General features: G+C 69.6%; 209 protein-coding genes, 2 tRNA genes and 3 pseudogenes (2 of these 214 running past the window's edge). 85 read left to right on the top strand and 129 right to left on the bottom strand.

The window, feature by feature from the left end; all coding sequences use genetic code 11:
* Positions 1-1690, bottom strand: the 5' portion of a protein-coding gene (locus ACGFNP_RS07780) for a SpoIIE family protein phosphatase (protein ID WP_358318783.1). 143 nt of this gene lie to the left of the window's left edge; only the first 1690 of its 1833 coding nucleotides appear in the window; its start codon is at positions 1688-1690; its stop codon lies off the left edge, out of view.
* A gap of 118 nt (positions 1691-1808) precedes the next feature.
* On the opposite strand from ACGFNP_RS07780, the gene ACGFNP_RS07785 reads away from it, so the two are divergent.
* Positions 1809-2468 (top strand): GAF and ANTAR domain-containing protein, encoded by a 660-nt coding sequence (locus tag ACGFNP_RS07785; RefSeq protein WP_358318782.1) that lies wholly within the window; start codon positions 1809-1811, stop codon positions 2466-2468.
* A gap of 13 nt (positions 2469-2481) precedes the next feature.
* Here the strand turns inward: ACGFNP_RS07785 and ACGFNP_RS07790 are convergent, their stop codons facing one another.
* Positions 2482-2838 carry an STAS domain-containing protein gene (locus ACGFNP_RS07790; RefSeq protein WP_358319213.1) on the bottom strand — a complete coding sequence of 119 codons (357 nt, stop codon included), beginning with the start codon at positions 2836-2838 and terminating at the stop codon, positions 2482-2484.
* Positions 2839-3014: 176 nt separating this feature from the next.
* Between ACGFNP_RS07790 and ACGFNP_RS07795 the strand changes: the two genes are divergently transcribed.
* Positions 3015-3785 carry a SigB/SigF/SigG family RNA polymerase sigma factor gene (locus tag ACGFNP_RS07795; RefSeq protein ID WP_358318781.1) on the top strand — a complete coding sequence of 257 codons (771 nt, stop codon included), beginning with the start codon at positions 3015-3017 and terminating at the stop codon, positions 3783-3785.
* A 15-nt stretch (positions 3786-3800) separates the two neighbouring features.
* On the top strand, positions 3801-4214 hold the full coding sequence (locus ACGFNP_RS07800) for an ATP-binding protein (RefSeq protein WP_358318780.1): 414 nt from the start codon (positions 3801-3803) through the stop codon (positions 4212-4214).
* Positions 4215-4284: 70 nt separating this feature from the next.
* Here ACGFNP_RS07800 and ACGFNP_RS07805 read toward each other — a convergent pair whose 3' ends face one another.
* From ACGFNP_RS07805 to ACGFNP_RS07820, 4 genes are all read right to left on the bottom strand, one after another.
* Positions 4285-4479, bottom strand: a complete 195-nt coding sequence (locus ACGFNP_RS07805) for a hypothetical protein (RefSeq protein WP_358318779.1) — start codon at positions 4477-4479, stop codon at positions 4285-4287.
* A 6-nt stretch (positions 4480-4485) separates the two neighbouring features.
* Positions 4486-5181, bottom strand: a complete 696-nt coding sequence (locus tag ACGFNP_RS07810; protein WP_358318778.1) for a hypothetical protein — start codon at positions 5179-5181, stop codon at positions 4486-4488.
* A gap of 5 nt (positions 5182-5186) precedes the next feature.
* On the bottom strand, positions 5187-5732 hold the full coding sequence (locus ACGFNP_RS07815; RefSeq protein ID WP_358318777.1) for a hypothetical protein: 546 nt from the start codon (positions 5730-5732) through the stop codon (positions 5187-5189).
* Between the two features lie 69 nt (positions 5733-5801).
* Positions 5802-6227: a hypothetical protein gene (locus ACGFNP_RS07820; protein WP_393316035.1), complete on the bottom strand. Its 426-nt coding sequence runs from the start codon at positions 6225-6227 to the stop codon at positions 5802-5804.
* 84 nt (positions 6228-6311) lie between these two features.
* Between ACGFNP_RS07820 and ACGFNP_RS07825 the strand changes: the two genes are divergently transcribed.
* The 3 genes and pseudogenes from ACGFNP_RS07825 (at position 6312) to ACGFNP_RS07835 (ending at position 7908) form a co-directional block, all read left to right on the top strand.
* Positions 6312-6388, top strand: a tRNA-Pro gene (locus ACGFNP_RS07825).
* 202 nt (positions 6389-6590) lie between these two features.
* Positions 6591-7409 (top strand): annotated as a pseudogene (locus ACGFNP_RS07830) (NAD(P)H-binding protein); the annotation flags it as partial.
* A gap of 193 nt (positions 7410-7602) precedes the next feature.
* Positions 7603-7908 carry a hypothetical protein gene (locus tag ACGFNP_RS07835; RefSeq protein WP_358318775.1) on the top strand — a complete coding sequence of 102 codons (306 nt, stop codon included), beginning with the start codon at positions 7603-7605 and terminating at the stop codon, positions 7906-7908.
* Positions 7909-7958: 50 nt separating this feature from the next.
* On the opposite strand, the gene ACGFNP_RS07840 is transcribed toward ACGFNP_RS07835, so the two are convergent.
* Together ACGFNP_RS07840 and ACGFNP_RS07845 are read right to left on the bottom strand one after the other, a co-directional pair.
* On the bottom strand, positions 7959-8264 hold the full coding sequence (locus tag ACGFNP_RS07840) for a hypothetical protein (protein WP_358318774.1): 306 nt from the start codon (positions 8262-8264) through the stop codon (positions 7959-7961).
* Positions 8261-8482, bottom strand: coding sequence for a hypothetical protein (locus ACGFNP_RS07845; RefSeq protein WP_358318773.1), 222 nt, complete (start codon positions 8480-8482; stop codon positions 8261-8263). Before ACGFNP_RS07845 ends, ACGFNP_RS07840 begins: the two co-directional genes overlap by 4 nt.
* A 472-nt stretch (positions 8483-8954) precedes the next feature.
* On the opposite strand from ACGFNP_RS07845, the gene ACGFNP_RS07850 reads away from it, so the two are divergent.
* Entirely contained in the window at positions 8955-9227 is a 273-nt protein-coding gene (locus tag ACGFNP_RS07850; protein ID WP_358318771.1) for a hypothetical protein, read from the top strand.
* 6 nt (positions 9228-9233) lie between these two features.
* On the opposite strand, the gene ACGFNP_RS07855 is transcribed toward ACGFNP_RS07850, so the two are convergent.
* The 8 genes from ACGFNP_RS07855 to ACGFNP_RS07890 all read right to left on the bottom strand — a co-directional run bounded on the left by ACGFNP_RS07855 (position 9234) and on the right by ACGFNP_RS07890 (position 18517).
* Entirely contained in the window at positions 9234-10490 is a 1257-nt protein-coding gene (locus tag ACGFNP_RS07855) for an aspartate aminotransferase family protein (protein WP_393316040.1), read from the bottom strand.
* A 31-nt stretch (positions 10491-10521) separates the two neighbouring features.
* The gene (locus ACGFNP_RS07860; RefSeq protein WP_393316043.1) at positions 10522-11484 is read right to left on the bottom strand and encodes a phosphotriesterase; all 963 of its coding nucleotides are present in this window, start codon (positions 11482-11484) and stop codon (positions 10522-10524) included.
* Positions 11485-11500: 16 nt separating this feature from the next.
* A complete protein-coding gene (locus ACGFNP_RS07865) occupies positions 11501-12538 on the bottom strand; it encodes a phosphotriesterase (RefSeq protein ID WP_393316046.1) in 1038 nt (345 codons plus the stop codon).
* Positions 12538-13881, bottom strand: a complete 1344-nt coding sequence (locus ACGFNP_RS07870; RefSeq protein ID WP_393316049.1) for an MFS transporter — start codon at positions 13879-13881, stop codon at positions 12538-12540. The genes ACGFNP_RS07865 and ACGFNP_RS07870 overlap by 1 nt, the downstream gene beginning before the upstream one ends.
* Positions 13878-15851, bottom strand: coding sequence for an acetoacetate--CoA ligase (locus ACGFNP_RS07875; RefSeq protein ID WP_393316052.1), 1974 nt, complete (start codon positions 15849-15851; stop codon positions 13878-13880). Before ACGFNP_RS07875 ends, ACGFNP_RS07870 begins: the two co-directional genes overlap by 4 nt.
* Before the next feature lie 50 nt (positions 15852-15901).
* Positions 15902-17254: an aminotransferase class III-fold pyridoxal phosphate-dependent enzyme gene (locus tag ACGFNP_RS07880; RefSeq protein ID WP_393316055.1), complete on the bottom strand. Its 1353-nt coding sequence runs from the start codon at positions 17252-17254 to the stop codon at positions 15902-15904.
* Positions 17255-17435: 181 nt separating this feature from the next.
* A complete protein-coding gene (locus ACGFNP_RS07885; RefSeq protein WP_393316058.1) occupies positions 17436-18149 on the bottom strand; it encodes a TetR/AcrR family transcriptional regulator C-terminal domain-containing protein in 714 nt (237 codons plus the stop codon).
* Positions 18150-18235: 86 nt separating this feature from the next.
* Positions 18236-18517, bottom strand: coding sequence for a hypothetical protein (locus ACGFNP_RS07890; protein WP_393316061.1), 282 nt, complete (start codon positions 18515-18517; stop codon positions 18236-18238).
* Here ACGFNP_RS07890 and ACGFNP_RS07895 point away from each other — a divergent pair.
* Positions 18449-18751 (top strand): hypothetical protein, encoded by a 303-nt coding sequence (locus ACGFNP_RS07895; RefSeq protein ID WP_393316618.1) that lies wholly within the window; start codon positions 18449-18451, stop codon positions 18749-18751. The genes ACGFNP_RS07890 and ACGFNP_RS07895 overlap by 69 nt on opposite strands.
* A 424-nt stretch (positions 18752-19175) precedes the next feature.
* Here ACGFNP_RS07895 and ACGFNP_RS07900 read toward each other — a convergent pair whose 3' ends face one another.
* The 5 genes from ACGFNP_RS07900 to ACGFNP_RS07920 all read right to left on the bottom strand — a co-directional run bounded on the left by ACGFNP_RS07900 (position 19176) and on the right by ACGFNP_RS07920 (position 23739).
* Positions 19176-20549: a YcaO-like family protein gene (locus ACGFNP_RS07900; protein WP_393316064.1), complete on the bottom strand. Its 1374-nt coding sequence runs from the start codon at positions 20547-20549 to the stop codon at positions 19176-19178.
* The gene (locus ACGFNP_RS07905) at positions 20542-21573 is read right to left on the bottom strand and encodes a TOMM precursor leader peptide-binding protein (protein ID WP_393316067.1); all 1032 of its coding nucleotides are present in this window, start codon (positions 21571-21573) and stop codon (positions 20542-20544) included. The genes ACGFNP_RS07900 and ACGFNP_RS07905 overlap by 8 nt, the downstream gene beginning before the upstream one ends.
* Entirely contained in the window at positions 21570-22484 is a 915-nt protein-coding gene (locus ACGFNP_RS07910; RefSeq protein ID WP_358318760.1) for a SagB/ThcOx family dehydrogenase, read from the bottom strand. The genes ACGFNP_RS07905 and ACGFNP_RS07910 overlap by 4 nt, the downstream gene beginning before the upstream one ends.
* A 154-nt stretch (positions 22485-22638) precedes the next feature.
* On the bottom strand, positions 22639-22764 hold the full coding sequence (locus ACGFNP_RS07915; RefSeq protein WP_393316070.1) for a hypothetical protein: 126 nt from the start codon (positions 22762-22764) through the stop codon (positions 22639-22641).
* A gap of 111 nt (positions 22765-22875) precedes the next feature.
* Positions 22876-23739 carry an SAM-dependent methyltransferase gene (locus ACGFNP_RS07920; protein ID WP_393316073.1) on the bottom strand — a complete coding sequence of 288 codons (864 nt, stop codon included), beginning with the start codon at positions 23737-23739 and terminating at the stop codon, positions 22876-22878.
* A 104-nt stretch (positions 23740-23843) separates the two neighbouring features.
* Between ACGFNP_RS07920 and ACGFNP_RS07925 the strand changes: the two genes are divergently transcribed.
* Positions 23844-24149, top strand: a complete 306-nt coding sequence (locus ACGFNP_RS07925; RefSeq protein ID WP_393316621.1) for a transposase — start codon at positions 23844-23846, stop codon at positions 24147-24149.
* Between the two features lie 72 nt (positions 24150-24221).
* Here the strand turns inward: ACGFNP_RS07925 and ACGFNP_RS07930 are convergent, their stop codons facing one another.
* Both ACGFNP_RS07930 and ACGFNP_RS07935 read right to left on the bottom strand, forming a co-directional pair.
* A complete protein-coding gene (locus tag ACGFNP_RS07930) occupies positions 24222-25481 on the bottom strand; it encodes a serine hydrolase domain-containing protein (RefSeq protein ID WP_393316076.1) in 1260 nt (419 codons plus the stop codon).
* Between the two features lie 454 nt (positions 25482-25935).
* Complete coding sequence (locus ACGFNP_RS07935; RefSeq protein WP_393316079.1) at positions 25936-27531, bottom strand: PLP-dependent aminotransferase family protein; 1596 nt, start codon at positions 27529-27531, stop codon at positions 25936-25938.
* Between the two features lie 52 nt (positions 27532-27583).
* On the opposite strand from ACGFNP_RS07935, the gene ACGFNP_RS07940 reads away from it, so the two are divergent.
* From ACGFNP_RS07940 to ACGFNP_RS07950, 3 genes are read left to right on the top strand one after another with little or no spacing between them, the layout of a single operon-like run.
* The gene (locus ACGFNP_RS07940) at positions 27584-28531 is read left to right on the top strand and encodes an SIS domain-containing protein (RefSeq protein WP_393316082.1); all 948 of its coding nucleotides are present in this window, start codon (positions 27584-27586) and stop codon (positions 28529-28531) included.
* 2 nt (positions 28532-28533) lie between these two features.
* The gene (locus ACGFNP_RS07945) at positions 28534-29037 is read left to right on the top strand and encodes a hypothetical protein (protein WP_393316085.1); all 504 of its coding nucleotides are present in this window, start codon (positions 28534-28536) and stop codon (positions 29035-29037) included.
* Positions 29034-29942 (top strand): carbon-nitrogen hydrolase family protein, encoded by a 909-nt coding sequence (locus ACGFNP_RS07950; protein ID WP_393316088.1) that lies wholly within the window; start codon positions 29034-29036, stop codon positions 29940-29942. The genes ACGFNP_RS07945 and ACGFNP_RS07950 overlap by 4 nt, the downstream gene beginning before the upstream one ends.
* A gap of 215 nt (positions 29943-30157) precedes the next feature.
* On the opposite strand, the gene ACGFNP_RS07955 is transcribed toward ACGFNP_RS07950, so the two are convergent.
* From ACGFNP_RS07955 to ACGFNP_RS07985, 7 genes are all read right to left on the bottom strand, one after another.
* Positions 30158-31159, bottom strand: coding sequence for a LacI family DNA-binding transcriptional regulator (locus ACGFNP_RS07955; RefSeq protein WP_358318752.1), 1002 nt, complete (start codon positions 31157-31159; stop codon positions 30158-30160).
* Between the two features lie 82 nt (positions 31160-31241).
* Positions 31242-32204 carry an aldo/keto reductase family protein gene (locus ACGFNP_RS07960; RefSeq protein WP_358318751.1) on the bottom strand — a complete coding sequence of 321 codons (963 nt, stop codon included), beginning with the start codon at positions 32202-32204 and terminating at the stop codon, positions 31242-31244.
* A complete protein-coding gene (locus ACGFNP_RS07965) occupies positions 32201-33193 on the bottom strand; it encodes a LacI family DNA-binding transcriptional regulator (protein ID WP_358318750.1) in 993 nt (330 codons plus the stop codon). Before ACGFNP_RS07965 ends, ACGFNP_RS07960 begins: the two co-directional genes overlap by 4 nt.
* Positions 33190-34524, bottom strand: coding sequence for a GH1 family beta-glucosidase (locus ACGFNP_RS07970; RefSeq protein ID WP_393316092.1), 1335 nt, complete (start codon positions 34522-34524; stop codon positions 33190-33192). Before ACGFNP_RS07970 ends, ACGFNP_RS07965 begins: the two co-directional genes overlap by 4 nt.
* Entirely contained in the window at positions 34521-35342 is an 822-nt protein-coding gene (locus tag ACGFNP_RS07975; RefSeq protein WP_358318748.1) for a carbohydrate ABC transporter permease, read from the bottom strand. The genes ACGFNP_RS07970 and ACGFNP_RS07975 overlap by 4 nt, the downstream gene beginning before the upstream one ends.
* A 2-nt stretch (positions 35343-35344) precedes the next feature.
* Positions 35345-36295, bottom strand: coding sequence for a carbohydrate ABC transporter permease (locus ACGFNP_RS07980; protein ID WP_393316095.1), 951 nt, complete (start codon positions 36293-36295; stop codon positions 35345-35347).
* Positions 36282-37565 carry an ABC transporter substrate-binding protein gene (locus ACGFNP_RS07985; protein WP_393316098.1) on the bottom strand — a complete coding sequence of 428 codons (1284 nt, stop codon included), beginning with the start codon at positions 37563-37565 and terminating at the stop codon, positions 36282-36284. Before ACGFNP_RS07985 ends, ACGFNP_RS07980 begins: the two co-directional genes overlap by 14 nt.
* Before the next feature lie 295 nt (positions 37566-37860).
* On the opposite strand from ACGFNP_RS07985, the gene ACGFNP_RS07990 reads away from it, so the two are divergent.
* Both ACGFNP_RS07990 and ACGFNP_RS07995 read left to right on the top strand, forming a co-directional pair.
* The gene (locus ACGFNP_RS07990; protein WP_393316101.1) at positions 37861-40050 is read left to right on the top strand and encodes a glycoside hydrolase family 9 protein; all 2190 of its coding nucleotides are present in this window, start codon (positions 37861-37863) and stop codon (positions 40048-40050) included.
* A gap of 29 nt (positions 40051-40079) precedes the next feature.
* Positions 40080-41465: a glycoside hydrolase family 6 protein gene (locus tag ACGFNP_RS07995; protein ID WP_358318744.1), complete on the top strand. Its 1386-nt coding sequence runs from the start codon at positions 40080-40082 to the stop codon at positions 41463-41465.
* 448 nt (positions 41466-41913) lie between these two features.
* Here the strand turns inward: ACGFNP_RS07995 and ACGFNP_RS08000 are convergent, their stop codons facing one another.
* The 5 genes from ACGFNP_RS08000 to ACGFNP_RS08020 form a co-directional block, all read right to left on the bottom strand.
* A complete protein-coding gene (locus tag ACGFNP_RS08000) occupies positions 41914-43125 on the bottom strand; it encodes an FAD-dependent oxidoreductase (RefSeq protein ID WP_393316104.1) in 1212 nt (403 codons plus the stop codon).
* Between the two features lie 2 nt (positions 43126-43127).
* Positions 43128-43682 carry a TetR/AcrR family transcriptional regulator gene (locus ACGFNP_RS08005; RefSeq protein WP_393316107.1) on the bottom strand — a complete coding sequence of 185 codons (555 nt, stop codon included), beginning with the start codon at positions 43680-43682 and terminating at the stop codon, positions 43128-43130.
* Positions 43683-44015: 333 nt separating this feature from the next.
* Positions 44016-44918: an aldo/keto reductase gene (locus tag ACGFNP_RS08010; RefSeq protein ID WP_358318741.1), complete on the bottom strand. Its 903-nt coding sequence runs from the start codon at positions 44916-44918 to the stop codon at positions 44016-44018.
* A complete protein-coding gene (locus ACGFNP_RS08015) occupies positions 44915-46510 on the bottom strand; it encodes an FAD-dependent oxidoreductase (protein WP_393316110.1) in 1596 nt (531 codons plus the stop codon). Before ACGFNP_RS08015 ends, ACGFNP_RS08010 begins: the two co-directional genes overlap by 4 nt.
* A gap of 24 nt (positions 46511-46534) precedes the next feature.
* Entirely contained in the window at positions 46535-47164 is a 630-nt protein-coding gene (locus ACGFNP_RS08020) for a TetR family transcriptional regulator (protein ID WP_358318739.1), read from the bottom strand.
* Positions 47165-47356: 192 nt separating this feature from the next.
* On the opposite strand from ACGFNP_RS08020, the gene ACGFNP_RS08025 reads away from it, so the two are divergent.
* Entirely contained in the window at positions 47357-48646 is a 1290-nt protein-coding gene (locus ACGFNP_RS08025; RefSeq protein ID WP_393316114.1) for a cellulose binding domain-containing protein, read from the top strand.
* Positions 48647-48648: 2 nt separating this feature from the next.
* Here the strand turns inward: ACGFNP_RS08025 and ACGFNP_RS08030 are convergent, their stop codons facing one another.
* Genes ACGFNP_RS08030 through ACGFNP_RS08045 form a run of 4 tightly spaced genes read right to left on the bottom strand, consistent with a single transcriptional unit; the run spans position 48649 to position 52300 of the window.
* Positions 48649-49782 carry an FAD-binding oxidoreductase gene (locus ACGFNP_RS08030; RefSeq protein ID WP_358318737.1) on the bottom strand — a complete coding sequence of 378 codons (1134 nt, stop codon included), beginning with the start codon at positions 49780-49782 and terminating at the stop codon, positions 48649-48651.
* Positions 49783-49803: 21 nt separating this feature from the next.
* Positions 49804-50568 (bottom strand): amino acid ABC transporter ATP-binding protein, encoded by a 765-nt coding sequence (locus tag ACGFNP_RS08035; RefSeq protein ID WP_358318736.1) that lies wholly within the window; start codon positions 50566-50568, stop codon positions 49804-49806.
* A complete protein-coding gene (locus ACGFNP_RS08040) occupies positions 50565-51416 on the bottom strand; it encodes an amino acid ABC transporter permease (protein ID WP_358318735.1) in 852 nt (283 codons plus the stop codon). The genes ACGFNP_RS08035 and ACGFNP_RS08040 overlap by 4 nt, the downstream gene beginning before the upstream one ends.
* Positions 51413-52300, bottom strand: coding sequence for an ABC transporter substrate-binding protein (locus tag ACGFNP_RS08045; protein WP_358318734.1), 888 nt, complete (start codon positions 52298-52300; stop codon positions 51413-51415). The genes ACGFNP_RS08040 and ACGFNP_RS08045 overlap by 4 nt, the downstream gene beginning before the upstream one ends.
* A gap of 221 nt (positions 52301-52521) precedes the next feature.
* On the opposite strand from ACGFNP_RS08045, the gene ACGFNP_RS08050 reads away from it, so the two are divergent.
* Positions 52522-53448, top strand: a complete 927-nt coding sequence (locus ACGFNP_RS08050; protein ID WP_393316119.1) for a LysR family transcriptional regulator — start codon at positions 52522-52524, stop codon at positions 53446-53448.
* A gap of 22 nt (positions 53449-53470) precedes the next feature.
* Here ACGFNP_RS08050 and ACGFNP_RS08055 read toward each other — a convergent pair whose 3' ends face one another.
* From ACGFNP_RS08055 to ACGFNP_RS08085, 7 genes are all read right to left on the bottom strand, one after another.
* Entirely contained in the window at positions 53471-54025 is a 555-nt protein-coding gene (locus ACGFNP_RS08055) for a hypothetical protein (RefSeq protein WP_358318732.1), read from the bottom strand.
* Entirely contained in the window at positions 54018-54542 is a 525-nt protein-coding gene (locus ACGFNP_RS08060; protein WP_358318731.1) for a hypothetical protein, read from the bottom strand. The genes ACGFNP_RS08055 and ACGFNP_RS08060 overlap by 8 nt, the downstream gene beginning before the upstream one ends.
* Before the next feature lie 43 nt (positions 54543-54585).
* A complete protein-coding gene (locus ACGFNP_RS08065) occupies positions 54586-64950 on the bottom strand; it encodes a hypothetical protein (protein WP_393316123.1) in 10365 nt (3454 codons plus the stop codon).
* 10 nt (positions 64951-64960) lie between these two features.
* Positions 64961-65284 carry a hypothetical protein gene (locus ACGFNP_RS08070; RefSeq protein WP_358318729.1) on the bottom strand — a complete coding sequence of 108 codons (324 nt, stop codon included), beginning with the start codon at positions 65282-65284 and terminating at the stop codon, positions 64961-64963.
* Positions 65285-65298: 14 nt separating this feature from the next.
* Complete coding sequence (locus ACGFNP_RS08075) at positions 65299-65703, bottom strand: YbaB/EbfC family nucleoid-associated protein (protein ID WP_393316126.1); 405 nt, start codon at positions 65701-65703, stop codon at positions 65299-65301.
* A 105-nt stretch (positions 65704-65808) separates the two neighbouring features.
* Positions 65809-66213, bottom strand: a complete 405-nt coding sequence (locus ACGFNP_RS08080) for a hypothetical protein (RefSeq protein WP_393316129.1) — start codon at positions 66211-66213, stop codon at positions 65809-65811.
* Entirely contained in the window at positions 66210-67100 is an 891-nt protein-coding gene (locus tag ACGFNP_RS08085; RefSeq protein ID WP_358318727.1) for an SseB family protein, read from the bottom strand. Before ACGFNP_RS08085 ends, ACGFNP_RS08080 begins: the two co-directional genes overlap by 4 nt.
* A 198-nt stretch (positions 67101-67298) precedes the next feature.
* On the opposite strand from ACGFNP_RS08085, the gene ACGFNP_RS08090 reads away from it, so the two are divergent.
* Complete coding sequence (locus ACGFNP_RS08090) at positions 67299-67445, top strand: hypothetical protein (protein WP_358318726.1); 147 nt, start codon at positions 67299-67301, stop codon at positions 67443-67445.
* Positions 67446-67498: 53 nt separating this feature from the next.
* Here the strand turns inward: ACGFNP_RS08090 and ACGFNP_RS08095 are convergent, their stop codons facing one another.
* Both ACGFNP_RS08095 and ACGFNP_RS08100 read right to left on the bottom strand, forming a co-directional pair.
* A complete protein-coding gene (locus tag ACGFNP_RS08095; protein ID WP_358318725.1) occupies positions 67499-68020 on the bottom strand; it encodes a snapalysin family zinc-dependent metalloprotease in 522 nt (173 codons plus the stop codon).
* Between the two features lie 144 nt (positions 68021-68164).
* The gene (locus ACGFNP_RS08100) at positions 68165-68890 is read right to left on the bottom strand and encodes a tyrosine-protein phosphatase (protein WP_358318724.1); all 726 of its coding nucleotides are present in this window, start codon (positions 68888-68890) and stop codon (positions 68165-68167) included.
* Between the two features lie 92 nt (positions 68891-68982).
* On the opposite strand from ACGFNP_RS08100, the gene ACGFNP_RS08105 reads away from it, so the two are divergent.
* On the top strand, positions 68983-70695 hold the full coding sequence (locus tag ACGFNP_RS08105; protein ID WP_358318723.1) for a S8 family serine peptidase: 1713 nt from the start codon (positions 68983-68985) through the stop codon (positions 70693-70695).
* 47 nt (positions 70696-70742) lie between these two features.
* On the opposite strand, the gene ACGFNP_RS08110 is transcribed toward ACGFNP_RS08105, so the two are convergent.
* A complete protein-coding gene (locus tag ACGFNP_RS08110; protein WP_393316135.1) occupies positions 70743-71378 on the bottom strand; it encodes a TetR/AcrR family transcriptional regulator in 636 nt (211 codons plus the stop codon).
* A gap of 79 nt (positions 71379-71457) precedes the next feature.
* On the opposite strand from ACGFNP_RS08110, the gene ACGFNP_RS08115 reads away from it, so the two are divergent.
* A complete protein-coding gene (locus ACGFNP_RS08115) occupies positions 71458-72366 on the top strand; it encodes an oxidoreductase (RefSeq protein WP_393316138.1) in 909 nt (302 codons plus the stop codon).
* Here ACGFNP_RS08115 and ACGFNP_RS08120 read toward each other — a convergent pair.
* On the bottom strand, positions 72354-72986 hold the full coding sequence (locus tag ACGFNP_RS08120; RefSeq protein WP_358318720.1) for a TetR/AcrR family transcriptional regulator: 633 nt from the start codon (positions 72984-72986) through the stop codon (positions 72354-72356). The two genes, ACGFNP_RS08115 and ACGFNP_RS08120, sit on opposite strands and share 13 nt — an antisense overlap.
* Positions 72987-73057: 71 nt before the next feature.
* On the opposite strand from ACGFNP_RS08120, the gene ACGFNP_RS08125 reads away from it, so the two are divergent.
* Positions 73058-74446, top strand: coding sequence for an MFS transporter (locus tag ACGFNP_RS08125; protein ID WP_393316141.1), 1389 nt, complete (start codon positions 73058-73060; stop codon positions 74444-74446).
* Positions 74447-74488: 42 nt separating this feature from the next.
* Here the strand turns inward: ACGFNP_RS08125 and ACGFNP_RS08130 are convergent, their stop codons facing one another.
* From ACGFNP_RS08130 to ACGFNP_RS08150, 5 genes are all read right to left on the bottom strand, one after another.
* The gene (locus ACGFNP_RS08130; RefSeq protein WP_358318718.1) at positions 74489-75517 is read right to left on the bottom strand and encodes an iron chelate uptake ABC transporter family permease subunit; all 1029 of its coding nucleotides are present in this window, start codon (positions 75515-75517) and stop codon (positions 74489-74491) included.
* The gene (locus ACGFNP_RS08135; RefSeq protein ID WP_358318717.1) at positions 75517-76527 is read right to left on the bottom strand and encodes an iron ABC transporter permease; all 1011 of its coding nucleotides are present in this window, start codon (positions 76525-76527) and stop codon (positions 75517-75519) included. The genes ACGFNP_RS08130 and ACGFNP_RS08135 overlap by 1 nt, the downstream gene beginning before the upstream one ends.
* A complete protein-coding gene (locus ACGFNP_RS08140) occupies positions 76524-77540 on the bottom strand; it encodes an iron-siderophore ABC transporter substrate-binding protein (protein ID WP_393316145.1) in 1017 nt (338 codons plus the stop codon). Before ACGFNP_RS08140 ends, ACGFNP_RS08135 begins: the two co-directional genes overlap by 4 nt.
* Positions 77541-77554: 14 nt before the next feature.
* Positions 77555-78448: a siderophore-interacting protein gene (locus ACGFNP_RS08145; protein ID WP_358318715.1), complete on the bottom strand. Its 894-nt coding sequence runs from the start codon at positions 78446-78448 to the stop codon at positions 77555-77557.
* A gap of 301 nt (positions 78449-78749) precedes the next feature.
* Positions 78750-79361 (bottom strand): ArsR/SmtB family transcription factor, encoded by a 612-nt coding sequence (locus tag ACGFNP_RS08150; RefSeq protein ID WP_393316148.1) that lies wholly within the window; start codon positions 79359-79361, stop codon positions 78750-78752.
* 68 nt (positions 79362-79429) lie between these two features.
* Between ACGFNP_RS08150 and ACGFNP_RS08155 the strand changes: the two genes are divergently transcribed.
* Both ACGFNP_RS08155 and ACGFNP_RS08160 read left to right on the top strand, forming a co-directional pair.
* Positions 79430-80680 (top strand): MFS transporter, encoded by a 1251-nt coding sequence (locus tag ACGFNP_RS08155; RefSeq protein ID WP_393316151.1) that lies wholly within the window; start codon positions 79430-79432, stop codon positions 80678-80680.
* 56 nt (positions 80681-80736) lie between these two features.
* A complete protein-coding gene (locus tag ACGFNP_RS08160; protein WP_214637516.1) occupies positions 80737-81543 on the top strand; it encodes a serine/threonine-protein kinase in 807 nt (268 codons plus the stop codon).
* Between the two features lie 75 nt (positions 81544-81618).
* On the opposite strand, the gene ACGFNP_RS08165 is transcribed toward ACGFNP_RS08160, so the two are convergent.
* Together ACGFNP_RS08165 and ACGFNP_RS08170 are read right to left on the bottom strand one after the other, a co-directional pair.
* Positions 81619-82374 (bottom strand): lysophospholipid acyltransferase family protein, encoded by a 756-nt coding sequence (locus ACGFNP_RS08165; RefSeq protein WP_358318712.1) that lies wholly within the window; start codon positions 82372-82374, stop codon positions 81619-81621.
* An 18-nt stretch (positions 82375-82392) separates the two neighbouring features.
* On the bottom strand, positions 82393-83559 hold the full coding sequence (locus ACGFNP_RS08170; RefSeq protein WP_393316155.1) for a cytochrome P450: 1167 nt from the start codon (positions 83557-83559) through the stop codon (positions 82393-82395).
* A 55-nt stretch (positions 83560-83614) separates the two neighbouring features.
* Here ACGFNP_RS08170 and dhaK point away from each other — a divergent pair, with 55 nt between their 5' ends.
* From dhaK to ACGFNP_RS08185, 3 genes are read left to right on the top strand one after another with little or no spacing between them, the layout of a single operon-like run.
* A complete protein-coding gene (gene dhaK, locus ACGFNP_RS08175; RefSeq protein ID WP_393316158.1) occupies positions 83615-84595 on the top strand; it encodes a dihydroxyacetone kinase subunit DhaK in 981 nt (326 codons plus the stop codon).
* Positions 84595-85323, top strand: a complete 729-nt coding sequence (dhaL, locus tag ACGFNP_RS08180; RefSeq protein WP_393316161.1) for a dihydroxyacetone kinase subunit DhaL — start codon at positions 84595-84597, stop codon at positions 85321-85323. Before dhaK ends, dhaL begins: the two co-directional genes overlap by 1 nt.
* Positions 85323-85706: a phosphoenolpyruvate--protein phosphotransferase gene (locus ACGFNP_RS08185; RefSeq protein ID WP_358319201.1), complete on the top strand. Its 384-nt coding sequence runs from the start codon at positions 85323-85325 to the stop codon at positions 85704-85706. The genes dhaL and ACGFNP_RS08185 overlap by 1 nt, the downstream gene beginning before the upstream one ends.
* A gap of 33 nt (positions 85707-85739) precedes the next feature.
* Here ACGFNP_RS08185 and ACGFNP_RS08190 read toward each other — a convergent pair whose 3' ends face one another.
* The 4 genes and pseudogenes from ACGFNP_RS08190 to ACGFNP_RS08205 form a co-directional block, all read right to left on the bottom strand.
* Positions 85740-87428 (bottom strand): thiamine pyrophosphate-binding protein, encoded by a 1689-nt coding sequence (locus tag ACGFNP_RS08190; RefSeq protein WP_393316164.1) that lies wholly within the window; start codon positions 87426-87428, stop codon positions 85740-85742.
* Complete coding sequence (locus ACGFNP_RS08195) at positions 87425-88198, bottom strand: cyclase family protein (protein WP_358318707.1); 774 nt, start codon at positions 88196-88198, stop codon at positions 87425-87427. Before ACGFNP_RS08195 ends, ACGFNP_RS08190 begins: the two co-directional genes overlap by 4 nt.
* Positions 88199-88376: 178 nt before the next feature.
* Positions 88377-88613, bottom strand: a pseudogene (locus ACGFNP_RS08200) (hypothetical protein); the annotation flags it as partial.
* Between the two features lie 338 nt (positions 88614-88951).
* Positions 88952-89380, bottom strand: a complete 429-nt coding sequence (locus ACGFNP_RS08205; protein WP_358318705.1) for a CBS domain-containing protein — start codon at positions 89378-89380, stop codon at positions 88952-88954.
* Positions 89381-89542: 162 nt separating this feature from the next.
* Between ACGFNP_RS08205 and ACGFNP_RS08210 the strand changes: the two genes are divergently transcribed.
* The 10 genes from ACGFNP_RS08210 to ACGFNP_RS08255 all read left to right on the top strand — a co-directional run bounded on the left by ACGFNP_RS08210 (position 89543) and on the right by ACGFNP_RS08255 (position 99964).
* Positions 89543-90928 (top strand): aminopeptidase P family protein, encoded by a 1386-nt coding sequence (locus tag ACGFNP_RS08210; RefSeq protein WP_358318704.1) that lies wholly within the window; start codon positions 89543-89545, stop codon positions 90926-90928.
* 152 nt (positions 90929-91080) lie between these two features.
* Positions 91081-91866 (top strand): ABC transporter permease, encoded by a 786-nt coding sequence (locus tag ACGFNP_RS08215; RefSeq protein ID WP_246652563.1) that lies wholly within the window; start codon positions 91081-91083, stop codon positions 91864-91866.
* On the top strand, positions 91866-92720 hold the full coding sequence (locus tag ACGFNP_RS08220) for an ABC transporter permease (protein WP_358318703.1): 855 nt from the start codon (positions 91866-91868) through the stop codon (positions 92718-92720). The genes ACGFNP_RS08215 and ACGFNP_RS08220 overlap by 1 nt, the downstream gene beginning before the upstream one ends.
* Before the next feature lie 3 nt (positions 92721-92723).
* A complete protein-coding gene (locus ACGFNP_RS08225; protein ID WP_393316170.1) occupies positions 92724-93743 on the top strand; it encodes an MlaD family protein in 1020 nt (339 codons plus the stop codon).
* A gap of 1 nt (position 93744) precedes the next feature.
* A complete protein-coding gene (locus ACGFNP_RS08230) occupies positions 93745-94803 on the top strand; it encodes an MCE family protein (protein ID WP_393316173.1) in 1059 nt (352 codons plus the stop codon).
* The gene (locus ACGFNP_RS08235; protein WP_358319198.1) at positions 94803-95828 is read left to right on the top strand and encodes an MlaD family protein; all 1026 of its coding nucleotides are present in this window, start codon (positions 94803-94805) and stop codon (positions 95826-95828) included. The genes ACGFNP_RS08230 and ACGFNP_RS08235 overlap by 1 nt, the downstream gene beginning before the upstream one ends.
* Entirely contained in the window at positions 95825-96850 is a 1026-nt protein-coding gene (locus tag ACGFNP_RS08240; protein ID WP_393316176.1) for an MCE family protein, read from the top strand. Before ACGFNP_RS08235 ends, ACGFNP_RS08240 begins: the two co-directional genes overlap by 4 nt.
* Positions 96847-97869 (top strand): MCE family protein, encoded by a 1023-nt coding sequence (locus ACGFNP_RS08245; protein ID WP_393316179.1) that lies wholly within the window; start codon positions 96847-96849, stop codon positions 97867-97869. The genes ACGFNP_RS08240 and ACGFNP_RS08245 overlap by 4 nt, the downstream gene beginning before the upstream one ends.
* The gene (locus ACGFNP_RS08250) at positions 97866-99200 is read left to right on the top strand and encodes an MlaD family protein (RefSeq protein WP_393316182.1); all 1335 of its coding nucleotides are present in this window, start codon (positions 97866-97868) and stop codon (positions 99198-99200) included. Before ACGFNP_RS08245 ends, ACGFNP_RS08250 begins: the two co-directional genes overlap by 4 nt.
* Positions 99197-99964: a hypothetical protein gene (locus ACGFNP_RS08255; RefSeq protein WP_393316185.1), complete on the top strand. Its 768-nt coding sequence runs from the start codon at positions 99197-99199 to the stop codon at positions 99962-99964. Before ACGFNP_RS08250 ends, ACGFNP_RS08255 begins: the two co-directional genes overlap by 4 nt.
* Positions 99965-99985: 21 nt before the next feature.
* Here ACGFNP_RS08255 and ACGFNP_RS08260 read toward each other — a convergent pair whose 3' ends face one another.
* Together ACGFNP_RS08260 and tnpA are read right to left on the bottom strand one after the other, a co-directional pair.
* Positions 99986-100513: a zinc ribbon domain-containing protein gene (locus ACGFNP_RS08260; protein WP_393316188.1), complete on the bottom strand. Its 528-nt coding sequence runs from the start codon at positions 100511-100513 to the stop codon at positions 99986-99988.
* 6 nt (positions 100514-100519) lie between these two features.
* Positions 100520-100908: pseudogene (gene tnpA / locus ACGFNP_RS08265) on the bottom strand (IS200/IS605 family transposase).
* A 114-nt stretch (positions 100909-101022) separates the two neighbouring features.
* Here tnpA and ACGFNP_RS08270 point away from each other — a divergent pair.
* Both ACGFNP_RS08270 and ACGFNP_RS08275 read left to right on the top strand, forming a co-directional pair.
* Entirely contained in the window at positions 101023-101610 is a 588-nt protein-coding gene (locus ACGFNP_RS08270; RefSeq protein WP_358318695.1) for a 4'-phosphopantetheinyl transferase superfamily protein, read from the top strand.
* Between the two features lie 9 nt (positions 101611-101619).
* Positions 101620-101796 carry a hypothetical protein gene (locus ACGFNP_RS08275; protein ID WP_358318694.1) on the top strand — a complete coding sequence of 59 codons (177 nt, stop codon included), beginning with the start codon at positions 101620-101622 and terminating at the stop codon, positions 101794-101796.
* On the opposite strand, the gene ACGFNP_RS08280 is transcribed toward ACGFNP_RS08275, so the two are convergent.
* On the bottom strand, positions 101793-102719 hold the full coding sequence (locus tag ACGFNP_RS08280; protein WP_358318693.1) for a cation diffusion facilitator family transporter: 927 nt from the start codon (positions 102717-102719) through the stop codon (positions 101793-101795). The two genes, ACGFNP_RS08275 and ACGFNP_RS08280, sit on opposite strands and share 4 nt — an antisense overlap.
* Positions 102720-102851: 132 nt before the next feature.
* Between ACGFNP_RS08280 and ACGFNP_RS08285 the strand changes: the two genes are divergently transcribed.
* From ACGFNP_RS08285 to ACGFNP_RS08295, 3 genes are all read left to right on the top strand, one after another.
* Positions 102852-103310, top strand: a complete 459-nt coding sequence (locus ACGFNP_RS08285; RefSeq protein ID WP_358318692.1) for a MarR family transcriptional regulator — start codon at positions 102852-102854, stop codon at positions 103308-103310.
* A gap of 72 nt (positions 103311-103382) precedes the next feature.
* Entirely contained in the window at positions 103383-104033 is a 651-nt protein-coding gene (locus ACGFNP_RS08290) for an LppX_LprAFG lipoprotein (RefSeq protein ID WP_219533541.1), read from the top strand.
* Entirely contained in the window at positions 104030-105586 is a 1557-nt protein-coding gene (locus tag ACGFNP_RS08295; RefSeq protein WP_358318691.1) for an MFS transporter, read from the top strand. The genes ACGFNP_RS08290 and ACGFNP_RS08295 overlap by 4 nt, the downstream gene beginning before the upstream one ends.
* A gap of 8 nt (positions 105587-105594) precedes the next feature.
* Here ACGFNP_RS08295 and ACGFNP_RS08300 read toward each other — a convergent pair whose 3' ends face one another.
* The 4 genes from ACGFNP_RS08300 to cmk form a co-directional block, all read right to left on the bottom strand.
* Complete coding sequence (locus tag ACGFNP_RS08300; protein WP_393316195.1) at positions 105595-106953, bottom strand: sensor histidine kinase; 1359 nt, start codon at positions 106951-106953, stop codon at positions 105595-105597.
* Between the two features lie 141 nt (positions 106954-107094).
* Positions 107095-108351, bottom strand: coding sequence for an aspartate--tRNA(Asn) ligase (aspS, locus tag ACGFNP_RS08305; protein ID WP_393316198.1), 1257 nt, complete (start codon positions 108349-108351; stop codon positions 107095-107097).
* Positions 108352-108616: 265 nt separating this feature from the next.
* Positions 108617-110020 carry a ribosome biogenesis GTPase Der gene (gene der / locus ACGFNP_RS08310; RefSeq protein ID WP_393316201.1) on the bottom strand — a complete coding sequence of 468 codons (1404 nt, stop codon included), beginning with the start codon at positions 110018-110020 and terminating at the stop codon, positions 108617-108619.
* A gap of 33 nt (positions 110021-110053) precedes the next feature.
* Entirely contained in the window at positions 110054-110689 is a 636-nt protein-coding gene (gene cmk / locus ACGFNP_RS08315; protein WP_393316624.1) for a (d)CMP kinase, read from the bottom strand.
* A 211-nt stretch (positions 110690-110900) separates the two neighbouring features.
* Between cmk and ACGFNP_RS08320 the strand changes: the two genes are divergently transcribed.
* On the top strand, positions 110901-111518 hold the full coding sequence (locus ACGFNP_RS08320) for an SDR family oxidoreductase (RefSeq protein ID WP_393316203.1): 618 nt from the start codon (positions 110901-110903) through the stop codon (positions 111516-111518).
* A 7-nt stretch (positions 111519-111525) separates the two neighbouring features.
* Here ACGFNP_RS08320 and ACGFNP_RS08325 read toward each other — a convergent pair whose 3' ends face one another.
* From ACGFNP_RS08325 to ACGFNP_RS08370, 10 genes are all read right to left on the bottom strand, one after another.
* Positions 111526-112674, bottom strand: a complete 1149-nt coding sequence (locus tag ACGFNP_RS08325) for an NAD(P)/FAD-dependent oxidoreductase (RefSeq protein ID WP_393316206.1) — start codon at positions 112672-112674, stop codon at positions 111526-111528.
* Between the two features lie 77 nt (positions 112675-112751).
* Complete coding sequence (locus tag ACGFNP_RS08330) at positions 112752-113849, bottom strand: prephenate dehydrogenase (protein ID WP_358318685.1); 1098 nt, start codon at positions 113847-113849, stop codon at positions 112752-112754.
* A gap of 68 nt (positions 113850-113917) precedes the next feature.
* A complete protein-coding gene (gene aroH / locus ACGFNP_RS08335; RefSeq protein ID WP_358318684.1) occupies positions 113918-114277 on the bottom strand; it encodes a chorismate mutase in 360 nt (119 codons plus the stop codon).
* Between the two features lie 69 nt (positions 114278-114346).
* Entirely contained in the window at positions 114347-116449 is a 2103-nt protein-coding gene (locus tag ACGFNP_RS08340) for a pseudouridine synthase (RefSeq protein WP_393316211.1), read from the bottom strand.
* The gene (scpB, locus tag ACGFNP_RS08345; RefSeq protein ID WP_393316627.1) at positions 116446-117012 is read right to left on the bottom strand and encodes an SMC-Scp complex subunit ScpB; all 567 of its coding nucleotides are present in this window, start codon (positions 117010-117012) and stop codon (positions 116446-116448) included. Before scpB ends, ACGFNP_RS08340 begins: the two co-directional genes overlap by 4 nt.
* Before the next feature lie 538 nt (positions 117013-117550).
* A complete protein-coding gene (locus ACGFNP_RS08350; RefSeq protein WP_358318682.1) occupies positions 117551-118366 on the bottom strand; it encodes a segregation/condensation protein A in 816 nt (271 codons plus the stop codon).
* Positions 118363-119304: a ParA family protein gene (locus tag ACGFNP_RS08355; RefSeq protein ID WP_214637547.1), complete on the bottom strand. Its 942-nt coding sequence runs from the start codon at positions 119302-119304 to the stop codon at positions 118363-118365. Before ACGFNP_RS08355 ends, ACGFNP_RS08350 begins: the two co-directional genes overlap by 4 nt.
* Positions 119305-119420: 116 nt before the next feature.
* Positions 119421-120326, bottom strand: coding sequence for a site-specific tyrosine recombinase XerD (locus ACGFNP_RS08360; RefSeq protein WP_358318681.1), 906 nt, complete (start codon positions 120324-120326; stop codon positions 119421-119423).
* Between the two features lie 15 nt (positions 120327-120341).
* Entirely contained in the window at positions 120342-120953 is a 612-nt protein-coding gene (locus tag ACGFNP_RS08365; protein ID WP_358318680.1) for an NUDIX hydrolase, read from the bottom strand.
* Positions 120950-122626 carry a CTP synthase gene (locus ACGFNP_RS08370; protein WP_358318679.1) on the bottom strand — a complete coding sequence of 559 codons (1677 nt, stop codon included), beginning with the start codon at positions 122624-122626 and terminating at the stop codon, positions 120950-120952. Before ACGFNP_RS08370 ends, ACGFNP_RS08365 begins: the two co-directional genes overlap by 4 nt.
* 110 nt (positions 122627-122736) lie before the next feature.
* On the opposite strand from ACGFNP_RS08370, the gene ACGFNP_RS08375 reads away from it, so the two are divergent.
* Genes ACGFNP_RS08375 through ACGFNP_RS08385 form a run of 3 tightly spaced genes read left to right on the top strand, consistent with a single transcriptional unit; the run spans position 122737 to position 125349 of the window.
* Positions 122737-123414 carry an acyltransferase gene (locus ACGFNP_RS08375; protein ID WP_393316217.1) on the top strand — a complete coding sequence of 226 codons (678 nt, stop codon included), beginning with the start codon at positions 122737-122739 and terminating at the stop codon, positions 123412-123414.
* A 16-nt stretch (positions 123415-123430) separates the two neighbouring features.
* On the top strand, positions 123431-124555 hold the full coding sequence (locus ACGFNP_RS08380) for a nitronate monooxygenase family protein (RefSeq protein WP_358318677.1): 1125 nt from the start codon (positions 123431-123433) through the stop codon (positions 124553-124555).
* Positions 124552-125349: a GntR family transcriptional regulator gene (locus tag ACGFNP_RS08385; protein WP_358318676.1), complete on the top strand. Its 798-nt coding sequence runs from the start codon at positions 124552-124554 to the stop codon at positions 125347-125349. Before ACGFNP_RS08380 ends, ACGFNP_RS08385 begins: the two co-directional genes overlap by 4 nt.
* Here ACGFNP_RS08385 and ACGFNP_RS08390 read toward each other — a convergent pair.
* Complete coding sequence (locus ACGFNP_RS08390) at positions 125306-127684, bottom strand: FAD-dependent oxidoreductase (protein WP_358318675.1); 2379 nt, start codon at positions 127682-127684, stop codon at positions 125306-125308. The two genes, ACGFNP_RS08385 and ACGFNP_RS08390, sit on opposite strands and share 44 nt — an antisense overlap.
* Before the next feature lie 60 nt (positions 127685-127744).
* Between ACGFNP_RS08390 and ACGFNP_RS08395 the strand changes: the two genes are divergently transcribed.
* Both ACGFNP_RS08395 and ACGFNP_RS08400 read left to right on the top strand, forming a co-directional pair.
* Entirely contained in the window at positions 127745-128644 is a 900-nt protein-coding gene (locus tag ACGFNP_RS08395; protein ID WP_393316222.1) for a phosphotransferase, read from the top strand.
* A gap of 4 nt (positions 128645-128648) precedes the next feature.
* Positions 128649-129254 (top strand): DUF4126 domain-containing protein, encoded by a 606-nt coding sequence (locus ACGFNP_RS08400; protein WP_393316225.1) that lies wholly within the window; start codon positions 128649-128651, stop codon positions 129252-129254.
* Here ACGFNP_RS08400 and ACGFNP_RS08405 read toward each other — a convergent pair.
* From ACGFNP_RS08405 to ACGFNP_RS08415, 3 genes are read right to left on the bottom strand one after another with little or no spacing between them, the layout of a single operon-like run.
* Positions 129240-130037, bottom strand: a complete 798-nt coding sequence (locus ACGFNP_RS08405) for an alpha/beta fold hydrolase (protein ID WP_393316228.1) — start codon at positions 130035-130037, stop codon at positions 129240-129242. The genes ACGFNP_RS08400 and ACGFNP_RS08405 overlap by 15 nt on opposite strands.
* Before the next feature lie 3 nt (positions 130038-130040).
* Positions 130041-130961: an alpha/beta hydrolase gene (locus tag ACGFNP_RS08410; RefSeq protein WP_393316231.1), complete on the bottom strand. Its 921-nt coding sequence runs from the start codon at positions 130959-130961 to the stop codon at positions 130041-130043.
* A 4-nt stretch (positions 130962-130965) separates the two neighbouring features.
* Positions 130966-131724 (bottom strand): glucose 1-dehydrogenase, encoded by a 759-nt coding sequence (locus ACGFNP_RS08415; RefSeq protein WP_358318670.1) that lies wholly within the window; start codon positions 131722-131724, stop codon positions 130966-130968.
* Positions 131725-131877: 153 nt separating this feature from the next.
* Between ACGFNP_RS08415 and ACGFNP_RS08420 the strand changes: the two genes are divergently transcribed.
* Genes ACGFNP_RS08420 through ACGFNP_RS08430 form a run of 3 tightly spaced genes read left to right on the top strand, consistent with a single transcriptional unit; the run spans position 131878 to position 133032 of the window.
* Complete coding sequence (locus tag ACGFNP_RS08420) at positions 131878-132471, top strand: hypothetical protein (RefSeq protein WP_358318669.1); 594 nt, start codon at positions 131878-131880, stop codon at positions 132469-132471.
* Positions 132472-132529: 58 nt separating this feature from the next.
* Entirely contained in the window at positions 132530-132724 is a 195-nt protein-coding gene (locus ACGFNP_RS08425) for a hypothetical protein (protein WP_393316234.1), read from the top strand.
* A complete protein-coding gene (locus ACGFNP_RS08430) occupies positions 132721-133032 on the top strand; it encodes a Uma2 family endonuclease (protein WP_393316237.1) in 312 nt (103 codons plus the stop codon). Before ACGFNP_RS08425 ends, ACGFNP_RS08430 begins: the two co-directional genes overlap by 4 nt.
* Here ACGFNP_RS08430 and ACGFNP_RS08435 read toward each other — a convergent pair.
* Positions 133022-133519, bottom strand: coding sequence for a hypothetical protein (locus tag ACGFNP_RS08435; RefSeq protein WP_393316240.1), 498 nt, complete (start codon positions 133517-133519; stop codon positions 133022-133024). The genes ACGFNP_RS08430 and ACGFNP_RS08435 overlap by 11 nt on opposite strands.
* Positions 133520-133842: 323 nt before the next feature.
* Here ACGFNP_RS08435 and ACGFNP_RS08440 point away from each other — a divergent pair, with 323 nt between their 5' ends.
* The 9 genes from ACGFNP_RS08440 to ACGFNP_RS08480 all read left to right on the top strand — a co-directional run bounded on the left by ACGFNP_RS08440 (position 133843) and on the right by ACGFNP_RS08480 (position 143504).
* On the top strand, positions 133843-134712 hold the full coding sequence (locus tag ACGFNP_RS08440) for an RIO1 family regulatory kinase/ATPase (protein WP_358318666.1): 870 nt from the start codon (positions 133843-133845) through the stop codon (positions 134710-134712).
* A gap of 322 nt (positions 134713-135034) precedes the next feature.
* Entirely contained in the window at positions 135035-136339 is a 1305-nt protein-coding gene (locus ACGFNP_RS08445) for a helix-turn-helix domain-containing protein (RefSeq protein ID WP_358318665.1), read from the top strand.
* Positions 136340-136350: 11 nt separating this feature from the next.
* Complete coding sequence (locus tag ACGFNP_RS08450; RefSeq protein ID WP_358318664.1) at positions 136351-137679, top strand: extracellular solute-binding protein; 1329 nt, start codon at positions 136351-136353, stop codon at positions 137677-137679.
* A gap of 2 nt (positions 137680-137681) precedes the next feature.
* Positions 137682-138587, top strand: a complete 906-nt coding sequence (locus ACGFNP_RS08455; RefSeq protein WP_358318663.1) for a sugar ABC transporter permease — start codon at positions 137682-137684, stop codon at positions 138585-138587.
* On the top strand, positions 138584-139477 hold the full coding sequence (locus tag ACGFNP_RS08460; protein ID WP_358318662.1) for a carbohydrate ABC transporter permease: 894 nt from the start codon (positions 138584-138586) through the stop codon (positions 139475-139477). The genes ACGFNP_RS08455 and ACGFNP_RS08460 overlap by 4 nt, the downstream gene beginning before the upstream one ends.
* Positions 139478-139482: 5 nt before the next feature.
* Positions 139483-140574: an ABC transporter ATP-binding protein gene (locus ACGFNP_RS08465; RefSeq protein ID WP_358318661.1), complete on the top strand. Its 1092-nt coding sequence runs from the start codon at positions 139483-139485 to the stop codon at positions 140572-140574.
* Between the two features lie 35 nt (positions 140575-140609).
* A complete protein-coding gene (locus ACGFNP_RS08470) occupies positions 140610-141536 on the top strand; it encodes an acetylxylan esterase (protein ID WP_393316246.1) in 927 nt (308 codons plus the stop codon).
* A gap of 4 nt (positions 141537-141540) precedes the next feature.
* Positions 141541-142386, top strand: a complete 846-nt coding sequence (locus ACGFNP_RS08475) for an acetylxylan esterase (RefSeq protein WP_393316249.1) — start codon at positions 141541-141543, stop codon at positions 142384-142386.
* Positions 142383-143504, top strand: coding sequence for an aminotransferase class V-fold PLP-dependent enzyme (locus ACGFNP_RS08480; RefSeq protein WP_393316252.1), 1122 nt, complete (start codon positions 142383-142385; stop codon positions 143502-143504). Before ACGFNP_RS08475 ends, ACGFNP_RS08480 begins: the two co-directional genes overlap by 4 nt.
* A 603-nt stretch (positions 143505-144107) precedes the next feature.
* Here the strand turns inward: ACGFNP_RS08480 and uvrB are convergent.
* The 5 genes from uvrB to ACGFNP_RS08505 form a co-directional block, all read right to left on the bottom strand.
* Entirely contained in the window at positions 144108-146216 is a 2109-nt protein-coding gene (gene uvrB, locus ACGFNP_RS08485; RefSeq protein WP_358318657.1) for an excinuclease ABC subunit UvrB, read from the bottom strand.
* A 343-nt stretch (positions 146217-146559) separates the two neighbouring features.
* Positions 146560-147360 (bottom strand): hypothetical protein, encoded by an 801-nt coding sequence (locus tag ACGFNP_RS08490; RefSeq protein ID WP_393316255.1) that lies wholly within the window; start codon positions 147358-147360, stop codon positions 146560-146562.
* Positions 147361-147583: 223 nt separating this feature from the next.
* Complete coding sequence (locus ACGFNP_RS08495) at positions 147584-147817, bottom strand: helix-turn-helix transcriptional regulator (protein WP_214637574.1); 234 nt, start codon at positions 147815-147817, stop codon at positions 147584-147586.
* 71 nt (positions 147818-147888) lie between these two features.
* On the bottom strand, positions 147889-148743 hold the full coding sequence (locus tag ACGFNP_RS08500; protein WP_393316258.1) for an ABC transporter permease: 855 nt from the start codon (positions 148741-148743) through the stop codon (positions 147889-147891).
* A complete protein-coding gene (locus ACGFNP_RS08505; RefSeq protein ID WP_393316261.1) occupies positions 148740-149663 on the bottom strand; it encodes an ABC transporter ATP-binding protein in 924 nt (307 codons plus the stop codon). Before ACGFNP_RS08505 ends, ACGFNP_RS08500 begins: the two co-directional genes overlap by 4 nt.
* A 142-nt stretch (positions 149664-149805) precedes the next feature.
* On the opposite strand from ACGFNP_RS08505, the gene ACGFNP_RS08510 reads away from it, so the two are divergent.
* Genes ACGFNP_RS08510 through ACGFNP_RS08520 form a run of 3 tightly spaced genes read left to right on the top strand, consistent with a single transcriptional unit; the run spans position 149806 to position 153398 of the window.
* Positions 149806-151389 (top strand): SPFH domain-containing protein, encoded by a 1584-nt coding sequence (locus ACGFNP_RS08510; RefSeq protein WP_393316264.1) that lies wholly within the window; start codon positions 149806-149808, stop codon positions 151387-151389.
* Complete coding sequence (locus ACGFNP_RS08515; protein ID WP_358318653.1) at positions 151386-152615, top strand: SPFH domain-containing protein; 1230 nt, start codon at positions 151386-151388, stop codon at positions 152613-152615. The genes ACGFNP_RS08510 and ACGFNP_RS08515 overlap by 4 nt, the downstream gene beginning before the upstream one ends.
* A 9-nt stretch (positions 152616-152624) precedes the next feature.
* Positions 152625-153398 carry a sporulation protein gene (locus tag ACGFNP_RS08520; protein WP_358318652.1) on the top strand — a complete coding sequence of 258 codons (774 nt, stop codon included), beginning with the start codon at positions 152625-152627 and terminating at the stop codon, positions 153396-153398.
* On the opposite strand, the gene ACGFNP_RS08525 is transcribed toward ACGFNP_RS08520, so the two are convergent.
* Positions 153307-154314: a PIG-L family deacetylase gene (locus ACGFNP_RS08525; RefSeq protein ID WP_358318651.1), complete on the bottom strand. Its 1008-nt coding sequence runs from the start codon at positions 154312-154314 to the stop codon at positions 153307-153309. The two genes, ACGFNP_RS08520 and ACGFNP_RS08525, sit on opposite strands and share 92 nt — an antisense overlap.
* Before the next feature lie 208 nt (positions 154315-154522).
* Here ACGFNP_RS08525 and ACGFNP_RS08530 point away from each other — a divergent pair, with 208 nt between their 5' ends.
* The 3 genes from ACGFNP_RS08530 to ACGFNP_RS08540 are packed head-to-tail and all read left to right on the top strand — an operon-like array spanning position 154523 to position 157003.
* Positions 154523-155563, top strand: coding sequence for a hypothetical protein (locus ACGFNP_RS08530; protein WP_358318650.1), 1041 nt, complete (start codon positions 154523-154525; stop codon positions 155561-155563).
* Positions 155560-156177 (top strand): hypothetical protein, encoded by a 618-nt coding sequence (locus ACGFNP_RS08535; RefSeq protein ID WP_358318649.1) that lies wholly within the window; start codon positions 155560-155562, stop codon positions 156175-156177. The genes ACGFNP_RS08530 and ACGFNP_RS08535 overlap by 4 nt, the downstream gene beginning before the upstream one ends.
* Before the next feature lie 10 nt (positions 156178-156187).
* Entirely contained in the window at positions 156188-157003 is an 816-nt protein-coding gene (locus ACGFNP_RS08540; protein WP_358318648.1) for an inositol monophosphatase family protein, read from the top strand.
* Here ACGFNP_RS08540 and ACGFNP_RS08545 read toward each other — a convergent pair.
* Both ACGFNP_RS08545 and ACGFNP_RS08550 read right to left on the bottom strand, forming a co-directional pair.
* A complete protein-coding gene (locus ACGFNP_RS08545; protein WP_358318647.1) occupies positions 156996-157448 on the bottom strand; it encodes a hypothetical protein in 453 nt (150 codons plus the stop codon). The two genes, ACGFNP_RS08540 and ACGFNP_RS08545, sit on opposite strands and share 8 nt — an antisense overlap.
* A 31-nt stretch (positions 157449-157479) precedes the next feature.
* Positions 157480-158652, bottom strand: coding sequence for an SLC13 family permease (locus tag ACGFNP_RS08550; protein WP_358318646.1), 1173 nt, complete (start codon positions 158650-158652; stop codon positions 157480-157482).
* A 171-nt stretch (positions 158653-158823) separates the two neighbouring features.
* Here ACGFNP_RS08550 and ACGFNP_RS08555 point away from each other — a divergent pair, with 171 nt between their 5' ends.
* On the top strand, positions 158824-164391 hold the full coding sequence (locus ACGFNP_RS08555) for a TIR domain-containing protein (RefSeq protein WP_393316272.1): 5568 nt from the start codon (positions 158824-158826) through the stop codon (positions 164389-164391).
* Positions 164392-164405: 14 nt separating this feature from the next.
* Here the strand turns inward: ACGFNP_RS08555 and coaE are convergent, their stop codons facing one another.
* Positions 164406-165008, bottom strand: a complete 603-nt coding sequence (gene coaE / locus ACGFNP_RS08560) for a dephospho-CoA kinase (RefSeq protein ID WP_358318644.1) — start codon at positions 165006-165008, stop codon at positions 164406-164408.
* A gap of 9 nt (positions 165009-165017) precedes the next feature.
* On the bottom strand, positions 165018-165479 hold the full coding sequence (locus tag ACGFNP_RS08565; protein WP_393316275.1) for a GNAT family N-acetyltransferase: 462 nt from the start codon (positions 165477-165479) through the stop codon (positions 165018-165020).
* 192 nt (positions 165480-165671) lie between these two features.
* Here ACGFNP_RS08565 and ACGFNP_RS08570 point away from each other — a divergent pair, with 192 nt between their 5' ends.
* Positions 165672-167399, top strand: a complete 1728-nt coding sequence (locus ACGFNP_RS08570) for an NAD-dependent malic enzyme (RefSeq protein WP_393316278.1) — start codon at positions 165672-165674, stop codon at positions 167397-167399.
* Between the two features lie 66 nt (positions 167400-167465).
* Complete coding sequence (locus ACGFNP_RS08575) at positions 167466-167657, top strand: hypothetical protein (protein WP_393316281.1); 192 nt, start codon at positions 167466-167468, stop codon at positions 167655-167657.
* Positions 167658-167701: 44 nt separating this feature from the next.
* Here ACGFNP_RS08575 and ACGFNP_RS08580 read toward each other — a convergent pair whose 3' ends face one another.
* Complete coding sequence (locus tag ACGFNP_RS08580; RefSeq protein ID WP_393316284.1) at positions 167702-168409, bottom strand: SDR family oxidoreductase; 708 nt, start codon at positions 168407-168409, stop codon at positions 167702-167704.
* 59 nt (positions 168410-168468) lie between these two features.
* On the opposite strand from ACGFNP_RS08580, the gene ACGFNP_RS08585 reads away from it, so the two are divergent.
* Positions 168469-168864 carry a MerR family transcriptional regulator gene (locus ACGFNP_RS08585; RefSeq protein ID WP_358318639.1) on the top strand — a complete coding sequence of 132 codons (396 nt, stop codon included), beginning with the start codon at positions 168469-168471 and terminating at the stop codon, positions 168862-168864.
* 185 nt (positions 168865-169049) lie between these two features.
* On the opposite strand, the gene rpsA is transcribed toward ACGFNP_RS08585, so the two are convergent.
* The 3 genes from rpsA to polA all read right to left on the bottom strand — a co-directional run bounded on the left by rpsA (position 169050) and on the right by polA (position 174783).
* A complete protein-coding gene (gene rpsA / locus ACGFNP_RS08590; RefSeq protein ID WP_214637589.1) occupies positions 169050-170534 on the bottom strand; it encodes a 30S ribosomal protein S1 in 1485 nt (494 codons plus the stop codon).
* A 199-nt stretch (positions 170535-170733) separates the two neighbouring features.
* Positions 170734-171873 carry a polysaccharide deacetylase family protein gene (locus ACGFNP_RS08595; RefSeq protein ID WP_358318638.1) on the bottom strand — a complete coding sequence of 380 codons (1140 nt, stop codon included), beginning with the start codon at positions 171871-171873 and terminating at the stop codon, positions 170734-170736.
* A gap of 219 nt (positions 171874-172092) precedes the next feature.
* Positions 172093-174783, bottom strand: coding sequence for a DNA polymerase I (polA, locus tag ACGFNP_RS08600; protein WP_393316288.1), 2691 nt, complete (start codon positions 174781-174783; stop codon positions 172093-172095).
* 131 nt (positions 174784-174914) lie between these two features.
* Here polA and ACGFNP_RS08605 point away from each other — a divergent pair, with 131 nt between their 5' ends.
* The 6 genes from ACGFNP_RS08605 to ACGFNP_RS08630 all read left to right on the top strand — a co-directional run bounded on the left by ACGFNP_RS08605 (position 174915) and on the right by ACGFNP_RS08630 (position 180158).
* Positions 174915-175259, top strand: a complete 345-nt coding sequence (locus ACGFNP_RS08605) for a hotdog fold thioesterase (RefSeq protein WP_358319187.1) — start codon at positions 174915-174917, stop codon at positions 175257-175259.
* Positions 175260-175661: 402 nt separating this feature from the next.
* The gene (locus ACGFNP_RS08610) at positions 175662-176945 is read left to right on the top strand and encodes a branched-chain amino acid ABC transporter permease (RefSeq protein ID WP_358318636.1); all 1284 of its coding nucleotides are present in this window, start codon (positions 175662-175664) and stop codon (positions 176943-176945) included.
* Between the two features lie 13 nt (positions 176946-176958).
* A complete protein-coding gene (locus ACGFNP_RS08615) occupies positions 176959-177945 on the top strand; it encodes a branched-chain amino acid ABC transporter permease (RefSeq protein WP_358318635.1) in 987 nt (328 codons plus the stop codon).
* A 25-nt stretch (positions 177946-177970) separates the two neighbouring features.
* A complete protein-coding gene (locus ACGFNP_RS08620; RefSeq protein WP_358319185.1) occupies positions 177971-178891 on the top strand; it encodes an ABC transporter ATP-binding protein in 921 nt (306 codons plus the stop codon).
* Entirely contained in the window at positions 178888-179697 is an 810-nt protein-coding gene (locus ACGFNP_RS08625; RefSeq protein ID WP_393316292.1) for an ABC transporter ATP-binding protein, read from the top strand. Before ACGFNP_RS08620 ends, ACGFNP_RS08625 begins: the two co-directional genes overlap by 4 nt.
* A gap of 62 nt (positions 179698-179759) precedes the next feature.
* Positions 179760-180158, top strand: coding sequence for a hypothetical protein (locus tag ACGFNP_RS08630; RefSeq protein ID WP_393316295.1), 399 nt, complete (start codon positions 179760-179762; stop codon positions 180156-180158).
* A 66-nt stretch (positions 180159-180224) separates the two neighbouring features.
* Here the strand turns inward: ACGFNP_RS08630 and ACGFNP_RS08635 are convergent, their stop codons facing one another.
* The gene (locus ACGFNP_RS08635; protein ID WP_358318633.1) at positions 180225-181361 is read right to left on the bottom strand and encodes an ABC transporter substrate-binding protein; all 1137 of its coding nucleotides are present in this window, start codon (positions 181359-181361) and stop codon (positions 180225-180227) included.
* A gap of 343 nt (positions 181362-181704) precedes the next feature.
* Here ACGFNP_RS08635 and ACGFNP_RS08640 point away from each other — a divergent pair, with 343 nt between their 5' ends.
* Positions 181705-182565, top strand: a complete 861-nt coding sequence (locus tag ACGFNP_RS08640; protein ID WP_393316298.1) for a hypothetical protein — start codon at positions 181705-181707, stop codon at positions 182563-182565.
* 3 nt (positions 182566-182568) lie between these two features.
* Here ACGFNP_RS08640 and ACGFNP_RS08645 read toward each other — a convergent pair whose 3' ends face one another.
* From ACGFNP_RS08645 to ACGFNP_RS08655, 3 genes are all read right to left on the bottom strand, one after another.
* A complete protein-coding gene (locus tag ACGFNP_RS08645) occupies positions 182569-183849 on the bottom strand; it encodes an ABC transporter substrate-binding protein (RefSeq protein ID WP_393316301.1) in 1281 nt (426 codons plus the stop codon).
* A gap of 120 nt (positions 183850-183969) precedes the next feature.
* Complete coding sequence (locus tag ACGFNP_RS08650; protein ID WP_393316304.1) at positions 183970-185259, bottom strand: ABC transporter substrate-binding protein; 1290 nt, start codon at positions 185257-185259, stop codon at positions 183970-183972.
* 149 nt (positions 185260-185408) lie between these two features.
* On the bottom strand, positions 185409-185975 hold the full coding sequence (locus ACGFNP_RS08655; protein ID WP_219533667.1) for an ANTAR domain-containing response regulator: 567 nt from the start codon (positions 185973-185975) through the stop codon (positions 185409-185411).
* 134 nt (positions 185976-186109) lie between these two features.
* Between ACGFNP_RS08655 and ACGFNP_RS08660 the strand changes: the two genes are divergently transcribed.
* Positions 186110-186183: transfer RNA gene (locus ACGFNP_RS08660), tRNA-Leu, on the top strand.
* Between the two features lie 54 nt (positions 186184-186237).
* Here the strand turns inward: ACGFNP_RS08660 and ACGFNP_RS08665 are convergent.
* Positions 186238-186486 carry a hypothetical protein gene (locus ACGFNP_RS08665; protein ID WP_393316307.1) on the bottom strand — a complete coding sequence of 83 codons (249 nt, stop codon included), beginning with the start codon at positions 186484-186486 and terminating at the stop codon, positions 186238-186240.
* 11 nt (positions 186487-186497) lie between these two features.
* On the opposite strand from ACGFNP_RS08665, the gene ACGFNP_RS08670 reads away from it, so the two are divergent.
* The 3 genes from ACGFNP_RS08670 to ACGFNP_RS08680 all read left to right on the top strand — a co-directional run bounded on the left by ACGFNP_RS08670 (position 186498) and on the right by ACGFNP_RS08680 (position 188733).
* Complete coding sequence (locus tag ACGFNP_RS08670) at positions 186498-186704, top strand: hypothetical protein (protein ID WP_393316310.1); 207 nt, start codon at positions 186498-186500, stop codon at positions 186702-186704.
* Between the two features lie 357 nt (positions 186705-187061).
* Positions 187062-188174, top strand: coding sequence for a hypothetical protein (locus tag ACGFNP_RS08675; RefSeq protein WP_393316313.1), 1113 nt, complete (start codon positions 187062-187064; stop codon positions 188172-188174).
* 115 nt (positions 188175-188289) lie between these two features.
* Positions 188290-188733, top strand: coding sequence for a hypothetical protein (locus ACGFNP_RS08680; protein WP_358318626.1), 444 nt, complete (start codon positions 188290-188292; stop codon positions 188731-188733).
* Positions 188734-189031: 298 nt separating this feature from the next.
* On the opposite strand, the gene ACGFNP_RS08685 is transcribed toward ACGFNP_RS08680, so the two are convergent.
* From ACGFNP_RS08685 to ACGFNP_RS08695, 3 genes are all read right to left on the bottom strand, one after another.
* Positions 189032-189682, bottom strand: a complete 651-nt coding sequence (locus tag ACGFNP_RS08685) for a helix-turn-helix domain-containing protein (protein WP_393316317.1) — start codon at positions 189680-189682, stop codon at positions 189032-189034.
* Between the two features lie 540 nt (positions 189683-190222).
* Complete coding sequence (locus tag ACGFNP_RS08690) at positions 190223-190819, bottom strand: TIGR03086 family metal-binding protein (protein ID WP_358318624.1); 597 nt, start codon at positions 190817-190819, stop codon at positions 190223-190225.
* On the bottom strand, positions 190813-191556 hold the full coding sequence (locus ACGFNP_RS08695; protein WP_393316320.1) for an SDR family NAD(P)-dependent oxidoreductase: 744 nt from the start codon (positions 191554-191556) through the stop codon (positions 190813-190815). Before ACGFNP_RS08695 ends, ACGFNP_RS08690 begins: the two co-directional genes overlap by 7 nt.
* Before the next feature lie 70 nt (positions 191557-191626).
* Between ACGFNP_RS08695 and ACGFNP_RS08700 the strand changes: the two genes are divergently transcribed.
* Together ACGFNP_RS08700 and dapD are read left to right on the top strand one after the other, a co-directional pair.
* Entirely contained in the window at positions 191627-192544 is a 918-nt protein-coding gene (locus ACGFNP_RS08700) for a LysR family transcriptional regulator (protein WP_393316323.1), read from the top strand.
* A gap of 168 nt (positions 192545-192712) precedes the next feature.
* Positions 192713-193675 (top strand): 2,3,4,5-tetrahydropyridine-2,6-dicarboxylate N-succinyltransferase, encoded by a 963-nt coding sequence (dapD, locus tag ACGFNP_RS08705; RefSeq protein ID WP_358318621.1) that lies wholly within the window; start codon positions 192713-192715, stop codon positions 193673-193675.
* Positions 193676-194395: 720 nt separating this feature from the next.
* Here dapD and pyk read toward each other — a convergent pair.
* The 7 genes from pyk to gltB all read right to left on the bottom strand — a co-directional run bounded on the left by pyk (position 194396) and on the right by gltB (position 206447).
* Entirely contained in the window at positions 194396-195823 is a 1428-nt protein-coding gene (gene pyk, locus ACGFNP_RS08710; RefSeq protein WP_219533618.1) for a pyruvate kinase, read from the bottom strand.
* A gap of 35 nt (positions 195824-195858) precedes the next feature.
* Entirely contained in the window at positions 195859-196209 is a 351-nt protein-coding gene (locus tag ACGFNP_RS08715) for a DUF2784 domain-containing protein (RefSeq protein ID WP_358318620.1), read from the bottom strand.
* Positions 196206-197810, bottom strand: a complete 1605-nt coding sequence (locus ACGFNP_RS08720) for a S8 family serine peptidase (protein WP_393316327.1) — start codon at positions 197808-197810, stop codon at positions 196206-196208. The genes ACGFNP_RS08715 and ACGFNP_RS08720 overlap by 4 nt, the downstream gene beginning before the upstream one ends.
* Positions 197811-198000: 190 nt before the next feature.
* Positions 198001-199401, bottom strand: coding sequence for an MDR family MFS transporter (locus tag ACGFNP_RS08725; protein ID WP_358318618.1), 1401 nt, complete (start codon positions 199399-199401; stop codon positions 198001-198003).
* Positions 199402-199574: 173 nt separating this feature from the next.
* Positions 199575-200156 (bottom strand): TetR/AcrR family transcriptional regulator, encoded by a 582-nt coding sequence (locus ACGFNP_RS08730; RefSeq protein WP_393316330.1) that lies wholly within the window; start codon positions 200154-200156, stop codon positions 199575-199577.
* Positions 200157-200445: 289 nt separating this feature from the next.
* Positions 200446-201924: a glutamate synthase subunit beta gene (locus ACGFNP_RS08735; RefSeq protein ID WP_393316333.1), complete on the bottom strand. Its 1479-nt coding sequence runs from the start codon at positions 201922-201924 to the stop codon at positions 200446-200448.
* A gap of 14 nt (positions 201925-201938) precedes the next feature.
* Entirely contained in the window at positions 201939-206447 is a 4509-nt protein-coding gene (gltB, locus tag ACGFNP_RS08740) for a glutamate synthase large subunit (RefSeq protein ID WP_393316336.1), read from the bottom strand.
* A 211-nt stretch (positions 206448-206658) separates the two neighbouring features.
* Here gltB and ACGFNP_RS08745 point away from each other — a divergent pair, with 211 nt between their 5' ends.
* Positions 206659-208200, top strand: a complete 1542-nt coding sequence (locus ACGFNP_RS08745; RefSeq protein WP_393316339.1) for a bis-aminopropyl spermidine synthase family protein — start codon at positions 206659-206661, stop codon at positions 208198-208200.
* A 199-nt stretch (positions 208201-208399) separates the two neighbouring features.
* On the opposite strand, the gene ACGFNP_RS08750 is transcribed toward ACGFNP_RS08745, so the two are convergent.
* The 14 genes from ACGFNP_RS08750 to ACGFNP_RS08815 form a co-directional block, all read right to left on the bottom strand.
* Positions 208400-208993 (bottom strand): hypothetical protein, encoded by a 594-nt coding sequence (locus tag ACGFNP_RS08750; protein WP_393316342.1) that lies wholly within the window; start codon positions 208991-208993, stop codon positions 208400-208402.
* A complete protein-coding gene (locus ACGFNP_RS08755) occupies positions 208993-209811 on the bottom strand; it encodes a hypothetical protein (RefSeq protein ID WP_358318612.1) in 819 nt (272 codons plus the stop codon). Before ACGFNP_RS08755 ends, ACGFNP_RS08750 begins: the two co-directional genes overlap by 1 nt.
* Positions 209808-210512 carry a VIT1/CCC1 transporter family protein gene (locus ACGFNP_RS08760; protein ID WP_358318611.1) on the bottom strand — a complete coding sequence of 235 codons (705 nt, stop codon included), beginning with the start codon at positions 210510-210512 and terminating at the stop codon, positions 209808-209810. Before ACGFNP_RS08760 ends, ACGFNP_RS08755 begins: the two co-directional genes overlap by 4 nt.
* The gene (lgt, locus tag ACGFNP_RS08765) at positions 210509-211705 is read right to left on the bottom strand and encodes a prolipoprotein diacylglyceryl transferase (protein ID WP_393316347.1); all 1197 of its coding nucleotides are present in this window, start codon (positions 211703-211705) and stop codon (positions 210509-210511) included. Before lgt ends, ACGFNP_RS08760 begins: the two co-directional genes overlap by 4 nt.
* 26 nt (positions 211706-211731) lie before the next feature.
* Positions 211732-212505 carry a DsbA family protein gene (locus ACGFNP_RS08770; RefSeq protein ID WP_393316349.1) on the bottom strand — a complete coding sequence of 258 codons (774 nt, stop codon included), beginning with the start codon at positions 212503-212505 and terminating at the stop codon, positions 211732-211734.
* Positions 212505-213044, bottom strand: coding sequence for a MauE/DoxX family redox-associated membrane protein (locus ACGFNP_RS08775; protein WP_358318608.1), 540 nt, complete (start codon positions 213042-213044; stop codon positions 212505-212507). Before ACGFNP_RS08775 ends, ACGFNP_RS08770 begins: the two co-directional genes overlap by 1 nt.
* A 179-nt stretch (positions 213045-213223) precedes the next feature.
* On the bottom strand, positions 213224-217108 hold the full coding sequence (locus ACGFNP_RS08780) for an endo-alpha-N-acetylgalactosaminidase family protein (protein ID WP_393316352.1): 3885 nt from the start codon (positions 217106-217108) through the stop codon (positions 213224-213226).
* A gap of 137 nt (positions 217109-217245) precedes the next feature.
* The gene (gene trpA, locus ACGFNP_RS08785; protein WP_214637618.1) at positions 217246-218046 is read right to left on the bottom strand and encodes a tryptophan synthase subunit alpha; all 801 of its coding nucleotides are present in this window, start codon (positions 218044-218046) and stop codon (positions 217246-217248) included.
* 112 nt (positions 218047-218158) lie between these two features.
* Positions 218159-219364, bottom strand: coding sequence for a tryptophan synthase subunit beta (gene trpB, locus ACGFNP_RS08790; protein ID WP_358319182.1), 1206 nt, complete (start codon positions 219362-219364; stop codon positions 218159-218161).
* A gap of 38 nt (positions 219365-219402) precedes the next feature.
* Positions 219403-220242 (bottom strand): indole-3-glycerol phosphate synthase TrpC, encoded by an 840-nt coding sequence (gene trpC / locus ACGFNP_RS08795; protein WP_358318606.1) that lies wholly within the window; start codon positions 220240-220242, stop codon positions 219403-219405.
* Between the two features lie 119 nt (positions 220243-220361).
* Positions 220362-220793, bottom strand: coding sequence for a DUF2752 domain-containing protein (locus ACGFNP_RS08800; protein ID WP_358318605.1), 432 nt, complete (start codon positions 220791-220793; stop codon positions 220362-220364).
* Positions 220793-221389 (bottom strand): CD225/dispanin family protein, encoded by a 597-nt coding sequence (locus tag ACGFNP_RS08805; protein ID WP_358318604.1) that lies wholly within the window; start codon positions 221387-221389, stop codon positions 220793-220795. Before ACGFNP_RS08805 ends, ACGFNP_RS08800 begins: the two co-directional genes overlap by 1 nt.
* Before the next feature lie 126 nt (positions 221390-221515).
* On the bottom strand, positions 221516-222052 hold the full coding sequence (locus ACGFNP_RS08810) for a DUF4190 domain-containing protein (protein WP_393316356.1): 537 nt from the start codon (positions 222050-222052) through the stop codon (positions 221516-221518).
* Between the two features lie 89 nt (positions 222053-222141).
* On the bottom strand, positions 222142-223596 hold the full coding sequence (locus ACGFNP_RS08815; protein ID WP_393316359.1) for an MFS transporter: 1455 nt from the start codon (positions 223594-223596) through the stop codon (positions 222142-222144).
* Between the two features lie 62 nt (positions 223597-223658).
* Here ACGFNP_RS08815 and ACGFNP_RS08820 point away from each other — a divergent pair, with 62 nt between their 5' ends.
* On the top strand, positions 223659-224024 hold the full coding sequence (locus tag ACGFNP_RS08820) for a MerR family transcriptional regulator (RefSeq protein WP_393316362.1): 366 nt from the start codon (positions 223659-223661) through the stop codon (positions 224022-224024).
* Here ACGFNP_RS08820 and ACGFNP_RS08825 read toward each other — a convergent pair.
* From ACGFNP_RS08825 to ACGFNP_RS08835, 3 genes are read right to left on the bottom strand one after another with little or no spacing between them, the layout of a single operon-like run.
* Positions 224021-224659, bottom strand: coding sequence for a Trp biosynthesis-associated membrane protein (locus tag ACGFNP_RS08825; RefSeq protein ID WP_393316365.1), 639 nt, complete (start codon positions 224657-224659; stop codon positions 224021-224023). The two genes, ACGFNP_RS08820 and ACGFNP_RS08825, sit on opposite strands and share 4 nt — an antisense overlap.
* Positions 224656-225006: a phosphoribosyl-AMP cyclohydrolase gene (gene hisI / locus ACGFNP_RS08830; protein WP_219533640.1), complete on the bottom strand. Its 351-nt coding sequence runs from the start codon at positions 225004-225006 to the stop codon at positions 224656-224658. The genes ACGFNP_RS08825 and hisI overlap by 4 nt, the downstream gene beginning before the upstream one ends.
* A gap of 57 nt (positions 225007-225063) precedes the next feature.
* Positions 225064-225399: an STAS domain-containing protein gene (locus ACGFNP_RS08835; protein WP_393316368.1), complete on the bottom strand. Its 336-nt coding sequence runs from the start codon at positions 225397-225399 to the stop codon at positions 225064-225066.
* Positions 225400-225553: 154 nt separating this feature from the next.
* On the opposite strand from ACGFNP_RS08835, the gene ACGFNP_RS08840 reads away from it, so the two are divergent.
* Positions 225554-226360 (top strand): MEDS domain-containing protein, encoded by an 807-nt coding sequence (locus ACGFNP_RS08840; RefSeq protein WP_358318597.1) that lies wholly within the window; start codon positions 225554-225556, stop codon positions 226358-226360.
* A protein-coding gene (locus tag ACGFNP_RS08845) for an ATP-binding protein (RefSeq protein ID WP_393316371.1) crosses the window boundary here: on the top strand, positions 226353-226609 show its 5' portion. Its footprint extends 178 nt past the window's final position; only the first 257 of its 435 coding nucleotides appear in the window; it begins with the start codon at positions 226353-226355; the stop codon falls past the right edge of the window. The genes ACGFNP_RS08840 and ACGFNP_RS08845 overlap by 8 nt, the downstream gene beginning before the upstream one ends.

Genomic DNA, 226609 nt, shown 5'->3' on the forward strand with positions numbered 1-226609 from the left:
CGCCGTACGGCTCGCCGACCTCGTTCCTGGAGGAGATCAGCCCCTCGGAGTAGAGCACCAGCGTCTCACCCACCGCGACCTTGAGCTCCTCGGCCTCGGTCTCGGCCTCCGGCGAGATGCCCAGCGGCACGCCGCCACCCGCGGCGAACCGGACGCTCCCGTCGGGCAGCAGCAGCGCGGCCGGATGGTGCCCCGCCGACGACAGGCGGATCCTGCGGCCCCGCACGAACCCGGCCACGACCATCACGAACATGCCGGTGCCCTGCGACACCAGAGCCTCGTTCACCTTGCGCAGCACCACGTCGGGATCGGACTCCCAGACGCTGAGCACCCGCACCCCGCCCCTGACCATCGCGCTGACCGACGCCGCCTCCTCGCCCTTGCCCGCGGCGCCGCCGAGCGCGAACGCCCAGCCGTCCGCGACGGGGAAGACGTCGTAGAACTCGGCGCCGACCGACGCGCCGGGGTTGTAGATCGCGGCGGCCTCGTACCCGGGCACGTCCGGCAGATTGCGCGGCGCGACGGTCGCCGACAGCGCGTCGGCGGCCCGTGATCGGCTCTGGAAGCTGCTCTGCGCGCGCACCGCGAGCCCGAGCTGGAGTCCGACCTCCTGCATGACCCCGAGGTCGGCCAGCGTGAACGGCGGCCGGTCGTGCGCCCTGACCAGCGTCAGCACGCCGTCCTCCCGGCCGATGGGCACGCACAGCATCGAACCCGCGCCCATCGCGGTCAGCAGCGGCCCGTCGGCGCAGAAGCCCAGCAGCGTCTCGTCGTCGACCATCTCGTGCACCACGCCGGAGCCGCGTTCCAGGACCTGGGTCACCACCTGGCTCGCGGCCGGGGCGGCGGACTCGACCTGCCGCACCAGATCGCCCAGCGGGTGGTCCTTGGGCGCCACCACGGCCGCGCGGCGGGCCAGCCCGTCGCGCACCATGTCGGCGATCACCCAGTCGGCCCAGCCGGCCGCCAGCAGCCGCGTCGCCCTCGGCAGCGCCACCGGCTGGCTCAGCGCCTCCTCCTCCAGCAGCAGCGTGGTCATCGTGGCCAGCAGGTCCTGGCGCTTGGCCGCCGCCAGCAGCAGCGCGCCGTCCGACTGCTCAGGCCGCCGCGCGCCGGGCTCGGGCAGTTGCACCTCGGTCGGCAGCACCACGGCCGCCACCATCTGCTGCGGCTCGCCGGGCATCGTCAGGCGGGTCAGCGCCACCTGGACCGTGTGGGTCCTGCCCTGGTGCGCCAGCCGTGACTCGAACGCCGCCGGCTGCCCGGTCTGCAGCACCGATGTCAGGTGCGAGCGGAACGCCGCCCGCCGCGACACGTCCACCAGCAGCGGGAACGACCGGCCCACCAGGTAGCCGTCAGGACTGCCCAGCATCTGCGAGGTCTCGGGGTTGATCCGCCTGACGACGCCGCCGCCGTCGAGCACGATCACCGGCACGGGGAAGGCCCGGTAGACCTGGCGCAGCAGCTTCAGCTCCCGCTGGGTCCCGTCCTTCTTGCCGCCTTGCCGTTTGGAGGCGTTCTTGAGTGCTTCGCGCGCCTCGGCGAGCAACTCGGCGGCGGTGTCGAGCTCCGCGAGCGCGGCGTCTAGAGTCGGCGCCAGGTCGGAGGGGTAGGCCGCCCGCGCCTCGCGCAGGGAGGAAACACGTCCGGACAGAGCGTCCAGGGCATGTTCGAGGCCGGGCATGGTCATCCTCTGACGCTACGCCACGCTGGATAATGCTAGCCATAAGGGGTAGGGCTTGCTTGCTATGAAATCAACAGCGATGATCACCCCCGGACTTGCCCGTAACCTGGCGACTCTCGGGCGGTTGGGCGAAGACAATTCAACGGAAAGTGTGCTGCGCGGCCTGACGACCGCGCTCGCCGACGGAGTGCCCGGTTGCTCGGGCGGCTCCGCCGAGCACTGGCGTGACCAGCGGGTGCTGGTGTCGGGCTCGCACAGCGAGCTGATCATGCTGGTCGAAGGCGAGCGCGGCATCGGCGAGGGCCCGTCGACCGAGGCCCGGCTGACCGGCGGCCGGGTGGTCGTGACGGACGTGCTGAGCGACACGCGCTGGCCGCGCTACGCCCCGCTCGCCGCCCGCTGGGGCGTGCGCTCGGTGCTGGCCGTGCCGATCCGGCTCGACCCCGTCCTGCTGGTCATCGGCCTGTATTCGGTACGGCCGTCCGCCTTCTCCCCGCAGGCCGCACAGGCGCTGGCCGACATGCTGACCGAGCAGGTGGGCGTGGCCATGGCCAACCTCTGGGACTTCGAGGAAGCGCGTACCGACGCCGCCCAGCTCCACGAGGCCCTGGCCGGACGATCGGTGATCGACCAGGCCAAGGGCATCATCATGAAGACCAGCGGCTGCTCGGCCGAGGGCGCCTTCGAGGAGCTGCGCCGGATCTCACAGCACCATCAGGTCAAGGTGGCGGATCTGGCCAGGCTCCTGGTCGAGGAGCACCAGAAGAAATCCCGCCGCAAGTGATCTCGGATCGCGCTCAGCCAATGGCGGCCAAGGCGTCGTCGAGCGTGTCGTACAGCGGCAGCCGCTGCGCGAGCCCGGTGATCCACATCACCTTCGACTTCGAATATTCCACGCCGACCAGCGCGAACCTGGCCCCCGACGCCAGGCTGGTCTGCCAATGGTGGACGATCAGTCCGAGCGCGCGCGAGTCCATGAACGTCACCCCGGACAGGTCCAGGATCAGCTCGGAGCCCGCCAGCGAGAGGTAGTCGGCGAACTGCTCGCGCGTCGTGGCGTCGAGTATGCCATCGACCTTGATCACCGTGATCTCGTCCACGGTCGACGACGTAAGGCTCAGGGCCGTCACCGCCCCTTCGCCGTTCTCCGGCATTGTCACGGGGCAACCTTACTGTCACCACGCGAAGGAGGAATACTTCCGCCTTCAGGGGGGACACTGGATCCGAAGTCCAGCAGAGGGCTTCCGTCTCGGATGTAGAGCGAGGCATGCCTCTGCCTGGGCTTTTTCTGCAGGTGGAGGCCGCCCTGCGACCCATATGAGGAGCAGCGATGGCTGTGCAGGAATACGTCCTCGAGGAGTTGACCGCCGAAGAACTGCTGGCCGAAATGGCCGGCGAAGCCACTCCCGACAGCCACAAGGAACGCCTGCGGGAACGCATCGTCGAGATGCACCGCTCGCTCGCCATGGAGATCGCCAGACGCTACCGCTACCGCGGCGAGCCCCTGGAGGATCTCCTGCAGGCCGCGTACGTCGGCCTGATGAAGGCCGTCAACGGCTTCGACCCGACCCTCGGCCACGCCTTCAGGGGCTACGCCGTCGTCACGATGACCGGCGAGGTCAAGCGCCACTTCCGCGACCGCACCTGGGCCATCCGGGTGCCGCGCCTCTACCAGGAGCGCCGATCCGAGCTGAACCGGCTCGTCGCCGACCTCAGCCAGGACCTCGGCCGCTCCCCCACCGTGGCCGAACTGGCCGCGAAGATGAACATCAGTGAGGAGGACGTCCTGCTCACGCTCGACGCCTCCGCCGCCTACAGCACGCTGTCGCTCGACGCGCCGCTCGGGACCGACGACGACGCCGCCTCGCTCGGCGACGTCATCCCGGAGGACGACGACACGCTGAGCAAGATGGTCGATCGGGAGGCGGTCAAGCCGCTGATCAACGCTCTCCCGTCGCGCGAGAAGCACATCCTGCTCCTTCGTTTCTTTGGGAACATGACTCAAGCCGAAATAGCGGCAGAGTTCGGCATCTCTCAGATGCATGTATCGCGAATCCTCCGTAAAGTGCTGGACCAGCTACGTAGTGAGCTAGTCGGCTGATAAGGCGGTTACCGGGTGAACGGGGATGTCGATCCTCAGGCGGGCTCCATCAGTCCGCCACCTGGCGCGCCGGTGAAAGAGCTGAGCTTCCGGCTGCCGGACCTGCCACGGGTCCGGCAGTTCGCCGCGTCCGAGGCCCGGGGGGTGGGCATGGCGGAGGAGGCGGTGGGCGATTTCGTCATCGCCGTCAACGAGGTGGCCACCAACGCCGTCACGCACGGCACGGTCGACGCGCAGCTCCGCACCTGGGTACACAACGGCGAGCTGGTGGTCGAGGTACACGACGAGGGCACCTGGAAGCCCGGGCCGATGCCCGGCTCCGTGGGCGGGATGGGACTCTGGGTGGCCCGCCTGCTCTCCTCCGACCTGTCACTGCGGGTCGGCGGCGAGGGCAGCACGGTCACCATGCGTTTCCCCAGCAAGACCTGAATGACATGTACGCGCGGCGCCTCGTGACCGAGTGCGCCGCGCGCCTTTCTGGTGTGCTTCGTCCGTCTGACTACCGACGGGTGCGGCCCCGCCAGCCGCCGTAACTCTTGACGCTGCCCGTACCGATGCCGGCCTGGTGCAGCGCCAGCAGCGTCAGACCGAGCAGCATGAACGTCGTGCCCGAGATCCCCGACCCGATGCTCACGTTCAGCAGGTCGAGCAGGAAACCCAGACCGAAAATGATCGCCGCGACTATCGCCAGCATGTCCCGTTACCTCGTTTCGTGGGCCGAGCCGGATTCATGCCCGGACAGGGTGAGCAGCCGCTCCAGCACGACGCGATACTCGCGCAGAGCCAGCCGTAGCTGCTCGGTGTCGCCCGCGCCCTTCCAGCGCTCGCGCAGCTCGCCGGTGCGGGCCGTCAGGCTGCTGGTCAGCTCCTCGACGACCTCGTCGACGAGCCCTTCGGCCCGCTGGACGGCGTCGCCCGGGTCGTCCACGAACGAGGTCTGCAGTTCGCGCCAGCGGGCCTGCACCTCGGCCGGGTCGTGGTCGAACAGCACGACGGACTCGGGAGGCGCCGCGTGGGCCGGCGCGCCTTCCACCGCCACGAGCTCGTGTACGTCGTCGTCCTGTTCGTCGCTGTACTCGGCGTGCGCCGGGTCCGGACTGGGGCTTGGCTCGGGGGCCGCCAGCATGTCGCCGTCCGCAGGGGCGTACGGCTCGTGGTGGCGGGCGCCGTCCTTCTCGCCGTCGTCTCTGGTGAGATCGGCCGTGGGGGTGTCGTTCGCGCGGAACTCGTCCTCCTTTGACGGGTCGTCCGTACGGAAGTCGTCCGCCGGGCCGTACCCGCTGCCGGAGGCGCGCTCGTCGAGGTGCTCGCGTGAAGGGTCGTCCTCGCGCTCGTCCTCGTCGTTGGCATGGTCCGCCCGTTGCGACGGCACCTTGAGCTCGTCGCTGCTCGTCATATCTGTCACCGTCCTCGCGTGGTCTCTTGCAGGAGTTCCTCGAAGAGCGCGCGGTAGTGCACCATCGCCTGGCGGAGGTCCTCGGTGGAGGCCTCCTTCCTGGCGGCGCGCCCGCTGATCTCGTGGGCCGTCCGGTAGTGGTCCAGGGTGGCCGCGTGCCCGACCGACAGGTCGGACAGCTGCTGCTCGAATCCCTCCGTCGGGTAGCCCCGCTCGGCCATGACCGACGTGACCAGCTGGTCGGCCTCGGTCACCGCGAACCCGGGGGCGTCGACGAAGCGCTCCTGCACCTCGGTCCACCGGGTGGCGTAGCCATCCCGCGACTCTTCCGGCAGGGGCCGGATGCCCAGCTCGGAGTGGCGCTGCTCACGGGCGAGCAACTCCTGCTCCGCGTCGTGCCTGCTGTTGTGCTCCGCCATCAGGCGTTCGTACTCGGGGCCGAAACGTGCGCGGAGGCGGCTGCGGCGCTGCTGCTGCACCACCACGTAGCCGACTGCGGCAAGGGCCACCACCGCGATCACGACGACGACCACCCAGATAAAGGTGGACATGTTGTTCGCCTCCGGTCTCTATGGTCGAGACCAGCGACTGCCCTCGTACGAACGTCCGAAACGCCGGTGTCAGCGGCCTTCCAGCGCTTTCCTGGCGCTTCCGAGCACCACTGCGACGTGAGAGCCACCAGGGGCCGCCGCGACCTCCCTGAACCCGCTGACGCTGTCGTAATCGACGTCCAGCCCGGCATCGACAAGCCGCTGCGCCCACCGCAACGCGGTGTTCAACCGCTCGGCCGCCGGCGGCTTCCCCTGGGCGGCGGCGGACAGGTTCCGCAGGTTCGTCGCGGGCCCGGACTGCGCGTGCCCGCGCTCCAGCTTCCACGGCAGGGCCCGGCTGTGATCGAGCATCGGCTTGGCCAGGCCCGCGGCCCGCTTGGCCTGCAACACCCCGGACTCGCTCACCCCGAAATGCGCGGCCAACTCCTGCACGCTCATCCCCTCGGCGACGAGCCGAGCCAGCTCACCACGATCGACGGTCGGCCTGCGCCCCACGAGCCCCTCCTGCTGAGTACACGTGCGGTTCTGATGTGCGCTAAGGTTATGACGTCTCGCCCCGCAGGGGGTGATCGACACAACCGGGACGTAGCGCAGCTTGGTAGCGCACTTGACTGGGGGTCAAGGGGTCGCAGGTTCAAATCCTGTCGTCCCGACCAGGTTTTCACTGGTCGGTAAGGGTGTCACTCGAATAGGTGGCACCCTTTCGCATTGGTGAGTGACTAGCGGGCGAAGAGATCGTCATCGCCGCAGCTCCTTGCAGGAGTATGGGGCGGATCTGCTTACGGTGGACGGCTTCGGTGACGGCCGACCCCGTGCGGGCCACACCTCACACGGGCCGCAGAATGAGTTGGACGGGCCCTCGTCAACAATCTCGTGAACCAGAAGGACCGCCCCCGCTTCCGTGCGGTCGTCCGCAACCTGGATCACGTCGGAACCGGCACTCTCGTCGAGTACGTTCAGGGCCACCCCTCACAGCCTGAGACCTTGGTCTCCGCACTGCGCGGCGTCACCGCTCTGTTCATCAATCCGAGTGCCGTCGGACATGCCGTCACTGCGCTGGTGGATCTCGCTAGTGAGCACGGCGTGCGGCGCGTGGTGACACTGTCGGCGAGCGTTGAAGACGGCTACGACGGGAAGCCTCTTCGCGATATTGGCGCGTGGAACAGGCAAGCCGAAGAGGCTGTCGTCGCCAGCGGTCTGGAGTGGGTGATCCTCCAGGTCGATTTCCTCGCCACCACTACACGAGCCATATGGCGCGACGAACTCCTCGCCGGGAACGTGGTGCGCGGTTCGTTCGCCGAGTGGCGGACCGCTCCCGTCCACGAGATCAACGTCGCGGCGGTTGTCGCCCGCGCGTTGCTCACCGATGACCTGCTCGGGCAGAGAATAGTGCTGACCGGGCCGAAGTCGCTCACGCAGCCCGAGATAGTTGCCGCTATCGGTGCGGCAATGGGGCGATCACTCCGCTTTCAGGAGCTACCGCCGGAGGCAACCCGGGAAGACATGATCGTACGTGGTTTCGACGCCGGATTCGTCGATGCCCTTCTTACGGCGCAGGCCGAGAAGGTGGACCGGCCACCGGTCATCACCGGGGAGGTCGAGCGGATCCTTGGCCATCCGGCCCACACCTATGCCCGATGGGCAGTCGCGCCGCCGTACTCAACCTCCGCCGCCTGATCAACCTCCGCCGCCTGATCAACCTCGGACTCACCCACACCAACGGTACCTGGACTCTCGTCCCGATCACTGCATGGCAAGAGGGCGAGCCAGCTCTTGCCGACCCACTCACCAAGATCTTCAAGACATTTCTAGGGAGGACTTTGTCGCTATTGAAGGTCTTTGCGTGGCTGGCTCTCTAGGGTGGTGGCTCATGAAGATCACGATGTTGGCGACCCTCGTCGCCGCAGCGGCAGTCGTCTCCCTCACTCCCGGCGTGGCCAACGCCGAGCCCGGGCCGTCCGGATGTAGCAGCGGGTACGGCTACCGGCACGAGTACACCTGGGCCCACTGCACGTCTGGAGCGGGATACGTGCAGGCGATCGCCACCTGCTCCAACGGGTCGGCCACCACCAAGGTTCGCGGCCCTTGGAAATATGTGGGCGACCAGTCGGAGGCTCACTGCCCCAGCTCTCACCGCAAAGCTGTTGGGCATGCCTACAGCACCAAGAAGTACTGATTCAACGGCGCCTGGAGGGCTGACTCAGCCTGATACGCAGCCGCCATTCGTTAGATGAGCTGGATATATGCGGCGGTCAGGCGGGTTCGTTGGTGGAACCAGCGGGCGCGTGCTTGGTGACGGCGGCGCCAGGCTGACCAGTGGGCGGTGCGTTCCCGTGACGGTGTGCGGGTGGTGACGGCGTTGAACAGGCGCTCGATCTCGGCGACCGTCAGCGGGATCATGCCGGGCTCGGCGGGTGGTTGCTGGTCGGGACTGGTGGGTGGCGGGGTTTGGGGGTCGTTGTACGGGACTGCCTGAGTCTCGGGGATAACGAGCGGATCGATCGTTATCCGGGGTGGCCAGGGGTTGCTCATCGCGCCACCGCCTTCTTGGCGTGGTGTCTCATGGCATAGCCCAGGTGGACCGTGCCGTGTATCAGCGCGGATCGATGAAAGGACTTCCTGGCACGCTTACCGTCCGAGAGCACCGCCGCCGACTTCGGGTCGTGAGGTATCCATGCCAGCACCGGCAGGTCGAACGACTGTAGATGCCAGGTGCGGCACGGCAGCGGGATCGTCTCCTCGTCGCCCAAGCCCGGCGGTTCCTTGAGGCGGCGTGGAACGTCAGCGTGGGCGGCTGAGGGCGGGCCTCGGCCAGATCCGTCCATCGCTCGGCCGAGGAGTGGGGCACGACCACCCAGTCCTTTACCGCCCTGCCCTGCCCCGAGGGGTCGAAGAGAGACGCCCCGGGCAGCTCGAGCGCGGCCGTGTGCTCGGGGGTATCCCTGACCAGCCGGAACACCATCGCGCCGTCGCGCTGCAGGCTGGCGAACACCTTCCCCACCTGATCTTTGAGCGCGGGACTCCCCATCATTCTGGAGATCCGTACACCCAGGTCGGCCAGCTCGGCGCCGACCTGCTTGAAATCCTCTTCTGCGCTCATCGTCAGTCGGTCCAAACTCCATGGCGGCGTGGTCGAGCGGCTCGTCGTGGTCGGGGTTCTTTCCGCGTGACGCGACCGCCTCGGCCCCGCCTTCCGACAGCACGGCGATCAGGCTAGTCGTCTTGACGGCACTGATCAAGGTCGGATGCGGGGTGCCGACCATGCCGAGTCTCGCCGCCGGTCCTCGACCGTACGCGAAGGCATGGCTTCTCGCCGAGGCCTGCGGCGGCGAACGCCCCCGCCCACCGTGGCCGCCGGATATGGGGGCCACGGGAGCGGTTTTCGCGTCCGACCCCGCCGCGGTCTGGAACCTCATCCGCTTCGCCGGCCCGGGGGCCGTCGAACGCAACCACCTCCCGGTACGCGACTATCGCTACCCGCACCTCGAACCGTGAAAGCACTCACCAGGCGATACGCCGGAGTGCTGTGGAGTAGGCAGCCGCCGCACGGTCGATGTCGTCGTCGGTGAGAGCGGTCGACATGTTGATCAGGCCGCGCGGCGCGGTGTAGACCCCTTCCAGCAGCAGCGCCAGGTGCAGTGCGGCGAGCAGCGGGGACGCGACGGCGCGTACTCCGGCGGCGTCGGACGGCGCCTCGGCGGCGAAGTGGACGTTGAGGATGGAGCCCGCGCGGGTCACGGTCAGCGGCAGCCCCGCGTCCCGTCCGGCGGCGGTGACGGCCTCGGCGAGCCGTACGGCGTGGCCTTCGAGCGTGGAGATGGCCGGTGCGTCGAGATGGCGGAGCGTCACCGCGCCGGCGACCGCCGCGGCGAGGTGGCCGTTGAACGTTCCAGAGTGGGTGATGGATCCGGGGGTGGTGGAGGCGGCGAGCAGCATGACGTCCGCACGGCCGCCTACGGCGCCGATCGGCATCCCGCCGCCGATGATCTTCCCCAGGAGCGTGAGGTCGGGCGACAGCCCCTGCCTGCCCTGTTCGCCCGCGACGCCGTTGCGGAGCGCCTGGATCTCGTCCAGGACGAACAGCGCCCCGCGGGATCGGGCCAGGTCCTGGACCCCGGCGAGGAAACCGGGCGCCGCGGGGACGACTCCGCCCGCGCCCAGGAACGGCTCGGCGAAGACGGCGGCGACGTCGTCGGTCAGCGCCTCGCCGACGGCGTGGAGATCGTTGTAGGGCACGGCGACCACGTCGGGCTCGCCCGGCAGCAGTGGTGGCATGCTGCCGTGGTAGGCCCCGTCGAACATCAGCAGCGCCTTCCGCCCGGTGGCCCGGCGGGCCAGGCGGGAGGCGAGAATGGACGCCTCGGTGCCGGAGTTGGTGAACCGGACGCGTTCGACCGACGGCACCCGGTCCACCAGGAGCTCGGCCAGCTCGATCTGCCGCTGGTGCGCGCTGGCGAAGGCCAGGCCGCCGGCGAGGATCGCGGTGACGGCCTCGGTGACCGGCGGGAACGCGTTGCCGTGAACCAGCGAAGTGTAGTTGTTGACCAGGTCGAGGTAGGTGTGACCGTCGACGTCGCGCAGGCGGGCGCCGTGCCCCTCGGCCACGATCACCGGATGGGGCGGATAGGTGGTGATCGACCGGGTCTCCCCGCCGGGCAGCACCCGGGCGGCGCGTTCGTGGGCCGCGGCCGATCGGGGCGTCCGGGCGCGGTACTCGGCGACCAGATCGGCCAGGCGGTCGGCTCCAACGGTGGTCATGATCTTCCTTCTTCCAAGCCGTGCCAAAGCGTCAGCGGCAAACGAGCCGGGCGGGGTTCGCCCGGGTGATGTGGTCGTACTCCCCCGGGTCCAGGCCGGCCCGGAGCAGCTGTTCCCGGAAGCCGCCGGGAACGAACACGTAACCGCCGCCCCCGTACGCGCGGAGCTGGGAGACCAGGCAGACGTCGTGAGACAGCAGCACCCGGTCGATGTGGCCGGCCCGCACCAGGCCCATCACCATGCGGACCCGGCGCTCGGCCTCTACCGCGCTGTCGGTGTTGATGGTGTCGACACCGACGTAGGCCCCCCGCGCGGCGATCTGCCCGGCGTAGCCGGGGGTGAGCACCAGGTCGCAGTGCCCGATGGCGATCCGCTCCGGGTCCGCGCCCGCGGAGACCAGCAGGTCGAGCTGGGGCAGGCCGACCGGCCATCGCGCCGCGTGCGTGTAGATCGCGGCGCCGGTCTGTCGCTGGGCTCGGGCGGCGGCGCGGAGGGAACGTTCCTCCGCCGCGGAGATGTACCACTTGTCCGCCCCGACCTCACCGATCAGACCGGCGCGGACGTCGGTGCCCGGGAACCCCTCAGTGAGATCGCGTACGATCTCCTCCGCTATCTGCTCGACGCTGTGCCGGTCGATCCACTCCAGGTCGAGGTACGGGTCACGATAGTGGCCGGTGCCCAGGACGACCTGTACGCCGGTGGCCTCGGCGACCCGGCGCACCGCCTCGACGTTCGCCGGATCGCGGGTGGCTCCCGGCGGGTACGGTCGCGCCCCGGCGTCCATCGCCGCCCCATGAGTGAGCTCGGCGCTGGTGAGGTCGAACACCGTGGCGCCGCCGAGGTCGCGGAAGGCCCGGACCTCCGCGGCGACGAGGTCTTCGTCGATCAGCAGGCCGTCGGCACGGCGCTCCCGCATCAGGTTGATGAACAGGTGCTCGTGCGGCAGGACGAACCCCAGGTCTTTCTGGTCGATCCGGCCGAGAACAGTCGTCACTGATGACATTCGGCTCCTAACGGTTTTGCCGGGTAAGGGAGAGCAGGCGGGCGGGTGTGGTCCGGGTGAGCCGCCGGATGTCGTCCGGGTCGAGGCCACGTGCCAGCATCAGTGGCAGGACCCGCCGCAGGATGTGGGTGTATCCCTCACCGCCGTGACGTCTCAGCTGGGTTCTGCGGCAGACGTCCTGGGCGATGACGACGCGGTCGCCGTACCCCGAGGCGATCAGCTCCCTGATATGGCGGACGCGGGTGCCGTCGTTGGGCATGTCGAAGCCGGGATCCTGCGGGTAGTAGGCGGATTCGGTGCCGAACAGGTCGAATTCCAGCACACAGCCGGTGTCCGCGAGTTCACGCATGTCGTCCTGCTCGGTCAGCGTCCGGTCGATGTGCGACATGACGGTCCGGGCTGGATCGCCGCCGGCCTCGACGACGACATTGAGGTGTTCCTTGGGGGCGTCCGCGTGGCGGCCGGGGTGGATCAGCAGGGCGGCTCCGGTCTCGGACTGCGCGACGGCGGCGGCCTTCAGCACCTTGACCTCGTCGGGGTGGGGCGGCCAGGACAGCCCGATCTCGCCGATGACGCCCGCGCGCACCCCGGTCCCGTCCACGCCGTCGAGGATGTCGCCGACGATCTCCTTGGCGATGTCCTCCTCGGTCATGGTCGCGACCGTCGGCGGATGGAAGGCCGCCGTGTAGTAGCCGCTGCCCATGACGATGTGGACACCGGTCCTCTCGGCGATCTCGCGCAACCCTGAGGGGTCGCGGCCGAGCCCTCTGGAGGTGGCCTCCACGATCGTCCCGCCACCGGCCGTGCGGAATTCGGTGAGCTCGGCGGCCGCGGTCCGCACGTCATCAAGGCGCATGTCCAGCCGGTTACGGCGATCTACCCGTGTCTCGTACAGATTCTCCAGCGTGATCTCATCGTCGTGCGCCTCGCCTTCGCCGAGATAGCGGGTGAGGTCGCACAGGAGGTGTTCGTGGGTCTGAACGTGCCCGAGCCGATCCGCGGAGACCGGCCCGAGCACGGTCGAAACGACGCCGCTCTCGCCCACTAGGCGTCCGCGGGGTGATCGGCGAGGCTGACCTTGTTGGTCTCGTGCGCGAGGTAGGCGGCCACGGCGGTGATCAGACAGGACCCGGCCATGAAGACCGAGACGTAGATGGTGTGCGGCGCACCGCCACCCGCCGCGAGGAGGCTGGTGGCGATCAGGGGGGCGAGTCCGCCGCCGAGCACCGAGGCGAGCTGGTAACCGAGCGAGGCGCCGGTGTAGCGGGTCTTCGTGCCGAACAGTTCGGCCATGAAGGCGCCCATCGGCCCGTACATCACCGCGTGCACGGCCAGCGCGAGAACGTACCCGAGCACGAGCAGCGGCACGGACCCGGTGTTGATCAGCTGGAACAGCAGGAACGAGGTGAGCGCCAGGAGGATCGCGCCGGTGATGTAGATGGGACGCCGGCCGTACCGGTCGGACAGCGCGGCGAACAGCGGGAGGCACAGCATCGAGCCCACGGACGCGATCATCAGCGCGTTCAGTGTTGTGGAGCGCTGGTAGCCGGCCCCGGTCGCGTACGCGATCACGAAGGTGATGAGCACCGAGTTGGCGGCGAACGGACCGAATCCGATGAGGGCCGCCAGCACGACCACGCGCGGACGGGTCCGCAGCACCTCGACAATGGGCGGCCGGGCGGGCCGGTCACTGTCGGCGCGGCGTGCCTGCTCGAAGACAGGGCTCTCCGCCACGCCGAGTCTGATCCACAGCCCCACCGCGATGAGGATCACCGTGGCGGCGAAGGGGATCCGCCAGCCCCACGACAGGAACTGGTCCTCGGGCAGTCCTGAGACGAGGGAGAACACCCAGGTCGACAGCAGCAGGCCCGAAGGGGCGCCCATCTGCGCGACGCTGCTCCACAGGCCGCGGCGGTTTCCCTTCGCGTGTTCCAGCGTCATGAGCACCGCACCGCCCCACTCGCCGCCGACCGCGACTCCTTGCAGCAGCCGCAGCACGATGAGGAGGATGGGGGCCCAGACGCCGATCTGATCGTAGGTCGGCAGTACCGCGATGAGCAGGGTGGCCGCGCCCATCAGCAGGATGCTCGTCACCAGCATCCGCTTGCGCCCGAGGCGGTCGCCGAAGTGGCCGAACAGGATGCCGCCGAGCGGCCGCGCGGCGTACCCCACGGCGAGTGTGCCGAACGAGGCGATGAGGCCGACGCCCGGATCGACCGCGGGAAAGAAGATCTTGCTGAAGACCAGGGCCGACGCGGTGCCGTACAGCAGGAAATCGTACCACTCCACCACGCTGCCCACATAGCTGGAGATGAGGACGCGGCGCTTGACCGCCTTTTCTGTTTGAAGGACATCGCTACGGTTCGAGTCGGGGTTGTCGGTGGTCATGAATGCCTCCAAGGGGTCTGGGTCGCCAGGGCGTTGAATGCGTCCAGCGAGGTCGGGTCGGCCAGGGTGTCGCGGCTCGCCACCTCGGACAGTGCGGCGCCCAGCAGGATCTTCTTCACCGGCAGTTCGAGTTTCTTGCCGGTACGGTTCCTCGGGATGACCGGCACGGTGGTGATCCCGTCGGGCACGTGGCGCGGGGAGAGGGCCTCTCGCAGCGCGATGGTGATCCGCCGGCGCAGGGCATCGTCCAGCTCGACGCCGTCACGTAGGGCGACGAACAGGAGCAGTTGGCCGGGGCCGCCGGTGCTGTCCTCCAGGTGCACGACCAGGCTGTCGTCTATTTCGGGCAGTTCTTCGACGACGCGGTAGAACTCCGCGGTGCCCAGGCGCACCCCGCCCCGGTTGAGGGTCGCGTCCGAGCGTCCGGCCACCGTGCAGCTGCCCGTCGCCGCGGTGAAGCGCACCCAGTCGCCGTGCCGCCACACGCCCGGGTAGGTGTCGAAGTAGGCGTCCCGGTAGCGGGAGCCGTCGGTATCGCCCCAGAAGCCGATCGGCATCGAGGGCATGGGCTGGGTGATGACCAACTCGCCGAGCACGTCGGTCACCTCGTTGCCCGGCTCGTCGTAGGTGGTGGCGGCGACGCCCAGGCAGGGGCCGGAGATCTCGCCGGCCCAGACCGGCTGCAGTGGGCTGCCCTGCAAGATTGCGGTGCACACTTCGGTGCCGCCGCTGCCCACGTTGAGCAGCACACCGGGGCCGAACTGCTCGTGCACCCAGCGGAATCCCTCGGAGGGCAGCGGGCTTCCCGCGGCTCCGATCTGCCGGAGCCGGGACAGATCGTGGTCCTTGGCCGGGGTGAGGCCTTCTTTGCGGCAGGCCATCAGGAATCCGGGGTTGGCGCCCATGAAGGTGGCGCCGGCCTCCTCGGCCAGTCGCCACTGCCAGTCCAGGCCGGGGTGGAGCGGGTTGCCGTCGATCATCACGATCGAGGCGCCCACGAGCAGCCCGGAGACCAGTGCGTTCCACATCATCCATGCGGTGGTGGTGAACCACAGCATGCGGTCACCGGGGCCCAGGTCCCAGCTGAGGGAGTGGTTCTTCAGGTGTTCCAGCAGGATTCCGCCGTGGCCGTGGCTGATCGGTTTGGGTCTGCCCGTGGTGCCGGAGGAGAACAGCACGTACAGCGGGTGGGCGAACGGGACGGCGTCGAAGCCGGGTTCGGCGGGTCCGGCGAGCAGGTCCGCCCAGGCGACCGTGCCGGCGAGTTCCCCCGGCCCGTACGGTACGTGGACGGTGTGACGGAGGGTCGGCAGTCCGGTGCGGATCGCCGCGACTTCGTCGCGCCGGTCGATGTCCTTCGTGCCGTAGCGGTACCCGGTTACGGCGAGCAGGACGGTGGGCTCGATCTGGGAGAACCGGTCGATGACGCCACGGGCGCCGAACTCCGGTGCGCAGCTCGACCAGATCGCCCCCAGGCTCGCGGTCGCCAGGAACGCCACGAGCGTTTCCGGGATGTTCGGCAGGTAGGCCACGACCCGGTCACCTCGGCCGACACCGAGGCCGCGCAGGCCGGCCTGGGCGCGGGCGACCTGGTCGGCCAGGTGCTCCCAGGACAGCTCCAGTGGTCCGCGGGTCTGCGAATGCGCCAGCACGGCGATGTCGCCGGGCGCGGCTCCCGTCGGCCGCAGGACGTGTTCGGCGTAGTTGAGGGTCGCGCCGGGGAACCACTCGGCTCCGGGCATCTCCCGCCGGCCGAGCACCCGGTCGTAGGGGGTGTGCGCGCGGACGTCGAAGTAGTCCCAGATCGACGACCAGAAGCCTTCGAGGTCCTCGACTGACCAGCGGTGCAGGTCGTGGTAGCCGGTGAAAGCGAGATCCCGGGTGCGCTCCAGCCAGGTGAGATAGTCGCCGATCGCCGTGGCTCGGCGCGCGTCAGGAGCCGGTTCGCGCAGCATCTCCGGCTCGTTCATGTGATCGCCTCCTTGGTATGGCGGTGTCCCGGGCGCGCACGGTGGTGTCGTCATGTGAGGGGGCTTTTCAGCGTGGTCAGGGCGCCGTCGAGGAGTTCGAGCAGCAGGTCGGTCTCCTCGGCGGTGATGGTCAGCGGAGGGGCGACCAGGACGGCGTCGTTGATCCCGCCGGTCGCCGGGTAGAGGAGCAGCCCGTGGTCGCGGGCCGCGAGGACGATCGCGCGGGTGAGGGAGCCGACGGGCTCGCCGGGGCTTCGGGTCGCGCGGTCGCTGACCAGTTCCAGCCCTTGGAGCAGGCCGAGGCCGCGAACCTCGCCGATGACCTCGTGCCGCCCGGCCAGGTTCTCCAGACCCGCGCGCAGTTGCTTGCCGCGCGTTGCGGCGTTCGCCACCAGATCCCGGGACTCGATGGCCTCCAGGACGGCGAGCCCGACGGCGCTGCCGAGCGGGTTGCCGCCGTAGGTGTGCCCGTTGGTGACCGACGCGGTCCCGGCGGCGATGGTGTCGATGACGTGCTCGCTGACCAGCACCGCCGACACGGGCGCGTAACCGGCGCCCATCCCCTTGCCCAGGACCACCAGGTCGGGTCGTACGCCCCAGTGCTGCGCGGCCAGGATGGTTCCGGTACGGCCCAAGCCGGTCATGATCTCGTCGGCGATCAGCGGCAGCCCGCGCTCGCGGCACAGGCCGGCCAGCGCGGGAAGGTAGCCGTCGGGCGGTGTGATGGCACCGCCGGCCGCGCCACCGACGGGCTCCACCACCACGCCGGCCGCGGCGGGGCCGTGGGAGTCCAGCACGCGAGCCGCCCCCTGGGTGAGGAACGCGGTGAACGCCGCGTCGTCGCGGCCCTGGGCGAACCGGTAGGCGTAGGGCGGCGTGAGCTCGTTGAACCCGTGGAGCAGTGCTTCGGCGACCCACCGGCGCTGCGGATGGCCGGACAGCGACAGCCCGCCGAGGGTGGCGCCGTGGTAGCTCACCGCATGGGAGACGAACCTTGCCCGCTCGGGCTCGCCCCGCTCCCGCCAGTACTGCAGGGTCAGCCGCAGCGCGGTCTCGACCGCCTCGGACCCGCTGTTGCACAGAAAAACATAGGGATAGCCGGTCATGGCGCCCAGCCGCTCCGCCAGTTGCTCGGCCTGCGCGTTGTGGAACGTCCCGCGGTGCGCGAAGGTGATCCGTTCCGCCTGCTCGCGCATGGCCCGCAAGACCTCAGGATCGGAATGGCCCAGGCTCGCGGTCACCGCGCCGGAGCATCCGTCGAGGTAGCGGCGGCCGTCGGTGTCGTACACGAAGACCCCACGACCGTGGCTGACGAAGGGCAGCTCCTCGCCGAAGAAGAACTTGATCAGGCGGCTGCCGTCGGGCTGCATCGCGGTGCGTTGCGGGGGCGGCGGGTGGTTCATGGGTGGTGGCTCCTGGAGTCCGAGCACATGCGGGCATTCCTGGATGAAAGATCACAAACAGGACTCTCATCGCTTGTACGAGGTACAGGATGTCTTGTACAACGGACAAGAGCAAGAGGCGTGCGTGAACTTCGCCTTTCCCCCCTCGATGCTCAGCGGGGGCAGCCGCCCTTCGGCCGCCTCAGGAGATCTTGGAACGCAGTCCTCTGACCAGCAGCTCCAAAGCCATGGTGAAGCTGCCATCCATGGGCTTGTCCCGCCCGGAGTCCCATCTGGTCAGGAAGGCGTTGTTCTCCAGCAGTGGCAGGTTGCGCGTCAACGCCGGGAACACGTTGGGGTTGACCGCCCGCAGTTCCGCCGCGAAGCCCTTCTGCCAGCCGTCCTTGGCATCGGCGGGTCCTGCGGAAAGTTCCAGGGTGATCCATCCGAGCACGAACCCGATCACCGCGTTGTAGACGTGGACGAGCTCCTCCCCGGCGAATCCGGCCCGCTCCAGAACGCCTACCACGCGCTCCACGAAGGGAACCGCCGTCGTGGTCACCACCAACTGGGAGCCGATGATGGGAGCGAGGTTCGGATGCCGGTGCATCGCCTCTCGGCACAGCCGGGCCATCGCCATCAGCCAATCGTCCCAAGCCGTGCCCTGCTCGGACGGCAGGACGATCTCCTCCAGCACCCGTGCCGAGACCGCTGCCACCAATTGCGCCTTCGTGCCGGTGTGCCAGTACAACGCCGTGGGGTAGACCCCCATCTCCTTGGCGAGCGCGCGCATGGTCAGCGCTTCCAGTCCGTGCTCGTCCACGTAGCGCAGAGCAGCGTCCACCACCTCCTCACGCGACAACGGCGCGCGAGCCTCCCGCCGAGCACGGCTCTGCGGACCACTGCCCTCGCTCATCCAGTTTCCTTCCGTAGACGACCAGTCAAGACGAACCAAACGTTAGCCCGTGTCGACGTTTTGACGATCGAGCTCGATCGTCACCCTCAAGTGGTGTCGCCGGCGACCAATCGCACGCTGGACCTCAAGTCAGGACGGGCGGGCGGGCCATACCCGTTGGTGTCGAGTTCGCGCAGCAACGCCTCCATCAAGCCGGCGGCGGCGCGATCGCCGATCTGCTGACCGGCCGGGTCAACCCCTCCGGCCGGCTGGCCGAGACGATCCCCCTGCGCCTGCATGCCCAGGCCGATCGGCCGATCATCACGGCGACCGGCGGCGACCTCGCCTACGTCACCCTCACCCTGACCGACGCGGACGGAACCCTCCACACCTCTGCCGACTGCCCGATAACGCTGGAGGTCTCGGGTGACGGCGTCCTGCTCGGCTTCGGCAGCGCCGACCCGGACACCGAGGAACGCTTCGACGCCACCGAGCGCCGCACCTACGACGGCCGCGCCCTCGCCATCCTGCGCCCGACCGGCACCGGCAAGATCCGGCTGCTCGCCTCCGCCCCGGAATGCGACACCGTTGAGATCCTGATCGAGGTGGAAGAGCGTGATTAATCACGAGTCCGTCGTCCGGTGGCTATTCGCCCCAGCCCGCGTACGCGTCGGCTGAGCGTGCCACGAGCGCGTTCGCCAGCCGCTCCAGCGCAGCCCAGTCCGGCAACGCCGGCGCACGCGGGTCATCCGGTCCGTCCTCCGCCCGCCGGTGCTCCGCTGCCAGCCGGAGACCTTGGCCGGACTGCGATCGATGATGCCGTCCCGGACAGCCTGCTGCAGCACCCTCACCAGGATGGCAAGGCTGTTCTTAGGAGCGGCGGTCCCAGAGGTCGAGCATGCCGGTGCCTGCCTCCTGTCAGCAGCGACCAACTCGGCATGCTCGGTCGCCTCTGACCCCGCGGCTCACCGCTCACGCCGGACGGCCGGTCCCATCCGGGACCGGCCGGCCTGCGTGGACGCGACGGTGCGCTTGACCGTGGGTTGATCAAGGGTAGGGATGGGGCTCGGGGTTGGTCGCGCCGCCGTAGTCGGCGAATCGCTTGTGCAGCAGGGGCGGCGCGCTGGGCGGGCACAGGCTGAGGGTGTCCGGGGACCAGACGCGGCAGACCGTGAGACCGAGCTGGCGGACGTCTGGAGTGGTGATGTCGACGTAGCCGAGCTGTTTCCCGGTCCTGGCGAAGGCTGCCACCAGCGCTTTCACGCGGGTGCGGAGGTCTGGGGCCGCGTCAGGGGGCAGGTCGCTCGCCGAGGCCTCCACGTGGACGGCGAAGCGCTTGTCGATGATCGCGGCGTTGGCCGGATCCGTGTAATAGGCCACGTTGTCGTCGAGATCGAAGAAGCGGTCCTTGTCGGTGGCGTTACTGTCCTCGATGGCGGACTTGGCAGCCATCCAGTTGGCGTAGCGGAACACCGCGACGGCTTCGAGGAGGGCCTTGTACATCGCCTGGCCCAGGCGCTGGTCGCTGCCCAGGCCCGCGACGACCGGCGCATTGCCGGGGTGCTCGTCGCGGTAGACGCAGGCGATGGTGAAGCCGGGCAGGTCGGGACTGGGCAGGAGATGGAACTCCGGGGGCGGCGTGCCTGGCGACCAGTGGCGGTCGATCAACAGGGCGAGGGCCCGCAGCCGGCCGTCAAGAAGGATCTTGATCGAGGGCTGACCGCCGTACCAATGCCCGATCACGCAGTCGAGCTGGATGAGCTCCTCCACCGCGCCGAGCAGGGCTTTGCCCGGGTCGCTGTGGGTCGCGGTGCCGGTGGTCACCGCGGCGTTCACCCAGGGCTCGCCGTCCTTGCGCCGGGGCAGGTAGCCGACCAGCGTGAGCTGGGCGGGCATCCAGTAGGGCTCGTCCGAGGTGAGCGAGTCGGCGGGCAGCCAGCTCATCGGGGCCTCGGGGTCGAAGTGCTCGAAAAGGAAGCCGTCGCGGCCGAGCTGCTCGTCAGAGAAGAAGGACAGGCACTGATCGGACGGAATCCCGCGGGCGCGGCTGCTCATTGCGCGGTGACTGGCGAACAGGAGCCGGTCGCGGTGCAGGGCGAGGAACGAGTGGTGGCAATAACGTTCGGCCGACTCCCCGAGTGACTTGATGAGGGGCTCGTCGAGCAGGATGCCGGCCCCGCCCAGGTGGTGGCGCTCGGCGGGGATCGGTCGGGCGCCGTACAGAACGTGCACGCCGGTGAGTTCGGCGCCGGCGATGGCGATGCGTGGTTCGCCACGTGAGCGGGCGCTGAACTTCAGCCGCGGTATCAGGCCGCACACCGGGTTCAGCATGCGCCGGGCCAGCACCCGGGTGCCCGTGTCGAAGGGTGTGGTCCGTGGGACGAGGCGCGCGGCCGGCGCGGCGGTGCGCTGGTCAGCCATGGAGCCACTCTTTGGCCTGGAAGTAGAGCTCGGCTTCGTCGCGCTGCGCGACCGGCGAGCAGGCCGGGCAGCCGGGGATCTGCAGGACCTCGTTGACGGTCGTCTCCCATGTGGGGAGGTAGATGCACAGCATCTTGCCATGGGTGAAGGAGGCGCCCGTATGGGCAAGGTTGATCGCTTCCAAGGCGAGATGGGAGCAGAGCAGCGAGGACAGCGCCGGCAGCATGGGCGGACGTCCCCCCGACGCTTGTGCGCTGGTGAGCGCGTTTTTGTATCGGTGGTAGCCCGCGCCGTCGGCGAGGTTCATCGTGATGCGCGTTTCCAGACAGGTGTAGCAGGGGCCGCGGCCCGGGTGGAAGGTCGGGCCGACGAACAGGAAGGGCCCATCGATGGTGCCGTGCAGCCAGGGCATGCCGACTTCCAGGGCGATCCGGTTGAACAAGCTCACCGCTACCGGGTCCACCCGCGTATCGGCCCACACGGTGATGCCGCCTTCCCAGGAGGCGAACGTCTCGGCGACTTCGTGAAGCCGCAGCCCGTGCGTGGTCCAGCCGGTGTCGGCGGCGCTGAGCACCCCGAGGACGGGATCGTCGCTGGCGTCGGCCACGTCGAGCTCCGGATCGCTGGCCGCGATCAGCTCCGTGACGCGGGCGGCCATCTCGCCGTCGCCGATCACCCGTATCGGGCGGGTGGGTGGCGGCGGCCCGGCGAGCAAGTCGGCGTAGCGGTCGAGGTAGTGGTCGAGCGCGCTCGTCGCACCGTCCTCGATCACGTCGAGCGTCCGCAACTGCTCTAGGAGCGAGGACATCTCCTCCATGCCGATGTTCGCCCGCGCGGCGAGCTCGGCCACGTCCCGGGAGCCGTCCAGAGCGTTCACCACCGGGAACAGCCAGCCGCGCCGGGCTTCGTCGGTGATGGTGTGCGAGGTGGCGCTCCACACGCCCTGCCTGAGCTCGACCGTGTCGGGGTCATGCCCGATGACCGAGAATGACCGCTTGATGCGCGGTGATGCGGACTGTGTCACGTATTCTCCTGCGGAAGCGGTCGGCCGCCCGGCCGGCCGAGGACGATCAGATGCAGCAAGGCGGTCCGCAGGCCGTCGACCCGGAGGACCTCGTGGGCCTCCTCGTCGTAGTAGGTCGACCAGTCCGTGCCGGCCAGGCCGAGCGCGGTCGCGGTGAGATGGACATGCTGGGCCATCGCCCCCACCTCGTGCAGCACGAAGCGCAGCCCGCGCGGGCCGTACTTGCGCATCGAGCGCCAGGGGCGTCCGACGAACAGCACGACGAGCGCCGCTCGGTCGATCGGCAGTAGGTCGGGCAGCTCGTCAAGGCCACAGCGCAGGAGCGCGGCCAGTTGCCGGGGGCCGCCGTGGCGGTCCAGGCAGTCCAGGCGAGGGGCGTATCGGTACAGGCCCGGCTCCAGGTCAGTCACCTCGCGTGCGGCGAGGTGGAGTTCGACCGGGTACAGTCCGCCGCCGCTGGGGACGGCGCGGTGCGGCCGGCCGGCCTCGTGGCCGAAGCACGCTCCGGCAGCCCGTAGCAGCGCGGCGGTCTCGGACAGCGTCACCGGGGCTCCGCTGAAGGAGCGGATGCTGCGCCGGGCCGCGATCACCTCATCCAGCGCCATCCGCGCCGGCGCCGAATCCGGTAGCTCGACGCGGCGCGTCGCGGGGATGCTCTCCTCATCGGTGTGGCTCAGCGTCTCCATGCTCGCGGTCGTGAGGTAGTCGGCCACCGAGCGCTGCAGCTGACGGTCGTGGCGGCGGAGCCGGCCGGCGTACAGGAACTCCTCGGCGGGCGAGGCCGACCGGGAGATCCCGAGATGGGAGTGCCGGAGCTGATTGGTGTGGAAGGCCGTGCTGTCCAGCCACGGGCCGGCCGCACGGAAGAAGTTGGTGCCGAGCGCCGAGCGCAGCACCGGCGAGTTCTCCATCTGTACCGATCCTTGAACGAGGTGGGCGGCATCAGTCATGGCAGGGGTCGGGGGGGGGGGGGGGGGGGGGGGGGGGGGGGGGGGGGGGGGGGGGGGGGGGCCCCCCCCCCCCCCCCCCCCCCCCCCCCCCCCCCCCCCCCACCCCCTTGTCTCGTTACTCCTCCATGGCGACGGCGGCTGAGCTGCTGCTGCTGGTGATCGGGGCGACCAGAAGCTTGCCGTCGTCCGTCTCAATCGAGCAGGCGCTCAGTGTTTCGGTCGAGCTGATCGTCGAAAGCATTGTCTTTCTCCTTCCGTGAATGAGAATGCCGCCGTGAGGACTACGTGCCTCACGGGATCCACGCGATGTCTGATCGCGGGGCTTTTGAGCCGGGCCGGTGCCCGGGTGTCTTCACGCCTGCGGACTTGCGGGGTCTCGTGGGACCGGTGCGGTCGGCAGACGCTCTGGTTGATCTATCCGGCGTAGTCCGAGGTGCGCGACGGACAGGGCGCCCTGCTGGAACAGCGCCGTGCCCGTCGTGGTGAATTGCAGCCAGTCGGCGAGTGCCGTTTCGTCGCGCTCGACGTTTCCGAGCTGATCGCAGCACCTGCGCAGCTGGGCGGCCCATGTCGCGAAGGTGCGCGCGTAGTCGTCGCGGTGGGTCCGCACGTGGATCGGCTCCCACCAACGTCCGCAGGCGGCCAGGAGCTGGTCGAGCGTGAGAAGGGTGCCGGTCAGGCGCAGGCGTCGCATCGCCTCGACATACTGTGCCGCCTCGGCCGGCCAGCGCGCGCTGTGCCCCCGGATCGTGCTCTCCAGCGCCAGATGGGCGCCCGGTCTGGTCCACGCGTGTGCGTGGGCGAAGAACTCCGCGTAGGTCTCGGGCGTGCCGTCCACGTTCTCCAGGAGCCCGATGCTGACGACCGCGTCGTAGGGTCGGTCGGGGGTGAAGGCGCGATAGTCGCCTTGGTGGACGGTCACCCCGCGCAGCCGCAACTGCCCGGCCTCCCGGCAGGCCTCATCGGAGGCGTCGACACCACACGCGGCTGCCACACCGTGTTCTTGGCTCAGATAGCGCAGGAGGCCGCCGTAGCCCGAGCCCACGTCGAGGACGCGTGACTGGACGGTCACCTTCGCCCAGTCACTCAGCAGCCGGTATTTCGCGAGCTGGGCGGCGTCGAGGTCGTTCGTCCCCTCCCAGAGCCCGCAGCTCAGCGCCATGGTCTTGCCCAGCCAGCGGCGATGTGCGGCGGCGTCGAGCTCGGAGACAGTCATAGGAAAGGCCTTACGAGAGAGCGGGTGATCTACGAGGCTCATACCCGCACGATAACTATCCGTAGCGCTATGATTACATTCCGCTACCGCTACGCTCGCATTGTATTCGGGGCTCCGGAGACGGCGGAGGAACTTCAAGCGGCGAGTCCTCGGCCGCCGCCGAGGATCTAGGGGCGCCGGAGTTCAAGGAAGAAGCCATCCGCATGGCGCTGGAGGGCGAGCGGACGGTCGCGTCGGTGGCGCGCGAGTTCGGGATCAACGCCAGCGCTCTGGGCAGCTGGGTGAACCGGTATCGGATCGCGAGCGCCCAGGACGAGCAGCCGCCTTCTTCGCGGCCGAGAATCGATGACGCTGGCCAAGTACGAGCTGATCGACGCGGAGAAGGCCCACCACGCGATCGCTCGGGCTGATGGCGCGAATCCCTTAGGTCGGGTGGCCTGGAGGAATCTCACCTTCGGGCCACCCGGTCTGAGGAACTGGAGCTATGCGCCGGTGATAAGCCGTCGTTCCAGGGCGATGATCGGCTCGATGCTCTGCAGGTCGTAGTTGCTCAGGATGACGGCCGTCCAGTCCATGTCGAGGTAGACGGACCAGCTCGTCGAGATGCCGCCCGCACCACCTCCGTGGGTGATGATGCGCTGGTTGTTGTAGGTGGCGGCCACAGGCCCGTACGCCTGGAAGGTCTCCCCTCGAAGGGAACTGCCGGAGGGGTCCTCCCTCAGCGGCTTCGCGGAGATCTTTCCGTTCATGTACAACTCGGTGTAGGGCCGTGCGGTGAGCTTGCCGCCTTGCAACGCGACCGCGAAGCGCACCAGATCCGGGGCGCTGGAGAAGCCGTTGCCACCGCCTGTCCCCATCCATCCCCGTGCCGAGTTGCTGCCTTGGCCGGCGTCGCCGTAGACGGAGCCCTTGTCGAGGTTGCGGACGGCGTCAACCCGCGTGCCGTCCTTCTGATACATGTACGGATGGGCGATGCGCTCATCGGCCAGCCACTGGCTGCGGTTGTAGTAGGCGGAGTCCTCCATGTCGGCCGGGAGGAAAATGTTCTGGTGGACGTAGTCCTGGAACGACTTGCCGGAGACCTTCGCCACGAGTTCGCCGAGCAGCGTGTAGCCCATACTGCTGTAGGCCTTCTTCGTTCCGGGATTGAACTCCAGTTCGAATGTTTTCAGATTCGCCCAGAAGTCCGCCATCTGCTCCGCGTAGCTGTTGTGGATCTTCTCTGGCGGCGGCTTCTCGCCGGCGCGCCGGGCGTCGCCCAGGCCACTGGTGTGCGTCAGGAGATGGTGCACGGTGATGCTTTCGGCCATTTTCGTCGGCAGGCCATCCAGATGCTTGCTCACCAGGTCGTAGAACTTGAGCTTGCCCTGCTGGACGAGCTGCACCACAGCCAGCCCGGTGAACGGCTTGGAGGACGAGGCCAGAGCGTAGATGGTGTCGACCTTGTTCGGGACCTTGCCTTCCTTGTCCGCCCACCCGTAGGCGCGGGCCAGGACCTGACGGCCGCGGTGCGCGATCATCACGGTGCCGGAGAACTCGTCCTTGTCCGCCAGTTCTTTGATGTGCCGATCGAACGCGCCTCCAGGACGCAGATCCTTGGGGATCCGGCCAGAACCTGATGAAAGGTCGGCGGTTCCCTGCGCGGCCAGCAGGCCACCGGCCGCCAGCGGAACTGCTCCCAGGAACCCGAGTGCGGAACGGCGCGAAGGGTCGTGGCCAAGTGAGGGATGTGACAACGCCATGGAAATCCTTTCACGAGAAACGATCTGCGAGGGATGTAAGCGCGCAGGTCGTTTCCTCGGCGTTTCCGCAGCCTTCTTGAGGGTTGGGCCACGCCGAGGCCACCGCCGCAGCCGCGGCCGCCGAGAAAGGCGCGACCTACAACGAACAGGTGGCCTCGCGGATCGTCGAGGCGGATGCGGGCGAGGGCCTGATCGGTCGGCACGATCGCCCGCCGCACCCGCTCGCGCGGTGCGACGAGCGACTCGGCCGCGCGAGCGAAGTAGTCGTGCGCCTCGGATGGGTCACCGATATACAGCAACGTGACACCCGCAGGTGGGCAGGCGAGAACGCGCCCGGCGACGGGTCTCCATGCCGGTCGCTGTCAATGTCGTACCACGCGGGTGCGAGCGCTGTCTGCGCGTGTTTTCCTCGGGCTGCGATCTCTACCGGGCGTGCTCTTCAACCGCCACCCGGTCACGTGATCGGCCGCTGGGATACGGCAGCATGGGCGTCGGCCAGGGTTTGAGCGAGGACGCGTACCGCCGATCGGATCCGCTCCTGTGGGAGGTGGGTGTATCCCAGGACGATCGCGTTGCCGGGTATGGAGGTCTCGGCGTAGCCGGACAGCGGGCGAAGGTCCAAACCTCGAGCGGCGCCACGCGCGGCGATCTCCTGGGCGGAGATGCCGTGCAGTGCGGCCAGGACGTGCATGCCCACGGATATCGGCTCCGGGCGGATGGCGTCGCCGAGCTGGCGGTCGAGTTCGTCGATGAGGAGCCGCTGGCGCTCGCCGTACACGCCGCGCATTCGCGTGATGTGCTGGGCGAGGTGTCCTTCGGAGATGAAGTCCGCGGCGGCGGCCTGCACCGCGAGCGGCACGGACAGCGACATCGTGACGGCGGCCGAGGCGAGCGCGTCTGCGATGGCGGCGGGCGCCACCACGTAGCCCAGGCCCAGACCCGGGAAGGTGACTTTGTTGAGGGTGCCGATGTACACGACCGATTGGTGATCGTCGAGGCCCTGCAGGGCGGTCAGCGGCCGGTTGTCGTAGCAGAATTCGCTGTCGTAGTCATCCTCCAGGATCCACGCATCGTTGCGCGCGGCCCAGTCAAGTAGCTGCAGGCGCCGCCGGAGCCTCATGACGATGCCGGTCGGGAGTTGGTGAGAAGGCATCACGTAGGCGGCGCGCGCACGTGGTGCCAGGCGTTCCGCCGCGTTCACGTCGATCCCCCCGTCGTCGATCGGCACGGGTACGACGTTCGCCCCGGCGAAAGCCAGAGCCGTTCGCGCCTCGGGGTAGCCGGGGTCCTCACACCACACGTCGTCGCCGGGATCGAGCAGCGCATGAGCGCAGAGGAAGATGGCCTGTCGCGCACCGGACACCACGATGATCCGATCAGGATCGGCCGTGACCCCACGCGAGAGTGTGAGGTGCGCCGCGAGTGCCTGCCGCAGGTCGAGCAGTCCAGCGGGGGCGGGCGAGGCGCTCCATGACATCGGTGCGCGGGCGTGCCGCGCCAGCATCCTCGCCCACAGCCGATGCGGAAACAGCTCCACATCGGGTTCGCAGGGAGTGAACGCCATCGGCCGGTCCTCCGCTGACCGGCCCGCAAACGTCTCGCTCAGCGAGGTGGGGGCGGCTGACGCCAGACGCATCCGCCGCGCCGGTCGGCGGTGCGGATCGGCACTCGGCGGGCGTTCAGCTCGGCCGCCCGCGCCCAAACCGGAGAGCTGAGGACTGACATAGGTGCCAGACCCGATCCGGCGCTCGATGAAGCCCTCGGCCGCGAGTTGGTCGAACGCCTCCACCACAGTCGAGCGGGAAATGCCGAGAGAGTTGGCGAGCGTACGGGTGGATGGCAGGCGAGCGCCCGGTTCGAACTGCCCGTTCAAAATAGCCGCCCTGAACCCCTGGTGCAGCCGCCAGCGTAGGGGCCTTCCGCTCTCTTGGGCGAGTGGAATGACCAGGGGCGAGAAAGTGGCCGGTGGGCGAGGCACGATAGTGGACTGCTCCATCGCGTATAAGTGGACCTGTTGGGTTGACCACTTTATGCGTACGGTCTCGCCCATGAGGTTCGCTCTGGACGACCAGATCGCCGCACAGCCGGACATGGTCGCGAAATTGCTCATCGTCGACTCGCCTCGCCTCGATGGAGGCCGGCCGATCATCTTCACGGGAATCGGCACCTCGCTGCACGCCGCGCGAATCGCCGCGGCGTGGACGTGGCACGTCTCCGGTGGCCGTATCCGAGCGGCGGCAGTCGACGCGCACGACCTGGCGCTGTGCTATCCGCTGACCGCCGAGGATCAAGTGGTGGTGATCAGCCATCGCGGTTACAAGCGGTATCCGAGCGCCGCGCTCGACAAGGCACGCGCGGCCGGTGCCGCCACGATCGCGATCGTGGGGGCGGATGCGCCTGATCAGCCCGCCGACGTCGTCGCGCGTACGTGCCCCAATGAGACGGCCGGTACCTTCACCGTTTCCTACCTGTCGTCGCTGGCCGTGCTGGGCGGGATGGTGGCCGGTCTGGAAGGGCCGCATCGGGAGCGGTTCGCGGCAGCGCTGGGGACCGTGCCCGAGGCGCTGAAGCTGACCCTGGCTGAGCCCGCTCCGATCCAGGTCGCCGAGGGCTGCGCCGCCAGTGAGCCGTTGCTGCTGGTCGGCTTCGATCTCGACGCGATTACCGCGGCCGAGGCCGCACTCAAGATCAAAGAAGGGGCTCGTCTGTGGACGGAGGCGATGTCCACGGAATTCTCCCTGCATGGCACACCCGCCGCCTTCCGCGCCGGAATGAACGTCATCAGCATCACGCCACGCGCTGACGACCAAGGACGGACGAAAACGCTGCGGGCACTGCTGGCCAAGCTCGGCGCGACCGTGTGGATCAGCGGCGAGGACGACGCAGACCTTAGGTTCGCACCGGTTGATCCGTGGATGCGCCCCTTCACGTCCATCGTGCCCTTGCAGCGGCTCACCGCGGAGCTCGCCCGGATACGCGGCACTGATCCCGACACCCTCCACGGCGGGGTGGAACCGTGGATGTCGGCCATGACCGAATTGACGTTGTGACCATGGCCCCTTCGCCGATTTTCTCGAACCCCCTCCCGCTGCCGACGGAGCCGTACCGGCCGCGTAGGACCGAATGGCTCGGGGTCACTGAGCGTGCGGGCTGGCGACTGAAGCTCATCGCCATCGCGGCCGGCAGCGAGCTTCCCGGCGATGCCGAGATCGAAGCCGCGCTTGAGGCGGCCGAGCGGGACCTGCCGCAACCCACGCGATCCGGGACAGGCCTGGGCGCCGGATTCCTGATCCTGCATCGTGGCACTGAGGCACTGTGGGTGCTCGTGTGCTGGTGGGAGGCCGACATCCTGTACGAGCGGCTATGGCGTGCCGACCTGGGCACGACGAACCTGCGGCCCGTACCGCCGGAGGGGCCCACGGCCTGCGTCTGGGAACTGCAGGCCATCGACCACGAACGGCGAGCCTGGATCAGGTACGTCCTGGAGCGCCCCGCAGCTCCAGACCTTTCCGGGTATCTCACATCGGGACCTGTCACCGAGAAGACCGCGTCATGACGACACGACGCGTCGCCGTCGTCCAGGCCGCGCCCCGCCTCTTCGATCTGCCGGAGACACTGCACCGTTTCCGAGACCTCCTGGCGCAGGCGGCGGCTGAGGGAACGCACCTCGTGGTGTTCCCCGAGGCGTTCATCGGCGGCTACCCCAAGGGCTCGACCTTCGGTGCGAGCGTGGGACGGCGCGACGACCAGGGACGCGCGCTGTTCGCGCGGTACCGCAGATCGGCAGTCGAGATCCCTGGTGAGGCGTTCGAGGAGATCAGCGCCGCTGTGGCGGCCCATGGAGTCCACGTGGTCGTCGGCATCATCGAACGCTCTGGCCGTACCTTGTACTGCTCGGCGCTGTTGTTCGCACCCGACGGCACGCTGCTGGCTCGCCACCGCAAGCTCGTACCCACGGGAACCGAACGCGTGATCTGGGGACGCGGCGACGCACGCGACGTCATCGTCACAGACACGGACATCGGGCGCATCGGCCTGGCCATCTGCTGGGAAAGCTACATGCCGCTCTACCGCACCGCCCTCTACGAGCGGGGCGTGCAGATCTATTGCGCGCCCACAGTGGACGATCGCGACGTATGGACGTCGACCATGCGGCACATCGCCGTCGAGGGCCGTTGCTTCGTGCTCTCGGCCAACCAGTTCGCCGGCAGGAACGACTATCCGCACGACTTCCCCGCGGCCGATCCGGCCGGCGCGGCCTCAGGGATCATCCAAGGGGGCAGTTGCATCGTGGACCCCTTCGGACGCGTGCTCACCGGGCCGTCCTTCGGCAAGCAGGACATGCTCGTCGCCGACATCGACCTCGCCGTGCTCGACGGCGCTTACCTCGACCTGGATGTCGTCGGCCACTACGCACGCCCCGACATCTTCCAGTTCCGTACCTCTCCACCAGAGTCATAGGAGAAATGCGTCCGCCGCTCTCGCCGGCAGGATCGACCACAACGTCATCGGCAGCAAGCTCTTGCGGGAGGTCGGTGCTCGTGCACCACGGGCGATCCGGCTCACCGGACGGTGACTTCGTTCACTCCTCCTGCCACCGGAGCCGTCTCGCCCGGCGTCGCAGAAGCCCAGCACAGCGAACCTGCACTTACCCTTCGGGGCTCCCTGGTACGGATTCAGGCGGATTCGCGGATGACCAGTTCGGTGGGGAGGATGAGTGGGGTGGGCTCCTCGCCGCGGATCAGGGCGAGCAGCATGCGGATCATCTCGCGGCCGAGGGCCTTGATGGGCTGGCGCACCGTGGTGAGGGTGGGATGGGTGTGCCGGGCGGTCACCACGTCGTCGAACCCCACGACCGCGATCTCGCCGGGTACGGCCCGGCCGTGCTCTTTCAGCACGCCGAGCGCGCCCACGGCCATCTCGTCGGAGGCGACCAGCACGGCGTCGAGGTCCGGATGGTCGGTCAGCAGGCGAGCCATCGCGGCGGCTCCGCTCGCCTCCGTGAAGTCGCCGTGCGCGACCCGCTCGGCCCCGAGTCCTGCCAGTGCCAACGCCTCGCGGAAGCCCAGGTAGCGGGATACGCCGACGTGCATGTCGAGCGGCCCGGTGATGGTCGCGATCCTGGTGCGGCCGGTGGAGATCAGGTATTCGGCCGCCTGGCGCGCGCCGTCGCGGTTGTCGGCGTCCACGTACCAGTGGTGGGAGCCGCCCAGGGAGCGTCCGCCGTGGACCACGGGGACGCCGCCTTCGGCGGCCACCTTCGCCAGAGGGTCGTTTTCCCGCAGGGCCAGCAGCATGACACCGTCGGCCCTGCGTGACTGCAGGACACGGGCCAGCCGGTTCCTGCCGCGCTCGGAGGCGGCCAGGATCAGCAGCAGCTCAAGGTCGGTCTCCTCCAGGGCGGCGTTCACCCCGACGATGACCTCGGCGAAGAAGGGGTTGGTGAACAGGGCCTGGTCGTCGCTGGAGACCGCCAGCACGACCGCGCCACTGCGCTGGGTGGCCAGGGAGCGGGCGGCGACGTTGGGTACGTAGCCCAGATCCTTGACGGCCCGCTCCACAGCCTGCCGCGCGGCCCGGCTAACATGCGGGGCGTTGTTGATCACCCGGGACACCGTGCCCCTGGACACGCCCGCCCGCTGGGCCACCTCGTCCAGCGTCGGCTGCCGATCCGTCATTTTTAGGAGCGCTCCCAAGTGTGTACGTGCTGGTCATGTGGAGGTTATCAGGCTTCCAGTCTGTGAGCGCTCCCAACGGTGATCAGGCCCTGGTGAGGGGGCTGAAGGGCCCGTCGGCCACGCGTTCCACCACGCCGTCCAAGATCTCGTCGATCGCGTCGAGCACGTCGTCTCCGAGGGTCGCCCCGGATGCCGCCGCGCTGTCGCGCACCTGCTCGGGCCGCGAGCCGCCGACGATCGCGGCCGAGATCTCCAGGCCGCGCAGCACCCAGGCGATCGCCAGTTGCGCCATGGTCAGCCCGAGGTCCGCCGCGATCGGGCGGAGCCGCTCCACGCGCGTCAGGATGTCGTCGGTGAGCAGGCGGCCCACGAACTCCTTGCGCGCCTCGGCGGGCGGCGCCTGGCCAGGGGAGTAGCGCCCAGCCAGCACGCCCTGGGCCATCGGCTGGTAGACGAGCTGGCCGACACCTTCCTTGGCGCACAGCGGGAGGATCTCTGGTTCGATGACCCTGCGCAGCATGTTGTACTGCGGCTGGTTGGACACGATCCGGTCCAGGCCCAGGTCGTCGGCGATTCGCAGCGCGTCGGCGAGCTGATCCGCCGTCCAGTCGGAGACGCCGACGTACAGGACCTTGCCGCTTCGCACCAGGTCGTCGAAGGCCCGCAGGGTCTCTTCCAAGGGGGTGGCGTAGTCGTAGCGGTGCGCCTGGTAGAGATCCACGTAGTCGGTGCCGAGACGGCGCAGGGAGCCGTCGATCGAGCGGATGATGTGCTTGCGGGACAGGCCGCGGTCGTTGGGGCCGGGGCCGGTGGGCCAGTAGATCTTGGTGAGGATCTCCACCGAGTCGCGGCGGACGCCCCGCAGCGCCTGGCCGAGCACCTCCTCGGCGCGGGTCTCGGCATAGGCGTCGGCGGTGTCGAACGTGGTGATCCCGGCGTCGAGGGCGGCGTGCACGCAGGACTCTACGGTGTCCTCAGTGAGCCAGTTGCCGTAGGCGATCTCACTGACCATGAGCCCGCTGTGCCCAAGATGACGAAATTTCATGAAGTCTCCCTTGTCGCGAGGTGTGGGGTGAGGACGAGGACCGATCGGCTCGGTGCCCCGCCGCCGATCAACATGAGCAGCAGGCGGACCATCTCCCGGCCCATCTCCTGGACCGGCTGATGGACCGAGGTGAGCCCGGCCTGCTCGGCGAGTGGCGAGTCGTCGAAGCCCACGACGGCTACGTCGGCGCGGCCGGCCTCACGCAGCACCCGCAGCGCGCCCAGGGCCATCAGGTCGGAGGCGGCGAAGACCGCGTCAAGGTCGGGCCTGCGGGCCAGCAGTGCCCGCATGGCAACGGCACCGCTCCGCTCGCTGAAGTCCCCGCCCGCCACGAGATCGGAACTCTCCTCGATCCCGGAGGTGGTCAGGCCATCACGGTAGCCCCCCAGCCGGTGGACGCTGACGAGCATGTCCATCGGTCCCGTGATGGTCGCGATCCGGCGCCGTCCCCGCTCGACCAGGTGCCGCACCGCCAGGTACGCTCCCGCCTGGTTGTCCACGTCCACGACATGAGCGGCGAGAGCGGGATCGAGCGGCCTGCCGCCCAGCACCGCCGGGAGGCCGAGCTCTCCCAGGTGGGACGGGAGCGGATCCTCATGGTGCAGCGAGAGCAGCAGGACCCCGTCCACGTGGCCGCCCCCGAGATAGGCCTCCAAGGCTGACCGCTCGCTGCTCGACCGAGCCATGGTCATCAGCAACTGCTTGCCGGACGACGTCAGCTGCGCCGCGATGCCGCGTACCACGCCCGCGAAGAACGGGTCGCTGAAAACCCGCTCGGGAGACTCTGAGATGACCAGCGCGACGGTGTCCGTGCGCCGGGTGACCAGCGAACGCGCGGCTCGATTGGGGGTGTAGCGCAACTCCTCGATGGCCTTCTGCACGGTGACCCTGGTCTTCGGGCGTACCTTGGAGGAGCCGTTGAGCACGCGGGAGACCGTGCTCCGGCCGACCCCCGCGTGCGCGGCCACCTGCTCGATCGTGGGTCTCACAACCCACCGCGCCTGATCACCTCGGCGTACCAGCGCGCGCTGTCCTTGGAGGTACGGCGCTGCGTGGCGAAGTCGACGTGAACCAGGCCGAACCGCTGGGAGTACCCGTACGCCCACTCGAAGTTGTCCAGCAGAGACCAGGCGAAATAGCCGCGCAGCGGCACTCCCTGCGCCACGGCGTCGTGGCAGGCGCGCAGGTGGCCATCGAGGTAGGCGATCCGGTCGGCGTCGTGCACCTGGTCGTCGTAGGCCGCGCCGTTCTCGGTGACGTAGAGGGCGGTCACCGAGTAGTCGCGGGCGAGCCGCACGAGCAGGTCGGACAGCCCGCTCTCGTCGACCTCCCATCCCATGGTGGTCCGCGGCCGCCCGCCGTCCACGAATCGCACCGTCTCCGACCCGACGTATGGGCTCGGCTTGCCCGCCGTGTGGGCGGAACCGTCGCCGGAGACGATGGCCGGGGTGTAGTAGTTGACGCCGAGGAAGTCCAGCGGTGCGGCGATCACCTTCAGGTCGCCGTCATGGACGTGCTCGAAGCCGGTCACCTCGGTCAGGTCTTCGACCACGTCCGCTGGGTATGCGGCCCGGAACAGCGGGTCCAGGAAGATCCGGTTGGCCACGCCGTCGATGCGGCGCGCGGCGTCCAGGTCCTCGGCCGAACCGGTGGCCGGGCTCACCTGGGCGGGGTTCAGCGTGATGCCGACCCGTGAGCCGCTCATGGCGTCGGCGGCCATGCCGTGACCGAGCAGCAGGTGGTGCACGGCACGGATGGCGGCGGCAGGCTCACGCCGACCGGGCGCGTGCTCTCCGGTGGCGTACCCGAGGAAGGCCGAGCACCAGGGCTCGTTGAGCGTGGTCCAGTTCGTCACCCTGTCGGCCAGCGCGTCGTGCACGGCGGCGGCGTAGTCGGCGAAGCGCAGGGCCGTGTCCCGCGCGGGCCAGCCACCGGCGTCCTCCAGCGGCTGGGGCAGGTCCCAGTGGTACAGCGTCGGCCACGGCTGGATCCCGCGGCTCAGCAGCTCGTCCACAAGGCGCCGGTAGAAGTCCAGGCCGCGCTGGTTGACGGCTCCCGATCCGCGCGGCTGCACCCGCGGCCAGGCCACGGAGAAACGGTAGGCGCGCAGGCCGAGCTCGGCCATGAGGGCGACGTCGTCGCGGTAGCGGTGGTAATGGTCGGCGGCGACGTCACCGGTGTCGCCGTCGCGCACGTTGCCGGGCTGCGCGGCGAAGACATCCCAGATCGAAGGCTCGCGTCCGTCCTCGGCGGCCGCCCCCTCGATCTGGTAGCTCGAGGTGGCGGCCCCCCAGAGAAAGCCAGGATCGAACGTGTTCACGCCTTGACGGCTCCTTCCATGATGCCGCCGATGATCTGGCGGCCGAATGCGATGAAGACGAACAGCAGCGGGAGCGTGGCGATCAGCGTCCCGGAGAACATGAGCGTGTAGTCGGTGTAGTAGGTGCTGGACAACTGGCTGAGCGAGAACTGAACGGTCGGGTTGTCGGCCTCCAGAACGGCCAGCGGCCACAGGAACTCGTTCCAGGTGCCCATGAAGGTGAACAGTCCCAGCACGGCGGCGCCCGGCCGTAGAGCGGGCAGCACGACCTTCCAGAAGATGCCGAAGGTCGAGCAGCCGTCCACCCGTGCCGCCTCGACCAACTCGTCGGGGACGGCCCGCTCGGCGTACTGCCGCATCAGGAAGACACCGAACGCCGAGACCAGGAACGGCACGATGACCGCCTGCAGCCGGTTCTGCCAGCCGAGCTCCACCATGATCATGTAGAGCGGGATGATGCCCATCTGGACCGGGATCATCATCGTGGCCAGGATGACGAGCAAGAGCGCGTTTCTGCCGCGGAAGCGCAGCTTGGCGAACGCGAAGCCGGCCAGCGAGCAGAAGAACACCACCGATACGGTCACGGTGATGGAAGCGATCGCGGAGTTGACCATTCCCAGCAGGAAATTGGCGTCCTCGGCCGCGAAGAGCCGCGTGACGTTCTCGCCCAGGTTGCCGCCCGGGGTGAGCGGCGGCGGCCAGTCACCGACGACGTCGTTGGCCCGGGTGGCGACGACGAACAGCCAGTAGATCGGGAAGACCGACAGCGCGATCGCCGCCAGCAGGGTGAGGTAGACCAGAGGGCCTGAGGTTCGCATGGCTATCTCGCTCTCCGCGTGACCAGGAAGTTGACCAGAGCGAAGACCACAATGAGCAGGAAGATCATCCAGGCGACGGCCGAGCCATAGCCGTAGTCGAAGTCTCTGAAGGCCTTCTCGAACATGTACATGGCCACGGTCTGGAACTGCCGCAGACTGCCGCCGGAGATGGCGTAGGCGCCCTGGCCGAAGATGAGCGGCTCGGTGAACAGCTGCATGCCGCCGATCGTCGAGATGATCACAGCGAACAGGATCGCCGGCCGGATCAGCGGCACCGTGATGCCCCAGAACTGCCTGACCCTGGAGGCACCGTCGATGGCCGCCGCCTCGTACACGTCGCGCGGTACCGACTGCATCGCGGCCAGGAAGATCAGCGCGTTGTAGCCGGTCCATCGCCAATCGACCATGACCGAGATCGCCAGCCAGGACGACCACTTGTCCGCCCGCCAGTCCACCGGGTCCATGCCCAGCAGGGCGAGCAGGCCGTTGGCCATGCCGGCGTCGCGGTCGAAGATCTGGCTGAACACGATGCCCACCGCGGCCACCGAGGTGACGATCGGCGCGAGCACTCCCATCCGGAAGAACGTCAGCGCACGCAGCCGCTGGTTGAGCAGGCTCGCCACGACCAGTGCCAGAAGCAACTGCGGCACCGTGGCCAGCACGAACATGCCAAGGGTATTGACGACCGCGTTCCAGAAGTCGGGGTCGGCGAACAGATCCGCGTAGTTCGCCAGCCCGACGAAGCCCGCGTCCCCTGCCAGGTCCCAGTCATGCAGCGAGACCCACGCGGTGTACAGCAGCGGGAAGAGCCCGAAGACCGCGAAGATCACGAAAAACGGCGCCACGAAGAGGTAGGGCGAGCCCACCAGGTCGAGGCGGGACAGCAGCCCCGCCCGCGACCTCGCGTGCGACCTCGCGTGCGAAGCGGATGACACCTTGCTACTTCGCAGCACGCTTGGCGTCCTCGACAGCCTTGGCCCACGCCTCGTCCGGCTGGAGCTTGCCCTGCTCGACGGCCGTCAGCGCGTTGCCGACGCGGTCACCGACCGGGTTGTTGTTCGGCCCCAGGTAGACCGGCTTGAGCGCCTTCGCGCTCGCTCCGAAGATCTTCCCGACGGGAGCGTTGTTGAAGTAGTCGTTGACGAAGCCCTGCACCGCCGGGTCGTCGATGGCCTGCGGCGACGAGGGGAAGTTGCTCTTGGCCTTGAACGCCGCGATCTGCCCCTTCGGGCTGGTGAGGAACTTCACCAGTTCGGCCGCTTCCTTCTGGTGCTTGCTCTGCGTCGGCACCGCGAGGAACGAGCCACCGCGAACGGCTCCGTCGCCTGGCACGCGCGCCACATCCCACTTGCCGGCGTTCTCCGGCCCCGCCTGCTCCTCGATGACGCCGAGCATCCAGGACGGGCACGGGATGGTGGCGAAGGTGCCCTTCTTGAACCCGGCGTTCCACTGCGGGCTCCACTGCGCGAGATTCGCCGACAGTCCGCCCTGGACCATCTTGACCGCCTGGTCCCAGGCGGCCTTCACTCCGGGATTGGTGTCGATCACCAGGTTGTTGGAGGTGTCGTAGTAGGTGTGGTCGCCCTGCTGCATCAGGATGTTCTGATAGATGCCCCCGGCCGAGTCGAAGAAGTGCGCTCCCGTCTTGGCCTGAGCGAACTTCTGCCCGGTGGCAAGGTAAGCGTCCCAGGTCGGCCAGAGCTCACCGACCTTCTCACGATCGGCGGGCAGTCCGGCCTTGGCCAGCAGGTCTGTCCGGTAGCACATGCCTTGCGCGCCGACATCTGTGCCGAGCCCGACGAGTTTGGCACCGTCGTTCGTGAGCGCCTGCTTCCACTTCCATTCCAGGAAATCGGCCTTCAGCGACCCGGCTCCGTGGTCGAGAAGGTTCACGAACTGCTCGGGCTTGGCCATGAACTGGATGAGGATGCCCTCCTCCAGCGCGACAATGTCTCCGGCTCCGCTGCCCGAGGCCATCCACTGCTGCAGCTTGGGCAGGTAGTCACCGAGCTGGGCGATGCTCTCCTGCTTGATCGTTATTCCGGGATGAGCGGCCTCGTACTGCTTGTACAGCTCCTCGTAGCCGAACTCGCTGAAGGTCTTGACCACCAGGGTGGTCTTTCCCTGCGTCGCGGCGTCCTGCGTCTGTGCGCCGGCGCCGCACGCCGCGAGCAGGCCGGTGAGGGCGGCGGCGATCAGTGGCCGCGCCAGCCGTGTCGTCATGTCATTTCTCCCCTGCTTCCGGGAGCGGTTCCAGAGCGGATGGAGGCACTGGATACACGCAACTACCTGCGTTGACGCCGCGGATTGTGCCAGTGTTCCAGAGCTTTTTCCGGACATAATTGGGAGCGCTCCCAGCCGATGTTAGGGGATTGTCGCACCGCTGAGAAGGGGGCGACGAGAGCAAGGTTCAATCTCTGCGAAACAGTTGACAGCTCGCGGTGCCCTGGCAGAAGATTCGGCACTGACGCCGCGGTGTGCCGGGGACGATCTGTCCAGCGACCTGAAAGGTCCCGGTATGTCCGCCACACTCAGGCTGTCCGCGGCCTGTGTCCTCCTCCTCGCCGGCCTCGCGACCCCCGCGCACGCCGACTCCTACGAAAGACTCCTGAACAGCGGCTTCGACAGCGGCAAAGACCCTTGGTGGAGCAGCCAGAACACCCCGTCACGCGTCGAATCGGGCCGACTGTGCGCCGACGTCCCGGCCGGGACCACGAACCCGTGGGACTCCATGATCGGCCAGAACGACGTCCCGTTGGAGGACGGCCAGCCGTACACGCTCCGCTTCACCGCCTCCGCCAGCCGGGACGTCACCATCCGCACCACCGTCCAGCTCGCCGGCCCTCCGTACACCACCCCTCTGGACCAGCGGCCCGAGCTGACGGCCACGCCGCGCACGTTCGAGTACACCGCGACGTCGAACGTCTCGGACTCGCACGGACAGGTGACCTTCCAGATGGGCGGCGCCACGGAGCCGTACACGGTGTGCCTGGACGAGATCTCCCTGGTCGGCGGGGTGCTCCCGCCGGGCGGCGTCCGGGACCTGGGCTCGCCGGTGCGGGTCAACCAGCACGGCTACGCGACCTCAGGCCCCAAGCGCGCCACGATCGTCAACCCCGGGACGGAGCCGCTGGAATGGCGGCTGCTCGACAAGCGCGGCGCAGCCGTGGCCCAGGGGCGCACCCGAGTGCACGGTGCCGACGCGATGTCCGGCGACCATGTCCACGTGGCCGACTTCTCGTCCGTCCGCAAGGCGGGCACCGGCTATACGCTCGCGGTCGGCGACCAGGTCAGCCTGCCGTTCGAGATCGGCGACGACCTGTACGACGGGCTGCGCAGGGACGCACTGGCGTACTTCTACCACAACCGCAGCGGCATCCCGATCGAGGCCGCATACGTCGGCGACACCTATGCCAGGCCGGCCGGGCACCTCGGCGTCGCGCCCAACCAGGGAGACACCCGCGTCCCGTGCCTGCCGGGCACCTGCGACCACACGCTGGACGTACGCGGAGGCTGGTACGACGCGGGCGACCACGGCAAGTACGTGGTGAACGGCGCCCTCGCCGCCTGGCAGCTCATGGACCTCTACGAGCGCTCGCGCGGGCAGAACGATCTGAAGGGGACGCGCGACGGCCTGCTGCGCATCCCCGAGGCTGGCAACGGCGTCCCGGACGTGCTCGACGAGGCCCGCTGGGAGGTGGAGTTCCTGCTTCGCATGCAGGTGCCCGCCAGCGGCCTGGTCCACCACAAGATGCACGACGCCGCGTGGACCGGACATCCGACGATCCCGCACCTGGACGCGCAGCCGCGCTACCTCTACCCGCCCTCCACCGCCGCGACGCTCAACCTTGCCGCAGCCGGCGCCCAGTGTGCCCGGATCTGGAGGACATGGGACCGCGCGTTCGCCCGACGTTGCCTTGAGGCCGCCGAGACCGCTTGGCGGGCGGCCCGTGCACATCCCGACCTTTATGCACCACCCGGAGGCGAGGGCGGGGGCGCCTACGACGACACCGACGTCTCCGACGAGTTCTCCTGGGCCGCCGCCGAACTGTACGCGACCACCGGGAAGCGCTCCTACCTGCCCTTCGTCACCACGAAACTGACCGCGGACGGGTTCTCCTGGCAGTCGACCGGCGCGCTGGCCGACCTGACCGTCGCCCGGCTGCCCGGCCGGTTCCCGGCCGCCATGTCCGCCGCCGCACGCAAGCGGGTGCTGTCCGTCGCCGGCCGCTACGTACGCGACATGAACGCTCAGGGCTACGCCAACCCCTACCTGCCGGCCGACGGCAAGTACGTCTGGGGCTCGACCAGCGCCACCACCAACAGCGCAATGATCATGGCGACGGCCTACGACCTCACCCGCGACCGCCGCTACCGCGAAGCGGTCCTGGAGTCGATGGACTATCTGCTCGGGCGCAACGCGCTCAACCAGTCCTACGTCACCGGGTACGGCGAACGGGCCAGCCACAACCAGCACCACCGATTCTGGGCCCACCAGATCGACCCGAGCCTTCCCACCCCCGCCCCCGGTTCCCTGGCCGGAGGGCCCAATTCCGGCCTCCAGGACCCGGTCGCCCAGCGCAACCTCGCCGGCTGTACGCCCGCCAAGTGCTACATCGACGACATCGGCTCCTGGTCCACCAACGAGGTGGCGATCAACTGGAACTCATCCCTTGCCTGGATCGCCGCTTTCACTGACTCCCTGTGACAGGGGTCCCTAAGAAAGGAAAGCAGTACATGCGAGTATTAACCCGGTTGGCGGCGATCACGGCCGCAACGGCGACCGCCCTGTCGGTGGCCGTCGCCACACCCGCAACCGCCGCGACCGAGCTGGTGGTCAACGGCACCTTCAGCACCTCCACCGCCCCATGGTGGAACTCGTCCAACACCTCCATGGCGGTGGACACGGGACGGCTGCGCGTCAACGTGACCGGCGGCACGGCCAACCCGTGGGACGCCATGGTGGCCCAGAACAACATCACCCTGACCAGCGGCAAGGCCTACACGCTGTCGTTCGACGCCGTCGCCTCCGCCTCGGTCAGCGCGGTCACCACCGTGCAACTGGCCGACAGCCCGTACACCAACACCCTGACGCAGACGATCGCGCTCACCACGACGAGCAAGCGCTTCAGCTTCCCCTTCACCTCCAGCCTGAGCACGGCGGCCGGACAGGTGTCGTTCCAACTCGGCAAGAACGCCGCCCACACCGTCCACCTCGACAACGTCTCCCTCACCGAGACGACGTCGGGGTCCGGGCCGATCGGCATGACGAGTGGTTTCTACGTCGACCCCAACTCCAACCCCGCCGTCTGGGTGCGCAACAACTCCGGCGACTCCCGCGCGACCCGCATCCAGTCCTCTATCGCCTCCAAGCCGATGGCCCGGTGGTTCGGTAGCTGGAGCGGCGACATCACCGCCGCTGTCTCCGGCTTCGTGGGCGCCGCCGACAGCGCCGACAAACTGCCGATCCTGGTCGCGTACAACATCCCCGGTCGCGACGCGTGCGGCGGTCACTCCGGCGGCGGCGCCGGTAGCGAAGCGGCGTACAAGACCTGGATCTCCGCGTTCGCCTCCGGCATCGGCAACCGACCCGCGGTCGTCGTCATCGAGCCCGACTCCCTCGGAGACTTCGACTGCATGAGCGAGACCGCGCGGCAGGAGCGCATCCGCATGCTGACCTACGCAACCGAACAGTTCCGCGACAAGGCCGCCAACACCTGGGCTTACCTCGACGCCGGCAACGCCGGCTGGACCGCGCCGGCGACCATGGCCTCCCGGCTGCAGAGCGTGGGCGTCGCGAACGTCCGCGGATTCTCGGTCAACGTCTCCAACTACTACACCACCAGCCAGTCGGCCACATACGGGAACGCGATCAACTCCGCGCTCGGCGGCACCGCCAAGTTCGTGATCGACACCAGCCGCAACGGCAACGGCTCCAACGGCGAATGGTGCAACCCATCGGGCCGCAAGCTCGGCGCCACGACGCAGATCGGCGGTGGCGGCGAGATGCTGCTCTGGGTCAAGGTCCCCGGCGACTCGGACGGCAACTGCGGCATCGCGCCGAACGTGCCCGCCGGGACGTTCAGCCCGGACCTCGCCATTCGGCTGATCGACGGCACGTAGTACCAGCCGAACTCGAATGCGGCCTCGGCCACGCCGATGACCGCTACCTGCACCTGACGACATCGCCGCCGGCTACGTCGAAGACCTGGGCACCCCAACACGACGAAAGCGTCGCAGGAAAGGCCACGCCAACTGTGACGTCGGGCGTGGCCCGCAAGAGTGGACCTTCTCGAAGCTGAAGGCCGCAGCCGTGCGAATGGCTGCGGCCTGGGCGGTGGTGCTGCGAGAGCGCTCCGGTGTTGAGGCCGCGCCGATCGATCGGTACGCCACGGTGCGGCCATCATCGAGCTGCCGGCCGCGGTGATCCCGTGGTTGCACCGAGGCCGGCCCTCGCCTGCATCCGCCGCTGATCGACCGGCCCGCGTTGTGAGATCCCGTCAGACGGGTCACGACGACGTGAAAGGCTGCATCGCCTGACCGCTTGGCCGGGAGCTGATGCGATAGCCGTTCACCGCGCCGTGGTGGCGGCCTCGGCGATGTGCTCGGGGCGGACGCCCATCCCGATGAAGCGGCCCATGAGGTGACGCAGCGGCGGCAGCGTCCGGAACGCTGTGAAGATCGGCGGCACGTGCTGGGTCGTGTCGTCGCCCAGGTCCTTGGGATAGAGGTCCCTCAGGATGCCGAGCTGGAAAGCCTGGGTCACCCGCGCGGCGCGTTGTCTGCGCGACTGCACCCGGGCCAGCTCGACATCCTCTGGTACGCCGCCTCGGGCGAGAAGCGGACCCAGCAGGTTGGCGGTGGCCACCGCGTCCTGCACGGCCAGGTTGATGCCCACGCCGCCCGCGGGCGACATGGCGTGGGCGGCGTCGCCGATGCACAGCACTCCCGGCCGATGCCATCGGGTGAGCCGGTTGACCTGGACGGTCAGCTGGTGGACCGCCTCCCAGTCGTCGATCTGCCGGGTGCGGTCGCGCAGGGCGGGTGCCAGCTCCGCCACCCTGTCCCGGAACGCGGGCAGCCCGGCGGCCTTGAGCTCGGCGAAGGCGGTCGCGGGAACCGCGTAGGCGATCTGCCAGTAGTCGCCCCGGTCGATCGAGATCAACGCTCCCTTGCCGCCCTGGAAGAAGGGCACCCGATCCTCCGCCCGGCGCGGCAGGCGAAACCACAGCACGTCCATGGGCGGAGAGTCGTTCACGGGAGCCAGGTCCGCCCGCGCCCGTACCGTGGAGTGGCGGCCGTCCGCCCCGATCACCAGGTTGGCCCGTACCTCCACGGGCCCGTCCTCGGTGTCGGCCAGGACACCGGTCACCCGCCCCCGCTCGGTGAGGAGCTCCCTCACCTCGGCACGGCGCAGGAGGCGGAAGGAGGGGTAGGCGGTGGCCTTGTCGGCCAGAAAGTCCAGTACGTCCCACTGCGGCATGAACGCGATGTAGGGGCAGCGCACCTTCAACCTGCTGAAATCGGCGAAGGTGACGTCCTTGCCGCCCATGTTGACCGTCACGTGGGGCATCTTGGTGTGCGGGAGGCTGAGGAACTCCTCGATCCACCCCAGCTCGGCGATCAACTCCAGGGTGGAGGGGTGGACGGTGTCGCCGCGGAAGTCGCGCAGGAAGTCCGCGTGCTTCTCCAGCACGATCACCTCCACGCCCTGACGGGCCAGCAGCAGCCCGGCCATCATTCCCGCCGGGCCGCCCCCGACGACACAACACTGTGCACGCATGGTCATCCCTCTTCCGGAAACAGCAGCCCGACCAGGGCCGCGATATCGATGGGGGTGCCCAGCCGCCGATTGACGGCCACGGTGGCGAACAGGGTCCGGGCCGCGGTGGCGGTGTCGTGGCCGCGAAGCTCACCGGCGGCGACCCGCTCGGCCAGGAAGCCGCCGATGAGCCGCTGCCCCTCGCTCACCAGCGCCGCCAGCGGCGCACGGGCCTGGGCGGCGCTGAAGAACAACGCCATCAGGTCGGCGTGGCCGGCCAGCAACCCGTCGAAGGACTCCAGCAGCTCTGTCAGCACTTGGGTGGCCGGGCGAGGGTCGTTCGGCTCGGCTCGCAACTCACGCAGCCGGGGCAGGAAGCCTCGCTCCGACAGGAGCGTCTCCACCATCGCCTCTTTGCTGTCGAAGTAGCGATACAGCAGGCCGGGAGTGACGCCCGCTGCCTGCGCCACATCCTTGACCGTGGCCCCGTCCACGCCCTTGTCGGCGAACACCGTCAGCGCCGCGTCCAACAGTTGCTCCCGGCGCCACGCCGCCTGCTCGCTTCGCGTCCTGGCCATCGCCTTCATCTCGTTGAGTAAACGTTTATTCAATGTATCAGAGGGTTTCAACCGTGGCGCTCGTCAAGCTCGTGCCAGGCGGCGTGCGGGTGCGCACTCGGAGCAGGCGCATGCCGCCATCCTGACGAAAATCACTGAGTGCAGGATCTGGCGGACGACAGAGGCATCGGCGTATACCCGTATCGCCCCGGAGCCCTCTTCCAGCAGGGGCAGGCATCTGCGCTGGGCGGCATGCTGCGCGAGCATCCAGGCGGCCGCATCCGCGCCAGCTTGCGAGTGAGTCTCAGCGAAGGTGTCGTTCACGTCACGGATGCCGCACTCGACATGAGTCTCCTACGTCTCGCTGAGGCGATCCCGCAGCGCGTCGTACACGTCCGTCGGGAGCGGGCCCTTCTGGGCGGCGGCGACATTGGCCCGCATGTGCGCCGCGTCGGTCGAGCCGACGATCAACGAGTGCAGATCTCGGTGGCTGAGGATGAAGCGGAGCAGGAGTTCCATCGTCGAGGCGCCGTCCGCCAGATCGTCCAGGCCGGCGGCGGCGAGCCGCGCGTGGCGGTCGGCGAGCGGCCGGCGTATTGGCTCCGGTATGGCCTCGGGCGGAGCCACGAGCGGGCGGGCGACCGAGCCGCGCGCGATCGTCCCCGCGCCGGCTGCCGCGGCGGCGGTGATGAGTTCCTCGTGGGAGCGGTCGAGCGCCGAGTAAGGGAGGAGGAAAACGTCGAACGACCCGATCGCGATGTGCTCCGGAAGGTTGGGCAGATTCCCTGACATGCCGGTGAAGCGGATCGCGCCTTCGTCCTGGAGGGCCAGCATCTCGGCGATGGTGTCCTCGGCCCGCATCACGGCGACGCTCGGGCTCATGTGCACCATCAGGATGTCAAGGTGGTCGGTGCGCATCCGGCGCAGACTCTGTTCGACGCACGCGCGGACGTTCGCCCTCGTGTAGACGTGCGGCGAACCGTCCGCGGCGAGTGGGCAGCCGCACTTGCTGGAGAGGATGAATTCGTCGCGCCGGTGGGAGATCCAGCGGCCGATGTGCTCCTCGGCGTCGCCGTAGTCCGGCGAGGTGTCGATGAGGTTCACTCCCGAGTCGAGGACCGTGTTCAACAGCGTGCGGGCCTCATCGTCGCTTATCTGTTTGCCCCAGGCCTGTGGCCCGCGCAGCTCCATCGCTCCGTAGCCGAGGCGGCTCGTCTGTAACCCTGTTCTGCCCAGCTTCGCGGTTGGCAGCGTCACGTCATCGTCCTCTTTTCGGTCTCGGCCGTCCTGGCGTGGGCGGGTTCGATGGCGCCGAACCACCGCCGCGAGGCTGCTCGGAGTGCTTCCAACTCCGCGGGATCTGGTTGGGGTGATGCCGATGCCCAGGCCACGTAGCAGTCCGGTCGAAGGAGCAGAGCTGTGGGCGCGGGGGTCTGGGGGCGTGCGGTGACGATGTCGACGTGGTCGTGCCACGGGGCGAGCGTCTCGGCGAGCGATGCGTCTTCGGTCAGGTCCAGCAGCAGAGGGCGTGCGGTTCTGGTCAGCTCGGCCAGCCGGACCGGCCCGGACGGGGTGCGCAGTTCCATGTCCGGGGCGAACCGGCCGGTCAGCGGGTGCGCCTCGGGTTCGCCCATGTCGTAGCGGACGTCGGCGCCCGCGGTGAGTTCGGCCAGGCGCTGTACGGTGTTCGGGTCGCGGAGCAGTTCGGTGAACAGCTCGCGCAGGCCGGTGACGTCGCTGCCGGGGGCGATCAGGGCGGACTGCGCCCGTGCGTTCAGGACCATGCGGTGGGCGGCCGATCGCCGCTCGGTCTCGTAGCTGTCCAGCAGTCCGGGCGGGGCGCCTCCCCGGAGCTCGGCGGCGAGTTTCCAGCCGAGGTTGATCGCGTCCTGCAGGCCGAGGTTGAGTCCGGGTCCACCCCCCGTGGCGCCGTACACGTGGGCGGCGTCACCGATCAGGAACACCCGGCCGTCGGCGAACCGTTCGGCGACCCGGGTGTTACCCCCGGTCATTCGGCGCAGCGCGTGCGGACCTTCGCCGTCGGGCGGACCAAGCGGCACATCGACGCCGAGCACGCGGCGGATGCTCGCCCGCAACTCCTCCAGGCTCATCGGGGCGTCGGTCGCGGGCTGGTCCCACTCTGTGGCACTGATCAGCGGCGGGTGGCCGGGCATCGGCGCGTAGGAGAACCCTCCATGCTCGGTGCGGTGCGGCAGGAACGGCAGAACAGCGCCATAGCCGGGCACGTTCAGCGCGCCGGTCGCGGGATCGACCCAGTCCGCCGGGATCGTCGCGTGCGCTGAGCGGAGCGTCATCCGGTCGTAGGTGATGCCGGGGAACTCGATGCCGGAGAGCTTGCGGGTGGTGCTGTGGGCTCCATCCGCGCCGATGAGATACCGGGCCCGCAGCTGGTACGCCCCGCCCGGACTCGCGACGTCGACGGTGACCGCGTCGTCGTCCTGCGACAGGCCGACGACCTCGTGTCCCCGCCGGATCTCCACGCCCAGTTCGATGGCGCGCTCCTGCAGGACCTGCACAATGCGGCGCTGTGGTACCGGCAGGGCATAGATCGGACTGTCCGCCAGCAGGCTCAGGTCCAGGCCCATCGCGCCGAACATGAAGTACGCGGAGTTCGGCTGCGGCGGTGCCGGGTTACCGCTGAGACGTTCGTACAGCCCGCGGCGGTCGATCATTTTCACGACCTGGCCGAGTAATCCGTTCGCTTTCGGTTCCTCGCTCGGCTCCGGTAGCCGTTCCAGCACGATCGGCCGGACCCCGGCCAGGCTCAGTTCGCAGGCCAGCATCAGCCCGTTCGGACCGCCGCCGGCGATAACGACATCTGTGATCATTGACGTCTTTTCCTTCTGTGGTTCTTAGGGGACGGGAAGGCCCGCGGTGAGCTGGTCGAACACCTCGCGCAGCAGCGGCGCGAGCGGAATCGGCCGATCGGCGCTCAGGACGTGCTCGACGGCCACGGCGCTGCCCGCGCTGACCACCGCGGCGACCAGTTTCGGGTAGACGTCATGGGCCACGTCGGTGCCGGTGCGCTCGGCGATCGCCTTGGCCAGCTCGTCCTTCGCGGCCGCGTCCGCCTTGAGGATCTCGCCGTGCAGCGCCGGCTCGGTCAGCAGGAGCCGGAGCGCGTCGTGCCGGCGCTGGTCTTGGGGAGACCCGCCGCCGTTGCCCTCGCCCGGTGCGAGGTGGGCCTGGACCGCGCTCACGATCGAGTCCCATAGCCGCTCATCGACCGGCCGCGCGCGCAGTTCGTCGGCGATCCGCAGCGCGCGTTCCAGGTGGCTGGCGGCAATCGCCTCGGCCTTGCTGGAGAAATAGTTACGAAAGGTGCGTACGGACACGTTCGCCGCTGCGGCGATGTCCTCCACCGTCACGTTGCTCCACCCGCGCTCGACGCACAGGTGGATCGTGGCCTGGCTCAGCGCGAGCCGGGTCTCCCGCTTCTTGCGCTCCCGCAGCCCGATACCGACATTCTCGTCAGCCGTCATGTCCACCACCGTAGCGAATCTTGCCAAAAATGCAAAAATGCCGTTTTGGCAAGATTTTTCGCCAACGCTTTCGGGGTGTTGATGAAAGTTTCAGTAGTTTTGGGGCATTTGCCCAGTTCGCCCGCGTCGCTGCTTGACCGGCCGACACTCTGCGGGGAGGTTCGTGTCGAACCTTCCTGCGTTGGGAGTCAGATGAGTCGCCGGTTACTCGCCATCCTGCTTCCCGGTCTCCTGGTCGCGCTGTGCGCCCTGGTGCCCTTGACGGAACAGCCCGCCGGCGCGGTCAGCGACCCGCCCGGTCCTGTGACGGGCAACGCCACCTACTTCGACGGGCTCGGCACGCCGTACGGTGGCTGCGGAGTGCCCCAGGCGAACATCGACTCCCAGGACTTCGTCGCGCTCAACGTCTACAACACGCCCGGCGATTACACCTTCTACCCCCGGCCGTTGACGGGGGCCAACCTCAGCAAGGCCGGGTTGTGGAACAACGGCCTGAACTGCGGCCGCTACGTCCAGGTAGAGGTCAGCGATTTCTGCACGGGCACCAATGATGGCGCGCAGAATCAGCCGTTCTGCCGCAACGGCTCCTGGGTCGCCGATGCCTACAACGGCGCGAAGCTGACCATGCTGGTCGCCGACAGTTGCGGCGACTCCAACGCCTGGTGCCGCGACGATCCGTACCATCTGGACCTGGCCAAGGACTCACTCAACCGGTTCGTGAAGAACGGCGCCGCGGTCGGGGACATGTATCCCGGCCATTGGAACAACCGGCACCTCACCTGGTCGTTCATCCCCGCGCCCAACTACAGCGGCGACATCGACATCGGGTTCATGCAGTCCGCCCAGGTCTGGTGGCCGGCGATCTCCGTCTCGCACCTGGCCAACGGCATTCACGGCGTCGAGTACTTCGCCAACGGAGCGTGGCAGACCGCCCAGATGAACGGCGACATGGGCCAGTCCTACATCGTCGGCGGGACCACGTCGGGCGGCAGCCAGTACCAGATCCGGGTCCGAGACGTCACGGACACACTGATCAACGGCGGTCGCGTGTACAGCTTCACGCTTCCGTCCAGCTGCAACCCGCAATGCGGCACGCCCTACACCAAGGTCGGCTACACCACCTCGAACGGCCCGACCACCACACCCACGCCGACCCCCACTCCCACGCCCACGGGCGGCACCGGTGTCTCCTGCGGCGTGAACTACCAGGTCGCCAACGCCTGGCAGGGCGGCTTCACGACCAGCGTCACCGTGCGGAACACGGGGACCGCGGCCTGGAACAACTGGACGGTCACGTGGACCATGCCGTCCGGCGTGACCCTGACCAACGCCTGGAGCTCCACCATCACGTCGTCGGGCACCACCTGGACGATCAAGGCGCCGAGCTGGGCCACGAGCCTGGCGCCGGGCGCGTCGGCCACCTTCGGCTTCCAGGCCAACGGCCCGTCCACGCCCGGCCCGGCCGGCATCACCTGTTCATAGGCTCAGCTCGTGGTCATGAGGGTCAGGCTTTCGTCCTTCACGGATGGCGCGATGTCGCGGGTGACGCGGTACGGGGCGAGGTCGGGACCGTCGCCGTTGATGATCTCCTGAGCCACGAGGCGGCCGAGTTCGGGGGCGAGGTTGACGCCGCTGTGGGTGACCAGGTGATAGAGGCCGGGGGCGTCGGGGTGCGTGCCCGCCAGTGGCAGGCCGTCCGCCGGTACGGGCCGGACGCCGAGACGGACGCCGGCCAGCCGGGCGGTGCGCAGCGCGGGCAGGATCCGCTGGCCGCCGGCGTGCAGCCGTTCCGCCAGGGCGTCGTCGCCCTGGCCGGGGAGCAGCGCGTCGACGGGCCAGGAGATGGAGCAGATCCGGTCTCCGGGGGCGGGACGCAGGTCCACCTGGGGCGTGGCCAGGATCGCGTCGAGCCGGAGTCCGGGGATGGGGGTGCTCTCCCCCACCAGCCCGGGGATCCGGGTCATGGGGAGATCGGTGCCGGCGAGCGCCGCGACGCGGTCGGCGTCCGGGCCGGTGCAGTTGATCACCCAGTCGGCTTCCCAGCGTCGCGTACCGGTCTCGACGCCGGTGACGGTGTCGCCACTGCGGATCAGCGCTTGTGCCCGCAGGCCGTACCTGATGTCGGCGCCGAGCGTGGCGGCGTGATCGAGCAGGCGCTGGACGAAGAGCGGGGCGTCGTACCACGCGCTCTGGTCGTGGACGACGAGTTCGCTCGCCGTGCAGGCCGCGGGGTCGACGGCGGGGGCGAGTTCGCGCAGCTCGGACGGTTCGGCGATGCGGCAGGCATGCCCCCAGGATTTGAGGCGGACGGCCCGCTCCCTGAGCCCTGCCTGGCTCTCCTCGCTGTCACCCCACTGGATGGCGGGCATGGGGTGCCACCACGAAGGGCCCCCGAGTTCCTCGGCCAGCGTGGCGTGCAGGGCGGCGCTGGCGCGGTTCAGCTCGTAATAGGTGCGTGGGGTCTTCAGATGGGTGACGTCCATGGAGAAGGTCGCGCTGGAGGTCCCCCCGGCGGGGCCGCCGGCTTCGATGACGACGACCTGAGCCCCTGCGACGGCCAGGTGGTAGGCGACGGAGGCACCGAGCACTCCGGCACCGAGAACGATGACGCGGGACACGTGGATATCTTTCCTTCGGGGTCAGAGAACCTTGCTGAGGAATGCCCGGGTGCGCTCGTGCCGGGGTTCGCCGAGCACGGCGCCGGGGGGCCCGGATTCCACGACGACCCCGTCGTCCATGAAGACGATGGCGTCGCACACCTCGCGGGCGAATCCCATCTCGTGGGTGACGATGATCATCGTCATGCCGTCCGCACGCACCAGGTCGCGCATGACGTCCAGGACCTCGCCCACGAGCTCGGGGTCCAGGGCCGAGGTCGGCTCGTCGAACAGCATGAGACCGGGCCGCATCGCCAGGGCACGGGCGATGGCGACGCGCTGCTGCTGGCCACCGGAGAGCTGGTCGGGGCGGCTGTGCGCCTTGTCTGCCAGTCCCACCCTGGCCAGCAGGGCGTGGGCGCGCTCGCGTACCTCCGCCTTCGGCTCCCGCTTGGCCATGATCGGCGCCATCATGATGTTCTCGAGCGCGGTCATGTGCGGGAAGAGGTTGAAGCGCTGGAAGACCATCCCGATGTCCACCCGCTGGGCGGCGATCGCCTTGTCCGGCAGTTCGTAGACCTTTCCGCCACGCTCCTCGTAGCCGATCAGGCGGTCGCGGAAGTACAGGCGGCCGGCGTCGATGCGTTCGAGGTGGTTGATGCAGCGCAGGAAGGTGGACTTGCCGGACCCCGACGGGCCGATCAGGGCCAGCACCTCGCCCTCCGCGACCTCCAGGTCGATGCCTTTGAGCACGTCGAGCGTGCCGAAACGCTTGTGCACGCCTTCCGCGCGGATGAGGGTCTTCATCGGCTGAACCTGCGTTCGATGTAGTGCTGCCCGGCGTTCAGTACGGTCGTGGCCACGAGGTACCAGAAGCAGGCCACCGTGAGCAGGGGGACCTGCTGGAAGTTCCTGGAGTAGATGCCCTGGATCGAGGTCAGGAGCTCTGGTACGGCGATGGCGAAGACGAGGGAGGTGGTCTTGAGCATGGAGACCACCTGGTTGCCCGTCGGCGGGATGATGACCCGCATGGCCTGCGGAAGAATGATCTTGCGCAGGGTCTGGAAGCGGGTGAGGCCCAGGGCATGGGCCGCCTCCGTCTGGCCAGGGTCGACGGAGGCGATGCCGGCCCGCACGATCTCGCCCATGTAGGCCGCCTCGTGCAGGCCGAGGCCCAGCACCGCCGCGGTGAGCTGGGTGATGATCATGTTGGTGTCGAACTGCACGAACGTCGGCCCCCAGGGCACACCGAGTCCGATCGTCGGCACCACCGCGGACAGGAAGTACCAGAACAACAGCTGCACCAGCAGCGGCACACCGCGGAAGATCCAGATGTAGAACCCGCTCAGCCCCGCCAGCAAGGGGTTGGGCGACATGCGCAGAACGGCGAGGACGACTCCGCCCGCGACGCCGACCACCATGGCGAGCACAGTGAGCAGCAGCGTGGTGGCCAGCCCGCTCAGTACCGCGGGAGAGAAGAGGTACTCGCCGACCACCTTCCACTCCATGCGCGGGTTGGCCACCCACCCCTGCAGCAGGAAGATCGCCACGAAGCCGAGGACGGCCGCGCCCACCCAACGCCCCGGGTGACGGAGCGGGACGGCCTGGATCTGCGCCTTCGCGTTCGGTTGTGCGGTCTGCCGGGTCGTGGTCACGACCCGCCGCCGTTGATCACGGCCTTGTCCAGGGCGCCCGAGTCCATCTTCCACTTGGCGAGGATCTTGGCGTAGGAGCCGTTGTCCATCAGCTTCTGCAGCGCCTGTTGCACGGCCTTGGCCAGGTTCTGGTCTTCTTTGTTGACGAGGATCCCGTACGGGAGGAAGCGGTAAGGCTGGCCCACCTGCTTCATCCGGCCACTGGACTGGTTGGCCTGGTAGCTGATGGTGGGCGTGCCGCCGATGAAGGCGTTGGCCCGGCCGGTGGAGACCGCCTGCAGGCAACCGACCGTGTCGGGGAACACCAGCACCTTGACCGCGGGCTTGCCCGCCGCCGTGCACTTCTTGTTCTGCTGCTCGGCGTCGTCGGCCTGGGCCGTGCCCTGCTCGACGGCCGCCGTCTTGCCGCAGAGATCGTCGAGCGACTTGACCGCCTGAGCGTCCTTGTCCTGGACCAGCAGCGAACTGCTGGTCTTGAAGTAGTCGACGAAGGTGACCTTCGCCTGGCGTTCCGGCTTGTCGAGCATCGCCTGGATGGCCAGGTCATAGCGGCGTGCCTGCACACCGGCGATGAGGCTGTCGAAGCTGGCCTGGTTGAACGTCACCTCGACGCCGAGCACCTGGCCGATGGCCTTCATCAGCTCGGGCTCCAGGCCGATGACCGACTTGTTGTCGGTGTCGAGGAAGACCAGCGGTGGGTAGTTGTGACCCGCCGCGACGTTGAGCGTGCCACCCTTCTTGATCTTGTCGGGCAGAAGATCGTGGAGCTCTTGACTCTTCTGCTGCGCCGGGGCGGCCGCCTGGGAGGCGCCACCTCCGGAGCAAGCGGTCAGGGACAGGAGTCCCGCCAGGCCGAATGCGGCGGCTGCTTGGGTGAACCGCATCGAGCAGGACACCCCCTCTCGGGTTAGTGCTACGTTCCGTAAACACCAATATTGGGGGTCCGTTTAGATACGGCAAGGTGAGCGAGCGTGCGCGTTTGTGCACAGACTGTTCAGTCTTGCTTATCCTTTTTCTGGATCCCCACCAGCTAACCGGCGATCGTCTCGCCTCAAGGTGGGTCGCGGTCTGGTGATGCAAGTCGCCGGACTGTTAAGTTGGGCCGATGCTCACCCCGATCCAGTTGCAGGCCATCCGTGAAGTGGTCGCCACCGGTTCGCTCAGGACCGCCGCCAAGCGCCTCGGATTCACCCCGTCGGCGATCTCGCAGCAGGTCTCCTCGCTGGAGCGGACCCTGGGTGTCCAGCTGTTCGAGCGCCTGCCGCGCAGCATCCGGCCCACCGCGGCGGGGGCCGAGCTGGCCCGCAAGGCCGCCAGGTTGCTGGCCGATCTCGAGGCGGCGGAGGAGGAGATGCGCTCCTTCGCCGGCGCCCACCGGGGCAGACTGCGGCTCGGCAGCTTCTGGTCCGCCGGATTCCGGCTGGTGCCCGCCGTACTGGCCGAGTTTCTCCGCGACCGCCCCAACGTGGACATCCGCTACGAGGAAGGCGATCCGCACGGGACCATTCCAGCGGTGAACGAGGGGCGGCTCGACCTGGCCGTGGTCTTCGAGTACGGCATGGTGCCGCACAACTGGCCGAAGGACCTGACCATGACGTTGATCATGGAGGAGCCGCTCTACGTGCTCGTACCGACCGGCCATCGGCTGGCCGCCCGCAAGCGCATCCAGTTCGGCGAGCTGTCCGCCGAACGATGGATCTCCTACACCGAGGGGATGGACGCCTCACTCAACCTGTCACACATCTGCGCGGCCAGCGGCTTCGACCCCGACGTGCTGTTCCGCACCAACGACTACAACCTGCCCTTCGAGCTCGTCCGCAAAGGGCTGGGGGTGGCGATCGTGCCGGAGCTGGCGATGATCGAGTCGCACGACGTGTGCGTGTTCCGGCTCGGCGACGCCGCCCACATTCGCCGGGTCTACACCGTGAGCCGCGCCACCGACCCGAACCCCCTGCTCGGCCACGCGACGAACATGCTCATCAGCGCCGCCGAACTCCTGCACCGGCGCACGGACCTCCCCGTCGCTGTGTAAGCCCATTCAACGGGGGTTGGGATCACTCCGGCTCGGCGTGCAGCCGGCGGAAGTCGTCCAGGCTCCGGCGGTAGAAAGTGCGGTCGCTCTCCAGCTTCCGCCTGGTCAGCCGGTCGGGGTCGGACTCGGCCACCGACCTGCCCGACTCGGTCCAGAAAGCGTCGGGAGACAGCTCGGCCGCGCCCGGCGGGAAGAACTTCAGCGCCTCTTCCACGGCGCCCTCGGCGAAGCGCCAGTCGGCTTCGACGTTCTCGTAGCCGTGGTCGCCGGACGGATCGGCGGCGTAGAAGAGCGCGCCCTCCAGCGCCCTGCGCGTGTACGTCGCGGCGATGAGGATCCACTGACCGGGGTCGATCAGCTCGGAGAGCCCGGAGCCGAAGATCGCGCCCTCCTCCCGCGCGCCGATCTCGGCCTCGTAGGGGACGAGGATCTCCAGAGCGCCCAGGCTCACCACGATCCCGTCCGGTTCCCGCGCGAGCGTCGCCTGCCGCGACGCCCCGGGCTCGCCGTCGTGGGCCACCAGGTCGAGGTAGACGTACGCCTCCACCAGCGAACGGCCCAGGCCGCGCTCAGGCATGACCGGCCGCCAGGTCCTGGTAGGTGTCCTTGACGACCAGCAGCCGGTCGAGCTCGAACCTGCCGGGCTCGGCCGCCCGCATCCGCTGCCCGCGCTCGGACCAGAATCCGTCGTCGGGCACGGCGTCCGCGCCGGGCGGCGCGAACTTGATGACCTCCTCGACGGCCGCGGTCGCGACCCGCAGCGCCCGCCGGGCCTCGGCCTGATCGTCCACGGGTACGTTGCCCGCGCTCAGGTCGGCCACCCACAGCCACTCACCCGCGTCGAGCAGCTCCGACGGCTCCGATCCGCCGAACGTCGGGTAGCCCGTGGGCATCACCGGCCGCTCGGGCAGCCCGAACAGGTATTCCCGCGCGGTCCCGCACTCCTCGCACGTGCCCGTGTAGCGGTTGACCAGCTCGCCCTCGACGCTGACCAGCCCACTGTGCCAGGTCGTCTCCGCCGACCCGCACGCGCACGGGTGCAGGTCGAGGTAGAGATGCGCCTCGTCCCTCGTCCGCGCCACCGCGAATGCCATAACCATCCTTTCCTCGACAGTCCATCATGCCGGAACGCCGCCCTCACAGCGCGGCCACGCGCTCCCCGGACGGCACCCGCTCTCGGTCCCGCTCGGGCTCGGGCTCGGGCTCGGGCTGGTGGCCGCACCGGCACGGCTCGCCCGCGGGGCACCGGCACTCTTCCGGTGGCCACCAGCCGGTCCCGTTGGCGAGCGCGCGCAGGCGGTCCAGGCGCGCGGACCAGTCCCGCGGGCGCTTGCCGCTCGCGAGCGCGGCGAGCTCGTCGGCCACCGGCCGCGGGATGAGCCGCCACACCTCCGGGCGGGCGCCGGTGAGCAGGTCGAACAGCACGCCGACCCGGCCGAACCGCTGGGCCGTGGTGGCCGCCCGCGCCTGTCGCACGGCCTCGTGCACCTCGGCCATGGCCGCATGGTCACCAGGGTGTCCGCCCAGCGCGCGGGCGACGGCCGCGGCGGCGGTCGCGGCGGCGGCCCGCTCGTTCGCGCCGATCGTGCGGCGGCCGTCCACCTGGTACGTCAGCATGCCGGGCTCGGGAGGCCCGGCATGGTCCGGCCGGACCTCGACGGGGATGGGCGGACGGCCGGGCAGCACGATGTCCATCAGGCCGGGGCCGTACACCTGGACCCGTGCGCCCATGAGCGCCGCGGCGCGCGCGATCGCCCTGGTCGCGGCGGTCTCGGGCAGCGCCGCGCCGCCACGGACGGCCGCGACGTCCGCGGGAGAGAGCTCGCCCGCCCGGGCGAGCTCCAGCAGCCTGGGCGTGGCCCCGTCCTGACCGGGCGCCAGGCCGGCCCGGCTGATCTCGGCGCGCAGCGCGGACCTCTCGTCCGCCGCGCCGCGGGGGCCGGCCTCGGTGATCGCGTGGACCAGGCCGCGGAGCCGGGCGAGCGTACTGGCGTCGGGCACGCCGAGTGCCCGGTGGGACACCACCGGGCCCGGCCCGAGCAGCGGCTCGTCCGGCCGTCCCGCGAGCCTCGCCGCGTGCGCCGCCACCTGCTCGGCCACCGCGGCCGTCACCCGGGCTCCGCCCTCCGAGGGCACCCGCAGGGTCAGCCGGTCCGAGGTACTCGCCTCGACGGTCACCTCAGTGGCGTTCCGCGCGGCCTCGGCCAGCTCCAGGGTGAACCGGCCGCCGCCCGCGGTCACGATGAACTCCTTCACCTGGCCCGGCGCCGGACTCACGTCGGCCACGCGGGCGATCTGGGCCACCTTGGAGAGCCCGGCCGCCGAGGTGTCGAGGCCCGTGGCGCTCCCGCCGCTGAGCAGCCGCGCGATCCTGCTCTGCGGCTCGGCGGCGGCCGGTGCGCGCGGGCCCGTCCCCCAGGGTGGCGCGGGCGGGGTGTGGCCGCGCCGCTCGACGTCGGCGGCGATGGCGTCGATCGCGTCCGCCAGACGCGACCGGGTGGCGGAATCGGAGGCGGCGCGCCACTTGTCCGACAGGTGGGCGTGCTCGTTCAGGCGCGGGAGCAGGCAGAGGTCGGAGCCCTCGGCCTGCTCCTGGGAGAGCGACGGCCGTACGACGCCCTGCGGCGCGCCCCAGGCGGCGGCGGTCGCCTCCTGGGCGACGTGCGTGAGCTCGTGCACCAGGGTGGCCGACACGACGTCCGGATGCACGCGCGGCCCGATACGCATCAGGTGCGGGTCTTCCGGCGTGCCGGCGCGCAGCTCCGTGGCGGCGTTCAGCCCCTCGCCCGGGTTCCCGACGATCACGCGGACGTGCTGGTCGGGTGAGGCGGGGAGCTGGACGGCCATCGTGTCATCGGCGGTCCAGCTGATGCGCTCGGCGACCCCGGTCGCGGAGCGGGCCTGGGCGCGTACCTCGGCCGTGGTCAGGTCGGGAACCCCCGCGGGCCGGGCCGAGCTGGCGTAGATGGTGTCCTCGATCTCGGGCGAGGTCACGCTGGGCGGCGCCACGCCCTGGCCGACGCTTCCGCCCACCGGCTCGTTCGGGAACGGCCGGTCGGCCGGCCACAGCGACTTCTCGGTGTCGACCGCGACGACACCGCGGGCCATCAGCGCGGCCTTGACCTGGTGGGTGAAGGTGCCGGGCGTCTCGGAGTTCATGAAGACGTCGCGCAGGTCGAGGTCGATGCCGGAGGCGGCGTCCAGCAGCAGCGGGGAGAGCGTGGCGAACGCCTCGGCGAACCCGCCGTCGGCCGGTTCGCCGATGGGGACGCGCAGCGCGCCGTTGGGGTAGGCGTGGTAACGGTGCGGCCCATCCGCCTCCGTGACCTCCACGATGGCCACCTCGCCGCGTTCGCGGGCGGCCAGCCGCGCGTCCCGCAGCGCGTCGATCGCGCCCTCGCGGCCGGGCTCCGGCGTGAACCTGAACGTCGGCAGCCCCAGCTCCTCGGTGGGCAGGGGCGCGAGCCGCACGTCCTCCTCCATCCGCGCCAGCAGCTCCTCGATCTCGTCCCCGAAGAGGACCACGTCGATCTCGCCGCTGGTGGCGCCCGGCAGGCGGACGGGCTCGCCGACGGGATGCTCATGGCCGTCCCTCAGCCGTGCCACGTTCTGGAACGACAGGTCGTAGTCGACTCTGAGTCGGACAATGTAGGCGGCGCTCTTCTGGAACATGCTCCGCTCGCGGCGCGCCCCGTGATGGTCGCTCACACTCTCGGAGGTCTGCAGGCGGACGCGGGCGCCGAAGCCGAGCCCCGACTCGCCGTCCGAGAGGTTGGCGCCCGCGCCGCCCGGCACCACGCGGCTGCGGGACAGGGTCGCGTTCTGGGCGTTGGCCGCCCGGTCGACCTCTCCCTTCTCCGCGTCGAACGGTCCGGCGGCGATGGTGAGGTCCGACAGGCGAGCGGTGATGTTCACCTCGGCGCCCTGGTTCCTGAACTTCTGCCTGGCCGCCCGCACGACCACCTCGCCCCCGGGCCCGGTCATCCGCTCGAACGCGGTCAGCATCGCCGACGGGAGCAGCCGCGCGACCAGCTCGGGGCGGATCTCCGCGACCGACGTGGCGCCCACCATCTTGGTGAGCTGCGCGACGATGACCTCGTACAGGGTGGGCCCGCTCGGGTCCTCCCTGATCGCCGCCGGGAAGTGGCCCGGATGCAGCTCGACCGGGCGGGGATCGGGCGTGGTCACCAGCGGCCCGGCATCCTCGGACGCCGGCCGGATCATGCCGGTCGGGATGCGCCGCACCAAGGTGGCGGCGTAGACGACCGGCGGCGCGGTGCGGATCCTGCCGCGCAGTTTGCCGGCCAGCCTGCTCAACCGGCCCGCCAGCTTGCCCTTACGCATCGGCCTGCGCTCGACCTCGATGACGAGCAGCATGTCCTGCTGGACCCGGTCGAGTTCGCTGAACAGGCCGATCCGCTGCAGCCGCGTGCTCTGCCGGTTGATCGAGCCCGTGTACGAGCGGCCCCGGTCGGTGGACACTCCCCCGCCGTGGCCGTCGCCGTTGTCGGAGGCGCCGTAGTCGAGCCCCGCCGAGTAGGAGCCGTTGTACGACTCGGAGTGCGAACGGTCGCCGTAACGGTAGCGCTGGATGATGATCCCGGCCTGCGTCAGGTGCGCGAGGAACTTCGCCCAGCGGGGATGCTTGGAGTCGGCCGGCACCAGCCGCGCCTTGACCGTGACCTCCTCGGTCTGCGTGCCGTTCTGCACCTCGTAGCTCTTCTCGAAGCCGCTGCGCGACCACATGTCGAGGACGCGGATCCGGACCGCGTCGTCGGAGAAGTCGACGGCCAGCTCCTCGCCCAGGGTCGGGCTGCCCTCCATCGCCCCCGGGACCGCATCGGCCACGGCGCGGGTCACCGCGTCCAGCATCGGCAGGTGGTCGCCCTGCGCGTCGGTGAGATCGAGTGACTCCACCGTGCTCAGCGACACCGACTCGTCGAACGAGGGGGCCAGCACGACGCCCCTGGAGCGTTCGAGCAGGTCCGACGCCTGGCTGAGGACCTTGTCGAGGTCCTTGGCCGTGTCCCCCGAGGGCCGGCCGGGCAGCGGCCGGCCGTTCGGGTCCGTCGCGGCCGGGTCGGGCGTGACCCCCATCACCTCCCTGAGCCTGCCGAGCAGGGCCTTCGGGGTGTGCCGCGCCGCGTAGCCGACGTCCGCGCCGGCCGCCCGCGCCTTGGCCACGTCGGCGGTGTAGCGCTGGACCAGGGGCACGGCGATGCTGGTGTCGAGGTTCAGGCTGCGGTTGAGGAAGCGTTCGATGGCGTCGCTCACGAGGGCTGCCGGCAGCGAGAGCTCGCCTTCGGCGTACATCAGCAACGCCTCTTCCTCGGCCAGCGAGAACAGCGCGGTGCCCGGCGCGGTGGCCGTCCGGGTTTCGCCGAGGGGAATCCGGCCGGCGGCCGGCAGCGCGTCCGCCGTGCTCTCCGAGCCGGTGAACGTGAGCTCGGTGGATGCGCGGATGATGTAGTGGCGGCCGTACTTGATGGTGAGTTCCTCGTTGCCCCAGATGTCGAGGATCGAGGTGGAATCCGAGGTGCCCCCCGACCGGGAGGGCAGCGACAGCGTGCCGCTGTCGCTCGACGTCCCGCCACCGTCGAGGTCGGAGACGCTCGTCGCGGCGCCGGCGGACACGTTCGACGAGCCGCCCCAGGACACGCCGGCGCTGCCGAGCCCGAACAGGATGTCGCCGCTCACGTGGTCGACGATGCCTATCACTTCCGCCTCGCCGAGTTCGCCGGACACCGACAGCGATGAGCGGGTGGGCACGCCGTCGACGTTCAGGGCGAGGCCGGCGGTCAGCGCCCGGGTGAACATCTTGAAATGGGAGACGAGGTTGCGCACGTTCAGCATCGCGGCGATGGTCTGGAACGCGCCGGAGCCGGGGCGCATGCCCCTGTCCAGCACCTGCCGGGCGGCGGCCTGCGACCCCGGCACGTCCATGTGCAGCAGCCGCAGACTGCGCTGCGCCTTCCTGGAGAGCTTGCCCAGGGGCGCCGGCGGGACGTCGTCCACGGCCGGGAGGAGGTCGCCGGCGATCTTCAGGGTCGCTCTGCCGGTCTCGGTGGCCAGCGTCGTCGTCGTGCCGTCGTGCAGGAGCTCTGCCGTCATGACATGCCCCAGCGAGACGATCGCGACCGGGCCGCTGCTCTCCTCCAGCGTCACCACGTTCACCGTGGCGCCGGCGCTGGAGCCGACCGACCTGGTGCGGCTGCCGCCCGCGTTGACGCCCACTTCGTGCGTCATGCCGTCGTGGCCCTGGTCGGGCCCGTCGCTCTCGCTGACGGACGCGCCGCCCGCGTACGTCCTGGACTTGCCGATGGCCCGGGCGGAGGTGTCGGAGCCGATGTCGAGATTGACCACCGTCTCCGTGTCGGTGTGCTTCATGGGGCCCACGTCACTGAAGTCCTGCTTCAGTGACAGGCGCAGCTGGTAGTTCTCCGGGGCGCCGTTCAGGCCGTGCAGCGTGAGGTCGAGGAGGATGCCGTCCTGGGCCAGGGAGTCGTAGGCCGCGCGGATCCGGTGCTCTTTCAGCTGCTCCGTGACCTCCTGGTGGTTGAGGATCTGGGCAGCGCGTGCGAGCCGGTTGGACGCGTACTCCGTCACGCCGTTGACGGTCTTGGGAATGATGCCGCGCTCGGCGAGCTTGTCCAGCACCTTCTCCTCGAACGTGTCCAGTCCCTCGATGTCCCCCACGACGGCGGGACCCGCGCCGCGCATCTGCCCGGGGCCGTCGCCCAGCCAGACGGGCAGCTCGGCCTTGCGGCCCGGCGGCGGGCCGGGGCGCGGGTCGCCGCGCAGCACCTGGTTGCCGTCGGCGTCGAGCACCGGCCGGCCCTTGTCGTCGTACACCAGCGCCGCGCTGTCGACGGGCAGTCCGAAGCGGTAGGCGGCCGACTCCCGCATGCTGACCACCGCCGTGCTCCGCACCGGGCGCAGCGTGACGGGCGGCTTGCCGTACACCTCCACCGTGTACGTGGTCTCCACCACGAGCTTGTAGCTCTGCTTGGGGTGGGTCTTCCGGTGCACGCTCGGGTGGATCGCCTGCTTGTTCGCAGTGGCGGAGTACGACCGCGACACCCCCCTGGAGCCTCTGGCCTTGGGCCCGATGGAGGGGTGGTAGGGGCCGAGGCCGCCGATTCCCTCCAGCGAGGGATCCTTGAAGCCGGCGGAGGCGTTGCCCTCCGCCGACCTGCCGACCGACGCCCCGCCGGGCAGCGCGACGAAGTCGGTGATCACCTCCTCCTCCCACTCCTCGGCGCTCGCGCCGCCCAGCGGCTCGGACTCCACCCTGATGATCCTGCTGTCGGCGCGTACCCTCGCGTGCGGCTGGCCGTTCCTGGTGAAGACCCGCTGGTGACCCTTGTTGACGGCGTCGCGCAGCTGATGGGGTACCTCGTCGGTGATGAACGTGCGTAACTCGTCATGCGGGACGGCACCGACCTTGGTGTACTCCCCGCCGAGGGCCGCGGCGACGGTGTCGAGGTGGTCCTCCGTGTCGCTCATGCTGATGAGGACGTGCTTGGGGAGTTTCCGATCGCGCTTGTCCTCGTCGATCGAGACCAGCTTGCGCGGTGTCTGGTCGGCGTAGGACTGCGAGATCCAGATCCGCTGCGCGGCGGCGTCGCCCGGCGCTCCGGAGTCGACCGTGACGCTCTCGCCCCAGCCCTCCGACTGCCGGAAGCGCACCTGGACGTTCCAGCTCGCGGCGGCGTCGAACAGCAGCGGTTCGCTCCTGTCGTCGGCGACGTAGCCGCCCTGCGCGAACGCCCCGGAGCCGCCCGTCGCCGCCCAGCTGCGCCCGATGCCCGCCCCGACGCTGACCCCCAGCATCTCGACCATGTTCCTGGCCAGCTCGCCCTCGGGCAGCATCGGCGCCAGGACGCCGCTGTTGAAGCCCGGCGATATCCCGACATTTCCTGATTCGGTGACACTGACCGTGCGGCCCGACTGGAAGAACTGGCCCACCATGATCTCGGAGGCCTTGATGGCCGAGTCCATCACCTCGACCAGGTCGGTGAGGGTGAGCCTGATCCGCACCTCCGCCGCCGACCGGCCGCGGCCCACCCGCAGCACGACGCCCTCGGAGGAGACGACCTTGTGGAAGTCGGCTCGCAGGGCCTGCTCCAGGTCGATCGCCGTGAACCTGGGGCCGGGTCCGTTGGCCTCCAGCATCTTGTTCACGGTGGTGGTGAGCGTGGTCAGGTGGGGGAGCCGGCCCGTCGGCTGGGACGCGGCCAAGCTGAGCTCCTGCGGCAGCGCCGCCGCCAGCGCGTCCAGGTAGCTCTGATGGTGCCGCTGGGCGTCGGCCGCCAGCCGCCGGGCGATGTGGGCCATGCCGACCTCGCCCGCCTGTGTTGGTCTGCCGATCTGGTGCATGGCCTGCAGGAGCTGCTCGTACGTCTGCCGCGCGCGCGTCGCCTCCGCCAGCGCGACACGGTACGCCGCGGCGATCCGGAGGTTCCGCTCCTGCGCGGCGCGGAACGTCCGGTTCTCCTGCCGGGCCGTGCGCGCCCGCTCGAAACGGCCACTGTCGTGCTGGTTCCTCGCCTTGCGGGCCGCGCGTGTGGCCTTGCGGGCCTTCTTCCTCGCCTCCTCGGCGGCCTCCATCTTGTGCTGGATCTGCTTCTGAAGCGCCTTCTCGGCCTTCGCCAGCGCTTCGGCGACGGCCTGCACCTGGTCGGCGCGGGAGGCGTTGCCGGGTAAGGCCGGGGCCTGCTGCGTCCGGGTGCCCTGCGTGGGTGCCCAGGGCGGCAGCGGCGGGGTGTGGCCGCGCTCGCTCAGCTGGCGGGCCACGCCGTCGATGTCCACGGCGAGCAGGCGCTGCTCGCCCAGCGTCGGGGCCCGGTGCCACTTCTCGGCCAGGAACGCCAGCTCGTTGAGCTGCGCCGCCGCGCACATGTCCCGGGTGTTCTTCCCGGGGCGCGGCAGGGCTCGCTGCCTCCTGCCCTCACCGGCCGACAGCACCTTCTGGAACGTGTCGGTGATCTCGTGCAGCCAGACCCTGGAGACCTGCCCCTCGGCGACGCGCGGGCCGAAGTGGACCAGGTACGGAAAGTCCTCGGTCCCGGCTCTCTTGGTATCGGTCTCGCCCATCAGGCTCTGGCTCAGGCCGCCGATGACAGGGCGGAAGTAGAAGGTGCCGTTCGTCCTCGTGTGGACCGCCAGCAACCGGCCGCCCTGCGACCAGGAGAAACCGGTCACGTCCTCGTTGAGGAAGTGACGTGACTGCAGCTCGGAGAACGCGTGGTGCACCTCGTCCAGGGTCAGGTCGGGGCCCTGGCGGCCGTCGGGCACGTGCCTGGTGCCGGGGACGGGTCTCGACGTGACCGTGCCCGGCTTGCTCGTCGGCGCTGTGGTGGCCAGGTCGCCCTGGGCGGGGGTTTCGCCCTGAGCGGGGGTTCTGCCCTGGGCGGGGGTTTCGCCCTCCTGGACGACCAGCAGCATCGCGGTCGCCTCCGCCTGCAGGTCCGCGACGTCGGTGACCTGCTCGGCGCGGGTGTCGAGGGCGGAGCGGAGGCGGTTCATCGTGGCGGCGGTGATCGTGCGCACGCTGGAGCCGGAGGTGACGAGGAGGTCGCCGGTCGGGCCGATCACCGCGTCGGGGAAGTCCGTGGCGAGCGCGCCGATCAGGGCCGCACGGGCTCGGTCGGCGGCCGGGGCGGTGACTGGCGCGGTGACCGCGGCAGGGTGCGTGGCCGTGTCCCGCGTCCCGTGGTCCGCCGCGTCTGCCTGTGGGGCGGTATGGGTCGAGGGGGCGGCCGTGCTCTGGTCGCTGGTCGCGACCGGGTTGGTGGTTCCCGTCGGGTCGGGCGTCGCAGCGTTGTCCGGCGCCGCGTTGCCCGGGGCTGCCGTCTGATCCGGCCTCGCAGCGTTGTCGGGCGTCGCCGTGTGGTCCGGCGTCGCCGTGTGGTCCGGGGCTTGGGCCGGCTGGCCCGCCGCCTTGGTCGTGTCCGGCGAAGCGTGTTCCGCTGTGCCGGTCTGACCCTGTGCGGGCGCCGCCGCGGCGCCGCGCCCGGAGGGGTGGTGCGCCCCGTTGGTGGGCTCCGGAGAGGTGCCGGGCTGGGCTCGATCGCCGCGGTCCTGGGCGGCCGAGCCGCGCTTGGGAGCGGACGCGTCCAGGTCCGGGGCGGCGGCCGCGCGCCCGGTCGCGCTGTCCGGGCCCGTGGAGGACGGCGCGGCCGATCCCGCCGTCGCGGGCGAGTGGGGTGCGGCGCCGGCCCTCGGGGCGCCGGCCGCCGCGGGGTCGGGTACGCGTACGGCCGCACCCGGCTGGCCGCCGCCCGGGCCGGGGCCGCCACCCACCGGGCTCCCATCCGGCGTGCCCCCCGGCGTACCCCCCGACGGGTCGCCGCCCGCGCGGACGGCGTCGGCGCGGGCCGCGGCGTCATAGGCGGAGGCGAGAGCGGTCGTCGGATGGGCCAGCGTCGTGTAGACCGAGGGGTTGAACGGGCTGATGGATCCGGTGCGCCCGGCACCGCCCATGAAGCCGCCCATGAGGGAGTCGGCCGTGAACGGGTTCTCCCACTGACCGTAGACCGCACCGTTGGCGATGAAGCTGCCGACCGGGGAGGCGATGGTGTTGGTCGCGCCGGTGGTGATCGCCCGGCCCGCGAACCCGGGCACCCGCCCGGTGACACGGGACACGGGCCCGGCCACCTTCATGCCCACGATCGCGCCGCCGCCCGCGCCGATGATCGCGGCCTTGGACTTGTCCCAGTCGATCTCTTTCCTGGTGCCCATCTTGATCTGCTGGTACTGGGCGGCGAAGTCGATGAAGAACTCCTCGCCGATCTCCTCGATGAGCTCGTGGCCCATCGCGGAGCCCAGCAGCCTGGTGATCACGCTCCGCCCGGTGGCGCCGCTGAGCGCGGCGACGCGGGCCAGCCGCGTCGTGCCCACCTCCCTGGCCCCGGCGACCGCGAGCCTGACGAGGATCCGGCTGATGGCCGCGCGGGCGCCGGCCGCGTACGGTCCGATGAGCGCGGTGGTGGATCCGGCGGTGAAGAAGTTGACGATGATGGCGATCGCGATGGCGACGACCGTGACCCAGAACGCCACGTTGACCGAGAGCTTGGAGTACTGGGTCTCGACGGCGAAGTTGCTCGCCTGCTGCGCGTAGGCCCGCGCGTTCCGGGCCACCCCCGACATCCCGCCCTCGTGGCCGTACAGGACCTTGGCCCTGGTGATGAAGTTGGCGGTGGCGGGCGAGTTCCAGCCGGTCGCGATGGTGCGCGCGGCCGTACCCGCGCGCGGTGCGCTGCCGATGGACCCAGTGGCCAGGTTCTCGTAATCCTGGCCCATCTTCGACAGCCCGCTCTCGCTGGCCTCCGGCCATTTCTGGCCGCCGGACAGCATCGGGATCAGCCAGTTGACGACCCAGCTGGGCAGCGCCTCGGTCTCCCAGGCGGGGAGGACGTCCCGGTCGATGCGCACGATCGGCTGGCCGCCGGTCGCCTGGCTGCCTGTGCTGACGGCGCCGGAAGCGCCGTTGACGGTCACCTCCCGGGCCTCAGATCTCTCGCGTCAGCCCGGACATGTCCTGGTACGTGGCGTGGTGGGTGCGCAGGGTGTTGTCGATGGTCTTGCGCATCCTGTCACCGGCGTCGGTGATCTCCTTGGTGAGGTGGAAACATTGTTTGAGCATCTGGTTCGGGCCGTCACCGCGGAAGTGGGCGGCCTTGAACGCGGCGCCTTCGGCCCCGCCGCCCCAGGGCGCCGCGGCGAGCGCCTCGTAGACCGCTGCCCTCAGCTGCGCCTCCTCCCGCTCCCATTCCTCGGCCATCGTGGACCACTGCGAGATGCCCAGGTTCACGACCGGCTTGGCGATCTCCACGCCATCCCAGGGCTTCAGCTCGCGCCTCCCATCCGCTCGGCGAAGCGCGCCATGACGGCTTCGAGGTCACCTTCGAGATGCGCCTTGAACTCCTCGGCCGGAATCACCGGCTCGAAGATCTCGGTGACGCGCTCCTGAGCCCTGGCCGCCGCCCGCTGGGCGGTCTCCGCGATCGTGTCGGCCAGGTATCGCGCGTCGGGTCTCCGGTAGATGCGCGGATCGAGGTCCAGCCGGACGAGCTCGCCGCGGGCGCCCACCGTCACCGACACCTGGCCATCGCGTGAGGTCTCGGTGACCTGAACCGCTTTTGCCTCGGCATGGAGTTCCGCACTCGCGTTTTGAATCCGTTTGAACACGTCGCGTAACTCGTCGGCGTAGGCCCTCGTTCCCGCTAAATCGGGTTGGTCAAGCGATTCCACGGACGACCCCCCTCAAAGCCAAACGGTACGTGTTTGCCTCTTACGACACTGTCGCATTTCCTCCTAGTTTCTGTCACATGAACAACAGGAGAACAAGAGCGTCCGTCATTTATGTTGATCGCCGGCATCCAGCGGTACGGCCTCCTCGTGGATGCCGGTCACCTCCGTGTGAGGCACCCACAGGCGGTAAACACCCCGCTCAATCCGCTCCAGCCCCAGCTCCAGCGCGGTGAGCGCGGACCCGCCCAGGTATTCGAGCAGCAGCAGCCCGTCCTTCTCGTCGTGCATGTGGAAACGCTCCCCGCGCCACTGGCACACCATCGCCACGAAATCCAGAGCGGCACACTCCGTAACGGGGACAGTACGCACGTGACAATCCGGCTCGACCTCCTCGAAACCGTCCGCGGGTTCGGAGCTGCGCAGCCGTACCCACAGCTCCAGAGCGTGCGGCTCCGGGCTGGCCACATAATCCGCGCCCTGCCAGCGGGCCCGGTAGAAATGCCGGCTCACGCCGCCTGCCTCCCCACCAGCAGCCAGCGCCGCAGGTCGCCGTGGTACATCGCGCGCCGGTGCTCGGTGCCCTCGAAGGTGAGCTCCCAGATCTCCGCGCCGTGCGGCAGGCCCACGCCGTACACCTTGTACTCGCGAATGACGTGATCGACGTTGGGCACCAGGCCCAGCCCCACGAACGGCGGCTCCTCGACCACCCAACCGGCCACCGCGGCCCTGCCCTCCTCGTCGGTCCCGCCGTACGGAGTGCGGTACAGGCTGAGGCCGGCGGGCCGCCAGCGCAGGATGTTCAGGCAACCGTCCGAGGTCACCATGTCGGGCTGACCCAGTGCCTCGGCGAGGACGGCGGGCGTGGCGATGTGGGAGACGTCCAGCGCGTGGTGGCAGTAGCCGGACACCCGCGGCTCGCCACCGATCAGGAGACCGTGGACGTCGGCCGGGGAGAGCAGCTTCTGGACCACCGGCACCCCCGACCCGGGGTCGAGCAGCAGGTCCTGAGCCAGCGTGGGCACCGCGAGCCTGGCCACCGTGCCTGACTCCAGCATGAAGACGGTCGCCAGTCCCGGGTTGACCGCCAGACCCCACCGCGGGTCCGGCCAGCCCGCCGCCAGTTCGGCCAGCGAGGCGACGCGGTAATGCGTGGCGACGCCGCCGGTGGCCAGCCGCATCGCCTCCCCAGAGGTGTAGGCCAGCAACCAGGTCCGCTCAGAGTCGACGGCCGTGGCCCAGGCAGGGGCTTCAGTCCCGGCCGCCGCGGCGGCGGTGATCGGCAGTGCCAGGTCGGCGTCGCGGAGCAGGCTCAGGCCCAGAGCCTCCTGCCCGCTCTCACGCGCCGCCCACAACTGCTCCTCGAACGGCGTGGCCGGATGGTGATCACTCATCATCATCCGCCCAGTGTGCCGACTCCCGCCGCCTGGAGCTGTCCGTCGACCGCGATCTTCCCGGCCCGAGCCATACCCTCATCACCGCAGGAGGCGGCTGGGTCACTTTTCGGGGCACATGATCCAGCACCATGCCTGAACCACCTGATCATGGGTAGCGCTGAGCAACCACCATCCACTACCCCCGACGGACGGAAGCCCAGCATGATCACCCTCATCCTGCTCATCTTCGCCCTGGCCTGCTTCGTCCTCGCCGCCTTCAACATCGGCGGCAGCCGCGTCAACCTCATCGCCCTCGGCCTCGCCCTGTGGGTACTGACCGAGATCATCCCTCACCTCGGCGACCTGTAGCAGCCGTCACGACTCTGCCGCCGTCCCAGGCGAGGACGGCGGCAGAGGTGAGTTCAGCGGTCCACGAGCACCCGGCCGAACTCGACCAACGGGGTGGCGCCGGCGAAGTTACGGTCGACCTGGGCCCGTTCGGCCGCGCTCGGGTTCGCGTTCGTGCAGCTCACCGGAGCGCTGGAGCCGGACATCAGGTCGGAACAGAGGCCGGTGCGCCGGTCGGGCAGGCCTAAGATGTGGCCGATCTCGTGGGCGGCGATGCGCACCGGGTTGTAGCCCTGTGAGGTGGCCTCCCTGCCCATCCAGATGGTGCCCCGGCCCAGGCTCGTGGGCAGGGTGCGGGGCCAGCCGTTGTCGGCTATGACGACGAAGTCGGCGGGGGTGCCGGCGACGAGGCGGACATTCGTGACACTGGAGTTCCAGATCTGCGCGGCCTGGTCGACCGCGCCGCGGAACTCGGCCGCGCGGCCGGCGTCGTACCGGAGGGCCCTGACCAGGGGCGCGGCCTGCGCGGGCGAGGTGGCCAGCAGGAACGCGACGGTGAGGACGAGAGAGAGCGCGAGACGGAGGGGTCTTGGCATCGTGTCTCCTCGGACAGTGGGGGTGCTGTCACGCTAGGCGCGACGACGCCGTCCGGGGATAAGCCAGTTTGCCCCCATTGCAGTGGTATGGATCCGTGGAGAGCGAGGCGGGTCAGGACCAAAGCTTCGGCGTTCGCTGGAGCATCAAGAAAGATACTGTTCGCGCAACGCCGTGATCAGCTTGTCGTCGACGCCCAGCCGGGTGACCGCGTAGTCGCGTACGGAACCATGGCCGGCGGCCAGCTCCGCCAGGCAGAGCCGCATGACCTCGCCCGGCGCCTGACCGTAGCCGGGCCACTTCAGCGTCCGGTCGGGGTGGGCCGCTCGCCAGTCGGCGACCAGCCGGTCGGTGGCCAGCCCGGTGAGCGCGAAGTCTTCGACGATGGTCTCCTCGTCCACCCCCAGCAGGGACAGCACCAGCGCGGCCAGCAGCCCGGTACGGTCCTTGCCCGCGGCACAGTGCATGACCAGAGGAGCGCTGTCGTCGGCGGCGATCACCTCCAGCGCCAGCCGCAGTTCCTCGACCCCGTCCAGCGCGATCTCGGCGTAGCGGTCGGCGAGGAAACGCGCGGTGTCGATGTCCGGGCCCAGCTCGGCCTGGTCGTAGGGCTGGTGTTCGATGCTGAGGTTGTGGTAGACGAGCCCGTCGCTCTCCGGTACGCGGCCCCTACGGGCTATCTCCCATGGGTAGCGCAGGTCGATCACCGTACGCACGCCCAGGTCGAGAAAGCGGCGCCAGTCGTCGCCCCGGAGCTTGGCCAGGGAATCGGAACGATACAGGCGCCCCCAGCGCACCGTACGCCCGTCGCGGGCACGGTAACCGCCCAGGTCACGGAAGTTGTGCAAGCGTTCGAACGCGATATGCCTCATCCAGCACACCTTATGAGGTCGGCGGACCTATGGACGTAGCCACCAAACATGACCAGATTGGTGGAGATATCCGTCTAAGCCCGGAGGTACGCGTGAAGCGTGTCATCGTCCTGGCCGCCTGCACCCTTGTGGCGACCGCCCTCGTCCCACCCGCCCAAGCAGTCCGGGCCCCAACCGGTCAGGAGACCGAATACGTCGTCTTATACAAGGAGGGCGTGCGCCCGGCCGACGCCCGCAAGGCCGTCCAGGACGCCGGCGGCACGGTGGTCAAGGAGAACACCGCCGTCGGCGTAGCCACGATCTCCACCACCAACGCGGGCTTCGCCGCCGCCCTTGCCGCCAGCGCCTCGATCGAGGGCGTGGCGCACAACCGGTCCATCGGAACGGTCCCGTCCGCCGCCCGTTCCGCCGCCGCAGCACGCAAGGCCGCCGAGGCCGTGGAGAAGGCCGGTGACGGCGCCCCCGCCGCCACCACGTTCGGCAAGCCGGCACCGACGGCCGAACCACTGTCGGAACTGCAGTGGGACATGAAGCAGATCCACGCCACCGCGGATGGTTCCTACCGTTATGAGCAGGGCAATCCGGGGGTGCTGGTCGGCATCCTGGACACCGGCGTGGACGCCTCACATCCGGACATCGCACCCAACTTCAATCGCGCCTTAAGCCGTAACTTCACGGTCGACATCCCGGTCGACGCCAACGGCGCCACGGTCGACGGACCCTGTGACGCCGAGCCCGACCACTCCTGCAACGACCCCGCGGACGTGGACGAGAACGAGCACGGCACACACGTGGCGTCCTCCATCGCCTCCCCGATCAACCGGCTCGGCGTGGCCGGTGTGGCGCCCAAGGTGTCCATCGTCAACCTGCGGGTCGGCCAGGACTCCGGCTTCTTCTTCCTCCAGCCGAGCGTGGACGGGCTGACGTACGCGGGCGACCACGGCATCGACGTGGTCAACATGAGCTACTACATCGACCCATGGCTGTTCAACTGCGTGGACAACCCGGCCGACTCCCCCGCCGACCGCGCCGAGCAGGCCACCATCATCAAGGCGACCCAGCGGGCGCTGAACTACGCCCACGCCAGAGGCGTGACGCTCGTGTCGGCGGCGGGCAACGGCGCCACCGACTACACCAAGGAGCTCATCGACGGCTCCAGCCCCGACTTCGCCAGCGTGCCCGGCGAGGCGCCGTACGACCGGACGATCCCGCCGAGCTGCGTGTCCATGCCCAGCGAGGGCCAGCACGTGATCGCGGTGTCGGCCACCGGCATCAGCAAGCGCAAGTCGTACTACTCCGACTACGGCAACGGCTATGTGGACGTGGCCTCACCCGGCGGCGACGCCTATGACACGCCGACCAACACGCGTGACGTGACCAGGGCGACGCTGGCGGCCTACCCGCAGTCGCTGGCGCAGGCGAACGGGCAGCTCAACCCCGACGGCACGCCGAACACCCCGTCGGTGGTGCGCGACTGCCGCGACTCGGTCTGCGCGTACTACACGTATCTGCAGGGCACCTCGATGGCCTCGCCGCGGGCGGCGGGCGTGGCCGCGCTGATCGTCAGCCGGTACGGCCACCGCGACCGTGCTCACGGCGGTCTGACCATGAACCCGGACGCGGTGGAGGCGGCGCTCAAGGCGACCGCCACCAAGACGCCGTGCCCGGAACCGCGCGCGTTCACCTACACCCGGATCCTGCCGACCGGTACGACGGTGACGGACACGCACACCTGCGAAGGCGGCAGGGCGCGTAACGGCTTCTACGGCTCGGGCATCGTCGACGCGTTGAACGCGGCCCGGTAACCGACGGCACGCCCGGTGCGCGCCCGCGAAGGCGAACGCGCACCGGGTCACCCGTGCACCACCAACGGGCCTGGAGCCGACAGGCCCGTGGGGCTGAAGGCGCCGGCGCGGGCGGCGGCCAGCGTGACGCGTACCGCCTGGTCCGCGACGGCCTCATCGACCGGTTCGACGGTCATCAGCAGCCTGAGGTAGACCGGCGCCGCGAGAGATCTGATCACCTCCGCCGCATCGGTCCCGGCGGGCAGTTCGCCGCGTGACACCGCGCGGGTGACCACGGGCTCCGCGCGCCGCAGCCGGTCGTCGAAGATCTGTCGCCGGACCTCGGCGACCTCCGACAGGCGCGCGGCATCGGAGAAGACCGCGGCCAGCAGGGCGCGGGCGGACGCGGCGGTCATCATCCGGACCAGCGCCCGCGCGAGCGCCCGCAGGTCCGTCTCGAACGTTCCCGTGTCGGGGATCGGGATATCCGCCGCCACGTGCCCGGCCAGCGCGTCGACGACCAGGCTCTCGCGGTCCTTCCACCGCCGGTACACCGTCGTCTTGTGCACCCCGGCCCGCTGGGCGACGCCGTCGACCGTCAGGGTGGCGTACCCCTTCTCGGCCAGTTCGGCGAGCGTCGCCGCGTGGACGGCGGCCCGCACCTTCGCGCCCCGCCCAACCGGCCGGGCGTGCTCAGCATTCATTGCAACTCCAAGTTGCGTTAAAGGGCAATCAAGTGCCACCATATCGCAACTCAAAGTTGCAATACGAAGGACGCCAGACATGTGGACATTTGATGACATCCCCGACCAGTCCGGACGGCTGGCCGTGGTGACCGGCGCCAACAGCGGCATCGGCTACGTCACGGCCCGCGAGCTCGCCCGCCACGGCGCCCACGTGGTGCTGGCCTGCCGCAACCCCGAACGCGGCCGGGACGCGGCCGATCGCCTGCTCGCCGAGGTGCCGGGGGCGAAGGTCGAGGCCCGCCGCCTCGATCTGGCCGCCCTCGCCTCCATCCGGGAGTTCGCCGACGGTCTGGACCGGCTCGACCTGCTGGTCAACAACGCGGGCGTGGCCATGGTGCCGCACGCCAGGACCGCCGACGGGTTCGAGTCGCAGTTCGGTGTCAACCACCTCGGGACGTACGCGCTGACCGGGCTGCTGCTCCCCCGGCTGCTCGCCGCGCCGGCGCCCCGGGTGGTCACGGTGAGCAGCGAGGGGCAGCGCTTCGCCCGGTTCGACCTGGGCAATCTCAACGCCGAGCGCCGCTACAGCGCTGTCAACGCGTACCTGCAGTCGAAGAGGGCGCTGCTGTACTTCGCCGTCGAGCTGCAGCGCCGGGCGACGGCGGCGGGGCTCGCGCTGCGCAGCATGGCCGTCGCCCCCGGGCTGACCCGCACCAACGTGCTCACCGGCGGCGCCAACGCCGATCGCGGGCGGCTGTACAGAACGTTCGCCTCGCGGCTGGTCCGTCACGTGTTCAGGCCCACGCCGGAGGGCGCCAAGACGTCGTTGTACGCGGCGACGCTTCCCGATCTGCCCGGCGGCAGCTACGTCGCCCCTGACGGCCTTCTGGAGCTGCGCGGCGAGCCCGCGGTCCACCAGCGGCACCGGGCGATCACCGACGCCGCCACCGCGCGCCGCCTCTGGGAGGTGTCGCAGGAGCTGACCGGCGTGCGTTATGACCTCTGAGCGCCCATGGCCTCGATCACCAGGGCCAGCTCGCTCTCGAAGAGGTCCGCCGACGTCATCGCGCCCAGGTGGGGAGCGACCGCGCGCAGATGCGGCAGCGCTTCGGCGTCGACGGGGGCGCGGCCGAGCAGCACGCTGTGCGCGTCACCGGAGGTCTCCCGGTGGACCCGGCCCACCACCACGTCCATGAACACCGTGAACCACCGCGCCGCCTCCGCCCCGTCCAGGCCCGCGCTCCGGATGATCCCGATCACCGTGTCGAACAGCCGCAGCGACCCGGGCCCGTGACCGTGCCGCGCGGCCAGGAGGTCGGCGAAGCCGGGATAGGCGAGCAGCGTCGCACGCAGCTCGCGGGCGAACGCGCGGAGCTGCTCCCGCCACGGCCGGTCCGTCACGACCGGCGGCACCACGGCCTCGGCGACGGCGTCCGCGACGAGCTCGATCAGCGCCTCCTTGTCGGCCACGTGCCGATACAGCGCCATGCGGGACGCCCCGGACTCCTCGGCCACGCGGCGGATGGTCACCGCGCCGAGACCCTCGCGCCGGGCCAGGTCGAGCGCCGCGACGACGATCCGCTCGCGGGTGAGGCTGCCCCATGCCCGCCGGTCCCGCGTGCTCATGCGGTGGACAGTACACTTGCGGACGCTGTCCGCAAGAATTAGGTTTGCCTAACCTTGATGAAGGAGGCGACTTGACCACGACACTCCCCGCCCGCGCGACACTGATCGCCGCGAGCCTGGCCGCCAGCTCGGCGCAGACGATCGTCGTCGCGGCCTTACCCGGCTTCCATCGCGAGACCGGCGCCCCGCTGAGCGCCGTCGCGTGGCTGCTGACGACGTTCATGCTGGCCAGCGCCGTAGCCACGCCGATAGCGGGGCGGCTCGGCGACCTGTACGGCCACCGCCGCGTCCTGATCGCGTCCCTGGGCTTCCTCATCGCGGGCACCGTGCTGGCGGCCCTGGCGGCGCACGCGGGCTCGCTCCCCTGGCTGCTGGCCGGGCGGGCCCTGCAAGGGGTGTCGGGCGGGGTCCTCCCGCTGACGTTCGGGCTCGCCAGGCATCTGGTGCCACCGGACCGGCAGCGCGGCACGATCGCGCTGCTCAGCGCCATGATCGGGCTCGGTGGCGCGGCGGGCATGGTGATCGCGGGCCCGCTCGCCGACCTGCTGGGGACGCCGTCGCTGCTCTGGGCGGGCCTGCTGCTCGCCGTCCCCGCCGCCGTCGGAGCGATCCGGCTGCCGGAGACGCCGTCGGCGGCGGTGTCCGGAGTGGACCTGCCGGGGGCGGCGCTGCTCTGCGGCACGCTGGTCGGGCTGCTCCTGGTGATCAGCCAGGGCGCGGCCTGGGGCTGGACGTCATCGGCGGTGCTCGGGCTGGTGGCGGCGACGGTCGCGCTGGCGGCCGGGTTCGTGTGGGTGCAGCTGCGCACCCCCGTGCCACTGGTGGATCTGCGGCTGCTGCGGACGCGGGCCATGGCCGTGACGAACCTGACCGCGCTCGTCGTGGGCGCCGCGATGTTCAGCGCCGTGACCTTGTTCCCGCAGTTCGTGCAGACGCCGGTCGCCATGGGCGGCCCGGGCGGCTCGGCGACGACCACCGGGCTGGTCATCCTGCCGGTCGCCCTGGGCATGCTGGCCGGCGGGCCGCTGGCCGGACGCCTGGCCGCCAGGTTCGGCGCGGCCGTCCCGCTGCGGGCCGGGTCCGCGTGCGCCGCCATCACGTTCGCCGTGCTGGCGCTCCGCCCGCCGCCGCTGTGGGAGTTCTACCCCGCCGGGCTGCTGCTCGGGATCGGGTACGGCCTGGCGTTCGCGTCGATGGGCCTGCTGGTCGTGGCGGCGGCCGCGGCCGACCAGACCGGTGTGGCCACGGGCGTCAACACCATCGCCCGCACCGTCGGCGGGGCGGCCGGGGCGCAGGTCGCCTCCGCCATCCTGGCCGCCACGGCCACCGCTCACGTGCCCACGCTCAGGGGTTACACGATCGCGTTCTGGACGTTCGCCGCGATCGCCCTGCTCGCCGTGGTCACCGCGGCCCTGATCCCGGCGCCGGCCGTACGGGAGAGCGAGGTCGCGGGACGGTAGTCCCACCGTACGGCCGTGCCGTTCGTGCCCGGCGGGACGGCGCTAGGCACGGCGGGCGCGGGCGAGGAGCCAGAGCAGGAGCGGCGCCCCGAGCACGCCGGTGACCACGCCGACGGGCAGTTCCACGTCCGGGATGACGCGGCGCGCCAGGAGATCGGCCGCCAGCACCACGAACGCCCCGGCCAGCGCCGAGGCGAGCGGCGGCGGCCAGGCGGTGCGGGCCAGGCGCTGGGCGATCTGCGGAGCGGCCAGCGCCACGAACGCGATCGGCCCCGCGGCGGCCGTGCCGAAGGCGACCAGCGCGACGCCCACCAGCAGCAGCGTCAGCCGCGCCCGCTGCACCGGCGCGCCGAGCACCACGGCCACCTCGTCGCCGAGCTGCAGCGCCCGGCTCCAGCGGCCAAGGAGCAGGGCGACGGGCACGAGCACGGCCAGGGCGACCGCCAGCGGCACGGCCTGGCTCCAGGTGCGGCCGTTGAGGTTGCCCCAGAGCCAGCCGAGCGCGGCCTGCGCCTGGAAGGTGTCGCTGGTGACCATGAGATATTCGGTGGCGCTGGTGAAGATCCACGACAGGCCGATGCCGACCAGCACGATCCGGTACCCGGTGGTGCCGCGCCGCCAGGCGAACAGGTATGTGAGCAGCGCCGCGAGCACCGCCCCCGTGAAGCCGAGCACCTGCGTGCCGGGCCCGGACCCGACGCCGAGGACGATCCCGGCCACCACGGCGACGCCCGCCCCCTGGGTGACGCCGATCATGTCGGGGCTGGCCAGCGGGTTGCGGGTCATGGTCTGGAACAGGGCGCCGGACAGCCCGAAGGCGGCGCCGGTGAGCAGCCCGGTCAGCGCCCTGGGCAGGCGCAGCTCCCGTACGACGAACAGGGTGCCCTGGTCGCCGGTGCCGAGCAGGGACTGGACGACCTCGCCGAGGCCGAGCGGGAACTCGCCCAGCCCGATGCCGAGGCAGAAGACCAGGAACGTCGCGGTGGCCAGGACCAGGCACACCACGAAGACGCGCGGGCGCAGCACCCAGGACACGGGCGGCGTCGACAGGCGGAAGGTGAGCTGGCCCATCACAGCTCCGCCAGCCGCTGCCGGCGGGCCAGCACGACGAAGAACGGCCCGCCGATGAAGGCGACCAGCAGCCCGGCCTGCACCTCGATCGGCGGCACGACGAGGCGGCCCAGGATGTCGGCGGCCAGCAGCAGGCACGGCGCGAGCAGCGCCGACAGGGGCAGCAGCAGCCGGTGGTCGGTCTCGGCGCCGGCCCGCCGGGCCACGGCCCGCGCGAGATGCGGCACCACCAGGCCGACGAAGACGACGGGGCCGATGGCCGCGACCGCGGCGCCGGTCAGCAGCATCACGGCCGCCGCGCCCTGCAGGCGGACCAGGCCCACCCGGCGGCCCAGCCCGCGGGCCACGTCGTCGCCGAGCGCGAGGCTGTTGAGCGCGGGCGCGCAGGCGAGCGCCAGCACGGCGCCCGCCAGGATGAACGGCAGCAACTGCGGCAGCACGCCGGAGCCGTGCCCGGACAGCGACCCGGCGGACCAGAACCGGTAGCGGTTCAGCGATTCGGGATCGACGAGCACGATGGCGCTGGTCACCGAGCTGAGCAGGAACGTGACGGCCACCCCGGCCAGGGCCAGCTTGACCGGCGTCATCCCGTCGCGGCCCAGCCCGGCCATCGCGTACACCACGACGCTCGCCACCAGCGCGCCCGCGAACGCAAACCACACGAACCCGGACAGCGCGCTGATGCCGAGCACGCCCATGGAGATCACCACACCGAACGCCGCCCCCGCGCTGACGCCGAGCACTCCGGGGTCGGCGAGGGGGTTGCGGGTGAGCGCCTGCATGAGCGCGCCGGACAGGCCGAGCGCCGCCGCGGTGAGGACGCCGAGCAGCGTCCGCGGCACGCGTACGGACCAGATCACCTCGTGCGTCTCCCGGTCCGCGCCCAGGCCGCCCAGCGCCCTGACCACCTCGCCCAGCGGGATCTGGCGGGCGCCCAGGGCCAGCGACAGCAGGCAGACCAGGACGAGGGCGCCGAGCGACGCCCCCACCAGGGCGGCCCGGCGGGTCACGTGGGCAGCCCGACCTCGGTCGCCGGCTTCCCGTCCACGGCGGCCGCGAGCCGCGGCACCAGCGCGTCGAGCACGTACGGCAGGCTGAGCACGGTGAGGAAGGACACGGCGTTGCCGTCGTCGGTGCCCTCCTTCACGAACACCTCGCGCCCCTCCTTGACCACCTTGAGCCCCTTGTAGACGCTGTCACCGTGCAACGTGGCCGTGTCCTTGTCGACGTTGGTCACGCTCCAGAGGAGCGCTCCGGTGTCGAGCAGGTCGAGGCGTTCGCGGCTGATGTTCGCGCCGAACTTGTCGCCGATGGCCTTGTCCAGGTCGGCGGGCAGCTTGAAGCCGAGCGAGGCGAGCAGGCGGGAGCGCGGGTCCTGGCTGCCGAAGACGAAGTAGCCCTCGTAGACCGTGGCCATCAGGGCGGTCTGCCCGGCGAACTCCGGATGTTCCTTCCGCACGGCGGCGAACCGGTCCTCCACCTGCTTGACCAGCGCGTCCGCCTTGGCGGCCTCGCCCACGGCCACGCCGACCTGCTTGGTCACCTCCTGCCAGGAGATCCCGTAGTCGATGTGCTCCTTCGGCTGGGCCACCGTCGGCGCGATCTTGGACAGGGTGGTGTACTGCTCCTGGGTCAGCCCCGAGTACAGGGCCAGGATCAGGTCGGGCCGCAGTGCCGCGATCTTCTCCATCTGGGGGCCGCTGCCCGTGTCCTTCAGCACCTGCGGGACCGGGGCGGAGCCGAGCTTGGACTTGGCCCAGGGGCCGATCGCGCCCGGGTAGCCGCCGATCCACTCGGTGCTGGCGACGGGCACGATGCCGAGGGCCAGCAGGGCGTCCTGCTCGACGAGGCCGACGGTGACGATCCGCTTGGGCTTGGCGGTGATCGTCGTGCTGCCGTACTTGTGGGTGAGGGTGGCGGAGAAGGCCGACGCCGCCGCCGCGGGGGTCTGGGGCGTGGTGGAGCCGCATCCGGTGACCAGGGTGAGGGTCAGGGCGGCGAGCGCGTACAGGACGCGGGTCATTGCTGGAGACTCCCTTATTCGTTGTGCTCGGCGCGGCCCAGCCGCCAGTAGCCCATGAAGGCCACGGCCCGGCGGTCCATCCCCCGCTCGGCGACCAGATGCCGCCTGAGCGTCCTGATCACGCCCGCCTCGCCGGCCAGCCAGGCGTACAGCGGGCCGTACGGGGACTCCTCGGGCACCTCCCACAGCTCCTCCACGTCCACGTCGACGTCCTCGAAGGAGTCCGGCGTGGGCAGTGGCGGGAGCAGCCGGTCGGCGGCGATCCTGACGGCGGGCGTGAGCAGGGCGCCGCGTTCCGCGTCGTCGCGGGCCAGCCAGGTGACCTTCACTCCGCTCTCCGTCTCGACGGGCAGGAAGTCGTCGGCGCGGGGCACCTCCATCAGCGCCTCGCCCTGGTAGCCGGCCGGCAGCCGTTCGAGGATGGAGCAGATCGCGGGGACGGCCGTCTCGTCACCGGCGATCAGCACCGCCCCGGTGTCGGCGGGCGGGTGGAACTCCAGGCCTCCGTGCGGCCCGGCGTGCCGGGCATCGGGGCCGAGCAGCACCGCGACGTCGCCAGGCCCTACCTCGGCCGCCCAGCGCGCCACGGGGCCGTCTCCGTGGTCGTGCAGGACCACGTCCACGTCCACCTCGCGGGCCTCGGGGCGTACCAGGCGGGCGGTGTAGGTACGGAGCGGGTTGCGCCGCTCGTCGGGCAGCTCGCGCCAGCGCGGGAACCAGTCGGGGCCGGACGGCAGGTGCTCCAGCCCGTGCCCGTCGACCGGCAGGATGAGCTTGATCCGCTGGTCGAACCCGTTGTCGGCGAAGAAGCGCAGGTCCTCTCCCTCGAACGTCACGCGCAGGAACGACGGGCTCAGGCGTGCTAACCGGTTCACGCGTACGTCGAACATGCGAAAGGGCTCGGTCATCCTCAGCTCCACCTCGTTTCGTTAAGGTGAGGCTAACCTAACCGTTGCTGATCGACCAGCCCGGCCCCCGGAAACGGCGAACGCCCCCGTCCCTCCAGCCCGGGACGGGGGCGTTCGCCGTTCCGAGTCCATGTCCGGCGGACTCGGAGGTCTGCGACACGACAAGGGCTACGGCGCCGCCGAGCATCGCCCGCTCCCTCGGCGGCGCCGCGCCCGGCATGCGGACGGAGTACGGAAGCCTGATGCAGGACACTAGGCGGAGCTCGGCGGCGTCGCGACAGGGCCGGACCTAGGGATATCCCTAGGCGCCCTTGCCACTCACGGGCAGAACGTCGAAGTGGACCACCACGCGACCGGTCGCCGGATCCGGGGCGCCGGGAGACTCGACCTCCCGGCGATCGGCCACCGCCCGATACTTCTCCAGCACCTCGAACACCTCGTCGCGCATCTGCCGCGTCTCGGCCACGGTGAGCCGCATCGACCGGCGGCCGAGGCCGCTCGCCTGCACCCACTCCTCGGGGGTCGTGGCCTCCTCCTCGCGCCAGCGCGTCAGCTCGGCGCCGCGCTGCCGGACGAGGTCGTCGAGCAGGAAGGCGAACGCGCCGGCCACCTCGGGATCGGCCGGCGCGTCGGCTGAGGGGGCGCCGTAGGAGAAGCCGCCCGGCACGATCCGCCAGTACTTCTCCTTGCCCTTGCCCAGCTCGGGCACCGTCTCGATCATGCCGTGCCGGGCCAGCTCGCGCAGGTGGTAGCTGGTCGCCCCGGTGTTCTGGCCGAGCAGGCCCGCCAGCCGGGTCGCCGTCGACGGGCCGTGTTCGTCGAGCAGCTCGTAGATGCGCAGACGCAGCGGGTGCGCGAACGACTTCAGCGCGTTCGCGTCGAGCGTCCTGGCGGAGTAGTGCTTGCTCTCCATGGGCGTGCACACCTATCTTTGCAAAGAAACCTGTGCATAGTTTCCCTTACACACTATCGGAGTGGGCCATGCAACGTCTCGGCCGATCGTTCGGCTTCCTGTTGTCCTCGACCGCGCTCTCGAACCTGGCGGACGGTGTGCTCAAGGTCGGCGCGCCGCTCCTGGCCGTGTCCATGACCCGGTCCCCCACGCTGGTGTCACTGGCCGGGGCGGCCGCCACGCTGCCGTGGTTGCTGTTCGCCCTGCACGCGGGCGCGATCGCGGACCGGCTCGACCGCAGGCGGATCATGGTGCTGGCCAACCTCGCCCGTTCGGCCGTGCTCGCGGTGGCGGCCGTGCTGGGCCTACTCGGGCTGCTGAACCTGTGGGTCGTGCTGGCCGCCGTCCTGCTGGCGGGCGTGGCCGAGGTCTTCGCCGACACCTCGGCGCAGTCGGTGCTGCCGATGGCGGTGCCGCCCGAGCGCATCACGGCGGCGAACGGGCGGGTGCAGAGCGCCCAGATGATCGGCAACGAGTTCGCCGGCGCGCCGATCGCGGGCCTCGTGGTCACGCTGCTGCCCGCCGCCGTCGTCGGCGGCCCCGCCCTCCTGTACGGCGCCGCGGGCCTGCTCCTGCTCGGCATGAGGGGCTCCTTCCGGACACCCGCCGCGCGGGGCCCCAGGCGGTCCCTGCTGCGCGACATCGTGGAGGCTCAGCGCTATCTCTGGTCCCAGCGGTTCCTGCGGACGCTGGCCGTCTCGGCCGGGATGCTGAACTTCGCCAGCGCCGCCTACTTCGGGGTGTTCGTGCTGTGGGCCGTCGGGGACGGCTCGCGGATCGGGCTGTCGCCCAGCGGGTACGGCCTGATGATGACCGCGCTGGCCGTCGGCGCTGTGGCCGGGTCGATCGTCTCGGAGCGGGTCTCCGGGCTGTTCGGGGAGGGCCGGACGCTGGTCGGCGCCTGGCTGGTGAGCGCCCTGCTGTACCTCGTGCCGGTGTTCTGGCCCGTCGCCTGGCTGATGTACCCGACCGGCGTCGTGTGGGGTGTCACCGGGGCCGTCGCGAACGTGCTGGTCGTCTCCACGCGGCAGCGGCTGATCCCGGCCGAACTGCTCGGCCGGGTCAATTCGGCCTACCGGCTGATCGGCATGGGCGGCATGCCGGTGGGGGCCGCTCTCGGCGGGGTGGTGGCCGAACTGACCGGGTTGACCGTCGTGCTCGCGGGCGCCGCGGGGGTCTGCTTGGTGGCCGTGGGGCTTGTGTGGCGCGCCTTACACGATCGAATTTCTCACCCCTTGACCAGCGCACCTTCCGTTCTCGACACATTCAGATCACGTTAGTCACACTTTGGCCTACCCCGAGATGACATGATTACCCCGAGCAATGAGGGGATGGCATGCGGGAGATCGGCGGACGGTACCTCCTCAATGAGGAGGCCGGTCGTGGAGGTATGGGAGTCGTCTGGCGGGCCTTTGACCAGCTTCTCCATCGTGAGGTGGCGCTCAAGGAGCTGACCCTCAGCGGCGAGGCCGAGATGGTCCGCCGCCGGGTTCTCCGTGAAGCGCGGATGGCCGCTGGGCTCACCCACCCCAACATCGTCACGGTCCACGACCTCATCGAAGAGGGCGGCAAACTCTGGATCGTGATGGAGTACCTCGACGGCCTCTCACTCCACCAACTGCTCTCTCAGGTGGGGACACTGCCCGCGCAGTCGGTGGCGGCGATCGGCGTGCACCTGCTCGCCGCGCTGCGCACCGCGCATCAGGCCGGGGTGCTGCACCGTGACGTGAAGCCCGCCAACGTGATGCTCACCGGCGACCGCGTGGTGCTGACCGACTTCGGCATCGCCACGGTCGAGGGCGACATCCGGATGACCACGTCCCGGCGGCTGCGCGGCACGCCCGCGTTCATGGCCCCCGAGCGGTTACACGGCGGCCCGGCCAGCAAGGAGGCCGACATGTGGTCGTTCGGCGCCACGCTCTACAGCGCCATCGAGGGCCAGCCGCCCTACCCCGGGCAGGACGCGGCCACGGTGCTCGGCATGGCCAGGAGCGGCGGCTACCCGCCGCCGCGCCGGGCCGGAGTGATGCGGCCGCTCATCGAGGGTCTGCTGTCCCACGACCCGGTGCGCCGCTTCACGCCCGAGCAGACCGCCGGACTGCTGGCGGGCATGCGCGCCAGCAGCTACCCTGCGGCGATCTGACCGGCCGCCGCGTTATCTGATCGCCCGGCAGCCACCTGACCGGCCGCTACTCGCCCGCGGCCGGTCGGCCGGTCGCTATTCCTCTTCGCCCCGCTTGGCGCGGGCCTCCGCCTCGGCGGCGTCCATGGCGGCGGCCTCCTCCGGCGTGGGAGCCGTGCCGCCGAGGTGGCGGGGCTGCCACCACACGCCCGGCGGGATCTCCGGGTAGGTGCGCTGAGCCCGGTCCACCAGCTCCGACATCCGCGCGTGCAGGTCGGCGGCGTGCTGGTTGACGTCCTCGCCGCGCTTGGGGTGGATGGGCTCCCCCACCAGGATCGTGATGGGCACGTGCCGCAGGGTGAGCTGCTTGGACCGGCCCTTGGTCCAGATCCGCTGACTCCCCCACAGCGCCATCGGGATGACCGGGACCTTGGTCGCCTGGGCCATGCGGATGGCGCCGTTCTTGATCTCCTTGACCGTGAACGATCGGCTGATCGTCGCCTCGGCGAAGACGCCCACCACCTCCCCCGCCTTCAGCATGCGCAGCGCCGTCGCGTAGGACCCCGCGCCCGCGCCCCGGTCGACCGGGATGTGGTGCATGCCACGCATCAGCGGGCCCGAAATGCGGTGGTCGAACACATCCTGCTTGGCCATGAACCGCACCAGCCGCTTGGACGGCAGCGCGCCGAACCCGGCGAAGATGAAGTCGAGATAGCTGATGTGATTGCTGACCAGCACCGCTCCGCCGGTCCGCGGCACATGCTCGGTCCCTTCCATGTGGAAGCGGTAGTCGAGCACGCGAAAGAGGGTCCGCGCGGCGGCGATCACCGGCGGGTACACGATCTCAGCCATGACCAGAAGGTAGCCTATTCAGGCCGGTCGGACGGTAGTCGGGAGGTTGAGCATGCCCCGCACGTTCCCGTGCCTGGTGCGCCTGATGCCCGCGGCGTCGATCTCGTAGCCGGGCGCGATCAGCCCCGTCAGCTCCTCCAGCGCCACCCGGGCCTCCATCCTGGCCAGCGCCGCGCCGAGGCAGTAGTGGCGGCCCGCGCCGAAGCTGATCAACTTCGAGGTGTCGCGGCCCAGATCGTAGGCGTCGGGGTCGGGGAAGACGCTCTCGTCGCGGTTGGCCGACCCGACCAGCAGCCACATCCGCGTCCCCGCCGGCAGGTCGACGCCGTGCAGGACCGTGTCCTCGGTGAGCCGCCGCGCCGCCCCCTGCGCGGGCGTGTCGTAACGTAACGACTCCTCCATCCACGGCGCGATCGCCCCGCCGAAGGCGGCGGCGCGCTGCTCCGGGTTGCGCCAGGCCCAGTACCAGGCGGCGTTGAGCAGGTGGGTGGTGGTCTCCGAGCCGGCCCCGACCAGCAGGAGCATGAACGGCACGATCTCCTCGTCGGTCAGCCCGTCGTCCGCGACGAGCACGGAGACCAGGTCGTCCCGCGGCGCCTTGCGCCGCTCGGCGATGATCGAGGCGTAGTAGCCGCCCAGCGAGAAGAGATTGCGCAGGCCCTCCTCGGACGGCTCGCTCCCCGGGTGATACCGGAGCAGCCCGTTGTTGCGCTCCCGCACCTCGGCCCGGTCGGACGGCGGCACGCCCATCAGCTCGGAGATCACGTCGAGCGGCAGCTTGGCCGACAGGTCCCTGGCGAAGTCGAACGTGCCCTTCTCCAGGCCCTCCTCGACATAGCCGCGGGCGAGCCCTCTGATCATCGACTCGAGGGCGGCGACGCGGCGCATGGTGAAGCCACGGGCGATGACCGACCGCATGCGGGTGTGGTCGGGCGGGTCAGTGGCCACGAACGACAGCATCGTGCGCGCCTTCGGCCCCCAGACCCCGCTGTCGAGCACCGGACCGTGGTCACTGGAGTAACGGGCGCTGTCGACGAGCGCGGCGGCCACGTCGTCGTAGCGCGACAGTGCCCAGAAGTTCAGCTCGGGATTGTGGTAAATGGGCGCTTCGCGCCGCATTCGGGCGTACACGGGGTACGGATCTTCGTTCACGGCGGCGTCGTAGGGGCTGTAGACGAGTTCCACCCTGACCACGCTAAGACGCTTGTCCTTACAGGGAAACGGGCAGATGTTTCTCATCATGAAGAAGCTCATCAACTCGGCCGAATCCGCGGTCGACGACGCGCTGGCCGGGATGGCGGCGGCGCACCCGTCGCTGCGCGTCCGCGACCGGGTCGTCTACCGCGCGTCGGGGCCGCGGGCGGGCAAGGTCGGGCTGGTGTCCGGCGGCGGCTCGGGGCACGAGCCGCTGCATGCCGGGTTCGTCGGGTACGGCATGCTCGACGCGGCCTGCCCGGGCGAGATCTTCACCTCGCCCGTGCCCGACCAGATCATCAACGCCACCGAGGCCGTCGACGGTGGCGCGGGCGTACTGCACATCGTCAAGAACTACACCGGCGACGTGCTGAACTTCGAGATGGCCGCCGAGCTGTGCGAGGACGTCCAGGTCGCCGGCGTGCTCGTGAACGACGACGTGGCCGTCCAGGACTCCCTCTACACGGCGGGCCGCCGGGGCACCGGCGCGACGCTGTTCGTCGAGAAGATCGCCGGAGCGCTGGCCGAGGAGGGCGCGCCGCTGAGGGAGGTGGCGGGCATGGCGGCGGAGGTGAACGAGCGCAGCCGCTCGTTCGGCATCGCGCTCACCTCATGTACGACGCCCGCGGCGGGCAAACCGACGTTCGACCTGCCGGACACGCAGGTGGAGTTGGGCATCGGCATCCACGGCGAGCCCGGCCGGAGCCGGGCGCCACTGGCCTCGGCCCGCGAACTGGCCGAGGTGGCCATGGACGCGATCAACGGTGACCTGCCAGTGGAGGGCGACCTGCTGGTCATGCTGAACGGCATGGGCGGCACGCCGCTGATGGAGCTGTACGTGACGTTCGCCGAAGTGAGTGCCTTCATCCACGGCAAAGGGGCGCGTGTGACGCGGTCCCTGGTGGGCAACTACGTGACGAGCCTGGACATGCAGGGCTTCTCCGTGACGATCTGCCGGCTCGACGACACGCTGACGCGCCTGTGGGACGCGCCGGTCGAGACGCCGGGGCTGCGCTGGGGGCGCTGATGAGCACCTCGATGGACCCCGACTCCGTGAACGGCGACTCGGTGGGTGGCGACTCCGTGGACACGGGCTCAGCGGACGGCGGCTTCGCGGACGGTGGCGTGTTGACCACGGCCTTCTTCGTCGCCTGGTTCGACGACATCGCCAAGCAGGTCAGGCTCCAGCGTGAGCGGCTGACCGCGCTCGACGCGGCGATCGGCGACGCCGACCACGGCACGAACCTCGACCGCGGCTTCACCGAAGTGAGCAAGGCGCTGACCGACTCGCCGCCGACCTCACCCGGCCAGGCGCTGCTGTCCGCCGGAACGACGCTGATCCGCCGCGTCGGCGGGGCTTCCGGGCCGCTGTACGGCTCGGCGTTCCGGGCGATGGGCAAGGCGGTGGAGGCGCCGGTGACGCTGGCCGGGTTCGCGGCGGCGTTCGACGCCGGGGTGGTGGCGGTCGAGCAGCTCGGGAAGGCCGTGCCGGGCGACAAGACCATGGTGGACGCGCTGGTTCCGGCGGCGCGGACCCTGGCGCTGGCCGTACGGGATGGGGTGGGGGTGCGAGAGGCGTTCGAGCTGGCGGCGCGCGCGGCCGAGGAGGGCGCACGGACCACGATCCCGCTGCGGGCCCGCAAGGGCCGGGCCAGTTACCTGGGTGAGCGCAGCATCGGGCACGAGGATCCGGGAGCAGCGTCGTCGGCCCTCATCGTCGCCTCCCTGGCCACCGTCGCAGCCGCGGCCTCGTGATGGTGGGCATCGTGCTGGTCGCGCACAGCGCCGGGCTCGCGGCGGAGGCGGCCGCGCTGGTCCGTGGCATCGCCGGGCCGAGTGCCCGGGTGGCTGCGGCGGGTGGCACCGAGGACGGCGGGTTGGGCACGAGTCTCGACCTGATCGAGAAGGCGCTGGCGGCGGTCGACCGGGGTGATGGCGTGGTGCTCGTGCCCGACCTGGGCAGCTCGGTGCTGACGGCCCGGCTGCTGGAGGAGCCGGGGCGGGTGGTGGTGGCCGACGTGCCGTTCGTGGAGGGGGCGATCGCGGCGGCCGTCACGGCGAGCGCGGGCGCGCCCTTGGCCGCCGTTCTCGCGGCCGCCGAGGAGGCCCGCGACTTCCGCAAGCTCAGTGGCCCTTGAACGCCTCCCCTGGCCCCCACGAGCCGCGCAAGCTCAGTGGCCCTTGAACGCCTCCTCCAGCCACCACGAGCCGCGCTCCCTGGTGACCTTGGCGTGGACCAGCAGCGGCCGGTCCCTGGGGCCTTTCAGCCACTCGGCCACCCCGGCCAGGTCACCGGGCCCGGTGACCGTCACGGCCGCGAAGCCGTAGCCGGTGGCGATCGCGGCGAAGTCGGCCGCCGGGAACGTGACGGTGCCGAGCGGGTGCCCGTGCGGCCCGAAGTGGTGGACCTCGGCGCCGTACGCCTCATCGTCGTAGACCACGATCACCATCGGCAGGCCGAGCCGTACGACGGTCTCGAACTCGGCGATGCCCATCAGCGCCCCGCCGTCACCCAGCGCGGCCACCGGCAGCCGGTCGGGCCGGGCGAGCGCGGCGCCGATCGCGGTCGCCAGCCCCAGCCCGATCGACTGGAACGCCTGCGTGAAGCAGAACCCCCGCTCGTCGGGCACGTCGAGGAACATGGCCGGGTAGCCCATGAAGTTGCCGGAGTCGACGGCCACGATCCGCTCGGCGGGCAGCAGTTCGTCCAGCCCGATCGTGAGCGTCCTGGGGTCGATCCGCCCGTCGCCGCCCTCGTCGTCGTAGCGCACCGCCTGCCACCTGCCCTCGGCCCGGATCCGCCCGGCGACCTCCGCCGACCGGTAGCCGCGCTCAGGGCCGCCCGTGGATTCGAGGGCGTGCAGGGCCGTGGCGGCCGTGGATTCGAGGGCGTGCAAGGTCGTACGGGCCGTGGCGGCCGTGTCGCCGACCAGGCCGAGGCCGACCGGCCGGTGGACGCCCAGCGCGCTCTGGTCGACATCCACCTGGACGAGCGTGGTGTGCTCGCCGATCAACCGGCCGTGGCGGGTGGTCCACATGTTGAGCGCGCAGCCCCATCCCACGACGAGGTCGGCGTCGCGGATCAGCTCGGCGGCCAGGGGCGTGGCGAAACCACCGCTCACGTCCAGATCCCACGGGCTGCCACGGAACAGGCCCTTGGCGACCGCGGAGGTCGCGAGCAGCGCGCCGGTGGCGGCGGCCAGCTCTTCCAGTTCGGCCCTGGCGTGCCGGGCCCCGCGCCCGGCGATGAACACCGGCCGCCGCGCCTTCGCCAGTAGCCTGGCCAGCGCGTCGATCTCCGCGGCCGGAGGCGTACTGAAGGCCGGGTCGACGGCGCCGGCCACCACGAGGGACTCGCCGATGAGGCCGCGCCACGGGACGGTCTCCTGCTGCACGTCGAGCGGCAGGTTGAGCACCACCGTGCGCCGCTCGCGGACGGCCGTGCGGTAGGCCGACAGCGTGTCCTCGACCGCCCCGCCGGCCGCGGTGACGCGGAGGGGCACCGCGCCGACCGCCGCCGCCAGCGCGTCCTGGTCGACATGGAAGTTGGAACGTACGTCCGTCGCCTCGCCGGTGAGCACGATCATCGGAGTACGGCTCTTGGCCGCCTCGGCGATCCCGGTCATGGCGTTGGTGAGGCCGGGGCCCTGGTGGACGGAGACGATCCCGACCTTGCCGCTCATCCTGGCGTACGCGTCGGCCATGGTGGCGGCCCCGCCCTCGTGACGGGCGGCGACGAAGCGTACGCCGTGCTCCACGAGGGCGTTGGTGACGTGGAAGTTGCCGCTGCCCACCACGCCGAACGCGGTGTCGGCCCCGACCTCGGCCAGCACCCGCCCGACAGCCTCGGCGACGATCATCTCTCGACCAGGGCGAGCACCCTCACCGGGCTGCCTGATCCGCCCACGATCGGCAGCGGCGGGGCCAGGACGACGGCGCCGGTGACCGGCAGGCGGTCGAGGTTGCGTAGCTGGGTCAGGCCGTACTTACCCGCCCCCAGCAGGAACGAGTGGCAGGGGAAGGCCGGGTCGAAGGAGTGGGCGGCGCCCGCGTCGGTGCCGACGGTCTCGACGCCGAGCCCGAGGATGGGCGTCTCGTCGGCCAGCCAACTGGCGCATTCAACCGAGATGCCGGGGGTGTGCGGGCCGGTCTCGTTGGCGTTCAGGAAGGCGGCCTGGTCGGCGGACCTGGCGTCCCAGCCGGTGCGGTAGAGGAGCCAGCCGCCGTCGGGCAGCGGGCCGTTGACCCGCTCCCACTCCTTGACGTGGTCGATCTGGAGCAGGAAGTCGGGGTCCTTCTCCGCCTCCGCCGACAGGTCGAGCACGACGGCGGGCGCCAGCAGGCTCGACACGGGCACCTGGGAGACGTCCTGGCCGTCGCGGCCGGTCACCCAGTGGATCGGCGCGTCGAAGTGGGTGCCGGTGTGCTCGCCGGTGTGGATGTCGTTCCAGTACCAGGCGGGGCCACGGTCGTCGTAGCGGCTGATCTCCTCCAGCCGGAACGGGATCGTGTTGCCGAACGGCTCGGGCAACTGGAGGATCGGTGTCTCGGGCGACAGCGGCGAGGTGAGATCGACCACCTCGATGGCGCCACCGCGCAGGCTCTCCACCAGGCTCCGCAAGATCGACATGTCATCCTCCTTGATGGGCTGGCTGCATTGTTCTATATCGGCCGAACATCTCAAGCTTTGGTCCATTCGGCGCAGCCGGCCGTCTGGAACGCCTTGTCGGTGGCCATGATCGTCACGGTGGCGGGGCCCGCGGGCATCCCGGCCGAGATCACATCGCTGACCTGGGCCGACGCGCTCTTCATCCGGGCCCAGTAGCACTTGGCCGCGCCCGACACGGGACCCGTCGTACGGTAGTTGCCGGGCTGGATGTCCACGCCCACGATGAGCGTCCGCGTGGCGGCGAGTCCGCCCGGCGGAGCGGACGAGCCGACCGGCGCGGACGCGGTCGGACCCGAACCAGCCGGACTCGACGCGGTTGGGCCCAAGCCCGTCGGAGCCGAGCCCGTCGGAGCCGAGCCTGTCGGAGCCGAGCCTGTCGGAGCCGAGCCGGCCGGGTCCGAGCCCGTCGGAGCCGAGCCCGTCGGGCCCAGGTCGGCCGGACTGGACGCGGTCGAGTCGGGCTGGGCTGTCTGCTGGTCGGCCGGCGGGGTCGACTCCTCGATCGTCACCGTCACCTGGGGCGCGGCAGCGGACGAGTCCGTCGTCTCCCCCGAGCCCAGCCCGACGAAGAACCCGAGCAGGAACCCCAGCACGCAGGTCAGCCCGGAGACGAGCAGGATGATCGGCGGACTTTTCGTCGCCCGAGGATATTCAGGAGCCGACTGGTATTCGGGAGGAGGCCCGTACATCACGGGCACCAGCGTCCCACCCGTGTCAACGGTGGAGGTAGTCGACCAGCGACGCCTTCTCCGTCTCCAGCTCCTCGATCGCGCTCTTGACCACGTCACCGATGCTCACGATGCCGACCAGCCGCCCGTCCTCGACCACGGGCATGTGGCGGAAGCGGTGCGTGGTCATGGTCCGGCGCAGCTCGTCGACGTTGTCGTGCGGGCCGACCGTGCGTACCTCAGAGGTCATGATCGCGGAGACCGGCTGGTCGAGCACGGCCGCGCCGCGGTCGTGCAGGCGCCGGACCACGTCGCGCTCCGACACGATGCCGGTGATCGTCGTGCCGTCGGCGGAGACGACCACAGCGCCGATGTTGCGCTCGGCGAGCTTGGCCAGCAGCTCGCGGACCGTGGCTTCCGGCGTCACGGTCGTCACATCGCTTCCCTTGCCGCGCAGAATCGTCCCGATGAGCATCTGAACCACCTCGGCTCTCAGTTATCCCGAGCAGTTACCCCGAGCGGGCTCCGGTTATGCGCCCCGCCCGCCTCACTTTCAGGCAAGCAAGCAGGTAGGGAGGCCGTCAAGCATTCCCGTAGGCTGCATGCCGTAAACGGACCTTGTGAAACAGGATGCGTCATGACAGAGCCGCTCAATACCGGCAGCCACGATCTGCCCATCACCGCGGAACTCGCCGCGTTCATGCGGACGGGCTGGGCCGACACCCGGCGCACCGACGTGGCGGCGCTGCCGATCGCGCCCTGGGCGGCCCGGCGCCGCGCCGCGCTCGCCGCCCGCTTCCCCGGCGAGCGGCTCGTCGTGCCGTCGGGGACGCTGAAGGTGCGCAGCAACGACAGCGACTACCCGTTCCGGCCGCACAGCGCGTTCTCCTATCTGACGGGCGCGGGTGAGCCGGGTGACGTGCTCGTCATCGAGCCGTCGGGCGAGGCCACGCTGTACCTCAGGCCGCGCTCGCCGCGCGAGGACGGCGAGGAGTTCTACCGCGACAGGCGTTATGGCGAGTTCTGGGTGGGCCGGCGGCCCGACCTGGCGGAGGCCGCCGAGCTCTACCAGATCGGCTGCGCCCACATCCGCGACCTGTCGCTGAAGGGGCCCGCCAGGGTACTGGGCGGGGTGGACGCGGCGGTCGACGCGCTGCTGCCGGGCGACGCGGAGTTCGAGAGCTTCCTGGCGGAGCTGCGACTGATCAAGGACGAGTGGGAGATCGGCGAGCTGCAGTCGGCGGTCGACGCCACCGCGCGCGGCTTCGAGGACGTCGTACGCGCGCTGCCCGCCGCACTCGGGCACCCGCGGGGCGAGCGCTACCTGGAGGGCGTGTTCGGGCTCCGTTCGCGCCTGGAGGGCAACGCGGTCGGCTACCCCAGCATCGTCGCCTCCGGCGCGCACGCGTGCGTGCTCCACTGGATCCGCAACGACGGCCGCCTCGACGCCGACGACCTCCTGCTGCTCGACGCGGGCGTCGAGTCCGACACCCTCTACACGGCCGACGTCACCCGCACGCTGCCCCTGTCCGGCCGCTTCAGCCCGGTGCAGCGGCAGGCGTACGAGCTGGTGTACGAGGCGCAGACGGCGGGGATCGCCGCCCTCAAGCCCGGCGCCCGCTTCCGCGACTTCCACCTGGCGGCGATGCGCGTCATCAGCGAGGGCCTGCACGACTGGGGCCTGCTGCGCGACTCGCCGGACGCGCTGATGGAGTCGGGCCTGTACCGGCGCTACACGCTGTGCAGCAGCGGCCACATGCTCGGCCTGGACGTGCACGACTGCGCCCGCGCGCGATCCGAGGTCTACCTGGACGGCGTGCTGGAGGAAGGCCAGGTGCTCACCGTCGAGCCTGGCCTCTACCTGCAGCCCGACGATCTCACGCTGCCGGCGGAGTTCCGGGGGCTGGGCATCCGGATCGAGGACGACCTGGTGATCACCGCCGACGGCGCCCGCCTGATGTCCGCCGCCCTCCCCCGCCACCCCGCCGACGTCGAATCGTGGATGGCCACTCTGCTGGGCTGAACGGCTACGAAGCGATCACATTTCGTAGCGAGCTGACAACATGTGACCTGGGTCTCATACCTTTTCCTCAAATTCCAGCGAAAGCATCGACTTACTAGACAGCCCGTCAGTAGGGTTACTGCTCCGTAGTCGGCTGGTTACGAGGTGGTCAGTTGTCCGGATACGTGGGCCGCAAGGCCGTGTCCGTGCTGGGCCAGGTAGGCGACCTCTTCGTCATCGTCCTGGAGGGATTGCGCCGTAGCTGGGACGTCCGGAGCTGGTGGTGGGAGTTCGTCGACCAGTGCTGGTTCCTGGCCCGGGTGACCAGTGTGCCGGTGCTGCTCGTCTCGTTACCCCTCGGCGCGACCGTGGCGTTGCAGGTGGGCGACCTGGCCTGGCAGCTCGGCGCGGCGTCCGCCACCGGGAGCGCCGTGTTCGTCGGGCTCATCCGGGAGGTGGCGCCGCTGGCCAGCGCCCTGCTGATCGCCGGGGCCGGCGGCAGCGCGATGACCTCCGACATCGGCGCGCGGCACATCCGTGACGAGCTGAGCGCCATGGAGGTGATGTCGGTCAATCCGATCCACCGCCTGGTCACGCCGCGCATGTGGGCGGCCAGCACGGTCGCGGTCTGCCTGTGCCCGCTGGTCATCCTGGCCGGGGCCAGCGGCGGCTACTTCTTCAACGTGGTCGTACAGGGCGTGACCTCCGGCGCGTACTTCGACGGCGCGCTGTCCCTCGTGGTGAGCTCCGACCTCTACGTGACCCTGTTCAAAGCGTGGATCTTCGGCTTCATCGCCGCGGCCGTCGCCTGCTACAAGGGCATGACCTGCGCCACCAGCCCCGTCGGCGTGGGCCGCGCGGTCAACCAGTCGACGGTGGTCACGTTCATGCTGGTGTTCGCGTTCAACTACGTGATCTCCGCGGTCTACTTCCTCGCCTACCCGCCGAAGGCGCTGTGATGGTCACGCGTACGGCCGGCCTCAGGGCCGCCGTCACCGGGCGCGAATGGGCGGAGCGGTTCGCGACCCTGGCCAACTGGCCGCTGTTCGTGTGGAAGGTGCTGTTCTACTCGGTCCGCGACGTGATCCTCCGGCTGAAATACTTCAAGGTCGTCACCCGTCAGGTCAGCGACGTGGTGGTGGGCGTCGGCGCGACCGTCATCGGCGGCGGCATGATCTTCGTGGTGTTCACGATGGCCTTCGTCGTCGGTGCGACCGTGGGCCTGCAGGGCTACCAGGGGCTGGCGGCGATCGGCGCCGAGTCGTTCATGGGCCTGGTCGGCAGCTTCGCCAACGTACGCGAGATCACCCCGATCATCGCCGCGACCGCGCTGGCCGCGCAGGTCGGCTCGTCGTTCACCGCCGAACTCGGCGCGATGCGGATCTCCGAGGAGATCGACGCGCTGGAGGTGATGGGCATCAACGCCTTCACCTACCTGATCTGCACCCGGGTGGTCGCGGCGCTGCTGGCGCTGGTGCCGATCTACCTGATCGCGCTGTTCGCCAGTTTCTTCGCCACCCGGCTGATGAGCACGGTCCTGTTCGGGCTGGCGCCGGGCGTCTACGACTACTACTTCTACCTGTACCTGCCGGTCAGCGACATCGTGTTCAGCGTCACCAAGGTGGCCATCTTCGCCTTCACCGTCGTCGTCATCCACTGCTACTACGGCTTCTACGCCACCGGCGGCCCGGTGGGCGTGGGGGTGGCGGCGGGGCGCGCGATCCGTCAGTCGATCGTCACGATCGTCCTGCTCAACCTGCTGCTGTCGTTCCTGTTCTGGGGTAACGGCGGCAGCGTGAAGCTGACGGGGTGAGCGATGGGACGCGACGGGTTCTCCCTGCCGGTGCGCGCGGGCATCGCGCTCGCGCTCATCCTGGTGCTCGCGGCGACGACGATCTTCATCGTACGCACCGCGTCCGAGATCAGCGGCACCAGGATCGACGCCGTGTTCGACCGGGCCGGTCAGGGCCTGGACACCCAGTCCCCCGTCAAGATCCGCGGCATCACGGTCGGCGACGTGACGAAGGTGTCGCTCGACGCCAAGGGCAAGGCCGTGGTGAGCATGGCCATCGAGCCCGGCGTCCGGCTGCCGGGCACCACCGTCGCGGCCGTCGAGCCGTCGTCGGTGTTCGGGCCCAAGTTCGTCGACCTCAAGCTCGGCGCGGGCGAGACCACCGGCCCCTACCTGGCGAGCGGGGCGGTCATCACCACGACCGAGGAGCCGCTCGACCTGTCCGACACGCTCGGCGCCGCCTACCGCGGCCTGAACGCCGTCGACCCGCGTGAGGTCACCGTCATCGTGCACACGCTGGCCCAGGGGCTCGACGGCGAGGGGACGCGGCTGCGCGAGCTCATCGACGACGCGGGCACGGTCGTCGGCGTCGCGCACCGGCAGCGCGCGCGGGCCAGGCAGTTCCTGCACGACGCGGCCGGGCTGTCCACCGCGCTGTCGGACAAGGGCGACGAACTGGTGTCGATCTCCTCCGACGTCAACGTCATCACCCCCGACCTGCTGGAACGGGCCGACAAGGTGCGGGTCCTGCTCCAGGAGGTCACCTCGGTCTCCGACCTGGCCGCGCACGGCCTGCGCAAGCACCGGCAGGACCTGCGGGCGGGCGTCCACTCGGGCGAGCGGGTGGCCGCGCTCATCTACGCCCAGCTCGGCCTGGCCGGTGACGGCGTACGCGGCCTGAACCGGCTGGTCGACCTGCTGAACAAGCTGATCGAGGCGCCGGGCCCCGGCAACACCCGCCAGCTGCAGGTGGAGGCGTTCGTCTCGACCGACATCTGCGAGCTCGTCGTCGGCTCCTGCGGCCCGACCGACGGGAGGGACTGACGTGGCGCTGTCCAGGGAACGGGTGGCCCGCCGGTGGACGCTGCTGCGCGTCGTCCTGTTCGTCGGCGTGACGCTGACGCTCGTCGTGCTGATCGCCGTACAGATCGCCCGGGTCAGCACCGGCAGCGGATACCGCCTTACCGCGACATTTGATGATGTGTCGGGGCTGACGGAGGGCGACCAGGTGAAGATCGCCGGGGCGCCCGTGGGCCAGGTCGACACGATCAAGGTGGTGAACGGCCGCGCCGAGGTCACCATGGAGGTCCAGGACGCCGTCCGGGTGCCGTCGGACACCGAGGCCGCGATCAGGTGGCGCAACGCGGTCGGCCAGCGGGTCGTCTACCTGCTCCCCGGCACCGCGCCCGGCCGGCTCGCCCCCGGCTCGCGGGTGATCCGCACCTCGTCCGTGGTCGACATCGGCGCGCTGGTGAGCGACCTCGGCCCGCTGACCCGCAGCCTGGACCCGGACCAGATCAACCAGCTGCTCACCGCCGCCGCCAAGTCCCTGAAGGGCAACGACAAGAACATCCCGCGGCTGCTCGACAACGTCAACGCCATCACCGGCACGATCAACGAGCGCAAGCGGACGATCCAGGGGCTGCTGAAGGACTACGCCACCGTCACCGGCGTGGTCGCCCAGCGCGACCAGCAGATCGAGCAGCTCGTCGACAACCTGGTCACACTCTCCGAGGCGTTCGCCGCCAACCGTAAGCTGATCGACGACTCGATCGTGCGGCTCTCGACCACCGTCCATACCTCCAACGAGGTGCTCGGCAAGAACGCCGACGAGCTGGGCGCGCTGGTCGACCACCTGTCCGGCCTGACCGGCGGCATCAGGCGGCACGTGGGCGAGATCGACAAGACGATCAGCACGTTCCAGCCGCTGTTCGCCCGCGCCTACTCCAGCGTCGATCGCGGCCACTACTTCATCACCGCGGTCCCCTGCCTGGCACTGAGCGCCGCTCCCTGCCCGTACCCGATGAAGACGCCGCCCCCGCTGCGCGGCAGCACGCGGATCCAGAGCTCGAAAGACCTGCAGAAGCTCATGGTCGGTGAGTGATGGCGCTCAAATCCTTCCGCGACCGCAACAAGATCGTCGTCGGCCTGGTCTCGCTGGCGGTGCTCGGCGCGGTCCTCGTGGCCACCTTCCTGGTCGGCAACCTCGGGCTGCTCGAAGGCGGCTACTACATGTCCGGCACGTTCGTGGACTCCGGCGGCCTGCGCACCGGCAACGACGTGCGCGTCGCGGGCGTACGCGTCGGCAAGGTCACCGAGGTGCGGCCCGACTACGGCCAGGGCAACGTGGTCGTCACCTGGAAGGTCGACACCGACGTACGGCTCGGCCGCGCCACCCGGGCCGACATCACGCTGTCCAACCTGCTCGGCGGCCGGTACGTCAAGCTGTCCGGCCCCGTCGCCGCCCCGTACATCGACCAGCTCCCCGAGGCGCAGCGGCGGATCCCGGTGACGCGCACGGGCGTCCCCACGCTGATCAACGACGCCATCAAGGACGCCACCCACCTGGTCCAGAAGCTCGACACCAAGGCCGTGGACGACCTGCTGACCGAGCTGGGCAAGATCGACACCAGCAAGCGCGGCCGGATCACCAAGCTGCTGAAGAACATCGGCGACCTGTCCGACACCATCAGCGAGAGCGAACCGCAGTTGCAGAAGCTCCTCGACAACGGCACCAAGATCATGAATGTCCTGGAGCGCAAGGACAAGCAACTCGCCCGCCTCATCGACGCCATCGAGGTCATGCTGGACGAGCTGCGCTCGCGCCGCAACGAGCTGCGCACGCTGCTCGGCGACGGCAGCGACCTCGTCCAGAGCACCACCCGGCTGATCAACGAACACGAGGGGACGCTGGTCCGGGTCCTCGACGACACCGGCGCGATCACCACCAAGCTGAACAGCGGCAACAAGGAGTTCAACGCGCTCCTGGCGTGGGCCGGCCCGACGTTCTCCGGGCTGTCCACGATGGGCGGCCAAGGCCCGTGGCTCGAGGCCATAGCCACGGGCCTGGGCCCCATCGACCCGGAGGTGCTCGGCGCCATCGCCAAAGACAGGAAGAACGACAGATGACCCGCTTACTGGCGGTCCTGCTGGCCGTGACGCTGCTGGCGGGCAGCGGCGGGTGCACGCTGCTCGGCGCGGAGCCGTACCGGCTGACCGCGATCTTCAGCAAGGCGCCGTCACTGTACGAGCAGGCGCGGGTGAAGGTGATGGGGCTCGACGCCGGATACGTGACGAGCATCCGGATCGACGGTGACAAGGTACGCGTCGAGCTGTCGGTGGACCGTGAGGTGCCGCTGCCCGCCAACGTCAAGGCCGTGGTCGCGCCGCAGAACACGCTGGGCGAGCGGAACGTGGTGCTCTACCCGCCGTGGAAGCCCGGCGACCAGCGGATCGCCTCCGGCGCCACCATCCCGCTGGAGCGCACCGACCTGCCGGTGGAGATCGACGACGCGCTCGACGCGTTCACCAAGCTGACCGACGCGCTGGACTCCGACAAGCTGGGCGACGTCGCGGGCAACCTCGCCGACAGCGTCAGGGGCCGCGGCAAGACGGTCAACAACGCGATCGCCGACACCGCGCACCTCACCGACACGCTGGCCAAGCAGGACCAGCAGCTCATCGACCTGGCCAAGGGCCTGAACAAGCTGGCCACCAGCCTCAACAAGCGGCAGGACCAGGTGACGGGCGCGATCGACTCCTTCGCCGAGGCCAGCGCCATCCTGGCCGAGGAGCGGCGGCGGCTGCGCACGTTCATCTCCGGCATGGCCGACTTCGTCCGCCGCGGCGACGTGATCATCGAAGCCTATTCCGAACGCCTCCCGCAGGCCGCCGGCACGCTGGCCGAGCTGGTGCTGACGGTCCGGGCGAACAGCGCGTCGATGGCCCAGGCGGTCAAGGGCGCGGCGGACTTCGCCGACATCCTGATCGACTCGTGGGACAAGAAGCAGCACGTGCTGAAGATCCGCGTGGTGCTCAACGCGATGACCAGGGCCTGGTTGACCCCGCTGTTCGACGCCCTGAACCTCGGCAAGGTGCCGTGCCTGCCCGCCGGCCTCAGCAACTGCCCCTACGAAAAGAAGGCGCGATGAAGGCACGTGTCCTGTCGGGGCTGCTCGCGCTGGCCATCACCGCCTCATGCTCGCTCCAGACGCTCGGCGCCACCGGCGGCGACCTGACGATCAACGCCACCTTCGACGACGTACAGAGCCTGGTGACCGGGCACAGCGTGCAGATCTCGGACGTGCGGGTGGGCACGGTCACCGGCATCCGGCTGCAGGGCTACCAGGCCAGGGTCACCATGTCGATCATGTCGGAGCACCCGGTGCCCGAAGGCAGCACCGCGACCGTGGCCAAGACCTCGGTGCTGGGCGAGAACTACGTCCAGCTCACGCCCCCTGCGGGCAAGGACCTGTCGAAGGGCCCGTACCTCAAGAACGGCGCCACGATCACCGACACCTCGGTCGAGCCGGACATCGAGCAGGTCACCGCCAAGGCCGGGCCGCTCATCGAGGCGCTCGGCACCCAGGACGTCAACGCCATCCTCGACGCCGCCTCGACCGCGTTCGCCGGCAAGGGCGCCGACGTCAACAAGCTGATCAAGCAGACGGCCGAGGTGACCGACACCTACGCCGCGGCCCGCCAGGACATCGCCACCACCGTGGACGCCCTGGCCAAGCTGGGCGACCAGCTCGCCAGGGGCAGCAAGGAGCTGGACCGGCTGCCCGGCACGCTGGCGGCGGCCACCGCTCGCCTCGCGCACGGCCGCAAGCACGTGAAGAAGGCCATCACCGCCCTGACCGACCTGGCCAAGGAGGCCAACCTCACGGTCTACCCGCGCCACGCCGCCCGGCTGCGCACGCTGCTGCGCGAGCTCGACGCGATCACCTCCTCGATGCTGCGCGGCAAGGAGGACCTGAAGGCGCTGGTGACCAAGCTCCAGGCGTTCATCGACACGCCGCCGATCACGGTCAACGGCCAGGTGCTCATCTACGTGTGGCTGAAGGGCCTGCTGCTGCCCAAGCACAAGGGGCTCCTGCCGGACGGCAAGACGGGCGTGCTGCCCAACCGGGTCGAGGACTTCCGCCTGCTCCTGGAGCCGCCGCGATGAGGAACCGCCGCATCTACCTGAACCTCGGCTTCTTCGCCGTCCTGGGCGTCGTGATGACGGTCTGGGCGTTCAGCACGATCATCAAGCTCGACGCGATCACCAAGCCCTACCGGGTGTCGGCGGAGTTCGTCTCCTCCCCCGGCCTGATCCGCGGCTTCGACGTCGCCTACCTCGGTGTGAGGGTGGGCAAGGTCGGCGACGTACGGCTGGCGCCCGGCAAGATCATCGTGGGGCTGGACATCGACAAGGAGATCCGGCTGCCGAAGGCCAGCACGGCCGAGGTACGGCGTAAGTCCGCGATCGGCGAGCCGTACGTCGAGCTGTCGCCGCCCGCGACCGGCGTGAACGGCCCGTCCCTCGCGGCCGGCGACGTGATCCCGCTGTCCAAGACAACGGTGCCGCTCGACTACAAGAAGCTGTTCGAGGGCGTCGGCAAGCTGCTCGCCGCGGTGCCGCCCAAGGACGCCAAGACGATCACGCACGAGCTGGCGGTGGCGCTGGACGGCCGGTCGTCGTCGATCAGGAGCATCATCGAAGACGCGCACGACCTGACCGGCACGCTGGCCGACAACTCCCAGGTGCTCGACGACCTGTCCGTGCAGCTCACCCAGCTCACCCACACGCTGGCGGGCCGGAAGGACAAGCTGGCCTCGGGCATCACGGACCTGAGCACGGTGACGGCCACGCTGCGCGAGTCGCGTACCGACCTCGACGCCTTCCTGGACCAGGGGCCGGGCGTGTTCGGGCAGCTCGACCGGGCCATCAAGCGGGCCAGACCGGGCCTGTCGTGCCTGCTGACCGCGGCCGGCCTGCCGCACAAACCGGTCTTCTCCGCGGAGACCGAGCGGAACGTGCACCACCTGCTGGCCATCGTGCCGACGGCGCTGAGCCTGGCGGACGACATCAGCGCGAAGGAGGGCGGCACGGTGTACGGCAAGGCGCAGTTCGTCTTCAGCGTCCCAGGCGGCCCGCGACCGGCCGTGGAGTACGCAGGTCCGGTCGGCCCGCCGACCGTTCCCCGCCTGCGTGCCTGCCCCGACCGCGCCGTGGCCGATCCCGTCCGTACGGAAGAGGCCGCGGACAAACCCCGCAAGGACCCGACGACAGAGCAGACCAGGCGGCCGGCCGCCAAGGCCACCGCAGAGCCCGAGCGGACCCCGGAGGCGGCGGGTGCGAAGTCGCCCGCCGCGGCTGCCGGGCCCGCGTCCCGTACCCCGGTGGACGCCGCTCCGCTGATTGCCGCGATATTCCTCGCGGTGGCGGCGAGTGGTGGCATCTTGGGGTGGATTGCGGTGGGCCGGGCCGCCCGCCGCCGTGAGGAGAACTCATGACCACCAAGCAGGACCTCACCGAGGACCGGCAGGCCGCCGCAGAGGAGGCCCCGGCGCCGGAAACCCCGCCCCCCTCGGACGCGCCCACCGAAAGGCCCTCCGACAGCACCGCCCCGGACGCTCCCGCCACGGACGGTCCCACGCCAGACCGCGCCACGCCCAATGGCGGCGCCCCGGACGGCGGTGCGGTCGGGGTCGAGCGGGGGCGGCTGGGCCGGGCGCGGATCATGGTGGTGATGGCGGCCCTGCTGGTGGCCGCGTTGGCCGCCACGGCGGCGCTGCAGTGGATCTCCGCGAACCAGGCCCGCGACTCGCTGGCCCGGATGGAGAGCGAGCGCGCCCTGCGGCTGGAGGTCTCGGGCGCGGCAAGCTCGTTCGGCAAGGCCCTGCTCAGCTACGACTACCAGGACCTGCAGGCCACCCGCGCCACGCTGACGGCCCAGGCCACGGGCGACTTCCTGGCCACCTACGACGAGGCGTTCGGCGGCGCGATGGCCCAGGTCATCGTCAAGCTCAAGGCCGTCTCACAGGCGAACGTCCGCGAGGTCTACCTGTCGGACGTCGACGAGGCCACCGCGCACGCCATCGTCGTGGTCGACCAGCAGGTCAACACCTCGGAGGCGATACGCTCGGTCAAGGACTCCCATCTGAAGATCAGCTTGGTCAAGGAAAAGGGCGTCTGGAAGGTCCACGACGTCTCCGTGCTCGGCGCGGCCAAAGAGGACCAGTACAAACTGGACAGCGGCTCGAAGAAGAAGGACTGACCGTTGAAGCGCTCCCCACGACTAAGTTCGGGGGATTCCAGCCAGCTCGGGCTCCGTCTGCGCGGTGGCCTGGGCTGCTGTTGCTTGGCGGTTGGCCTTCCGGCCCACGCGAGTGCGTGGTTTGCGCGCCCCAACCCGCACACCCGGTCGGGGCTGTGTGTGCTCCGCCCTCCCGGCGGTGAGGATGTTCTTGGCGGCGTTCACGTCGGCGTGCTCGGTTTGCCCGCACGAGGTGCACCGGAAGACCGCTTGGTTCTCGCGGGACTTCCGGTCCACCACCGTGCACACGTTGCACGTCTGACTGGTGTACGCCGGATTGACAGTGATCACGCAGGTGCCCGTGTATCGGGCCTTGCTGCGGGTGGCCAGCTCGATTCGATGCCAGCCCTTGTCCAGAATGCTGCGGTTCAGGCTGGACTTGCTCGCAGCCCCGTTCGGCAGGAACACGCCCGGCCGTTCGGGATCCGGCCTGGGCGCGACATCGGCAGTCATGTTCCTGGTCGCCAGCGCCTCGGTGAGGTCCAAGCGGTACTTGCGTCCAGTCAGCATCCGCGATCACCGGTTCTTCCGGTTCTCGACGTACCGCGTGACGACGTCCAGGGGCGCCCCGCCCACCCCGGCCACGAAGCAGGAGTTAGTCCCCAGCGTCGACTTCACATGCGGAAACTTCTGACGCAGGACACGGCAGGAGCGGCCCTTGATGGCCTTGACCAGCTTGTGGATCCCGAACTGAGAGTCCACCTCGATCAGCAGACGAACATGGTCGGAAATGAATTCCACCTCCACCAGCCACGCCCCCTTTTCCTCGGTCACCTCACCGATGAGCCGCGTGAGACGTTCTTCGATGCGTCCGCCCAGCACCCGCGGCGGTATCTGGGACACCACGCCATGTGGAAGGCGCGCTGGAAGGCAATGTTGCTGTTCTTTCGCAAGGTCACAGCCACACAGTGAAGGATACGGAAGGCGCCCCATCTACCGCTCAAAGATTCGACAGAAGGGCTTCCCCCATGACTGAAGCCAGGGGTCCGCGCCCAAGATCTCTGAGCGGCCCCGTAGCGATGGGTGGACGCCCCGACGAGGTGCTCGCCCCAGAAGACTGGCTGACCGACGTCGAGCGGACCCGCGCCGCCCGGTTCGCGTTCGAGCCCGACCGCCGCTCGTTCACGGCGGCCCACCTGCTCGTACGCCTCTGCGCCGCGGCGGTGCTCGACACCGATCCGGCCGGGCTGACCCTGTTGCAGCACTGCGACGTGCACGGCCCCGGCCACGGCCGCCCGTACATCGAGCAGGCCCCCTCACTCGGCGTCAGCCTCAGCCACACACGCGGCTACGTCTGCGCGGTGGCCGGGGAGGGCCGGGTCGGGATCGACGCGGAGCGGGTGCCGCCGGGCCCGTTCGACCGGCTGCTCGCCGGCCGGGCGCTCACCGAGCAGGAGCTGGCCGTGGTCACCACCAACGAAGAGCTGATCAGGCACTGGACGCGCAAGGAGGCGCTGATCAAGCGCGGCGAGCTGACCATCGACGGGCTGCGGGAGGCCGGCGCCGACGCGGGGGGCCGTCATCTGCTCGAATGGACCGCCGAGGGCGACATCGTGGTGGCTGTTATCACAGACGCACCAGCGGTTCAGATCCCTATAGTCGGATAAAGTGGACGTATGTTCTACCGCAAGCCACTAGAGGAGCGAATCGCCGATCGGGTGGCGCAGCGCAGGCCGCTCGAAGAGGGCAAGACCTTCGAGCACGGGCCGGCCAAGTTCGTCTTCGTCTCGCTGATCGTGGCCGTCGTGCTCATGCACGTCGTCGGCCTCGCCGTGGTGATGGCTCTGCACTAACGGCGCACGGTAGGAGTGGGATCCAGGAACACCTGGGAGATGCCGGGATAGCGGTCCCGCAGCCGGCGGTCGAGCTCGTCGCAGGCGATCTCCACGCCCGCCGCGCTCGCGTCGTCCCGAAAGTCGATCTTCGCGGCCACCATGAGACTGCCCGGACCGAGGTACATCGTGAGCAGCTCGACCACGCTCACCACCTCGGGCTGCGCCGCCAGCACCTCGCGGATCTCCTTCTCGACCGGGTCCGGCGCGGACTGGCCGATCAACAGCGACAGGTTCGACCGGATCAGCGTGAGCGCGGCCACCAGCAGGAGCAGGCCGATCGCGATCGACGCGCCGCCGTCCCACACGGCCGAGCCGGTCACCTGGGAGCCGAGCAGGCCCAGCGCCGCGATCACCAGCCCGACCAGCGCCGCCGCGTCCTCGTACACGACGGCCTTCAGCGCGGTGTCCGAGGTGATCGAGACCAGGCGGAACGGACTGACATCATGCCTGCGGGCCTCCTTGCGCAGCTGCGCGAGCGCGTTGAGGAAGGACCCGCTCTCGATCGCGAAGGAGACGGCCAGCACGATGTACGACGGGAGCAGGTTGCCGAGGTCCTCGCCGTGGCTGATCTCGTGCATGCCATGGGTGATGGAGAATCCCGCGCCGCCGACCAGGGTCGCGACCGCCGCCATCATCGCCCAGAAGAAGCCCGCCTTGCCGTGCCCGAACGGATGGCGCCCGTCGGCGGGCCGCTGCCCCCGGCGTACGGAGACCAGCAGCAGGAGCTCCGTCACCGTGTCCGCGGCCGAGTGGGCCGCCTCCGACAGCATCGCCGCGGAGCCGCCGATCAGGCCCGCGATCAGCTTGGCCACCGCGATGGCCAGGTTCGCGCCGCCCGCCACGAGGACGGTGCCCAAACTCTCACCCGAGTTGTCCGCCATAACGGGTCACCTTACGTTGGGCCGCGTTCAGCGGCTCAACGCAGGCAGCGGTGTTTGCGCCTATGTTGGGCCGCGTTCAGCGGCTCAACGCAGGCGGCGGCATTCACAGTTCCGTGCGCTAGATTGGAGATCATGAGCGCGCCCCGCTGGCTTTCCCCCGCTGAGCAGCGTGCCTGGCGTACCCACCTGGCGCTGCACAAGCTGCTCATGCACCGGCTCGACCGCGAGCTGCAGGAGCACGCTCTCTCGGTGAACGACTACGAGATCCTGGTCAACCTCTCTGAGAGCCCCGAGCACCGGATGCGGATGAGCGACCTGGCCGACGCGACCATCCAGTCCCGCAGCCGGCTGTCGCACCAGATCTCCCGCATGGAGGCCAAGGGACTGGTCACCAGGGAGGACTGCCACGACGACCGGCGCGGCACGTTCGCCGTGCTCACCGACGAGGGCTGGGCCACGATCGAGAGAGTCGCGCCTGATCACGTCGCCAGTGTCCGGGAGCATTTCGTCGACCGGCTCACCGACGACCAGCTCGACGCGCTCGTGGTGGCCTACGAGCCGATCGTGGAGCATCTGAAGAAGCTTCGCTGAACGCCCAGGCCGACACCTAACCGATATGCCCGACGGCGCACGATCGTTCCGGGCGCTCGCTACGATCCGCTCATGCTCCGAAAGCTGCTGTTCGTCGTCATCCTCGCGCTGGTGTCCGCCTGCTCATCCGGTGGCGGCGGCAGCGAGTTGCCCGCCGGACCCGACCTGCTGAAGAAGTCCGCCGAGGCCATGAAGGCGGTCAAATCGGCCACCTTCTCCATCGCCACGGACGGCAAGCCCAAGGTGCCGGTGAAGAAGGCCGACGGCAGGCTGACCGCCACCGGTGACGCCGACGGCACGATCACCATCGAGGTCCTGGGCAGCCTTCAGGAGCTCACTTTCGCCCTGGTCGGCGACACCGTCCACTTCAAGGGCCCGACGGGCGGCTTTCAGAAGATGACCAGGAAGGACCTGGCGCAGATCTACGACCCGTCGCTGATCCTCAACCCGGCCAAGGGCCTCGCGCAGCTGCTCGGCACGGCCACCGACCCGCGCGTCGAGGCCGAGGAGAGCGGCGTCTACCGGGTGGCGGCCACGTTCTCCGGTCAGGTCCTCGGGACCCTCGTCCCGGGTGTCACCCAGGGTGTCAACGCCAAGATCTGGGTGGACAAGGCCACCAGCCGGCTCACCAAGGTCGAGCTGCCGCTGCAGGACGGCACGGTGACCGTGTCGCTCAGCGACTACGACGCGCCGGTGACGATCACGCCGCCCGCCGCCGGATGAGGCGCGCCCGCCGGGTCGCGCTCGGCGTCGGCGGGGCGGTGGTGCTGCTCGCCGCCCTCGACGCGTACGTGGTCGTGACCGTCCTGCTCGACATCGCCACCGACGTGGGCATCCCCACGAACCGCCTGGAGCGGGCCACACCGGTGGTCACCGGGTTCCTGCTCGGCTACATCGCCGCGATGCCGCTGCTCGGCCAGCTCTCCGACCGCTACGGCCGGCGGCCCCTCATCCACGCCTGCCTGGCGGCGTTCGCGCTCGGCTCGGTGCTGACCGCGCTGGCGGCCGGTGAGGTGATGGTGGTGACGGGCCGGACGATCCAGGGGATCGCGGGCGGCGCGCTGCTGCCGATCACGATGGCGCTCATCGGCGACATGTGGGACGAGCACGAGCGCCCGGTGGCGCTCGGCGCGGTCGGCGCGGCGCAGGAGCTGGGCAGCGCGCTCGGTCCGCTGTACGGCGGGGTGCTGGCGCTGATCCCCAGCACCACGGTGTTCGGGATCGAGCTGGGCGGCTGGCACGCCATCTTCTGGATCAACCTGCCGCTGGCCGCGCTGGCCGCCGTGGCGGTCCAGCTGACCGTACCCCCGCCACGGCCTCGGCGACCAGTTGCCGGCTTCGCGACGCCGGCCCCTTCCGGGCCTTCCGATCCGGCTCCCTCCGGTCGTGTGGACGGGGTCGGCGGCGCATTGCTGGCCCTTAGCCTCGCCCTCCTGGTGGTGGGCCTGTACAACCCGGACCCCGCCACGACCGTACTGCCGCCGTGGGGCCTGCCGGTGATCACGGCGGGGGTCCTGGCCGGAGCGGCGTTCGTCTGGTGGGAGATCCGGTCGAAGGTCCGGCTGCTCGACCTGACGGGCATCCGCAAGGGGCCGCTGCTGGCCACGCTGGGCGTGAGCTTCCTGACCGGGGCCGCGCTGCTGATCACCATGGTGTTCGTCCAGTTCACCGCGCAGACGCTGCTCGACATGGAGGCGCTGGAGGCGGCGCTGGTGCTGGCCAGGTTCCTGATCGCGCTGCCGGTCGGCGCGGTGCTGGGCGGTGTGCTGGCCCGCCGGCTCGGCGACCGCCTGGTGGCGGTGGCGGGCCTGATCGTGGCCACGGCCGGATATGTGCTGATGAGCCGCTGGCCGCTCGACCTGGCGAACGCCGGACTGCTGGTGGACCTCGCACTGATCGTGGCCGGGCTGGGCCTGGGGCTGGTCATCGCGCCCGTGTCGGCGGCGGTGCTGCGGGTGACGCCGGCCACGCAGCACGGGGTGGCCTCGGCGGCGGTGGTGGTGGCCAGGATGATGGGCATGCTGATCGGCATCGCGGGGGTGTCGGCATGGGGGTTCCACCGGTTCCAGTCGCTGACCGCGAACCTCGACACACCGCTCCCGGTCGGGGTCGAACCCGCCGTGTACGCCAAGCAGCTGAGCGAGTACCTCGCGAAGGTGAACGCGGCGCTGCATCTGGAATATACGGAGATGTTCTTCGTCACCGCCCTGATCTGCCTCCTCGGCGCGGTGGTCGCCGCCTTCCTCCCCCGCCGTCCGGTGACAGCCGTCCGTTGAGCGACTGGTTAGTCATCCCCTTCAGCGCCGATAGGGATTTTTAGGACAAATAGCGCGCCTCGCTCCGAGTCCTCGATGGTCAGCGTCCCGCCGTGGCGCTCGGCGATCTCCCTGGCGATCGCCAGGCCGAGTCCCGTACCCCCCTTGTCCTTGCTTCGGGCGGGATCCAGCCGGGTGAAGCGCTGAAACACGAATTCCCGCTGGTCGGCTGGGATGCCCGGGCCGTCGTCGTTCACCTCGAGCACCGCCTCGTCGCCCTCGCGGCGGACCGAGACCGCCACGCTGGAGGTGGCGTGCCGGGCGGCGTTGTCCATGAGGTTGGTGAGCAGCCGACCGAGTTGCAGCCGGTCCCCGCCGAGGACCACGCCCGGCTGGAGGTTCGTCACGATGCGCACCCGAAGGGCGCGGCGTCCCAGCTCGGACTCGATCAGCTGGCTCAGGTTCACACGGTCGTCCGCGCGCTTGGCGCCGGCGTCGAGGCGGGCGAGCACCAGCAGGTCGATGACGATCGCCTCCAGCCGGTCGAGACTGGCCAGTAGAGCTCGCGTCATGGCGGGCCAGTCAGCCTCATCCGGGTGCAGCAGCGCCTCCTCCACCTGGGCGCGCATGGCGGTGATGGGACTGCGCAGGTCGTGCGAGGCGTCGGTGGCGAAGCGCCGCTGCTGCTCGACCGCCGCCTCCAGCCGGTCCAGCGTCCGGTTCGCGGCCTCGGCCAGCTTGCGGATCTCGTCGTGATGCTCGGGCACAGGTACTCGGCGGCCCAGGTCGGTCGAGGTGATCTCGGCCAGCTCGGCGCTGATGGCGTCGACCGGGTCGAGGGTCTTGCTGACGGTACGGTAGGCGCCGATCGCCGTGGCGCCGACCAGCAGCACGGATCCGATCAGGAGCCGGGCCAGGAATGAGCGGTCGACGTACCACGGGATGATGGCATCGGCGCCGTAGACGGTGTATTCGGTTCCGTCCTTGTGGATCTTTATGGCCTCCACGATCATGCACTTGCCCGGAAAGCCGGGCACGCTGCAGACGACCCGGTCCGCTCGCAGGTTCTCCCCTGGCAGGGAGAAGGAGGCCATCCGGGGTTGGCCGACCATCCGCTCGTTGGACGCCACGACCCGGCCGGCCGGGTCGACCACCTGGATGGCGGGGACGCCGAGGTCGGGCAGCACGGGAGGGATCTGATCCAGCACGATGTAACGGACCGCCCGAAGGTCGGCGGCCAGAATCCGGTCCGCCTGATCATCCGTGGCATGGTCGTGAGCGCTTCCCAGGATGGTCCCGCTGAAGATCGCGCACAGCAACATCATGACGACACCGGACAGCAGCGTCATCCGAGTCCGCACGGACCAGTCGCGCCGCAAGCTCACCATGCCCCTCCATCCACCTGACGATCACGCTAAATGCGCATCGTGCGAGGCTGAGGCAGGGGACAGGCAAGACGCAACAAACTATGCATCAAGAACGTGGCCATGCCACTCGGCGCCTCCGTCACCGAGCTTGATCAGCGGTTCTCACGGAGAGAGCCGATGCAGGTCTCGCGGGAACAGCGTCGCCTGGCGGATGTTCGCCGCGCCCACGAGGCGCGCGGTCCAGCGCTCTAGGCCCAGCGCGAACCCACCGTGCGGCGGCATGCCGTGCGCGAAGGCCTGCAAATATCCCTCGTACGCCCCGGCTCCCTCACCCCGCGCGGCGAGCGCGTCAAGGTAGTCCTGGTACCGGTGCAGCCGCTGGCCACCCGTCACCAGCTCCAACCCTCTGAACAGCAGGTCGAATCCGTTCGAGTACCCCGCACGCAGCGGGTCCGGGGCCGTGTAGAACGGGCGCTTGGCCATCGGATACCCCGTGACGAACAGGAACTCCGACCCGTGCTCCCGCACCGCCCACTCCGACAACCACCGCTCCTGCTCCGGCGACAGGTCCGGCTCGAACTCGCCCGTGAGCCGCTGCGCCTGCGTGAAGTGGATCGCCGGGATCTCGGCGGGCACCTCCGGCAGCACCACGCCGAGCAGATCGATCGCCGGCTGCTCTCGTACCGCCTCCAGCATGCCCGCCACCGCCTCGCGCAGCACGGCCATCACGTCGCGGTGGTCGCGCACGAAGCCCAGTTCGGCGTCCAAGCTCGTGTACTGGGCCAGGTGGCGGACCGTGTCGTGCGGCTCGGCCCGGAAGACCGGCCCCACCTCGTACACCCGCTCGAACACACCGACCATCGCCTGCTTGTAGAACTGCGGCGACTGCGCGAGGTAGGCGGGGCGCCCGAAGTAGTCGATGCCGAAGACGTTCGCGCCCGACTCGGTGGCCGAGGCGACGATCTTGGGTGTGTGGATCTCGGTGAACCCGAGCCGGTCCAGCGTCCGGCGGAACCCGGCCACGCTCGCCGCCGAGATCTCCAGCGGCGCCCTGAGCCGCGGATGGCGCAGCGCGACCGGCGCGTGGTCGAGGATCGTGGGCAGCGCGGCGGGCACGACGGGCCGGTAGAGGTCGAACGGCGGCGCCTCGGTGGGCTCGGCCAGCACCTCGATCTCCGGCTCCGTGAGCTCGGCGCCACCCGGCGCCTGCGGGTTCGCGGTCACGACGCCCGTCACCCGGACGACCGTCTCCTCCCCCGGAACCGCGCCGGGCGCCACCACTTGGGCGAGCCCACTGCGGTCCCTGACGACCAGGAAGGACACGGATTTCAGCCGCCGGCGGCGATGGACCCAACCGGCGATCGTCACTCGTTGTCCGGCGTGCTCAGCGAGCTCCGCCGACAGGACACGAGAGATCATCACAGCTCCTCACGAGGAATTGCATGATCCCTTGGGAGTGCGGGGGAGAAGGGAACTCCCGGTGCCACCGCACTTTCGCCGCCCACGACGGGGCGGCCTCCACGACCCGATGACGGGGGTCAGACCGGCGGGGCATTTCCTCCCCGCACTCGGGAGTGTCTTCACCGAAGGGGCGCGGGGCCGCCTTCACAGCTACCGGCGGCTCTCTCCGGCCCGCGCGGCCCTTCGGCTACTCGTCTCCGTCCACGTGTTGCCGGTGATCGTACTACTTCTTGGACTGGCCGCTCTTCCGCTTTTCGCGGATCTTCATCGACACGTCGATCGGCGACCCGGCGAAGCCGAACTCCTCGCGGAGCCGGCGCTCGATGAACCGGCGGTAGGTGTCCTCAAGCCAGCCCGAGGTGAACAGCACGAACTTGGGCGGCTCCACCGACGCCTGCGTGGCGAAGAGGATCTTCGGCTGCTTACCGCTCCGCACCGGCGGCGGCGTCTGGTGCACCAGCTCGGTCAGGAACGCGTTGAGCCTGGACGTCGGCACCCGCGACGACCACGAGCCCAGCGCCTTCTCCAGCGCCGGGACGAGCCGGTCCATGTGCCGCCCGGTCTTGGCGGAGATGTTGACCCGCAGCGCCCACGGAGTGCGGACGAGCTGCCGGTCGATCTCCTTCTCCAGGTAGTAGCGGCGGTCCTCGTCGACCAGGTCCCACTTGTTGAACGCGACCACCATCGCCCGGCCCGACTCGATCACCAGGCCGATGATCCGCAGATCCTGCTCGGTGAGCGGCTCGCTGGCGTCGATCAGCACGATCGCCACCTCGGAGCGATCGAGGGCGGCCCTGGTGCGCATGGCGGCGTAGAAGTCGGCGCCCTGCAGCTCGCGGTCGCGCCGCCTGATGCCGGCGGTGTCGACGAAGCGCCAGGTCTTGCCGCCCAGCTCGATCAGCTCGTCGACCGGGTCGCGGGTGGTGCCCGCCATCGGGTCGACCAGCACCCGCTCCTCCCCCGCCAGCATGTTGAGCAGCGAGGACTTGCCGACGTTGGGCTTGCCGAGCAGCGCCACCCGGTAAGGGCCGCGCTCGGCGTCGAACCGCAGCTCCGGGGTTTCGGGCAGCGCGTCGAGGATCACGTCGAGCAGGTCGCCGCTGGAACGGCCGTGCAGGGCCGACACCGGCTGCGGCTCGCCGAGGCCGAGCGCCCAGAGCGAGGCGGCCTCCAGCTCCAGCTGCTGGTTGTCGACCTTGTTGGCGGCCAGGATGACCGGCTTGCCCGACTGGCGGAGGATGGAGCCGACCGTCTCGTCGGCGTCGGTCGCGCCCACCGTGGCGTCGACGACGAACACGATCACGTCGGCCAGCTCGACCGCGACCCGCGCCTGGTCGGCGATGCGCAGGTTCATTCCGGTGGCGTCGGGGTCCCAGCCGCCGGTGTCGACGACCGTGAAGCGGCGCCCGCGCCAGTTGGCGTCATAGGTGACGCGGTCGCGAGTGACGCCCGGCACGTCTTCGACGACCGCCTCGCGGCGACCGATGATGCGGTTGACCAGCGTGGACTTGCCGACGTTCGGCCGGCCGACGATGGCGACGACCGGCTGCGGGCCGCTGTCGACGACGACGTCGTCGGATACTGCGAGATCGTCGAGGTCAGCCTCGACCCAATCCCCCGTTGTCACGATTTTTCATCCTTTGTGAGTGCCGCACCTTTGTCAGGTGCGCTCCTTGACCAGACTCAGCACCTCGCCGATGACCTCTTCGAGGGTCAGCGGCGTGGTGTCGAGCTCGACGGCGCCATCCGCCATCGAGAGTGGATCCGCTTTACGTGTGGAGTCGAGGGTGTCGCGCCGGGCCATGGCGGCCTGCTGCGCCTCCACCGTGGTGCCGGCCAGCTCCGCCGTACGACGAAGGGCACGGGCCTCGGCACTGGCCGTCAGGTAGACCTTGACAGCGGCGTCGGGGGCGACCACTGTGCCGATGTCGCGGCCTTCGACCACGATGTCACCGGCGCCGATGATCTCCCGCTGCAGCTCCACGAGACGCGCACGCACCTCGGGAACCGCCGCGACGACGGAGACCGCCCCGGTGACCCCGGCCTCCCGGATCGGCCCGGCCACGTCGACACCGCCGACCCGGATGGACGGGCCGTCAGGGTCGGTGCCGCAGGCGATCTCGGGCTCGCCGGCGCGGGCCGCGACAGCGGCGGGATCGGTCAGATCGATGCCCTGCTGGAGCATCCACCAGGTCATCGCACGGTACATCGCCCCGGTGTCCAGGTAACGCAGTCCGAGCGCCCGGGCGACTCCGCGCGACACACTCGACTTACCCGACCCCGAAGGACCGTCCATGGCGACGACCAGACCGGTCACGGCCTCTCCCTCTTCACGTTGTTTCTCCAACCTGAAGAGGCTACCGCCTCCAGACGACGCGATACGCCGGTAGAGCGGCCAAGGCGAGGCGGGGCTCCGGGCACTGCACCCGGACAGATGAACGTCTTTCCGATTGTCGACACTGGAGGTGAATCCTCAGCAACCCGGCGACCAGCCGATCGGAGGAATCATGTCCAGCTCAACCACTCCTGTTCTCCCCCAGCGCGAACCAGAACTGGCCGGCCAGACCGTCGTCGTGATCGGCGGCAGCGCGGGCATCGGGCTCGAGACGGCTCGACGCGCCCGGGCCGAGGGTGCCGAGGGTGCCGAGGTCATCCTCACCGGCCGCGATGCCGACCGGCTCAAGCAGGCGGCGCTGGAACTCGGCGCGCGACGTACCGCGGCTTTCGACGCCAACAACGCGGCTTGTCTGGAGACGTTCTTCCAGGACCTGCCGACACCGATCGACCATGTGCTGGCCACGGCCGGCAGCCCGCGCTACGGGCCCCTGCTCGAGATGGACGCGGCCCAGGTGCGCCAGGCGGTCAGCGAGCACCTGGTGCTGGCGCTCGAGCTCGCGCCGGTTCGCGTCAACCTCATCGCCGCCGGCTTCGTCGACACCCCGTTGTCGGCATCGCTGCTCGGAGACCGGCTCGAGGAACGCCGGAATGAGCTCCGGGCGACGCTTCCGATCGGCCGCGTCGTCGGCCCCGCCGACGTCGCGGCACTCGCCGTCCACATCATGAGCAACACGGCGCTCACCGGCGCGACGTACGACATCGACGGTGGGCAGCAGTTCATCTGGTAAGCCTCGGTCACTTGAGCCCCGCCGTCAGCCGGAACAGGCCGACCGGCACCAGCCCGCGCTTGAGCAAACGGTAGGTGGGCAGCGGGCTGCTGCTCACGGTCTCCTTGTAGGCGATGGCCCACCGTCCCGTCAGGTACCACCTGCGTGGCGTGTCATCGGGGTGGGTGAACTGGATGACCGCGTCCTTGCGCCCGAGGCTGAGCGGCTGATGGACGTACCCGAACCGGAACGCCTTCACCCTTCGGCCGAGCAGCCCGTCGGCGAGCGCGTCGGCCGCGTGCAGGCCCGTCGGGATGCCGCCCTGGCAGGTCCCGTGCATGACACCGTACGGCTGGCGCACCGCGGCGGCGTCGCCCACGGCGTAGACGTCCGGGTGGGACACCGAGCGGAGCGCGGAGTCGACCACGATCCTTTCCTGCTCGTCCACCGTCAGCCCGGCCTCGGCGGCCAGCGGCAGCCCTCTGGTGCCGGCGGTCCAGAGCGTCGCGTCGGAGTCGATGAGTTCGCCGTCGGACAACTCAACGGCGTCCGGCAGCACCTTGACGACGTCGGCGCCGCGGCGTACCTGGATGCCCAGCCGGGCCATCGCCTTGTCGACGTACGCGCGGGCCTGCTCCCCCATCATCGAGCCCGGACGGCCCCGGCTGAGCAGGACGACGCGCAGGTTCGGGTGCGCCTCCGCCAGTTCGGTCGCCGACTCGACCCCGGTCAGGCCGCCACCGGCCACGACGACCGTGCCCCGGTCGAGTTCGCCGAGCCGGCGGGCGAGCCGTACGGCCTGGTCGTGGTCGTCGTAGGCGTAGGCGTGCTCGGCCACCCCTGGGGTCGAGAGGTCGGTGACGGTGCCGAGGGCGTAGATCAGCTTGTCGTACCCGATCACCCGCCCGCCGTTCACGACGACCTCGTGGCGGGCGGGGTCGAGGGCGGTCACGCGGCCGAGGACGAGGTCGATGCCCGTTCCGGCGATGATGTCGGCGATCGCGTGGTCACGCAGCCGTTCGCCCGCGGCGGTCTGGTGCAGCCGCAGCCGTTCGGTGAACCTCGGCGCAGCGCTGACCAGCGTCACCTTGCCGCCGTGGCGGCGCGTCCTGGTGGCGACCCTGATCGCGGCCGCGATGCCCGTGTAGCCGGCGCCCAGTATCAGGATGTTCGTCATGTCCCTGTCTCCTCGCGGTTCCGGGTGGATTCCGTACTGAGGACGGAGCGAGAAGCCGGGGATGTGACATCGGCCGGTTAGGGGACCTGCCAGCCGCGTTCGTGCAGGGCCTTGGTGAGCACGACCGCCGCGTCGGGCTGCACGGAGACTTCGGCGATGCCCAGGGGCAGGCCAGGAGCGTGCTCCAGGCGTACGTCCTCGACGTTCACGCCGACCTCGTCGCAGATCTGGAAGAGCCTGGCCAGCTGGCCGGGGCGGTCTCCGACGACGACCTGGACCACCACGTACGCGGGCGCGGGGCCGCCGTGCTTGCCGGGGATGCGGCCGTGACCGGCCACGCCGCGCTTGAGCAGCTGGGTGAGCTCCTGCGTGGCGGTGCCGTCGCCGTCGGCCAGCGCGCGGAGCGCCGTCGCGGCCTCGGACAGGTCGCGGGAGACGGCCTCCAGCACCTCGGCCACCGGGGTCGCGTTGCCCGACAGGATGCCGAGCCAGAGGCCCGGGTCGCTGCCCGCGATCCTGGTGACGTCGCGGATGCCCTGCCCGGCCAGGCCGAGCGCGATGTCGGACGCTTCCGCGAGGCGGGCGGCGACGGCGGACGCGGTGACGTGTGGCGCGTGCGAGACGACGGCCACGGCGCGGTCGTGGTCTACGGCGTCCACCTCGATGGGGTTGCCGCCGCAGAGCTCCACCAGCTGTTGTACGGCCGCCCGGGCCTCCGGCGTGGCGTCGGGGGTGGGGCAGAGCGCCCACGGGCGGCCCAGGAACAGGTCGGCCCTGGCGGCTCCGGGGCCTGACTTCTCACGTCCGGCCAGGGGGTGGGAGGCGACGTAGGTGGACAGGTCACAGCCCAGTTGGCCGGCCCGCTCGATGGGCTCCACCTTGACGCTGGCCACGTCGGTGTAGAACGTGGCGGTGCCGTTGCGCTGGAGGGCCAGCAGTTCGCTGGCGACGTGCGCGGGCGGCACCGCGATCACCGCGAGATCGATCGGCTCGGCCGGGGTGCCGGTCTCGGGGTGCCATTCCTCGCCCGCGCCGAGCTCCCGGGCCAGCCGTACCGCTCCCTGGTCGTGGTCGGCGAGCAGCACGCGTACTCCGCGCTGGCGCAGGGCCAGCGCCATGGAGGTGCCGATGAGACCGGTGCCGACTACCAGCACGGTGCGGAGTTCGGAGGCCATCTACATGTCCTGATTTATCGGGCGTCGGAAAAGCTCTGTCAGGTGCAACTTCGTTTACTGGTGATCGTTTACTGAGCGATGTCCTGGCGTAGCGCGACGGCGCCGCGCAGATAGACGTGCTGGATCTCGGAGCGCGGCCGGTCGGTCTCGACGTGGGCCATCAGGCGTACGACCCGGGGCAGCGCGCCCGGCACGTCGATCTCGGTGCAGCAGATCAGCGGCACGTCGTGGAAGCCCAGCTTCCGCGCCGCCAGCGCCGGGAACTCCGCCGTCAGATCGGGAGACGCCGTGAACAGCACGCTGATCACATCGTCGGTGGTCAGCCGGTTGCGCTCCATCAGCTCGCTGACCAGCTCCGTGGTGGCTTCGATGATCGCCCCACGGTTGTTGGCGTCCACCTGGATCGCCCCGCGGATCGCCCGCACCATGTGATCCGTCCCCTCTATAGCGGTGAAGCCCGTGCGGAGGTTCGCACGGGCTCCTGCGTTCCCGCCAGGTTACAGCTTCACGGCCGCGTAAAGCTCACCGACCTCGTGCAGGGACAGCGCCCTGACGGTGCCCGCCTTGGTACGGCCCAGCTTGACCGGCCCGAACTCGATCCTGGCCAGGTCGATCACGCGATGACCCGCCTCCTCCAGCATCCGCCGGACGACGTGGTTGCGGCCTTCGTGCAGAACGATCTCGACCAGCGCCTGCTGGCCGTGCTCCTGCACGATCGCGAAGGAGTCGGCCTTGGCGATGCCGTCCTCGAGCTCGATGCCCTGCTTGAGCCTGCGGCTCAGATCACGCGGGATCGGCCCGGGAACCTTCGCCCAGTACTTCTTCTGCACCCCGTAACTCGGGTGGGTCAGCCGGTTGGCCAGCTCGCCGTCATTGGTGAGCAGCAGCAGCCCCTCGGTCTCGGTGTCGAGCCGGCCCACGTGGAACAGCCGCGGCGCGAGCTCCTGCACATAGTCGGCCAGACACGGGCGGCCCTGCGGGTCGTCCATGGTGGACACGACGCCGATGGGCTTGTTCAGGGCGTAGTAGACCAGGTCGGGGGCGGTCGGGATGCGCTTGCCGTCCACGTGGATGACCTGCGCGGCGGGGTCCACCTTGGCCCCGAACCTCCGTACGACCTGCCCGTTCACCGTGACACGACCGTCACCGATCATCTCCTCGCAGGCGCGACGGCTGGCGACGCCCGCCTGGGCGAGCACCTTCTGCAGCCGTACGCCGCCGGGGACCTCGGTGGTGTCGCGCTCGTCGGTGTAGCCCTCGGGGTAGAAGTTGCGATCCCGCATGGGCTGGCGAGCGGTCTTGAACCTGTCGCGGGGTGCGCCGCTGCCCGCCCCGTCACGCCTGCCGGAGGTGCGGCCGCCGATGGTCTGGACGTCGTCGCGCCTCGGGGTACGGCTCGGACGGCCGTCCTCGCGTCGCGAGCCGGCGTCGTCACGCCGCCCGAAGCGGGCCCGGGTGGACTCTCCACGGCCGTAGCCGGTCCGTGTGGGCTCGCTACGGGGGCCGCCTTCCCTGCGCCCGCCACGGTCGGCCCGGAAGCCGCCACGCTCGTCACTGCGCTCGGGACGGAAACCGCCGCGATCGTCGCTCCGGTCGGAGCGGAAGCCGCCCCGGTCGTCAGTGCGGTTGGTACGGAAGCCGTCACGGCGATCCGTCTGGGATCCGCCACGGTCGTCGCGGCGCTGGGGACGGAAGCCGTCCCGGGCGCCGCCCGCCCGGGAGGCGGAGCCGCCCCTGTCGTCGCTGCGGTTGGTACGGAAGCCGCCACGGTCGTCGCGGCGCTCCGGCTGGAAGCCGCCACGGTCGGAACGGAAACCACCGCGATCATCACTGCGCTCGGGACGGAAACCGCCACGGTCGTCACTGCGGTCGGAACGGAAACCGCCGCGATCGTCACTGCGCTGGGGACGGTAGCTGTCACGGGCGCCGCGCTCGCGGGGGCCGGAACCGCTGCGGTCGCGGGGGCCGGAGCCAGTGCGGTCGGAGCGGTATCCGCCACGGTCGCCGCCGGAGGACGAGCCGTAGCCGCCGGCCTCGCCGCGAGACGACGCACCGTAACCACGCTCACCGCGCGGCTGCGCGCCATATCCGCCTCGGTCACCGCGGGACTGCGTGTAGCCGCCACGGTCGTTTCCAGGCCGCGTGCCGTAGCCGCCGCGGTCGCTTCTGGGCGCCGAACGGTCGTCGTCGCGGGGGGACGTACGGTCGTCACGGGACGGACGGTCGTCGCGAGGTGTGCGGTCGTCGCGGGAGGACGTACGGTCGTAGCCGCCCCGGTCGCCCGTGGAGCCGGAGCGGTCGCGGGTGTCGCCGGAGGCCGGCCTGCCGTACCGGGCGCGGGAACCGCCCCGGTCGGCGCGGAGCGAGTCGCGGCCGGAGCCCAGCTCGCTTCCGGAGTCGCGGCTGCCGCCGCGGTCACTGTCGTCGCGGCGCGGTCCGCCGCGGGAATCGTCTCGGTGGGAACCGCCACGGAACCCCTCACGGCGGGGACCGCCGCGCGAGTCGTCCGAACGGAAGGCGGGACGGCCGCCACGGCTTGCGCCGCCGGTGCGTCCACGACCGCGTCCATCACCGGACGGGGTGCTGCGCCTGTTGTTCACTTTGTATTCTCCTCGAGGTTTTCCACGTCGTCGGGGAGGAAGGGGGCGAGCTCGGGGAGTTCGCCGATGTCCTTCAGTCCCAGACGTTCAAGGAAGTATGAGCTTGTCCGGTAGAGCACTGCCTGGCTCTCCGGGTCGGTGCCGGCCTCTTCGACCAGCCCCCTGGCGACGAGCGTCCGCATGACGCCGTCGCTGTTGACGCCGCGGACCGCGGCGACACGTGCACGGCTCACCGGTTGCCTGTAGGCCACTACCGCGAGCGTTTCCAGCGCGGCCTGGGTGAGCCGGGTCTGCTGGCCGTCGCGTACGAACCGCTCGACCAGCGCGGCGCAGTCGGCTCGCGTGTAGAACCGCCAACCGCCTGCGACTTCCCTGAGATCGAAACCCCGTCCGGCTTGGGTGTATTCCGCGGCCAGGGCCCGAAGTGCGGTGGTCACCTCATGGGTAGGCCGTTCGAGCACCTGCGCCAGGGTCACTTCGGGAACGGGTTCGTCCACGACCATGAGGATGGCTTCAAGTGCCGCCCCAAGCGTCGGCCCGCTTGCGGCAGGGTCAACGGGCACGCCCGAGCTGGGTTGCTCGGACGCGTCTGGGTGGGGCTGCACGGGTACGCCCGCGCTCGGCTGCACTGTTGTGCCCGCGCTCGACCGCTCAGGCACAACTGCGCTGGGCTGCTCGGACGCGCGTATTGCGCCGCGCTCCGCCGTACTACCACCCGCCGCACCGGCGCCAGAGGGGGCCGCCGCAGAACGGCCGAGGAAGGACGCCTCGTCCGGCTCAGGAAGCGCGTCCGGCACCGCGTCAGGGAGGCCGTCGTCCACGCTCGATTCGGGCGCCAGATCCCGCGAACCGACCGCCACATCCGGCCCAGGCTCCAGGTCTCGCAGATCGTCGCCCGCATCCACCTCCGGCGACACACCCTGCAGACCATCGTCCGCATCCGGCTCAAGCGCCATCTCCCGCAGACCGTCCTCAGGCGACACACCCTCCGACTCATCGGCGGCGGGTGTGTCGGAGGTGTTCGGGGTGGCGAGGGAGCCCGGGAGGGTCATCCAGGCGGGCAATGGGGCGGAGTCGTGCGGCGGGTTGTCGTCCAAGCGGTCAGTCATCAGCCGTCTTCTCCGCGCTCTCCTCGTAGTCGTCCCCCACCGCGACGTCCCCGTCGTCCGAGCCGGTCCAGGTCACGTGCAGGTCGCCCAGTGCTTCGACCTGTTCGAAGGTGACCGCGGACTCCCGGAAGAGCTCCAGCACGGCCAGGAAGCGGGCGATGACCTCGATGGTGCCTTCGCAGTCGGCAACCAGGGCCCGGAAGGTGGCCCGCCGCATCCGCCGCAGGTGCGCCACCAGGATAGCGGCTTGCTCCCGCACGCTGGCCAGAGGTTGGTAGATGTGCCCGACGCTGACCGTGGGCGGGAGCTTGGGGACGAAGGCGCGGGCGGCGATCCGGGCGAGGTCGTCCGGGCTGATGCCGAGGATGAGCTGCGGGAGCAGGTTGGCGAACTGCGGCTCCATGGGCGCGGTGCGGGGGAAGCGCAGCGCCTCTTCGGCCATGCGGCCGGAGAAGACCTTCGCCACCTCCTTGTACGCCTTGTACTGCAGCAACCTGGCGAACAGCAGGTCGCGGGCCTCCAGCAGAGCCAGATCCTCTTCGTCCTCGACCTCGCCCGACGGCAGCAGGCGGGCCGCCTTGAGATCCAGGAGCGTGGCCGCGACCAGCAGGAAGTGGCTGGTCAGGTCGAGGTCCCACTCGGGACCGCGAGCCCGGATGTAGGCGATGAACTCGTCGGTGACCTTGGAGAGGGAAATCTCGGTGATGTCGAGCTTGTGCTTGGAGATCAGGCCGAGGAGCAGGTCGAAGGGCCCCTCGAAGACGTCCAGGTGAACCCTGAACCCCTGTGGCTCTGCCTCCTCCGTCACCTGGCCATTGTGGCAGGTGCCGGCCAACGGGACAGCACCTCTCTGGCCAGCTCACGGTAAGCGTTCGCACCGAGGGACGACGGGTCGAACGTGGTGATCGGCTCGCCGGCGACCGTGGCGTCGGGGAAACGCACGGTGCGGTTGATCACGGTGTGGAACACCTTGTCGCCGAACGCCTCGACGACGCGGGCGAGCACCTCGCGGCCGTGCAGGGTGCGGGCGTCGTACATGGTGGCGAGCAGGCCCTCGATCTCGAGGTCCTCGTTGAGGCGTTCCTGCACCTTGGTGATGGTGTCCATGAGCAGGGCCACGCCGCGCAGCGCGAAGAACTCGCACTCCAGCGGCACCATGACGCCCTGCGCGCAGGTCAGCGCGTTGATCGTGAGCAGGCCGAGCGACGGCTGGCAGTCGATCAGGCAGACGTCGTAGTGCGGCAGCAGCGGCTTGATCACGCGGCCGAGCACCTGCTCGCGGGCGACCTCGGTGACGAGCTGGACCTCGGCCGCGGACAGGTCGATGTTGCTGGGCAGCAGGTCGAGGCCCTCGACGCCGGTCTCCAGCAGCACGTCCTCGGCGGTGACGTTGCGCTCCATCAGCAGGTTGTAGACCGTGAGGTCGAGCTGGAGCGGGTTGATGCCGAGGCCGACGGACAGCGCGCCCTGCGGGTCGAAGTCGACGAGGAGCACCTTGAGGCCGTATTCGACGAGCGCGGCGCCCAGGTTGATGGTGGTGGTGGTCTTGCCGACCCCACCCTTCTGGTTGACCATCGCGACCACCCGCGCGGGCCCGTGGATCTCGGGCGCGACAGGTTCGGGGAACACCGGGCGGGGACGCCGGGTCGGACCCAGATTCACGCCCACGGAGGGCGTGTTGGTCTTCGTGTCACCCCAGGGGTTGTCGGGGGTCCCCGGGGTCGAACCGTTGGTCTTCACAGTCACCAGCTCGAACCTCCCTGACGATCCCGAACCGGACCGTCCGGACGGACACTATGGCGTCACCACTTAACGCGGCAAGGCGGCACGCCGAAGTGCCGCACGTCGCAAAAGACTATAGATCACTGACGGGCACGGGGGTGCGCGGCGGCGTACACCTCGCGGAGTTTGTCGACGGTGACCAGGGTGTAAACCTGCGTGGTCGTCACCGAGGCGTGGCCGAGCAACTCCTGGACCACCCTAACGTCGGCGCCGCCGTCGAGGAGGTGGGTTGCGAAGGAATGCCGGAGAACGTGGGGAGATATCCCGGCGAGTCCGGCTCGCTCGGCGGCGGCCTGGAGCACCTCCCAGGCGCCCTGCCGGGTGAGCCGCCCGCCCCTGGCGTTGAGGAAGGCGGCGGGGGTGCCCCGGCCGTGGGACACGAGACCGGGCCGGGCCCTGACGAGATAGGCGTCGAGCGCGGAGCGGGCGTAGCGGCCCAGGGGGACGACGCGGGTACGGCTGCCCTTGCCGCGCAGCCGTACCTGCTCCGCCTCCAGGTCGTCCACGGCCAGGCCGACGGCTTCGGAGATGCGGGCGCCCGTGCCGTACAGGACCTCCAGCAGGGCCCGGTTGCGCAGGGTCAGCGGCGCGCCGTCGGGGCCGGAGGCGGCGATGAGCCGCTCGACCTCGTCGACGGTGATCGCCTTGGGCAGCCGGCGGAGCTGCCGCGGCGGTCGTACCTGATGCGCCGGGTCGTGGGCCGTGACGCCCTCGCGCAGCGCGAAGCGGTGCAGGCCGCGGACGGCCGACACCGCCCGCGCGGCCGAGCTGGCCACGAGGGCGGGGTGGTCGCAGTCGCCCTGACGCAGTGCGGCGAGGAAGTCGAGGACGTCGGCCTCGCCCACCTCGCCGAGCGTCACTCGCCCGCGTGACCGCAGGTGCTCGACGTAGCGGTGCAGGTCACGGCGGTAGGAGGCCAGCGTGTTGGCAGCCAGGCCCCGCTCCACCGTCAGGTGGGCGAGGTAGCTGGAGAGCACCGCCTCCACGAAGTGGTCCTTCCGTCATGCCTCCTTGGCATCGGCAGGGCGCAACAGGGCGAATCCCTCGACCGAAGCCGCATATGCGGCGAGGATACCGGCCACGGTCGGGGAATTGTGGATCATTCCCATGAGCGCCCTTTCGACCGCGTCGGTCAGGGGCACCCACTCGACCGGCATGTCGATCTCCTCGTGCTCGTGAACGAAGCCGTTCTCGTCGTCGGGGATCTTCGACAGGCCGCGGGCCAGGAACACCCGGATCCGCTCGTTGGACATGCCGGGCGAGGTGTAGAGGTCGACCAGCGTGTGCCAGGTCTCGGCGCGGTACCCGGCCTCCTCGGCCAGCTCCCGCGCGGCACCGGTGACCAGCGGTTCGCCTTCGACGTCACGCAGCCCGGCGGGCAGCTCCCAGAGCAGCTGACGGGTCGGGTGGCGGTATTGACGGATGAGCAGGACCCGGTCCCGCTCGTCGAGCGCGAGGACGGCGACCGACCCGGGATGCACGACGTAGTCGCGGTCGGCGACCGTGTCCTTCGGCATGCGGACGGTGTCGGTGACCACGTGGACCACCCGGCCCTCGAACCGGTTCTTGGATTCGACGACGTCCCACGCCTCGGGCGTGTCTTCGACCCTCACTTGGCCACCTTCGGAGTCACCTTCGGGGTCACGCGGCTGTCGGCGTAGGCGAGCGCGGCGTTGATCAGACCCTTGAACATCGGGTTGGCCCGCGTCGGCCGGGAGCGGAACTCGGGGTGGGCCTGGGTGCCGATGAAGAACGGGTGGGCCTCGACGGGCAGCTCGGTGTATTCGACCAGGCGGCCGTCGGGCGACAGCCCGGAGAACACCATGCCGACCTTCTCCAGCCGCTCGCGGTAGGAGTTGCCCACCTCGTACCTGTGACGGTGGCGTTCGGCGACCTTGGCCTTGCCACCGTACAGCTGCCTGGCCAGCGTGCCCTCGCCGAGCTTGGCGGTGTAGCTGCCCAGGCGCATGGTGCCGCCCATGTCGCGTTCGCCGGCGACGACGTCCTCCTGGTCGGCCATCGTGGAGATGACCGGGTACTTGGCGTCGGGGTCGAACTCGGTGGAGTTGGCCTCTTCGAGCCCCGCCAGGTTGCGCGCGGCCTCGATGACCATGCCCTGCATGCCGAGGCAGATGCCGAGGAGCGGGATCTTACCCTCCCGGGCGTGGCGGATCGCGCCGATCTTGCCCTCGATGCCGCGCACCCCGAACCCGCCGGGGATCAGCACGCCGTCGACACCGTCGAGCTCGCGCTCGGCGCCCTCGGGCGTCTCGCAGTCGTCGCTCTTGACCCAGCGGATGTTGACGCGGGCGTCGTTGGCGAACCCGCCCGCCCGCAGCGCCTCGGTGACGGACAGGTAGGCGTCGGGCAGGTCGATGTACTTGCCGACCAGCGCGATGGTGACCTCCTTGGCCGGCCGGTGCACCCGGCGCAGGAGCTCCTCCCACTCCTTCCAGTCCACGTCGCGGAAGGGCAGGCCGAGCCGCCGCACCACGTACGCGTCGAGCCCCTCGGAGTGCAGCACCTTGGGGATGTCGTAGATCGAGGCGGCGTCCACGGCCGAGACGACGGCGTCCTCGTCGACGTCGCACATCAGGCTGATCTTCCGCTTGATCGCCGTCTGCACGGGCCGGTCGGAGCGGAGCACGATCGCGTCGGGCTGGATGCCGATGCTGCGCAGCGCGGCCACGCTGTGCTGCGTCGGCTTGGTCTTCAGCTCTCCGGAGGGGCCGATGTACGGCAGCAGCGACACGTGCAGGAAGAAGACGTTGTCGCGTCCGACCTCGTGCCTGATCTGGCGTACGGCCTCCAGGAACGGCAGCGACTCGATGTCGCCGACCGTGCCGCCCACCTCGGTGATGACCACGTCGACCTCAGGACCGGCCATGCCCCGGATGCGGTCCTTGATCTCGTTGGTGATGTGCGGGATGACCTGGACCGTGTCGCCCAGGTATTCGCCGCGCCGCTCCTTGGCGATGACGTTGGAGTAGACCTGGCCGGTGGTGACGTTCGCCGAACCGTGCAGATCGGTGTCGAGGAACCGCTCGTAGTGTCCGACGTCGAGGTCGGTCTCGGATCCGTCGTCTGTGACGAAGACCTCACCGTGCTGGAACGGGTTCATCGTTCCGGGGTCCACGTTGAGGTAGGGGTCGAGTTTCTGCATGGTGACCCGGAGACCGCGTCCCTTGAGCAGACGGCCCAGGCTGGAGGCGGTGAGCCCCTTGCCGAGACTGGAGGCGACACCGCCGGTGACGAACAGATGCTTGGTTTGCGATGCGCTGCGCAAAGGGGCTCCCGTGGGTCGAGTTGTGGTCGAAGCGTCCACGGGCTCTCAGGATATCAAACAACGCCCCCGACATGCCCGAACGGCATGACCTAGCGGTAACTTTGGGCCCTATGTCATTTGTACGGCGGGCGACGGGCGCGCTGATTCACCGTGCCTACAGGGCGATCCGCGCGGCAGGGGCGATCACTCCCGCCAGTCCGGGCGGCACCCGCTTCCGGCATCTGGGCGACGGAGTCAGCATCGCCTTCCCGCCGGGCGCGATCTTCGGCGAGCAGTGGATCGAGATCGGCGACCACACGCTGATCGGCGAGCGGGTGTCGCTCTCCTGCGGCATGGGTCCCGGCGTCGACCTGGGCCCGGACTCGATCCTGCGGATCGGCGGCGGCTGCTCGATCGGCCGGGGCTCGCACATCGTGGCCCACCAGTCGATCGACATCGGCGAGCACGTCTTCACCGGCCCGTACGTCTACATCACCGACCAGAACCACGTCTACGACGACCCGGAGACGCCGATCGGCAGGCAGTGGCCGCGCAACAGTCCGGTATCGATCGGCGCGGGCTCCTGGCTCGGCGCGGGCGCGATCATCCTGCCGGGCACCAGGATCGGCCGCCAGTGCGTGGTGGCGGGCGGCGCGGTCGTGCGCGGGGAGTTCCCCGATCACAGCGTGGTCGCGGGGGTGCCCGCCAAGCTGGTGCGCAGCTACGATCCCGCGCTCGGCTGGCACACTCCGGGCATGCCGACCGGCAGTCCCGCCCTCGTAGACGGTCTGGACCGAACAACCTTCTGACGGTTAGCGTCGGTGCATGCGGACCGCACTTTGCGAACGTCTCGGCGTCGAGTTCCCGTTGTTCGCCTTCAGCCACTGCCGCGACGTGGTGGCCGCGGTCACGAACGCGGGCGGCTTCGGCGTCCTGGGCGCGATCGCCTACACGCCCGAGCAGCTCGACACCGAGCTCACCTGGATCGACGAGCGGGTGAACGGCCGTCCGTACGGGGTGGACGTGCTGGTGCCCGGCAAGCTCGACGCGTCGGCGCTCGATCTCGACGCCCATCTGACCGACTTCATCCCGGAACGGCACCGCGACTTCATCACGCACCTGCTGTCCAAGTACGGCGTGAACACGCCGCCGCAACCGGTGGCCGCCTCGGCGGACGAGTTCGGCAGGCGGGTGACGGCGGCGGGCGCGACCGGGCTGATCGACGTGGCGCTCAAGCATCCGATCGGCCTGATCGCCAGCGCGCTCGGGCCGCCGCCGCCGGAGATGGTGGCCGCCGCCCGGCAGGCGGGCGTGCCGGTGGCCGCGCTGGTCGGCACCGTCGAGCACGCCCACCGGCAGGTGGCGGCGGGCGCGGACCTGATCGTGGCGCAGGGCACCGAGGCGGGCGGGCACACCGGCGAGATCGCCACCATGGTGCTGGTGCCGCAGGTCGTGGACGCGGTCGCGCCGGTGCCGGTGCTGGCGGCGGGTGGCATCGCCTCGGGACGGCAGATGGCGGCGGCGATGGCGCTCGGCGCCGAAGGCGTGTGGTGCGGGTCGGTCTGGCTGACCACCGAGGAGGCGGAGACGGCGCCCGCGGTGAAGCGGAAGCTGCTGGCCGCCTCCTCGCTCGACACGGTCAGGTCCAGGTCGCGCACCGGCAAGCCGGCCAGGCAGCTCAAGTCGGCCTGGACCGAGGAGTGGGACTCGGGACAGGAGAGCCCCGGCCCGCTCGCGATGCCGCTGCAGATGCTGGTGGCCGAGGCCGCGATGGCCCGCGTCGGCCTGGCCGCCGAGCGTGGCGAGCCGGGGGCCGTGGAGCTGGCCAACTACTTCGTCGGGCAGGTCGTCGGCCAGCTCGACCAGGTCAAGCCCGCTCGCGAGGTGGTCTACGAGATGGTGAGCGAGTTCGCCGACGCGGTCGAACGGCTGTCCAGATTGTCGGGATGACCGGCTACGATTCGCCTGTGGTCGGGACACCCGAGGTCGAGCGCGGCACCGGTGTCCCCGCGCACGTGCAGATCGAGCGCTGGCTGCTGGAGTCCATCGGCAGCGGCGAGATGGAGCCCGGCGACCGGCTGCCGGGCGAGCGGGAGCTGTCGGCGAGCCTGGGCGTGAGCCGGATGACGCTCAGACAGGCCCTGGCGACGCTGGAGCACGACGGCGTCCTGGTCAGGGTGCCGGGCAGGTCCGGCGGCGCGTTCGTCGCCGACCCGCGCGTGGAGTGCGATCTGACGGGGCTGGCGGGGTTCACCGAGCAGATGCGGCGCGCCCACCTTCAGGCCGAGGCCAAGGTGCTGCTCGCCGCGACCGTCCCGGCGCCCCGCTCCGTCGCCGCCGCGCTGCGGACCACCGTGGACGAGCCGGTGCACGCGGTCGTCAGGGTCCGCTCGGCCGGCCAGTCGCCGGTGGCGCTCGAACGCTCCTTCTTCCCCGCGCTGCCCGGCTTCCTGGAGGAGGATCTCGGCGGGTCGCTCTACACGCTGCTCGCCGAGCGCTACGACCTGGAGCCGCGCACGGCCGTCGAGCACCTCGACCCGGTCATCGCCAGGTCCGACGAGGCCGCCGAGCTGGGCGTCGAGCCGGGCACACCGCTCATGCTGATCGAGCGCACCGCCTACGCGGCGGCCGGCGAGCCGGTGGAGTTCGCCCGTGACCTGTTCCGCTCCGACCGGGTGCGCATCTCGGTCCGCAGCGGCCTCAGCGCACCCGCTCCCCCGCCGGGTCGTAGAGCGGTTCCTTGACCACGGTCCCGGTCACCCAGGCGCCCTCCACCTCGACCTCGACCTTGGCGCCCGGCCCCGCGGGCAGGTAGGCGTAGGCGATCGGCGAGCCGACCGTGTAGCCGTGGCCGCCCGAGGTGATCCGGGCCACGACCTGGCCGTCCAGGCGCACCGGCTCGTTGCCGAGCGCGATCGCCCCCGGCTCCAGCGTCAGGCAGCGCAGCCCGCGCCCGGGGGCGGGGTCGAGCGCGTCCTTGCCGAGGAAGTCCTTGTCGAGCTTGACGCAGAAGCCGAGCCCCGCCTCGTACGGCGTGGTCTCGGGCCCGATGTCGGCGCCCCAGACCCGGTAGCCCTTCTCCAGGCGCAGGCTCTCGATGGCCCGGTAGCCTCCGGCCCGCAGCTCGTACGGCCGGCCTGCCCGCCACAGCGCCTGCCAGAGCGCCAGGCCGTACTCGCTGGAGCAGTACAACTCCCAGCCCAGCTCGCCCACGTACGTCACCCTCAGCGCCAGCACCGGCACGTCGTCCACGGTGAGCTCGCGCGCGGACATGAACGGGAAGTCGAGCGGGTCGGGCGTGAGCGTCCCGAGGATGTCGCGGGCGCGCGGCCCCCACAGGGCGAAGCAGGCGTACTGGCCGGTCACGTCGGCGATCCGCACGTGGGCGTCCCTGAGCGCGGCCTGCTTGCGCAGCCAGCCCAGGTCGTGCGAGCCGAACGCGGTGCCGGTCACGATGAGGAACTCGTCCTCGGCCCGCCTGGTGACGGTGAAGTCGCACTCGATGCCGCCGCGCCGGTTGAGCGCCTGGGTGTAGGTCACCGCGCCGACCCGGCGGGCCACGCGGTTGTCGCAGACCCATTCGAGCAGCTCGGCGGCGTCCGGCCCGGAGACCTCGATCTTGGCGAACGAGGTCTCGTCGAACAGGCCCGCCGTCTCTCGCACGGCCCGGTGCTCCACCCCGATCGCGGGCGACCACAGCCGTCCGGCCCAGCCCTCGGGCCGCTCGTCGGTGCCGTCCGGCTCGTTCGACCGGTAGAAGTTGACCCGCTCCCAGCCCGCCTTCTCGCCGAACTCGGCGCCGTGCTCGGCGTGCCAGCCGTAGGCCGGGGAGACCTTGAGCGGGCGGCCCGCCGACCGCTCGTGGCCGGGGTAGCGGATGTCGTAGTAGGTCTCGTAGTTCTCGATCGCGCGGGCGAGGGTGTAGGACGGGGAGCGGTACTGGCGGCCGAAGCGGCGGATGTCCATGTGCCAGACGTCCATGGCGGGCTCGCCCTCGACGATCCACTCGGCCATCACCTTGCCGATGCCGCCGGCGCCCGCGATGCCGTGCGCGCAGAAGCCGGCCGCCACGAAGAACCCGCCGACCTCGGTCTCGCCGAGGCAGAACTCGTTGTCGGGGGTGAAGGCCTCCGGGCCGTTGATCATCTTGCGGATGCCGACGTCGGCCATGGCCGGAACGCGGATCCGCGAATTCTCCGAAATTTCGGTGAATCGGTCCCAGTCTTCGGCGAGCAGGCGGCCGTTGAAGTCGGCCGGGATGGCGTCGTAGGAGGTCTCGTCCGCCGTCCAGGGGGCGCAGGTGCGCTCGTAGCCGCCCATGACCAGGCCCTGCACCTCCTGCCGGTAGTAGACGAGCAGGTCGGGGTCGCGCAGCGTCGGCAGCCCGGCGTGCTCGTGGAAGGCGTCGGTGACCACGTACTGGTGCGACATCGGCACGATCGGGATCCGCACCCCGGCCATCCGGCCGATCTCGGCGGCGAACATGCCGCCGCAGTTGACCACCACCTCGCAGTCGATGTCGCCCTGGTCGGTGCGGACCCGCGTGACCCGGCCGCGTTCGGTGTCGATGCCGAGCACGCGGGTCCTGGGCCGGACGCGGGCGCCGCCCTCGCGGGCCTTGGCGGCCAGCGCGTAGCAGAGCGCGGAGGGGTCGATCTGCCCGTCGGTCGGCAGGTACGCCGCGCCGACAACGCCCGACGGGTCCATCAGCGGGAACAGCTCGGCCGCCTCGGCGACGGAGATCTCCTCCAGCGGCAGGCCGAACGTGCGCGCCCAGCCGATCTGGCGGCGGATCTCGGCCATCCGCTCGGCCGTAGAGGCCAGCTTGATGCCGCCGCACTCCGTCCAGCCGGCGTCGAGCGTGCGATAGAGCTCGACCGAGTACTGGTTCATCCTGGTCAGCGTGGGGTCGGCGCGCAGCTGGCCGACGAGCCCGGCGGAGTGGAAGGTGGAGCCGCTGGTCAGCTCGTCGCGGTCCAGCAGGACGACGTCGCGTTCGCCGAGCTGGGTCAGGTGGTAGGCGACGGAGGCGCCGCCCACGCCGCCGCCGATGATCACGATGCGGGCCGAGTCGCTCATGCGGGCGAGGCTACACTAAAGGTCTAGACCGTTTAGGGGGTGGCGGGGCTAGCATCGACCATGACCGAGATCTTCGATCGCATCCCTCTGCTGTCCGGCGCGCCGCGTTCCGTCGAGGAGTTGCCCGGCGGGCTGACCAACCACAACTACAAGGTGACCGTTCCCGGCGGCACCTACGTGGTGCGGGTGTCCGCCAGCGAGGGATCGCTGCTGGCGATCGACCGGGACGTCGAATACTCCTGTTCGCTGACCGCCGCGCGGATCGGGGTGGGGGCGCCGGTGCACGACTATCTGCCGGAGCTCGGGGTGCTGATCGTGGGTTTCCTGCCGGGCCGTACGTTCACGGAGGCCGACCTGCGTGACCCGGCGAACCTGCGGCGGCTGGCCGAGGTGTGCGGACGGCTGCACGCGGGGCCTCGGTTCGCACGGGACTTCGACATGTTCGAGGTGCAGCGGGGCTATCTGGAGATCGTCCGGACCCGCGGCTACCGACTTCCGGCGAAATATCTCGATTTCATGCCCGAAGTTGAGCGGATCAGGAAATGTCTGGATATTCGGGATGCGGGGCGGGTGCCGTGTCACAACGACCTGCTGCCCGGCAACATCATCGACGGCGGCGAGCGGCTCTGGCTGATCGACTACGAGTACGCCGGCAACAACGACCCCTGCTTCGAGCTCGGCAACATCTGGAGCGAGTCGGACCTGTCTCTGGATCTGCTGGAAGAGCTGGTCACGGCCTACTACGGCCGCCGCCTGCGCCACAAGATCGCGCGGGCGCGGCTGCTCGGGCTGATGTCCAAGTACGGCTGGACGCTGTGGGCCTCGATCCAGGACGGCGCCAACCAGAGCATCGACTTCGACTTCTGGTCGTGGGGCATGGAGAAGTACGAGCGGGCGGTCGCCGAGTTCACCGGATCCGGTCTGGCAGCGCTCATGGACGAGGCGGCCCGGGCAGACTAGGGGCATGTTCGCCGCATTGACCGGGCTCGGCCTGTCCACCGCCGCCGGGCTGAACGCCTACATTCCGCTCCTCGTGGTGGGCGTGCTGGCGAACGTCACCGACCGGGTGAAACTGCCCGACGGCTACTCGTGGCTGTCCAACTGGGGCGTGCTCGCCGTGATCGCGGTGCTGCTGGTCGCGGAGATGGTGCTGGACAAGGTCCCGGCCGTCGACAGCGTCAACGACGCCATCCAGACGGCGGTACGACCGGCGGCCGGCGGCGTGGTGTTCAGCGCCACGAACGCGGCCGCCGAGCTCGACCACTCGACCTGGATGACCGAGCACCCGTGGGTGGGCTGGGTGCTGGGCATCCTGGTGGCGCTGGCCGTGCACGCGCTGAAGGCGACGGCCCGTCCCATGATCAACGTGGGGACGGGCGGCGTGGGCGCGCCCGTCGCGAGCACGGTGGAGGACGTCGGGTCGCTCGGTATGAGCCTGGTCGCGGTGTTCGTGCCCGTGCTGGTGGTCGTCGTGCTGCTGCTGATGGCCGTGCTCGCCTGGTGGACGATCAGGAAGGTACGCCGCTACCGCGCCGCCCGCCGGGCCAGACGCGCGTCAGGAAGCCCGTAGCCATCGGCGCAGCACGACGACGAACTCTCCGGGACGCTCCTCGTGCAGCCGGTGGCTGGAGCCCTCCCAGCACACCACCTTCGACGCCGGATGCTTGCACAGCCCCGCCTCCCAGGCCGCGCGTTCCGCGTCACTCCAGATCGACAGCACCGGGCACTGCCTGCGGACGATGTAGTCGTCGCTCGCCGGCCGTACCCCGATCGCGCCGGGCAGCGTGAACATGGCCTCGAACGCCTGGAGCAGCACGTGCGGCGCCATGCCGTGCAGCCTGCGCTGGTGCCAGCGCCTGATGACGGCCGGGGTGGCGGTGTTGGTGCACCACCGGTCGAGTTGTACGGCGGCGGCGTGCGGGTGCGGGCCGCGCAGTGCGGCGATCGTCTCCGGGAAGTCGCGCGCGATGTCCGCCGACATGCCGTAACCGGGATCGACCGCGACCAGCTTGCGTACCTTGTCCGGATGCTCGACCGCCAGGATGGAGACGACCTGGCCGCCCATGGAGTGGCCGATCGCGATCACCTCGGGGATGGCCAGCACGTCCATCAGCGCGGCGAGGTCGTCGGCCATCTGGCGCGGCGTGTTGCCCTCGTCGGGCACGGACGAGTAGCCGTGGCCGCGTAGATCCACCGCGATCACCCGGTGCTTGGCGGCGAGCCCGTCGATGTGCCACGACCACTGGTGGGAGTCGGCGCCCCAGCCGTGCACGAGCAGCAGCGGCGGGCCGTCCCCCGTGCCGTCATCGGTATAGAAGAGCCGGATATTTTGCCCTATATCCGCGTAAGGCATCCTTCACCCCACCTGCTCATGGATGGTGGCGCAGACCGTCGCCCCGGCCTCCTTGGCGGCGGGCAGCAGCGAGCCCAGCCCGAAGAACCCGTGGAACATCCCGTCATAACGCACGCTCCGCGTGTCCACCCCGGCCGCGCGCAGCCGCTCCGCGTACGCCTCGCCCTCGTCACGCAGCGGATCGTGCTCCGCCGTGATCACCAGCGCGGGCGGCAGCCCGCTGACATCCGCGTTGATCGGCGAGCTGTACGGCTCGGCGCGGCGCACTTGGTCGGGCTGGTAGCAGTCCCAGTACCACCGCATGTGCGCCGTGGTCAGGAAATATCCGTCCGCGTTCTCCGCGTACGAGGGCGCGGTCTGGGCGGCGTCGGTGACGGGGTAGATCAGCACCTGCAGCGCGATCGGCGGCCCGCCCTCGTCCTTGGCCTTCAGGCACGTGACGGTCGCCAGGTTCCCGCCCGCGCTGTCGCCGGCGACCACCAGCCGACCGGGATCCGCGCCCAGCTCGCGGGCGTGCTCGGACACCCAGCGGGTCGCGGCGTACGCGTCCTCGACGGCGGCCGGATACGGGTGCTCCGGGGCCAGCCGGTAGTCGACGGACACCACGATCACGTCGGCGTCCGCGCAGATCAGGCGGCAGATGGAGTCATGCGTGTCCAGCGAGCAGAGCGTGAACCCGCCGCCGTGGAAGTACACGACCACCGGCCGCACTTCTTGTTTCGTCGCCGGCCAGTAGACGCGCACGGGGAGGTCCCCCGCCAGCCGATTCTCCACCCGGCCCACTTGGTACGGCTCCGGCTCCAGCGGGGGCATCTCGGCGATGATCCGCCGGGCCTCGACGGCGTCCGTCACCTCGGTCCCCACCCGGGGGAAGACCGCCGTCATCGCGTCGATGACCGCCCTGGTGAGGTCGTCAACGGCCATGAGTTCACCCACCGTCCCTACGGGAGAGCAGCTGGGTCTCCCCCGCCGTCCAGCCGCCGTCCACCGCCAGCTCGGCGCCCGTGATGTAGGACGCGGCATCGGACAGCAGGAACGCGATCGCCTCCGCCACCTCCTCGGGCTCACCGCACCGCCCGGCCGTGGCCAATGGGAACGTGCCCTCGCCGGAGACCGCGCCATGCGGGAGCGTCATCGCGGTGACGATCATCCCGGGATGTACGGAGTTGACCCTGATCCGGTGAGGGCCGTACTCGATCGCGGCGATCTTGGTGAGGCCGCGGACACCCCACTTGGACGCGCCGTACCCGCCCGTACCGGGGAGCGCCGTCAGACCGGCCGCCGACGACAGGTTCACGATCGAGCCGCCGCCGGACGCGCGCATCGGCGCCACCACCGACTTGAGCCCGAGGAACACGCCGACGAGGTTGACCTTGAGCACCCGCTCGAAGTCGTCGAGCGAGTGCTGCTCCAGGGGCGCCGAGGGGGCGATGCCCGCGTTGTTGACCAGCCCGTCGAGCCGGCCGTACTCGTCCAGGACCCCCTGGACCACCTCAGCCCACTGATCCTGATTCGTCACATCGTGCGGGATAAATCGTGATTCGATGGCTTTTGCGGTGGCGGTGCCGTCCTCCACGAGGACATCGGTGATCACGACGCTCGCCCCCGCCGCGACGCAGCGGCGGGCCGTCGCGGCCCCCATGCCCCTGGCGCCGCCGGTGATGAGCACTACCTTGCCGTCAAGCATGCGTGGCTCCTTCGCGGTAGGTGAACTGAACCACGCCTCCGGGACACAATCAAGAGCTTGCTTGGTAACGCGAAGCCTGCCTCGCCACCCATCCGCCCGGCGCTCGCACTATCCTCTAGGCAGCGGGCCAATCAGCAGGAGGCGAGGACGGTGATGGAGGTCATTCTCATCATCCTGGCGGTCCTGGCCTTCCTCGGCCTGGTGGCCGGCGTCGGCATCTACTTCCTGGTCAAGCTGGGCCAGAAAGCGACCGTCAAGGCCAAGCAGGCAGCGACCCAGCTGACCACGCACGTCAACGCCATGGGCCCCGGCGACGCCGCCGAGGTCGAACGCCTCCGTCTCGACCTGCGCCGCGAGGTCTCGATCACCCGCCAGGCCGTCGACCACGCGCTGCGCCAGGGCTGGGGCCTCGGCGACCTGCCCCGCCTGCTGGCCGACCTGTCCGCGCAGGCCGACATACACGACGCACAACTCGCCATGTACGCCCAGCAACGCCGCGCCTCGCCCTACGTCGACCACGCCACGCTCCACCGCCTGCGCGAGCACCAGGCCAAGCTGACCGCCATGTGCGCCCGCATCCGCGCCGACCTCCTCGGCGACCAACTCCAGCACGCCGCGGCCGGCATCGACGACCTCAACTCCCGCACCGACCTGGAGATCGAGGCCCGCCGCCGCGCCCCGGACCCGCTGGACGAGATCGACGAGCTGTACCGCAGGAGCACGCAGGAGCGCCGAGACCTCTCCTGACGATTACCCGACGTGTCATGATGACGCCGTTCAGTCAGCATGGGCGGAGGCATGCGTGATGACCAGGGAACTTCCCGAGTGGTTCTACCCGGGCCCCTCCGGCGGGTGGACCGCCGACATGCTCGACCACCTTCCCGTCGGCGCGCCCAAACATGTCGAGCTGATCGATGGGACGCTCTTCTTCAGGCCGCCGCAGACCGCATTCCACATACTGGCCTGCGGCAGCGTCCCGAGCCCGACGTTCTCCTCGTGAAGAGATCGGCGCTGACGCCCTCCATCACGTCCTTCAAGCCAGAGGACGTCCACCTGGTCATCGAGGTGGTTTCCGACGAGTCGAGAGAACGCGATCGCACGACCAAGTCCCTCAAATACTCAGAGGCCGGCATAAAGCATTTCTGGCGGGTGGAACAGGAAGAAGACGGCAAACATGTCGTCTACACGTTCGAACTCGTGCCTGTAGTTCGGGCCTACGTGCCCACCGGCATTCACCGCGGCCGTCTGAAGGCCGACATCGGTTTCCCTGTGGACCTCGACCTCGATCTGGACAAGATCAAGGGCTGACCTGGCGCCCCCAGGTGCGGTGGATGAACGCGTCATATTCCTCCGCGCTGGCGCCGTCATTGAGCATGGCCCGGGCCGCCTGCGCCTGCTGGGTCGTGGGGAGCAGCCCTTCGAGCAGGATCGGTAGCGCGAGCCGCCGCGCCAGAAGTTCAACCGCCGAGATCCCGTACGGCCTGCGCACCACCGACACGTTGACCCGCAGCGCGTGCTCGTTCCCCGGCGCGACTCCCGGCCGATCGATCTCGACCGCGACATAACGGAAGCCATTGGCCAGGTCACACGGTCCACACCCAGCGGGGCCCCGGCTCAGCCGACCGCCGCACTCGGGGCAGGTCAGCCGGTCGTAGGCCGCGTCGACCACCCGCCACGGGTGCCTGTCAGGCTCGTCGACCACCATCTCGGCGATGGCGCGCTCGTCGGCCTGCCCGGCCGTACCGAAGTCGCGCTCCAGGAACGCCCGCCAGCCGTCCTCGACGATCGTGTCCACCAGCCGGGCACACCGAACACACTCCGGAGCACCGGCCGGTTCCCAGTGGGAGCATTCCTCGCATCGCCGCACTCCAGCACCGTACCGGCGGCGAAAAGCCGACTTCACCTGATTATCGCGAGCCCGTAGATATTCGGTTGCACCGATCAGACGCCGCTCGGCATAATCGGCCAAGCTGATCGCAGGGCGTGTGTGGAGGGAGGTTGAGACCGTGATGACGACGACTGTTCGCGTGCCGTTTTCCGCGTCCTCTGACCTCCCCACCGGGATCTCGCCAATCTGATCGCTGAGCCGGTGGGCCTCATTTCTGGAGAAATCCCACCGTGCCCAAGCACTCCTCGCCCCGCCGCCGGGGCAAGTACGCTCTCGACGCCGATGATCTCGAATGGCTCGACAGCACTCCCGTGGACGACGGACCACCTGTGGGTGACCGCTGGTCGACCTGGGACCAGAGCACCCCCACCGAGCGCGGCCCGAAGCCGCACCCGGACTGGCTCGTCACCGAGCTAGCCGCCGTGGACACCGAACTCGGCATCCTCAAAACCGGCAAGGAAGCCGACGTCCACCTGCTCTCGCGCGGCGTACCGGATACGGACCGCGTCTGCCTGCTGGCCGCCAAACGCTACCGCTCAGCGGAACACCGCTTGTTTCACCGGGACGCCGGCTACCTGGAAGGCCGCAGCACCCGCGAAAGCCGCATGAACCGGGCCATGGCCAACCGCACCGCCTTCGGCAAGCAACTCATCGCCGGCCAGTGGGCCGCGGCCGAATTCGGCGCCCTGTGCCGGTTGACCGAGCTCGGCCTGCCGGTCCCCTACCCGGTGCAGATCGTCGGCACCGAGATCCTCCAGGAATTCATCGGCACCCCGGACGGCTACGCGGCTCCCCGCCTCGCCAACGTCTCGGACGACCTCGACGACCTGTGGGCGCAACTGGTGGAGGCGCTGGTCATCCTGGCCAGGGAGGGACTGGCGCATGGCGACCTGTCGGCGTACAACCTGCTGGTCCGCGAGGGCAGGCTGGTCATCATCGACCTTCCCCAGATCGTCGACGTGATCTCCCACCCCACGGGCCCGCAGTTCCTCGACCGGGACGCCCGCAACGTGGCCACCTGGTTCGCCGCGAAGGGCGTCGCGTCGGCGGACCCCGACGCCCTTTCCGTCCTGCTCCAGTCAGAAGCCGGAATGCTCTGACAACCACGCGCTGGACCCGCGCCGCACACACGCATCGCCTGCCGTACGCGCGAATAGCGCCCGGCCAATGATGCGCGGGCACAGCCGGCGGAGGGCGTTGACGTGAGGGTCGTGGACCAAGACCGCCACGACCCTCCAGGGGCGCGGGCCGCTTATCTCCCATAGGTCCCCGTTGACCCCACCACACCACTGCCCCTCGGCGGCCAGCTTGTTACTGGGGAATTTCATTGGGCTGATCCCTTGACCTGGGCCCCGGAAGGGGGGAGTTTGGTCGGCATCGGATTTACGAGTCACTTCCGAACCTAGTTCGCAAAGGGGTGTCGTGGCGATTGTGATCGGAGTGGTGACCCACTCGACGCACAGGGAGTTGTTCCGGGAAGCCGCGAACACGCTCGGCGGGGTCGACCTGGAGTGGGTCAGTTACGACCACGAGGACGAGATCCGCGCCAAGGTCGCCGAGTTCCTGAGCACGACCCGGCTCGACGGCTTCCTGGCCGGCCCGGTCCCGTACACGGCCAGCCGCGAACTCCTCCCACCCGACCTCCCGGTCGGTGTGATCCGCTCGTCGGCGCTTGACCTGACCCTCGCGCTCTATCGCGCCCAGGAGCGTGGCTGGGGTCGCACCCCGGTCAGCATCGACACCTTTCCCGCCGAGGCGGTCGAGGCGGTCGCCACCGCGCTCGAACTCGACGCCGACGCCATCGACTGCCTGCCGTATGCCCCCACGCAATCCGTGGAGGACATCGTTGAGTTCCACCGTTCCGCGTACCACCGGTTCGGCGACCGCAGCTACGTGATCAGCGTCCGCGCCGACGTCCGCGAGCAACTGTCCGGCGAGATCCCGATCATGAGCGGCATGCCGGTGCCGGCGACGATCCGGACCGAGCTGCACGAGCTCGCGCTCCGGATCGAGTCCGAGCGAGCCAGCGCACAACGCTTCGCCGCCGGCGTCTTCCTGATCTCGCATTCGCAGGACGAGGAACGGGCCCGGATCGGCCTGATGAATCTGTTGCTCAACACCCCCGAGTTCGCCGGCGCGTGGATCGAGGACCGCGGCCGGCGCGGTGTCGTCGTCTTCGCCCACAAGGCCTTGTTCGAGCGCATCACCCGCAACTGGGTCGCCGTACCCGCGCTCACCGAGGCGGCCACGGCGCTCGGTGCGCAGGTCTCGGCCGGGTTCGGCGTCGGCGCGTCCGCCCGCAACTGTGTGGCCCTGGCCGAACAAGCGGCCGCCCGGGCCGAGCAGGAGGGCGGGCCATGCGGCTACCTGATCGAGGACAGCGGCGTGATCATCGGCCCGATGGGTCCGGTCCGGGCGGCGCTCAGCTACTCCTACCGCGAGCACGGCGACGACATCGAACAGCTCGCGAAGTCCGTCGGCCTCAGTGCCGCGACCGTCTCCCGGCTGGCGGCACTGGACCACGAACTGGAAGGTCGCGCGATCTCGCCCGGTGAGCTCGCCGACCATCTCGGCATCACGGATCAGAGCGGGCGCCGACTGATCCGGACACTCGACGCTGGGGGCCTCGTGAGCGTCGAAGGCACAGCTCAGCACCATCCGAAAGGACGCCCGACGCGTCTGTACCGGCTACGCATCGCCCAAGCGCTACTGCGCCCCTCCCGTTGAAGGGACCCCCCATGGAGTTCAACCGCCGCCAGATCCTGAAGTACGCAGGCCTCGGCCTGGCCCTGCCCGCCGCATCGCCCCTGCTGTCCGCCTGCTCCAACGACAAGTCCGGAGGCTCAGGCGACGGCAGCGTGAAGTTCGAGGGCTGGGACTACGAGGCCGCACTCGTCCAGCAGAACCTCGACAACTTCACCAAGACCAGCAACATCAAGGTCAACTACACCCCGATCACGAGTGCGCAGTACGTGCAGAAGGTCGTCGCCGAGTTCACCGGTGGCGGCGGCCCGGACGCCCTTTACGTGTACGACGATTCCCTCGCGGGCTGGGTCGAGGGGGACTACCTGCAGCCGCTCGACGGCATGCCCGGCGTCGACGAGGTGTACGCCGCGATCTACCCGGGCAACGCGGCCGCGATGACGTACCAGGGCAAGCGCTACGGCCTGCCGTACTACACAGACTCCAACTGCCTGACCTACAACGCCGGCATCCTGGCCAAGGCCGGAATCACGAAACCCCCTGCCAGTTTGGAGGAACTGGAAGCGCAGGCGATCAAGATCAAGAAAGCCGGCCTCCTGCAGTATCCCATCGGCGTGCCGGCGCAACTGTCCGACACCTGGTGGTCCTGGGTGTGGGCGCTGGTCTTCGGCAGCGGCGGCAACATGTTCGACGACCAGCAGGCGCCGATCATGAACACCACTGACACCGTGGTGAAGGACGTCTTCGCCTGGCTGCAGCAGGCGGCGAACAAGTCGAAGGTGATCGACCCGGCCTGCCTGCAGATGACGGCGGTTCCGATCGACAACGCGATGAAGGCGAACCGGTACGCGTACACGATCGGCGCGCGGTACGCGAGCCGCGACTACAACGACGCGACCAAGTCCAAGGCCGCGGGCAAGATCCGGATGGCGCTGGTACCGAGCCTCGATGGCCAGGTGCACGGGACGGTCAGCAACACCCGGCTCTATGCGCTGGCCAAGGACACCGAGGTGAAGGACAACGCGTTCAAGCTGCTCACCTACCTGGGCGGACTCGACGCGAACAAGCAGCCTTACACCGCGAAGTTCTGGTTCCTGCAGCGTGGTCTCGGGTTCGCCTACAAGTCGATGGCGACCGACCCGGAGATCACCGCATCGCTGAAGAAGTTCGCCGACCCGGCGATCTACGCCCACCTGGGCGAGATCGCCAAGCCGCGCAACGTGCTCGGCGTGCCGTGGTACACCGAGTTCGAAATCGAGATGCACAAGGTCGTGCAGGGCGTGCTGAGCAACCAGACGCAGCCGTCCGCGGCGGTGGCGAGCTTGGCGCAGTCCGTTGACGCGCTGAAGAAGAAATACAACTGAGGATGGCTGCCCTCGCCGAACGCCGGCCGCTGGGCGACAACGCCAAGGCCTGGGCGCTGAACGCGCCGGCCATGATCGTGATCGCCCTGCTGGTCGCCTACCCGATCGCGTACTCGTTCTGGGTCAGCCTGCAGAAGAACAACCTGAAGCGCCCGCGGGCGAACAAGTTCATCGGCTTCGACAACTACCAGGCCCTGCTCAGCGATCAGGCCTTCCTGTCCGCGTTGAAGGTGTCGGCCCTGTTCGTCCTCGTGGTGCTCGGGCTGACCGTCGTACTCGCGCTGATCCTGGCGCTGGTGCTGAACGAGCAGTTCCGCGGCCGTGGTCTGTTGCTCAGCCTGGCTCTGTTGCCTTGGGCGATGCCGGGGGTGGTGAACGGCCTGATGTGGCGGACCATCTTCGACGCGAAGACCGGGGCCCTGAACGGTCTGCTGACGCAACTCGGACTGATCGACGACTACCACGCCTGGCTGACGTCCGGGACCGGCGCGTTCCTGTTCACCGCACTGGCCCAGGTGTGGAACACGCTCCCGTTCTCGGTCATCATTCTGCTCGCCGGACTGTCAACGATCCCCTCAGAGTTGTACGACGCCGCCACCGTCGACCGAGCGGGGGCGGTGCAGCGGTTCGTCCAGGTGACGTTGCCGTGGTTGCTGCACCCCCTGCTGATCGTGCTGATTCTCGAGACGATGAACGCGTTCCGCGCCTTCGACACCATCTACGTGCTGACCGGTGGCGGACCGGGGGACGCGACCACCACCATCGCCCTGCTCGACGTGCAGACCGTCCTGACCTTCACCGACTTCGGCCTGGGCAGCGCCTACGCCTGGGTGATCACCGCGATCACCCTCCTGATCTCGGTCGGCTACATCGGCCTGCTCTACCGGAAGGGGAACTTCGAGGTATGAGCACCGTGGTGAAGGTCCCCCTGCGCTACCGAATCCCCTGGAAGAAGATCTTCCTGTACGTGCTGGCGGTCGCGTTCGCGCTGTATCTGGTGTTGCCGTTCTACTGGATTGTCGCGATGAGCTTCATGCACGAGGTGGATGCGATCTCCGTTCCGCCGCACTGGATTCCGGTCCACCCGACAGTGGAGAACTATCTCGGTTTCCTGCATCCGAGTGAGGCCCAGCAACTCGTCGGCGGCCGGGCGATCGACGAGACGCCGTACTCCTTGCGGAACAGTCTGATCGTCGCCACCTCGACGGCGATCCTGAATCTCGTGCTGGCCACGTTCGCGGCGTACTCGTTCTCACGGCTGAAGTTCCGCGGCAGTCAGGTGCTGCTGATGCTCTACCTGCTCACCCGGATGGTGCCGGGGATCGCGATCATCATCCCGTTCTATCTGCTGATGCGGACGTTCGGGCTGCTGGACACCTACCTGGCGCTGATCCTTTCGTACACGACGTTCGCGCTGCCGATCACGATCTGGATCCTGAAGGACTTCTTCCGCTCGGTACCGCGCGAGCTCGAGGAGGCGGCCCGGGTGGATCGGTGCGGCTGGTTCCGGACCATGTGGTCGGTGTTCCTGCCGGTCGCGGCGCCGGGGCTGGTCGCGGCCGCGGTGTTCGCGTTCATGACCGCGTGGAACGAGTTCATGTTCGCGTTGTTCCTGACCAGCTCGAAGGCGGCGAAGACGATCCCGGTGGTGGCGGCGAACTTCGCCACCGACTTCAACACCCAGTTCACCGTGATGGCCGCGGCCGGCGTGCTCGCGGTCGTCCCACCCCTGGTACTGGCCCTGTTCTTCCAGCGCAAGCTGGTCCAGGGCATGGCCGCCGGATCCGTGAAGGGCTGACAGAGATGGCAGAGGTTCGACTCGAAGGCATCACCAAGAGGTTCGGCGGCAAGACCGTGGTGAACGACCTGAATCTGACCATCGAGGATCAGGAGTTCCTCACCCTGGTCGGCCCGTCCGGTTGTGGAAAATCGACAACCCTGCGAATGATCTGCGGCCTGGAACGGGCCTCCGAGGGCAACATCTTCTTCGACGGCAAGCCGGTCAGCTGGCTGCCGGCCAACAAACGCGACGTCGCGATGGTTTTCCAGAGCTACGCGCTCTACCCGCACAAGACGGTCCGGCAGAACATCGGGTTCGCGCTGAAGATGATGCGGGTGCCCAAGGCGACGATCGCCGAGCAGGTGCTGCAGGCGGCCCGGACGCTGGACATCGAGGATCTGCTGGATCGCAAGCCGCGCGAGCTGTCCGGTGGTCAACGGCAACGAGTCGCGCTCGGTCGCGCGATCGTGCGGGACGCCGGTGCGTATCTGCTCGACGAGCCGTTGTCCAACCTGGACGCGCAGCTCCGGGTGCTGATGCGTGCGGAGATCAAGCGGCTGCACGTGGATGTCGCCCGGACCTTCATCTACGTCACCCACGACCAGGTCGAGGCGATGACGATGTCGGACCGGATCGCGGTGATGCGCGACGGCGTGGTCCAGCAGTGCGCGACGCCGGAGGAGATCTACGAACGCCCGGCGAACCGTTTCGTCGCCTCGTTCATGGGCTCGCCGCCGATGAACTTCGTCACCGGTGAGCTGGCCGACGTCGACGGCGTCCGGACCTTCCGCAGCGGCGCTTTGACCCAGGAGCTGGGCCGGTACGACGTTTCGCCGGACGACCCGGCCGTCGTCCTGGGCGTCCGGCCGGAGGACGTGACGTTGTCGCCGACCCCGGTCGCGGGCTACCAGCCCGGGAAGGTGTTCGTGTCCGAGCCGCTCGGTCCGGATGTGCTGGTCACGGTCCGCATCGACGGCGAGCTACTGAAGGCCCGCGTCCCGGTGCCGTTCCGGCTAGGTCATGACAGCACGGTGTACGTCGGCTTCAACCAGAACCGCCTGCACTTGTTCAAGGCCTCCGACGGGACCGCGCTGCACGCACCGCAGCGGGTATAGGCACCGCCCCCGATCCCCCATCGAGAGGAACGCTCTTGAGAAACCCCGAGAACGCGATCGTCGAGGTCGAGCTGCCGGACGACTTCGACGACTTCTGGGCGGCCGGCCTGGCGGACTGCGCGTCGTACCCGCTGGACCCGGTCCTCACCGAAATGCCGTCGCTGTCCACGGGCAAGGTGATTGTCTACGATCTGCGCTACACCAGCTATGGCGGTCTGCGGATCGCCGGCTGGTACACCGTCCCGCGCGATCGGCCGGCTCAGTGCCCGGCGTTGGTGACGATCCCCGGCTACATGTCCGAGCCGACGATCCCGAAGGAATGGTCCGAGCTCGGGTACGCCGCGCTCGCGGTGGCGCCGCGCGGAAAGCTGCGGTCGAACGACGTGTTCAACCCGGGCTACCCGGGATTGCTGACGCACAACATCGTCGACCACAACACGTACGGGTATCGCGGGTTCTACCTCGATGTGGTGCGGGCGGTCGAGGTATTGCTCGATCGTCCGGAAGTCGACAGTCTGCGGATCGGACTGCAGGGGTCGAGTCAGGGCGGTGGCCTCGGGATCTCGACAGCCGCGCTCATGCCGGACGTGATCCGGTGCGTCGCGGCGGGAGCGCCGTACCTGTGCGGGATCATGACCGCGCCGACACTGACCCGGTCGTATCCGTACGAGGAGATCAACGAGTACTTGCGGGTGCATCCGAAGGACGTCGACCGGGTGCGGGAGACGGTCGCGTACTACGACGGGCTCAACTTCGCGCCGAAGGTGCGGGCGCCGACGCTGCTGTACCTCGGCCTCGAGGACGATGTGTGCCCGCCGGAAACCGGGTTCGCGCTGCAGCGGGTGCTGACGTGTGAGACCACCCTGCACGCCTACCCGCACTGCGCGCACCACGCCGGGCTGCCGGGCGTGATGCGGATCGTGGAGGACTTCCTTGCCGAACACCTCACCCCGGGACGGTGAACCGATGGACTTTGACAGCTACTGGTCCGCGGTCGACGAAGAGTTGGCCGCGATCCCTGCTCGGCCCGTGCTCGACCTGGTGCCGGCGCGGACGACGGCCGAGGCGACCAGCTACACCGTGCGGCTCACCAGCATCGGGCCGTACCGCGTCTTCGGTCATCTCAGCATCCCGGCCGGTGACGGGCCGTTCCCCGCGCTCCTGAAGACGCCGCGCTACGGGAGCGTCAACGACATGCCGCACCCGAACGACCGGAGCCGGTACGTCGTGTTCGGCCTGGTGCACCGTGGTCAGCGGCTGGCCGACGAAGGGTTCTCGGCGGCGTACCCGGGATTGCTGACGATGGGCATCGACGACCCGGCGTCGTACATCTATCGCGGGATCGCGGCGGACTGCCTGCGGGCCGCGGAGTTCCTGATGAGCCTGGACGAGGTCGATCCGGCGCGGGTGGCCGTGAGCGGGAACGACCTGGCGGTGCTGACGGCTGCGCGGCGGTCCGGGTTCAGCGCGGTCCGGGTCCCGGAGTTGCTGTTCTACAAGGCGGCAGAGGCACGGCTGAAGTCGAGCCGCTATCCGCTCGAGGAGCTCAACGATCACCTCCGTGCCGGCTCATCGGCGCAGATCGTTGGCAACACTCTTGCCTACTTCGATCCGGTCCGGCATGCGTCCGCGGTGACCGCTCGGACGTTGCTCGCCGTCGACGATCCCGACTGGTGTGCCGCACTGATCGAGGCCTTGCCTGCCGCGAGTGTCTACAAGCTGACCCACCTCGATGGCACCGACAACGACTTCCTGGATGCCTGGCTGGCCGAACACTCCGGCGTACCACCGATGTCGAAGTTCCTCGTATGACCCATCCCTTCGGGGTCCGGCCCGTCATCAACGCCTCCGCGACACTCACCGCACTGGGCGGCTCGCTGATGCCGCCTTCGGTGCTGAAGGCGATGACGGAGGGGGCGGCCCACTTCGTCGACCTGCCCGAACTCCACGACCACGTCGGTGAGCGCCTGGCCGCGCTCACCCGCAACGAGGCGGCCTGCGTGACGTCCGGTGCCGCGGCGGCGATCACCCTCACGGTCGCGTCGTGTGTCGGTGAGCCCGCGCGGGCGTTCCCGGCCGATGCCGAGGTCGTCATGTTCACCGGCCAACGCAACGGCTATGACTACGCGGCCCGCCTGACCGGCGCCCGCATCGTAGAAGTCGGCCCGTCGATCGAGGAGCTCCGAGCCGCCCTGGTCCGACGCCCCGCCTGCGTACTGTGGTTCGCCGGCGCCCACTACGCGGCGGATGCTCTGCCGATCGAGGACGTGATCCGAGTCGCCCGGGAGCTCACCTCGGCTGGCCCGACCCCCGCCGGTCCACCGGCTGTGCCGGTGATCGTGGATGCGGCGGCCCAGATTCCACCCCTCTCCTCGCTGTGGCGATTCACCACGGAGCTCGGTGCGGATGCCGTGATCTTCAGCGGTGGGAAAGGGTTGCGCGGACCGCAGTCCAGTGGGCTGGTGCTGGGGAAGCGGTGGATTGTCGACAGGTGCCGGGCGCACGCGTCGCCGAATCAGCAGATCGGGCGCGGGATGAAGGTCGGCAAGGAAGAGCTGCTCGGGCTGTACGCCGCGGTCGAGTGGACGCTGGAGCAAGACGAGGAGGCACTGCTCGCGAGCTATGAGCAGATCGTCGACCGGTGGATTGCCGGCTTGCGCGGGGTGCCGGGTGTCGTTGCCGAGCGCGGGTACCCGAGTGAGGCGGGCCAGCCGCACGGGCGAGCGGTTGTCCGATTGCTGGCAACCAGCGGCTGGACCCGGGACGGGTTGGTGCGGGCTTTGTGGGACGGGGACCCGCGGATCGCGGTCGGTGTGTCCGGCGTACCCGACGACGCGATCGCGCTGAACCCGCAGACGATCGAGCCGGGGGAAGACCTGGTGGTTCTCGATGCACTGGTTCGGCACCTGAGCTCTGGAGACGGTTCTTAGGGAGGGCCTCGCGGGTGACGGTCTTTGCCTCGTTCACGGTCGTACCCCGTCCGGAACGACAGCGCGCACATGTGCCACCGCACGTCAGGTGGTCGAGGGCCGGGGCCGCAGCGAGGTCTGGGCGCGGCCCCGGCCAGGACCCTGCCGGTCCGGAACGGGCAGGGTCGAATCCGGCAGCGGGCGGTCCTCAGCGGCGAGGCTCCAACTCGTCAGCAACGTTCTCGATCAGCGCGCGAGCCTCGCGACCATAGATCGCCACGTCGGCCAGCTGGGCGAAGGTGCGCAGGTACGTGCCGACTTCGGGAGCCTGGGTGCGCGGGCTTGGGCCGGGGTGGAGCGGCAGGAGTCGGTGCCGGTCTCGATGGTGGTGCCGCCAAGACAGCTCGCTCCGACCAGCCAGCCCGGCGAAGCGTTCAAAAAGGGCGTCCGAGCGGAGCGAGGTCCTTCAGGGGGCGGGCGTCAGCCCGCCTGGGATAACGTCCGGAGCGAAGCGGAGGTCCGTTGCAGGCGGGCGGGCATCAGATGGCCAAGCACCGAATCGGGTAACGGGCGGGGAGAAAGAACGCCCGCAGCAAAGCGAAGGCCCTTCCTCCGGCTGGCCGTCTACTTAACTCCCGCCTCCCGCATGTCCCGCAGCTCCCGCTTGAGCTCCTTGATCTCGTCGCGCAACCGAGCAGCCACCTCGAACTGCAGATCGGCCGCAGCCTGGTGCATCTGCTCGGTCAACGACTCGATCAACGACTCCATCTGTGCCCGGGGCATCTCTCCCGCGATGGTCTTGGCGTGCTGGCCGGCCTGGCGGGCGGCGAATCCGGGCACCGGTGCCTTGCCGCGCGACTGCTGGCGGCCGCCCCCGAGGAGCCGGTCGGTGTCGGCGTCCTCGCGCTGCAACGAGTCGAGGATGTCGGCGATCTTCTTGCGGAGCGGCTGCGGGTCGAGGCCGTTGGCCTGGTTGTAGGCGATCTGCTTGGCCCGCCGCCGGTTCGTCTCGTCGATGGCCCGCTCCATCGACGGCGTGACCTTGTCGGCGTACATGTGGACCTGTCCGGAGACGTTACGGGCGGCCCGGCCGATGGTCTGGATCAGGGAGGTCTCCGAGCGGAGGAAGCCTTCCTTGTCGGCGTCGAGGATGGCCACCAGCGACACCTCGGGCAGGTCGAGCCCCTCGCGCAGGAGGTTGATGCCGACCAGCACGTCGTAGTCGCCGGAGCGCAGCTCGCGCAGCAGCTCGATGCGGCGCAGCGTGTCAACCTCGCTGTGCAGGTAGCGGACCCGGATGCCCAGCTCGAGCAGGTAGTCGGTGAGGTCTTCCGACATCTTCTTGGTCAGCGTGGTGACCAGGACCCGCTCGTCACGGTCGGCGCGCTCGCGGATCTCGTGGACCAGGTCGTCGATTTGCCCCTTGGTGGGCTTGACGACCACCTCGGGGTCGATCAGCCCGGTCGGCCGGATGACCTGCTCGACCACGTCGCCCTTGACCCGGCCCAGCTCGTAGGAGCCCGGCGTGGCCGACAGGTAGACGGTCTGGCCGATGCGCTCCAGGAACTCCTCCCACTTCAACGGCCGGTTGTCGAGCGCCGACGGCAGGCGGAAGCCGTGGTCGACCAGGGTGCGCTTGCGAGAGGCGTCGCCCTCGTACATGGCGCCGATCTGCGGCACGGTCTGGTGGGACTCGTCGAGGACCAGCAGGAAGTCTTCGGGGAAGTAGTCGAGCAGCGTGTTGGGAGCGGTGCCCGCCTCACGGCCGTCCATGTGGCGCGAGTAGTTTTCGATGCCGGAGCAGGTGCCGATCTGGCGCATCATCTCGATGTCGTACGTGGTGCGCATGCGCAACCGCTGCGCTTCCAGCAGCTTGCCCTGCCGCTCCAGCTCGGAGAGCCGCTCGGCCAGCTCCGCCTCGATGCCGTTGACGGCCGCCGCCATCCGCGCCTCGCCGGCGACGTAGTGGGAGGCGGGGAAGATGTAGAGCTCCTCGTCCTCGGTGATGACCTCACCGGTCAGCGGATGCATGGTGGCGAGCTTCTCGATCTCGTCACCGAACATCTCGATGCGTACGGCCAGCTCCTCGTACTTCGGGATGATCTCGATCGTGTCGCCACGCACCCGGAAGGTGCCCCGGGTGAAGGCGAGGTCGTTGCGTGTGTACTGCATGTCGACCAGGCGGCGCAGCAGCTGGTCGCGGTCGATGTCCATGCCGACACGGAGCCGGGCCATGCGGTCGACGTATTCCTGCGGCGTGCCCAGGCCGTAGATGCAGGACACGGAGGCCACCACGATCGTGTCGCGGCGGGTCAGCAGCGAGTTGGTCGCCGAGTGGCGCAGCCGCTCGACCTCGTCGTTGATCGAGGAGTCCTTCTCGATGTACGTGTCGCTCTGCGGAACGTAGGCCTCAGGCTGGTAATAGTCGTAATAAGAGACGAAATATTCAACAGCGTTGTTGGGCAGCATCTCCCGCAGCTCGTTGGCGAACTGCGCGGCGAGCGTCTTGTTGGGCTGCATGACCAGCGTGGGCCGCTGCAACCGCTCGATCAGCCAGGCGATCGAGGCCGTCTTGCCGGTGCCCGTGGCGCCCAGCAGGACGTTGTCCTTCTCCCCGGCCTTGACGCGGCGCTCCAGCTCTGCGATGGCCGTCGGCTGGTCGCCGGAGGGAGTCATCTCGGTGACGACCTCGAAGGGCGCCACCTTCCGCTGCAAATCAGTGACCGGTCGCATGATGCCACTTTAGGCGGCGCCACTGACAGAAACCGTCAGCCGGGTGAGGGGGTACGCCTCTCGCCCCGCTGTGGCTTCTCTGCGCTGGTCAGAGGCTCGGCGGGGACCGCTCTCCTGGTGGCGGTCCGCAGCGCGTCCGGCCGCATGACGATGCCCTTGCCGTCGGCGCTGAGCCCAGGTGCTTTCTCGCGGAGGCAGGGTTGAGGGATATCGGCAGCACAGAAGGCGGCGATATCGGTGGCGGCGGCCACGATGATGTTCCTCGATCCGCCGTTCGCCGGGCCAGATCGCCTCTTCAGCGGTGAACGGACCCTGGGCCTCCTGGGAGAGCTGGGCTGTACGTTCATCCAGCCGTAGGGCGATCGCCGGAGAGGAGGTCGCTGAGCTGTACCACCGTGATCTCGTACTGATCGATGGCGCCGACGCAGCCGGCTACCACTGAGCACTCGAACTTCTCCAGCGGGTTGTCGGCGTCGGCGCCCAGATAGCTGAGGTCCGCGATCGGCGAGGGGTCGCAGAAGCCGCGCAGGTGCGCGCGGAGCGCTGCATCGGCCACAGCGGCGATCCGTTCCTCGCCTTCCGCGTCGATCTTGTCCTCGTAGGGGACGAGGCTTGCGGAGCCAACGCCGATGCCCGTCGCGACTCGGAGAGCGTCCAGGAGTGTGCCGTTGGAGGCGATGCGCGCTTGGTAGAGGCACCAGACGTCCTCCGGCAGGTGCGGCGCGGTCAGGTCGACTCTGTGTCGTTGCAGCAGCTGCCCCAGATCGGCACCGCGGATGAGATCGGAGGAGGGCAGACTCATGGCGTCCACGTCGCGGGCGAAATCCTCGGGAAGCCCTTGCGGGTCCACTCCGAACCATGACTCCTTTGCGTCGAACCGCAAGGGCGCGTAGTCCATCTCGCCGTTGAGGAGGAGATGTTCCATGACAAGTGTTGTTTCGCCGGTCAGCGCGGCTGGGTCCAGCCATGCGGCATCTGTGCGCGCGTCGGTTTCGTAGAGCCAGTTGCCACCGTAATAGGCCGCGTAGGCACCGGCGGGGTCGAAGCTCGGCAACGGACGGCTCAGCAGGACTCCGAAGGCCTGCTCCAGCGACGCCTGCCAGTCGTGGGAGGTGTTCGCGGCAGTGCGGTCATGTGGCGTCATCGCAGCACTGTAGAAGGTCTCGACGACAGTTCCGCCCCAACCAGCCGACCCGGCGAAGCGTTCTTGGAAGGCGGTCCGAGCGGAGCGAGGTCAGGGGGCGGGCGTCAGCCCGCCTGGGAGAACGTCCGGAGCGAAGCGGAGGGCCGTTGTGGGCGGGCGGGCATCAGACGGCCGACCACCCAGACGGGTAAGGGGTGGGAGGCGAAGGCCCTTTAAGGAAAGGTCAGGCAGACCGCTCTCCGATCCGTGGAAACGGCGTGGTGGAGAAGACGATCTCGACCGACACTTCGAAGTATTCGGCGATCCGCAGCGCCAGATAAAGGCTGGGGCTGTATTCGCCGCGCTCCAGATACCCCACCGTCTGGTAGTGCACGCCCAGAGCGTCGGCGAGCTGCCTGCGGGTGACACCGCGTTCGGCGCGCAGCAACGCGATGCGGTTGTAGACGATCTCGCTCATCGCCGCCTATCTTCTCAGCCGACCAACCCATCAGTCTTCTCAGCCGACCAGCCGACCAGCCAATCAGCCAGTCAGCCGATACGTTGCAGTGCTCGGTCGCGGCGCAACTGCATCAGTGAGCCGGCCTCGCGCCGGGCCATCCGGCGCAGGATCGGCGGTGCCAGCAGCAGGCCGGCCACGGACCAGGCGCCCAGTACGCCGACCGTCTCCAGGGTGTGCCAGGAGCCGCCGAGCTCCGCGGCCGCGGCGGAGGCGGGCGACAGCGCCGAGCGCATCCCGAGCCCCAGCCAGTACAGCGGGAACACGTGCGCCAGCGCCTGCAGCCAGCCCGCCAGCGCCGACAGCGGGTAGAAGATCCCGGAAATGGCGGACAAGCCACCGACGGCGAGCATCGACAGCCCAGCAGCCGTCTGCGGGCTGTTGGCCAGCGAGCCGATGATCGCGCCCAGCGGCAGCGTGGCCAGCAGCCCGAGCAGGATCACCCAGGACATGGTCAGCCAGCCGCCCGGCCCGGTGCGCGTCAACGACGGCAGCAGGAACAGCCCGGCCACGAGCACGATCAGCACGCTGATCAGGGTGGTGAGCGACACCGACACGATGCGGCCGACCAGATAGCCGACCATGCCCTGCGGCAGGGCCTTGGCCCGGAGCAGCGTGCCGTCCTCCCGCTCGACGGCCAGCGCGCCGACCGCGCCGAGCAGGGCGTTGAAGGCGGTCAGCATGCCGAGGACGCTGGGCAGGGTGACCGCGGCCAGCGAGAGGGACGTGCCGGGCAGCCTCGCGTCCCGCTGGAAGTACATCACGACGACCAAGGCGATCGAGGTGACGATGGTGAAGCCGACGTCCTGCGGGCTGACCAGGGAGTTCTTGAACTCCGTCCAGCCTCGGGACACCCCGAGCCGGGCGGCGTGCAGCGTTGGGTTCATCCCTCGTCCCTCCTGACGATCGCCATGTAGGTGTCCTCGAGCGTCGCCCGCCGTACCTCCAGATCGCCGACCTCCTCGCCGTGCTGCGCGAACAGGTCGCGGACGAAGCCGGTGGCGTCGTCGGTGGCGTGGACGAAGTGCTCGCCGCCGACGCTCCAGCGCACCTGCGCGTCGCGGGAGACCTGGCGGGCCAGGCGGTCGGCGCTGCCGTCGGCGACGATCTTCCCGCCGGCCAGGATGAGGATCCGGTCGGCGAGCTTCTCGGCCTCGTCCAGGTCGTGGGTGGTGAGCAGGATGGTGGTGTCGTCGAGGTCGGACAGCCGGTGCACGAGGTCGTGGAAGTCGCGGCGGGCCTGCGGGTCGAACCCGGCGGTGGGCTCGTCGAGGAACAGCACGTCAGGGCGCCCGACGATGCCGATGGCGACGTCGAGGCGGCGGCGCTGCCCGCCGGAGAGCCGGGCGACCCGCTTGTCGGCGTGTTCGGTGAGGCCGACGGCGGCCATCAGCTCGTCGGTGGGGAGCGGGCGGGTCCTGGCCTCATCCGAGTACGGCGCGTAGTAGCGGCCGAAGTGGTCGAGCAGGTGGCGGACCCGCCAGCGGCCGTGGTCGCGCCAGGACTGCAGCACCACTCCGAGCCGGGCCCGCCACCGCTCGTCGCCGTGGGCCGGGTCGGTGCCGAGCACGCGTGCGTCGCCGCCGGAACGTAACCGGAAGCCCTCGAGGATCTCGACCGTGGTCGTCTTGCCCGCGCCGTTCGGGCCGAGCAGCGCGATCACCTCGCCCGCGCGCACGGTGAAGTCGACGCCCTGGAGCACCTCCACCGGCCCGTAGCGCATGCGCAGATCACGGACCTCGATGACGGCGGAATCCGCCGGGTCCGCTAAGCCGGAGCCCTCATCCAGCTCCCTCATGACCTTCATCAGATCCCTCCCGATAGTAGGACTACTACATTGGTAGCACACCTGCTATCGATTGCAAGAGGAGTGCGATGACCGCTTGCAAGCGAACAGTAAGTGACACCCGATACGGTCGAATCCGCCCGTAGCGGAAGAGGAAGGTGCAATGTCACGACCCAGAGAGGCATTGATCCAGGCAGGTCAGGGCATAGCCCAAGCGGTCGTTCAAGGCGGTGACATGCGTCAAGCCGTCGGCCAGGCCGTGAACCAGGCGGCGCAGGGCCAGTGGACCGGTCAGGCTCAGGCCCAGGGCTTCACGCTCAACCCGTACGACTTCGCGGCCGCCCGTGACGGCGGCGTGTCGGTGGGCACGCTGATCGAGGCCCGGACGGCGTCGCTGAACGAGGCCGGCGAGATCATCAACCGCAGCTTCGCCGAGAACGGCATGCACGTGATCTCGCCGGTGGTGATCCCCAAGGGCACCACCGCGAAGGTGGTCGTGCCGCTGGGCATCCTGGTGGTGCTCGGCCTGATCGGCGCGCTCGGCAACGTCATTCCCCGGACCGACGTGTTCTTCGGCCCGCACTACTGGGTCGTCCTGATCCTGGCCGCCGCCTTCCTGTGGTGGCGGCGCAGCGTGGTGATGGTGCCCGAGGGCTGCAAGGCGCTGATCACCAAGTTCGGCAAGCTGGTGCAGATCGCCGACCCGGGCCGGGTCACGCTGTTCAACCCGTGGAAGCGGGTCAGCTACATCGTCAACACCACCCGCGAGTACCCGTTCAACGCCCCCATCAGCGAGGCCCCCACCCAGCAGGGCGTCAAGGCGAGCGTCGACCTGTTCCTGCAGTTCAGGATCGAGAACCCGGCGGAGTTCATCTTCGTGCTCGGCTCGGTCAGCGGCTTCCAGTCCAAGCTGCAGAACGCCATCAGCGAGGTCACCCGCTCGCTCATCTACGCCCAGCGGGCCGAGGACATCTACGACCTGGTGGGCGAGAGCACCCTGGGCATGCTGGACAACCTCAACCAGCAGTTCCTGCCCGCCGTACGGCTCACCGACGTGAACATCACGCACGCCGAGCCGTCCAGCCAGGAGTACCGGATGGACCTGGCCGCGCCCGAGATGGTGCGCGTCGCCAAGGAGGCCTACACCTACGAGTACGAGCTGCAACTGCGCAAGGAGCAGAATGAGGGCGACCTGATCAAGGAGCTGGCCGGGCTGCAGGAGACGCTGAGCGCGATCCAGGCGGAGATCGCCGGCTACCAGGCGCGCATGGACACGGCGCTGGAGCGGGCATCCCACCAGGCCAAGGCGCAGGCCAGGCAGCGCCTGGTCGAGGCGGAGTCCTCCGCCAACGCCAACTCGGCGCTGCTGGAGGCGCAGGCGCTGGACATCAGGGCGCTCAGCGCGGCCGAGGCGCCGGAGATCCTCGACTACCGCTTCCAGCAGGACCTGCTGGACAAGCTGGAGTCGGTCGCGACCCGGCTGCCGCAGGTGGTGCAGGTGGGCGAGCACTCCGACATCGACTTCCTGGCGCTGGCCCAGCAGCTGGTCGGCGGCAAGGGGGCGGCGCTGTTCTCGGCGGAGGACATGACCGCGATCCGGGGCCGGTTGGGCGAGATCGGCAAGCGCGTGGAGGGCAGGGAGGCGGAGATCACCGCACTGCTCAGGAAGGTCGCCGAAGAGGTGACCGAGGCGCCCGAGCCCGCGCTCGCCGCCGCACTGCCGACCATCGAGGGTGAGGTCCGATGAGCCGCGAGTTCTCGAAGATCAAGGAGTCGCTGGCCTCCTGGTCCGACATCCGCCAGCTGCTGCGCGGCGGCGAGCAGGGCCAGCTCGTGCCCGTCGTGATCCCCAAGGACCGGCGCGGCTTCGCCTGGATGGCCCTGGTCTTCATCGCCGTCTACTTCGCCGGGATGGCGGCGCTGGGCAACCTCGTCGTGACGGCCGCGCTGGCCGCGGTGTTCTTCCTGGCCGTCGCGCTGGTCTGGATGTGGCGCCGGGCGATCATCGAGATCGAGGAGGGCACCACCGGCGTACGCAGCCGCTGGGGCGCGATCACCGGCACGCTCCCGCCGGGCCGTCACTACCTGTGGCTGCCGTGGGACCGGGTGGACGCGGTCGTCGACACCTCCACCGAGATCCCGTACTCGGCGCCGATCGTGGCCTGCCCGACGGCCGAGAACGTGCCGCTGAAGTCGATCGAGTTCTTCCTCAAGTTCCGCATCGTGGATCCGGTCGCGTTCGTCCGCACGATCGGCGCGGGCAACTTCGACCTGGTGCTGTCGAGCGCCGTACAGGACGCGATCAGGCAGCGCAGCCGCAAGGTCAACACCGAGCGCGCGTACGACCTGCGCGGCTCCGACGTCGGCGACATGCAGGAGGCGCTCAACCGCCAGCTCGGCCGCTACGGCGTGCGCATCACCGGCGCCAACATCCCCGACGTGCAGCTGCCGGACCAGTACCAGCAGCACCTGGCCACCCGCGAGAAGGTGGCCAAGGAGCTGTCGGCCTACGAGCGCGAGTGGGAGCTGACCCGCAAGCGCCGCATCGACACCCTGCTCATGGAGATCGAGCGGTCCAAGAAGACCCGTGACGCCCGCGTGGTCGAGGTCAAGGCCGCGCACAACACCGCGCGCAAGGACGTGGCGCGCATGTTGGAAGAGCAGGAGACGGAGGCCCAGCGGGTGCGCTGGGAGATCGAGGCCCGTGGCCGCGCCGAGCTGACCTCCGCCGAGAACGAGGCCAAGGCCCTGCGCAGGCTGGCCGCCTCCTACCGTGACAACCGGGCCGTGCTGCAGTACGAGCTGGCCCGCAGGCGCCTGGACGTGGGCGCCAAACTGGCGGAGAACGCCCCTCAGCCCCTGGTGGTCCGCACCCAGCAGGGATCCGGCGACTCCGCGCTGTCGACCTTGCTCCTGGCCCAGTTGCTCCCCCGCTTCTCGGGCCATCACAACGGAGAGACCCCCGGGTCATAGGAGAACCCCATGGTGTTTCGCAAGCTGATGGCCGCGTTCGGCGCGGGCGTCGAAGTAGACACGGTGCTGACCGACAGCGGTGTACGGCCCGGCGGGACGTTGCGCGGCGTGGTGCACTTCCGCGGCGGCGGCGCCGACTACAAGGTCGAGGGCATCTACCTCGACCTGACCGCGGTGGTCGAGGTGGAGCGCGGCGACGAGGAGTACAAGACCAGCTACGGCTTCCTGCGCCAGCAGGTCGCCGGAACCTTCCAGCTCGCCGCCGGCGCGCAGCACAGCCAGCCGTTCGAGATCGTCATCCCGTGGGAGACGCCGATCAGCGCCATCGGCGGTCACCCGCTGCACGGAATGCGGCTGGGCGTGCAGACGGAGCTGGCGCTGGCCGGCGCGATGGACAAGGGCGACCTCGACCCGCTGTTCGTCAACCCGCTGCCCGCGCAGGAGCACGTCCTCGCCGCGCTCGACCGCCTGGGCTTCGGCTTCAAGAAGGCCGACCTCGAACGCGGCACGCTGCGCGGCTCGACGATGCCGTTCTTCCAGGAGATCGAGTACTACGCGGGCGGGCAGTGGCGGCGGCACTTCAACGAGCTGGAGCTGACGTTCATCGCCGGGCCGCGGCAGATGGACGTCGTCCTGGAGGCCGACAAGCGCGGCGGCTTCCTGACCTCCAGCCACGACGCCTACAACCGGTTCACGGTCCGCTATGACGACCATCCGGGCTCGGCGGACCAGGCGCTGCAGCACGCCCTGGAGCAGATGGCCCGCCGCCGCGGCTGGCTCTGATCCCTGGCACCCAGCCGCCGGGCGGCGTCGAGCGACCACTCGCGCCGCCCGGCGGCGGCCTCTTGTGAGTGACCCCGGTGATCTTGTACATGCGTTCGAACCAGGCCCCGTAGTGCCAGCCGGACCTGGCCCGGTAGTCGTGGCTCCGGTAGACGCCGAAGATCTCCCGCTTGAGCTCGCGCATCCGCCGCGGCACGTTCGGCGCCCAGACCGTCATCGGGTAGCCCCGGTAGGCCACCAGGCGCACCTGCGCGCCCTCGGCCGCGGCGGCCGCGAAGCGGGCGGAGGCCACGTGGTCGGGGTGGTCGCACATGCGGCAGTGCGGCGGCGGGTCCGGGTCGAGCGTGCGGACCACGTTCGCGTGGTACTTGCGGTAGATGGCCCGCAGCAGCCGCACCACGTCCTCCCGGCGCACGCACGGCCGGTCGGCGCCGCCGAACAGGTGCACGCAGCTCTGGCCCGCCCATAACCGGGTCAGCGCGTCACGGCCGCCGTCGGCGCGCGGGTCGCCGCCGTCCGGCAGCCCGGCGAAGATCAGCATGACCCGTGGCCGCTCGACCAGGGAGTCCACCTGGACGGCCAGCCGCCCGGCCGTCATCATCGTGCTGCGCCACGCGTTGCGCACCCCCGCCAGGTAGGCGTACGCGGCGCGCAGGCCCTCCACGCGGTCCTGCGCGTACACGAACGGATCATGGTGGTCGTCCAGCCCCGCGGTGCCCTCGCCCGCGGTGAGGTAGACCGTGACGCTCGGCCGTTCGCCCCGCACCCCGCCGTACAGGTCGGGGCTCATGAACAGCAGGTCGTCGTCCGGATGGGCGACGACCTGGACGAACCGCTCCCCCAGCACCGATTCGTCGGACGGCGCGGCGGCGAGGGCCGGCGGCACCGGGCACACCGTGTACCCGACCAGCCCCATCGCCAGAGAAACCGCGCGAAAGCTCGATAAGAATCCCCTCATTCCCCACCCCCGTGGGGCAAGCGTAAAGATCAGGCGATCTCCGCGCCTTACCTATTAGGGGGAGATGTCAGGTCATCCCAGGGGAGGAGGCACGCTCTATCCGCGCGCTTGTAGCGGTCGTTACCATGATTGCGGAACTGACTGATCGTCGGATGCGGGGCAAGCGATGGCACGGTTCACGGCGGCGCTGAAGCGGATCGCCCCATGGGCGGCCCAGAACGCCGACGGTGCGATCGCGCTCGGTCTGGCCATCGTGGTCGGCGTGCTCGGCATCATGCCCGACAAGATCTTCGGCAAGGACGGCGACGACGTCCAGAAACAGCTCGTCAGCGCCGCGACCCTGGTGATCCTGGCGCTGGTGGCCACCGCGCTGCTCCGCGACCGGGCCCGCCAGGCACCGCTGGAGGAGACCGTCACCTCCGGCGCGCTCGCCCAGCTGCCCGTGCGCCTGGCCCGGCTGGAGGAGATCGAGGGCCTGGTCACCGGCACCCGGCGGGCACTCGACGCGCTGCAGCTGGTCAGGGTGCTCGGCAGCCGGCAGGAGATCGCCCAGGCCCACGCCGACGCCCGCAAGGACGCCACGAGGTGGAGCTTCAAGGGCGGCACCGGCACCTACCTGCGCGCGGTCACCCTGCCCGAGTGCGTGGCGGCGGCCAGGAAGGTCAAGCGCCACCTCACGGTCAGGATCGAGGTCATCGACCCGTCCAACGTCGAGGTGTGCGAGACCTACGCCCACTACCGCCGCTCCCTGTCCGACGTGCCCGACGGCACCGGCGAGACGTGGACGGCCGACCGGGTCAGGAAGGAGTCGTACGCCACCATCCTGGCCGCCTTCTGGCACCGCCAGCGCTACGGGCTGCTCGACATCGGCATCGGCCTGTCGTCCACGATGACGACGTTCCGCTGGGACCTGTCGACCACCCGCCTGATCATGACGGTCGAGGACCCCAACCGGGCGATGACCGCGCTGGCCGGCACCTTCTACTTCGAGAACTGCGACACCGAGCTGCGGCTCAGCTTCGAGCAGGCGCGGCTGGTGCCACTGGAGATGTACAAGAAGGTGCAACTGAGCGACGAGCCCACGGTCGAGGAGGTGCAGGAGCTGTTCACCCGGATCTCCATCCCGCTGCCCCGGTCCTACGACGACCGCGACGTCGTCGACATCGCCCGCAAGGCGCTGCGCGCCAGGAATCCGTACGACTCATGAGTCATCACGGCGTCTACCAGCAGCTCGCCCGGGGACAGGCCCGCCCGTGGGCGCTGGCGGCGCTGTCGGGCCCCGGCATCAGGGCCGTGCGCCACCCGCTCGGCTTCGTCTGCCTGCCGCTTGAGCGAGACGGCGGCGACGGGGTATGTCTCCATCTGTGGTCGGCCACGTTCGCGCACGCGGAGAGCACCACGTCGGGCATCCACTGCCACAGCTGGGACCTGTTCAGCCACGTGCTCTACGGCCAGGTACACAACGTGCACGTGGAGGTCACCGACGCGGTGCGCGACGCCACGCACCGGGTGTTCGAGGTGGTCAGCGCCGCCGACGGGGACCACATCACGCCCACCGGCCGGACCGTACGGCAGGAGACGGGGCTGGTGGAGGTGTTCGGCCCCGGCGACACCTACACGCTGCCCGCGGGCCGTTTCCACAGCAGCGTCGTGCCGGAGGGCGGCGAGGCGGCCACGATCGCACTCGGCCGGGGCCGTCCGGGCAGCCGCGATCTGTCACTGGGCCCGCTCGGCACCGGCGACCACCACGTGTCCAGGCAGCCGCTGGACGACGAGGAGACAGCACTCGCCGTCCGCCTGATAGCCGCCCACCTGAGTTGAGGGATGCCCGATGGATCTGGATCACGCTCGCGCGGTCGCCGTCGCCGCCGCCGAGGCCGCGGGCGCGCTCCTCGTGGCCGGCACCCGTGGCGCGCTCGGCGCCCGGGCCAAGGGCGGCTCGGGTGACGTGGTCACCGAGCTCGACCTGGCCTCGGAGAAACTGCTGGTCGAGCGCGTCCTGACCGCCTTCCCCACGCACTCGGTCATCGCCGAGGAGTCGGGCCTGCTGGGCGCCGCCGGCGGCGAGTGGACGTGGCTGATCGACCCGCTCGACGGCACGAACAACGTGGTGATCGGCCTGCCCGCCTACGTCGTCGGCCTGGCCCTGTGCCACTCGGGACGCCCCATGCTGGGTGTGGTGCACGACCCGGTCTCGGCCCAGACCTGGTCCGCGATCCGCGACCGCGGCGCGGTCACCTCCTCGGGGGTACGGCTGGCGCCGCCGCACCACCCCTCGCCCCACGGCCCGCTGCTGGCGTGGACCCAGGGCTACTCCGTCTCCAGGAGCGACCCGACCGCGCAGGCCATCACGCACGCCTTGGAGCTGCGCGCCCGGCGCGTGCTGCGGCTGTGGGCGCCGCTGCTGTCGTGGGCGATGCTGGCCAGGGGCGACATCGATGGCATCGTCGGCTACCGGGCCGAGGCGATCGACCTGCCCGCGGGCGCGCTCATCGCGCGGGAGGCGGGCATCGAGATCCGGGCGCTCGACGGCGGGCCGTTCGAGGACGCGTTCGACGGCACGCCTGATGACCGCAGTTTCGTGGCCACCCACCCAAGCGCCATGCCCGGCCTCCTCGACCTGCTGCGCACCCGAGCCGCTATTTGACCTTGTACTTGCACAGGCCCTTGCCGGACACGACCGTCTTCCCGTCCACGACGATGCGGCAGGCGGCGGGCTTGAGCAGACCGCTCGCGTCCTTGACCGAGCCCGACACGACGGACACCAGGCGGCCGACGCGCTGCTCGGCGCCGGTGAGCTCGATCGTGGCCGTCTTGGACCAGGGCAGGGTCGCGTCGCTCTCCGAGCCGTCCTCATCGGCCACGTAGATGATCGGCTGCATCACCTTGCCCTTGCCGAGCACCTCCAGCTTGACCGTACGCGCCGCGGCGGCCTGCGGTTCGCCCGAGGCCGAGGCGGAGGTCGAGGCGGAGGTCGAGGCGGAAGCCGAAGCGGACGCGGCGGGCTGGGCGGCGGGTGCGGGCTCCTTGGCCCCGCAACCGGCAAGCACCACGACAAGACCGAAAAATGCCATCAAACGGTAATTAGCCATGGACCGTATTGTCCCGGATCCTGACGGCTGGTCAGCCAAAAGCGACAAGGGCCCAGACGGTGGTGACCATGCCGACGACCGCCAGCCCGGCGCCGGTGGCCAGGAAGCGGCGCATCGGGACCTGTACGTCGTGGCGGCGGCACGACTCGAACCAGAGCAGCGTCGCCAGCGACGCCCACGGCGTGATCACCGGCCCCACGTTGGTGCCGACCAGCAGGGACAGCAGCCGATCCTGGTCGCTCGACGGGATGACGCTCGCGATGGCCTGGAAGGCGGGCAGATTGTTGATCAGGTTGGACAGCCCGGCGCCCACCGCCGCCGTCCGGTAGGGATCTCCCTCGGCGCCGATCATCCAGCGCATCAGGTCGGCCAGGCCGTACCGGCTGAGGGTGGGCACCACCAGGAACAGGCCGGTCGCGAAGATCAGGAGCTGCCAGGGGATCAGGCTCCACGTCAGCCGGGCGCGGTCGCGCACGAAGAAGGCCACCACGACGACCAGCGCCGCCGCCGAGGCCGCCGCGCCGACCTGGACCTTGAGCAGCAGCGCGCCGATGAACAGCAGGCAGCCCGCGCCCGCGGCGGCGAACAGCACCCGGTCGGCGACCGGCTCCAGCACCGGCGGCGTGTAACGCAGGTCGCGCCGCTGGCCCCGGCGCCAGTAGAAGACCCAGAGAAAGGCCATCGTCACGGCGATCGAGACGATCTGCGGCGCCCACATCCGCCCGGCGAACCGCTGCGCGTCAAGAGCGATCTTGTTGATGCCGAGCAGGTTCGTCAGGTTGGAGACCGGGAGCAGCAGGCTGGCGGTGTTGGCCAACCAGATCGTGGTCATCGCCAGGGGCAGCGCGGCGATGCGCGCTCTGGGCGCCAGCGCCAGCATGACCGGGGTGAGCAGCACCGCAGTCGTATCGAGATTAAGAAATATCGTAATAAATGAGGCGAAGGCGGTACAGAGGAAGAAGAGCGCGACGTAGTTACCCCGCCCCAGCACCGCCATCCGCGCCGCGATGGCGTCGAAGACCTGGGCCTCCTTGGTCAGCTCCGCCAGCACGATGATCCCGACCAGGAAGACGAGCAACGGCCCGATCTCGTCCAGGCTCGCGGTGGCCTCCCGCCACGGAAGCAGCCCGGTCGCCACGAAGACCAGGCCGAGCGCGAGCAGCCCGATCCGGATCCAGTCGAGCACACCGAGACGTCGCCACACCCGACGATGATCGCACAACCCTGTTTATGGCCTCACTTCGTGAGGCGGGCTCGGTCGCCCGATGCCGCCGTCTTCCCCCGTCGCTCTGGTCGCTACGCTCCCGGCGCTCCTCCTCCAGACGACGGCGCTCCCTCGCCTGCAAACGCCGGTCCCACAGGGGATACTGACGGAATGGCACGTGACGGCAGGCCGACAGAGATCTTCGTCAGCTATTCCCCCGCCGACACGGCCTGGGCGACCTGGATCGCCTGGGAGTTGGAGGCGGCGGGCTACAAGACCATGATCCAGGCATGGGACTTCGTGCCCGGCACGAACTTCATCGACTTCATGGACCGCGGCGTCAGCGAAGCCCAAGTGGTCGTGGCCGTGCTCTCGCGCAACTACCTGACCTCGCGCTACGGCCGCATGGAGTGGCAGGCCGCGCTCCGCGCCGACCCCGACAACCCGTCCAACAAGCTGGTCACGATCCGGCTCGAAGACGTACGCCTCGAAGGGCTGCTGTCCACGATCACCTGGGTGGACCTGCTCGGCGTCACCGATTCCGGCCAGGCCAGGGCGCTGCTGCTGGGCCGGGTCAGGGAGGCGATGTCGGGCCGGGCCAAGCCCGAGGCGGCGCCCGACTTCCCGAGGGGTGCGGGCCTGCCGCTGCCCGCGCCGACGCTGCCGCCGCCCGGCGAGCGCTCGCGGGCCCGGCGCACCCCGGTGTCGGCGCCGAAGTTCCCGCCGTCGGCCACCGCCGACCGCGGCCGCGAGTCGCTGACCGTGCTGCACATCGGCGGCCCCCGGTTCGGCCGGGCCCTGCCCGATCCGGGCGAGCCGTTCACGCCCGAGGACATGCAGGCGCGGATCTGGGCGGATCTGACGTCGATGTACGACCGGGGCATGCCACGCCCCGACCTCATGATGGTCACCGGCGACCTGACCGAGTCGGGCAGCCTGGGGCAGTTCGGGCACGCGACGCGGTTCATCACCGACCTGCGGCTGCTGATCGGCCTGGAGCCGCACCGGCTGGTGATCGTGCCGGGCCCGCGCGACGTCACCAAGGCCGCGGCCAGCGCCTACTTCCTGACCTGTGAGGCCGACGACGTCTCCCCGCAGCCCCCTTACTGGCCCAAGTGGCGGCACTTCGCGGGCCTGTTCGGCGAGGTGTACCAGGGGCTGGACGACCGGGTGTTCGACGGCGGCCAGCCGTGGACGCTGTTCGAGGTGCCGGACCTGAGGGTGGTGGTGGCCGGGCTCAACTCGACGATGGCCATGAGCCACCTCGAACGCGACGCCTATCCCCTGCTCGGCGAGGGACAGGCGGCCTGGTTCGCCGAGCGGCTGCGTCCCTACGAGGAGAGCGCCTGGCTGCGGCTCGGCGCGATCGGGCATCCGCCGTCCATCCTGCGCGACGCGCCGACCTACGACCGGGTCCTCTCCCGACGGCTCAACCTGCTCTTCCACGGCACGGGTGAGGCAGGTGAGGCGGCCGTCGCCGCGCCGCGTTCCGGCCATCACCACGTCGTCGAAATCACCAAGAACGGCCTGCGCACCTGGCTGCCCGACACCGACCGCCCCGAGCGCGTCTCGCACAGCTGGCGCTCGGCCCAGGCCACCTTCACCGGTGAGGCGCCGGCCGCCCGCGCCCCCGAGCCCGCGCCGGTCGAGCGCGAGCCGGGCCCGGTGGACCTGCTGCTCGACCGGATCACCGAGGTCTGCGAAGCCAGGCACGAGCGGACCAGGATCCGCCGGTTCACCGCCCACCTGGTCGTCACCCACCCCGAGGACGGGTTCGTCCGGCAGACGATGATCGGCGCGCACGTGGGCGAGCTGACCGCCGCCGAGGCCGACGACTTCGTCCGGCAGGCGCACGCGGCCGACCTCGCGGCCGAGCTGGTCTACCAGGGGTCGCCCCCGGCCAGGACGCTCCGCGACGAGCTCATGCGCAGAGGCGTGCGGCTACGCAGCTTCACCGAGTTCCAGGGCCTGCTCGACCTGTCGGGTTACGTCGCCGAGCAGACGGCCCGGCTCACCACCGACCGCCGCTACCCGCCCAGCCTGTACGTCCCCCAGCGCTACCGCGAACTCGACCGGCCGGGAAACCAGGTCAGAGAGGGCCTGACGGACGAGCTGATGCGGCTGCTGTCCGCCGACCACGGCCGGTTCCTGCTGCTGCTCGGCGACTTCGGCCACGGCAAGACCTTCGCACTGCGCGAGCTGGCCAGGCGCATCCCGGCCGAGCTGCCGCACCTGACGCCGATCCTGATCGAGCTGCGGGCACTCGACAAGGCGCACTCGGTCGACGCGCTCGTCGCCGCCCACCTGGCCGGCCACGGCGAGGAGTTCATCGACCTCAAGGCGTTCCGCTACCTGCTGCGGCAGGGGCGGATCGTGCTGCTGTTCGACGGGTTCGACGAGCTGGTCACCCGGCTCACCTACGACCGGGCGGCCGACCACCTGTCGACGTTACTGGCCGCGGCCGAGGACAAGGCCAAGATCGTGGTCGCCAGCCGTACCCAGCACTTCAAGTCGCACAGCCAGGTGCTCACCTCGCTCGGCGAGATGGTCGGCGTGCTGCCGCAGCGGCGGGTGCTCAGCGTCGAGGACTTCACCCACGACCAGATCCGTACCTACCTGGCCAACCGCTTCGACGACGGCGACGCGGCGGCGGCGCGCATGTCGCTCATGGAGAGCATCACGGACCTGCTCGACCTGGCGCAGAACCCGCGGATGCTGAGCTTCATCGCCGACCTCGACGCCGACCGACTGCGCACGGTGGCCGGCGCCCGCCACACGATCAGCCCGGCGCTGCTGTACGAGGAGATTCTCGGCTCGTGGCTGGCCTTCGAGGAGCGGCGGGCCAAGGTGCCGGGGTCGCCGACCCCGCTGACCACCGAGGAGCTGTGGCAGGTCGTGACGGCGCTCGCGCTGCGGCTGTGGGACTCGGGCGAGTCGCTGCTGGGCGTCGACGAGCTGACCGAGCTCGCCGAGACGCTGACCGGCCTGGCAGGCGGGCAGCTGTCCGCCGAGCACACCGCCCACGCGATGGGCTCGGGAAGCCTGCTGGTGCGCACCGAGGAGGGCATGTTCGGGTTCATCCACTCCTCGGTCATGGAATGGCTGATCGCCCGGCACGTCGCCGCCACCATCGAGGCGCCCCTGGTGCTGTCGCGCAGGCCGCTGTCGGCGCTGACCGTCGAGTTCCTGTGCGACCTGGCCGACATCAGGGCGCTGCGGGCGTGGGTGTCCGACCCGCCCGCCGACGACGTCTCGCGGGCGAACGCCGTCAAGATCTCGGCGCGGCTGCGTACCCCCGCCCGGGCCGACCTGCGGGGCGCGAACCTCAAGGGCGAGGACCTGTCGGCCAGAGACTTGCAGGAGGTCGACCTGACCGGCGCCGACCTGACCGACGCCACGCTCGTCGGCACGAACCTGTCCCGGGCCGTCCTGCGCGACGCCAAGCTGACCGGGGCGCGGCTCGACGGCGCCAAGCTGGCGGGCGCCGACCTGACCGGGGCCGACCTGTCGGGGGCGCGGCTGGCCCATACCGACCTGAGCGACGTGTCCGCCGAGGGCGCCCGCTGGCACCGGGCCACGCTGATCAACGTGACGGGCACGCTGCCACACTTGCCGGGCGCCTCCGTCGTGCCGGGCCAGCCGGTCGAGATCCAGCTCGCGCCCGCGGCGATCGGCGTCCCGTACGGCTACCACTTCCAGACCAGCCGGCTGCCGGAGCCCATCGCGTACAGTCCCGACGGGTCCACCATCGCCGTCGGCAACGAGGACGGCGGCGTGCTGCTGTGCGTCGGCGGCGCGCCCGTACGGACGCTGCAGGGGCATCGGGGCCGCGTCTACGCGGTCTCGTTCGCCGAGAAGGTGCTGGCCACCGGCGCGAGCGACGGCCGGGTCGTGCTCTGGGACGCCCTCACCGGCGAACACCTGCGCGAGCTGCGCGGCCACGCCGACGGGGTCTGGCCGCTACGGCTCAGTCCGTCGGGCGAGCTGGTCGCGGCGGGCGGCGGCGACGGCGTCATCCGCGTCTGGGACACCGCCACCGGCCGGCTCGTCCACGAGCTCGCGGGCCACCAGGCACCCGTCTACACGGTGTCGTTCGGCGACTCGGTGCTGGTCAGCGGCGACTCGGCGGGCGTGGTGCGGATCTGGGACCTGACGTCCGGACAGGTGACGGGCACGCTCGACGGCCACCGCGGCTCGGTCTTCCGCGCGGTCCACAGCCCGGACGGGTCGCTGCTGGCCACCGGCGACGAGGCGGGAACGGTACGCCTGTGGGACGCGGCCTCCTGGACGCTGCGCCACGAGCTCAAGGGGCACCCCGGCAGCATCTACTGCCTGACCTTCGCACCCGACGGCTCACTGCTGGCCAGCGGGGACACGGCCGGGACCGTACGACTGTGGGATCCGGCCGGCCAGGCGCACGGCGTCCACACCAGCCATGCCGGGTCCGTCTACCAGGTCGTCTTCTCCCCCGACGGCCGGACACTGGCCACCGGCGACTCCAACGGCGTCGTCCGGCTGCAGGAGGTGGGCGGTGGCCGGCGGGTCGAGCTGGCCGGGCATCGCAGCTCGGTCTGGCCGTTCGTGTTCCGCCCCGACGGCGAGCAGCTGGCCACCAGCAGCAACGACGGGACGGTACGCCTCTGGGATCCGGCCAGCGGCCAGTGCCAGCGCGTGCTGCGCGGCCACGGCAGGCGGATCTCCTCGGTCAGGTTCAGCACCGACGGCTCCATGCTGGCCACCAGCGGCAACGACGGCGTCGTGCGCCTCTGGGAGCCGCACACGGGACGCCGCCTGCGCGAGGTCACCGGCACCGCCGACCGGCTCATCTCGGCCCTGTTCTCGCCCGCCGGGCCCGTGCTGGCGACCTCCAGCAACGACGGGGGCGTACATTTCTGGAACGCCGTCACCGGCGACTACGAGCGCGAGCTCAACGCCGAGACCGACCACGTGTGGGCCGAGGCGTTCAGCCCCGACGGCACGCTGCTGGCCACGGCGAACGACGACGACAGCGTGCGGATCTGGTATCGGCCGACCAGCCGCCTGGTGAGCAACCTGGCCGACCATCGAGGCCGGGTCCGCTCGATCGCCTTCAGCCCCGACGGCCGCTTCGTGGCGACGGGCTGCGACGACCGGCTGGTACGCCTGTGGCACGTCGAGTCAGGCGGCCGGGTCGCCACCCTGGAAGGCCATACCGACCGGGTCTACTCGGTCGCCTTCTCGCCCACGGGCCGGCACCTGGCGACCGCCGGCAACGACGGCCGCGCCCTGGTGTGGGAGCTGCGCCCCGGCCAGCCGTGGCAGCCGCTCCTCCAGCACACGCTCGACAAGCACGCCGGACGGTTGTGGAGCGTCGCGTTCGACGCCACGGGCGAGCGGCTGGCGACGGGCGGCGACGACCTCATGGTGCGGGTCTGGGACACGGCCACGGGTCGGGAGCTGCGCACACTGGCGGGGCACACGCGACGGGTGTGGTCGGTGGCGTTCAGCCCAGCGGCCGATCTGCTGGCCAGTGCCGGGGACGACGGGGTGGTGATCCTCTGGGCGGGGGCGGAGCGGCGGGCCACCCTGCTGGGCCTGCCGGAGGGCTGGGCAGCGCTCGCCCCGGACGGGAGGTACAAGATCCAGGGGGAGGTTTCCGGGCAGTTCTGGCACGTCATCGGGATGTCGCGGTTCGAGCTGGGTGAGCTGGATCCGTATCTGTCCGGTGTCCGTCAGGTGCCGCTCGACTCCCCGTTCTGAGAACCCCGCCCCGGTCAGCCGCGTCCGGACCGGGTCACCAGGTCGTCCCAGACCTGGCTGACCCTGGCCTCCAGGTCGTCCAGATCGCCCTCGTTGTCGATCACGATGTCGGCGACCGCCAGCCGCTCCTGGCGGGTCGCCTGTGCCGCGATGCGGGCCTTGGCGTCCTGCTCCGGCATGCCGCGATGCTCGGCCAGGCGGGCGATGCGCACCTCGTCGGCGGCGTCCACGACGATGACCACGTCGTACATCGGCGCCAGCCGGTTCTCCGCGAGCAGCGGCACGTCGTAGACCACGATCGCGTCGGCGTCCGCCTGGCTCTGCAGGTCGGCGACCCGCTCCCCCACCAGCGGGTGCACGATGGCGTTGAGCGCCGCCAGCCTGTCAGGGTCGGCGAACACGATGGCGCCGAGCTTCTCCCTGTTGAGCGAGCCGTCGGGATGGAGCACCTCCTCGCCGAAGGTGGCGACGACCCGGGCCAGGCCCGGGGTGCCGGGCTCCACCACCTCACGGGCGATCTTGTCGGCGTCGATCACGACGGCGCCCCTGGCCGCGAGGCGCTTGGACACTTCGCTCTTGCCCGAACCGATGCCGCCGGTGAGCCCGATTTTCAGCACCCGGAAAGCCTATCCGTGATCGGGATCACGGCGCATGTGCACCAGCGTGAGGTGATCGTCCATGCGCTCCCTGCGGGTCTCGCGGTAGCCCAGGCGGCGGTAGAGACGCAGGTTGGCCTCGGACAGATGGCCGGTGAACAGGTCGAAGGCCGTCGCCTCCGGCGTCTGCTCGTGCAGCGTCTCCAGCAGCGCCCGGCCCAGGCCGCGACCCTGCCGGTCCGGCGCCACCACCAGGCGCCCGACCAGGCAGGTCGTGCCGGACAGTTGGCCGCGTACGGCGCCCACGATCCGGGTGCCGTCGGTGGCCTTGAACGCGATGCCGGTCTCGATGCCCTTGCGGATCTGCTCCACGGACTCCAGGAGCGGCGGCAGGAACGGGTCGCCGTAGAGCTGCGCCTCGGTCACGTACGCCGCCCGCTGCACGGTGAGGATCTCACCGGCGTCAGCGGCCCGCGCACGCTCGATCTCCACGCGAGCACCCTACTCCAGCCCTGCGCCCGCGTCATTCGCGTCCCTCAAGGTCTCTTCACGTACGACTCGTGGACCCGTGATTGGTCCTTTAGCTGGAGGTCGGCGTCCACGTGCCCGTCCGGGGAACGGCAGAGAGGAGGACATTCGCCCTGGTATGTCCGGGGCTGTGGTGCTTGCAGAAGGGGGATGACCATGTCGCCGGGGAAGAGGATGCCCAACCTGATGTTCGCGGAGCAGCCGGACGGCAGCTACGTGACGTCGCTACGGGGCCTGGCGGTGCTGCGGGAGCCGCTGCTGAACAAGGGCACGGCCTTCTCACAGGAGGAGCGGGCCGAACTGGGCCTGGAAGGGCTGCTGCCACCGGTGACCGAGACCCTGGACGAGCAGGCGCGGCGGGTGTACGCGCAGTACCGGGTACAGCCCACGAATCTGCTCAAGAACGTCTACCTGGAAGCGCTACGGGACCGGAACGAGGTGCTCTACTACCGGCTTCTGGCCGATCATCTGCGCGAGATGTTGCCCATCGTCTACGACCCGACAGTGGCCGAGGCGATCCGTACCTACAGTCACGAGTACCGCCGTCCGAGGGGCGTGTACCTGTCCGTCGACGACCCGGACGGGATCGAGCGGGCGTTCAAGAGCCTCCAGCTGGGGCCGGACGACGTCGATCTGATCGTGGCCTCCGACGCCGAGGAGATCCTGGGCATCGGGGACTGGGGAGTGGGCGGCGGCGCCGGGATCGCGGCCGGCAAGCTGGCTGTCTACAGCGCCGCCGCCGGGATCGATCCCGGCCGGGTCATCCCGGTCGCCCTCGATGTCGGCACCGACAACGAGGCGCTGTTGAACGGCCCCGACTACCTCGGCAACCGGCATGCCCGGGTGCGGGGGCGGCGCTACGACGACTTCATCGACGCCTACGTCACCGCGGCCACCCGGATGTTCCCCGGTGCCCTGCTGCACTGGGAGGACTTCGGCCCGTCCAACGCCCGGCGGATCCTGGAGAAGTACACCGAGCGCATCTGCACCTTCAACGACGACATGCAAGGCACCGGCGCGATCGTGCTGGCCGCCATGCTCAGCGCCGTCAAGGCGTCGAGGACCTCGATGCGCGAGCAGCGAATCGTGATCTTCGGATCGGGCACCGCCGGCATCGGCATCGCCGACCAGCTGCGCGATGCGATGATCCGCGACGGCCTGGACCACGAGGAGGCCATCCGGCGGATCTGGCCGATCGATCAGCAGGGCCTGCTGGTCGACGACATGACCGGCCTGCGCGACTTCCAGCAGCCCTACGCCCGGCCGCGCGACGAGGTCGCCGACTGGACCCGGGGCGAGCAGGGCATTTCGCTGGCCGAGGTCGTCGAGCGCGTCAAGCCGACCATGCTGCTCGGCACCTCCACCGCCCACGGCGCGTTCACCGAACAGATCGTGCGCATGATGGCCGCGGGGGTCGAGCGGCCGATCATTTTCCCGATCTCCAACCCGACCGAACGGATCGAGGCGATGCCCGGCGACCTCATCCGCTGGACCGACGGCAAGGCTCTGATCGCCACCGGCATCCCGGTCGAGCCGATCACCTACAACGGCATCACCTACGCCATTGGGCAGGCCAACAACGCCTTGCTGTATCCCGGCCTGGGGCTGGGTGTGGTGGTGGCACGGGCGCGCCGGGTCAGTCCCGGCATGTTCCAGGCGGCCGCCGAAGCCGTCGGCAGCCTGGTCGACGTCTCTGCCCCGGGGGCCTCGCTGCTGCCCCAGGTGGACAACCTGCGCGAGGTATCGGCCACGGTAGCGGTAGCCGTCGCCGATCGGGCAGCCGAGGAGCACCTGGCACGCACAACGCTGCGCGACACGGTCCAGCAGGTCCAAGACGCCATGTGGCAGCCGCGCTACCGGCCGATCCACGGGAACGGGCGATAGACCACTTCCGCACCTACCTGGTCGAAGGGACTCGGCTGAACACCGAGACGCTGCACCACAACATCGATGATGGTGACCGCGCTCAGCCCCGTCGTCGGTTACGACCAGGCCGCCCGCATCGCCCACTACGCCCTCGACAAGGGCCTGGCGCTCAAGGACGCCGCACTCCCATGCGGCATCACCGCGGACCTCTACGACAAGATCGTCATCCACGAGCGCCTCACCCAGCCCGGCGTACCAACCCCGGACGGCGACTGAAGAAGGCCACGGCCGCGGGTGCCGTGACCTTCAGGATCAGCGAGTCAGGCCGTGAGGGCGGCCGCCGCCTCCCGGTAGATGACGCTCGGGTCCTTGGACAGCCACGCCTTCACCTGGCGGCTCCAGTCGTCGGCGAGCACCTCGGGCCGGTCCGCCTCGATGCCGTCGAGGGCCGCCGCGACGATCACCTCGGGGGCGGTCTTGTCGCCGTTGTACCAGGCCATCATGTCGGTGTCCGCGGCGCCCAGGTGCAGGCCCGTCACCAGGGTGCGCTGGCTGGCCAGCTCCAGGCGTACGGCGTTGGTGAGCGCCCATTCGGCGGACTTCGCCGCATGGTAGGCGCCCGCGCCGTCGAAGGCGAGCCACGAGAGCGCGGACAGGACATTGAGGATCGCGCCGTCGGCCAACTGGGGCGCGAAGGCGCGGATCACGTTGAGGGTGCCGTAGAAATGGGTGTCCATCTCGCGGCGGATCGGGTCCAGGTCTCCGGTGACCAGGTTCGCCCCGGTCGAGATTCCCGCGTTGTTGATAACGATCTTCACGTCACTCGCCGCGGCGGCCGCGGCGGCGACCGATGCCGGATCCGTGATGTCGAGGTGCAGCGGGATGACCCCTGGCACGTCGATGAGGTCCGGGCGGCGGGCGGTGGCGTACACGTTTCCGGCGCCGCGATCGAGGAGGGACAGGACGAATTGCCGGCCCAGGCCGCGGTTGGCACCGGTTACCAGCACATTTGCTCCGTTTATCTTCATACCGGATAGGCTAAAACCTGACGTTGACGTCAGAGGCAAGTCTTGTGTCGGAGGTCACAGTGCGTATCGGCGAGTTGGCGGCGAGGTCGAGCGTCAGCGTGCGGGCCCTGCGCTACTACGAGGAGCAGGGTCTGCTGAACGCGAACCGGAGCGCCTCCGGGCAGCGCCACTACCCGGAGTCGGCGGCCGACCGTGTCCAGCTGATCCAGATGCTCTACGCGGCCGGCCTGTCCAGCCGGACCATCGCCGAACTGCTGCCCTGTGTCGAAGCCAAGGTCAGCACTCCGGAGTCGCGTGCCCGGCTCGCCGCCGAGCGCGAGCGCATCGATGCCCAGATCGCCGCGTTGACCCGTACTCGTGACCGCCTGGACACGGTCATCGCGCTCACGGAAATCCCCGAGAACGGCTGCACGTGGATCGCGGACCGAGGCGTCACCGCAGAGGCGAGTCACTAGCCGATGATCGCCCCTGCGGAACCTCCCCGAGCATGACCGGCAAGCCCTCACCGCTGACCAGCTAGTTCGCATGACAACCCCGGACAACCTCGGCGGGCCAGCCGTCGAACTCCTTGAACCCTGCGCAAAAGAAAGACCCCGCACCGGATGGTGCGGGGTCCTTCTCTGCTAGCTAGCCAACCAGGTCAGCTCTGGCCACCCGCGAGCTTCTCGCGCAGAGCCGCGAGAGCCTCGTCGGAGGCGAGAGCGCCGGCCGCCGGAGCGGACGAGCCCGAGCTGCTGGCCGGAGCCGCGGTCTCGCCGGTGTAGGACGAGGGAGCGGCCTCGCCCGCCTCGGCCTCCGCCTTGCGAGCCTCTTCGATCTGCTTCTTGTGCGCCTCGAAGCGGGTCTGAGCCTCGGCGTACTGCCGCTCCCACTCCTCGCGCTGCTTGTCGAAGCCCTCGAGCCACTCACCGGTCTCCGAGTCGAAGCCCTCGGGGTAGATGTAGTTGCCCTGGTCGTCGTAGGTCGCCGCCATGCCGTAAAGCGTGGGGTCGAACTCGACCTCGGTGCCGACACCCTCGTTGGCCTGCTTCAGCGAGAGGCTGATGCGACGCCGGTCGAGGTCGATGTCGATGATCTTGACGAAGATCTCGTCGCCGACCTGGACGACCTGCTCCGGGATCTCCACGTGGCGCTCGGCCAGCTCGGAGATGTGGACCAGGCCCTCGATGCCCTCCTCGACCCGGACGAACGCGCCGAACGGCACCAGCTTGGTGACGCGGCCCGGCACGACCTGGCCGATCTGGTGGGTGCGGGCGAACTGCTGCCACGGGTCTTCCTGAGTGGCCTTGAGCGACAGGGAGACGCGCTCGCGCTCCATGTCGACGTCGAGGACCTCGACCGTGACCTCCTGGCCAACCTCGACGACCTCGGAGGGGTGGTCGATGTGCTTCCAGGACAGCTCGGACACGTGGACCAGGCCGTCGACGCCGCCGAGATCCACGAACGCACCGAAGTTGACGATCGAGGAGACGACGCCCTTGCGGACCTGCCCCTTCTGGAGGGTGTTGAGGAACGTCTGGCGAACCTCGGACTGCGTCTGCTCAAGCCACGCGCGGCGGGACAGGACCACGTTGTTGCGGTTCTTGTCCAGCTCAATGATCTTCGCCTCGAGCTCGCGGCCGACGTACGGCTGCAGGTCGCGGACACGGCGCATCTCGACCAGGGACGCCGGCAGGAAGCCACGGAGGCCGATGTCGAGGATGAGTCCACCCTTGACGACCTCGATGACGGTGCCGGTGACGATGCCGTCCTCGTCCTTGATCTTCTCGATCGTGCCCCAGGCCCGCTCGTACTGAGCGCGCTTCTTGGACAGGATCAGGCGGCCCTCTTTGTCCTCCTTCTGGAGAACGAGGGCCTCGACGTGTTCGCCGACCTCCACGACGTCAGCGGGGTCGACATCGTGCTTGATCGAAAGCTCACGCGAGGGGATGACACCCTCGGTCTTGTAGCCGATATCGAGAAGAACCTCGTCTCGATCGACCTTGACGACGGTGCCCTCGACGATGTCGCCGTCGTTGAAGTACTTGATGGTCTCGTCGATCGCTGCGAGGAAGGCTTCCTCGGACCCGATGTCGTTGACCGCTACCTGCGGGGTGCTCGAGGTGGCCTCAGTGCTGGACGTCATGTGTGGAATTGCTCCGAACGCGGACAGAAGTCGATGTGGCGGACGCGCGGCAGGCCCTCTTCCGCATCAAGCCGAGGAATGACGACATCGACGTGACCGAGCGCGAGCCCGCTCCGTCTGAGGCGCGCGCGAGCCCACAGCGCAGCGATCAGCATATGAGACCTTGAGCGTGGGGTCAATCCGACCACCCGGCCACCGGTCAATAGACAACGAGCTGGCCTCTCCGCTTTGGTGCGATATTACCCTGAAGACGCTGCGGGATAGAGATCTTCGTGGGGTCCCCGTCGGACACGTAACGCTCCCCAGGATGCTTGTCCAGCCACCCCAGCCAGTACTGCGAGCACCACTTGCGGCATTCGCCCTTGTTGCCGTTGCTCTGGATGCGCTGGATGGCCACGGGATCGAATTTTTTCGCGTACGGCGAAAGCGAGGGCTCGGCCCCGGCCAGGAAAACTCCGGCGAAGTCATAGGTGGTGCCCTCCCACTTGCCGTGGCGGGCGATCTTCTTGGGGTGCGGCATCGCCCCGAACGGCAGGGCCATGGTGATCGCCGGACCGGCTCCTAACTTCTTCAGCAGCCGTTCGAGCCGGACGATCTGCTCTTTGACCTTCTTCTTCCGCATGGCCGCCAGATTGGGGTGGGACCAGGTGTGGTTGGCCACCTCGAACCCGTGACCGACCAGCCACCGCACGGCCGCCGCCTGTTCCTCGGGCTTGCGTAACCCGAACGGGTCGTGGTTGATCCACAGCGTGGCGACCGGCCGGAATTCGGGATAGCGCCGGGCCACGTCCAAGAGCACGCCGACCGCCGTGTTCGGCTCGGGGTTGCCGCTCGCGTCGAGCCTGAAGTGACTCTCGTGCCCGTCGTCGAAGGTCAGCACGACGGGGAACCTGCCCGCGGGCACCCGGATGTCGCCGGTGGCGAACTCCTTGGCGGTGATCGGCCAGTAGCCCTGCTTGGCCAGCTTCTCCAGCTCCCTGCGCAGCTGATCGGGCGTGCGGTCGATCGAGGCGAACCGCTTCTTGAGTATCCGGTGGTACATCAGCACCGGCACCAGGCCGAGCTCGTTGGCCTTGACCTGCTTGGCGAACTCCGGCGTGGACACCACCCCGGGCGGCTCGGCGACCGTCGGCACGGGCTCGGCGACTGTCGGCACGGGCTCGGCGGGGGTGGGCTGCGCGGACTGCCCGATCCTGGCCGCCGCCGGTGGCCCGGGGACGGCCCGGCCGGAGGGCAGCTGCAGCATCAACCCTATGACCGCCACTGCCATCACACCGATGGCCGCCACCCCGATGTTCGCGATGGCGATGACCCGTGGGTAGGACGCTGACGATCGCACAAGGCTCCCGTGCCAGTCGGTGAAATTTACCCTCAGGGTAGTCCAGAACCCCGTATCGGCCGCTGTTCTCGACACGCCGGACCGCCCTGTTTCATGGCGCCGGGCCGCCGGCCGCCCCACCGTACGGAGATCGATCTGCCCCGGCGTACGGCGATAAACGTCCGGTACGGCGGACCAGAAGTACGGCGGGGCGGAACGAGACGCCCCTTAAGCGGCCCGTCAGTGGCCCGCGTCCTCCCAGGTGCGGCCGACCCCCACGGAGACCTCCAGCGGGACCCGCAGGTGGTAGGCCGCGTTCATCTGGTCGCAAACGAGCCCCCTGAGCCGGTCGAGCTCGCCGGGAGCCACCTCGAACACCAGCTCGTCGTGGACCTGGAGCAGCATCCGGGAGCCCAGTCCCTCCGCGCGCATCGCCTGGGAGACGTTGAGCATGGCCACCTTGATGATGTCGGCCGCCGAGCCCTGGATGGGCGCGTTGAGCGCCATGCGCTCGGCCATCTCGCGGCGCTGCCGGTTGTCGCTGGTCAGGTCGGGCAGGTAGCGGCGCCGGCCCATGATGGTCTCGGTGTAGCCGTCGGTGCGCGCCTGCTGGACGATGGCGTGCAGGAAGTCGCGGACCCCGCCGAACTCCTGGAAGTATTCCTCCTTGAGCGCCCGCGCCTCGGCCACCGGGATGTTGAGCTGCCCGGACAGCCCGAAGTCGGACAGGCCGTAGGCGAGGCCGTAGTTCATCGCCTTGATGCGGGCCCGCAGCTCGCCGTCGATCTGCTCGGGCGGCAGGTCGAACACCCGGGCCGCGGTGGCCTGGTGGAAGTCGTGGCCCGACTCGAAGGACGCGATCAGCGCCTCGTCACCCGACAGGTGGGCCATGATGCGCAGCTCGATCTGGCTGTAGTCGGCCGTGAGCAGCGTCTCGTAGCCCTCGCCGACCACGAAGCCCTGCCGGATGCGGCGGCCCTCGGAGGTGCGGATCGGGATGTTCTGGAGGTTGGGCTTCTCCGACGACAGACGACCCGTGGCCGCGATGATCTGGTTGAACGTGGTGTGGATCCGCCCGTCGTCGGCGATCTCCTTGATCAGGCCCTCGACGGTGGTGCGCAGCTTGGTCTGGTCGCGGTGGCGCAGCATGATGATCGGCAGCTCGTGCTCGGTCTGCGTGGCCAGCCAGGCGAGCTGGTCGGCGTCGGTGCTGTAGCCGGTCTTGATCTTCTTCGTCTTGGGCAGGTTGAGCCTGGTGAAGAGGATCTCCTGCAGCTGCTTGGGCGAGCCCAGGTTGAACTGCTCGCCGACGGCCCGGTGCGCCTCCTCTACCGCGTGCTTGACCGCCGCGCCGAACTCGGCCTCCAGAGCGGTGAAGTATGCGCTGTCGACGGCGATGCCGGCGCGCTCGATCTCCGCCAGCACGGTCAGCAGCGGGAGCTCCACGTCGGTCATGAGCTGGGTGCCGCCGCGGCCCGTCAGGAAGGTCTCCAGCGCCTCGGCCAGCTCGCGCACGGCATGGGCGCGCAGCGCCAGGTCCTTGGCGGGGGCGTCCTCGTCGTCGCCGAACAGCGTGGCCTGCCCGCTGGGCTCCTCCTCGGCGCGCAGGTCGCGGTTGAGGTAGCGCCGGGCCAGGTCTTCGAGGGCGAACGTGCGCTGGCCGGGCATCGCCAGGTAGGCCGCCAGAGCCGTGTCGCAGGTCAGGCCCTTGAGGCTCATGCCCTGCGCCCAGAGCGCGAGGATGGGGCCCTTGGCGTCGTGGACGGCCTTGGGCCTGTCGGCGTCGCCCAGCCAGGCCCGCAGCGCGCCCTCGTCGGACTCGGTGAGCTTGACCGGGTCGATGTGGGCGGCCGTGCCGTCGGGCGAGGCGATCGCGATGCCGTCGATGCGCCCGGTGCCGCTGCCGTAGGCGCCCTTGAAGGCGAGGCCCGCCCGGCCGGCCGGCAGCGCGGCCAGCCAGCCCGCGACGCGGTCGGGGCCGAGGATGATGGTCTCGACCTCGAAGCCCTGGTCGGGCTCCTGCTCGCCGGTGCCGAGCACCTTGAAGACGCGCTCACGCAGCTCGCCGCGGATCTGCAGCGTGTCGAAGAGCTTGTTGACCTCTTCGCGCTCCCAGACGCCCTGCTTGAGGTCGCCCAGCTCGACCTCGAGCGGGACCTCGCGCAGCAGCTCGGTGAGCCGGCGGTTCATCAGCACCTGGGCGACGTGCTCGCGCAGCTTGTCGCCGACCTTGCCCTTGACCTCGTCGACCCGGTCGACCAGCGCGGTCAGCGAGCCGAACTCGCGCACCCACTTGGCGGCGGTCTTCTCGCCGACGCTGGGGATGCTGAGCAGGTTGTCGCTGGGGTCGCCGCGGAGCGCCGCGAAGTCGGGGTATTGGACCGGGGTCAGGCCGTACTTCTCCTCGACGGCCTCGGGCGTGAACCTGGTCATGTCGCTGATGCCGCGGCGCGTCATCAGGACCGTGACCTGCTCGTCGACCAGCTGGAGCGCGTCGCGGTCGCCGGTGACGATCAGCACGTTCATGTCCTGGGCGCTGGCGCGGGTGGCGAGCGTGGCGATGAGGTCGTCTGCCTCGAACCCGGCCTTGGACAGGTGCGGGATGCGCAGCGTGGCGAGGAGCTCGTAGATGAGCTGCATCTGGCCCCGGAAGTCTTCGGGGGTCTCGCTCCTGTTGGCCTTGTATTCGGCGTATTCCTCGTGGCGGAACGTCGGCTCCGACCGGTCGAACGCCACGGCCACGTGCGACGGCTGCTCGTCGCGCAGGATGTTGGTCAACATCGAGGTGAACCCGTAGACCGCCTCGGTGTGCTGACCGTCGGTGGTCATGAGGTTGGCGTCCTTGAGCGCGTAGAACGCGCGGTAGGCCAGGGAATGCCCGTCGAGCAGCAACAGGCACGGGCGGCTAGGGGTCACTTCACTCTTCGGCACACCAGCAGCCTAGTCTCCATCTCCGACAGAAAACCTGAGCTCGAAAGACTGGAGGACTCCCCTTGACGCGGATCGACCCGGCCGATTTCCCGGCGTTGAACGCCGTATACGAAGGCACGCTCCCCCACCGGATGGGCATCGAGTTCGTCGAGGTCAGCGCGGAGCGGGTCGTCGCCCGGATGCCGGTCGCGGGCAACACCCAGCCGTACGGCCTGCTGCACGGCGGTGCGTCGGCGGTGCTCGCCGAGACGCTGGGCTCGACCGGCGCGGCCGTCCACGCGGGCGCGGACCGCATGGCGGTCGGCATCGAGATCAACGCCACCCATCACCGATCGGCCACCTCCGGCTTCGTCACCGGCGTGGCGACCCAGTTGCACGGCGGGCGCTCGATCGCCACGTACGAGATCGAGATCACCGACGAGCAGGGGCGGCGCGTGTGCACCTCCCGGCTGACCTGCATGCTGCGCGATCGCTGAACGCCACGCGACTTTACGTCTCTCTTTGCACACGAGCCCCGTGGGTCGCTACGCTCGTCCGAGCGGAGCCCGCGGGGGAGGCCGAGTAGATAACGTGTAAGGCCGGGGAAGCCCTACATGGTCCCAAAGGTCCCCTTCCGCGGGCTCGTTCACGTTCTGCAGCGATCGTTGCGCATTCGCGCCCGGAACCGCCAGGCGTCTAGTGGGATTTAGCCCCTGACCTGGCGTCTTGTTTCCTCACATCAGCGACACGCACGTGTCACTAATTGGTGACGAACGACCCTGAACCGGGCGCGACCAGAATAAGCTCCCGCCATTGCATGCCTGTTGTTGTGCCTGCGATGCCCACGTGTCGAGATGGAGGGGCACAACCCCGCCTTGACCTATTTTGAGGGAGCACCATTGCGCAGAGCCGTGATCGCGTTCACGGCCTTCCTGGGTGGACTCATCTTCCTGCTCGCGGTCCCCGCCCAGGCGGCGGCCCCCGATCAGGGTCTGAGAGGGACACTCAAACTCCAAGGCCAACCAGTGAACGGCGTGAAAATCGTCGTGACCACCGAAGGCGGACAACCCGTCAAGGAGGTTACAAGCAACGCCCAGGGCGCGTGGGTAGTCCCGATTGACAAACCGGGAAAATACAAGGTCACGCTGGATGTCAAGACGCTTCCGCAGAACGCGATGGTCCGCGGCGGCAACGCCGTCCGCACCCCGACCGTCTTCTCCGGCAACGTGTCCACCGTCCTGTTCGCCCTGCAGCCCAAGGGCGCCGCGGGCCAACCGGAGGAGGGCGCCGAGTCCAGTCCCTTCTTGGATCAGGCGGCGCAGCTCACCTTCGAGGGCCTGAACCTCGGCCTGATCATCGCGCTGGCCGCGCTCGGCCTCTCGCTGATCTACGGCACCACCGGCCTGACCAACTTCGCCCATGGTGAGCTGGTCACGCTGGGCGCGCTGCTCGCCTACCTGTTCAACGTGACCTTCGGCCTGCATCTGATCCCGGCCGCGGTGATCGCGGTGATCGCCGGAGGCGCGCTCGGTTACCTTCAGGACCGGTTCTTCTGGGGGCAACTGCGCAGGCGCGGCACCGGCACCATCGCCATGATGATCATCTCGATCGGCGTGGCGCTCTTCCTGCGCTATGTCTTCCTGATCCTGTTCGGTGGCCAGAACGAGTCGTTCGCCCAGTACACCGCGCAGCCGGGCATCGAGATCGGCCCGATCTCCGCGGCGCCCAAGAACTTCGTCGCGATGGGCATCGAGCTGCTGGTCCTCATCATCGTCGGCTTCGCACTGCTGCGCACCCGCACCGGCAAGGCGGCCCGCGCGGTCGCCGACAACCCGGCGCTGGCCGCCTCCTCGGGCATCAACGTCGACCGGGTCATCCGCATCATCTGGACCACCGGCGGCGCCATCGCCGCGCTGGCCGGCATCATGCTCGGCCTGTCGCAGAACCTGAAATACACCATGGGCCAGGACATCCTGCTGCTCATCTTCGCCGGTGTGACGCTCGGCGGGCTCGGCACGGCGTTCGGCGCCCTGGTGGGCTCCCTCGTGGTCGGCCTGTTCATCCAGGTCTCCACGCTCTGGGTGCCGCCAGAGCTCAAGAGCGTCGGCGCGCTGGCCGTACTCATCATCGTGCTCCTCTTCCGGCCACAGGGCATCCTGGGCCGCCGAGAGCGGATCGGCTGACGGGGGGAGTCACATGGACTGGATCACGATCATCAGCACCACCGTCAAGTCCGCCATCGGCGTCGAGACGGTGCTCTACGCGCTCGCCGCGATCGGCATCAACATCCACTTCGGCTACACGGGCCTGCTCAACTTCGGGCAGGCGGCGTTCATGGGCGTCGCGGGCTACGGCCTGGCCGTCACGGTCACCGTCCTGAACCTGCCCTTCTGGGTCGGCATCGCGGTCGGCCTCATCGCCGCGGTGCTCCTGGCCCTGCTCCTGGGTGCGCCCACACTCCGCCTGCGGGCCGACTACCTGGCCATCGTCACCATCGCGGCGGCCGAGATCGTCCGGCTCGTCTTCCGTTCGGTGCAGTTCAAGGACGTCTTCGGCGGCTCCGACGGCCAGCGCGGCTTCTCCGACGGCTTCTACGCGCTCAACCCCTTCCCGGAGGGCGAGTACGGCATCGGCTGGTTCACCTTCAACCACCGGCTGCTGTGGATCATGCTCGTCGGCTGGGTGCTGGTCGCCCTGTCGTGCGGCATCGTCTACCTGCTCATGCGCAGCCCGTGGGGCCGCGTCCTCAAGGCCATCCGCGAGGACGAGGACGCCGTGCGCAGCCTCGGCAAGAACGTCTTCTCCTACAAGATGCAGTCGCTCATCCTGGGCGGCGTCATCGGCAGCCTCGGCGGCTTCATCTACGGACTGGCGTACGCCTCGGTGCAGCCCGACGTCTTCGGCACCGAGACCACCTTCTTCGCCTACACCATCGTGATCCTCGGTGGCGCGGCCCGCGTGCTCGGCCCCGTCGTCGGATCGATGATCTTCTGGGTGCTGCTGGTGCTGGTCAACGGTGTGCTCAGTGAAGCGGTTCAGGCGGGGTACATCCCCTTCATGACCTCCATCCAGGTCGGGCCGGTCCGCTACATCCTGGTGGGTCTAGGGCTGATCCTGTTGCTCATCTTCCGGCCACAGGGCATCTTCGGTGACAAGAGGGAGATTGCTTTCGATGTCCGCTGAAACGTCGTCGACCGCTGAAACCACGATGTCCGAGCGCAAAGCCGCGGCCCTTGCGGCCTTCAAGGACCTGGCCCGCGACCCTGGTGTGCCGAAGCCCGACCCGATCCTCGTGGTCGACGGCGTCACGCGCCGATTCGGCGGCCTGACCGCCGTCGAGGTGGCGCACGTCGAGATCCAGCGCGGCTCCATCACCGCACTGATCGGCCCCAACGGCGCCGGCAAGACCACGTTCTTCAACCAGCTCACCGGTTTCGACACCGCTGACGCCGGCAAGTGGACGTTCAACGGCCAGAGCATGAGCGGCGTGCCCGCCCACCGGGTGGCCCGCGCCGGCATGGTCCGTACCTTCCAGCTCACCAAGGCGCTGTCCAGGCTGACGGTGCTGGAGAACATGCGGCTCGGCGCGCAGCACCAGCGCGGCGAGAACTTCTGGCGGGCGCTCTTTCCCGGCGCCTGGCGCGCCCAGGAGGACGCGATCACCGAGCAGGCCGAGGAACTGCTGGCCAGGTTCAAGCTCGACGCCAAGCGCGCCGACTTCGCCGGCTCGCTGTCCGGCGGCCAGCGCAAGCTGCTGGAGATGGCCCGCGCGCTCATGGTCAAGCCCGAGCTGGTCATGCTCGACGAGCCCATGGCGGGCGTCAACCCGGCGCTCACCCAGTCCCTGCTCGGCCACGTCAAGGACCTGCGCGATCAGGGCATGACCGTGCTGTTCGTCGAGCACGACATGGACATGGTCCGCGACATCAGCGACTGGGTGATCGTCATGGCCCAGGGCGCCATCATCGCCGAGGGACCACCGGACACGATCATGTCCGACGCCCGGGTCATCGACGCCTACCTCGGCGCCCACCACGACGCGCCGCTGTCGGAGAGCGAGCTCGAAGAGCAGCTCCATCAGGCGGAGGCGGCGCTGGAGGCCGAGATCGAAGAGGAGACGCAGAAGTGAACGCCGTCCCCGAGTCCGCGCCCGGCTCCGCGCCCGAGTCGAAGGCGGCGATCACCGACCGCGCCGCCCACCTGGCGGGCGCCGAGAACGCCGTGCTGCGGTGCGACGAGCTCATCGCCGGCTACCTGCCGGGCGTCAACATCCTCAACGGCTCCGACCTCTACGTCGGCGAGGGTGAGCTGATCGGCATCATCGGCCCCAACGGCGCCGGCAAGTCGACGCTGCTCAAGGCCATGTTCGGGCTGGTCAACATCCGCAGCGGCACGGTGGTGCTGAAGGGTGAGGACATCACGAACATGAAGGCGCACTCGCTGGTCTCCCGCGGGGTCGGCTACGTCCCGCAGACCAACAACGTCTTCCCCAGCCTCACCATCGAGGAGAACCTTGAGATGGGCGCCTTCCAGGTGCCCGGCAAGTTCAAGGAGCGCTTCGAGTTCGTCGCCGAGCTGTTCCCGGCGCTCAAGGAGCGGCGCAAGCAGCGGGCCGGCTCGCTGTCGGGCGGCGAGCGGCAGATGGTGGCGATGGCCAGGGCGCTCATGACCGAGCCATCGGTGCTGCTGCTGGACGAGCCGTCGGCGGGTCTGTCGCCCATGCTGCAGGACCTGGTGTTCATCCAGGCCCAGCAGATCAACAAGGCGGGCGTCACCGTCATCATGGTCGAGCAGAACGCCAGGCGCTGCCTGCAGATCTGCCATCGAGGCTATGTGCTCGACCAGGGCCGCAACGCCTACACCGGCACCGGCCGCCAGCTGGCCAACGACCCCAAGGTGATCGAGCTCTATCTCGGGACCCTGGCGAAGGCCTAGAAGGATTCCAGAACGGCGAAGGGGCTCCCCAGGAGCCCCTTCGCCGTTCTTTAATGAGCGCTGTGAGACGTTTAGCGACAATCGCGCTCCTGCTGCCCATCCTCGTCGGCTGCCAGCACACCGCCGCCTCGGCCGGTAAGTACAGCACCGGTGGAGACCCCACCGACGACCCCTGCGCGCGCGTGGTCTCCGCGATCGGCTACGCGGGCCTCATGCTGAAACCGAAGGGGCAGGAGGACACCCAGAACTTCGAGGACGCGGTGCTCGGCCGCCTCGCGGAGGCGCGCGGCATCACGCTCCAGTTCGGCGAGCGCCTGCCCCAGTCACTGGCCGCGGCCGTGCGCACGGTCGAGTCCACCACCGCGGGTCTGTCCAGGGCCGATGTCCCGCGCGAGCGCCAGGTGAAGCTGCTGAAGGAGTACCGGGTCGCCGCGGACGAGATCACGGCGGGCTGTAAATAAGCCGAGGGGCCCGATCCAGTGGATCGGGCCCCTCAGGTGTGTCTGTGTATCAGTGTGTCCTGCGGACTAGCCGGCGATGTTGCCGGTGCGGTACTCGAGCGCCTTGGTCGGGTACTTGTTGTCCGCGCCGTACTCGTAGATGCCGATGGTGGCCACGGCCGGGTCACCGGCGTCGTTGAACTCGACCGGACCGCTCACGCCGTCGTAGTCGATGTCCTTGCCGGCCTTGAGCAGGTCGGCGCACGACTTGAAGTTGTTGCACTTCTCGCCGCCCTTGCTGACCTCGGCCAGCTTGGCGCCGATGTCCACGCCCGCGTCGCTCTTGGCGGCCTCGGCGGCCAGCGCGATCAGGTTCATGGCGTCGTAGGACTCAGGCGCGTAGCTGAAGTCCTCCAGCTTGGGGTTGACCGCCGTGAGCTTGCCCTTGAAGTCCTCGGGAGCGGCGGCGCCGGGGATGGTGCCCTTGACGCCCTTCAGGGTGCCCTTGGGCATCTTGACGTAGTTGGTGTTGGAGGTGTTGCCGTCGACCATGTACCACTTGTGCTTGCTGGCCGGCAGACCCTGCTTGATCAGCTCCTGGATGACCTTGGCGGTCTCCTCGAAGCCGATGAGCACGATGGCCTTCGGGTTCTTCGCCTTGATCTTCGCGACGTCGGCGGAGAAGTCGGCGGCCTTCGGGTCGTAGTCCACGCGCTCGACGACCTCGGCGCCACCGTCGGTGACGGTCTTGGCCACCTGGTCGGCCAGGCCGGTGCCGTAGGAGTCCTGCATGGCCAGGATGCCGACCGTGTCACTGCCGTCGGCGATGATCAGGTCGCCCAGCACGCGGCCCTGCAGCTTGTCCGGCGGAGCCGTACGGAAGTACAGCCCGTTGTCCTTGATCGTGGTGAACTTGTCCGAGGTGTTGGCCGGCGAGAAGTGGACCACACCAGCGCCGGTGATCTTGTCGATCACCGATTCCGACACGGACGAGGACGCGGCGCCGATGATGGCGTCGGCCTTCTGCGCGAGCAGCTTGTCCACCGACTGCGAAGCGATGTTCGTGGTGGTGTCACCGGAGTCGGTGTCATATTTGGTGACCGGCTTGCCAAGCACGCCGCCGGCTTCGTTGATTTCCTTGATAGCGGCGTCAACACCGGCGAACTCGGGCGGGCCGAGGAAGGCAAGCGAACCGGTCTGCGGCAGCAGCGTGCCGACGGTCAAAGTCCCGTCGCCCTTCGCTGCCGGAGCCGCACTTGATGGCGCAGCCGAAGAGGAGGCTGGCGCAGCGGTGTCGCCGCCACCACCGCAGGCTGTCAGGGCCAGGCTCGTGGCAGCCACGACAGCCAGCACCCGTCCTGCGGGAGCAATGCGGATCATGGAGTGTCTCCTTCATCTCCAGGCCGGGTCAGGTCAGCACCGCCGACGTTCCCGAACGAATGACGGAAAGCTACAGAACAAAAGGCCAGTTCAACAGACGCCAGGAAGAACTGTCGGCACTTGGATGCGGAGTCGTAATCACTCCTCAACTTACGAGGGACGGAGGATCACGCCTAATGTTCAACGAGTGAAGCGCATCGCGGCCTTCCTGCTCGTGGCGGTCTTCCCAACTGGCCTTCTCACGGCCTGTGGTGCCTCTGAGGCGCCCGCCACGCCGCCACCGGACCCTCCTGCCGGTGTGTCCGTCTCGCTGGCCCAGTGGCGCTCAGACGAACCCGTGCACGCTATCGAGGTGGCCGTGCGCAACGCCACCGACACGCCGGTCTACTTCGCCGACGTCCAGCTGGTCACGCCGTCCTTCCAGACGCTTCCGCCCAAGCGGGCCGACGCGCTCCTCAAGCGCACCCCCCGCACCGACCTCCAGATCCCCTACGGCGCGGCCAAGTGCTCGCCCAAGGGCCTGCCGGCGCTCCAGCCGGCCACGGTCGTGGCCCACCTGCGCACCGGGTCCGATCCGCTGCGCAGGGTGGTCTTCAAGGTGCCGCACCCGGACCCGCTGCTGACCAGGCTGCTGCGCGACGAGTGCTCCGCGTTCCTGATCAAGGAGGCGGCCGACATCGAGTTCGGCGCCGACTGGACGCAGGTCGGCAAGGTGATGCGCGGCAGTCTCGTCCTGACCCGGCACGGCACCGGCGTGGTGGCCGTCCAGGACGTGGGCGGCACCACCCACTACATCGCCACGCCCGTCAAGAAGAGCAAGCCGCTGGCGACCCTGGACGCCGGCGCGCAACGGGCCGAAGTGGCACTCCAGCTCACCCCTGGCCGCTGCGACCCGCACGCGTTCGCCGAGGGCAAGAAGGCGTTCCTGTTCCCCGTGCGGGCCACCATCGACGGCGGCGACGAGCGCGTGGTCATCGTCGTGCCCCCCAAGCCACTGCAGGAGCGGCTGACCGCCTACGCGCTCAAGACGTGCGGTCTGGGCGGCTGAGCCTCAGCCCTCGATCTTGCCGGTGCGGTACTCGATCGCCTTCGTGGCGTTGTACTTGTTGTCGTCGCCGTACTGGTAGATGCCGATGGTGGCGATCGACGGGTCACCGGCGGCGTTGAACTCGACCGGACCGCTCACGCCGTCGTAGTCGATGTCCTTGCCGGCCTTGAGCAGCTTGACGCAGGCCTTGAAGCTCTTGCACTTCTCCCCGCCCCCGCTCACATCGGGCAGCTTGGCCGCGATCGACCGGCCGCTGTCGTCCTTGGCCGCCTCGGCGGCCAGCGCGATGAGGATCGCCGCGTCGTACGACTCCGCCGCGTAGGTGAAGTTGGTCAGCTTGGGATCGACCGCCAGCAGCCTCTTCCGGAAGTCGTCGGGCGCCGCGGCGCCGGGAATGGTGCCCTTGACGTCCTTCAGCGTGCCCTTGGGCATCCTCAGGTAGTTGCTGTTGGACATGTTCCCGTCGACCATGTACCACTTGACCTTGTCGCTCGTCAGGCCCTGCTTGACCAGTTCGGCGATGACCTTGGCGCCCTCCTCGAAGCCGATCAGCACGACCGCCTTCGGGTTCGCCGCCTTGATCTTGGCCACGTCGGCGGAGAAGTCGGCGGCCTTCGGGTCGTAGTCCACCCGCGCCACCACCGAGGCGCCGGCCTCCTCCGCGGTCTTGGTGACCTGGTCGGCCAGGCCCGAGCCGTAGGAGTCCTGCATGGCCAGGATGCCGATCGTGTCGTTGCCGTCGGCGACGATCAGATCGCCGAGCACCCGGCCCTGCAGCTTGTCCGGCGGAGCAGTGCGGAAGTACAGCCCGTTGTCCTTGATCGTGGTGAACTTGTCCGAGGTGTTGGCCGGCGAGAACTGGACCACCCCGGCACCCGTGATCTTGTCGATCACCGACTCCGACACCGAGGACGACGCCGCGCCGATGATGGCGTCCACCTTCTGCGCGAGCAGCTTGTCCACCGACTGCGAGGCGATGTTCGTCGTCGTGTCGCCCGAGTCCGTATCGATCTTCTTCACCGGCTTGCCGAGCACCCCGCCGGCGTCGTTGATCTCCTTCACGGCCAGGTCGACCCCCGCGAAGTCGGGCGGCCCGAGGAAGGCCAGCGACCCCGTCTGCGGCAGCAGCGTGCCGATGGTCAGCGTGCCGTCACCCTTGGCCGCCGGCGCGGTCGGCACGGCCGACGTGGTCCCCTTGGCCCCCGTGCCACCGCCACCACCGCAAGCCGCCGTCAAGGCCAGGCTGGACGCGGCCGCCAACGCCAGCAGGCGTGTGCGCATCATGAGACTCCCCCTTACCGGGGAGGAGATGTGGAGTTCTTACAATCCGTTTCTACCCATTTGTAATGTCCCAATCGCCGACGGCCCCCGATACTCGGATCGGAGGCCGTCACTGCGGGGGCGTCACCCGGAGATGTCGCCCTTGCGATATTCGAGCGCCTTGGCGGCGTTGTATTTGTTGTCGGCGCCGTACTGATAGACGCCGATCGTCGCGACCGACGGGTCACCGGCGTCGTTGAAGTCGACCGGGCCGCTCACGCCGTCGTAGTCGATGTCCTTGCCGGCCTTGAGCAGCTCGACGCAGGCCTCGAAGTCCTTGCACTTCTCGCCGCCCTTGCTGACGTCCACGAGCTTGGCCCCGATCGCCGTGCCCGCGTCGTCCTTGGCCGCCTCGGCGGCCAGCGCGATGAGGATCGCCGCGTCGTACGACTCCGCGGCATAGGTGTAGTTGGTCAGCTTCGGGTTGATGGCCAGGAGCCGCTTCTGGAACGCCTCGGGCGCCGCCGCTCCGGGGATGGTGCCCTTGACGCCCTTCAGCGTGCCTTTGGGCATCTTCAGGTAGTTGGTGTTCGACATGTTGCCGTCGACCATGTACCACTTGTACTTGTCCGTCGTCAGGCCCTGCTTGACGAGCTCCGCCACGACCTTGGCGGTCTCCTCGAAGCCGATGAGCACGATGCCCTTCGGGTTCGCCGCCTTGATCTTGGCCACGTCGGCGGAGAAGTCGGCGGCCTTCGGGTCGTAGTCCACGCGCTCGACCACCTTGGCGCCCCCCGCCTCGGCGGTCTGGGTGACCTGGTCGGCCAGACCGGTGCCGTAGGAGTCCTGCATGGCCAGGATGCCGACCGTGTCGTCGCCGTCGGCCACCACCAGGTCACCCAGGACCCGCCCCTGTAGCTTGTCCGGCGGAGCAGTACGGAAATAGAGCCCGTCGTCCTTGATCGTGGTGAACTTGTCGGAGGTGTTGGCCGGCGAGAACTGCACGACACCCGCCCGCGTGATCTTGTCGATGATCGACTCCGACACCGAGCTCGACGCGGCGCCTATGATGGCGTCCGCCTTCTGCGCGAGCAGCTTGTCCACCGACTGCGAGGCGATGTTCGTGGTGGTGTCGCCCGAGTCGGTGTGGATCTTGGCGACCTGCTTGCCCAGCACCCCTCCGTCGTCGTTGATCTCCTTGACGGCCAGGTCGACGCCGGCGTACTCGGGGGGACCGAGATAGGCCAGCGACCCCGTCTGCGGCAGCACCGTGCCGATGGTCAGCGTGCCGTCACCCTTGGCGGTCTGCCCTGTGGGCTGAACACTGGCCGTCCCCGCGGAGGTCGGCGCGGCGGTGGTGCCCCCGCTGGAACAGGCCGCCAGCGCCAGGCCCGCCGCGGTGGCGGCGGCCAGCGCCCGGGAAATGCGGATCATCGAAGCGTCTCCGTCCAGATGAGCGGATCTTCTGTCCGCCCATCAGCATGCGACTGGGACGCCTCGGGCGAAGGAGACCGAGGCCGGTTGGATGCCCACTCGTAATCGCGCCACAACCCACGGGGGCAAATCCGGTGATATGCCGCCCCTCAGCCACGCTCCGCCGCGTCGTCTATAACGATCTGGGCAACCTCGCGCATGCTCAACCGGCGATCCATCGACGCCTTCTGGATCCACCGGAACGCCTGCGGCTCGCTCCAGCCGTGCGCGGACATCAACTGCCCCTTGGCCCGCTCCACCAGCTTCCGGGTCTCCAGCCTGTCGGACAGGCTCGACACCTCGGCGGCCAGCGCCACCATCTCCTCGTGCCTGCTGACCGCCATCTCGATCGCCGGCACCAGGTCCGCCTTGGTGAACGGCTTGACCAGGTAGGCCATGGCCCCCGCGTCCCTGGCCCGCTCGACCAGGTCACGCTGGGAGAAGGCGGTCAGGATGAGGCACGGGGCGATCCGCTCGGCCACGATCCGCTCGGCCGCCGAGATGCCGTCGAGGACGGGCATCTTGACGTCGAGAATCACCAGGTCGGGCCTCAGCTCGGTGGCCAGCTGGATCGCCCGCTCGCCGTCACCGGCCTCGCCCGCGACGATGTAGCCGTCTTCCTCGAGCATCTCCTTGAGGTCGAGGCGGATCAGTGCCTCATCTTCCGCGATCACCACTCGCCGCTGCGTACTCACGAGCAAGAGAGTACCGATGTCCGCTAGATTAGAGCGACGCCGGTGGTGGGTGGCCATGGATTTCGGCTACCCTTTCGCCGTGCGATAAGGACGGATCCGGATATTTCCGGATCTTCGCCTCGGTATCCCAATTGGCAGAGGAAGCGGATTCAAAACCCGCACAGTGTGGGTTCGAGTCCCACCCGGGGCACCTGACCACCCGCCCGGTCTCCACGACCGGGCGGTGGCATGTCTGATGTGGTTCCTACTGCCGCGGCTCCCGGTCGGCTCCGCGAGCCTCCTCGGCACCGTGTCCAGCAGGAGACATCCAGCACAGGCTGGACCGCCACGCGGGCCAGATCACGTGGCGCCCCTTACCGTTCGGCGTCGAACTCGTCCAGCGGTACGTCATCCGCGTCGGCGGCCAGCGCCCGCCGTCCACGGAGGCGAGCGCGACGACCACCTGCGGCGGCCAGCCGGCGAGCACCCGCACCACCCGTGGACCCTCTCCCACGCTGCCCCCAAGTGAGCGAGCCGCCATGCCCGGCTGTCCACGGCGGCTCGGCCGACCACCCGACAAGGAAGGACTCGCCCAACCTGCCCGCCACGCGACCCGTTGAAGAACACGCCGACCAACTGCGACGGCTGACCCGCCGGCTCGCCGACCGGCTGCGCATCCAGCCCCACCCACCAGCCGGGCAGATCGTCTCACGCTCATTCTCGACGCCCTGATGGGCGACCGCTGGTCTGGGACGCGAGCGGTGTCTCGGCCAAGCCGCACCGGCTGCGGGCCGAGCGTGAGCGCCTGGCCGCCAAGCATCAGCAGCACGACGTGGGCCCGCTCGACGCCACACCTCTGACGCTCGGGTGATGCCGGGACCGGCGGAGCCATCAAGCCCGCCACCGCCCGCAATTGCCGGGAAACTTACGCGGCCCTGCCGTGCATAGCGGGTCAATGTATTTGCGCGGATGATCAATGACACTATCCCTATTCGTCGGCATTATTGTCCACGCCTCGATGTCCGAGGGAATGGGGAAAGGGCAATAATGCGACTGAGTGGAGCGCTCGTATTGGCGATGTGTATCGCCATGCTCATCACCGGTTGCTCCTCGGGCCGCGGCGGCGAAGGCGCCACGGGCCCGGTCGAGGTGTCGCGTCCGCCGCGAGTTCTGGACGCGAATGGTGGTGGGGCCCTGGTCTTCGATCCCGCGACGGCGACGATCAGCGGATTCGACCGTGTTCACGGCCGGGTATGGCGGGACCGGGAGATCTCGAAGACGGCGACAGACATCGTCTGCCTCGCGCAGTGTCCTGCGGTCGTCGTATCGACCGGTGTCGCGGCAGATCGGCCAAGCGCGGTGGAGGGCGGGAAGGGGACTGCGGCAGTGGTGCCGGAGGTCTCGCCGTTCCAGCTCACGGAGCGTGGACCGGTGCCTTTTCCCGTCTCCAGCCTGCCGGGGGCGCGCGTACTGACCGCCGTCTCACCTGAGGACGCGGTCGTAGAGGAGGGAGGCGCCGGTGGGCGCACCTGGATCAAGATCATCCGGCCTGATGGGAAGGGGGAACGTCGCCAGGTTCCCTACTCCGGCTACCAATGGGTGGAGTCGGCGAACGGGAGTGCCGCGTTGGCCTTCACCGGCCAGCCGAACGCGAAGAACGCCCGGCTTCTCAGATTCATCCGTAAAGCGGACGGTTGGCAGCCGGTCGGCAGAGGAACCGCATGGGATTCCATCTCGAACGCCTGCATAGCCGGAGATGGCGAAACCGTCCTAGTGATCGGGCCAGAGACGATCTTCATGCGTGGGACGTCCGATCGGCGCCGGGTGGAGCCCGCGCCACCCGAGGCGCGTGAGTGCGCACTGGGGACGAGTGCGGCGGCGCTGGTCTCTCGTGCGATGAGCAGTCGTGGCGAGTCCCGGACGATCGTGTACGGAGTGGGGCTGGACGGCCGCTTGTCGTGGCAACGCGAGATCTCCGCCGAAGCAAGTGTCACGGTACATCCGACTAAGCCTTATGTCGGTATCTCGGATGGCAAGACTTTTGTCCTCGTGGACGGCCACGGCCGGACCGTGTGGAGGCGAGACGGGGTCGCCACTGCCCGGTTCACCTCCGACGGACAACTCGTCGTCGTCACCCCGGACGAGCGGGTGGCATGGCTCCCAGCCGACCTCATCGGCCAGGCCATGGCGGTACGTTCCTGAGCTCTCCTCCTGCCTTTGCGGACCATCGCCGGCTATGTAGAGAGGTGATAAGAAGCTGCATTAACACATTTCTCCAAAAATCTTATTTTGTGCGAATCCTAATTGAGGAGCAAGAATGCTTAAGAAGATCGTCGGTAGTTCCGTTCTCGCTTCCGCATTGGCGACGGCGGCCATCGTCGGAACCGCAGGCACGGCTCACGCCTCCTCCGCCACTGGCGGGTGCACCGATGGCGGCAAGAGCGGGTCCGGATGGGTTTACTACACCTACGTCTCCAGCAGTGCCCGAGACAGGATCGACAAGTTCACCTGGCAGATCAACGGTCAGGCGGGCTCAACCAAGAACGACGTGATCCTCGAGCTCAAGCAAGACAAAACCGGCTCGGACCCCGTGCTCTACTCATGGTCGACCCCGAACGCGACCAACGGTGCCGGCACCCACGTTCCCTCCCAGGCTCTGAGCGTGCCGGCGAGTTACAAGACCTACGGGCGGTTCCACTTCATCATCGACATCAACAACGCCAACGACCCGGAGTGCATCGCGGAGACCAACCGGTTCTAGCGGCATAGCCGCCAGGGCCTGAGGTCACCGATGGCGGAGCTTCGATAGCGTGCCTTCAAACCACGAAGGCCGCACGAGGCTCCGCCTGTTCGCGCGCCCGGGAGCCGGACGGTCCGGTGCCCGGCGTGATACGCCCCTGAACCGCGCAGCCACCGCGGACTGCCTCGGGGATCGATCTCCAGTCGAGCGGGCTGCTCCTCAACGCGGACGGCGACTCCATGGCCATGTACCCGGCCGATGACGGTGCTTTCGCCGCCACGAAACCAAGGCGATTCACGCCTGTGGCAGCATCGTATTGTCAGCACGAGTCGGCGTAATCGCCGTCCGGAGCACGCTGCGGGCCTCTGCGCACTTGCCGGTAGGTGGCCGGAGGCACCCCGTAGGCGGCGCGAAACGCGCGGTTGAAGTGTGCGTCGCTGAGAAAGCCCCACCAGGCGCCGATGGAGCGGACGGGTACGTTGGCTTTCTTGGGATCCGCCAGATCGCGCCGACATCGCTCGAGTCGCCGTTCGCGTATCCATGTCGCGACGCTCAGGCCGTTCTGCTGGAACAGCCTCTGAAGATACCGAAGGGATACGTGATGGGCCGAGGCGATCGTCGCGGGCGACAGGTCGCGGTCTCCCAGTCGCTGCTCGATGAATCGTTGAATGCGCAGCAGCGGGACCATCTGCGGGTCATCGGTCGCCGGCGTGGCGCCCTTGCCGAGTTCGGAAGCCAGGTGGTCGGCCACCGCGTCCTGCAGCGTTGTCGAGATCCGTACCGCGTCCTCGGCGGTCACGGCGCCTTCGTCGATCAGGCGGCGGAGGAAGGCGGCGATCTGCGCCCCGAGGTCGTCGCAGGCCTCGAGGAGCCGGTCCGGCGCCGTCGCGCTCGAGGCGACCGCACCATCGATGGCCGATGCGATCGCGACTCCGCAAGAAGTCAGTCCCATGCCGCTGTGGCGGTCCACGCTGACGTGTCAGTGGTCAGCGGGTGGGTATGTCGCGGCCGTTGTCGCCCTTGGCCTGGTCGTCGAGCGGGGTTATCGAGGCGATGGGGAATGCTGCGCATGTCTCTCCCGGTGACTGTCGTCGGTCAGCGCGGAGATGGTGACGCACTTGTTTGGCAAATCTCTGGCACGGTGGCTTGACCCGGGAGCTGAACGCGGAAGCCGGCCGGCAGCCTCGACACCGACGCCCAGGGGTACCCCCGCCGCACAGTGGCCGAGGCGGGGTTGGACGATCACGTCGAGTTCCGCGTCGAGGACGGGGGCGCCGCGCTCGCCCGCATGCCGGACGGCGCGGTCGACCTGCTCTTCCTCGACGCCGAACGCGTCGAGTACCCCTCCTGGTGGCCGGGGTGCTGCGGCAGGGCGGCGTGCTCGTGGCCGACAACGCCCTGTCTCACCCCGAGGAGATCGCCCCGCTGCGGGCCTCCTCCGATCAGAGCCGTGCCTGACCGTCACCGCCGACGAGGGGCCTCAGCGCAACGACCACGCCGGCGAGCGGCCTCAGCTTGGCGACCAGGCAGGTTGGCGGCCGAGGAGTGCCACCACCCGGTCCAGGGCCGGAGCGTCGTCCGCCGCCGCCACCCCGCTCACGAACGCCTTGCCCTCCCCACGCGTCTCCGGCGTGTCGGGCACTCGGGCGGCCACCGGCAGCGCGGCCTCGGCCAGGTCCTCGTCCACGTTCGCGGGGACGCCGAGCGCCTTGGCGAAGTCCCAGTCATGCACCACGCAGTCGACGAAGTGGAACCCGATCGCCAGCTTCGCGGGGAACGGACCGCCGTCACGGATCTCAGGCAGGTAGAACCTGCGATCGAGCACGCCCTCCACGGCGAAGGCAGCCATCACCGCTCGCGCCGACGCCGCGTACTCCTCCACCGGGTCGTCCCCCACCGGCCGCGGCTCCCACATCTCCAGCCCGGACCGCTCCCCCGAGGCGGCGAATGCGAAGCCGTGGTTCTGCACGATCTGGTGGGCGAGCAGATCGCGCACCGCCCAGCCGGCGCACGGGGTCTGCCGGTCCAGGTCGGCGGGCTTGATGGTCGCCACCAGGTCCACGGTCGCCTGCACGGATCGCCGGTTGAGCTCGATGATGTCTACCAAGGCACTGTCCCGTCATCGTCGAAGAATCCCCCCGTGGGCCCATCAGGACCCAGGGTGGCCAATCTGACGATAACGGCCGCCCCGTCGGCCGCCGTACGAGTGATGCTCAGCCCGAGATCCTTGGTGAAGTCCGTGGCGCAGGCTCCGGGAGCCGCGGCGTTGACCAGGATGCCGTCTTTGCCGAGCTCCTTGGCGTACTGGATGGTCAGCGCGTTGAGCGCCGTCTTGGACGGTGGATACCCGGCCAAGGCCGGGAGTCCTGACATGTAGTGATCTGGGGTCGTGTGGTGGGTCAGGGAGCCGACACCGCTGGACACGTTCACGATGCGGGCGGCGGCTGCGCGCCTGAGCAGGGGCAGGAACGCGTTCGTCACCATGAGCACACCGACGACGTTCGTCTCGAACACCTCGCGCACCAGCTCGGGCCGGGTGGTGCTGGGCGCCTCGCCGGCTCGGTGGCCGGAGATACCGGCGTTGTTGACGAGCACGTCCAGGTGCCCGTAGCGGTCGGCCACGTGGGCGGCGGCCGACTGGATGGCGACGGGGTCGGTGACATCGAGGACGAGCGGGTGAACGTCGGCGCCGGCGGCGCGCAGCCGGGCGGCGGCCGCCTCGCCGCGCTGAGCGTCGCGGGCGGCGAGCAGCACGGTCATGCCGCTGGCCGCCAGTTGAGCGGCGACCTCGAAACCTATGCCCTTGTTCGCCCCGGTCACCAGGGCGATCGTCGTTGCGGTCATTCCCCGAGCACACCACCGCCGGCCGTCACCGGGCCAACACCACCTGGGTCAGGCTCGATACCCTACGGGTATGGAGACGCGTGAGCTGGCCTATTTCGCCGCCGTCGCCGAGGAGCTGCACTTCGGCCGGGCGGCCGAACGGCTGGGGATCGCGCAGCCGCCGCTGTCGAGGGCGATCCAGAAGCTCGAACGGCGGCTCGGCGTACTCCTCTTCGACCGCTCGGGACACCGGGTGGCGCTCACCCCGGCGGGCGAGGTGCTGGCCAGGGAGGCCGCCAAGGCCCTGGACGCGGTGGCGGCGGCCGAACACCGCACCCGCAGGGCGGGGCTGACCGAGGCGCGGCTCGTGGTGGCCCTGAAGCCGGGCGGCGACGGCGCGCTGCTCCCGGACCTCCTGGCCGCCTACCAGGAGTGCCCGGACGCGCTGCCGGTGGAGGTGGTGCTGTGCGGGGTGGCGGAGCGGGCCCGGCTGCTGCGTGACGGCACGGCGGACGTGGCGTTCCTGCACAGCCCTTGGGAGGACCTGACGGGGTTCGACACGGAGCCGCTGCTGGTGGAGGGCGGAGTGGCCGTCGTCCCGGCTCGGCACCCGCTGGCGGCCCGGCCGTTCGTCCACCTCGCCGACCTGGACGCCGAACCAACCCCGCGCTGGCCCGTTCCCCGCACCTCTGAATCACCTGTCGCGTCCCAGTTCGTGGGCGGGTTCGAGCCGCACGTCGCTTCGGGGCTGCGGGCGGGTGATGCCGCTCAGATCATGCAGCTCGTCGCCCTCGGCAGGCTGATCGCCGTCGTCCCCGAGTCGGCCAAGGAGCAAGTACGCCGCGATCTGGCCTGCGTCCCCGTCGTCGACGCCGCCCCCACCACGGTCGTCCTGGCCTGGCCCGAACAGACCCGCTCTCCGGCCCTGGCCGCCTTCGTCCGCACCGCCGCGGACGTCGCAGCCGGAGCTGTGGCACGGCGGCCCGCGGCCGTGCCGGGGATCAGGTGACCGACCACACGCCGGGGACCACGTGACCGACACGGCACGCGTGACCTATGTGATGCCGTCCGGTTGGAGGGGCGAGGACCGGGTGGCGCGCCCGCGCCTCGGCGGGCCGGTGGTGACACGGAGGGCTCGGGGCTCAGGGGTCAGTCTGGATGACGATAGTTTGTGCCTGTGACAGCTATCGATCCCACCGTGACCGGCGCGCACGCCATCGGGCTCGCGACCATCGCCACTGACGGCACCGTACTTGACACCTGGTTCCCCGCCCCGCAACTGGGCGACCCGCCCGTGACGGGCACCGAGCGGCTTTCCGCCGAGGAGGCCGGTGAGCTGGCCTCGCTGGTGGGGCGCGACCCGGCCAGGGGCGTCGAGGTGGTGGCCGTGCGCACCGGCATCGCCAAGCTCTCCGAGCCGCCGGCGGACGCGCACGACGCCTACCTCAGGCTGCACCTGCTCTCCGCCCGCCTGGTCAGGCCGCACGGGCTGAGTCTCGACAACCTGTTCTCCCTGCTGGCCAACGTCGTGTGGACCAACTTCGGGCCGTGCCCGGTGGAGGGGTTCGAGCAGGCCAGGCTGAGGTTGCGGGCCAGGGGCGCGGTGACGGTGTATGGGGTGGACAAGTTCCCGCGGATGGTCGACTACGTGCTGCCGACCGGCGTCCGGATCGCCGACGCCGACCGGGTACGCCTCGGCGCCCACCTGGCCACCGGCACCACGGTGATGCACGAGGGCTTCGTGAACTTCAACGCCGGCACGCTGGGCGCCTCGATGGTGGAGGGCCGCGTCTCGGCGGGCGTGCTCGTCGGCGACGGCTCCGACGTGGGCGGCGGCGCCTCGATCATGGGCACGCTCTCGGGCGGCGGCAAAGAGGTCATCTCCATCGGCGAACGCTGCCTGCTGGGCGCGAACGCGGGCATCGGCATCTCGCTGGGCGACGACTGCGTGGTGGAGGCCGGCCTCTACATCACGGCCGGCACCAAGGTCGCCCTCCCGGACGGCCGCATCGTCAAGGCCAAGTCCCTGTCCGGCACGAACGGCCTCCTGTTCCGCCGCAACTCCCAGACGGGCGCCGTGGAAGCCGCTCCCCGCGCCGGCGGCCCGGTGGAGCTCAACGCCGCGCTCCACGCCAACTAACTCAAGATCTGTTACGGCCAGCCCGTTCTCCTCCAGTGGAGACGGCGCCGCACCGCGTCTTTCATCTATTACGGCCAGCCCGGTGAGCCCCACCCCCCGCACGGGGCTGAGCCCTGTCCAGGGACACGCTCCTCCGGTGGAGACGGCTGGCCGCCGTGACGTGCGCATGGTCGGCCATGGCTTCCGTATGGTCGGCCAAGTGCGCGATCCCATCCGCTGCGAAGACCAGAGACCCACTTAGGGGCTCACTCCGACCGGAGCGTCGGTGAAGCAGGACCTGGGCGTCGGTGAAGCAGGACCTGGGCGTCGCTGAAGTCGGTCGCTTACTGGTCGGCGGCCCTCGGCCGGCCGGTGCCGGTGGACACGATCTCAGCGGCTCTGTCCTCAGCGGCACTCCCTAGCGGCCAGAACGTCAGAGGACCTCCCCCCGGGCACACTCCTCCAGCGGACAGGCCCCAGTGGACAGCACGTCAGAGGACCTGCCCGCCGGGCACACTCCCCCAGCGGACAGGTCCGGACACCATGACGAGCGCACCCACTCGGCACCGCGATCCACTCACCCACCGGCACGCACTGCCCACGGAGACGGCCAAGAATACGCACGTCGCGGCGGCAAGCCGGTGAGGCGGAGGAGCGTTCCCCTGGAGGGCCCTCAGCCGATCACCCAGGGTGGGTCCTCCCGGGCTGGCCGTAAAATATGCTTAAAAGGTTTTTGACCAATTAATGGTGGGAGACCGCCGAGCCGATCGTGTGGACGCGGAGGGCGTTGGTGGAGCCCGGGGTGCCGGGAGGGGAGCCTGCCACGATCACTACCTTGTCGCCCTTCTCCAGGCGGCCCAGCGTCAGCAGCGACGCCTCCACCTGGCGCACCATGTCGTCCGTGTGATGGACGAACGGCACGTGGAACGTCTCCACCCCCCACGTCAGCGACAGCTGCCCCCGCACGTGCGGCGCCGAGGTGAAGGCCAGCAGCGGGATCGGGGAGCGGTAGCGGGCCAGGCGGCGGGCCGTCTCGCCGGACATCGTGAACGCGATCAGCGCCTTGGCGCCGACGATCGCGCCGACCTCGGCGGCGGCGCGGGCGATGGCGCCGCCCGTCGTCTCCGGCAGGCGCTCCAGCGAGTGGGTGGCGTGCAGCGAGTGCTCCTCCGCCGCGCGGGCGATGCGGTCCATGGTGGAGACCGACTCGATGGGGTAGTTGCCCACCGAGGTCTCGCCCGAGAGCATGACCGCGTCGGCGCCGTCCATGACCGCGTAGGCGACGTCGGACGCCTCGGCGCGGGTGGGGCGGGGCGCGCTCATCATCGAGTCGAGCATCTGCGTGGCGACGATGACCGGGCGGGCCTTCTCGCGGCAGAGCTCGATGATGCGCCGCTGGACGATCGGCACCTGCTCCAGCGGCAGCTCGACGCCCAGGTCACCGCGGGCGACCATGATGCCGTCGAACGCCTCGACGATCTCGGGCAGGCGGTCGACCGCCTGCGGCTTCTCGATCTTGGCGAGCAGCGGGAGCCGGACGGCCTCCTGCTCCATGATGTTGCGCACCACGTCGGCGTCGGACGGACGCCGGACGAAGGACAGGGCGATCATGTCGAAGCCGGTGCGCAGTGCCCAGCGCAGGTCGGCCTCGTCCTTGTCGGTGAGCGCCGGTGCGCTGACGTTGATGCCCGGCAGGTTGAGGCCCTTGTTGTCGGAGATCATGCCACCGATGACGACCCGCGTGATGACGCGGTCGCCCTCGACGGCGGTGGCCTCCAGGACGAGGCGGCCGTCGTCCACCAGGATGGTGTCGCCGGGGCGTACGTCACCCGGCAGGCCCTTGTAGGTGGTCGAGACCTGCTCCCGGTCACCCGGCACGTCTTCGGTGGTGATCGTGAAGACGTCGCCGAAACCGAGCCGGACCGGGCCTTCCTCGAACCTGCCGACGCGGATCTTGGGCCCCTGCAGGTCGGCGAGCACGCCTACACCGCGGCCGAGGTCGGCCGCCACCTCCCTGACGCGGTCGTATACCTCTCGGTGCATGTCATGGTCGCCATGACTGAGGTTGAACCGGGCCACGTCCATGCCGGCGGCGATCAGCTCGCGCAGGCGTTCAGGGGAGGACGTGGCGGGACCTAGGGTGCAGACTATTTTCGCGCGACGAGTCACGAGTCCTACCTTAATTGGTACAGACCACTTGGCTGTCATTGACGACGCAGAACGTACCCGACGTAAGAGAACAACACGAGAATGGCAACCCCCAGGCGCGCCAAGTTCGCGTATTCCTCCGGGTAGATCACGCCTTCGATGTAGTGGTCGATGAAGCCGGTGGGTGGGAGGCCCTGGAGGCCGGCGCCGCGGCGCCCCCAATCCTCTACGACCGTAAGCGGGCACTCTACACCTGTGCCCAGCGAGATCAGACCCCAGGTGACGACCGCCAGATGGACCCAGATCGTGCGCCGCCAGCGCCACGCGACATAACCGCCCACGGCCATGTAGGCCAGAAAGGCGAAGTGCACCACCATCGCGGCATCCGCGATGAGGCGATACATCATGGCTTGACGGTAGCCGCCTTCCAGGCGTCGACGATGCCGTGGCCGTAGAAACCGTTCTTGGACTTGCCGCCCTGGCAGGTCTGCTTGTCACTCTCGCCGAAGACCTCGTAGGTGTACGTGCGGGGCGACGGGCACGCCCTGCGGTCGGCGGTCTTGTACAGGAGCTTCTCGACCGTGGCCGGGGCGAGCGTCAGACCGCCCTTGCCGGGCTTGCCGAAGCGGCTGATCAGGATCGCGGCGACACCGGTCGCGTGCGGGGCCGCCATCGAGGTGCCGTCGAGGTACTGGTAGTAGGAGCAGGTCCCGCCGGCGCAGGAACGGACGACCGTGGCGCTCTTCGGCTTGCCCGACTTGTCGAGCATCCCGGTACTCCGGAGCACGGACTCGGGTGCGGCGGCCAGGATCGATCTGGTGGCCGAGGAGCCCTTGCCCTCCGACGCGTCGCCGCCGGGTGCGGCCAGGTCGTTCTGCTCGATCCCGTAGTCGCTGTAACTGGCCTTGCGGCCGGACGGGCCCACCGCGGAGACCGAGATCACGCCCTTGGACTCGGCGGGCACGTTGAGGCAGGAGTTGTCGACCTTGCGGGTCTTCTCGTCGCCGCGCGGGTAGCCGGGGCTGCTCGAGTCGACCTTGGGCTTGCCCAGGTCGGTGGAGCCGTTGCCGAGCGCGGAGATGAGCGTGACGCCCTTGTTGCGGGCGTAGTCGAGTGCCCGCTGCATGCCGGTGATGATCGCGCGCTGCTGCAGCTGCTGCTTCTTGCTGTCGGCCTTGTTGTGGGCGCAGTTGAACAGCCACGGGTCGACGTAGTAGCTCATGTTCACCACGTCCACGCCGATGTCGGCCGCGTACGTGAGCGCGTCGAGGCTGGGCTTGAGGAAGAAGAACCCGGAGTCCTGCCCCGCCCTGATGTTGACCAGCTGCACACCCGGCGCCACGCCCGCGATGCCGATGTGGTTCAGCGGGGAGCCGATCGTGCTGGCCACATGGGTGCCGTGGCCCTCGTCGTCCTCGTCGACCGGGTCCTTGCAGCTCGCCACCTCGCAGGGGCCGTCGAGGGTGTCGCCGTTCTCGTCCTTCGGCTTGTCGGTGACGAAGTTGCGGCTGAGGGCGCGGTTGAAGTTCGGGGCGATGTCGGGGTGCTTGCCGTCGATGCCGGTGTCGATGACGCCGACGAGCACCTTCTTGGTGCCGGGCGCCTTCTTGTTGGCGCGGTCGGCGCCGATCATCTTCATGTCCCACTGGCGGCCGGCGAGCGGCTCTCCCACGACGCCCCTCATGGCCGACGCGTCGGGGAACGCCCGCGGCACCAGCGAGCCCCGGACACCGGACGCGAGCGCGCCCGCTGTGCTTAGGGCGCCGGCGGCGGGCGTGGTCGCGAAGCCGATCTCGCGGTCGGTCGTGACGCCGACGACGGACTGGTCCGAGCCCAGGGCGTCGACGAACGCGTCGCCGCCGCCCTTGGCCAGCACGTAGCCGAGCTTGGTGTCGGTGGTGACGATGTGGCCACCCGCGTGCTCGACGGCGGCGAGCGCCGCACGCGCCCGCCCGTCGGCATAGAAGACGAGGTACTCCTTGTCCGGCCCGGCATCCGGCCCCGCCATGGGAGCAGCCGCGGAAGGCGCGCATGACGCGAGCGAGGCTGCGACCGCCAAAGCCATGAGACCCGAGGCGAATCGCCTCATTATTCCCCCATCCACCACGTCACCCCAGAAAATGCATCTTCCCGACCTAAGTCGCCAGATGCAACTTTGTCGCAAAATTTCGTCCGTTGTTGGGCAAAATTGGTCAGCTCTATGAACTGTGCTGAGCCAGGCGAACGTTCTTCAGCGCCACGAGCAGCCCCGCGCCGAGCAGCAGGATCGGCACCAGCCAGGCGAACACCCCGGTGACCGCCCCAGAGAACGCGACCTGAGTGGCGTGCCGCGCCGCCTCCGGCAGGGCCTGGATGGCCTCGGGCGTGACCGACGCCTGCCCCGCCCCTAACCGGCCGCTGAACACGGCGCCCAGCACCGAGACTCCCACAGCCCCGCCGATGCCGCGCGCGAAGGTGACCGCCGAGGTGGCCGCTCCCCTGTCGGCCGCGGGCGTGGTCGTCTGCACGGCCAGGAGCAGGTTCTGCAGCACCATGCCGAGCCCGGCGCCGAACAGCACCATGTACGCGCTGGAGGCGAACGTGCTCGTACTGAGGTCCATGGTCGAGAACAGCGCCGCCGCGACGGCCGCGAGCAGCGTGCCCGTGACGATGAACCACTTGTACGTGCCGAACCTGGTGACGAACTGCCCGACGAAGGTCGACGAGACGATCATCCCGATCATCAGCGGGAGCAGCAGCAGCCCGGAGTTCGACGCGGTCGCGCCGGTGGCGAGCTGCAGGAACAGCGGCAGGAATGTGGCCGCGCCCAGCATGGCCGTGGCCAGCAGCGTCACCGCCGCCGCCCCGAGCGTGAACGTCCGGTCGCGGAACAGCCGCAACGGCAGCACCGGCTCCGCCGCGGTCCGCTCGACCAGCACGAACAGCACGGTCAGCAGCACCGCCCCCGCGCCGAGCCCGATGATGAGGGGCGAGGACCAGGCGTAGGAGGTGCCGGCCCAGGAGGCGAGCAGGGTCAGGCAGGTGAGAACGCCGGAGATCAGCGCGGCCCCGAGCCAGTCCACCCGGTGCGGCGACGTGCGGCGCGGCAGCCGCAGCACGGCGAAGGCCACGGCCAGCGCGACGGCGCCGAGCGGCAGGTTGATGTAGAAGATCCACCGCCACGAGACGTGCTCGGTGAGGTAGCCACCGATGATCGGCCCGGCGATCGAGGCCACGCCGAAGACGGCGCCGAAGATGCCCTGGAACCTGGCCCGTTCGCGCGGTGTGGCGATGTCGGCCGAGATCGCCATGGTCAGCACCATGAGCCCGCCCGCTCCGACGCCCTGGAAGGCCCGGAACAGGATGAGCTGCGTCATGGACTGCGCGATCCCGCACAGCGCGGAGCCGATGAGGAACAGCACGATGGCCGACAGGTAGAGGCGCCGGCGGCCGTACATGTCGCTGAGCTTGCCGTAGAGGGGCGTGACGATGCCCGCGGTCAGGGCGAACGCCGTGACCAGCCAGGACAGGTTCGCCAGGCCGTGGAGCTCGCCCACGATGGTGGGCATGGCGGTCGCCACGACCGTCTGGTCGATGGCCGCCAGGAACATGATCAGCATGAGCGAGCCCATACTGATCCAAAGGTTCCGTTGTGGTGGGGACTCCGGGACGGTTGTCGATAGCATGGATCGACTCCTTGCTTCTTTCGCGAGGGCAGGAGGAATCGGCGGCGATCGGGGGTGCCACCCCGGTCGCCGCTCTCTGTGGATTGTGTATGTGGGCTATGTGCGGGTCAGAGTCCGCGTTCGAGCAGCGTGAACGCCTCGTCGAGCAGCTCTTCGACCGGCTCGCCCGCGTCCAGCGACTCCTGGATGGCCGAGATCATCGCCCCGAACGACCCGATGACCAGCAGCCTGGCGTGCAGCCCACTGGTGACGCCCGGCCGCCGCCTGACGATGTCGAGGGTCTTCTCCATGACCTTCGACTGGTCGACGGCCCTGACCTTGGCGGACAGCTCCGGATAGCGGTTGTGCAGCTCAATGAACGGCTGCATCTCCTCCCACACCGGCCGCTTCCGGACGCCGAGCTCCTTCGAGACCGCTTTCAGTGACTGGAAGACCGGCTCGTCGTCGGGTCGGGCCTGGAGCAGCTCCACCACCTCTTCGGGCTGCCAGACGGGCTCCATGACGAGCGCCTCTTCCTTCGAGGCGAAGTAGTTGAAGAACGTGCGCGGCGAAATGTCGGCCGCCGCGCTGATGACCTCCACCGTCGCGGCCTCGGGCCCACCGTCGAGCGCGATCCGGACGGCGGCCCTCCGGATGGCCTGCCGCTTCTCACGCCGACGCCGTTCCCGCCGCTCCTGCGGACTCTCCATACCGTGCACTCTACGCAAGACTTGCACAGTCTGCAACAGCTACACAAAGTGCAATCCTTGCGGGTTGTGCAAAAGAGCAGGCATGGCCAAGAGTACGCACGTCACGGCGCCCGGCCCCGTAAACCGCAGGAGCGTGCCCTGGACGGAGCCCGGCCACGTATGGCGGGTGGGGTCCACCGGGCTGGCCGTAAAAGAGAAGCGGGTTGAAAAAGAAGCGCCCGCCCGGACGAGCCGGACGGGCGCTTTTGAAACGGACGCGTCAAGGAACGGACGCGGTAGAACGAACGGATCAGACGAGCGGCCGAGCTGTCGGAAGGATCGGGTACGGCAGCGAGGTTTCGCCGGAGAGGAAGCGGTCCACTCCGGAGGCGGCCGCGCGGCCTTCGGCGATCGCCCAGACGATCAGCGACTGCCCGCGGCCCATGTCACCGGCCACGAACACCCCCTCGACGTTGGACATGTACGACTTGTCGCGAGCCACATTGCCCCGGGCGTCGTAGAAGCCGTCCGCGCCGAGATCGGCGAGGTCTTCCAGCAGCGCGCCCTTCTCCGGGCCGAGGAAGCCCATCGAGAGCGTGACGAGCTCGGCCGGGATCTCCCGCTCGGTGCCCGGGATCGGCTTGAAGCCGTGCTGCGGCCCCTCGACCTCGACCAGCCGCAATGCGCGGATATTTCCGGACTCGTCGCCGACGAACTCGGTCGTCGAGACCGCGTACACCCGCGCGCCCCCGCCGTCCTCCAGCTCCTCGTGCGCGCTCTCCATCTTGAACAGGATGGGGAACGTCGGCCACGGCTGGTTGCCGGCCCGGAGGACCGGCGGCCGCGGCATGATCTCCAGCTGGGTGACCGACTCGGCCCCCTGCCGGATCGCGGTGCCGATGCAGTCGGCCCCGGTGTCGCCGCCGCCGATGACCACGACGTGCTTGCCCTTGGCCGAGATCGGGGACTCGTCGAGGTCGCCCTCCTGCACCTTGTTCGACAGGGGCAGGTACTCCATCGCCTGGTAGACGCCGCCCAGCTCGCGCCCGGTGATCGGCAGGTCGCGCCACTGCGTGGCCCCGCCCGCCAGCACCACCGCGTCGAACTCCGCACGAAGTTGCGACGCCGTGATGTCGACGCCGACGTTCACCCCGGTGCGGAACTCGGTGCCTTCGGCCCGCATCTGGTCCAGGCGCCGCTCGATGTGGCGCTTCTCCATCTTGAACTCGGGGATGCCGTAACGCAGCAGGCCGCCGATGCGGTCCGCGCGCTCGAACACCACCACGTCGTGACCCGCCCGGGTGAGCTGCTGAGCCGCGGCCAGCCCGGCGGGACCCGAGCCGACGACCGCGACCTTCTTCCCCGTCTTGACCAGGGCCGGTTGCGGGGTCACCCAGCCCTCGTCGAACGCGCGGTCGATGATCTCGACCTCGACCCGCTTGATCGCCACCGGGTCGGAGTTGATGCCGAGCACGCACGCCGCCTCACACGGAGCCGGGCAGAGCCGGCCGGTGAACTCCGGGAAGTTGTTCGTGGCGTGCAGCCGCTCGATCGCCTCCCGCCAGTCGGTGCGGTAGACGAGGTCGTTCCACTCGGGGATGAGGTTCCCGAGCGGACACCCGTTGTGGCAGAACGGGATGCCGCAGTCCATGCAGCGAGCCGCCTGCTTGGTCAGCTTGTCCTGGGAGAAGTCCTGGTAGACCTCCCGCCAGTCGCCGATGCGGACGTCGATGGGGCGGCGCGCGGGCAGCTCCCGGTCGTGCGTGAGAAAACCCTTGGGGTCAGCCATCGGTTACGCCTCCCTTAACCCTGAACCGCGGCGGCCATGACCGCCTCGTCGATGTCCCGGCCTTCGATGCGGGCGGCCTCGGCCGCCGCCATGGCCCGCTTGTAGTCGGTCGGCATGATCTTGCCGAACCGGGCGAGCGCCGTCTGCCAGTCGGCGAGCAGCTCCTTGGCGATCGGCGAGCCCGTCTCGGCGAAGTGCTTCTCGACCGTCTCGCGCAGGAACTCGCCGTCCTCTTCGGTGAGCTCCTCGATGGCGACCATCTCGCGGTTGACCCGCACCAGGTTGAGGTCGAGCAGGTAGGCGACACCGCCGGACATGCCCGCCGCGAAGTTGCGTCCCGTCGGGCCGAGGACGACCGCCTTGCCGCCGGTCATGTACTCGCAGCCGTGGTCGCCGACGCCTTCGACGACCGCGGTGGCGCCGGAGTTGCGGACGCAGAAGCGCTCGCCGACGACGCCGCGGATGAACGCCTCACCGGACGTGGCGCCGTAGAGGGCGACATTTCCGGAGATGATGTGACCGTCGAGCGGGGCCTCCTCGTGCGGCCGCAGCGTGATGCGCCCGCCGGAGAGGCCCTTGCCCAGGTAGTCGTTGGCGTCACCGGTCAGCCGCAGCGTGATGCCACGCGGCAGGAACGCCCCGAAGGAGTTGCCCGCCGAGCCGGTGAAGCCGATGTCGATCGTGTTCTCGGGCAGGCCCGCGCCGGCGTACCGCTTGGTGACCTGGTAGCCGAGCATGGTGCCGACGGTCCGGTTCACGTTGCGGATCGGCAGTTCCAGCGTGACCGGGGTGCCGTTGTTCAGGGCGCCTTCGGCGAGCTGGATCAGCGTGTTGTCGAGCGCGTGCTGCAGCCCGTGGTCCTGCTCCACCGTGCGGCGCAGCGGGGTGCCCGCCGGCAGCTCGGGCTGGTGCAGGATCGGCGACAGGTCGAGGCCGCTGGCCTTCCAGTGGTCCTCGGCGGCCGTCATGTCGAGCAGCTCGACATGCCCGATCGCCTCGTCGAGCGAGCGGAAGCCCAGCTCGGCGAGGTACTCGCGGATCTCCTCGGCGATGAACTCGAAGAAGTTCACCACGAACTCGGGCTTGCCGGTGAAGCGCTTGCGCAGCTCGGGGTTCTGCGTGGCGACGCCCACCGGGCAGGTGTCGAGGTGGCAGACCCGCATCATCACGCAGCCGGACACGACCAGCGGAGCGGTGGCGAAGCCGTACTCCTCGGCGCCGAGCAGCGCCGCGATGACCACGTCGCGTCCGGTCTTGAGCTGGCCGTCCACCTGCACCACGATGCGGTCGCGCAGCCCGTTGAGCAGCAGCGTCTGCTGCGTCTCCGCCAGGCCGAGCTCCCACGGCGCGCCCGCGTGCTTCAGCGACGTGAGCGGCGAGGCTCCGGTGCCGCCGTCGTGCCCGGAGATGAGCACCACGTCGGCGTGCGCCTTGGACACGCCTGCCGCGACCGTGCCGACCCCGACCTCGGCCACGAGCTTGACGTGCACGCGCGACTCGGGGTTGGAGTTCTTCAGGTCGTGGATGAGCTGGGCCAGGTCCTCGATCGAGTAGATGTCATGGTGCGGCGGCGGCGAGATGAGGCCGACACCGGGCGTGGAGTGCCGGGTCTTGGCGATCCACGGGTAGACCTTGTGACCGGGCAGCTGGCCGCCCTCACCGGGCTTGGCGCCCTGGGCCATCTTGATCTGCAGGTCCGCGGCGTTGACCAGGTATTCGCTCGTCACGCCGAACCGGCCCGACGCCACCTGCTTGATGGCGCTGCGCCGCGTCGCGTCGTGCAGGCGCTCCGGGTCCTCGCCGCCCTCGCCGGTGTTGGACTTGCCACCCAGCCGGTTCATCGCGATGGCGAGCGTCTCGTGCGCCTCCATCGAGATCGAGCCGTACGACATGGCGCCGGTGGAGAACCGCTTGACGATCTCGGAGACCGGCTCGACCTCGTCGATCGGGACCGGGGTCCGCCCTTCCTTCAGCTTGAACAGCCCGCGCAGCGTCATCAGCCGCTCGGCCTGCGAGTCCACCAGGCCCGTGTACTCCTTGAAGATCTCGTAGCGGCGCGTGCGGGTGGCATGCTGCAGCTTGAAGACCGTCTCGGGGTTGAACAGGTGCGGCTCGCCCTCGCGCCGCCACTGGTACTCGCCGCCGATCTGGAGCCCGCGGTGCGCGTTCGCCACCCTGGGATAGGCGTGGGAGTGCCGCCGGGCGGCCTCTTCGGCCAGCACGTCGAAGCCGACGCCGCCGAGCCGCGAGGTGGTGCCGGTGAAGCAGGCGTCGACGACCTCCTGGCTCAGGCCGAGCGCCTCGAAGATCTGCGCACCGGTGTAGGAGGCCACGGTGGAGACGCCCATCTTGGACATCACCTTGATGACGCCCTTGCCGTAGGCCTTGATGAGGTTCCGTACGGCCTTGTGCTTGTCGACCTTGAGCGCCCCGGTGTCGACCAGGTCCTCGACGGTCTCGATGGCCAGGTACGGGTTGACCGCGCCCGCGCCGTAGCCGATGAGCAGCGCCATGTGGTGGCACTCGCGCGCCTCGCCGGTCTCGACGACGAGACCGATCTTGGTGCGGGTCTTCTCCTGGATCAGGTGGTGGTGGACCGCTCCCGTCAGCAGGAGCGACGGGATCGGCGCCAGCGTGTCGGACGAGCCGCGGTCCGACAGCACGATGATGCGGGCGCCGTTGGCGATCGCCTCCGACGCCTCGGCGCGGATCTCCTCCAGGCGCTGCAGCAGCGCCGCGCCGCCGCCCGCCACCTCGTACAGGCCGGAGATCACGTGCGGGTGGAAGCCGGGCAGGTCGTGCTCGTCGTTGATGTGGATGATCTTCGCGAGCTCGTCGTTGTCGATCACCGGGTACGGCAGGACGAGCTGACGGCACGAGGTGGGCCCGGGGTCGAGCAGGTTGCCCTCCGGCCCGAGCACGCTGGCCAGCGAGGTCACCAGTTCCTCGCGGATGGCGTCCAGCGGCGGGTTCGTGACCTGCGCGAACAGCTGCGTGAAATAGTCGAACAGCAGCCTGGGCTTCTCGCTGAGCACCGCGACGGGCGTGTCGGTGCCCATGGAGCCGATCGGCTCGGCACCGACCCTGGCCATCGGCGCCAGGATGATGCGCAGCTCCTCCTCGGTGTAGCCGAAGGTCTGCTGCCGCTTGACGAGCGCCTCGTGCGTGGGGATCTCCCGCTGCCGCGCCGGCAGCTCCTCGAAGCGGACCAGGCCGGCGTGCAGCCAGTCCTCGTACGGCAGGGCGGCCGCGAGCTCGGCCTTGATCTCGTCGTCCTCGATGATCTTGCCGCGGGCGGTGTCGATGAGGAACATCCGGCCCGGCTGCAGGCGGCCCTTGCGCACCACGTCCTCGGGCTTGAAGTCGAGCACGCCCGCCTCGGAGGCCAGCACGACCAGACCGTCGGCGGTCACCCAGAAGCGGCCCGGGCGCAGGCCGTTGCGGTCGAGCACCGCTCCGGCCAGCGTGCCGTCGGTGAAGGTGATCGACGCGGGGCCGTCCCACGCCTCCATCATCGAGGAGTGGAACTCGTAGAAGGCCCGCCGCGCGGGATCCATCTCGGTGTGGTTCTCCCACGCCTCGGGGATCATCATCAGCACGGCGTGGGGCAGGCTCCGGCCGCCGATGTGCAGCAGCTCCAGGGCCTCGTCGAAGGATGCCGTGTCGCTGCCGTCTGGGTCGCAGATCGGGAAAAGTCGCGACATGTCGCCCGGGATCTGGGCGGATTCGAGCATCGCCTCGCGGGCCCGCATCCAGTTGCGGTTGCCCTTGACCGTGTTGATCTCGCCGTTGTGGGCGATGTAACGGTACGGGTGGGCCAGCGGCCAGCTGGGGAAGGTGTTGGTGGAGAAGCGCGAGTGCACCAGCGCGATCGCGGTCTCGTAGCGCTCGTCCGACAGGTCGGGGAAGAACGGCTCGACCTGGTCGGGGGTGAGCATGCCCTTGTAGACGATCGTACGGGCGCTCAGCGAGGGGAAGTAGACGTCCACCTCGTGCTCGGCCCGCTTGCGCAGGCAGTACGCCAGCCGGTCCAGCTCCAGCCCCGACTCACCGTTGGGGCTCGCCACGAACAGCTGCGTGAAGTGCGGCATGACGGCCCTGGCGCTCGGCCCGGGCAGCGCACGGTCGACCGGCACCTCGCGCCAGCCCAGGACGTTCAGGCCTTCCTCGGCGGCGATCTCCTCGATCATGCGGAAGGCGATGTCGCGCGCCTCGCCGTCGAACGGCAGGAAGGCCATGCCGACCGCGTAGTGGCCGGCCGCGGGCAGCGCGAAGCCAACGTTCGTGCGAAAGAAGGTGTCCGGGATCTGAGTCAAGATCCCGGCTCCGTCGCCTGTGTCAGGCTCGCTACCCTTGGCCCCCCGGTGATCTAGATTGCACAGCGCCGTCAGCGCCTTCACCACGATCCCGTGCCCGCGTCGGCCGGCGACGTCGGCCACCATGGCGACACCGCAGGCATCATGCTCGTTGGCGGGGTGGTAGAGGCCCTGGGGCTCGGGGAACCCGAGGTGGGCAGCAGGCATTGAATCCCTCCCGTCGTCATCGTCTGTCAAGAACTGCTCTACAGGCGGGGACGACGTTGGCCCTGCTGCGTGTGCGTAGAGGTTACAACACCCTGCCGGAATAGTTCCCGCCTGGTCCGCATTGCGAACATTGGCGACAATCCCGACATCCGGACTGCTATGTCCCAAACACCGGACCAGGGGCCCGGAATTCCCTCGATAGGGTTGGGCCATGGACCGTGACGGGGTGGAACGCCTGCTCGACGAGGCCGGAGTCGACGGCAGGCGGCTGCGGCACGCGCTGACCCTCCTCTGCGACGGGCAGTGGTGGACCCTGTCCGACCTGGTCAGGGAGACGGCCACGTCCCGGCGGACGATCGAGGCGCTGCTGCGCGAGGTCTCGCCGGAACGCTCCGTCGACAGGTTCCGGGTGCCGCTCGCGCACACTCCCGACTTCCAGGACCTGCTGGCCATGGCCCCGCCGCCGGAGGATCCGGTGGCCCACCTGCTCCCCCACTACGCGCCGGTGCTGGAGAGGCTGCGCCGCCTCATCGACGAGGCGCCACGCGCCCGCCACGCGCTGGACCACGTGGCCGCCACCCCGGAGACCGTGCTGCGCAGGGCGTTGCTGCTCGGCGCCCGCTTCTGGCTGCGGGGCGCGAAGCTGCTGTGCGTGGGCGACCACGACCTCACCTCGCTGGCCGTCAAGCTGGTCCACCCCGAGACCGACGTCACGGTGGTCGACGTGGACGAGCGCATCCTGGCCTACCTCGACGCCCAGGAGCTGGGCGTACAGACTCGGTGGGCCGACCTGCGGCTGTCGTTGCCGCCGTCGGCCCGCGGCCACGACCTGGCCATCACCGACCCGCCGTACACGCCGGAGGGGGTCGGGCTGTTCGTGGCGCGCGCGGTCGAGGGGCTGAAGGACGACGGGCGGGTCCTGCTGGCGTACGGGGCGAGCGAGCGCACCCCGATGCTCGCCCTGAAGGTGCAGGACTCCCTCTCCGCGCTCAACCTCGCGTATGAAGCTATTTACCCAGATTTCAACCGTTATTTTGGGGCGGAAGCCATCGGCTCCGCCGCCGACCTCTACATCCTGCGTCCCACCACCAAGACCCGCCCCGCCGTCACCGCCCGCCTCGACCGCCTGACCACCGCCATCTACACCCAGGGCCCCCAGTCGATCGAGTCCACCGGCTCCCCGGCGGCCGACGACGGGCCTGGCGCGGCGTTCGAGGCCGACCTGCTGGTGGGCGACTGGCCGAAGGAGTTGCCGCAGCCGCGGGTGAAGCTGTCCACCTGGCTGGCCAAGCCCTACGCCGCCGCGGTGGAACGGGTCGCGATCGCACTGCCCGCCGGCCTCGAGGCGGCGCTCCCCCGCGTCCTGCTGGCCACGCGCGCGGCCAGGGTGCGGGTCCTGCTGTCCGCCCCGCCTTCCCTCCCGGACGCCCTGAGGCCCGTCTACGAGCTGACGTCCGACGGCGGCGTCCTGGACGCGGTACGCCTCCCGCAGTCGATCGGTGACGAGGCCGCGGTGCTACGGCGGATCCTCGACAACGGGCACGGCAAGCTGGCCAACACCTGGCGCGAAGGGCTCATCGCGGTGGCCCGTTCCCAGGGCAGCACACTCACCAAGAACGACGCCCGCTCCCTGATCCGGCAGGCGGCGCCGTGGGCCGAGGGCGTCACCCCGCTGGAGACCCCCCTGCACCGCCTCGCCGACCTCCCCACCACGGTCTCCGCCACGGTCACGGCCCTGTCCAAAACCGCCTGACCCCAGCCCGCACGCACCTCGGTCACGCGGACGACGGACCCTCACACGCCAGACCCCTGAACGTCAGGCCCGCGCGCGTCGGACCCCTGGACGCGCCAGACCCCTGGACGTCAGACCTCCTGGACGTCAGACCTTCGCGCCAGACCTCTGGACGCCAAGACCCCGACGTGCAGACCTGCGCGCGTCAGACCTGGGAGCGTCAGGTCGCCGCGACCACGCGTTTCTGGATGATGTGGCCGAGCCCGTCGAGGGCCAGGAGCTGCGACATCAGATCCCCCGCCTCCCCCGGCCGCACCGGCCCCGCCCAGGCGACCGTGACGTAGTGGCCGAGCGCCCGCGCCTGCGCGCGGCTGTGCTCGGCGTCGAACGGAACCGCCTGCCGTACGAAGCCGTCCTTGGCGAGCGCCTTCACCAGCGCGTTCGCCGCCCGCCCGTCGGTGAGGTTGAAGATGACGAACTGTCCCGCCCCCGAACCGCCCGCGTACGTCGCCCGCAGCGCCTGCGTGCAACCCGCCGCCGAAGCGCCCCAGAGCGCGTCGTCGCAGTCCGCGAGCTGCTCCGCCGACTCGCGGCGCAAGGGGCCGAGTGTCTCCGTGGCGGGCGTGAACACCTCCCCCACGGTCAGCGGAGCCGCGTCGCGCTGCCGGGAGTCGATGAGCGAGTAGAGCGCCGAGGTCGGCTCACCGCGGAAGGTGGCCGGCCGAGGCTGGGGCCGCAGGAACAGCAGCCAGCTCCCTACGGCGAGCACCGCCAGCACGGCGGCGCCCAGCGGGATCGCGACGCGGGCCCGCATCACGACGCCGGCCCGGTGATCGAGACGACCCGGCGGTAGACGGCCTTCTCGGCCCCCCTGAGCGTCAGTGACAACGAGACGAGGTCGTCCTTCGTCGTCGGGTCGGCGCCGTCGGCCCGGCCGATCCAGACCAGCCCGACGTAGTGGCCCAGGGCGTAGCCGCCGCCCTCGGTGTAGCCGCCCGGCGGGAAGGCGGTCTTGCCGGTGCCGAGCGGGCGTGACCAGCCACCCCGGTAGAGGGTCTTGAGCGAGTCGACCAACTCACTGGCGGCCTTGCCGTCGCGCAGGTTGAGCAGGGTGTACTGGCCGATGTAGCGGCCGTCGGCGCTGGCGTAGACACCGCGGGCCGCCTGGGTGCACTCGCCGTCGGTGACCAGTTCGAGGAGTTGCTCGCCCCAGACGGCGGCCGAGCAGTCGGCGTCGAGCTTGCTGCCGGCGAGCTTGAGCGTGAGCTTCTTCTCCCCGGTGAGCGTCTTCTGCCCGAACACCTCCTTCTCGGTGAGCGGCGCGCGGTCCTTGGCCCGGTCGGCGATCGGCTGGAACAGCTTGGGCGAGGCCCAGCTGTGGTAGACCTCCGGCAATGTCGAGTCGCCCACCACGATGGCGGAGCCTTCCCGCTGCTCAGGTGTGTATTCGCCCAGCGAAGATATGACGACGACCAGCGCGAACGCCACGGCCAGCAGACCCACCACCGACGAGATGATCACGATGAGCTTCTGCTGCCTGGGCTGGAGTCCCAAATGGCTGAGCAGGGGGAATTCCCAGTCGGAGGGTGGGGGGCGCCGGCGCTTGCGGGTCGCCGTTCTGGGGGCCGTCACAGACCACTACCCCCGATCAGGTTGCCGAGCCCGAACGTGAGCCCGGCCGCAACCACGCCGACGATGAGCTGCCGCAGCCCGGAGTAGAGCCAGGAACGCGCGGTCACCCTGGAGACCAGCGCGCCCGCCCCGAACAGCGCCAGGCACGAGAGGATCGCCGACACCCACAGGCTCGTCACACCGAGCAGGTACGGCACCAGCGGCAGGAACGCGCCCACACCGAAGGACAGGAACGACGAGCCCGCCGCCACCTTGGGCGAGGGCAGGTCGTGCGGGTCAACGCCGAGCTCGCTCTGGGCGTGGACCTCCAGGGCCTGGGCGGGGTTCTCGGAGATCTGCCGGGCCACCTCGGCGGCCAGCTCCGGCGTCACGCCCCGGTTGACGAAGACCTGGGCGAGCTCTTCCTGCTCGGCCTCGGGGTGGCGTTCGAGCTCGCCGCGCTCGACGGCGATCTCGGCCAGGGCCAGCTCGCGCTGGCTGGCCACCGAGACGTACTCGCCGCCGGCCATCGAGAAGGCGCCGGCCGCCAGCCCCGCGATGCCCGCGAGGGCGATGACCTTGGTGTTGGCGGTGCCGCCCGCGACACCGGCGATGAGCGCGAAGTTGGACACCAGTCCGTCCATCGCCCCGAACACCGACGGCCGCAGCCAGCCGCCGGTGACGTCACGGTGCCGGTGGTGCTGCTCCGCGCCCTCGCTCATCGCGAGTTCTTCTCCTGTTGAACGGCTTCGGGGGTCTCCTTCTGCGCCGCGACCGCTCCGTCATCGCCTGCGGACTCCTCGTCCGCCGCCGGGGACTCCGCGCGTACGTCCGCAGGCTCCGAAACGTCCGCAGAGGCCTCCTGCACGGACGCGGACTCCGACGGCGCGACCTCAGGGTCCGGAGAATCGGCCTTGACGACCTCAGGGTCCGGAGAATCCGTCGTGACGGCCTCAGGGGTGTCGTCCGTATCTCCAACCACCGAAGCGGCGGCGGCGCCGTCAGCCGAGTCGGCCTGGTCGGCCTGGTCGGCCCCGTGGGCCGGATCAGGGCCGTCCGGATCGCCTGCGGCCGCGCGATCGACGGCCGGGAGGATGAACTCCTCGCTGTCCTTGTTCCGGGTCGCCCAGAAGTAGATCAGCGCCCCGATGAACACCACGATCGAGGTCCACTGGTTCAGCCGCAGGCTCAGGAACGTCACCGCGTGGTCGACCCCGCCGACGGGGTCGATCCGCAGGCCCTCGATCCAGAACCGCCCGAGCGTGTAGCCGGCCACATAGAGGGCGAACAACCGCCCATGGTGCAGCGCGAACCGCTTGCCCGCCCAGAGCAGGGCGAAGCCCAGCAGAAGATCCCAGATCGACTCGTACAGGAACGTCGGGTGGTAGAGCACCCCCGGCTCGCCCCCGTGCATCTGGTCGATCTCCAGCCCCCACGGCAGCGTGGTCGGCCCGCCGTACAGCTCCTGGTTGAACCAGTTGCCCCAGCGCCCGATCGCCTGCGCGAAGGCGATGCCGGGCGCCACCGTGTCGGCCACCGCGCTGAGGGACAGGCCCCGCTTGCGGCAGGCGAGCCAGACGCCGACACCGCCGAGCGCGATCGCGCCCCAGATGCCCAGCCCGCCTTCCCAGATGAACAGGGCCTTGTAGGCCGGCTTGATCGCGCGGGCGCCGAAGTAGGTCTGCCAGTCGGTGATGACGTGGTAAAGGCGTCCGCCGATGAGCCCGAAGATCACCGCCGGCACCGAGATGTCGATGATCGTGCCCTTCTGGCCACCACGGGCGCGCCAGCGGCGCTCGCTCAGCCAGACGGCGAAGATGACACCGAGCACGATGCACAGGGCGTAGGCCCGGATCGGCACGAATCCGAGATACCAGACCCCTTGGGAAGGGCTGGGAATCGAGGCAAGGGGCATGTCAGGTGAGGGTAGCGGAAGCGGGACTACTTGGCCGCCTTCGTGACCGCATCGCGAAGATCCTTTGGTGTGAAGACGACGTTGTTGTCCATGGCCGTGCCGTTCAACTTGACGGTCGGCGTGCCCTGCAGCTTCTGCTCCTTGTTGACCTTGGCGCTGTAGTCGAGCTGGGCCTGGGCGTTCTTCTGGCCGGTGATGCAGGTGTCGATGCCCGCCGCCGTCGCCCCGGCCGACTTGGCCCAGGTCACCATCTGGTCGGTCTTGAAGCCCTCGACCGTCTCGCTGGGCTGGTTCTTGTAGAGCAGGTCGTGGAAGGCGAGCCACTGCTTGCCGTCGGTCAGGCAGCGGGCCGCGGCGCCGGCGCGCACGGAGTTGCCCTTCGTCGGCTCGGTGCTGAAGATGGTGATGGGGTGGTAGACGACCTTGGCCAGGCCCTCAGCCGCGAGGTTCCTGAACGTGCTGCCGCTCACCTCCTCCATCTGCTTGCAGGCCGGACACTGGAAGTCCTCGTAGATGTCGATCACCGGCTTGGCGACCCCGCTCTTGGCCATGACGACCGAGCCGTCGGACTGCACGGTGGTCGGCGCCGTGTCTCCGGCCAGCTCGGCCTGCGACTTGCTGGCGGCGTACCAGGCGCCGAGACCGACCGCCGCCACCGCGACCACGCCCACGGTCATGTAGGTGACGACGCGTTTGCGCTGCTCCCGCGCGCGCTCGGCGGCCTGCTGCGCTCTGATCTTCTCCCGCGCGGACTTCGCGCGCTCCCCCTTGCTCATCACGCGCTCCCCCTTGCTCATCATCAGCCCATCTCCTCCTGGCCGAGAACGTCCTGTCCGTGAACGCCTCGCCCATGAACGTCCTGTCCGTCAACGTCTTGTCCATCAACGCGCTCGCCGCCCGCCAGCCCGAGAGCCGAGTCGAGCGCGAAGTGCCCCGGCGCGAAGCGCACGGTCCAGGCGCCGAGCACCACAAGACCGAAGTCGCGCAGGATGTCGAGCAGGTAGGCCGGCTGCTGTCCCGCCCCCAGCTGGCCGCCGCCGCCGAAGCAGCCGCAGTCGATCCGCAGGCCGTGCGCCCACGCCCAGGCGATGCCGAAGACGAAGGCGAACATGAGCAGCGCGCCGACCACCCCGGCCACCCTGGTCATCAGGCCCACGACCAGCAGCACCCCGACCACGATCTCCAGGATCGGCAGGCCGTAGCCCACGGTCGTGGCGAGCGAGTCGGGCAGCAGTTGGTAAGCCTTGACCGCCACGACGGAGTCGGACGGATTGCCGATCTTCAGCCATCCGGCCGCGATCAGCACCCCGCCCAGGACCAGCCGGGCGACGGTCGTCACCCAGGGTACCGCTGAGCGGACGTTACGTGACGGTTGCGACGCGACCACGACTAGGGCTCCTCTTTCTCTGCGCTGGAAAGCGCACAGTACCGGGAACTCATCTGACCACGCCCGGGATAAGACTCGGTTAAGACAGTTTTCGCGTACTCCAGGCGTACGCGATGCTCACTAAACCGACGTTACTCGCAGGTCAGCCTGGCGGCTCCCCAGTCCGCATGGTCATTGCCGTTGCCGTCACCGGCGTCGCCCGCCACGAGGTCCACGTAGCGGGCGCCGGTGAGGTCGGCGGTCAGTTCGTAGGCCGGGTCGGCGGCGCGCAGCACTGGGCTGTGTGCCTTGATCACCCCGTCGGCGACCACGCTGTACTCCACGGAGCCCCTGGTGGCCTGGACGTCGTCCACGCCGACGGAGGCTGTGAAGGCCGTACACCGGCCTCCGAGGTAGTAACGGACGTCGGCGGGCGCGTGCGTGCCCAGCCCCTTGGCGAACGTCTGGCCGCCGATCACGATCGGCGTGCCGTCGGCCGCGCCGAGGTCGCCGTTGGAGCGATCGCGTTCGACCGGCCCCCAGCCGTTGGCGGCGCTGACCCACTCCAGGTCGCTCGCCCAGGCGTCCGCGGTGGGCGGCGGCGGCAGCGTACGCACCGTCGCCACCGCGTCGAGCGACTTGGCGGCTCCCGCCGCGGTGTAGACGGCACGGGCCTTCAGCTCGTAGGTGGCGTAGGGCGCGTCCGCGGGCGGCGTCACCTTCCAGGTGGTCACCAGCTTGCCGCCGGGCTCCACGGTGCCGGTCCCGTTCCCGGTGACGTCCCATCCCTCGGGTACGCCCAGCGTCACCTTGACGTCCTGGGCCGTCACGTCCTCCAGGTTGACGAACGTCGTGGTGACCTCGGAGGCCGCCCCCTGCTCGAAGGCGGGTGAGGCGGGCACCACGTCCAGCGACCCGCACGCCTGGGCCTCGGGATCGGCACCGAGGTCCTTGACGGCGAAGTCGTCGAGGACGAAGTCGGCCCCGGCCTGCTCGGGCAGCAGTGAGCGGAGCCCGACCCAGGCCTCGCCGCAGCCCGCGACCACCCGCTCGGCGAACCTGCCGGTGGTCCGCCGCTCGGGCACCGGTGTCCGCCGGGTCTCGACACTGGCGCCGCCCTTGTCGTAGCCGGTCACCCAGGCGTAGGCGCCGGCCAGGGCGCTCTGGTAGCCGAACGACACCTCGTAGGCGTGTCCAGGCTCGAACCGGACGGTCTGCGGCACGGTCCGGTAGACCAGCCCCTGGCGCTCCTCGTGCGCCTTGAGCGACCAGTCGCCGCTGATCACGTCGTCGACGCTCTTGCCGTTCCAGCCCGCCCGCGTGTACGGATCATGCCGCTCCGACAGGTGCGTACGGGCGTCGAACGCGCCCCCGGCGTCACCCTTGACGAACGGGCCCCACCCCGGCTCGGCCGACTCGAACGTCTCGGTCTCACCCGCCGGGTCGCTCTTGAGGAGCCGTACGTCGTCCACCCGGACCTTCGCCTCACCTGCGGCGGCCGTGATCCGCAGCGTGACGGAGTCGCGCGGGGCGATGAAAGCGACCTTGACGCGCTGGAAGTAGGTGTCGTGCTTCTCGTCCGAGGCGATGTAGTTCTTCGCCGTCGAGCGCTGGATCGTCACCTTCTGACCGCCGGCCTCCAGGGTGGTCTGCCTGGCTCGCCCGGGTTCGACCTCGACGAAGGCCGAGGCGGTGTAGGCGTGTCCAGGCTGGAGGCCGGTCAGCCGCTGCTCCAGCCGGGCCTGCGGGCCGCCGCCGAGCAGGGCCACGCGCTGGCCGAGCTCGTTCTTCTGGATGCTCACCGGGCCGGTGACCTGCCAGTCGCGCAGGCCGTCGCCGTTGAAGCCGGGATCGCGGACGCCGCTCCCCTCGCCCCACCGGGGCGCGGCCTGGGCGGGCGCCCTGCCGGGGTAGAGCACGTACGGCACGCCCGCCTCGGCCCGCAGGGTGATCTTGCCGTCGGCCGGGGTGGCGACGCCCACCCGGACCCGGCCCTGGTCGGTGAGCTTGTAAACGGTCAGCGGCCGGGTGGCGTCCCAGGTGGTGGTGCCGCCGGCCAGGTTGTAGTGGTAGTACTTGCCCTCCCACGGCAGCAGGTACGTGCCGCCGTCGAGCACCTTGTGACCGCCCGCGAACAACTGGCGCCTGCCGTCTGCCAACCTGCCGCTCACACCGCCGGTGAAGACGATCTCGTCGGCGTTCCAGTCGGTGATCTGGTAGTGCTGCAGGAACTTGGCCGGCAGGTTGTACTCCCAGATGTTGCGGTAGAAGGCGGTGAAGTCGTTCTCCGCGGTCCAGCCCTCGAACTCCACGATCCGGGCGTTCCCGAGAATGGGATGGGCGTTCCAGACGTCCTTCTCACCGTTGCGGATGAACCGGATGATCTGCGAGTTCAGTCCCTTGTTGGTGGCTCCGCCGTAGTTGAGGTCGTTGGCCCAGTGTGACCAGAGCGACGAGCGCTCCAGCTTGTCGGCCCATTCGGTGGCCACCTGCCAGCCTTGCCCGCGCAGCTCGGTGAGCAGGCGGTCGGCGACCCAGCCGTGCGGGCGGTACACGTCCACGTACAGGACGGTCAGGTTCCTGTCGGCCTCGGCGCGCAGCTGCCGGAACCGCTTGGCGAGGGTGCCCCTGGTCAGGTCGCCACGCTGGTCGATCAGGTACGACTGGTCGAGCCAGTTCCAGCCCTTGGTGTCCTTGTTGACGAGCTGCTCGCTGAAGCTCTTGGCCTCGGGGTAGGACTCGGTGGCGTTGACGTGCACCCCGAAGGTGGCGTTCCAGTCTTTCCCGGTTTTGAGCAGGGTGTTGAGGTCGGCCAGGCCGCCGGCGCGCTTGTTGTAGTTGCCGCCGTAGTCGGGGTGGGCCGAGTCGTGGCCCTCCGACTGGTAGCCCTTGAGCAGGGCGAGCTGGCCCAGGCCGTCGGTGGCCAGCGAGATCCGCTTGACGTCGTCGAGCGTGCGCAGGAACGGGTGGGTGGCCTGGCTGGAGAAGTTGAACGGGATGTGCGCGATCACCCGGTCCTTGGTCTGGTCCGCGCCGGGCGCCTTGACGCCGATGCTCCTGAACGCGACCGCCCCGTCCTGCCAGTCGAGGGCGCCGTCGCCGTTGGCGTCGGGGGTGACCACGACCTTGGCCCACGGCAGGTCTTCGGTGTAGGGCGCGCCGGTGCCCCGGTAGGTCCACTGGCCGCTCCACACGCCCACCCTGACCCGGCCGCCGTCCTCCTGCCTGGCCTGATGCCAGAAACGGGCCGCGTCCTTGTCGGTGACGCCTGAGGGGCGGTCGTAGGTGGAGTTCGACTCGACGGCGGCGGCCAGGGAGCCGGTGTTGACGATGGCGTACGAGGCGCCGATCGGGGCGGCGTCGGGCGCGGTCCGCGGGGTGACGGCGGCGAAGACGTCGGCCGTACGGGTGGAGTTGGGGTCGAGCCTGGTGAACGCGGTCGCGGCGCCCGGCTGGTCGCTCGACACCGACACCAGGTCGTGGCCCGGCAGGTCGATCGTGTTGACCCGGAACGCCTCGGTGTCGGTGACCGCGTCGATCGCGAAGGTCGTCACCCGGCCCTTGACGCGGATGCTGGCGTCCAGCGTGACCCCCGCCTCGACGGTCAGCCGGTAGCGGGCCGAGGCGCCGTCGGTGCCGCGCAGGGCGACCGTGGCCTGGTACGGCGTGCCGTTCAGCACCACGGCGGGCACCGCGGTGCTGCCGTCGAGCACGGCGCCGCTCGCCTTGTCGGTGTAACGCAGGATCCTCGGGAAGGCCGGGTCGAGCTCGACGGCCAGTTGCCCGGAGGAGATCGTGAGCGGCTCGGCCACGGTGGTGGGCTCGGGAGCCAGGTTCTGCTGCGTGGGGGGCGGGGGCGTGGGGCCGGTGGGCGACTGATCCGGCGAGGGCAGCTCGTAGGTGGGCGTGGGCTCGGGCGCCGGGGTGGGGCTGCCCTGTACAGGGGTGGCCTGCGCGGGGGCGGCCTGCGCCGGGGCTGTCAGGGTGATCGCCGATAAGGCGAGGGCGGCCGCGAAACCAACAGGACGTCGACGCATATATGTCCCTTCAAAGGTATGCGTCGCACTGGGTGTGGCCCCGATACCCACACCCGCCGCCGCGACACGCGCCATGGACCGACGCCAGAAATACTGACACTTGTCCGGTTACGAGTCGCGGGAATTGACAGAAACAGTTAGGCGCGGGAACGGACGCCTTCGGCCATCTCGCGAGCCAGCACGGCGATCGACTCGCGGCCCGCGGCCTCGTCGGGAGCGTCGAGCATCCGGCGGATGAACGCCGATCCCACGATGACGCCGTCGGCGTAGCCGGCCACCTCGGCCGCCTGCTTGCCGGTGCCGACGCCCAGGCCCACGCACACCGGCAGCGCGGTGTGCGCGCGGGTGCGCTTGACCAGGTCCTCGGCCGCCACGTTGACGGTCTCCCTGGCGCCCGTGACGCCCATCAGCGAGGCCGCGTAGACGAACCCGGTGCAGCAGTCGACGACGGCCTTGATGCGCGCCTCGGTGGAGCTGGGCGCCACCAGGAACACGGTGTCGATGCCCGCCGCGGCCGAGGCCGCCCGCCACGGCTCCGACTCCTCCGGCGTCAGGTCGGGCGTGATCGTGCCGACGCCGCCCGCGTTGGCCAGGTCACGCGCGAACCGCTCGGCACCGTAGCGGTCGATCGGGTTCCAGTAGGTCATGACCAGCGTGGCCGCGCCGGTGGCGGCGACCCCCTCGACCGTCCGCATGACGTCGGCGATCCGGGTGCCGTTGAGCAGCGACCGGTGCACGGCGTCCTGGATGGTCGGCCCGTCCATGAGCGGGTCGGAGTAGGGCAGGCCGATCTCGATCACGTCGCAGCCGGCCTCGACCAGGGCGGCGGCCGCGGCGACGGCGCCCTCCTTGGACGGGAAGCCCGCGGGCAGGTAGCCGACGAGCGCGGCCCGGTTCGCCGCCTTCGCCGTGGCGAAAACCGTCTGAAGAGTAGTCATGATCGTCCGTTCTCAGTGGTCGAGGGCCGCATCGCCGCCGTCCTTGCCATGGTGCCATCGGCCGCTGTGCTCGGGCATCTCCCGGAGCCGGTGCGGCGCGAACCCCGGGCCGTCAGAGGTTGAAGTACTTCATCGCCGTGCCCATGTCCTTGTCGCCGCGCCCCGAGAGGTTGACCAGGATGGTCGCCTCGGGCCCCAGCTCACGGCCGAGCTCCAGCGCGCCCGCCAGGGCGTGGGACGACTCGATGGCCGGAATGATGCCCTCTGTCCTGGCCAGCAGCGAGAACGCCGCCATCGCCTGGTCGTCGGTGACCCCGTGGTAGGCCGCCCGCCCGCTGTCCTTGAGCCAGGCGTGCTCGGGCCCGACGCCCGGGTAGTCGAGGCCGGCCGAGATCGAGTGCGACTCGATCGTCTGACCCTCCTCGTCCTGCAGGACGTAGGTGCGCGAGCCGTGCAGCACGCCGACCGAGCCGGCGGTGAGCGTGAGCGCGTGCTCGCCGCTCGCCAGGCCGTGGCCGGCCGCCTCGTAGCCGTGCAACTGGACGCCCTCGTCGCCGATGAAGGCGTGGAAGATGCCGATCGCGTTGCTGCCGCCACCGACGCAGGCGCAGACCGCGTCGGGCAGCTTGCCGGTCAGCTCCAGCATCTGACGGCGGGCCTCGACGCCGATGATGCGCGCGAAGTCGCGCACGATCTCGGGGAACGGGTGCGGGCCCGCGACGGTGCCGAACAGGTAGTGGGTGGTGTCGACGTTGGTGACCCAGTCGCGGAACGCCTCGTTGATGGCGTCCTTGAGCGTCTGGGAGCCGTTGCTCACCGGCACCACCGTGGCGCCGAGCAGCTTCATCCTGGCCACGTTGAGCGCCTGGCGCTCGCAGTCGACCTCGCCCATGTAGATGACGCACTCCAGGCCGAGCAGGGCCGCCGCCGTGGCCGTGGCCACGCCGTGCTGGCCCGCGCCGGTCTCGGCGATCACTCGCTTCTTGCCGAGCCGCTTGGTCAGCAGCGCCTGGCCGAGCACGTTGTTGATCTTGTGGGCGCCGGTGTGCGTGAGGTCCTCGCGCTTGAGGATGATCCGCGCGCCGCCGGCCTGCTCGGCGAAGCGCGGCACCTCGGTCAGCGTGGTCGGCCGGCCCGCGTACGTACGCAGCAGGTGATCGAACTCGCGCAGGAACGAGGCGTCGTTCTTGGCCTTCTCGTAGACCGCGGCGACCTCGTCGAGGGCCGGGATGAGCGCCTCGGGAACGTAGCGCCCGCCGAAGATGCCGAACTTGCCGTGCACGTCGGGGTCGTTGCCGTAGGCGCCGTTACCCGCCAGGTCGGCGGCGGTGAGGATGGTGCCGTCGTTTGCCACTGCTATCCCTCTGCTCCGTGGTCGGGGCGCGTCGCGGGGTGAGCGCCGGCGGTCACCAGCGCCTCCACGGCCTTGCGTGGATCCTTGCCGGTGACCAGGCTCTCGCCCACCAGGACGGCGTCGGCGCCGACCCGCGCGTAGGCGAGCAGGTCATGCGGACCTCGAACGCCCGACTCCGCGATCTTGATCACATTATCGGGGACCTTGGGCGCCAGCTTGGCGAACACGTCGCGGTCGACCTCAAGTGTCTTCAAATTGCGGGCGTTGATCCCGATGATCCGGGCACCCGCCGCGACCGCCCGCTCCAGCTCCTCCTCGGTGTGCACCTCGACCAGCGGGGTGAGCCCGATGGACTCGGCCCGCTCGATCAGCGACACCAGGGCCTCCTGCTCCAGGCAGACCACCATCAGCAGCGCCAGGTCGGCGCCGTGGGCCCTGGCCTCCCAGAGCTGGTAGGAGGTGAGGATGAAGTCCTTGCGCAGGATCGGGATGTCGACGCGGGCACGGACCGCGGCCAGGTCCTCGAGGCTGCCGCCGAACTTGCGCCGCTCGGTCAGCACGCTGATGACGTGGGCGCCGCCCGCCTCGTAGTCGGCGGCCAGCGCGGCCGGGTCGGCGATCGCGGCCAGCGCGCCCTTGGACGGGCTGGAGCGCTTGACCTCGGCGATCACCGAGATCCGGTCGCCGCCGAGCGCGGCGATCGCGTCTTTGGGCGCGGCAGCCCGGTCGGCCCGCCGCTTGAGCTCGTCAAGCGACACGGCCTGCTGGCGGGTGGCGAGGTCGGCGCGCACCCCGTCGAGGATGTCGTCGAGGACGCTCGGCCCTTCGGTCCGCTCACTCACGCGCTTGGGGTCCCTCCGGTCGGCAGTTGGGGGCGGCAGAGAGTTCGCATCGCGTCCGCTCCCGGCCTGTCCTGCGATGGTATCGGCCCCGCACCGGTCACCTCACCACAGACCCCCGACTACGGCGCGAGGAACGCCCCGAATGGCAGGTTTCGGACCACCCAGTACACCAGCACTATGCCGAGAAACGCCCAAAGCCAAGCGGGATGCGCGAGTGTCGTCCGTCGCGGCCTTCCCTGCCAGGCGCGGACCAGCCAGCGCCCCCACCAGAACAGCAGGAAGGGGATCATCACCATGGCGAGCGGGTTGAGGCCCAGCGCGGTCACCGGGTCGAGGTGGGCCAGCGCGTGGATGGTGCGCAACGTACCGCAGCCCGGGCAGTACAGGCCGGTGGCCCACAGGAACGGGCAGGTCGGATAGTGGCCCGGCTGGTTGGGGTCGATCGTGCCGACGACCGCGAACACCGCCCCCGCCGCGGCGGCGACGCCGAGCGGCGCGAGCACGGACCTGAGCCGGTCGGTGCCGCGCCGCTCGATGTTCGCGGTGCCCATCAGTATCCGGAGGACGGCGCGTTCGCGGCGACGATCACGAACAGCAGGATGTAGCCGATGACGATGAGGATGTTGATGATCGCGCCGAAGATCAGCGCGCGCTTCCACCATGTCTTGGCCTCTTCCGAGGACTGGACGGCGCCCTGGTAGTCGCCGGCCTGCCACTTCGAGTTCACCTGTGACGACTTGACAATCGACACGATACCGAAGGGGAGGCAGCAGAACAGCGTCGTGAGGATGGCCGCGACCAGGTGGTTGTCCGGCGGGGTCTGCGGCGCGCCGTAGCCGCCGGGCTGGCCGTAGCCGCCACCGGGGGGCGGGCCGTAGCCGGGAGGCTGCTGGCCGTAGCCGCCGCCGCTCGGGGGCTGCTGACCATAGCCGCCACCGCCACTGGGCGGCTGCTGACCGTAACCGCCACCGCCACTCGGGGGCTGCTGACCGTAACCACCACCACCGCTGGGCGGCTGCTGGCCATAGCCACCGCCGGCGGGCGGCTGCTGACCGTAACCGCCACCGCCACTCGGCGGCTGCTGACCGTAACCGCCGCCGGGCGGCTGGGCGCCGTAACCGCCGTCGCCCTGGTTTCCGTAGCTCATGCTAATTGCTCCTCATGTGGTCATTCTGTGGCGAGTTGCGCGCGGCAGCCTAGCGACAAACCGCTAACGACGTGGAATAACGTCCACGTTGCGGACAATTTGTGACCGGACTGAAAGTCCTGCCGGTCAGTAGTTCCCGGCCGTGGCGGCGGTCGAGAGCCCCACCAAAGCGAGCCACATGCCGCCGAAGAAGATCCAAAGGATCACCCAGAGCACGATCGTGATGTACGAGGTGATCAGGCCGCCCATGGCCATGCCCTGGCCTTCCTCACCGGTGCGCTTGATGCGGCTGAGCGCCATGTGGCCGACGACGGCGCCGGGGATGCTGGTCAGGCCGCAGAACAGCAGGCCGACGATGCCCAGCACGAGCGAGGTGATGGCCAGCCCGCTGGTGGACCTCGGCGGAGCCCCGTACGCGCCGTAGCCGGGTTGCCCGTAGGCGCCCGGCGGCTGCTGACCATAGCCGTAGCCGGACTGCTGGCCGTACCCGTATTCACCGGATGGCTGCTGGCCGTAACCACCCTGCCAGCCATAGGAGCCGCTGGGCGGCTGCTGGCCATAACCGCTCGGGGGTTGCTGGCCGTATCCGGGAGGCTGGCCGTAGCCCCCGCCGGGCGGCGACGCGCCGTAACCCCCGCTGTTGCCCTCGTCCCCGTAGCTCATGCCCGTGGCTCCTCGTCCCCTCTTGACCCGTTGCAGAGGAAGCTTATTGACAAAACGTCCGGCGGTCCGGCAACGGTTCAGACCGTGGATTATTTGTGATGAGTCCGCGACAGAGAGGGATCGGCCGAGGCCGGGACCGAGGCGCTCGATCGGCCGCGCACCGCCGCCAGCACGCCGCCGAGAGCCGCCGCCGCGGTGGTGAGCAGGAAGGCGGTACGGAAGTCGCCATGGCCGGGCGACATGCCCAGAACGAGCGTCAGGACGGCCACGGTGACGGCACCGGAGAGATACTGCGACGTGGTCAGCAGCGCTCCCGCCGTGCTCTGATGGGCGGCCGGCACGTCATGGGTCCCGATGATGAACATGGACGTGTAGATGACCCCGTGCCCGAACCCGCTGAGAAGCAGCCCGGGAAGCAGATCGGCGGCGTAGGAGTCCCCGTGCAGCGCCAGGGAGAGCCAGAGCAGACCCACGGTCGCGACGGCGAACCCGGCGACGAGCACGTTCGCCGCCCCGAACCTCCGCACCGCCCGTCCCGCCGTCGTGCTGCCGACGGTCACCATGATCGCCAGCGGCAGGAACGCCAACCCCGCTCGTACCGGCGTATATCCCTTCATTTCCTGCAGAAGCAGGGTGAGCAGGTAGAACTCCGACCCGACACTCGCCATGTAGAGCGCGGTCGCCGCCGCCCCGGCACGCAACGATCTCGTACGCCGCAGAACGGGCTCGATGAGGACGTTGGGCGAGACGCCCTCATTCCGTACGAACCCGACGAACAGCACCACCGCAAGGCCGAGGCAGACGAGGGTCGCCGGCGACCCCCACCCTTGGGAGGAGCCGAGCGTCAGCCCGAGCACCAACGTGAGCACGGCGCCTGTCCCGAGCACCGAGGCGAGCACGGGAACGCGGTCGGGCGTGCCGTCGCCGGTGGCGGGCCGGGCCGAGGCGATCCAGACGGCCGCTCCCAGCGCGCACAGCAGCGTGAGCGGGACGTTGATGACGAACGTGAGCCGCCACGACGCCGCCGTCAGCAGCCCGCCGAGTATCGCCCCCACCGCCAGCCCCGAGGCGCCGACCGACCCCCACACCGCCAGCGCCCTGGCCCGCGACGCCCCCGGCGGGAACGTCGTCCCGATCAGCCCGAGCACGGCCGGCTGCAGCAGCGCCGCCCCGAGCCCCTGCACCCCCCGCGCGGCCAGCAGCAGCGTCCCGTCACCTGCCGCCCCGCCCACCGCGCTGGCGACGCCGAACAGCACGATGGAGACGACGAAGAGCCGCTTGGCGCCCACCCGATCCGACAGGCGCCCCCCGACCACGAGGAACCCGGCGAAGAGCACGGCGTAGGCGCTCACGATCCACTGGGCGAGCGCCGGTTCGAGCCGCAGGTCGGTGGCGATGCTGGGCAGGGCGATATAGATGATCGAGTAGTCGAGGGCGATGAGGAACTGCGCCACCGACAGCACGGCCAGCGTGGCGGACGCGCGCCCGGCCGCCGCGACCGCCCCCGCGGCCGCAGGCGCCGCGGTCAATTCCCGAGATGTCATGCGGACATGATCGAACCTTCACACTAGTGTGAAGGAAAGCCGCGTCGGGAGGAGTCGTTCCGGTGAGGATCGGAGAGCTGGCCGAGCGTACGAACGTGCCTACCCGGCTCCTGCGCTACTACGAGGAGCAGGGGCTGCTCTCCCCCAACCGGGCGGCGAACGGGTACCGCGACTATCCGGAGGAGCTCGTCGACCGGGTGACGCAGATCCGCGGCCTGCTCGACTCCGGCGTTCCGACGAGGATCATCAAGCAGATCCTCCCGTGCCTCGACAATCCCTGCACGATCCACGTCACGGACGCCACGCCGGAACTGATCGCGAGCCTCGAACAGCAGCGCGACCAGATGGACGCGCGCATCCGCTGCCTGGCCAGAAACCGTGACGCGATCAACGCCTACCTCGACGTGGTCCGCCGCGACCCGCACTAAGTCGGGTCGTCGCCGCGGTCCAGGGCGTCCCACAGGGAACGGTCGTCGGTGGGCGGGGGCGGCTCCCGGGTGTATCGGGCGGACATGCCAGCCCAACCGCCACCTCGTACGACGGCCACGACGCCGCCCGCGACCATCAGCGCCGCCCCGAGACCGCACACCACGGGCCACAACGCCACCGCGTCCCACTGGATCGCGCCGGTCACCCGCATGACGTTCCGCTCACGCAGCCAGCTCAGCACGCCGCCGCCGTCGGCCGCCTGCCACGCGCCGAGCCCGGCGCCCACTCCGCACAGGGCCAGCAGCACGCCGATCACCCGGCGGCCGATCCCCTTCGTGGCCAGCACGGCCACCACCCCGGCCAGCCCCGCCAGCGCCAGCGGCGTCAGCACCGGACTGAGGTCACCGCCGGTCGGCGCGGCCACAACGCCCGTCCCTGCGCCCCGGACATTCGTCACCCAGGCCCGCCCGGTGGCGACCAGAACCAGCACACACCCGAGCACCGTCCCCACCAGCCAGCCGACCAACTCCCGCCGCCCCCGCCGAACAGCGGCGTCCGTCTCAGGACCCGTGCCCAGCTCAGCACCGATGCCCGGCTCAGGACCGGCACCCGGCTCTGGTCCGGTGTCCGTCATGGCGTGATCGTCACCTCGAGCGGATCGGCGTCGAAGCACGTGTGGTCGCCCGTGTGGCAGGCCGCCCCCACCTGATCCACCTTCAGCAGCACCGTGTCACCGTCGCAGTCGAGCGACACCGCCTTGACGTGCTGCACGTGTCCCGACGTATCGCCCTTCACCCAGTACGCCCCCCGGCTGCGCGACCAGTACGTGGCCCGTCCCGTGGTGAGCGTGCGATGCAGCGCCTCGTCGTCCATCCAGGCGAGCATCAGCACTTCGCCGGAGTCGTACTGCTGGACGATCGCGGGCACCAGCCCGTCGCCGTTGCGCTTGAGCCGCGCGGCGATCTTGGGGTCAAGGGACATGCCGTCATTCAACCAGCCGGAGTGGTCACTCCCCGAATCGGCTGACGGTCAGTACAGCTAGTCGAGTGCCTGCGACAACGTCTCGTAGATCGGGAACAGCGGTGCGATGTTGGTCCGGCGCAGGCGTCTCATCACCTGTCCGTCCGTGGCCACCAGCGCCATGGTCCCGTCGCGGTCTCGCAAGGTGGCCAGCTGGCGCACCAGCACCCCCAGGCCTGTCGTGTCGATGAAGGTCACATTGCTCAAGTCGACGACCAGACGCGGTCCGTGGGTCGCGACCGCCTCTTCGAAGCATTTGCGGACCTTTGACACATTGTCCGCATCCACCTCACCCGCGAGGCTCACGACCACGCGCTCGCCATGCCGGCGTCGCGTCATTTCCAGCACATCCACGCCCATGCTCCTCATGACTCCGCCATCAGCGGGCCCCCGCGTGAAAAGGTACACGGAGCCGAGAAGAGTTACCGAGGGTTTTGTGAAGAACGCATTACGTGATGACGCGAGGCGGAGTAGTTTCCTGTGCTACGCGCGGCAGGGAGGGACGATCATGGTGGACGTCGCGGGTTCCGTCCTCGATCCCGACCTGGGAGATCACGTCTGTCTGCCGTTCCACGGGGATCGGGAGCGGATGGCGGCGACCAGGGAGTTCACGGTGAACGGGCTGCGTCGCCACACCAGAGTGGTGATCATCACCCACACCGACACACCGGAGCGGACGCGGGAGTGGCTGGCGCCGCTCGTGCCGGGGCTGGCGGCGGCGGAGGCGGCCGGTCAGGTCGAGATCAAAGCCTGCGATCCCCGGTGGCTGCTGGGTGAGCTGGTCGCGGCCGGCGAGCAGGCCCGCGAGCACGGGCAGCGCGGCGTCTACGCGCTGGTCGACGCGGCGTGGGGGGTGCACGACGCGGTGGGGCTGGAGGGGTTCGAGGCGGCGGCCAACGCGTTGTTCGGTGAGCGGTGGCTGGCGGCCGTGTGCCAGTACGATCGCGGGCTGTTCTCGGCCGAGGCCGCGAACCGGGCGGCGGCCATCCATCCGATCGCGCCCGGGCAGGCGCTGCTGCGGTTCGCCAACCTGTGCCCGCAGCCAGGGCTGCGGCTGTCGGGTGACGTCGACATCACCAACAGGCAGGCGTTCGCCTCGGTGCTGGCGCAGTTGGAGGCGGTGGCGGCCGAGGTGGTCATCGACGCGACGGCGCTCGACTTCATCGACGCCGGGTCGGCCCAGTTGCTGGCGGTGACGGCGCTGGCCAGGACGGACCACCGCACGGTGGTGGTGTGCCGCGGGACGGTCGCGCGCGTGCTGCGGCTGATCAGGGCCGACGAGGCCGTCACCGTCCGCCGGGCCGGCGATGTATAGGCAGGTGCTGTGTACGGGATTCGCGCAAGGGCGGATCACGGCTCTGCGGAGGCTGGTCTCCGAGCACGCGGCCGAGGAGGGGCTGGCGGGCAAGCGGCTGGAGGACTTCGTGCTGGCGGTCAACGAGATCACCACGAACGCCGTGCTGCACGGCGGGGGCGGCGGGCTGCTGCGGCTGTGGCGGTACGACGACCGGTTGTGGTGCGAGGTGGCCGACAAGGGGCCCGGCCTGCCGCCGGGCTGGGTGGG

Origin of the sequence: Nonomuraea sp. NPDC049269, from assembly GCF_043197155.1 — a bacterium.
Classification (GTDB): Bacteria; Actinomycetota; Actinomycetes; order Streptosporangiales; family Streptosporangiaceae; genus Nonomuraea.

Coding starts and splice junctions, on each gene's coding strand:
- ACGFNP_RS07790 (WP_358319213.1), bottom strand. CDS start 2,838: ATGCCGGAGAACGGCGAAGGGGCGGTGACGGCCCTGAGCCTTACGTCG.
- ACGFNP_RS07795 (WP_358318781.1), top strand. CDS start 3,015: ATGGCTGTGCAGGAATACGTCCTCGAGGAGTTGACCGCCGAAGAACTG.
- ACGFNP_RS07805 (WP_358318779.1), bottom strand. CDS start 4,479: ATGCTGGCGATAGTCGCGGCGATCATTTTCGGTCTGGGTTTCCTGCTC.
- ACGFNP_RS07810 (WP_358318778.1), bottom strand. CDS start 5,181: ATGACGAGCAGCGACGAGCTCAAGGTGCCGTCGCAACGGGCGGACCAT.
- ACGFNP_RS07815 (WP_358318777.1), bottom strand. CDS start 5,732: ATGTCCACCTTTATCTGGGTGGTCGTCGTCGTGATCGCGGTGGTGGCC.
- ACGFNP_RS07835 (WP_358318775.1), top strand. CDS start 7,603: ATGAAGATCACGATGTTGGCGACCCTCGTCGCCGCAGCGGCAGTCGTC.
- ACGFNP_RS07840 (WP_358318774.1), bottom strand. CDS start 8,264: ATGAGCAACCCCTGGCCACCCCGGATAACGATCGATCCGCTCGTTATC.
- ACGFNP_RS07855 (WP_393316040.1), bottom strand. CDS start 10,490: ATGACCACCGTTGGAGCCGACCGCCTGGCCGATCTGGTCGCCGAGTAC.
- ACGFNP_RS07870 (WP_393316049.1), bottom strand. CDS start 13,881: ATGACCACCGACAACCCCGACTCGAACCGTAGCGATGTCCTTCAAACA.
- ACGFNP_RS07875 (WP_393316052.1), bottom strand. CDS start 15,851: ATGAACGAGCCGGAGATGCTGCGCGAACCGGCTCCTGACGCGCGCCGA.
- ACGFNP_RS07880 (WP_393316055.1), bottom strand. CDS start 17,254: ATGAACCACCCGCCGCCCCCGCAACGCACCGCGATGCAGCCCGACGGC.
- ACGFNP_RS07885 (WP_393316058.1), bottom strand. CDS start 18,149: ATGAGCGAGGGCAGTGGTCCGCAGAGCCGTGCTCGGCGGGAGGCTCGC.
- ACGFNP_RS07900 (WP_393316064.1), bottom strand. CDS start 20,549: ATGGCTGACCAGCGCACCGCCGCGCCGGCCGCGCGCCTCGTCCCACGG.
- ACGFNP_RS07910 (WP_358318760.1), bottom strand. CDS start 22,484: ATGGAGAACTCGCCGGTGCTGCGCTCGGCGCTCGGCACCAACTTCTTC.
- ACGFNP_RS07915 (WP_393316070.1), bottom strand. CDS start 22,764: ATGCTTTCGACGATCAGCTCGACCGAAACACTGAGCGCCTGCTCGATT.
- ACGFNP_RS07920 (WP_393316073.1), bottom strand. CDS start 23,739: ATGACTGTCTCCGAGCTCGACGCCGCCGCACATCGCCGCTGGCTGGGC.
- ACGFNP_RS07930 (WP_393316076.1), bottom strand. CDS start 25,481: ATGGCGTTGTCACATCCCTCACTTGGCCACGACCCTTCGCGCCGTTCC.
- ACGFNP_RS07935 (WP_393316079.1), bottom strand. CDS start 27,531: ATGGGCGAGACCGTACGCATAAAGTGGTCAACCCAACAGGTCCACTTA.
- ACGFNP_RS07945 (WP_393316085.1), top strand. CDS start 28,534: ATGGCCCCTTCGCCGATTTTCTCGAACCCCCTCCCGCTGCCGACGGAG.
- ACGFNP_RS07950 (WP_393316088.1), top strand. CDS start 29,034: ATGACGACACGACGCGTCGCCGTCGTCCAGGCCGCGCCCCGCCTCTTC.
- ACGFNP_RS07955 (WP_358318752.1), bottom strand. CDS start 31,159: ATGACGGATCGGCAGCCGACGCTGGACGAGGTGGCCCAGCGGGCGGGC.
- ACGFNP_RS07960 (WP_358318751.1), bottom strand. CDS start 32,204: ATGAAATTTCGTCATCTTGGGCACAGCGGGCTCATGGTCAGTGAGATC.
- ACGFNP_RS07975 (WP_358318748.1), bottom strand. CDS start 35,342: ATGCGAACCTCAGGCCCTCTGGTCTACCTCACCCTGCTGGCGGCGATC.
- ACGFNP_RS07985 (WP_393316098.1), bottom strand. CDS start 37,565: ATGACGACACGGCTGGCGCGGCCACTGATCGCCGCCGCCCTCACCGGC.
- ACGFNP_RS07990 (WP_393316101.1), top strand. CDS start 37,861: ATGTCCGCCACACTCAGGCTGTCCGCGGCCTGTGTCCTCCTCCTCGCC.
- ACGFNP_RS07995 (WP_358318744.1), top strand. CDS start 40,080: ATGCGAGTATTAACCCGGTTGGCGGCGATCACGGCCGCAACGGCGACC.
- ACGFNP_RS08000 (WP_393316104.1), bottom strand. CDS start 43,125: ATGCGTGCACAGTGTTGTGTCGTCGGGGGCGGCCCGGCGGGAATGATG.
- ACGFNP_RS08005 (WP_393316107.1), bottom strand. CDS start 43,682: ATGGCCAGGACGCGAAGCGAGCAGGCGGCGTGGCGCCGGGAGCAACTG.
- ACGFNP_RS08015 (WP_393316110.1), bottom strand. CDS start 46,510: ATGATCACAGATGTCGTTATCGCCGGCGGCGGTCCGAACGGGCTGATG.
- ACGFNP_RS08020 (WP_358318739.1), bottom strand. CDS start 47,164: ATGACGGCTGACGAGAATGTCGGTATCGGGCTGCGGGAGCGCAAGAAG.
- ACGFNP_RS08025 (WP_393316114.1), top strand. CDS start 47,357: ATGAGTCGCCGGTTACTCGCCATCCTGCTTCCCGGTCTCCTGGTCGCG.
- ACGFNP_RS08035 (WP_358318736.1), bottom strand. CDS start 50,568: ATGAAGACCCTCATCCGCGCGGAAGGCGTGCACAAGCGTTTCGGCACG.
- ACGFNP_RS08045 (WP_358318734.1), bottom strand. CDS start 52,300: ATGCGGTTCACCCAAGCAGCCGCCGCATTCGGCCTGGCGGGACTCCTG.
- ACGFNP_RS08050 (WP_393316119.1), top strand. CDS start 52,522: ATGCTCACCCCGATCCAGTTGCAGGCCATCCGTGAAGTGGTCGCCACC.
- ACGFNP_RS08055 (WP_358318732.1), bottom strand. CDS start 54,025: ATGCCTGAGCGCGGCCTGGGCCGTTCGCTGGTGGAGGCGTACGTCTAC.
- ACGFNP_RS08060 (WP_358318731.1), bottom strand. CDS start 54,542: ATGGCATTCGCGGTGGCGCGGACGAGGGACGAGGCGCATCTCTACCTC.
- ACGFNP_RS08085 (WP_358318727.1), bottom strand. CDS start 67,100: ATGATGATGAGTGATCACCATCCGGCCACGCCGTTCGAGGAGCAGTTG.
- ACGFNP_RS08090 (WP_358318726.1), top strand. CDS start 67,299: ATGATCACCCTCATCCTGCTCATCTTCGCCCTGGCCTGCTTCGTCCTC.
- ACGFNP_RS08095 (WP_358318725.1), bottom strand. CDS start 68,020: ATGCCAAGACCCCTCCGTCTCGCGCTCTCTCTCGTCCTCACCGTCGCG.
- ACGFNP_RS08100 (WP_358318724.1), bottom strand. CDS start 68,890: ATGAGGCATATCGCGTTCGAACGCTTGCACAACTTCCGTGACCTGGGC.
- ACGFNP_RS08110 (WP_393316135.1), bottom strand. CDS start 71,378: ATGAATGCTGAGCACGCCCGGCCGGTTGGGCGGGGCGCGAAGGTGCGG.
- ACGFNP_RS08115 (WP_393316138.1), top strand. CDS start 71,458: ATGTGGACATTTGATGACATCCCCGACCAGTCCGGACGGCTGGCCGTG.
- ACGFNP_RS08120 (WP_358318720.1), bottom strand. CDS start 72,986: ATGAGCACGCGGGACCGGCGGGCATGGGGCAGCCTCACCCGCGAGCGG.
- ACGFNP_RS08130 (WP_358318718.1), bottom strand. CDS start 75,517: ATGGGCCAGCTCACCTTCCGCCTGTCGACGCCGCCCGTGTCCTGGGTG.
- ACGFNP_RS08140 (WP_393316145.1), bottom strand. CDS start 77,540: ATGACCCGCGTCCTGTACGCGCTCGCCGCCCTGACCCTCACCCTGGTC.
- ACGFNP_RS08145 (WP_358318715.1), bottom strand. CDS start 78,448: ATGACCGAGCCCTTTCGCATGTTCGACGTACGCGTGAACCGGTTAGCA.
- ACGFNP_RS08150 (WP_393316148.1), bottom strand. CDS start 79,361: ATGGAGAGCAAGCACTACTCCGCCAGGACGCTCGACGCGAACGCGCTG.
- ACGFNP_RS08155 (WP_393316151.1), top strand. CDS start 79,430: ATGCAACGTCTCGGCCGATCGTTCGGCTTCCTGTTGTCCTCGACCGCG.
- ACGFNP_RS08160 (WP_214637516.1), top strand. CDS start 80,737: ATGCGGGAGATCGGCGGACGGTACCTCCTCAATGAGGAGGCCGGTCGT.
- ACGFNP_RS08165 (WP_358318712.1), bottom strand. CDS start 82,374: ATGGCTGAGATCGTGTACCCGCCGGTGATCGCCGCCGCGCGGACCCTC.
- dhaK (WP_393316158.1), top strand. CDS start 83,615: ATGAAGAAGCTCATCAACTCGGCCGAATCCGCGGTCGACGACGCGCTG.
- dhaL (WP_393316161.1), top strand. CDS start 84,595: ATGAGCACCTCGATGGACCCCGACTCCGTGAACGGCGACTCGGTGGGT.
- ACGFNP_RS08185 (WP_358319201.1), top strand. CDS start 85,323: ATGGTGGGCATCGTGCTGGTCGCGCACAGCGCCGGGCTCGCGGCGGAG.
- ACGFNP_RS08190 (WP_393316164.1), bottom strand. CDS start 87,428: ATGATCGTCGCCGAGGCTGTCGGGCGGGTGCTGGCCGAGGTCGGGGCC.
- ACGFNP_RS08195 (WP_358318707.1), bottom strand. CDS start 88,198: ATGTCGATCTTGCGGAGCCTGGTGGAGAGCCTGCGCGGTGGCGCCATC.
- ACGFNP_RS08205 (WP_358318705.1), bottom strand. CDS start 89,380: ATGCTCATCGGGACGATTCTGCGCGGCAAGGGAAGCGATGTGACGACC.
- ACGFNP_RS08210 (WP_358318704.1), top strand. CDS start 89,543: ATGACAGAGCCGCTCAATACCGGCAGCCACGATCTGCCCATCACCGCG.
- ACGFNP_RS08220 (WP_358318703.1), top strand. CDS start 91,866: ATGGTCACGCGTACGGCCGGCCTCAGGGCCGCCGTCACCGGGCGCGAA.
- ACGFNP_RS08225 (WP_393316170.1), top strand. CDS start 92,724: ATGGGACGCGACGGGTTCTCCCTGCCGGTGCGCGCGGGCATCGCGCTC.
- ACGFNP_RS08235 (WP_358319198.1), top strand. CDS start 94,803: ATGGCGCTCAAATCCTTCCGCGACCGCAACAAGATCGTCGTCGGCCTG.
- ACGFNP_RS08240 (WP_393316176.1), top strand. CDS start 95,825: ATGACCCGCTTACTGGCGGTCCTGCTGGCCGTGACGCTGCTGGCGGGC.
- ACGFNP_RS08245 (WP_393316179.1), top strand. CDS start 96,847: ATGAAGGCACGTGTCCTGTCGGGGCTGCTCGCGCTGGCCATCACCGCC.
- ACGFNP_RS08250 (WP_393316182.1), top strand. CDS start 97,866: ATGAGGAACCGCCGCATCTACCTGAACCTCGGCTTCTTCGCCGTCCTG.
- ACGFNP_RS08255 (WP_393316185.1), top strand. CDS start 99,197: ATGACCACCAAGCAGGACCTCACCGAGGACCGGCAGGCCGCCGCAGAG.
- ACGFNP_RS08260 (WP_393316188.1), bottom strand. CDS start 100,513: ATGCTGACTGGACGCAAGTACCGCTTGGACCTCACCGAGGCGCTGGCG.
- ACGFNP_RS08270 (WP_358318695.1), top strand. CDS start 101,023: ATGGGTGGACGCCCCGACGAGGTGCTCGCCCCAGAAGACTGGCTGACC.
- ACGFNP_RS08275 (WP_358318694.1), top strand. CDS start 101,620: ATGTTCTACCGCAAGCCACTAGAGGAGCGAATCGCCGATCGGGTGGCG.
- ACGFNP_RS08280 (WP_358318693.1), bottom strand. CDS start 102,719: ATGGCGGACAACTCGGGTGAGAGTTTGGGCACCGTCCTCGTGGCGGGC.
- ACGFNP_RS08285 (WP_358318692.1), top strand. CDS start 102,852: ATGAGCGCGCCCCGCTGGCTTTCCCCCGCTGAGCAGCGTGCCTGGCGT.
- ACGFNP_RS08290 (WP_219533541.1), top strand. CDS start 103,383: ATGCTCCGAAAGCTGCTGTTCGTCGTCATCCTCGCGCTGGTGTCCGCC.
- ACGFNP_RS08295 (WP_358318691.1), top strand. CDS start 104,030: ATGAGGCGCGCCCGCCGGGTCGCGCTCGGCGTCGGCGGGGCGGTGGTG.
- ACGFNP_RS08300 (WP_393316195.1), bottom strand. CDS start 106,953: ATGGTGAGCTTGCGGCGCGACTGGTCCGTGCGGACTCGGATGACGCTG.
- aspS (WP_393316198.1), bottom strand. CDS start 108,351: ATGATCTCTCGTGTCCTGTCGGCGGAGCTCGCTGAGCACGCCGGACAA.
- cmk (WP_393316624.1), bottom strand. CDS start 110,689: ATGGACGGTCCTTCGGGGTCGGGTAAGTCGAGTGTGTCGCGCGGAGTC.
- ACGFNP_RS08320 (WP_393316203.1), top strand. CDS start 110,901: ATGTCCAGCTCAACCACTCCTGTTCTCCCCCAGCGCGAACCAGAACTG.
- ACGFNP_RS08325 (WP_393316206.1), bottom strand. CDS start 112,674: ATGACGAACATCCTGATACTGGGCGCCGGCTACACGGGCATCGCGGCC.
- ACGFNP_RS08330 (WP_358318685.1), bottom strand. CDS start 113,849: ATGGCCTCCGAACTCCGCACCGTGCTGGTAGTCGGCACCGGTCTCATC.
- aroH (WP_358318684.1), bottom strand. CDS start 114,277: ATGGTGCGGGCGATCCGCGGGGCGATCCAGGTGGACGCCAACAACCGT.
- ACGFNP_RS08375 (WP_393316217.1), top strand. CDS start 122,737: ATGTCATTTGTACGGCGGGCGACGGGCGCGCTGATTCACCGTGCCTAC.
- ACGFNP_RS08380 (WP_358318677.1), top strand. CDS start 123,431: ATGCGGACCGCACTTTGCGAACGTCTCGGCGTCGAGTTCCCGTTGTTC.
- ACGFNP_RS08385 (WP_358318676.1), top strand. CDS start 124,552: ATGACCGGCTACGATTCGCCTGTGGTCGGGACACCCGAGGTCGAGCGC.
- ACGFNP_RS08390 (WP_358318675.1), bottom strand. CDS start 127,684: ATGAGCGACTCGGCCCGCATCGTGATCATCGGCGGCGGCGTGGGCGGC.
- ACGFNP_RS08395 (WP_393316222.1), top strand. CDS start 127,745: ATGACCGAGATCTTCGATCGCATCCCTCTGCTGTCCGGCGCGCCGCGT.
- ACGFNP_RS08400 (WP_393316225.1), top strand. CDS start 128,649: ATGTTCGCCGCATTGACCGGGCTCGGCCTGTCCACCGCCGCCGGGCTG.
- ACGFNP_RS08405 (WP_393316228.1), bottom strand. CDS start 130,037: ATGCCTTACGCGGATATAGGGCAAAATATCCGGCTCTTCTATACCGAT.
- ACGFNP_RS08410 (WP_393316231.1), bottom strand. CDS start 130,961: ATGGCCGTTGACGACCTCACCAGGGCGGTCATCGACGCGATGACGGCG.
- ACGFNP_RS08415 (WP_358318670.1), bottom strand. CDS start 131,724: ATGCTTGACGGCAAGGTAGTGCTCATCACCGGCGGCGCCAGGGGCATG.
- ACGFNP_RS08420 (WP_358318669.1), top strand. CDS start 131,878: ATGGAGGTCATTCTCATCATCCTGGCGGTCCTGGCCTTCCTCGGCCTG.
- ACGFNP_RS08425 (WP_393316234.1), top strand. CDS start 132,530: ATGACCAGGGAACTTCCCGAGTGGTTCTACCCGGGCCCCTCCGGCGGG.
- ACGFNP_RS08450 (WP_358318664.1), top strand. CDS start 136,351: ATGGAGTTCAACCGCCGCCAGATCCTGAAGTACGCAGGCCTCGGCCTG.
- ACGFNP_RS08455 (WP_358318663.1), top strand. CDS start 137,682: ATGGCTGCCCTCGCCGAACGCCGGCCGCTGGGCGACAACGCCAAGGCC.
- ACGFNP_RS08460 (WP_358318662.1), top strand. CDS start 138,584: ATGAGCACCGTGGTGAAGGTCCCCCTGCGCTACCGAATCCCCTGGAAG.
- ACGFNP_RS08465 (WP_358318661.1), top strand. CDS start 139,483: ATGGCAGAGGTTCGACTCGAAGGCATCACCAAGAGGTTCGGCGGCAAG.
- ACGFNP_RS08475 (WP_393316249.1), top strand. CDS start 141,541: ATGGACTTTGACAGCTACTGGTCCGCGGTCGACGAAGAGTTGGCCGCG.
- ACGFNP_RS08480 (WP_393316252.1), top strand. CDS start 142,383: ATGACCCATCCCTTCGGGGTCCGGCCCGTCATCAACGCCTCCGCGACA.
- uvrB (WP_358318657.1), bottom strand. CDS start 146,216: ATGCGACCGGTCACTGATTTGCAGCGGAAGGTGGCGCCCTTCGAGGTC.
- ACGFNP_RS08490 (WP_393316255.1), bottom strand. CDS start 147,360: ATGACGCCACATGACCGCACTGCCGCGAACACCTCCCACGACTGGCAG.
- ACGFNP_RS08495 (WP_214637574.1), bottom strand. CDS start 147,817: ATGAGCGAGATCGTCTACAACCGCATCGCGTTGCTGCGCGCCGAACGC.
- ACGFNP_RS08500 (WP_393316258.1), bottom strand. CDS start 148,743: ATGAACCCAACGCTGCACGCCGCCCGGCTCGGGGTGTCCCGAGGCTGG.
- ACGFNP_RS08505 (WP_393316261.1), bottom strand. CDS start 149,663: ATGAAGGTCATGAGGGAGCTGGATGAGGGCTCCGGCTTAGCGGACCCG.
- ACGFNP_RS08510 (WP_393316264.1), top strand. CDS start 149,806: ATGTCACGACCCAGAGAGGCATTGATCCAGGCAGGTCAGGGCATAGCC.
- ACGFNP_RS08515 (WP_358318653.1), top strand. CDS start 151,386: ATGAGCCGCGAGTTCTCGAAGATCAAGGAGTCGCTGGCCTCCTGGTCC.
- ACGFNP_RS08520 (WP_358318652.1), top strand. CDS start 152,625: ATGGTGTTTCGCAAGCTGATGGCCGCGTTCGGCGCGGGCGTCGAAGTA.
- ACGFNP_RS08525 (WP_358318651.1), bottom strand. CDS start 154,314: ATGGGGCTGGTCGGGTACACGGTGTGCCCGGTGCCGCCGGCCCTCGCC.
- ACGFNP_RS08530 (WP_358318650.1), top strand. CDS start 154,523: ATGGCACGGTTCACGGCGGCGCTGAAGCGGATCGCCCCATGGGCGGCC.
- ACGFNP_RS08535 (WP_358318649.1), top strand. CDS start 155,560: ATGAGTCATCACGGCGTCTACCAGCAGCTCGCCCGGGGACAGGCCCGC.
- ACGFNP_RS08540 (WP_358318648.1), top strand. CDS start 156,188: ATGGATCTGGATCACGCTCGCGCGGTCGCCGTCGCCGCCGCCGAGGCC.
- ACGFNP_RS08545 (WP_358318647.1), bottom strand. CDS start 157,448: ATGGCTAATTACCGTTTGATGGCATTTTTCGGTCTTGTCGTGGTGCTT.
- ACGFNP_RS08555 (WP_393316272.1), top strand. CDS start 158,824: ATGGCACGTGACGGCAGGCCGACAGAGATCTTCGTCAGCTATTCCCCC.
- ACGFNP_RS08570 (WP_393316278.1), top strand. CDS start 165,672: ATGTCGCCGGGGAAGAGGATGCCCAACCTGATGTTCGCGGAGCAGCCG.
- ACGFNP_RS08575 (WP_393316281.1), top strand. CDS start 167,466: ATGATGGTGACCGCGCTCAGCCCCGTCGTCGGTTACGACCAGGCCGCC.
- ACGFNP_RS08580 (WP_393316284.1), bottom strand. CDS start 168,409: ATGAAGATAAACGGAGCAAATGTGCTGGTAACCGGTGCCAACCGCGGC.
- rpsA (WP_214637589.1), bottom strand. CDS start 170,534: ATGACGTCCAGCACTGAGGCCACCTCGAGCACCCCGCAGGTAGCGGTC.
- ACGFNP_RS08605 (WP_358319187.1), top strand. CDS start 174,915: ATGGGCATCGAGTTCGTCGAGGTCAGCGCGGAGCGGGTCGTCGCCCGG.
- ACGFNP_RS08615 (WP_358318635.1), top strand. CDS start 176,959: ATGGACTGGATCACGATCATCAGCACCACCGTCAAGTCCGCCATCGGC.
- ACGFNP_RS08620 (WP_358319185.1), top strand. CDS start 177,971: ATGTCCGAGCGCAAAGCCGCGGCCCTTGCGGCCTTCAAGGACCTGGCC.
- ACGFNP_RS08645 (WP_393316301.1), bottom strand. CDS start 183,849: ATGATGCGCACACGCCTGCTGGCGTTGGCGGCCGCGTCCAGCCTGGCC.
- ACGFNP_RS08650 (WP_393316304.1), bottom strand. CDS start 185,259: ATGATCCGCATTTCCCGGGCGCTGGCCGCCGCCACCGCGGCGGGCCTG.
- ACGFNP_RS08675 (WP_393316313.1), top strand. CDS start 187,062: ATGCTCATCACCGGTTGCTCCTCGGGCCGCGGCGGCGAAGGCGCCACG.
- ACGFNP_RS08680 (WP_358318626.1), top strand. CDS start 188,290: ATGCTTAAGAAGATCGTCGGTAGTTCCGTTCTCGCTTCCGCATTGGCG.
- ACGFNP_RS08695 (WP_393316320.1), bottom strand. CDS start 191,556: ATGACCGCAACGACGATCGCCCTGGTGACCGGGGCGAACAAGGGCATA.
- ACGFNP_RS08700 (WP_393316323.1), top strand. CDS start 191,627: ATGGAGACGCGTGAGCTGGCCTATTTCGCCGCCGTCGCCGAGGAGCTG.
- ACGFNP_RS08715 (WP_358318620.1), bottom strand. CDS start 196,209: ATGATGTATCGCCTCATCGCGGATGCCGCGATGGTGGTGCACTTCGCC.
- ACGFNP_RS08720 (WP_393316327.1), bottom strand. CDS start 197,810: ATGGCGGGGCCGGATGCCGGGCCGGACAAGGAGTACCTCGTCTTCTAT.
- ACGFNP_RS08725 (WP_358318618.1), bottom strand. CDS start 199,401: ATGCTGATCATGTTCCTGGCGGCCATCGACCAGACGGTCGTGGCGACC.
- ACGFNP_RS08730 (WP_393316330.1), bottom strand. CDS start 200,156: ATGGAGAGTCCGCAGGAGCGGCGGGAACGGCGTCGGCGTGAGAAGCGG.
- ACGFNP_RS08735 (WP_393316333.1), bottom strand. CDS start 201,924: ATGGCTGACCCCAAGGGTTTTCTCACGCACGACCGGGAGCTGCCCGCG.
- gltB (WP_393316336.1), bottom strand. CDS start 206,447: ATGCCTGCTGCCCACCTCGGGTTCCCCGAGCCCCAGGGCCTCTACCAC.
- ACGFNP_RS08745 (WP_393316339.1), top strand. CDS start 206,659: ATGGACCGTGACGGGGTGGAACGCCTGCTCGACGAGGCCGGAGTCGAC.
- ACGFNP_RS08750 (WP_393316342.1), bottom strand. CDS start 208,993: ATGCGGGCCCGCGTCGCGATCCCGCTGGGCGCCGCCGTGCTGGCGGTG.
- ACGFNP_RS08760 (WP_358318611.1), bottom strand. CDS start 210,512: ATGAGCGAGGGCGCGGAGCAGCACCACCGGCACCGTGACGTCACCGGC.
- lgt (WP_393316347.1), bottom strand. CDS start 211,705: ATGCCCCTTGCCTCGATTCCCAGCCCTTCCCAAGGGGTCTGGTATCTC.
- ACGFNP_RS08770 (WP_393316349.1), bottom strand. CDS start 212,505: ATGATGAGCAAGGGGGAGCGCGTGATGAGCAAGGGGGAGCGCGCGAAG.
- ACGFNP_RS08780 (WP_393316352.1), bottom strand. CDS start 217,108: ATGCGTCGACGTCCTGTTGGTTTCGCGGCCGCCCTCGCCTTATCGGCG.
- trpA (WP_214637618.1), bottom strand. CDS start 218,046: ATGACTACTCTTCAGACGGTTTTCGCCACGGCGAAGGCGGCGAACCGG.
- ACGFNP_RS08800 (WP_358318605.1), bottom strand. CDS start 220,793: ATGGGCACCGCGAACATCGAGCGGCGCGGCACCGACCGGCTCAGGTCC.
- ACGFNP_RS08805 (WP_358318604.1), bottom strand. CDS start 221,389: ATGAGCTACGGAAACCAGGGCGACGGCGGTTACGGCGCCCAGCCGCCC.
- ACGFNP_RS08810 (WP_393316356.1), bottom strand. CDS start 222,052: ATGAGCTACGGGGACGAGGGCAACAGCGGGGGTTACGGCGCGTCGCCG.
- ACGFNP_RS08815 (WP_393316359.1), bottom strand. CDS start 223,596: ATGACATCTCGGGAATTGACCGCGGCGCCTGCGGCCGCGGGGGCGGTC.
- ACGFNP_RS08825 (WP_393316365.1), bottom strand. CDS start 224,659: ATGACGGACACCGGACCAGAGCCGGGTGCCGGTCCTGAGCCGGGCATC.
- hisI (WP_219533640.1), bottom strand. CDS start 225,006: ATGTCCCTTGACCCCAAGATCGCCGCGCGGCTCAAGCGCAACGGCGAC.
- ACGFNP_RS08840 (WP_358318597.1), top strand. CDS start 225,554: ATGGTGGACGTCGCGGGTTCCGTCCTCGATCCCGACCTGGGAGATCAC.